236 protein-coding genes, 10 tRNA genes and 1 pseudogene (2 of these 247 cut by a window edge) are annotated in these 225,746 nt (G+C 73.0%); 172 read left to right on the forward strand and 75 right to left on the reverse strand.

Annotated elements, in window-relative coordinates:
• The 3 genes from RVR_RS15020 to RVR_RS15030 all read left to right on the forward strand — a co-directional run.
• A protein-coding gene (locus RVR_RS15020; RefSeq protein ID WP_202234331.1) for a hypothetical protein crosses the window boundary here: on the forward strand, positions 1-315 show its 3' portion. It extends 99 nt beyond the left edge of the window; 315 of the gene's 414 nt are visible here — the last part of the coding sequence; its start codon lies beyond the left edge, outside the window; the stop codon is at positions 313-315.
• Between the two features lie 159 nt (positions 316-474).
• Entirely contained in the window at positions 475-1,371 is an 897-nt protein-coding gene (locus RVR_RS15025; RefSeq protein ID WP_202234332.1) for a YhjD/YihY/BrkB family envelope integrity protein, read from the forward strand.
• Positions 1,372-1,658: 287 nt separating this feature from the next.
• Complete coding sequence (locus RVR_RS15030; protein WP_202234333.1) at positions 1,659-2,456, forward strand: SAM-dependent methyltransferase; 798 nt, start codon at positions 1,659-1,661, stop codon at positions 2,454-2,456.
• Between the two features lie 414 nt (positions 2,457-2,870).
• Here the strand turns inward: RVR_RS15030 and RVR_RS15035 are convergent, their stop codons facing one another.
• The gene (locus tag RVR_RS15035; RefSeq protein WP_202234334.1) at positions 2,871-4,004 is read right to left on the reverse strand and encodes a hypothetical protein; all 1,134 of its coding nucleotides are present in this window, start codon (positions 4,002-4,004) and stop codon (positions 2,871-2,873) included.
• Between RVR_RS15035 and RVR_RS38605 the strand changes: the two genes are divergently transcribed.
• Complete coding sequence (locus RVR_RS38605) at positions 3,988-5,886, forward strand: protein kinase family protein (RefSeq protein WP_202234335.1); 1,899 nt, start codon at positions 3,988-3,990, stop codon at positions 5,884-5,886. The two genes, RVR_RS15035 and RVR_RS38605, sit on opposite strands and share 17 nt — an antisense overlap.
• A gap of 78 nt (positions 5,887-5,964) precedes the next feature.
• Here the strand turns inward: RVR_RS38605 and RVR_RS15045 are convergent, their stop codons facing one another.
• Together RVR_RS15045 and RVR_RS15050 are read right to left on the reverse strand one after the other, a co-directional pair.
• Entirely contained in the window at positions 5,965-7,074 is a 1,110-nt protein-coding gene (locus RVR_RS15045) for an aromatic ring-hydroxylating oxygenase subunit alpha (RefSeq protein WP_202234336.1), read from the reverse strand.
• 166 nt (positions 7,075-7,240) lie between these two features.
• Positions 7,241-7,966, reverse strand: a complete 726-nt coding sequence (locus tag RVR_RS15050) for a glycoside hydrolase family 16 protein (protein ID WP_202234337.1) — start codon at positions 7,964-7,966, stop codon at positions 7,241-7,243.
• 273 nt (positions 7,967-8,239) lie between these two features.
• Here RVR_RS15050 and RVR_RS15055 point away from each other — a divergent pair, with 273 nt between their 5' ends.
• Both RVR_RS15055 and cutA read left to right on the forward strand, forming a co-directional pair.
• Entirely contained in the window at positions 8,240-8,479 is a 240-nt protein-coding gene (locus RVR_RS15055; RefSeq protein ID WP_237404758.1) for a hypothetical protein, read from the forward strand.
• 107 nt (positions 8,480-8,586) lie between these two features.
• On the forward strand, positions 8,587-8,919 hold the full coding sequence (cutA, locus tag RVR_RS15060) for a divalent-cation tolerance protein CutA (protein WP_202234338.1): 333 nt from the start codon (positions 8,587-8,589) through the stop codon (positions 8,917-8,919).
• A gap of 14 nt (positions 8,920-8,933) precedes the next feature.
• Here cutA and RVR_RS15065 read toward each other — a convergent pair whose 3' ends face one another.
• Positions 8,934-9,425, reverse strand: coding sequence for a hypothetical protein (locus RVR_RS15065; RefSeq protein WP_202234339.1), 492 nt, complete (start codon positions 9,423-9,425; stop codon positions 8,934-8,936).
• Between the two features lie 22 nt (positions 9,426-9,447).
• Positions 9,448-10,875 (reverse strand): NsdA family TPR-like regulatory protein, encoded by a 1,428-nt coding sequence (locus RVR_RS15070; protein WP_202234340.1) that lies wholly within the window; start codon positions 10,873-10,875, stop codon positions 9,448-9,450.
• A gap of 228 nt (positions 10,876-11,103) precedes the next feature.
• Between RVR_RS15070 and RVR_RS15075 the strand changes: the two genes are divergently transcribed.
• From RVR_RS15075 to RVR_RS15085, 3 genes are read left to right on the forward strand one after another with little or no spacing between them, the layout of a single operon-like run.
• Positions 11,104-11,682 (forward strand): hypothetical protein, encoded by a 579-nt coding sequence (locus RVR_RS15075; RefSeq protein ID WP_237404759.1) that lies wholly within the window; start codon positions 11,104-11,106, stop codon positions 11,680-11,682.
• Between the two features lie 41 nt (positions 11,683-11,723).
• Positions 11,724-12,044, forward strand: coding sequence for a hypothetical protein (locus RVR_RS15080; RefSeq protein ID WP_202234342.1), 321 nt, complete (start codon positions 11,724-11,726; stop codon positions 12,042-12,044).
• A gap of 6 nt (positions 12,045-12,050) precedes the next feature.
• Positions 12,051-12,332, forward strand: coding sequence for a helix-turn-helix domain-containing protein (locus RVR_RS15085; RefSeq protein WP_202234343.1), 282 nt, complete (start codon positions 12,051-12,053; stop codon positions 12,330-12,332).
• 168 nt (positions 12,333-12,500) lie between these two features.
• Here the strand turns inward: RVR_RS15085 and RVR_RS15090 are convergent.
• From RVR_RS15090 to RVR_RS15105, 4 genes are all read right to left on the reverse strand, one after another.
• A tRNA-Lys gene (locus RVR_RS15090) sits at positions 12,501-12,573 on the reverse strand.
• A 153-nt stretch (positions 12,574-12,726) separates the two neighbouring features.
• A complete protein-coding gene (locus tag RVR_RS15095) occupies positions 12,727-14,868 on the reverse strand; it encodes a DEAD/DEAH box helicase (RefSeq protein WP_202234344.1) in 2,142 nt (713 codons plus the stop codon).
• Positions 14,869-15,048: 180 nt separating this feature from the next.
• The gene (locus RVR_RS15100) at positions 15,049-15,651 is read right to left on the reverse strand and encodes a hypothetical protein (RefSeq protein ID WP_202234345.1); all 603 of its coding nucleotides are present in this window, start codon (positions 15,649-15,651) and stop codon (positions 15,049-15,051) included.
• Positions 15,652-16,428: 777 nt separating this feature from the next.
• Positions 16,429-16,779 carry a metallopeptidase family protein gene (locus RVR_RS15105; RefSeq protein WP_202234346.1) on the reverse strand — a complete coding sequence of 117 codons (351 nt, stop codon included), beginning with the start codon at positions 16,777-16,779 and terminating at the stop codon, positions 16,429-16,431.
• Positions 16,780-17,003: 224 nt separating this feature from the next.
• Between RVR_RS15105 and RVR_RS15110 the strand changes: the two genes are divergently transcribed.
• A tRNA-Glu gene (locus RVR_RS15110) sits at positions 17,004-17,076 on the forward strand.
• Positions 17,077-17,151: 75 nt separating this feature from the next.
• On the opposite strand, the gene RVR_RS15115 is transcribed toward RVR_RS15110, so the two are convergent.
• Both RVR_RS15115 and RVR_RS15120 read right to left on the reverse strand, forming a co-directional pair.
• A complete protein-coding gene (locus RVR_RS15115; protein WP_202234347.1) occupies positions 17,152-18,702 on the reverse strand; it encodes a glycoside hydrolase family 88 protein in 1,551 nt (516 codons plus the stop codon).
• A gap of 161 nt (positions 18,703-18,863) precedes the next feature.
• Positions 18,864-21,254, reverse strand: a complete 2,391-nt coding sequence (locus RVR_RS15120) for a polysaccharide lyase 8 family protein (RefSeq protein WP_202234348.1) — start codon at positions 21,252-21,254, stop codon at positions 18,864-18,866.
• Positions 21,255-21,488: 234 nt separating this feature from the next.
• Here RVR_RS15120 and RVR_RS15125 point away from each other — a divergent pair, with 234 nt between their 5' ends.
• The 7 genes from RVR_RS15125 (at position 21,489) to RVR_RS15155 (ending at position 34,036) form a co-directional block, all read left to right on the forward strand.
• A complete protein-coding gene (locus RVR_RS15125; protein WP_237404760.1) occupies positions 21,489-22,556 on the forward strand; it encodes a LacI family DNA-binding transcriptional regulator in 1,068 nt (355 codons plus the stop codon).
• 312 nt (positions 22,557-22,868) lie between these two features.
• Positions 22,869-24,485: an FAD-dependent oxidoreductase gene (locus RVR_RS15130; protein WP_202234350.1), complete on the forward strand. Its 1,617-nt coding sequence runs from the start codon at positions 22,869-22,871 to the stop codon at positions 24,483-24,485.
• A 21-nt stretch (positions 24,486-24,506) separates the two neighbouring features.
• On the forward strand, positions 24,507-25,802 hold the full coding sequence (locus RVR_RS15135) for an ABC transporter substrate-binding protein (protein WP_202234351.1): 1,296 nt from the start codon (positions 24,507-24,509) through the stop codon (positions 25,800-25,802).
• A 5-nt stretch (positions 25,803-25,807) separates the two neighbouring features.
• Positions 25,808-26,773 carry a carbohydrate ABC transporter permease gene (locus tag RVR_RS15140; protein ID WP_202234352.1) on the forward strand — a complete coding sequence of 322 codons (966 nt, stop codon included), beginning with the start codon at positions 25,808-25,810 and terminating at the stop codon, positions 26,771-26,773.
• 103 nt (positions 26,774-26,876) lie between these two features.
• Entirely contained in the window at positions 26,877-27,671 is a 795-nt protein-coding gene (locus RVR_RS15145) for a carbohydrate ABC transporter permease (protein ID WP_237405313.1), read from the forward strand.
• A gap of 257 nt (positions 27,672-27,928) precedes the next feature.
• On the forward strand, positions 27,929-30,694 hold the full coding sequence (locus RVR_RS15150) for a glycoside hydrolase family 130 protein (RefSeq protein ID WP_202234354.1): 2,766 nt from the start codon (positions 27,929-27,931) through the stop codon (positions 30,692-30,694).
• Between the two features lie 174 nt (positions 30,695-30,868).
• The gene (locus tag RVR_RS15155) at positions 30,869-34,036 is read left to right on the forward strand and encodes a discoidin domain-containing protein (RefSeq protein WP_237404761.1); all 3,168 of its coding nucleotides are present in this window, start codon (positions 30,869-30,871) and stop codon (positions 34,034-34,036) included.
• Positions 34,037-34,093: 57 nt separating this feature from the next.
• Here RVR_RS15155 and RVR_RS15160 read toward each other — a convergent pair whose 3' ends face one another.
• Together RVR_RS15160 and RVR_RS15165 are read right to left on the reverse strand one after the other, a co-directional pair.
• Positions 34,094-35,677: a purple acid phosphatase family protein gene (locus RVR_RS15160; protein ID WP_202234355.1), complete on the reverse strand. Its 1,584-nt coding sequence runs from the start codon at positions 35,675-35,677 to the stop codon at positions 34,094-34,096.
• A 179-nt stretch (positions 35,678-35,856) separates the two neighbouring features.
• Positions 35,857-36,246 carry an ArsR/SmtB family transcription factor gene (locus tag RVR_RS15165; protein WP_202234356.1) on the reverse strand — a complete coding sequence of 130 codons (390 nt, stop codon included), beginning with the start codon at positions 36,244-36,246 and terminating at the stop codon, positions 35,857-35,859.
• Positions 36,247-36,431: 185 nt separating this feature from the next.
• On the opposite strand from RVR_RS15165, the gene RVR_RS15170 reads away from it, so the two are divergent.
• Positions 36,432-38,543 (forward strand): heavy metal translocating P-type ATPase, encoded by a 2,112-nt coding sequence (locus RVR_RS15170; RefSeq protein WP_272933084.1) that lies wholly within the window; start codon positions 36,432-36,434, stop codon positions 38,541-38,543.
• Positions 38,544-38,718: 175 nt separating this feature from the next.
• Here RVR_RS15170 and RVR_RS15175 read toward each other — a convergent pair whose 3' ends face one another.
• From RVR_RS15175 to RVR_RS15220, 10 genes are all read right to left on the reverse strand, one after another.
• Positions 38,719-39,255: a hypothetical protein gene (locus RVR_RS15175; protein WP_202234357.1), complete on the reverse strand. Its 537-nt coding sequence runs from the start codon at positions 39,253-39,255 to the stop codon at positions 38,719-38,721.
• A gap of 280 nt (positions 39,256-39,535) precedes the next feature.
• A complete protein-coding gene (locus RVR_RS15180) occupies positions 39,536-40,909 on the reverse strand; it encodes a tryptophanase (protein WP_202234358.1) in 1,374 nt (457 codons plus the stop codon).
• A 116-nt stretch (positions 40,910-41,025) separates the two neighbouring features.
• On the reverse strand, positions 41,026-42,183 hold the full coding sequence (locus tag RVR_RS15185; RefSeq protein ID WP_237404762.1) for a tryptophan dimethylallyltransferase family protein: 1,158 nt from the start codon (positions 42,181-42,183) through the stop codon (positions 41,026-41,028).
• Between the two features lie 355 nt (positions 42,184-42,538).
• A complete protein-coding gene (locus tag RVR_RS15190; RefSeq protein ID WP_202234359.1) occupies positions 42,539-43,864 on the reverse strand; it encodes a cytochrome P450 in 1,326 nt (441 codons plus the stop codon).
• Entirely contained in the window at positions 43,861-44,463 is a 603-nt protein-coding gene (locus tag RVR_RS15195; RefSeq protein WP_202234360.1) for a GTP-binding protein, read from the reverse strand. Before RVR_RS15195 ends, RVR_RS15190 begins: the two co-directional genes overlap by 4 nt.
• Positions 44,438-44,809, reverse strand: coding sequence for a DUF742 domain-containing protein (locus RVR_RS15200; RefSeq protein WP_202234361.1), 372 nt, complete (start codon positions 44,807-44,809; stop codon positions 44,438-44,440). The genes RVR_RS15195 and RVR_RS15200 overlap by 26 nt, the downstream gene beginning before the upstream one ends.
• On the reverse strand, positions 44,806-45,207 hold the full coding sequence (locus RVR_RS15205; RefSeq protein ID WP_202234362.1) for a roadblock/LC7 domain-containing protein: 402 nt from the start codon (positions 45,205-45,207) through the stop codon (positions 44,806-44,808). The genes RVR_RS15200 and RVR_RS15205 overlap by 4 nt, the downstream gene beginning before the upstream one ends.
• Positions 45,204-46,352 (reverse strand): ATP-binding protein, encoded by a 1,149-nt coding sequence (locus RVR_RS15210; protein WP_202234363.1) that lies wholly within the window; start codon positions 46,350-46,352, stop codon positions 45,204-45,206. Before RVR_RS15210 ends, RVR_RS15205 begins: the two co-directional genes overlap by 4 nt.
• Before the next feature lie 594 nt (positions 46,353-46,946).
• On the reverse strand, positions 46,947-47,522 hold the full coding sequence (locus RVR_RS15215; protein ID WP_202234364.1) for a TerD family protein: 576 nt from the start codon (positions 47,520-47,522) through the stop codon (positions 46,947-46,949).
• A gap of 133 nt (positions 47,523-47,655) precedes the next feature.
• A complete protein-coding gene (locus RVR_RS15220) occupies positions 47,656-49,500 on the reverse strand; it encodes an LCP family protein (protein ID WP_202234365.1) in 1,845 nt (614 codons plus the stop codon).
• A 317-nt stretch (positions 49,501-49,817) separates the two neighbouring features.
• Here RVR_RS15220 and RVR_RS15225 point away from each other — a divergent pair, with 317 nt between their 5' ends.
• The 4 genes from RVR_RS15225 to RVR_RS15240 all read left to right on the forward strand — a co-directional run bounded on the left by RVR_RS15225 (position 49,818) and on the right by RVR_RS15240 (position 55,407).
• Entirely contained in the window at positions 49,818-50,024 is a 207-nt protein-coding gene (locus RVR_RS15225; protein ID WP_346731456.1) for a hypothetical protein, read from the forward strand.
• 356 nt (positions 50,025-50,380) lie between these two features.
• Positions 50,381-51,901: an LCP family protein gene (locus RVR_RS15230; protein ID WP_202234367.1), complete on the forward strand. Its 1,521-nt coding sequence runs from the start codon at positions 50,381-50,383 to the stop codon at positions 51,899-51,901.
• 100 nt (positions 51,902-52,001) lie between these two features.
• Positions 52,002-52,352 carry an ArsR/SmtB family transcription factor gene (locus RVR_RS15235; protein WP_202234368.1) on the forward strand — a complete coding sequence of 117 codons (351 nt, stop codon included), beginning with the start codon at positions 52,002-52,004 and terminating at the stop codon, positions 52,350-52,352.
• A complete protein-coding gene (locus RVR_RS15240; RefSeq protein ID WP_202234369.1) occupies positions 52,336-55,407 on the forward strand; it encodes an HAD-IC family P-type ATPase in 3,072 nt (1,023 codons plus the stop codon). The genes RVR_RS15235 and RVR_RS15240 overlap by 17 nt, the downstream gene beginning before the upstream one ends.
• On the opposite strand, the gene RVR_RS15245 is transcribed toward RVR_RS15240, so the two are convergent.
• Positions 55,368-56,162, reverse strand: a complete 795-nt coding sequence (locus tag RVR_RS15245) for a helix-turn-helix transcriptional regulator (RefSeq protein ID WP_430393137.1) — start codon at positions 56,160-56,162, stop codon at positions 55,368-55,370. The genes RVR_RS15240 and RVR_RS15245 overlap by 40 nt on opposite strands.
• Positions 56,163-56,216: 54 nt before the next feature.
• Here RVR_RS15245 and RVR_RS15250 point away from each other — a divergent pair, with 54 nt between their 5' ends.
• On the forward strand, positions 56,217-57,509 hold the full coding sequence (locus RVR_RS15250) for an MFS transporter (protein WP_202234370.1): 1,293 nt from the start codon (positions 56,217-56,219) through the stop codon (positions 57,507-57,509).
• A gap of 60 nt (positions 57,510-57,569) precedes the next feature.
• On the opposite strand, the gene RVR_RS15255 is transcribed toward RVR_RS15250, so the two are convergent.
• The 4 genes from RVR_RS15255 to RVR_RS15270 all read right to left on the reverse strand — a co-directional run bounded on the left by RVR_RS15255 (position 57,570) and on the right by RVR_RS15270 (position 61,685).
• Positions 57,570-59,204: a pentapeptide repeat-containing protein gene (locus RVR_RS15255; protein WP_202234371.1), complete on the reverse strand. Its 1,635-nt coding sequence runs from the start codon at positions 59,202-59,204 to the stop codon at positions 57,570-57,572.
• An 87-nt stretch (positions 59,205-59,291) separates the two neighbouring features.
• Complete coding sequence (locus RVR_RS15260; RefSeq protein ID WP_202239697.1) at positions 59,292-59,732, reverse strand: DUF6191 domain-containing protein; 441 nt, start codon at positions 59,730-59,732, stop codon at positions 59,292-59,294.
• Between the two features lie 331 nt (positions 59,733-60,063).
• Positions 60,064-60,897, reverse strand: coding sequence for a ferritin-like domain-containing protein (locus tag RVR_RS15265; RefSeq protein WP_237404763.1), 834 nt, complete (start codon positions 60,895-60,897; stop codon positions 60,064-60,066).
• Positions 60,894-61,685, reverse strand: a complete 792-nt coding sequence (locus RVR_RS15270; protein ID WP_202234372.1) for a ferritin-like domain-containing protein — start codon at positions 61,683-61,685, stop codon at positions 60,894-60,896. Before RVR_RS15270 ends, RVR_RS15265 begins: the two co-directional genes overlap by 4 nt.
• A 332-nt stretch (positions 61,686-62,017) precedes the next feature.
• Between RVR_RS15270 and RVR_RS15275 the strand changes: the two genes are divergently transcribed.
• Together RVR_RS15275 and RVR_RS15280 are read left to right on the forward strand one after the other, a co-directional pair.
• The gene (locus tag RVR_RS15275) at positions 62,018-62,605 is read left to right on the forward strand and encodes a sigma-70 family RNA polymerase sigma factor (RefSeq protein ID WP_202234373.1); all 588 of its coding nucleotides are present in this window, start codon (positions 62,018-62,020) and stop codon (positions 62,603-62,605) included.
• Positions 62,602-63,345 carry an anti-sigma factor gene (locus RVR_RS15280; protein ID WP_202234374.1) on the forward strand — a complete coding sequence of 248 codons (744 nt, stop codon included), beginning with the start codon at positions 62,602-62,604 and terminating at the stop codon, positions 63,343-63,345. The genes RVR_RS15275 and RVR_RS15280 overlap by 4 nt, the downstream gene beginning before the upstream one ends.
• 81 nt (positions 63,346-63,426) lie before the next feature.
• Here RVR_RS15280 and RVR_RS15285 read toward each other — a convergent pair whose 3' ends face one another.
• The 5 genes from RVR_RS15285 to RVR_RS15305 all read right to left on the reverse strand — a co-directional run bounded on the left by RVR_RS15285 (position 63,427) and on the right by RVR_RS15305 (position 67,694).
• Complete coding sequence (locus RVR_RS15285; RefSeq protein WP_237404764.1) at positions 63,427-64,446, reverse strand: DUF5954 family protein; 1,020 nt, start codon at positions 64,444-64,446, stop codon at positions 63,427-63,429.
• Between the two features lie 132 nt (positions 64,447-64,578).
• The gene (locus RVR_RS15290; protein WP_237404765.1) at positions 64,579-65,268 is read right to left on the reverse strand and encodes an HAD-IA family hydrolase; all 690 of its coding nucleotides are present in this window, start codon (positions 65,266-65,268) and stop codon (positions 64,579-64,581) included.
• A gap of 149 nt (positions 65,269-65,417) precedes the next feature.
• Positions 65,418-66,071, reverse strand: a complete 654-nt coding sequence (locus tag RVR_RS15295; protein WP_202234375.1) for an acetate uptake transporter — start codon at positions 66,069-66,071, stop codon at positions 65,418-65,420.
• A 250-nt stretch (positions 66,072-66,321) separates the two neighbouring features.
• The gene (locus RVR_RS15300; RefSeq protein WP_202234376.1) at positions 66,322-66,837 is read right to left on the reverse strand and encodes a DUF6907 domain-containing protein; all 516 of its coding nucleotides are present in this window, start codon (positions 66,835-66,837) and stop codon (positions 66,322-66,324) included.
• Positions 66,834-67,694 carry a helix-turn-helix domain-containing protein gene (locus RVR_RS15305; RefSeq protein WP_202234377.1) on the reverse strand — a complete coding sequence of 287 codons (861 nt, stop codon included), beginning with the start codon at positions 67,692-67,694 and terminating at the stop codon, positions 66,834-66,836. The genes RVR_RS15300 and RVR_RS15305 overlap by 4 nt, the downstream gene beginning before the upstream one ends.
• Before the next feature lie 168 nt (positions 67,695-67,862).
• On the opposite strand from RVR_RS15305, the gene RVR_RS15310 reads away from it, so the two are divergent.
• From RVR_RS15310 to RVR_RS15335, 6 genes are all read left to right on the forward strand, one after another.
• Positions 67,863-68,660, forward strand: a complete 798-nt coding sequence (locus tag RVR_RS15310) for a helix-turn-helix domain-containing protein (protein ID WP_202234378.1) — start codon at positions 67,863-67,865, stop codon at positions 68,658-68,660.
• A gap of 212 nt (positions 68,661-68,872) precedes the next feature.
• Positions 68,873-70,042: a sensor histidine kinase gene (locus RVR_RS15315; RefSeq protein ID WP_237404766.1), complete on the forward strand. Its 1,170-nt coding sequence runs from the start codon at positions 68,873-68,875 to the stop codon at positions 70,040-70,042.
• Positions 70,039-70,884, forward strand: a complete 846-nt coding sequence (locus tag RVR_RS15320) for a LytR/AlgR family response regulator transcription factor (RefSeq protein ID WP_237404767.1) — start codon at positions 70,039-70,041, stop codon at positions 70,882-70,884. Before RVR_RS15315 ends, RVR_RS15320 begins: the two co-directional genes overlap by 4 nt.
• Positions 70,881-71,675 carry a hypothetical protein gene (locus RVR_RS15325; RefSeq protein ID WP_202234380.1) on the forward strand — a complete coding sequence of 265 codons (795 nt, stop codon included), beginning with the start codon at positions 70,881-70,883 and terminating at the stop codon, positions 71,673-71,675. The genes RVR_RS15320 and RVR_RS15325 overlap by 4 nt, the downstream gene beginning before the upstream one ends.
• Entirely contained in the window at positions 71,672-73,552 is a 1,881-nt protein-coding gene (locus tag RVR_RS37590) for a sodium/solute symporter (protein WP_237404768.1), read from the forward strand. Before RVR_RS15325 ends, RVR_RS37590 begins: the two co-directional genes overlap by 4 nt.
• A gap of 540 nt (positions 73,553-74,092) precedes the next feature.
• Entirely contained in the window at positions 74,093-76,060 is a 1,968-nt protein-coding gene (locus RVR_RS15335) for an ABC transporter ATP-binding protein (protein WP_202234381.1), read from the forward strand.
• A 112-nt stretch (positions 76,061-76,172) separates the two neighbouring features.
• Here RVR_RS15335 and RVR_RS15340 read toward each other — a convergent pair whose 3' ends face one another.
• The gene (locus RVR_RS15340) at positions 76,173-78,482 is read right to left on the reverse strand and encodes an FUSC family protein (protein WP_202234382.1); all 2,310 of its coding nucleotides are present in this window, start codon (positions 78,480-78,482) and stop codon (positions 76,173-76,175) included.
• 244 nt (positions 78,483-78,726) lie between these two features.
• Between RVR_RS15340 and RVR_RS15345 the strand changes: the two genes are divergently transcribed.
• A complete protein-coding gene (locus tag RVR_RS15345) occupies positions 78,727-79,248 on the forward strand; it encodes a MarR family winged helix-turn-helix transcriptional regulator (protein WP_237404769.1) in 522 nt (173 codons plus the stop codon).
• Positions 79,249-79,377: 129 nt separating this feature from the next.
• On the opposite strand, the gene RVR_RS15350 is transcribed toward RVR_RS15345, so the two are convergent.
• Complete coding sequence (locus RVR_RS15350) at positions 79,378-79,947, reverse strand: TetR/AcrR family transcriptional regulator (protein ID WP_202234384.1); 570 nt, start codon at positions 79,945-79,947, stop codon at positions 79,378-79,380.
• A gap of 158 nt (positions 79,948-80,105) precedes the next feature.
• Here RVR_RS15350 and RVR_RS15355 point away from each other — a divergent pair, with 158 nt between their 5' ends.
• Together RVR_RS15355 and RVR_RS15360 are read left to right on the forward strand one after the other, a co-directional pair.
• Positions 80,106-80,864: an SDR family oxidoreductase gene (locus RVR_RS15355; RefSeq protein WP_202234385.1), complete on the forward strand. Its 759-nt coding sequence runs from the start codon at positions 80,106-80,108 to the stop codon at positions 80,862-80,864.
• Positions 80,865-81,202: 338 nt separating this feature from the next.
• Positions 81,203-82,951 carry a TIGR03767 family metallophosphoesterase gene (locus RVR_RS15360; protein ID WP_202234386.1) on the forward strand — a complete coding sequence of 583 codons (1,749 nt, stop codon included), beginning with the start codon at positions 81,203-81,205 and terminating at the stop codon, positions 82,949-82,951.
• A 66-nt stretch (positions 82,952-83,017) separates the two neighbouring features.
• On the opposite strand, the gene RVR_RS15365 is transcribed toward RVR_RS15360, so the two are convergent.
• The gene (locus tag RVR_RS15365) at positions 83,018-83,860 is read right to left on the reverse strand and encodes a PhzF family phenazine biosynthesis protein (RefSeq protein WP_202234387.1); all 843 of its coding nucleotides are present in this window, start codon (positions 83,858-83,860) and stop codon (positions 83,018-83,020) included.
• 343 nt (positions 83,861-84,203) lie between these two features.
• On the opposite strand from RVR_RS15365, the gene RVR_RS15370 reads away from it, so the two are divergent.
• The 4 genes from RVR_RS15370 to RVR_RS15385 all read left to right on the forward strand — a co-directional run bounded on the left by RVR_RS15370 (position 84,204) and on the right by RVR_RS15385 (position 88,603).
• A tRNA-Asp gene (locus RVR_RS15370) sits at positions 84,204-84,278 on the forward strand.
• Positions 84,279-84,282: 4 nt separating this feature from the next.
• Positions 84,283-84,356: transfer RNA gene (locus RVR_RS15375), tRNA-Phe, on the forward strand.
• Between the two features lie 148 nt (positions 84,357-84,504).
• The gene (hrpA, locus tag RVR_RS15380; protein ID WP_202234388.1) at positions 84,505-88,482 is read left to right on the forward strand and encodes an ATP-dependent RNA helicase HrpA; all 3,978 of its coding nucleotides are present in this window, start codon (positions 84,505-84,507) and stop codon (positions 88,480-88,482) included.
• 46 nt (positions 88,483-88,528) lie between these two features.
• Positions 88,529-88,603 (forward strand) — tRNA-Asp (locus RVR_RS15385).
• 643 nt (positions 88,604-89,246) lie between these two features.
• Here the strand turns inward: RVR_RS15385 and bldC are convergent.
• Entirely contained in the window at positions 89,247-89,453 is a 207-nt protein-coding gene (gene bldC, locus RVR_RS15390) for a developmental transcriptional regulator BldC (protein WP_003949541.1), read from the reverse strand.
• A 533-nt stretch (positions 89,454-89,986) separates the two neighbouring features.
• Positions 89,987-90,844 (reverse strand): DUF8083 family protein, encoded by an 858-nt coding sequence (locus tag RVR_RS15395; protein WP_202234389.1) that lies wholly within the window; start codon positions 90,842-90,844, stop codon positions 89,987-89,989.
• 179 nt (positions 90,845-91,023) lie between these two features.
• Between RVR_RS15395 and RVR_RS15400 the strand changes: the two genes are divergently transcribed.
• Together RVR_RS15400 and RVR_RS15405 are read left to right on the forward strand one after the other, a co-directional pair.
• Positions 91,024-92,166 (forward strand): Leu/Phe/Val dehydrogenase, encoded by a 1,143-nt coding sequence (locus tag RVR_RS15400; protein WP_202234390.1) that lies wholly within the window; start codon positions 91,024-91,026, stop codon positions 92,164-92,166.
• Positions 92,167-92,498: 332 nt separating this feature from the next.
• Entirely contained in the window at positions 92,499-92,768 is a 270-nt protein-coding gene (locus tag RVR_RS15405) for a DUF3073 domain-containing protein (RefSeq protein ID WP_202234391.1), read from the forward strand.
• A 109-nt stretch (positions 92,769-92,877) separates the two neighbouring features.
• On the opposite strand, the gene purM is transcribed toward RVR_RS15405, so the two are convergent.
• From purM to RVR_RS37595, 5 genes are all read right to left on the reverse strand, one after another.
• Entirely contained in the window at positions 92,878-93,951 is a 1,074-nt protein-coding gene (purM, locus tag RVR_RS15410) for a phosphoribosylformylglycinamidine cyclo-ligase (RefSeq protein WP_202234392.1), read from the reverse strand.
• A gap of 125 nt (positions 93,952-94,076) precedes the next feature.
• Positions 94,077-95,594 (reverse strand): amidophosphoribosyltransferase, encoded by a 1,518-nt coding sequence (gene purF / locus RVR_RS15415; RefSeq protein ID WP_202234393.1) that lies wholly within the window; start codon positions 95,592-95,594, stop codon positions 94,077-94,079.
• Between the two features lie 213 nt (positions 95,595-95,807).
• The gene (locus tag RVR_RS15420) at positions 95,808-96,620 is read right to left on the reverse strand and encodes a sterol carrier family protein (RefSeq protein WP_202234394.1); all 813 of its coding nucleotides are present in this window, start codon (positions 96,618-96,620) and stop codon (positions 95,808-95,810) included.
• 9 nt (positions 96,621-96,629) lie between these two features.
• Positions 96,630-97,244 carry a Uma2 family endonuclease gene (locus tag RVR_RS15425; RefSeq protein WP_237404770.1) on the reverse strand — a complete coding sequence of 205 codons (615 nt, stop codon included), beginning with the start codon at positions 97,242-97,244 and terminating at the stop codon, positions 96,630-96,632.
• 147 nt (positions 97,245-97,391) lie between these two features.
• On the reverse strand, positions 97,392-97,889 hold the full coding sequence (locus tag RVR_RS37595) for a DUF4177 domain-containing protein (protein WP_237404771.1): 498 nt from the start codon (positions 97,887-97,889) through the stop codon (positions 97,392-97,394).
• Positions 97,890-97,935: 46 nt separating this feature from the next.
• Here RVR_RS37595 and RVR_RS15435 point away from each other — a divergent pair, with 46 nt between their 5' ends.
• Positions 97,936-98,190, forward strand: coding sequence for a type II toxin-antitoxin system Phd/YefM family antitoxin (locus tag RVR_RS15435; RefSeq protein ID WP_202234395.1), 255 nt, complete (start codon positions 97,936-97,938; stop codon positions 98,188-98,190).
• A complete protein-coding gene (locus tag RVR_RS15440) occupies positions 98,175-98,576 on the forward strand; it encodes a PIN domain-containing protein (protein WP_202234396.1) in 402 nt (133 codons plus the stop codon). The genes RVR_RS15435 and RVR_RS15440 overlap by 16 nt, the downstream gene beginning before the upstream one ends.
• 27 nt (positions 98,577-98,603) lie before the next feature.
• On the opposite strand, the gene RVR_RS15445 is transcribed toward RVR_RS15440, so the two are convergent.
• From RVR_RS15445 to purS, 5 genes are all read right to left on the reverse strand, one after another.
• Positions 98,604-99,479 carry a DUF3592 domain-containing protein gene (locus RVR_RS15445; RefSeq protein WP_202234397.1) on the reverse strand — a complete coding sequence of 292 codons (876 nt, stop codon included), beginning with the start codon at positions 99,477-99,479 and terminating at the stop codon, positions 98,604-98,606.
• A gap of 75 nt (positions 99,480-99,554) precedes the next feature.
• Complete coding sequence (locus tag RVR_RS15450) at positions 99,555-100,058, reverse strand: NUDIX domain-containing protein (RefSeq protein WP_430393235.1); 504 nt, start codon at positions 100,056-100,058, stop codon at positions 99,555-99,557.
• A gap of 237 nt (positions 100,059-100,295) precedes the next feature.
• Positions 100,296-102,548 (reverse strand): phosphoribosylformylglycinamidine synthase subunit PurL, encoded by a 2,253-nt coding sequence (gene purL, locus RVR_RS15455; protein ID WP_202234398.1) that lies wholly within the window; start codon positions 102,546-102,548, stop codon positions 100,296-100,298.
• Positions 102,545-103,249: a phosphoribosylformylglycinamidine synthase subunit PurQ gene (gene purQ, locus RVR_RS15460; protein WP_202234399.1), complete on the reverse strand. Its 705-nt coding sequence runs from the start codon at positions 103,247-103,249 to the stop codon at positions 102,545-102,547. Before purQ ends, purL begins: the two co-directional genes overlap by 4 nt.
• Positions 103,246-103,497 carry a phosphoribosylformylglycinamidine synthase subunit PurS gene (gene purS / locus RVR_RS15465; protein WP_202234400.1) on the reverse strand — a complete coding sequence of 84 codons (252 nt, stop codon included), beginning with the start codon at positions 103,495-103,497 and terminating at the stop codon, positions 103,246-103,248. Before purS ends, purQ begins: the two co-directional genes overlap by 4 nt.
• A 323-nt stretch (positions 103,498-103,820) precedes the next feature.
• Between purS and RVR_RS15470 the strand changes: the two genes are divergently transcribed.
• From RVR_RS15470 to RVR_RS15485, 4 genes are all read left to right on the forward strand, one after another.
• Positions 103,821-104,138 carry a histone-like nucleoid-structuring protein Lsr2 gene (locus RVR_RS15470; protein ID WP_202234401.1) on the forward strand — a complete coding sequence of 106 codons (318 nt, stop codon included), beginning with the start codon at positions 103,821-103,823 and terminating at the stop codon, positions 104,136-104,138.
• 163 nt (positions 104,139-104,301) lie between these two features.
• Positions 104,302-104,373, forward strand: a tRNA-Gly gene (locus RVR_RS15475).
• 58 nt (positions 104,374-104,431) lie between these two features.
• A tRNA-Gly gene (locus RVR_RS15480) sits at positions 104,432-104,507 on the forward strand.
• A 169-nt stretch (positions 104,508-104,676) separates the two neighbouring features.
• Positions 104,677-104,752: transfer RNA gene (locus tag RVR_RS15485), tRNA-Gly, on the forward strand.
• 96 nt (positions 104,753-104,848) lie between these two features.
• On the opposite strand, the gene RVR_RS15490 is transcribed toward RVR_RS15485, so the two are convergent.
• The 5 genes from RVR_RS15490 to purD form a co-directional block, all read right to left on the reverse strand.
• Complete coding sequence (locus tag RVR_RS15490) at positions 104,849-105,943, reverse strand: esterase-like activity of phytase family protein (protein ID WP_202234402.1); 1,095 nt, start codon at positions 105,941-105,943, stop codon at positions 104,849-104,851.
• A gap of 218 nt (positions 105,944-106,161) precedes the next feature.
• On the reverse strand, positions 106,162-107,088 hold the full coding sequence (locus tag RVR_RS15495; protein WP_202234403.1) for a phosphoribosylaminoimidazolesuccinocarboxamide synthase: 927 nt from the start codon (positions 107,086-107,088) through the stop codon (positions 106,162-106,164).
• 118 nt (positions 107,089-107,206) lie between these two features.
• Positions 107,207-108,712: a N,N-dimethylformamidase beta subunit family domain-containing protein gene (locus RVR_RS15500; RefSeq protein ID WP_202234404.1), complete on the reverse strand. Its 1,506-nt coding sequence runs from the start codon at positions 108,710-108,712 to the stop codon at positions 107,207-107,209.
• 259 nt (positions 108,713-108,971) lie between these two features.
• Complete coding sequence (locus RVR_RS15505) at positions 108,972-110,609, reverse strand: M48 family metalloprotease (RefSeq protein ID WP_202234405.1); 1,638 nt, start codon at positions 110,607-110,609, stop codon at positions 108,972-108,974.
• Between the two features lie 634 nt (positions 110,610-111,243).
• Positions 111,244-112,497 carry a phosphoribosylamine--glycine ligase gene (purD, locus tag RVR_RS15510; protein ID WP_202234406.1) on the reverse strand — a complete coding sequence of 418 codons (1,254 nt, stop codon included), beginning with the start codon at positions 112,495-112,497 and terminating at the stop codon, positions 111,244-111,246.
• A 241-nt stretch (positions 112,498-112,738) separates the two neighbouring features.
• On the opposite strand from purD, the gene RVR_RS15515 reads away from it, so the two are divergent.
• Positions 112,739-113,476 (forward strand): SLATT domain-containing protein, encoded by a 738-nt coding sequence (locus RVR_RS15515; protein WP_202234407.1) that lies wholly within the window; start codon positions 112,739-112,741, stop codon positions 113,474-113,476.
• Positions 113,477-113,514: 38 nt separating this feature from the next.
• On the opposite strand, the gene RVR_RS15520 is transcribed toward RVR_RS15515, so the two are convergent.
• Together RVR_RS15520 and RVR_RS15525 are read right to left on the reverse strand one after the other, a co-directional pair.
• A complete protein-coding gene (locus tag RVR_RS15520) occupies positions 113,515-114,162 on the reverse strand; it encodes a hypothetical protein (RefSeq protein WP_202234408.1) in 648 nt (215 codons plus the stop codon).
• A gap of 55 nt (positions 114,163-114,217) precedes the next feature.
• Positions 114,218-114,904, reverse strand: a complete 687-nt coding sequence (locus RVR_RS15525; protein ID WP_202234409.1) for a GntR family transcriptional regulator — start codon at positions 114,902-114,904, stop codon at positions 114,218-114,220.
• 157 nt (positions 114,905-115,061) lie between these two features.
• Between RVR_RS15525 and RVR_RS15530 the strand changes: the two genes are divergently transcribed.
• Positions 115,062-116,864 (forward strand): serine/threonine-protein kinase, encoded by a 1,803-nt coding sequence (locus RVR_RS15530; protein WP_202234410.1) that lies wholly within the window; start codon positions 115,062-115,064, stop codon positions 116,862-116,864.
• A gap of 80 nt (positions 116,865-116,944) precedes the next feature.
• Here RVR_RS15530 and RVR_RS15535 read toward each other — a convergent pair whose 3' ends face one another.
• Positions 116,945-118,228 carry an adenylosuccinate synthase gene (locus tag RVR_RS15535; RefSeq protein WP_202234411.1) on the reverse strand — a complete coding sequence of 428 codons (1,284 nt, stop codon included), beginning with the start codon at positions 118,226-118,228 and terminating at the stop codon, positions 116,945-116,947.
• A gap of 134 nt (positions 118,229-118,362) precedes the next feature.
• Here RVR_RS15535 and RVR_RS15540 point away from each other — a divergent pair, with 134 nt between their 5' ends.
• Entirely contained in the window at positions 118,363-119,190 is an 828-nt protein-coding gene (locus RVR_RS15540; protein WP_202234412.1) for a diacylglycerol kinase family protein, read from the forward strand.
• Between the two features lie 143 nt (positions 119,191-119,333).
• Here the strand turns inward: RVR_RS15540 and RVR_RS15545 are convergent, their stop codons facing one another.
• From RVR_RS15545 to sp36, 6 genes are all read right to left on the reverse strand, one after another.
• Complete coding sequence (locus RVR_RS15545; protein WP_237405317.1) at positions 119,334-120,605, reverse strand: cytochrome P450; 1,272 nt, start codon at positions 120,603-120,605, stop codon at positions 119,334-119,336.
• A gap of 173 nt (positions 120,606-120,778) precedes the next feature.
• Positions 120,779-121,612: an MBL fold metallo-hydrolase gene (locus tag RVR_RS15550; RefSeq protein WP_202234414.1), complete on the reverse strand. Its 834-nt coding sequence runs from the start codon at positions 121,610-121,612 to the stop codon at positions 120,779-120,781.
• On the reverse strand, positions 121,609-122,511 hold the full coding sequence (locus tag RVR_RS15555; protein ID WP_202234415.1) for an NUDIX hydrolase: 903 nt from the start codon (positions 122,509-122,511) through the stop codon (positions 121,609-121,611). The genes RVR_RS15550 and RVR_RS15555 overlap by 4 nt, the downstream gene beginning before the upstream one ends.
• 113 nt (positions 122,512-122,624) lie before the next feature.
• A complete protein-coding gene (locus RVR_RS37600) occupies positions 122,625-122,948 on the reverse strand; it encodes a DUF952 domain-containing protein (RefSeq protein ID WP_237405318.1) in 324 nt (107 codons plus the stop codon).
• A gap of 257 nt (positions 122,949-123,205) precedes the next feature.
• Positions 123,206-123,673, reverse strand: coding sequence for a RidA family protein (locus tag RVR_RS15565; protein WP_202234417.1), 468 nt, complete (start codon positions 123,671-123,673; stop codon positions 123,206-123,208).
• Complete coding sequence (sp36, locus tag RVR_RS15570) at positions 123,670-123,828, reverse strand: Sp36 family protein (RefSeq protein WP_202234418.1); 159 nt, start codon at positions 123,826-123,828, stop codon at positions 123,670-123,672. Before sp36 ends, RVR_RS15565 begins: the two co-directional genes overlap by 4 nt.
• Positions 123,829-124,056: 228 nt before the next feature.
• On the opposite strand from sp36, the gene bagA reads away from it, so the two are divergent.
• Both bagA and bagB read left to right on the forward strand, forming a co-directional pair.
• Positions 124,057-125,208: an ATPase BagA gene (gene bagA / locus RVR_RS15575; protein ID WP_237404772.1), complete on the forward strand. Its 1,152-nt coding sequence runs from the start codon at positions 124,057-124,059 to the stop codon at positions 125,206-125,208.
• Positions 125,209-125,394: 186 nt separating this feature from the next.
• Positions 125,395-126,690 (forward strand): ATPase BagB, encoded by a 1,296-nt coding sequence (bagB, locus tag RVR_RS15580; RefSeq protein ID WP_202234420.1) that lies wholly within the window; start codon positions 125,395-125,397, stop codon positions 126,688-126,690.
• Here bagB and RVR_RS15585 read toward each other — a convergent pair.
• Positions 126,672-127,010, reverse strand: coding sequence for a WhiB family transcriptional regulator (locus tag RVR_RS15585; RefSeq protein WP_202234421.1), 339 nt, complete (start codon positions 127,008-127,010; stop codon positions 126,672-126,674). The two genes, bagB and RVR_RS15585, sit on opposite strands and share 19 nt — an antisense overlap.
• A 610-nt stretch (positions 127,011-127,620) precedes the next feature.
• Between RVR_RS15585 and RVR_RS15590 the strand changes: the two genes are divergently transcribed.
• On the forward strand, positions 127,621-129,984 hold the full coding sequence (locus tag RVR_RS15590) for a transglycosylase domain-containing protein (RefSeq protein ID WP_202234422.1): 2,364 nt from the start codon (positions 127,621-127,623) through the stop codon (positions 129,982-129,984).
• Between the two features lie 145 nt (positions 129,985-130,129).
• Here RVR_RS15590 and RVR_RS15595 read toward each other — a convergent pair whose 3' ends face one another.
• Positions 130,130-130,591, reverse strand: a complete 462-nt coding sequence (locus RVR_RS15595) for a GatB/YqeY domain-containing protein (protein WP_202234423.1) — start codon at positions 130,589-130,591, stop codon at positions 130,130-130,132.
• A 346-nt stretch (positions 130,592-130,937) separates the two neighbouring features.
• Here RVR_RS15595 and RVR_RS15600 point away from each other — a divergent pair, with 346 nt between their 5' ends.
• Both RVR_RS15600 and RVR_RS15605 read left to right on the forward strand, forming a co-directional pair.
• The gene (locus RVR_RS15600) at positions 130,938-131,861 is read left to right on the forward strand and encodes a metallophosphoesterase (protein ID WP_202234424.1); all 924 of its coding nucleotides are present in this window, start codon (positions 130,938-130,940) and stop codon (positions 131,859-131,861) included.
• Positions 131,862-131,963: 102 nt separating this feature from the next.
• Positions 131,964-132,037: transfer RNA gene (locus RVR_RS15605), tRNA-Pro, on the forward strand.
• A 105-nt stretch (positions 132,038-132,142) separates the two neighbouring features.
• Here the strand turns inward: RVR_RS15605 and RVR_RS15610 are convergent.
• Both RVR_RS15610 and RVR_RS15615 read right to left on the reverse strand, forming a co-directional pair.
• Positions 132,143-133,699: a LacI family DNA-binding transcriptional regulator gene (locus RVR_RS15610; RefSeq protein WP_202234425.1), complete on the reverse strand. Its 1,557-nt coding sequence runs from the start codon at positions 133,697-133,699 to the stop codon at positions 132,143-132,145.
• A gap of 347 nt (positions 133,700-134,046) precedes the next feature.
• The gene (locus tag RVR_RS15615) at positions 134,047-134,505 is read right to left on the reverse strand and encodes a helix-turn-helix domain-containing protein (RefSeq protein ID WP_202234426.1); all 459 of its coding nucleotides are present in this window, start codon (positions 134,503-134,505) and stop codon (positions 134,047-134,049) included.
• A gap of 193 nt (positions 134,506-134,698) precedes the next feature.
• Here RVR_RS15615 and RVR_RS39145 point away from each other — a divergent pair.
• The 22 genes and pseudogenes from RVR_RS39145 to RVR_RS15720 all read left to right on the forward strand — a co-directional run.
• Positions 134,699-134,872: pseudogene (locus RVR_RS39145) on the forward strand (helix-turn-helix domain-containing protein); the annotation flags it as partial.
• Between the two features lie 30 nt (positions 134,873-134,902).
• Entirely contained in the window at positions 134,903-135,193 is a 291-nt protein-coding gene (locus tag RVR_RS15620; RefSeq protein ID WP_237404773.1) for a hypothetical protein, read from the forward strand.
• A gap of 162 nt (positions 135,194-135,355) precedes the next feature.
• Entirely contained in the window at positions 135,356-135,541 is a 186-nt protein-coding gene (locus RVR_RS15625) for a hypothetical protein (protein WP_202234428.1), read from the forward strand.
• Complete coding sequence (locus tag RVR_RS15630; RefSeq protein WP_202234429.1) at positions 135,538-135,696, forward strand: hypothetical protein; 159 nt, start codon at positions 135,538-135,540, stop codon at positions 135,694-135,696. The genes RVR_RS15625 and RVR_RS15630 overlap by 4 nt, the downstream gene beginning before the upstream one ends.
• Entirely contained in the window at positions 135,696-136,577 is an 882-nt protein-coding gene (locus RVR_RS15635; RefSeq protein ID WP_202234430.1) for a hypothetical protein, read from the forward strand. The genes RVR_RS15630 and RVR_RS15635 overlap by 1 nt, the downstream gene beginning before the upstream one ends.
• Positions 136,570-136,809, forward strand: coding sequence for a hypothetical protein (locus tag RVR_RS15640; RefSeq protein WP_202234431.1), 240 nt, complete (start codon positions 136,570-136,572; stop codon positions 136,807-136,809). Before RVR_RS15635 ends, RVR_RS15640 begins: the two co-directional genes overlap by 8 nt.
• Before the next feature lie 5 nt (positions 136,810-136,814).
• On the forward strand, positions 136,815-137,870 hold the full coding sequence (locus tag RVR_RS15645; protein WP_202238692.1) for a YqaJ viral recombinase family nuclease: 1,056 nt from the start codon (positions 136,815-136,817) through the stop codon (positions 137,868-137,870).
• Between the two features lie 2 nt (positions 137,871-137,872).
• The gene (locus tag RVR_RS15650; protein WP_202234432.1) at positions 137,873-138,886 is read left to right on the forward strand and encodes a recombinase RecT; all 1,014 of its coding nucleotides are present in this window, start codon (positions 137,873-137,875) and stop codon (positions 138,884-138,886) included.
• Entirely contained in the window at positions 138,883-139,137 is a 255-nt protein-coding gene (locus RVR_RS15655) for a hypothetical protein (protein ID WP_202234433.1), read from the forward strand. Before RVR_RS15650 ends, RVR_RS15655 begins: the two co-directional genes overlap by 4 nt.
• Positions 139,127-139,822 carry a hypothetical protein gene (locus tag RVR_RS15660; protein WP_202234434.1) on the forward strand — a complete coding sequence of 232 codons (696 nt, stop codon included), beginning with the start codon at positions 139,127-139,129 and terminating at the stop codon, positions 139,820-139,822. Before RVR_RS15655 ends, RVR_RS15660 begins: the two co-directional genes overlap by 11 nt.
• Positions 139,819-140,328: a RusA family crossover junction endodeoxyribonuclease gene (locus RVR_RS15665; RefSeq protein ID WP_202234435.1), complete on the forward strand. Its 510-nt coding sequence runs from the start codon at positions 139,819-139,821 to the stop codon at positions 140,326-140,328. Before RVR_RS15660 ends, RVR_RS15665 begins: the two co-directional genes overlap by 4 nt.
• A gap of 3 nt (positions 140,329-140,331) precedes the next feature.
• The gene (locus RVR_RS15670; RefSeq protein ID WP_202234436.1) at positions 140,332-140,697 is read left to right on the forward strand and encodes a hypothetical protein; all 366 of its coding nucleotides are present in this window, start codon (positions 140,332-140,334) and stop codon (positions 140,695-140,697) included.
• Positions 140,694-140,918, forward strand: a complete 225-nt coding sequence (locus tag RVR_RS15675) for a helix-turn-helix domain-containing protein (RefSeq protein WP_202234437.1) — start codon at positions 140,694-140,696, stop codon at positions 140,916-140,918. The genes RVR_RS15670 and RVR_RS15675 overlap by 4 nt, the downstream gene beginning before the upstream one ends.
• Positions 140,915-141,139 (forward strand): hypothetical protein, encoded by a 225-nt coding sequence (locus RVR_RS15680; RefSeq protein WP_202234438.1) that lies wholly within the window; start codon positions 140,915-140,917, stop codon positions 141,137-141,139. Before RVR_RS15675 ends, RVR_RS15680 begins: the two co-directional genes overlap by 4 nt.
• Positions 141,140-141,218: 79 nt before the next feature.
• The gene (locus tag RVR_RS15685) at positions 141,219-141,566 is read left to right on the forward strand and encodes a WhiB family transcriptional regulator (protein ID WP_272933085.1); all 348 of its coding nucleotides are present in this window, start codon (positions 141,219-141,221) and stop codon (positions 141,564-141,566) included.
• Complete coding sequence (locus RVR_RS15690; protein WP_202234439.1) at positions 141,547-141,786, forward strand: hypothetical protein; 240 nt, start codon at positions 141,547-141,549, stop codon at positions 141,784-141,786. The genes RVR_RS15685 and RVR_RS15690 overlap by 20 nt, the downstream gene beginning before the upstream one ends.
• Entirely contained in the window at positions 141,780-142,232 is a 453-nt protein-coding gene (locus RVR_RS15695) for a hypothetical protein (RefSeq protein ID WP_202234440.1), read from the forward strand. Before RVR_RS15690 ends, RVR_RS15695 begins: the two co-directional genes overlap by 7 nt.
• Entirely contained in the window at positions 142,225-142,470 is a 246-nt protein-coding gene (locus tag RVR_RS15700) for a helix-turn-helix domain-containing protein (RefSeq protein WP_202234441.1), read from the forward strand. The genes RVR_RS15695 and RVR_RS15700 overlap by 8 nt, the downstream gene beginning before the upstream one ends.
• Entirely contained in the window at positions 142,467-142,781 is a 315-nt protein-coding gene (locus tag RVR_RS15705) for a hypothetical protein (protein WP_202234442.1), read from the forward strand. The genes RVR_RS15700 and RVR_RS15705 overlap by 4 nt, the downstream gene beginning before the upstream one ends.
• 8 nt (positions 142,782-142,789) lie before the next feature.
• A complete protein-coding gene (locus tag RVR_RS15710; protein WP_202234443.1) occupies positions 142,790-142,954 on the forward strand; it encodes a hypothetical protein in 165 nt (54 codons plus the stop codon).
• Positions 142,955-143,029: 75 nt separating this feature from the next.
• Positions 143,030-143,341 (forward strand): hypothetical protein, encoded by a 312-nt coding sequence (locus RVR_RS15715; RefSeq protein WP_202234444.1) that lies wholly within the window; start codon positions 143,030-143,032, stop codon positions 143,339-143,341.
• Entirely contained in the window at positions 143,338-143,550 is a 213-nt protein-coding gene (locus RVR_RS15720; RefSeq protein WP_202234445.1) for a hypothetical protein, read from the forward strand. The genes RVR_RS15715 and RVR_RS15720 overlap by 4 nt, the downstream gene beginning before the upstream one ends.
• Positions 143,551-143,558: 8 nt before the next feature.
• Here RVR_RS15720 and RVR_RS15725 read toward each other — a convergent pair whose 3' ends face one another.
• Positions 143,559-143,810: a type II toxin-antitoxin system Phd/YefM family antitoxin gene (locus RVR_RS15725; protein WP_202234446.1), complete on the reverse strand. Its 252-nt coding sequence runs from the start codon at positions 143,808-143,810 to the stop codon at positions 143,559-143,561.
• A gap of 308 nt (positions 143,811-144,118) precedes the next feature.
• Between RVR_RS15725 and RVR_RS15730 the strand changes: the two genes are divergently transcribed.
• The 16 genes from RVR_RS15730 (at position 144,119) to RVR_RS15805 (ending at position 151,702) form a co-directional block, all read left to right on the forward strand.
• On the forward strand, positions 144,119-145,564 hold the full coding sequence (locus RVR_RS15730) for a hypothetical protein (RefSeq protein ID WP_202234447.1): 1,446 nt from the start codon (positions 144,119-144,121) through the stop codon (positions 145,562-145,564).
• Positions 145,561-145,995, forward strand: a complete 435-nt coding sequence (locus RVR_RS15735) for a hypothetical protein (RefSeq protein ID WP_202234448.1) — start codon at positions 145,561-145,563, stop codon at positions 145,993-145,995. Before RVR_RS15730 ends, RVR_RS15735 begins: the two co-directional genes overlap by 4 nt.
• Complete coding sequence (locus RVR_RS15740; RefSeq protein ID WP_202234449.1) at positions 145,992-146,498, forward strand: hypothetical protein; 507 nt, start codon at positions 145,992-145,994, stop codon at positions 146,496-146,498. The genes RVR_RS15735 and RVR_RS15740 overlap by 4 nt, the downstream gene beginning before the upstream one ends.
• Entirely contained in the window at positions 146,495-146,668 is a 174-nt protein-coding gene (locus RVR_RS15745; RefSeq protein WP_202234450.1) for a hypothetical protein, read from the forward strand. The genes RVR_RS15740 and RVR_RS15745 overlap by 4 nt, the downstream gene beginning before the upstream one ends.
• Entirely contained in the window at positions 146,668-146,898 is a 231-nt protein-coding gene (locus tag RVR_RS15750; RefSeq protein WP_202234451.1) for a hypothetical protein, read from the forward strand. The genes RVR_RS15745 and RVR_RS15750 overlap by 1 nt, the downstream gene beginning before the upstream one ends.
• Positions 146,895-147,098 carry a hypothetical protein gene (locus tag RVR_RS15755; RefSeq protein WP_202234452.1) on the forward strand — a complete coding sequence of 68 codons (204 nt, stop codon included), beginning with the start codon at positions 146,895-146,897 and terminating at the stop codon, positions 147,096-147,098. Before RVR_RS15750 ends, RVR_RS15755 begins: the two co-directional genes overlap by 4 nt.
• A gap of 203 nt (positions 147,099-147,301) precedes the next feature.
• A complete protein-coding gene (locus RVR_RS15760; protein WP_202234453.1) occupies positions 147,302-147,793 on the forward strand; it encodes a hypothetical protein in 492 nt (163 codons plus the stop codon).
• A complete protein-coding gene (locus RVR_RS15765) occupies positions 147,790-148,017 on the forward strand; it encodes a hypothetical protein (protein WP_202234454.1) in 228 nt (75 codons plus the stop codon). Before RVR_RS15760 ends, RVR_RS15765 begins: the two co-directional genes overlap by 4 nt.
• Positions 148,014-148,193 carry a hypothetical protein gene (locus RVR_RS15770; protein ID WP_202234455.1) on the forward strand — a complete coding sequence of 60 codons (180 nt, stop codon included), beginning with the start codon at positions 148,014-148,016 and terminating at the stop codon, positions 148,191-148,193. The genes RVR_RS15765 and RVR_RS15770 overlap by 4 nt, the downstream gene beginning before the upstream one ends.
• Entirely contained in the window at positions 148,186-148,665 is a 480-nt protein-coding gene (locus RVR_RS15775; protein ID WP_202234456.1) for an HNH endonuclease signature motif containing protein, read from the forward strand. The genes RVR_RS15770 and RVR_RS15775 overlap by 8 nt, the downstream gene beginning before the upstream one ends.
• Positions 148,662-149,072 (forward strand): hypothetical protein, encoded by a 411-nt coding sequence (locus RVR_RS15780; RefSeq protein WP_202234457.1) that lies wholly within the window; start codon positions 148,662-148,664, stop codon positions 149,070-149,072. The genes RVR_RS15775 and RVR_RS15780 overlap by 4 nt, the downstream gene beginning before the upstream one ends.
• An 86-nt stretch (positions 149,073-149,158) precedes the next feature.
• On the forward strand, positions 149,159-149,725 hold the full coding sequence (locus RVR_RS15785; RefSeq protein WP_202234458.1) for a hypothetical protein: 567 nt from the start codon (positions 149,159-149,161) through the stop codon (positions 149,723-149,725).
• Positions 149,722-150,093 (forward strand): hypothetical protein, encoded by a 372-nt coding sequence (locus RVR_RS15790; RefSeq protein WP_202234459.1) that lies wholly within the window; start codon positions 149,722-149,724, stop codon positions 150,091-150,093. Before RVR_RS15785 ends, RVR_RS15790 begins: the two co-directional genes overlap by 4 nt.
• A complete protein-coding gene (locus RVR_RS15795) occupies positions 150,090-150,437 on the forward strand; it encodes a hypothetical protein (RefSeq protein ID WP_202234460.1) in 348 nt (115 codons plus the stop codon). Before RVR_RS15790 ends, RVR_RS15795 begins: the two co-directional genes overlap by 4 nt.
• Positions 150,438-150,461: 24 nt before the next feature.
• Positions 150,462-151,061: a hypothetical protein gene (locus tag RVR_RS15800; protein WP_202234461.1), complete on the forward strand. Its 600-nt coding sequence runs from the start codon at positions 150,462-150,464 to the stop codon at positions 151,059-151,061.
• Between the two features lie 164 nt (positions 151,062-151,225).
• Entirely contained in the window at positions 151,226-151,702 is a 477-nt protein-coding gene (locus RVR_RS15805; protein WP_202234462.1) for a hypothetical protein, read from the forward strand.
• Between the two features lie 42 nt (positions 151,703-151,744).
• On the opposite strand, the gene RVR_RS15810 is transcribed toward RVR_RS15805, so the two are convergent.
• Complete coding sequence (locus RVR_RS15810) at positions 151,745-152,074, reverse strand: hypothetical protein (protein WP_202234463.1); 330 nt, start codon at positions 152,072-152,074, stop codon at positions 151,745-151,747.
• Between the two features lie 247 nt (positions 152,075-152,321).
• On the opposite strand from RVR_RS15810, the gene RVR_RS15815 reads away from it, so the two are divergent.
• From RVR_RS15815 to RVR_RS15865, 11 genes are all read left to right on the forward strand, one after another.
• Entirely contained in the window at positions 152,322-152,699 is a 378-nt protein-coding gene (locus RVR_RS15815; RefSeq protein WP_202234464.1) for a hypothetical protein, read from the forward strand.
• On the forward strand, positions 152,699-152,857 hold the full coding sequence (locus RVR_RS15820) for a hypothetical protein (protein WP_202234465.1): 159 nt from the start codon (positions 152,699-152,701) through the stop codon (positions 152,855-152,857). The genes RVR_RS15815 and RVR_RS15820 overlap by 1 nt, the downstream gene beginning before the upstream one ends.
• A 73-nt stretch (positions 152,858-152,930) precedes the next feature.
• Entirely contained in the window at positions 152,931-153,140 is a 210-nt protein-coding gene (locus tag RVR_RS15825; RefSeq protein ID WP_202234466.1) for a hypothetical protein, read from the forward strand.
• 106 nt (positions 153,141-153,246) lie between these two features.
• On the forward strand, positions 153,247-153,690 hold the full coding sequence (locus RVR_RS15830; protein ID WP_202234467.1) for a hypothetical protein: 444 nt from the start codon (positions 153,247-153,249) through the stop codon (positions 153,688-153,690).
• 114 nt (positions 153,691-153,804) lie between these two features.
• A complete protein-coding gene (locus RVR_RS15835) occupies positions 153,805-154,872 on the forward strand; it encodes a hypothetical protein (protein WP_202234468.1) in 1,068 nt (355 codons plus the stop codon).
• The gene (locus tag RVR_RS15840) at positions 154,869-155,531 is read left to right on the forward strand and encodes a nuclease-related domain-containing protein (protein WP_202234469.1); all 663 of its coding nucleotides are present in this window, start codon (positions 154,869-154,871) and stop codon (positions 155,529-155,531) included. Before RVR_RS15835 ends, RVR_RS15840 begins: the two co-directional genes overlap by 4 nt.
• Before the next feature lie 5 nt (positions 155,532-155,536).
• The gene (locus tag RVR_RS15845) at positions 155,537-156,421 is read left to right on the forward strand and encodes a hypothetical protein (protein WP_202234470.1); all 885 of its coding nucleotides are present in this window, start codon (positions 155,537-155,539) and stop codon (positions 156,419-156,421) included.
• A 23-nt stretch (positions 156,422-156,444) separates the two neighbouring features.
• Entirely contained in the window at positions 156,445-156,852 is a 408-nt protein-coding gene (locus tag RVR_RS15850) for a hypothetical protein (RefSeq protein ID WP_202234471.1), read from the forward strand.
• Positions 156,849-158,165, forward strand: a complete 1,317-nt coding sequence (locus RVR_RS15855) for a hypothetical protein (RefSeq protein WP_202234472.1) — start codon at positions 156,849-156,851, stop codon at positions 158,163-158,165. Before RVR_RS15850 ends, RVR_RS15855 begins: the two co-directional genes overlap by 4 nt.
• Positions 158,166-158,274: 109 nt before the next feature.
• Positions 158,275-158,445 carry a hypothetical protein gene (locus RVR_RS15860; protein WP_202234473.1) on the forward strand — a complete coding sequence of 57 codons (171 nt, stop codon included), beginning with the start codon at positions 158,275-158,277 and terminating at the stop codon, positions 158,443-158,445.
• Between the two features lie 114 nt (positions 158,446-158,559).
• Entirely contained in the window at positions 158,560-158,697 is a 138-nt protein-coding gene (locus tag RVR_RS15865; protein WP_202234474.1) for a hypothetical protein, read from the forward strand.
• Positions 158,698-158,705: 8 nt separating this feature from the next.
• Here RVR_RS15865 and RVR_RS15870 read toward each other — a convergent pair whose 3' ends face one another.
• The gene (locus RVR_RS15870) at positions 158,706-159,317 is read right to left on the reverse strand and encodes a hypothetical protein (protein WP_202234475.1); all 612 of its coding nucleotides are present in this window, start codon (positions 159,315-159,317) and stop codon (positions 158,706-158,708) included.
• A gap of 159 nt (positions 159,318-159,476) precedes the next feature.
• On the opposite strand from RVR_RS15870, the gene RVR_RS15875 reads away from it, so the two are divergent.
• From RVR_RS15875 to RVR_RS16010, 28 genes are all read left to right on the forward strand, one after another.
• Positions 159,477-159,914: a hypothetical protein gene (locus tag RVR_RS15875; RefSeq protein WP_202234476.1), complete on the forward strand. Its 438-nt coding sequence runs from the start codon at positions 159,477-159,479 to the stop codon at positions 159,912-159,914.
• 35 nt (positions 159,915-159,949) lie between these two features.
• The gene (locus RVR_RS15880; RefSeq protein ID WP_202234477.1) at positions 159,950-160,717 is read left to right on the forward strand and encodes a mucin-2; all 768 of its coding nucleotides are present in this window, start codon (positions 159,950-159,952) and stop codon (positions 160,715-160,717) included.
• Positions 160,718-160,870: 153 nt separating this feature from the next.
• The gene (locus RVR_RS15885; RefSeq protein ID WP_202234478.1) at positions 160,871-161,233 is read left to right on the forward strand and encodes an SWIM zinc finger family protein; all 363 of its coding nucleotides are present in this window, start codon (positions 160,871-160,873) and stop codon (positions 161,231-161,233) included.
• A gap of 9 nt (positions 161,234-161,242) precedes the next feature.
• Positions 161,243-161,824, forward strand: coding sequence for an HNH endonuclease signature motif containing protein (locus RVR_RS15890; RefSeq protein WP_202234479.1), 582 nt, complete (start codon positions 161,243-161,245; stop codon positions 161,822-161,824).
• 25 nt (positions 161,825-161,849) lie between these two features.
• Entirely contained in the window at positions 161,850-162,764 is a 915-nt protein-coding gene (locus RVR_RS15895) for a hypothetical protein (RefSeq protein WP_202234480.1), read from the forward strand.
• 37 nt (positions 162,765-162,801) lie between these two features.
• Positions 162,802-163,065: a hypothetical protein gene (locus tag RVR_RS15900; protein ID WP_202234481.1), complete on the forward strand. Its 264-nt coding sequence runs from the start codon at positions 162,802-162,804 to the stop codon at positions 163,063-163,065.
• A 117-nt stretch (positions 163,066-163,182) separates the two neighbouring features.
• Positions 163,183-163,782 (forward strand): hypothetical protein, encoded by a 600-nt coding sequence (locus RVR_RS15905; protein WP_202234482.1) that lies wholly within the window; start codon positions 163,183-163,185, stop codon positions 163,780-163,782.
• 32 nt (positions 163,783-163,814) lie between these two features.
• Positions 163,815-164,180 (forward strand): hypothetical protein, encoded by a 366-nt coding sequence (locus RVR_RS15910; protein ID WP_202234483.1) that lies wholly within the window; start codon positions 163,815-163,817, stop codon positions 164,178-164,180.
• Positions 164,181-164,347: 167 nt separating this feature from the next.
• The gene (locus tag RVR_RS15915; protein ID WP_202234484.1) at positions 164,348-164,860 is read left to right on the forward strand and encodes a hypothetical protein; all 513 of its coding nucleotides are present in this window, start codon (positions 164,348-164,350) and stop codon (positions 164,858-164,860) included.
• Between the two features lie 134 nt (positions 164,861-164,994).
• A complete protein-coding gene (locus tag RVR_RS15920; RefSeq protein WP_202234485.1) occupies positions 164,995-165,294 on the forward strand; it encodes a hypothetical protein in 300 nt (99 codons plus the stop codon).
• 65 nt (positions 165,295-165,359) lie between these two features.
• Entirely contained in the window at positions 165,360-168,038 is a 2,679-nt protein-coding gene (locus tag RVR_RS15925) for a DUF3560 domain-containing protein (protein WP_202234486.1), read from the forward strand.
• A 116-nt stretch (positions 168,039-168,154) separates the two neighbouring features.
• The gene (locus tag RVR_RS15930) at positions 168,155-168,448 is read left to right on the forward strand and encodes a hypothetical protein (RefSeq protein WP_202234487.1); all 294 of its coding nucleotides are present in this window, start codon (positions 168,155-168,157) and stop codon (positions 168,446-168,448) included.
• A gap of 61 nt (positions 168,449-168,509) precedes the next feature.
• Entirely contained in the window at positions 168,510-168,818 is a 309-nt protein-coding gene (locus tag RVR_RS15935) for a hypothetical protein (protein WP_202234488.1), read from the forward strand.
• Positions 168,819-168,873: 55 nt separating this feature from the next.
• A complete protein-coding gene (locus RVR_RS15940; protein ID WP_202234489.1) occupies positions 168,874-169,899 on the forward strand; it encodes a DUF3560 domain-containing protein in 1,026 nt (341 codons plus the stop codon).
• A 136-nt stretch (positions 169,900-170,035) separates the two neighbouring features.
• Positions 170,036-170,434, forward strand: a complete 399-nt coding sequence (locus tag RVR_RS15945) for a hypothetical protein (protein WP_202234490.1) — start codon at positions 170,036-170,038, stop codon at positions 170,432-170,434.
• A 77-nt stretch (positions 170,435-170,511) separates the two neighbouring features.
• Entirely contained in the window at positions 170,512-171,339 is an 828-nt protein-coding gene (locus tag RVR_RS15950) for a methyltransferase (protein WP_202234491.1), read from the forward strand.
• 121 nt (positions 171,340-171,460) lie between these two features.
• Positions 171,461-174,265 carry a DNA cytosine methyltransferase gene (locus RVR_RS37605; protein WP_237404774.1) on the forward strand — a complete coding sequence of 935 codons (2,805 nt, stop codon included), beginning with the start codon at positions 171,461-171,463 and terminating at the stop codon, positions 174,263-174,265.
• 110 nt (positions 174,266-174,375) lie between these two features.
• On the forward strand, positions 174,376-174,627 hold the full coding sequence (locus RVR_RS15960) for a hypothetical protein (RefSeq protein ID WP_202234492.1): 252 nt from the start codon (positions 174,376-174,378) through the stop codon (positions 174,625-174,627).
• A 127-nt stretch (positions 174,628-174,754) separates the two neighbouring features.
• Positions 174,755-175,966, forward strand: coding sequence for a magnesium chelatase domain-containing protein (locus RVR_RS15965; RefSeq protein WP_202234493.1), 1,212 nt, complete (start codon positions 174,755-174,757; stop codon positions 175,964-175,966).
• An 80-nt stretch (positions 175,967-176,046) separates the two neighbouring features.
• Positions 176,047-176,712, forward strand: a complete 666-nt coding sequence (locus RVR_RS15970; RefSeq protein ID WP_202234494.1) for a hypothetical protein — start codon at positions 176,047-176,049, stop codon at positions 176,710-176,712.
• A 142-nt stretch (positions 176,713-176,854) separates the two neighbouring features.
• Positions 176,855-178,096, forward strand: a complete 1,242-nt coding sequence (locus RVR_RS15975; protein ID WP_202234495.1) for a ParB/RepB/Spo0J family partition protein — start codon at positions 176,855-176,857, stop codon at positions 178,094-178,096.
• 74 nt (positions 178,097-178,170) lie between these two features.
• A complete protein-coding gene (locus RVR_RS15980; protein WP_202234496.1) occupies positions 178,171-178,686 on the forward strand; it encodes a DUF488 family protein in 516 nt (171 codons plus the stop codon).
• Positions 178,687-179,192: 506 nt separating this feature from the next.
• Complete coding sequence (locus RVR_RS15985) at positions 179,193-179,657, forward strand: hypothetical protein (RefSeq protein WP_202234497.1); 465 nt, start codon at positions 179,193-179,195, stop codon at positions 179,655-179,657.
• A 28-nt stretch (positions 179,658-179,685) separates the two neighbouring features.
• A tRNA-OTHER gene (locus RVR_RS15990) sits at positions 179,686-179,762 on the forward strand.
• Between the two features lie 196 nt (positions 179,763-179,958).
• Entirely contained in the window at positions 179,959-181,413 is a 1,455-nt protein-coding gene (locus tag RVR_RS15995; RefSeq protein ID WP_202234498.1) for a putative antirestriction adenine methyltransferase, read from the forward strand.
• Entirely contained in the window at positions 181,380-182,186 is an 807-nt protein-coding gene (locus RVR_RS16000) for a ParB N-terminal domain-containing protein (RefSeq protein ID WP_202234499.1), read from the forward strand. Before RVR_RS15995 ends, RVR_RS16000 begins: the two co-directional genes overlap by 34 nt.
• A gap of 116 nt (positions 182,187-182,302) precedes the next feature.
• Complete coding sequence (locus tag RVR_RS16005) at positions 182,303-182,998, forward strand: hypothetical protein (RefSeq protein WP_202234500.1); 696 nt, start codon at positions 182,303-182,305, stop codon at positions 182,996-182,998.
• The gene (locus RVR_RS16010) at positions 182,995-184,572 is read left to right on the forward strand and encodes a terminase large subunit domain-containing protein (protein WP_202234501.1); all 1,578 of its coding nucleotides are present in this window, start codon (positions 182,995-182,997) and stop codon (positions 184,570-184,572) included. The genes RVR_RS16005 and RVR_RS16010 overlap by 4 nt, the downstream gene beginning before the upstream one ends.
• 2 nt (positions 184,573-184,574) lie before the next feature.
• On the opposite strand, the gene RVR_RS16015 is transcribed toward RVR_RS16010, so the two are convergent.
• A complete protein-coding gene (locus tag RVR_RS16015) occupies positions 184,575-184,769 on the reverse strand; it encodes a hypothetical protein (protein WP_202234502.1) in 195 nt (64 codons plus the stop codon).
• A 49-nt stretch (positions 184,770-184,818) separates the two neighbouring features.
• Here RVR_RS16015 and RVR_RS16020 point away from each other — a divergent pair, with 49 nt between their 5' ends.
• From RVR_RS16020 to RVR_RS16090, 15 genes are all read left to right on the forward strand, one after another.
• Entirely contained in the window at positions 184,819-185,115 is a 297-nt protein-coding gene (locus tag RVR_RS16020) for a hypothetical protein (RefSeq protein ID WP_202234503.1), read from the forward strand.
• A 40-nt stretch (positions 185,116-185,155) separates the two neighbouring features.
• The gene (locus tag RVR_RS16025; protein ID WP_202234504.1) at positions 185,156-185,407 is read left to right on the forward strand and encodes a hypothetical protein; all 252 of its coding nucleotides are present in this window, start codon (positions 185,156-185,158) and stop codon (positions 185,405-185,407) included.
• A gap of 124 nt (positions 185,408-185,531) precedes the next feature.
• Positions 185,532-185,870 carry a DUF1360 domain-containing protein gene (locus RVR_RS16030; protein ID WP_202234505.1) on the forward strand — a complete coding sequence of 113 codons (339 nt, stop codon included), beginning with the start codon at positions 185,532-185,534 and terminating at the stop codon, positions 185,868-185,870.
• Positions 185,870-187,627, forward strand: a complete 1,758-nt coding sequence (locus tag RVR_RS16035; protein WP_202234506.1) for a hypothetical protein — start codon at positions 185,870-185,872, stop codon at positions 187,625-187,627. The genes RVR_RS16030 and RVR_RS16035 overlap by 1 nt, the downstream gene beginning before the upstream one ends.
• On the forward strand, positions 187,624-187,857 hold the full coding sequence (locus RVR_RS16040) for a hypothetical protein (protein WP_202234507.1): 234 nt from the start codon (positions 187,624-187,626) through the stop codon (positions 187,855-187,857). The genes RVR_RS16035 and RVR_RS16040 overlap by 4 nt, the downstream gene beginning before the upstream one ends.
• Positions 187,850-188,191, forward strand: coding sequence for a hypothetical protein (locus RVR_RS16045; RefSeq protein ID WP_202234508.1), 342 nt, complete (start codon positions 187,850-187,852; stop codon positions 188,189-188,191). Before RVR_RS16040 ends, RVR_RS16045 begins: the two co-directional genes overlap by 8 nt.
• Entirely contained in the window at positions 188,178-191,624 is a 3,447-nt protein-coding gene (locus tag RVR_RS16050; protein WP_202234509.1) for a phage minor head protein, read from the forward strand. Before RVR_RS16045 ends, RVR_RS16050 begins: the two co-directional genes overlap by 14 nt.
• Entirely contained in the window at positions 191,624-191,821 is a 198-nt protein-coding gene (locus RVR_RS16055) for a hypothetical protein (RefSeq protein ID WP_202234510.1), read from the forward strand. The genes RVR_RS16050 and RVR_RS16055 overlap by 1 nt, the downstream gene beginning before the upstream one ends.
• Before the next feature lie 174 nt (positions 191,822-191,995).
• Positions 191,996-192,523 carry a helix-turn-helix domain-containing protein gene (locus tag RVR_RS16060; protein ID WP_202234511.1) on the forward strand — a complete coding sequence of 176 codons (528 nt, stop codon included), beginning with the start codon at positions 191,996-191,998 and terminating at the stop codon, positions 192,521-192,523.
• Between the two features lie 100 nt (positions 192,524-192,623).
• Positions 192,624-194,294 carry a major capsid protein gene (locus tag RVR_RS16065; protein ID WP_202234512.1) on the forward strand — a complete coding sequence of 557 codons (1,671 nt, stop codon included), beginning with the start codon at positions 192,624-192,626 and terminating at the stop codon, positions 194,292-194,294.
• Between the two features lie 83 nt (positions 194,295-194,377).
• On the forward strand, positions 194,378-195,217 hold the full coding sequence (locus tag RVR_RS16070; protein ID WP_202234513.1) for a cupin: 840 nt from the start codon (positions 194,378-194,380) through the stop codon (positions 195,215-195,217).
• Positions 195,208-195,759: a hypothetical protein gene (locus RVR_RS16075; protein ID WP_202234514.1), complete on the forward strand. Its 552-nt coding sequence runs from the start codon at positions 195,208-195,210 to the stop codon at positions 195,757-195,759. The genes RVR_RS16070 and RVR_RS16075 overlap by 10 nt, the downstream gene beginning before the upstream one ends.
• Entirely contained in the window at positions 195,760-196,506 is a 747-nt protein-coding gene (locus tag RVR_RS16080) for a hypothetical protein (RefSeq protein ID WP_202234515.1), read from the forward strand.
• Positions 196,503-199,460 carry a hypothetical protein gene (locus RVR_RS16085; protein WP_202234516.1) on the forward strand — a complete coding sequence of 986 codons (2,958 nt, stop codon included), beginning with the start codon at positions 196,503-196,505 and terminating at the stop codon, positions 199,458-199,460. Before RVR_RS16080 ends, RVR_RS16085 begins: the two co-directional genes overlap by 4 nt.
• A 56-nt stretch (positions 199,461-199,516) precedes the next feature.
• Positions 199,517-202,204, forward strand: a complete 2,688-nt coding sequence (locus tag RVR_RS16090) for a hypothetical protein (RefSeq protein WP_202234517.1) — start codon at positions 199,517-199,519, stop codon at positions 202,202-202,204.
• Positions 202,205-202,208: 4 nt separating this feature from the next.
• On the opposite strand, the gene RVR_RS16095 is transcribed toward RVR_RS16090, so the two are convergent.
• A complete protein-coding gene (locus RVR_RS16095) occupies positions 202,209-202,793 on the reverse strand; it encodes an HNH endonuclease (RefSeq protein ID WP_202234518.1) in 585 nt (194 codons plus the stop codon).
• Between the two features lie 188 nt (positions 202,794-202,981).
• Between RVR_RS16095 and RVR_RS16100 the strand changes: the two genes are divergently transcribed.
• Both RVR_RS16100 and RVR_RS16105 read left to right on the forward strand, forming a co-directional pair.
• Entirely contained in the window at positions 202,982-203,659 is a 678-nt protein-coding gene (locus RVR_RS16100; RefSeq protein ID WP_202234519.1) for a hypothetical protein, read from the forward strand.
• Between the two features lie 57 nt (positions 203,660-203,716).
• The gene (locus RVR_RS16105) at positions 203,717-204,190 is read left to right on the forward strand and encodes a hypothetical protein (protein ID WP_202234520.1); all 474 of its coding nucleotides are present in this window, start codon (positions 203,717-203,719) and stop codon (positions 204,188-204,190) included.
• On the opposite strand, the gene RVR_RS16110 is transcribed toward RVR_RS16105, so the two are convergent.
• A complete protein-coding gene (locus tag RVR_RS16110; RefSeq protein WP_202234521.1) occupies positions 204,187-204,783 on the reverse strand; it encodes a helix-turn-helix domain-containing protein in 597 nt (198 codons plus the stop codon). The two genes, RVR_RS16105 and RVR_RS16110, sit on opposite strands and share 4 nt — an antisense overlap.
• Before the next feature lie 72 nt (positions 204,784-204,855).
• On the opposite strand from RVR_RS16110, the gene RVR_RS16115 reads away from it, so the two are divergent.
• From RVR_RS16115 to RVR_RS16150, 8 genes are all read left to right on the forward strand, one after another.
• A complete protein-coding gene (locus RVR_RS16115; protein ID WP_202234522.1) occupies positions 204,856-205,161 on the forward strand; it encodes a hypothetical protein in 306 nt (101 codons plus the stop codon).
• Between the two features lie 77 nt (positions 205,162-205,238).
• A complete protein-coding gene (locus tag RVR_RS16120; RefSeq protein WP_202234523.1) occupies positions 205,239-207,266 on the forward strand; it encodes a hypothetical protein in 2,028 nt (675 codons plus the stop codon).
• An 11-nt stretch (positions 207,267-207,277) separates the two neighbouring features.
• Positions 207,278-207,508: a hypothetical protein gene (locus RVR_RS16125; protein ID WP_202234524.1), complete on the forward strand. Its 231-nt coding sequence runs from the start codon at positions 207,278-207,280 to the stop codon at positions 207,506-207,508.
• 102 nt (positions 207,509-207,610) lie between these two features.
• Positions 207,611-208,315, forward strand: coding sequence for a hypothetical protein (locus tag RVR_RS16130; RefSeq protein WP_202234525.1), 705 nt, complete (start codon positions 207,611-207,613; stop codon positions 208,313-208,315).
• Positions 208,316-208,317: 2 nt separating this feature from the next.
• Entirely contained in the window at positions 208,318-209,022 is a 705-nt protein-coding gene (locus RVR_RS16135) for a hypothetical protein (RefSeq protein WP_202234526.1), read from the forward strand.
• Entirely contained in the window at positions 209,022-209,828 is an 807-nt protein-coding gene (locus RVR_RS16140) for a hypothetical protein (protein ID WP_202234527.1), read from the forward strand. The genes RVR_RS16135 and RVR_RS16140 overlap by 1 nt, the downstream gene beginning before the upstream one ends.
• The gene (locus RVR_RS16145) at positions 209,819-210,418 is read left to right on the forward strand and encodes a hypothetical protein (protein WP_202234528.1); all 600 of its coding nucleotides are present in this window, start codon (positions 209,819-209,821) and stop codon (positions 210,416-210,418) included. Before RVR_RS16140 ends, RVR_RS16145 begins: the two co-directional genes overlap by 10 nt.
• Entirely contained in the window at positions 210,415-210,795 is a 381-nt protein-coding gene (locus RVR_RS16150; RefSeq protein ID WP_202234529.1) for a hypothetical protein, read from the forward strand. The genes RVR_RS16145 and RVR_RS16150 overlap by 4 nt, the downstream gene beginning before the upstream one ends.
• Before the next feature lie 13 nt (positions 210,796-210,808).
• Here RVR_RS16150 and RVR_RS16155 read toward each other — a convergent pair whose 3' ends face one another.
• Positions 210,809-211,378 carry a hypothetical protein gene (locus RVR_RS16155; protein WP_202234530.1) on the reverse strand — a complete coding sequence of 190 codons (570 nt, stop codon included), beginning with the start codon at positions 211,376-211,378 and terminating at the stop codon, positions 210,809-210,811.
• Between the two features lie 160 nt (positions 211,379-211,538).
• Here RVR_RS16155 and RVR_RS16160 point away from each other — a divergent pair, with 160 nt between their 5' ends.
• The 11 genes from RVR_RS16160 to RVR_RS16210 all read left to right on the forward strand — a co-directional run bounded on the left by RVR_RS16160 (position 211,539) and on the right by RVR_RS16210 (position 221,118).
• Complete coding sequence (locus tag RVR_RS16160; protein WP_202234531.1) at positions 211,539-212,078, forward strand: hypothetical protein; 540 nt, start codon at positions 211,539-211,541, stop codon at positions 212,076-212,078.
• Positions 212,079-212,083: 5 nt separating this feature from the next.
• Positions 212,084-212,302 (forward strand): hypothetical protein, encoded by a 219-nt coding sequence (locus RVR_RS16165; protein ID WP_202234532.1) that lies wholly within the window; start codon positions 212,084-212,086, stop codon positions 212,300-212,302.
• Positions 212,303-212,359: 57 nt separating this feature from the next.
• A complete protein-coding gene (locus tag RVR_RS16170) occupies positions 212,360-215,608 on the forward strand; it encodes a phage tail family protein (protein ID WP_202234533.1) in 3,249 nt (1,082 codons plus the stop codon).
• Position 215,609: 1 nt separating this feature from the next.
• Positions 215,610-216,851: a hypothetical protein gene (locus RVR_RS16175; protein WP_202234534.1), complete on the forward strand. Its 1,242-nt coding sequence runs from the start codon at positions 215,610-215,612 to the stop codon at positions 216,849-216,851.
• Between the two features lies 1 nt (position 216,852).
• Positions 216,853-218,004, forward strand: a complete 1,152-nt coding sequence (locus RVR_RS16180) for a hypothetical protein (RefSeq protein ID WP_202234535.1) — start codon at positions 216,853-216,855, stop codon at positions 218,002-218,004.
• Complete coding sequence (locus RVR_RS16185; protein ID WP_202234536.1) at positions 218,001-218,291, forward strand: Maf family protein; 291 nt, start codon at positions 218,001-218,003, stop codon at positions 218,289-218,291. The genes RVR_RS16180 and RVR_RS16185 overlap by 4 nt, the downstream gene beginning before the upstream one ends.
• A gap of 65 nt (positions 218,292-218,356) precedes the next feature.
• Positions 218,357-219,151, forward strand: coding sequence for a hypothetical protein (locus tag RVR_RS16190; protein WP_237404775.1), 795 nt, complete (start codon positions 218,357-218,359; stop codon positions 219,149-219,151).
• Between the two features lie 161 nt (positions 219,152-219,312).
• Entirely contained in the window at positions 219,313-219,576 is a 264-nt protein-coding gene (locus RVR_RS16195; RefSeq protein ID WP_202234538.1) for a hypothetical protein, read from the forward strand.
• Positions 219,576-220,496: an N-acetylmuramoyl-L-alanine amidase gene (locus tag RVR_RS16200; protein WP_202234539.1), complete on the forward strand. Its 921-nt coding sequence runs from the start codon at positions 219,576-219,578 to the stop codon at positions 220,494-220,496. The genes RVR_RS16195 and RVR_RS16200 overlap by 1 nt, the downstream gene beginning before the upstream one ends.
• Positions 220,497-220,513: 17 nt before the next feature.
• Positions 220,514-220,738: a holin gene (locus RVR_RS16205; RefSeq protein WP_202234540.1), complete on the forward strand. Its 225-nt coding sequence runs from the start codon at positions 220,514-220,516 to the stop codon at positions 220,736-220,738.
• A gap of 2 nt (positions 220,739-220,740) precedes the next feature.
• Positions 220,741-221,118 (forward strand): hypothetical protein, encoded by a 378-nt coding sequence (locus RVR_RS16210; protein ID WP_237404776.1) that lies wholly within the window; start codon positions 220,741-220,743, stop codon positions 221,116-221,118.
• Positions 221,119-221,234: 116 nt separating this feature from the next.
• Here RVR_RS16210 and RVR_RS16215 read toward each other — a convergent pair whose 3' ends face one another.
• Positions 221,235-221,804, reverse strand: a complete 570-nt coding sequence (locus RVR_RS16215) for a GNAT family N-acetyltransferase (RefSeq protein WP_237404777.1) — start codon at positions 221,802-221,804, stop codon at positions 221,235-221,237.
• A complete protein-coding gene (locus tag RVR_RS16220; RefSeq protein WP_488165668.1) occupies positions 221,801-223,135 on the reverse strand; it encodes an NsdA family TPR-like regulatory protein in 1,335 nt (444 codons plus the stop codon). Before RVR_RS16220 ends, RVR_RS16215 begins: the two co-directional genes overlap by 4 nt.
• Positions 223,136-223,305: 170 nt before the next feature.
• Here RVR_RS16220 and RVR_RS16225 point away from each other — a divergent pair, with 170 nt between their 5' ends.
• The 5 genes from RVR_RS16225 to RVR_RS16245 form a co-directional block, all read left to right on the forward strand.
• Complete coding sequence (locus RVR_RS16225) at positions 223,306-223,914, forward strand: hypothetical protein (protein ID WP_202234541.1); 609 nt, start codon at positions 223,306-223,308, stop codon at positions 223,912-223,914.
• A gap of 94 nt (positions 223,915-224,008) precedes the next feature.
• On the forward strand, positions 224,009-224,431 hold the full coding sequence (locus tag RVR_RS16230; protein ID WP_202234542.1) for an ATP-binding protein: 423 nt from the start codon (positions 224,009-224,011) through the stop codon (positions 224,429-224,431).
• An 85-nt stretch (positions 224,432-224,516) separates the two neighbouring features.
• Positions 224,517-224,687, forward strand: coding sequence for a hypothetical protein (locus RVR_RS16235; protein WP_202234543.1), 171 nt, complete (start codon positions 224,517-224,519; stop codon positions 224,685-224,687).
• Between the two features lie 171 nt (positions 224,688-224,858).
• Positions 224,859-225,680, forward strand: coding sequence for an endonuclease/exonuclease/phosphatase family protein (locus RVR_RS16240; protein WP_202234544.1), 822 nt, complete (start codon positions 224,859-224,861; stop codon positions 225,678-225,680).
• A gap of 25 nt (positions 225,681-225,705) precedes the next feature.
• Positions 225,706-225,746, forward strand: partial view of a MazG-like family protein gene (locus RVR_RS16245; protein WP_237404779.1) — the 5' end (the start) only. Its footprint extends 307 nt past the window's final position; only the first 41 of its 348 coding nucleotides appear in the window; the start codon lies at positions 225,706-225,708; the stop codon falls past the right edge of the window.

A 225,746-nucleotide genomic window follows, 5' to 3' on the forward strand; every position in this document is an offset into this window, starting at 1 on the left:
AAGGGGACCGCCACCCCGACGGCCGCCGTCACGACCGCCCCGTCCACCGGCGCGCCGGCGACCCGCCCGCCGGCCCCGAGCGGGGCCGACCGGCAGACCTACCTCGCCGCGCTCAAGGCGATCGACCCGTCGCTCGGGTCCGACCCGGACCAGGTGATCGACGAGGGCCGCACCCAGTGCACCGAGATCAACGGCGACCCGGTGACCGCCGACCACCTCGCCGCGCAGCGGTTCAGCAGCACCGGCCACCAGCTCACGGACGCGCAGGGCGCCGCGATCGACGCGGCGCTGAAGCTGACCGTCTGCCGGAGCTGACCGGCCCGGCCGTCCCGCCCGACGGACGCACCTCAACTCCCGCCGCCCCGAGCCCGACCGCCGCCTGCCACCCGGCACGGCACCTGTCCGGGACCCGAGTTGCGCATGGGGCACTCCGCCCGGTATCCACAAGCCCTAACGCTGCGGGAAGGTGACGCCATGGCAGGACTGACGGACGCCTGGAAGCGATCCGCGATCGGGCGCTTGTCGAAGCAGGCGTCGCACATCGAGCTGATGCACCGTTCGATGGGCTTCGCCGCGCTCGGTTTCGTCACGCTGATGCCGCTGCTCGTCGTGGTCGCCGCCGCGACCCCGTGGGAGAACCGGCCCGGCTTCGCGCAGTGGGTCGTCGACGGCATGGGCCTCAACGCCAGTGGCGCGCACAGCATGCGCACCATGTTCGCGGCGCCCAACCACGTGCTGGGCGCCACCGGGGCGTGGAGCCTGGCCTCGGCGGCGTACTTCGGGCTGTCGTTCGTCGCGAGCGTGGAGACCGGCTACCGCAAGATCTGGGACCTGCCGTCCGGCCCGTGGCACCGCGACTGGCGCCGCGCGGTGTGGCTCGCGGTGCTCACCGCCTACCTGTTCGGCGAGTCGCAGAGCGCGGCGCTGCTGGGCAGCGGCCCGGTGCCCAGCGCGGTGCGCATCCTGCTCACCTTCACCCTCGGCGTGCTCTTCTTCGCCTGGGGCCAGAACTTCCTGCTCTACGGCTCCGTCCGGGTGCGCACCGCGCTGCCCGGCGCGGTCCTCACCATGCTCGGCCTGGCCGGGCTGCGGATCTTCTCGCACCTGTTCTTCGCCCCCATGGTCGTCTCCAACGCGGTCACCTACGGCCCGGTGGGCAACGTCCTGACGGTGGTCACCTGGCTGGTCGGGGTCGGCTTCGTGGTGTTCGGCGGCGCGCTCGTCGGACGCCACGTCCGCGACGGCCGCACCCTGCGCCGGGGCGGCGAGATCCCGCGACCGCCGCAGCCGGAGGGCTGGTTCGAGGTTCCGGAGGCCACCGTCCCCGCCCTGCCGTGGCGTTCGGACGGCGCGGGCGGCACGACCGACTGACCGGGGCCCGTCCGGCCGGAGGGTCGGCCGCCCGCGTACGGCGCACGTGCGGCCCGCGTGCGGCCGCGTACAGCCGTGTACGGCCGTGTACGGCCGTGTACGGCCCACGGAGGGCGCGCGTGGGCCCCGCGTACGGCGCACTGAGCGCGGCAGTCCGCACACGGCCCGTGGCGCCGTTGCGCGAACGGCAACCCCCCTCGTATGCAGGCATGTTGGCGTGAGACGCTTCGCCGTGCGGGCGTTCGCGGGTGGGGCGGACCGGCCCGTCACGGAGAGAGGAGCGCAGCGTGACGCAGAACGGCTTCCGCGCCGACGAGATCGACACCAGCAGGCCGCACCCCGCGCGGATCTACGACTACCTGCTGGGCGGCAAGGACAACTACCAGGTGGACCGCGAGGCCGGCGAGCAGCTCATCGGCGTGGCACCCGAGGCGCGGATCGGCGTCCAGGCCAATCGCGCGTTCCTCCAGCGCGCGGTGCGGCACGTGGTCGGCGCCGGCGTCCGGCAGATCCTCGACATCGGCACCGGGCTGCCGACCTCCCCGAACGTCCACGAGATCGCCCGGGCCGTGTCGCCCGACGTGCGCATCGCGTACGTCGACAACGACCCGATCGTGAACACCCACGCCGCCACGCTGATGAGCGAGGCCGGCACGACGAGCGTCGTGCTCGCCGACCTGCGCGACCCGCAGGCGATCCTCGACCACCCCGACGTCCACCGGGTCATCGACTTCGACCAGCCGGTCGCGCTGCTCCTCGTCGCGATCCTGCACTTCGTCACCGAGGCCGAGCAGCCCGGGCGGATCGTGGCCACCCTGCGCGACGCGCTCCCGGCCGGCAGCCACCTGGTGCTCTCCCACGCCACGAGCGACTTCGCCGACCGCCGCGAGACCGTGACCGCGTACAGCAACGCCACCGCGAGCATGAACCTGCGCGACCGGGCGGAGATCGAGCGGTTCTTCGACGGGTTCGAGCTGATCGAACCCGGTGTGGCGCAAGTGCCGTTCTGGCGGCCGGATTCCGAGCCGACGCGCGAGGAGCGGGAGATCGGGTTCTACGGCGGCGTGGCCGTCAAGAGGGCCTGACGGCCTCCTTCCGCTGGTCCGGGGCGCCGGGCGGCCCCCGTCCGGCGCTCTCCCTGGCTTCCGCCACGCCCCCTCGCACCCTTCCCACGGGCCCTGCCGTGCGGGACGGGGCCGTCCGCCCGGGCGCTCCACGGACGGCACTGTCCCCGGCAACTTGCCAGTGGCAGTACCCTCTTGACCCTCACGGCCGCGTTCTCTCCGGCCGCCGGGCACAGGCCCGGTCCTGCCCGCGTTCCCGAACACCGCCGCCCGCGGGGCGAACCCCCTGCGACCGGCGGAGCGGAGCGCGGCCGCACCCGGGCGCCGTGAGCCCCGGCGGACCGGCCCGGCCGCCGGCGGTATCCGAGGACGGAACAGGGCGTCGAGGGGCTGCGAGCGGCAGTTCCTCCACATGGGGCAGCGCGAGGGGCGGATTCAGGTGGACGACCACGAGGGCACGGGCGCGGGCGCGGACGCCGGCATACCCGTCGGCGACGGCGGCGGCGGGAACGGCGGCGGCGACGGCGGCACCCGGGCGGAGCCGGTACGGGGGCCCGAGGGGCGCCCGTCCGCGAAGCCCGACGCGAAGGGGGCACGGAAGGACGCCGCCGCCGACCCGACTCCCGTACCCGGCAACCCGGGTGTGCCGAACGCGACGGCCGGCGGCGCCGATTCCGCCGGTGCGGCAGCCGGCGCGGCAGCGGGTGCGGCTTCCGGCGGCGAGGCCGCGGCGGCCACCCCGGCGCCGACCGGGCGCACCTCGCGTACCGCCTCCGCCCGCACGGGCGCGAAGGCCGTACCGACCCGCCCCACCACACCCGCGCGCAAGGCGGCGAAGGCCCAACCCGCCGTGCCGGCGCGGAAACCGGCGCCGGCCAGCCCCGGCAGGCCGGCCGCGCCGACCGCCGCCACCGCACCGGACGCGAGTCCGGACGCGGCCCCGACGCCCGCCACCTCTGCGCCGCAGACGCCGCCGACCCCCGCCGGCCCTACGGCGCCCACCCGGTCCGCCACGCAGCCGGGCCGGCCCGCCTCCCCGCGCAAGGCACCCACGGCCAAGCCCGGCACACCCACCGCGAACCCCGGCGCCACCGCGTCGAGTACGGGCACGGACACGAGCACGGGCACGGGTACGGGCACGTCGCCGACCGGGCCCGGGACGCCGGCGGTCCGCAGGACTGCGTCCGCGCGCAGGGCGGCGGCAGCCGGGAAGGCGGCGCCGGCGGGCGGCGTGAAGGGCACGAAGGCGGCCCCCGCGACGCCGGGAGCCATCTCCAAGGCGGCGTCCACGACCGCGTCCAAGGCCGCGTCCAAGGCCGCGCCGAAGAGCACGCCGAAGAGCACGCCGAAGCCCGCGGCCGCGTCGAAGTCCCCAGCGGCCCCGGCCGCCACCGCGACCACCGCGACCACCGCGGCCGGTGCGGCCGGTGCGGCCGGTGCGACAGCGGGAGCCGCGACGCCGGCGCCCGGTGCGGGCGCGGCCGGTACGCCCGCCGCCGCCCGGCAACCCGCGCCCGCGGACACCGGCTGGCGGGTGCCGGGGTACGCCCACGTGTCGGCCCCGGCCACGGTTCCCACCGGCCAGGTGGTGCGGGCCACGCGCGAGGAGGACGGCGCCCAGGTCGCGATCACGTACCTGGCGCCGGCCCTCGTGGGGAACGCGCCGTTCCGCGCCGCGCTCCGCGCCGAGGCCGAACGGCTCCGCACCGTCGTGTCGCCCCATGTCGTGGCGTTCCACGCCTACGTCGAGGACGGCCCGCACGCCGCCCTCGTCCGCGACCCGGTCGAGGGCGTCATCCTGGCCGCGCTCCTCGACGGCGAGGGCGCGACCTCGCCCGAGGCGGCCCTGACCGTCCTGAAGGGCTCCCTGCTCGGGCTCTCCGCCGCCCACGAGGCGGGCATCGCCGGCGGCGCCGCCTGCGCCCCCGCGAACCTCCTGGTGACCCCGGAGGGTGTACCGGCCCTGATCGACCTCGGCAGCACGTCCGGCACCGTCGAGGCGGTGGCCGCCGACCCCGGAGACACCGGCCCCGAACGCGTCCACGCCACCACCGGGACCCCCAGCGACGCGCACCCCTACGTCGCGGCCGACCTGCTCGCGGCGGCCGCCGCCTGCCGCGCCTGCCTCACCGCCGCATCACCGCTCCCGCCCGCCGGGGACCCGGAGGCCGCCGAGGCCACTGAAGACGCTGAGGCCGCCGACACCGCCCAAGACACCAGGGCCGCCGGAGACAACGGGGCCCCCACGCCGGGCAAGGGCGCTCAGGACACGGACGCTCAGGACGCAGCGACGACCGCCCCAGCCGCCGCGGCCCCCGCAGACGCCGCGGCTCCCGCGGCCCCCGCAGACGCCTCCGACGGCTCCGACGGCTCCGACGGCATCCCCGATCCCGTACGGCCCCTGCTCGCCGCCGGCTTGGCAGCCGATCCGTCTCAACGCCCGCACAGCGCAGGCGACTTCGCGGTCGCACTCGAAGCCGTGGCCGTGGCGGCCTACGGCGAGGCGTGGGAGGAGCGCGGCCGAACCGAACTCGCCGCCCGGGTCGCCGCGATGGCTCCGGCAGGCGCGGAAGGGGCCGAGGGAACCGGGGGAGCCGAAGGCACGGCACCGGCTCCGGCAGCCGTACCCGTACGCGTACCGCTGCCGGCTCCCGCCCCCGCTGCGCCGACCGCGCCGCAGCGCTCCGGCGCCGCGGCCGCCTTCGGCGCGGGCGCGGGTGCGGGCGGGGGCGTCGGCGGAGGGGAGGAGGACCCCCGGGCCGACGGCCGTCGCCGCCGCCGCAAGGCCCTGCTCATCGCCGCCGCGGCCGTCGTCGTCGCGGGCGCCCTCACCGCGGGGATCGTGGCGGCCGGCGGCAAGCACGACACCGCGGCCGCAGCGGACCCGTCGCCGACCGCCTCCGCGGTGTCCACCGCCACGACCCCGACCGCCGGGTCCGCCTCGCCGCCGGCGGAGGCCACCTCGCCCCCGGCATCGGCCACCACCCCTCCCCCGTCCACGACTTCGGCGCCTTCCGACCCGACCGGTGCGCCCACGACCGCCACCTCCGCCCCGGCCGCGACCCCGGCGACGACCGCCATCCACCGGGCGGCCCCGCCGTCGCCGTCCCCCTCCCAGCGCTCGCCGCACGTCACCTCCGTCACCGTCACCGGCGCCCGGTGCAGCGACGACGGGCACACGGCCAGCGCCACGATCCGCGTCCGCTACGACGGCAGCGCGGGCACCCTGCGCGCCACCTGGTGGCGCAGTGCCACCGCGGGGCCGCAGGGCGCGGTGGACCTGGTCTCGCCGCAGACCGTCCAGTTCCCCACGGGCTCGACCAGCTTCACCTACAGCGGGAAGGTCTCGGACGTCGCCGAGGATCGCAGCCGCCCGTACGTCGGCATCACGGTCGCCACCAGCCCTGAGGCCGCGTCCGGCAACAACTCCTTCGCGATCGTGTGCCGTTGAGGTGGCCGGCCCGTCCGTACCAGGAGTGCGGGCGGGCCGGCGGCGGCACCCGGCGGGGGTCGGCCGACCGTCCGCCCGCTACCCCGCGGCGGCCCGGTCCTCCGGCTCGATCGGCACCCCGCGGCGGGCGAGCAGCGCCTTCAACGACTGGATGACCGGGAACACCTCGTTGTTGAGGTCGGCCCCCTGCGCCTCGTACGCACGCTGCTCGGCCTCGACGATCACCCGGTCCTGCCCGAAGATCCCCTCGGTGAACAGGGTGATCACCGGCCAGAGCAGGTGGATCACGCCCGGTACCGGCGGCTTCTGCACCATGATCAGGCCGTAGGTGTGGTTGCGGCGCTGCGCCCGGTCGGTGGGCACGTACGCGTTCCACAGGTCGAGGGCCGGGGGCTCCTCGCGCTTGCCGTCGGTCCAGTAGCGCAGCGTCTGGTACGGGTAGCCGGTGCGGATCGTCATCAGGTCCGCGTACTTGTCGGTGTTGCCGCTGCCGATGATCAGGCGTTCACCCAGCGACTGCTTGCCCTCGGTGCGCGAGAAGGAGTAGTCCGCCTCCAGCCAGTCCTCGCCCTCCCGCACGTCCAGCAGCCTCGCCCGTATCCGGCCCATGAGGCTGCGGTGCAGGAACTGGTGGTTCATGTCCATCAGGTTCTCGTGCATGAAGGAGTAGTGGCAGGCGATGTCCCGGTCGAGCACACGGGTCTTGTACCTGCTGTCGCCGTGGAAGGGCAGTTCGGGGATCGGGGTGACGTCAGCCAGCCGCTGGTCGCCGGGGAAGGCGAACACGAAGCCGTGCGCCTCCCGGCAGGCGTACGCGCGCACCCCGTTGGGCAGCGTCCGCTTCCGGTCCAGGTAGGGGATGTTGACGCACGCGCCGGTCCGGTCGTACGCCCAGCAGTGGTAGCCGCACAGCAGTTGCTCGTCCTTCACCACGCCCATGCTCAGCGGTACTTGGCGGTGGGCGCAGCGGTCCTCCAGGGCGTACGGGGGGCCCTTGCGCGGCCGCACCAGCACGAGTTCCGTCCCCGCGAACCGCACCGCGAGCGTCCGGCCCGGCTTCAGGTCCCGGGAACGGGCGAACGGGTACCAGAAGTTCGGGTCGATACCCGTGGTCCGCGTGGTGGGGACGTCGCCCTCGGGGGCCACATCGCGGTATTTGCGCAACGGGTTCGCCTTCGGCAGCGTCATGCCCTCGAACGTACCCGCCGGTTCCCGCCCGCTCCGGCCGCCCGTTCGGTATGGAGTTGGTCAAATCGGCGTGCGTCGTCCCCGCACCGGAGTCCCCCGCCGCGGACCGGCGGGGGACTCTCGCGGCAACCGCGCCTCGACCGCGGCGAGTCGGGACCGCGGGCGGTTACGGGTAGTACGGGGTGTACGTGACGGACGAGACCTTGAGGTAGCGGGCGCCGTCGGCGGTGGCCCAGGTGGAGGAGTTGGGGCTGCCGGGCCAGTCACCACCCACCGCGGTGTCGATGATGAAGTGCATCCCGACGCCGGAGCCCGTGGTGTACCACTTGGTGCCCTGGTAGACGTCGTCGACGTCGAAGTCGATGTGGTCGGGCCACCAGCTGAACGAGTAGGTGTGGAAGCTGTTGGTCCAGCCGGCGGCGTTGTACTTGCTCCACTGCGTCTGGGCGTTGCTGGTGTCGTGGAAGGTCTGGTAGACGGTGTCCGGGTTGGACCCGACGATCTCCGCGCCGTCCATCTCGGGCAGCCACGGGTTGAGGTACGCCGCCCACACCGCGGGCAGCAGGCCCTGCCCGTTGGGCATGCTCGCGGTGAACCGGTACGTCCCGTACCCGTAGAGCGCCTTGGACTCCACGCGGCCGGAGTAGTACGTCCCGCCCGACTGGTAGGTCTTGATCATGAGCGTGCCGCCGTCGTACCAGACGCAGCTCGGCGAGTACGTCTCCAGCTCGTTGTTGGCGGTCCACCGGCCGCTGATGACGTTCCACGAGTTGACGGTCTGCGGCGCGCCCCACGAACTGGCGTGCGCGGACGGTTGCACCAGGACGAGCGTGAGGAAGCCGGCGACGAGGGCGCCGAGGAGGCGGCCCGGCCGTATGCGTAGGGGTGACATCGGAACTCCGTTGCTCGAGCGCCGTGGGGGGTCGGAGGAGCATCACCGTGCCCCCGCACCTTATTTCCATTGGTCCGTACCTGACAAGAAGCGCCCCCGCGCCCACCCCGAGCGGCCCGGGGCGCCCCGGGACGTGCCGGACCGTGGCGGGGGCGACTTCCAGCGCCTGCGCACAGTCCAAGGATAGGAGTATCCTTTGGTACCAGGAGGCGACACGTGGAGATCGCAGAAGGAACACGGAGTCGAGCAGCTCGCACAACGGCACCCTTGAAAGTGGACACAGCTGTAGACGAGCTGATCGCCGATGGCGCCCACTTCCTCGGGATGACCAAGAAGGACCTGGTCGCCGCAGCGGTCCGGACCTACCTGGAGCTCCGACGTGAAGAGGTCCGCGCCAGCATGAGGGAGAAGATGCGCAAGCTCGACGGATCCGTGGAGTCGAGTGTTTCGCTCCTGACCGGACTGTCACCCGAGCGGATAAGGGAACTCGGCGGCGTGGGCGAGGGCGGCTGAAGGAGCGGGGTGCCTGCACGTCGCTCACGCATCGCTCATGCGGGAGGAGCACGCCGAACTTGCTGCGGCGGGCCTTCAGGACTCCGCCCGGTGGATAGGCTCGTCGCGTGACTGACTTCGTGCAGGTGTTCACCGCCACCGAGACGCGGGAGCAGGCTGTTCAGTTGGCAGAGGCCGTCGTACGGGCTCGGCTCGCCGCAGGAGCGCAGGTGGTCGGGCCGGTGACGGCGGTGTTCTGGCACCTCGGGGAGTTCGGGACCGGCGAGGAGTGGCAGTTGCTGCTCAAGACGACAGTCGAACGGTACCCCGCGCTCGAAGAGCACCTGGTGGCGCAGCACCCCTGGGACAAGCCGGAAGTCGTCGCCGTACCGATCACCGCAGGTTCGCCTCCGTACCTGCGGTGGGTGGAGGACAGCACCTCGCCGGGCCGGAACCCGTAGGCACCGGCGTCCCCCTAATCCCCTGCGCGCTCGGCGCCCGGCGGCCACACCACGTCGACCGGGATGCCTGCCGCCCGCGCTTGCAGGACCACGTCGGCGGTGCCGCCGCCCTTGCCGCCCGGCGGCTGCCCGTTCCATACGGCGACCAAGCGGTCCGCGCGGTCCAGGAGAACGCGGTTCGCCGCTTCGTACGCCTCCCGTCCGGCCGTGGCGAACGGCGCGACCACCACCTCGGCGGCGGCCTGCGCCAGCCGGTCGAAGGCGGGAGCGTGGTCGGGCTTCACCTTCTCCGCCCGGTAGTCGCGGGAGGGAACGACCACCACCAACTCACCGCCAGCGGTGAGCACTTCTTCCGCGAAGAGGGTGTCCGAACCCGCTGCCAGGCACGAGACACCGACGAGTTCGCTGCCTCGGTACCGCGCCACCACCTCGCGCAGCGCCTCTCGCACCAAGCCCACAGAGGTGCCGGTGAGATCCATATGGCCGGTGACGGCAAGGACAGTCAACGGGTCGCTCTCCTCTCGGAGTTCAGTCAGTTAGGTGCTCGCGAAGCCGCGAGCGCGCCTCTCGAACCGTAGGCGAGGCCCCGTGGCCGACCGTATAGGAATACAGGTGGGCCATGCCTTCCCTCACGCGAGCAGAGTGCATCTGCTCGCCCGCGTCCAAGGCGGCGTGTGTCTGAGCGCACCCGGATGCAAGGTCACCGCACAGGAAATACACCTCAGCGAGTCCCAGACGGTCGAGTACATGGCTGCGGCCGGCCTCGGGGCCGCGCCGCGCGAGAGCCGAGCGGATCTGCTCACCAGCCCGTTCCGCGTGCAACCGCGGTTTTTGGCGGGCCAGTTCCAGGAGTCTCCCCCCAGTGGTCCCGGTGAGTTCGGCGTCGTCGAAGTAGCTGATCCAGTACGGTTCGTCAGCAGACGCGTCGGCAAGGTCCTGCCGGGCAAGATCCGTCGCTCTTTCGAACGCCGTGGTACGTCCGAGCGCGGCCATGGCCCAGGCTTCCCGGGTGCGCAACATGGCCCGTAGCCGTGGCCCTGCAACACCGCGCGAGCCCTCCTGTGCCAGGCGGACCAGTTCGAGGGCGTCATGCGGCCGGCCGTTGTAGAGCATCTGCCGGGCCATGCCTGCCAGCACGTTGGCTCCCCACAACCGATCCCCACCCGCATGTGCGGCTCGTAGCGACAGACGGTAGTAGTCCTGTGCCCGTCGTTGGAGGCCGCTGTCCCATGCCATGGTGGCTGCTGTACCCGCCAGATACGCGAGCACGCGATGGAGGCGTTCCTCGACTACGGGAGCCTGGTGTTCTTCCAGAGTGGCAGCCACTTCGGAGAGCTGTCCGAGGACGGCTCGGCGACGCAGGCCCCCGCCGTAGCGGTGATCCCACGTGCGAAATGTCTTGGCGGACTCCTCCAGTTGCTCAACATCCCCCAGGCCCAGTCGCCCCGGGCGGGTACGCCGCCGGCCACCTTCGCCCGGGTGCATCCAGCCTTCCAGGCTGTCGAGCAAATGCGCGCCCGACAGGGTGGTGGCGGCGAGAGCGCGTGCCAGTGTGCGCCTGTTCATCGCGAGGTCTGCGCTGATGAGTTTCCCTGCGAGTTCCACGGTCATGTCAGTCTGCCAAGGGGAATCCACGTGTACCGGCACCTCCGCCGTGTCGGGTGGGGGTACGGCCTCGCCTTCCCACGGACGCGGGGCAAGGCCGACGTAGCCGCCGGGAATGCCCAGCCCGTCGGCGACGCGCACGAGTACGTCGTACGAAGTGACCTGCGTGCTGCCGGACATGATGGTGGACACCTTGCCGGGCGTCAGACCGCAGGCGATCGCGATCCGGTTCTGTGAGAACCCGGCGTACTGCTTGATGATCCGGAAGGCGTCCGCGAAGTCGTGCTCAGCGAGCGCGCGACGCACATCGGCCCTGGTCAGGATTTCCTGCGGGATCTGAAGAGCGGGCATGGGAACTCCTGGCGCATTGTCCGCAGCCGTGACTGAACGTACCCAGCGTATTACCGAGGCGGTAACACCCGCCGGTACTTCTCTCGGATCGCGTCCGGGCCGACGCTGGAAGAACTTCGACTTCCACACATCGAGAGAGCGGGGACCCTGTTGATGACGGCATCGAATACAAGTACGCAGAGCCACTCCGGCGGCACGACGCAACCGGCTCCACCGACAGTGCCCTACGTGGCCCTGTGGAGCGGGGAGCGGGAGGGGCCGATGCCGGTGGTGGCGCGGCGGGACGGGCGGGGCATCCGGTACGCCGACGAGCGGTCGTTCGACCGTGACGCGAACGGCGTCCTGTGGTCCCGTGCGCCCTCTCAACCCGGTCGCGGGACACCGCAGTTCGGCAGCGTCCACAGCCTGCGCCAGCGCATCGCGATGGCCGGGCTGCGCTGCCAGATCTGCGGCGGGCCGGCCGACCGGACCCCCGACGGCGTGCTCTGGCTCATCGACGCCCGCCCCGGCGAGATCCTTCCCGACGAGGAGGACACCGCCCACCCTCCCGTCTGCCGCCCCTGCGCCCACCGCTCCACCCGCGTCTGCCCACACCTGCGCGGCAACCACACCGCCCTCCGCGTCCGGACCTTCTTCCCCAGCGGCGTCAACGGCGTCCTCCACGTCCCCGCCCCCAACGGCCCCACGATCGCGGACTCCGGCCCCATCGCCTTCGGCGACGCACGCCTGCCCTGGGTCCGCGCCCACCAACTGATCATGCGCCTGGCCGACTTCGCCCCGATCGACCTCGACGACCCGCGCGCCTGAAACCGCCCCGATCGGCCCGCCCCCCTGACTCAGGAGCCTCCGTGTCCGCGACCACCTGCACCCCGAACAACGCCCCACCACCCGCCACCGGCAAGCCGCGTACGTGGACCATCACCACGGACACCGGCTTCAGCATCAGCGGCCACCTCCCGTCCTGGGCCGCCGACAACCCCGGCGAGCACCGACTCCCCGTCGACCGCACCGGCCCCGACGACATCACCGAACTCGCCGCGACCTTCCGAGCCCACGCGGACCTCCTCGACCACCACGTACGGCCCGCCCTCCTCCGGGCCCGCCTCGACTGGCAGCTCCACGGCACCCTCCCTCCCGCTGCCGCTGGACACGGCACCTCGGCAAGCTGACGTCCGGTGCCCACGCAACGTTTCCGACCCCGCCGGCTCCACCACGAGCCCGAGGCCGTCACCTGGGCACGCGAGAAAGCCGGCCTCACTAAGCGCGCCCTGGCCGCACGCGTCGGCGTCTCGGAACAGCTCATCGGCGAGATCGAGTCCGGCTGGCGAAACGCCACGCCGCGCAACCTCGCGAAGATCGCCGACGCCCTCAACTGTCCCCTCGTCGTCCTCGAACGCAAACGCCCCACCCCGCCGGACACCCACCCACCGCTTGCCGCCCAGGCGAACACGGTGTGATCCGCGAAGCGCGGGCCACGCACCGAGCCCACGGTTCCCGGACGCTTCGCCCGGGACTCCCACACGCACTTGTCGCACGGCCCCGGGCATGGCTGTGCCCCGGCCGTCGTGCTTCGGCCGGGGCAGCCTCGTCCGCAGATCAGGGGCACCCGAGGGGCCCGGACGCGGTAGGCCGCGTGGGACTCGAACCCACAACCAATGGATTAAAAGTCCACTGCTCTGCCAATTGAGCTAGCGGCCCGCACCGACAGCATAACGGGGCCGGGCCCGGTGGGGGTGCAGGTGTCGGCGGGAGGGGGCGACGGGAAGGGGGCGGAACGCGGGCGGGCCCGGGTCCCCGCGTACGCGACGCGGGGGCCCGGGCCCGATGGGACCGCCTTACCGGCGGCCGAGGTCAGCCGTTCCGCTTCCACCGCGGCTTGCGGTCGCCGTACGACGTCGAGGGCGCGTTGTCGCGGCTGTAGGAGGACGGACGGGCGTCGCGGCGGTCGCGGTCGCCGTAGGACGGACGCGAGTCACGGCGGTCGCGGTCGCGGTTGAACGGCCGGTCGTCGCGCCGGTCGTTGGACGGACGGCGGTCGTCCCGGCCGTACGACGGACGCGTGTCCCGCCGGTCGCGGTCGCCGTAGGACGGACGCGAGTCACGGCGGTCGTCCCGGTTGTACGCGGGGCGCGCGTCGCGGCGGTCGCGGTCGCCGTAGGACGGACGCGAGTCACGGCGCGGCCGGTCCCCGTACGAGGGGCGGGAGTCGCGGCGGTCGTCCCGGTTGTAGGACGGGCGCGCGTCGCGGCGCTCGCGGTCGTCGCGCCGGTCGCGGTCGTAACCGCCACGCTCGCCCCGCTCCCCACGGTCGCCCCGGTCGTTCCGGTCGCCCCGGTACGGCGGGCGGCTGTCGCGGCGCTCGAAGTTCCCGCGGTCGTCGCGCCGTTGGTACGACGACCGCTCCTCGCGCTGCTCGGGCACGGCGGCCGCCGCCGCGGCGGCCGCGGCCTCCGCCGCCAGCTCCGCGGCCTTGGCCGCCACCGCCTCCTCCGGGTCCTCGCCGCGCTCGCGGGCGGACCGCGCGGTGAGCCGGTCCGCCTCCTCGCGCAGCTCGCTCGCCCGGCGCTGCACCCGCTCCAACTGCTTGGTCAGCTCGGCGACTTCGCGTTCCGCCTGGGCGGCGGCGTTCTGCACCGCGTCGGCCTGCACGTCGGTGAGCGAGCGGGCGCCGGTGATCCGGGCCACGTCCTCGTCGAACACGCCCGCGCCGCCGATGACGTGGCGCGAGGCGTCGACGCCGGCGTCCTCCATCAGCCGGAAGATCTGCTTGCGCTGGTGCGGGAGGGCCAGCGAGACGACCGTGCCGGACTGGCCTGCGCGGGCGGTACGGCCCGAGCGGTGCAGGTAGTCCTTGTGGTCGCCGGCCGGGTCGACGTTGAGCACCAGGTCGATGCCGTCCACGTGGATGCCGCGGGCCGCCACGTCGGTGGCGACCAGCACGTTGACGTGGCCGCCCTTGAAGTCCTCCAGGGTGCGGGTGCGCGCGCCCTGGGTCATGCCGCCGTGCAGCGCGTCGGCGCGCACGCCGGCCTCGATCAGCTGCTCGGCGACGCGGTCCGCGCCCATCTGGGTGCGGACGAAGATGATCGTGCGGCCCTTGCGGGCGGCGATCGCGGCGGTGACCGGCGCCTTGTCCTTCGGCTTCACGACGAGCACGTGGTGGCTCATGGTGGTCACCGCGCCCTGGGCGGCGTCCACCTCGTGGGTGACCGGGTCGACCAGGTAGCGGCGGACGAGGGTGTCGATCTCGTTCTCCAGCGTGGCGGAGAACAGCAGCCGCTGGCCGCCGGCCGGGATCAGGTCCAGGATCTCGGTGACCTCGGGCAGGAAGCCCATGTCGGCCATCTGGTCGGCCTCGTCGAGGACCGCGATCTGCACCTGGTCGAGCGCGGCGGCGCCCCGGTTGATCAGGTCGCGCAGCCGGCCCGGGGTGGCGACCAGCACGTCCACACCGCGTTCGAGGGCGTAGATCTGGTTCTGCATGGAGGTGCCGCCGCAGACGACCTTCATCTTCAGGCCGAGCACGTCGCCGTACGGCTGGAGGGCGTCGGCGACCTGCATCGCCAGCTCGCGGGTCGGGGTGAGGATCACACCGCGGGGGCGCTTGCGCTCGGTGTGGCCGCCGGCGAGCAGGGTGAGCAGCGGCAGGCCGAAGGAGAGCGTCTTGCCGGAGCCGGTGCGGCCGCGCCCGAGGATGTCCCGGCCGGCCAGCGCGTCCGGGATGGTGGCGGCCTGGATCGGGAAGGGGGTGACGACCTGGTTCTGGGTGAGCTTGCGGACGATCGCCTCGGGCAGGCCGAGGTCGGCGAACGTGACGGTGGGCTCGGTGGAACCGGCGGCCTCGGCGGACCCGTCGGCGGCGGTGTCGCCGTCGGCGTCGTCCACCGTCAGGAGCGACGTCAGGACCGGGTCGGCCTCGGCGACCGCGGTGGTCGCGGCGCCGTCGGCGACGTTCTCGGGCAGGGTGGAACGGTCGGCATGGTCATTGGACATGCTGAAGCAAACCTCTCGGAGACTTACGGCACGCGCCAGCTCCACAGGTTGCTTCAAACCGCCTCGATGCGGTCAGCCACAGGAGAAAAGGAACGCGCCACGGGGCGCGTGTCAATCAGGCGCCAGGCAAGTGGGATCAAACGATCTACCAGCATACGCATCCGGTGTCGCTTTAGCGAATCACCTGCTGAGCGCGCGTGCGGACCGGTGCTGGGAGGTCCCGGTGCCCGCGTCCGACCCGCCCGCGCCGCCCCCGGCCGCACCGGCCGTGCCGGTCCCGCCGGCCCCCGCGGAGTCGCCGCCGGCGCCCGTGGTCGGGTCGGCCGGGCCGGTCGGAACGGCCGACGTGGTCGGCGGGGCGGGGTCCGACGGGCGGCCCGAGGACGCGTCGCCGGTCGGGACGGCGGTCGGCGAGCCCTGCGCGGTCGGCGCCGGCTTGCCCGCGCCGGGTGTGCCGTCGGTCATACGGGGCGCGCCCTTGGACGGGGTCGCGCCCGCGCCGGGCGAGGCCGAGCCGTCGCGTCCGGCGTGCGACGTGGCCCCGGCGTACGCCCCGGCGCGCTGCGACGCGTACGGCCCGCCGCCGTCCCTGGCGTCCGCGCCGGAGCCGCCACCGGCCGCGGCCGGGCTGGACGCCTTCGAGTCCGGCGCCTCGCTGCCCGCGCTCACGCAGGCGGCCACGCCCGCGGCCACGAACGCCACCAGCGCCGCGGCGCGCAGACCCGCGCGGACCGCCGCCCGCGGTGGACGCGGGCTCGCGCTCCCACCCGGGCTCACGCTCACACCCGGCACCGCGCTCCCACCCGGGCTCACGCTCACGCCCGGCACCGCGCTCGCATCCGGGCTCACGCTCACACCCGGCACCGCGCTCGCACCCGGGCTCGCGCTCGGGACCGGTGCGGCGTACGCACTCCGGCTCGCGCTCGGCGCGGGATTCACGCTCGGCGCGCGGCTCGCCCGCGCCGGGAGTACGGCGCCCGCGCTCGCCCCCGCCGGGGATACGGCGGGCACCGCGCGCACCGGCTCGACCGGGCGGAGCGCACGGACGCGCGCGGCCGGACGGACCGCGCGGACCGGCTCGACCGGACCGGACTCGGCCGGACCCGTCGGCGGACGGGCGGGGGGTGTGGGGGCGGCAGCGGCTGGCGGCACGTCGGCACCTCGGGTGGGATCGGAGCGGGGCGCGCGCCTCGCGGCTGCGCCGGCAGTCCTGCTCCCGGCCGCGCGGCCCTGGGTTTCGCCCTGCCCAACGCCGCCGCGGCCCGCCAGGACACGCCCGCGCCGCCCCGCCCGCACGGCCGGAGTACGCCCCGCCGGCACACCCGCCGGCGACGGCCCCGCCCCGGGCTCCCGGCGGATCGACCCGAACCGCTGCCGAGAGCCCCGAGCCCGGTCCACGAGCAGGCGGCCCGCCCCGGGCGCGCGGGGCCGCCCAGCCGTACGGGCCCCAGCGCGCGCACCGCCCGCACCCGTCCGCCCCGCACCCGCACCCGCACCCGCACCCGCAGCCCGAACACCGGGCGCCAAACACCGGGCACCGCACGCCTCACGCCCCGGCGGTCAGCCGTACCCCAGCGCGTGCAGGCGCGCGTCGTCGATCCCGAAGTGGTGCGCGATCTCGTGGACGACCGTGGTCTCCGTCTCGGCCACCGCCTCCTCCCGGGTGGCGCACATCCGCAGGGTCGGGCCGCGGTAGACCGTGATCCGGTCCGGCAGCACCCCGGCGTACCACTCACCGCGCTCGGTCAGCGGGGTGCCCTCGTAGAGCCCCAGCAACTCCTCGTCGCCCGGCTCCGGTTCGTCCTCGACGAAGACGGCCACGTTGTCCATCAGGCGGGTCAACTCGGCGGGGATACGGTCCAGCGCCTCGCCGACCAGTTCCTCGAACTCCTCACGGCTCATCTCCAGCACGCCTCCATTCTTCCCGCCCCGCACCCGGCGCACCCCCGCGACCCGCCCCACCGCGCCCCACCGCGCCCCGCCCGCCCCTCCTCGTCCTCCCCCGGGCGGCGAGCCCCGCGCCCCCGCGCGCGACCCGCCGCCGGCCGCCCAACCGTTTTGCCGTTCACCCGGCCGATCGCCTATGCTTCGCGGGTCCCCGAAGTGCGCCGCAAGGCCATTACGGCAGGCCCTCAGCCCTCATCGTCTAGTGGCCCAGGACGCCGCCCTTTCAAGGCGGTAGCACGGGTTCGAATCCCGTTGGGGGCACCTTCAGCCGCGGCTCGGCACGCCGTGGCGCCGCACCCCACCGCGAGGCGCGGCTCCACCGCGGGCGGTGCGCCCTCAGTCGTCCGCCTCCTCCTCGGAGAAGTAGAGGAACGCCCCGAGGCCGTGGAAGTCGTTGGTCGCCTGGGGCCTGGCCACGTAGTAGGCGTAGTCGCCGACGTTCGTGCCTTCGGAGATGTTCGTCAGGTAGGTGAGCCCGTCGGCGTGCAGCGAGATCCGGGCCAGTTCGCCGCGCCGCCCGGCGTCCACGACGGGCTGGTAGGTGGCGGAGTCGACGTACCCGCGCTTGATCGCGGTGTCGATGGTCTGCGTGAACATCGCCGAGCAGGACGTCTCGGTCCAGTTGTCCGCGCTGCCGCCCTTGTCCACCACCTGGAACCACCGCCCGCTGGCCGGGTCCTGGTAGGCCGCCATGCCGCGGACCAGGTTCTGGACGATGGTCACGAGCTGGGCCCGGCGCGGCTGGTCGGCGGGGATCAGGTCGAGGATCTCGGTGGCGGCGACGCCGTACCAGCCCACCGCACGGCACCAGTACTCGGGCGCGAGCCCGGTGGCCGGGTCCGCCCAGGACGCCGCCTTCGAGGCGTCGTAGGCGTGCTTCATCAGGCCGTTGGCCTGCTGGAGGTGGCTGGCGTACACCACAAGCTGCTTCGTCGCGATGTCGAAGGACTGGGCGCTGTCGCCGACGTACCGGCCGTACTGCGCCATGAACGGGTCGGCCATGAAGGTGCCGTCGGACCAGAGCTGTTCGGCGCGGTCGGCGCCGGTGGCGTGCCAGAACCCGCCGTCGCTCGTGGTCGGGTACCCCGCGGCGGGCAGCAGCCGGTCGTGGATCTGCTTGGCGGCCAGGCCGTACTTGGTCAGGCCGGTCTCCCGGTAGAGGGCGATCATCACCTGGCCGGGCATCATGCTGTCCAGGCTGGTGAAGCTGTTGGAGATGTGCCCGGAGGAGTCGACGAAGCGGTCGGCCCACGCCCTGACATACGCGATCAGGGCGGCCCGGCGCGCGGGATCGGCGGTGTGCTGGGCGAGTTGGTACTGCCCCATCATGTAGAGCGCGACCGGGTAGCTCCAGCCGCCCACGGTCGCGGGGGTGTACCGGTGCATGGTCGAGTCGACCAGCGCGTCCGCCCACTGGGTGCCCAGGGTGTCGGCGACGGTGAGCGAGTCGAGGTCGGGCAGGCCGCCGGCGGTCGTGGCGGCGACCCGGATCGCGTTGGCGCCCGCCCGCAGGGTGACGGGAATCCGGGAGACGGCCCAGGTGTCCCAGTCCGTGGTGGGGGCGAAGGCCGGGGCGGACACCACCGTGCCGTTGACACCGACGTCCGCCTGGCGCCCCGCCGCGGTGCCGTTGGAGTAGCGCAGGGCCAGGGTGGCGTCGCCCGCGGCGGGCGCGTCCACGGTGAACTCGACGTAGGCGCCGGCCTCGTTGGCGGTGTTGACGAACCCCGTTCCGGTGAAGCCCAGGTGGTCGGTGTCCACGGTGCCGTGGAAGACGGTCGCGTCCTCCGCCTCGTAGACGGACGACGCGGCGTGCGCCGGCCCGGCGGCCACCGCGCAGCTCGCCGCGAGTAATCCGACGACTGCCGCCACTGCTCTCGTACGCATGGAGCCTCCTCTGTTCGGTTCGGTGAACGGGCGACTGTGCGGTCGTGCGGTCCGTGCGGTTCCGGGGGCGGGCGGTGCGGGCCCTACGTGCGGTGCGGGCGGTCCTACGGTGCGGGCGGTGCCCGCGGTGTGTGCCCGCGAGGGCACGTCGGGCCCCGACGTCACACGGCGAACCGGGCGACGAAGCTCTTCCCCGCCGCTCCCCCGACGGCCACCGCCAGCCGCACGTCCGGCGTGGTCGCGAGCACGGTGACGCCGGGGTCGGCGGAGGTCACGGCCGACACGGCGCCGTCCACGGTGACCGTCACCGTGCCGGTGAGCCGCTGGGTCGGATCGCAGACCGCGACGCTGAGCGTGCCGTCCTTCCGCTGCGTGACGACCGAGGCGGTCCGGTCGACCTGGATGCCCCCGGCCTTGGGCGCCCCCGCCTGCCAGACGTTCGCCATGGCGATCCCGGCGCCGGCCCGCCGGACGGCCTGCACCTGGGGCGAGTTCTCGACGGTGACGTCGTTCGACGCGGCGAACGCCGCGGTCTGCGCCGAGGTCGCGGCGGGAAGCTGGATGTAGCGGTAGCTCCCGCCGCTCGGGCTGACCCCGTGGTCGACCCACAGGGTGACGAACCTGCGGGTGTAGGCGGTCGTGTCGTCGTAGACCCCGCGGTGGTCCATGTCGGTCCACTTGCCGGTGCGGTCCTCGCGCACCATCGTGACGTGGCCGCCGACCGGGAAGACGTAGCCGCCGAGGTTGTCGACGTGGATCCACCGCGGCTGGACGACGGTCGGTGTGCTGCTCGGGGTGGAGAGCACCACGGCACCGTCGACGTGGACGTTCGCCTGGCCGTTCGGGCCGGTGTTGCGGTTCTCGATGACCGACTCGACGGTGTGCCCGTCGGTGCTGGTGATCCCGGCGCCCAGGCAGACCACGATGTCGTCGACGCAGAACCACGACTTGCGGCCGGTGAGCGTCTGCACGGCGAACGACAGGCCCATCCCGGCGGCCACGTTCCCGTCGAGCAGGGCGCCGCCGGCCCAGGTGTTGGTGGAGCCGCGGTTGGTGCCGAGCGCGAGGGTCTTGGTGTCGAGGGTGACGCCGGGCACCCGGTACTTGTTCGCGGTCGGCCAGTAGGCGTTCGTCCAGTGGCCCGGCTGGGTGGCCAGGTAGAGGTAGGTGGCGCCCTCGCCGGTGTACCAGCCTTCGAGGTTCTCCGCGTTGGCGCTCTCGTAGGGCTTGATCGCGGTGGTGTCCATGGCGATGGCGAAGGCGAACGCGGGGCGGCGGTGCACGATCCGGGCCATCGAGGTCGCGACGACGGAGGTGGTGGACTCGGGTCCGACCGGGATCGCCTGGTCGGCGACGACGGCCCGGCCCAGCGCGATCGACGAGGTGCGCACCTGCTCCAGCGGCACCGGGTCGTAGCCGAAGAAGTCCTGGTAGGTGTCCGTGGTGATCCAGCCCTTGACCTGCGAGCGGACGGTGAGCGCCTGGCCCGCGGGGAAGAGGCGGGCCAACTGGAGCAGGGTGGCGCCGGTCAGCCGGCCGATGCGGTGGTCGGTCTCGTAGAAGCGGGACAGCGCCCGGCCGCGCACCATGTCCATGAACGCGCCGCGGTAGATCCAGGGCACGTAGTTGGCCTGCGTCCAGGTGAAGACGCGCTGCACCTGGTCGGCGGTCGCCGCCCACGGGGTGCCCTGGAGGGCGACCAGCAGGTAGGTCAGGTACTGGAGCAGGGACACGCCGTAGGAGCCGTTGTAGGCGTAGACCTTGTGCTGGACGAAGCCGCCGTCGGGATAGAAGCCGTCACCGGCGGTGCTGTACGGGTAGAGGCCGGCGATCGCCGTCATGGCGCTGCCGATCACGGCCGCGTCCTGGCTCAGCGCGCCGCGCACGGTCGTGACGGCGCAGGTCCAGTTGAGGTTGGCGCCGGTGGCGGCCGCCCCGCCGACCCGGCTCGGGTCCGGCAGGTAGCGGGCGACGGCGGCCGTGGCGGTGCCGATCTCGCTGGCGGAGAGCTGGTCGTACAGGGCGACGCAGGTGTCGTTCAGCGCCAGGGGGATGCCGATCTGGAAGTCCCACCAGTTGTCGTAGCTCGCGGCGACGCCGTACTTGTGGGCGAGGAACCAGTCGAGGGCGGAGCGGATGTCGGCCAGCAGCTCGGCGTTGCCGGAGAGCGACGAGCCGGGGGACGCGTAGGCGAGGGCGAGTTGGCGCAGCCGCCCGATCACGTCGCGCTGGACCGCCGAGACGGTGCCGCTGTCCAGGTCGGCCCACAGGTAGGTGCGGGAGGCCGAGGTGTCCAGTGTCGACCACAGGCCGTCCGCCGCGTCGGCAGCGTCCTGCACGTAGCCGGCGATCACCGGGTCGGAGGCGCTGTAGCTGCCGATCAGCGTGTCGTGCCACTGGCTCCTGACCTTCGCGAAGTCCGCGGCCGTCGCCGCGGCGGCCCGGGCCGGGGCGCCGAGGGCCGAGCCGAGGAACCACGCGGGGGCCAGCGCGGCGCCGGCCAGCAGCGTGGAACGGCGGGTGATGCCACGGGAGGTGTGCTCTGCGGACATGGGAGGACCTCACGGTAGGGGGAGGACGGCGGCCGGGAGCGGACCGGAACGGGCGGCGCCGGGGGCGTGAGGGATGGTGGCGCCGCGCGACGGTGGAAGTCAAGGGATAATACGTATTAGCATGGGGCCCGGCGGAGAGCGGCCGGATCACGCCGGATCACTCCGGATCGCGCTGGCCGGCGCCGGCTCGGAGCCGCACCTGCGGAGAGGAAGGGTGGCGTTACGATGCGACACGTGACGCAGCGCCGGAAACGGGTGACCCAGGCCGAGGTGGCCCGCCTCGCGGGCGTCTCCCAGGCGATGGTCTCCCTGGTGCTCAACGACTCCGACGGGGTGCGGGTCGCGCCCGAGACGCGCAAGCGCGTCGAGGAGGCGCTGCGCCGGACCGGCTACACCGTGGACATCATGGGCCGCCGCCTGCGCGGGAAGTCCAACCAGATCCTCGGGGTGTTCACCTACGAGGCGGTCTTCCCCTCGGGCACCGCCGACTTCTACGGCCCCTTCCTCGGCGGCATCGAGGAGGAGTCCGAGGCGCAGGGCTTCGACCTGCTGCTCTTCACCAGCCCGGGCCGCCGCCAGGGCCGACGCAAGGTGTACGAGGAGGGGTCGAACCGGCTCGGCATTGCGGACGGCTGCATCCTGCTCGGGCGGCACACCGACCGGGACGAGCTGGACCGCCTGGTGGACGAGCGGTTCCCGTTCGTCTTCATCGGCCGGCGCGAGTCGTCGGCGGGTCCGGTCAGCTACGTCGGCGGCGACTACGCCGCGGCCACCGCGGAGCTGTACGAGCGGCTGTGGTCGCTCGGCCACCGGCGGGTGGCGCTGGTCGGCTACCGGGAGGAGAGCGAGTCGACGGCCGACCGCCGCGCGGGGTACCTGCACGCGTGCCGGCGGCACCGCAAGGCGCCCCTCGCCCTCAGCGACGACGACCCGTCCGCGGTGTTCGGCCGGCTGCGGGCCGACGGGGTGACCGCCGCGCTGGTGGAGGCGACGGAGATGGCGGCGGCGCTGCGGGCGCTCGCCACCGGGGCCGGGCTGCGCGTGCCGGAGGACCTGTCGATCGGGGTGCTCGGCGACACCGATCCCACGCAGACCTCGGCGTGGCCGTTGCGGACGGCGCCGGAGGCCGACTGGACCACGTTCCGCATCCCGCGGCGCGACATGGGCGCGCGGGCGGTGCGCATCCTGGTCGGGATGCTGCGCGGCGAGATGGAGCCGGGGCGCAGGACGCAGGTGCTCCTCCCCTGCGAGCTGGTCGAAGGCACCACGGTCACCACGGCGCCGCCCCGCTCCCGCCGCTGACCGGCGCCCGCGCCCGCGTCCGCGCCATCCCCCGCGCCCGAGTCCGCGTCCGCACCCGCCGCTGACCAGCACCCGCACCCGGACCCGCACGGACGAACCCACCCGCACCCCGTCGGCGGCGCCGCCCGTTTCCGGTTCCGGACGATCCCACCCGCGCCCCCGGCACCGACGCACCCCCGGCGCTGACGCGCGTCCGCGAGCACGCCCGTCCGCGGGCCGCGGCCTCCTCCCACCGCTTCCGTCCATCTCGTTGACTTCTCCGGCTTCCTTCCCTAGCGTGCGCTAATACGAATTACCAAGGAGGACGCGCAGGTGAAGGAACTACGCACGGACGTGCTGGTCGTCGGCGGGGGGCTCGGCGGCATAGCCGCCGCCCTGGCCGCGACCGAGCACGGCGCACGGGTCGTGCTCACCGAGGGCCCCCGGTGGCTCGGCGGCCAGCTCACCGCCCAGGCCACCCCGCCGGACGAGCACCCGTGGGTCGAGATGCTCGGCGTCACCGCGTCGTACCGGGCGATGCGGGAGGGCGTCCGCGGCTACTACCGGCGCCACTACCCGCTCACTGCGCAGGCGCTGCGCGCCCGCCAGCTCAATCCGGGCGCCGGCCTGGTGAGCCGGCTCTGCCACGAGCCGCGGGTGGCCGTGGCGGTGCTGGAGGCGATGCTCGCCCCCGCCCGCAGCTCCGGCCGGCTGACCGTGCTGCGCCCCTACCGCCCGGACTCGGCCGCGGTCGACGGCGACGCGGTCACCGCGGTGACCCTGGTGCCGGACGGCGACACCGCGGACGGCCCGGTGACCGTGCAGGCCCGCTACGTCATCGACGCCACCGAGACCGGTGAACTCCTGCCGCTGACCGGCACCGAGTACGTCACCGGCGCCGAGTCCCGGGACGACACCGGCGAGCCCGGCGCGAAGGACACCGCGGAACCGCTGACCATGCAGGCGGCGTCGTGGTGCTTCGCGGTGGACCACGTCGACGGCGACCACACCATCGACCGCCCGGCGACGTACGACCACTGGCGGTCCGTCCGCCCGGACATCTGGCCCGGACCGCTGCTCGCGTTCTCCTGGCCGAACCCCCGCACCCTCGAACCGTCGAAGGGCTGGCTGGACCCGAACCCGGACGACGACCCGCTGGCCGTCGAGGCGGACCAGAGCAAGGACGCCGGCACCGACGACCTGTGGCGGTTCCGGCGGATCGCGGCCCGCAGGCAGTTCGAGCCCGGCGCGTACGCCAGCGACATCACCCTGGTGAACTGGCCGATGATCGACTACATGGACGGGCCGCTCTTCGAGGTCCCGGCCGACGAGGCGGCGGCGCACCGCGCCGGCGCGCGCGAGCTGGCGCTGTCGGCGCTGTACTGGATGCAGACCGAGGCGCCGCGGCCCGACGGCGGCACCGGCTTCCCCTCCCTGCGGCTGCGCGGCGACCTGCTCGGCACCGACGACGGCCTGGCCCAGGACCCCTACGTGCGGGAGTCCCGCCGTATCCGGGCCGTCACCACGGTCCGCGAGGACGACGTGTCGCTGGCGATCCGCGGCGAGCGCGGCGCGACCCGCTACCCGGACTCGGTCGGCATCGGCATGTACCGGATCGACCTGCACCCCTCGACCGGCGGCGACACCTACCTGGACGTGGCGTCGGCCCCGTTCCAGATCCCGCTCGGCGCGCTGCTGCCCCGGCGGGTGGCCAACCTGCTGCCGGCGGCCAAGAACATCGGCACCACGCACATCACCAACGGCGCCTACCGCCTGCACCCGGTCGAGTGGAACATCGGCGAGGCGGCCGGCGCGCTGGCCGCGCACTGCGTCGCCACCGGCCGCACCCCGCACGGCGTGCACGCCACGCCCGACCACCTCGACGACTACCAGTCCCTGCTGTCCGGGCGCGGCGTCCCGCTGGCCTGGCCCGAGATCCGCGGCTACTAGAACTGACCCTCTGGAGCAACGATGAGAACCAGACGCCTCCGGCTCACCTCCCTCGCCCTGTCCGCCGCGTGCCTGCTGACCGCCTGCCTGGCGGGCTGCTCGAACGGGTCCGGCTCGGGCGACGACACGGACGTGTCGCTGCGGATGACGGTGTGGAGCAACGACGCCTCGCAGACGGCTCTGTTCGACAGCATCGCGGCCGCCTACCGCAAGACGCACCCGGACATCAGGTCGATCACCTTCGACTACCTCCCGATCGACAACTACACCACCGCCCTGACCACGCAGATCGCCGGCAGCAACCCGCCCGACATGGCGTGGGTCCTGGAGCGGGACGCCCCCGACTTCGTGTCGTCCGGAGCCCTGACCGACCTCACCCCGACCCTGCGGAAGACCCCCGGCTACCAGTACGACGACCTGACGCCCGCGGCCACCAAGCTGTGGAAGCAGGACGGGGACCTGTACGCGTACCCCTTCTCCACCTCGCCGTTCGGGATGTTCTACAACAAGGACCTGCTGAAGAAGGCCGGGGTGACCTCGACGCCGGACCAGCTCGTCGCCGCCCACCAGTGGACGTGGCAGAACGCGGAGAAGACGGCCGCGCAGGTCGTCGCGCACACCGACAAGCAGGGCCTGGTGGTGCGGGACTGGGACTACAAGACCTGGATCGAGCTGGCCTCCTTGTGGCGCGGCTGGGGGGCCGACGCGTGGTCGGCCGACGGGAGGACCTGCGGGTTCGACACGCCGCAGATGCGGCAGGCGATGACCTTCCTGCACGACGCGATCTTCACGGACAAGGCGCTGCCCGGACCCGGTGAGACCGCCGACTTCTTCGCCGGCGAGTCCGCCCTGACCGTCACCCAGATCAGCCGTGCCACGCTGCTGGCCGACCACCCGTTCGACTGGGGGATCGTCCCGCTGCCCTCCGGCCCGGCCGGCGCGTCGCAGGTGATCGGGCAGGCCGGCATCGGCGTCATGGCCAAGGGCGCGCACAAGCAGCAGGCCGCCGACTTCCTCGCCTACTTCTCCGACCCGGCCAACTCCGCGAAGCTGGCCCGCTACTTCCCGCCGGCCCGCACCAGCCAGCTCACCACCGCCGCGCTGGCCAAGGCCAACCCCCTGTTCACCGCGCAGCAGTTGCAGGACGTGGTGATCGACGGCATCAAGGACGGCGCCGTCCTGCCGTCCCACGAGGACAGCGCCAAGATCGCCAACCTGGTCCAGAACGCGCTCGACCCGATGTGGAAGGCCGGGGCGAACGTCGACTCCGTGCTGGCGGGCGTGTGCAAGGCGATCAAGCCGGCCCTGTCGGAGTGACCGCCATGAGCGACACACCGGTGACAGGCGCACGCGCGGGCACAGCCGAGCCGCGGGCCGGGTCCGGGCCGCGGGCCGGGTCCGGGCGGCGCCGCACGCTGCGGCGGCAGGACACCCTCAGCGGCTGGCTGTTCGTGCTGCCGCAGACCCTCGGGTTCCTCGCCTTCGTCCTCTACCCGCTGATCGCGGTCGTCTACTACAGCTTCCACCACTCCAACGTGCTCTCCGGCGTGACCACGTACGCGGGCACGAAGAACTACACGCAGTTGATCCACGATCCGGCGACGCCCGCGGTGGCGCGGGCGACGGTGCTGTTCTGCCTCGGACTCGTGGTGATCAACATCTGTCTGGCGCTGCTGCTGGCCGTGCTGCTGAACCAGCGGCTGCGCGGCACCACGCTGTTCCGGACGCTCTTCTTCTCGCCCGTCGTGGTCTCGCTGGTGGCGTGGACCATCACCTGGAACTTCCTGTTGCAGAACAACGGCGGCATCAACTCACTGCTGCACGTGGTCGGCGTGCACGGCCCCAACTGGCTGCGCGGCGACGACTCGGCGCTGGTGTCGGTGGTGGTCGTGCAGGTCTTCAAGAACGTCGGGCTCAACATGGTGCTGTTCCTCGCGGCGCTCCAGGGCGTCCCGCGCTCGCTGCTGGAGGCCGCCGAGATCGACGGCGCGGGGGCGTGGCGCCGGTTCCGCTCGGTGGTGCTGCCGATGATCAGCCCCACCACGCTGCTGACCACGATCGTGACGGTCAGCGGCTCCCTCCAGGTGTTCGCGCAGATCCAGATCCTCACCGGGGGCGGCCCGGACAACCACACCAACGTCCTCGTGTACTTCTTCTACCAGCAGGCCTTCGACAACCACGACTTCGGATACGGCAGCGCCGTCGCCGTCGTCCTGTTCGCGATCATCCTGGTGCTCACCGCGATCCAGTGGCGCCTGCGCAGGAAGTGGGTGTTCCATGAGTCTTGAGACAGCCGCCCGCCGACCGGTCGCGCCGCGGGACGCGGCCGCGGCACCGCGGCCACCGGCCCGGCGCGGCGGCCGGTGGCGGAAGCCGCTGCTGTACGCGCTGATGGTGCTGCTGGCGATCCCCTTCGTGTTCCCGACGTGGTGGATGATCACCTCCTCGCTGCTGCCGGAGAACGAGGTGCTCGGCTATCCGCCGAAGCTGCTTCCGCTGCACCCGCAGTGGTCCAACTACCGGACGGCGTTCGCGCACTACCCGCTGGCCCACCAGTACCTGAACAGCCTCTACATCGCGGTGCTCGTCACGGCGGGCACGATGGTGGTCGCGTCGCTGTCGGGGTACGCCTTCGCCCGCATCCCGTTCCGCGGCAACAAGGTGCTCTTCCCGCTGATCCTCAGCGGCCTGCTGATCCCGACCGAGGTCACCATCATCCCGCTGTTCAAGATGGTCGACCGGCTGGGGCTGACCAACACCCACTGGCCGCTGATCGTCATCCCGGTCCTGGGGGCGCCGAGCGTGCTCGGCACCTTCGTGATGCGGCAGTTCTTCCTGGCCGTCCCCGACGAGCTGGAGGACGCCGGCCGGATGGACGGCCTGAACCGGTTCGGTCTGTACTTCCGGGTGGCGCTGCCGCTCGCCCGGCCGGCACTGGCGTCGGTGGCGATCTTCACCTTCCTCAACAGCTGGAACATGTACCTGGAGCCGCTGGTCTACGAGACCGACAAGCGCAACTACACGCTGCCGGTGGCGCTCACCCAGTACACCGACGCGTACGGGACCCACCTGTGGAACGTCCAGCTCGCGGCCTCCGTGACCACGGTCGTGCCGGTACTGGCCGTCTTCGTCGCCGCCCAGCGGCACTTCGTCGAGGGCCTCGCCCAGACCGGTCTGAAGGGCTGACCGGCGACGGCACCGCCGCGCCGACCGGTGGCCGGAGCAACTCGGCCGCCGCGCGGCCCTGTTGCGCGCGCGGGGTCCGCGGCGCCGGCCGGGCGGGCCCCGCGCGGCGGAACGGCCGACCCGCCGCACCCCTTGACGCTGCCGATCCGCAGTGGAATGGTGCGGGCGACAACGTTGTCAGATGGTGGCCCGCCGCCGCGAAGCGTGCTGTGAAGACCCGTTCGAGGCTTTTCGCGTCGAGTTGAGAGGTTGGGACGATGGTCGGTATTCGCCAGTTCGCCGCGCACCTTCGGGGGAGGCCGGACGCGCCCGCGGCGCGGCGGGCCCGGCGGGGGCGCGCGGTGGCGCGGCTGCTCGCGTCGGGCGCGCTCGCCCTGTCGCTCGGGGCCGCGCTCGGCGCGGCGCCCACCGCGACGGCGTCGGCGGCGGGCGCCGCCCCGCCGCCCGGGCACGCGGCCGACGCGGCCGCGCCCCCCGCCAGCGCGGCGGAGGACGCGAGCTACACCGCGGCGAACATCCCCGACTGGGCCATCGGCCCGTTCACCCGCAGCGCGCACAACCCCCTGATGACGCCGAGCGGCAGCGGCTACGAGGCCGCCGACCTGTACAACCCGGGCGTGATCGACCGCGGCGGCCGGTACCGGATGCTCTACCGCGCGCAGGGCACCGACGGCGGCCCGTCGCAGATCGGCTACGCCTCCGGCACCGACGGCGTGCACTTCACCGAGGACACCGCGCAGAACCCGGTGATCGACTTCGGCCTGGCCGGGCAGCAGGACAAGTGCGGGCTGGAGGACCCGCGCCTGTTCGAACTCCACGGCACCTACTACTCCTTCTTCACCGCCGTGCACCCCAAGGCGGACGGCAGTTGCTACGGCTCGTACGACATCGCCGAGTCCACCTCGACCGACGGGGTCCACTGGAGCACCCCGTGGACGGTGGAGCCCGCCGGCGGGAACAACAAGGACGCGGCGGTGGTCACCGACTCCGACGGGACGCCGCGGAAGGTGAACGGCGAGTACGTCATGTACTTCGGCCAGGGCGACACCGGCACGGACATCGCCTACTCCTCGGACCTGCGCACCTGGCACGCCGAGGGCAGCACCACCCCGCGCACGGCCGACCCGCTCGACGTCCACTACCCCAAGGGCTGGCAGCCGTACGAGGTCTCCGTGGCGGTCACCGACTACCGAACCGTGGTGGGCCGGCCCGCCCACCAGGACATCGTGGTGTTCACCGCCGGGACGCTGATGGCCAACGGCCGCTGGTTCTACGCGATCAGCGAGGAGGAGTTCTCCGGCCAGGACCCGACGGTGATGCTCCACCAGCTCAGCGACGCGGTGCTCACCCCGACCCCGGACGTGCCGTACGAGTGGAACGGCCAGACCCCGAAGACCGCGTGGACGAACAGCGTCTTCTTCCACGACGGAAAGTGGATGATGTACTACGGCGGCGGTGACACCGTCACCGCGCTCGCCACCGCGGGGCTGCGCCGGCCGCAGCCGGCGCCCTCGGCCGGGACCCTGTTCAGCACCGGCTTCGAACACGGGCAGCCCGCGCCGGACTGGGTCGACGGCGTCGACACCTCCGCCGCCGGCGGCGGGATCGCCGGCGTCACCGCGTACCCCGGCGCCTCCGGCCCGGAGGCCAGCGCGCGCCAGGTGGTCGACCACGACGGCACCAACGCGCTGATGTACTCCGGCCAGGCCACCGGCGCGGCCGACGACCACGCCTCCATGCGGCTGTTCGACCTGGCGGACCGGCCGGTGCGCACCGGCCGGGACACCACGCTCAGCTACTGGATCTACCCGCAGGCCGCCGGCTCCGCCGCGCCCGGCGTCAGCGGCGACAACAGCACCTGCGTGGCGCCCGACCTCGTCTTCTCCGACGGCAGCACGCTGCACGGCCTGCGCGGGTCGCCGCTCACCCCGGCGTCGCAGTGCGGCACGCTGAAGGCCGACCAGTGGAACCGGGTCAGCGTGGACATCGGGAAGGCCGCCGCGGGCAGGAAGATCGTCCGCATCGACCTGGGCTACGACCAACCGGCGAGCAGCGGCGGTTACCGCGGCTACGTCGACGACATCGCGCTCACCGACGCCCCGGCCCGGCCCGCGACGATCACCGGCGTCGCACCCGCGCAGGCCGCGCCCGGCCAGCGGGTCACCGTCACCGGCAAGGGCTTCGGCTCCTCCCCGCAGGGCCGGCACCTGCTGCTGTCCGACGCCGGCGTGCACTGGGGCGGCGCGGGCGACCTCGGCACCCTCACGATCGACCACTGGTCGGACACCTCCGTCACCTTCACGGTGCCGAAGCCGAGCGGCCCGGCGGTCTCGACGTCCTCGGGGCCGGGGAACATCTGGCGGGTCGAACCCGGCAGCGTGGCGAGCGTCGCGGTGGTGACCGGGCCGGGCGGCGGGACGTCCGGCACCGGGCAGTTCACCGTCGCGGCCACGGACGCGCTGTCGGACTACTACAACGACGTGGGTATCTCCCCGGACACCAACCGCGGGTGCGGCGCGCTCGACAACGGCACCGACACCTACTCGGCGGACGCGCTCGGGACGGCCGCACCGCACCCGCTCACCCCGGGCGCCCGGGTGGACGTCGACGGACTGGCCTTCACCTGGCCGCAGGCGCAGCCGTGCAACGACGACAACGTGCGGGCGCTCGGCCAGACCGTCCTGATGCCGCACCGCTCCGGCGCCACCCGGATCGGCTTCCTCGGCGCGGCCACGGACGGCGCCCACTCCGGCACCGTGACCGTCCACTACACCGACGGCAGCAGCGGCACCGCGACGCTGGCGCAGTCGGACTGGGGCAACGCGCCGGGCACCGGGAACACCGAGGTCGCCGCGATGACCTACCGCAACCAGGCGCTCGGGGCCCAGGAGCACGCCTTCCACGTCGACGAGCAGAGCATCCCCGTCGACCCGGACCGGGTCGTCGCGTCGATCACCCTGCCCACCGACAAGGACCTCCACGTCTTCGCCACCGCGCTGGACGGCACACCCGCCGCCGGGTGACCCGGCGCGGGGGAGCGCCGCCCGGCGCTCCCCCGCGCCTCCCCCGCCGTCCCGGCATACCCCCGCCCTCCCGGCCTGCCCCGCACCGCGTCCTCCCCCGGCCTGTTCGTCCGACCAGATCCACGGCCCGACCAGATCCACCCCGTCCCACCAGATCCACGAGAGGCGTCGCACGTGTCCCCAGTACCTCCTCCGCCCGTCGATCGGCGCCGGTTCGTCCAGTTGCTCGGCGCCTCGGCCGCCCTGGCCGCCCTTCCCACCGTGCTCGCCGAGGGCACCGCGTCCGCCGAGGGCACCGCGTCCGCCGAGGGCTCCTCCTCCACCGCCGGGCACGCCGGCGGCGCGGCGGCCCCCGACCCGGTGGCCGACACCTACTACCGGGTCCTGCTCGACCACACCCGCTGGTCGGAGACCCAGTGGGACGCGGCCAAGGGCTACTACACCGCCACCGACTTCGGCTTCGCCGTCGTCCTCGGCAACGCGGTCCTGCTCACCCACGGCAGCTACGACGCCGACAAGGCCGGCATCGACGCGGCCACGCTGAAGGACCGGACCGTCGCCTCGATCGCGCACTTCGCCGCCTCCAACCGCAACAACGGCGGCACCGAGTGGGGCAGGACGCTCTTCTTCGACACCACCTTCCAGTTGTACTTCGCGCTCGCCGCCCGACTGCTGTGGAACGACCTCGACACCGCCACGCGGGGACTCGTCGACTCGCTGATCCGCGACCAGGCCGCGTACACCACCTCGCTCGGCACCGGCGACGACCCGCTGTCCTCCCCCTGGACCCCCAACGGGCTGAAGGGCGGCTGGCAGGGCGACACCAAGGTCGACGAGATGGGCGTCTACGCCCAGTCGCTGGTGCCCGCGCTGGTCTGGGCGCAGGACGACCCGCGGTACCCGGACTGGCTGGCGTCCTACCGGGCCTGGTCGCGGAACGAGACGGGCCTGCCGGCGGCGGACCTGGCCAACCCGGCGACGGTGGACGGGACCGCGGTCAGCGCCAACACCGGGCACAACCTGTGGGACACCTTCCTCGTGGAGAACCACGGCTCCTTCGAGCCGCACTACCAGGAGGAGGTGTGGCGCACCTCCGCCCGCACCGCGATCCACTACCTGACCGCGGGACACGCGCTGCCGCAGGTGGTCACCGACCAGCCCAACACCGGCCCGCTGTGGCGCAGCATCCTCAACGTGATGAGCGACGCGGGCGAGCCGTTCATGCCGATGATCAACGACCGGGAGCACCTGTACGGGCGGGACGTCATCCCGCTGGCGTTCCAGGCCCAGGTGATCGGCGACCGCGCCGCCGCCCGGGCCGAACAGGCCATGGCCGAACGGCTGGAGGCGTACCAGGCGTACCCGCCGCAGTACCGGCTGGCGAAGTTCTCCGGCGAGCCGAAGTACGAGCCGGAGGCCCGCGCCGAGGTCGCCATCAGCTACCTGCTCCACCTGTGGGCGGCGCGCTCGGGACGGACCGTGCGGGCGCTGTCGGAGGCGGAGTTCTTCCGGCAGGCGTCCGGTGTCATGGACTTCGGCGCCGGCCCGGGGCTGGTCTCGCACCAGTCGTCCGGCGCCTGGGCGGGGGCGGTGAGCAAGGCCGGGTTCGTGAAGTTCCCCTGGCAGCCGGCCCACGACGACTGGCTGTTCAAGCTCAGCGCCGCCACCGCGGTGTTCCTGCCGGCGGTCACCGGGACCGTCGCCGGCCGCCGGGTGCGGGTCTACCAGGCCGTGCGCGACGGCTTCGACGGCAGCGCGACCGTGCTGGACCTCGGGTCCGCCGGCCGCGCCGGCCTCACCACCCTGCCGTCCGGCGCGGTCGTCTACGCCACCACCGGGACCGGCGCGGGCGAGGGCCACCTGGAGGTCTACAACCTCACCATGCCGGGCATGCCCGGCCTCACCGGCTCGCGCACCTACCGGTACGCCGAGGGCAGCCACACCGTGGCGGCCGCCGACGGCGACGGCGGGACCGCCGGCGGCCGGGTGGACCAACTGGCCTTCCCCCGCACCGAGGTCCGCTACCTGCGCATGCAGGGCGTCCAGGGCGACCCCACCTACGGCTACTCGGTCTACGAGTTCGAGGCCCGGGACGGCGCCGGCGGCGCCGACCTCGCCCAGGGCGGCACCGCCACCGCGTCCTCCTCCGACACCGGACTGGGCGCCCCGCTGGCCGTGGACGGCAGCACCACCACCCGGTGGGCGGTCTCCCGGGCCGACCGGCTGCGGGCCGACAGCTGGCTCCAGGTGGACCTCGGTTCCGCCGAGGCGGTGGACCGGGTCACCATCCGCTGGGAGGCGGCCGCCGGACGGAAGTACCTCGTCCAGGGCTCCTCCGACGGGCAGACCTGGACCGACCTGGCGTCCTGGCCCACCCCGGACCTGACCAGCACCGGCGGCTGGCTCGACGTGGACGGCCGGGCCGGGTTGGTGGTGCGCGGCTCGGCGCTGCCGCTGTCGGTCTACGGGGACACCGTGGTGCTCGCCGACGGCCCGTCCGCGCCGCTGCTGGTCGAGGGGCTGCCCGGCGCCTCGGCCGGCACCCTGCGCGCCCTGGCGGGGCGGCCGGTGCCGCGGCCGGCGGCCGACGGCGTGCGGGCGGCCCTGACCGAGGACCACCTCAGCCTGTTCAACCTGACCGGCTCGGCGGTGTCCACCACGGTCGCGGTGCCGTCCGCCGGCACCGGACGGGTGCTGTTCGACGGCCGGCAGACGGTCACCTCCGACGGGACCTCGCTGGAGGTCCGGCTCGACGCCGCCTCGGCGGAGCTCCTCGCCCCGCGCCTCACCCTGGAACCGCTCTCCGGCCGCCGGCTGCCGTCCGGCCTGGTCGCCGAGGTGGTCGACGGCGCCACGGTGCGGCTGTCCGGGGCGTCCGGCCAGGTGCGGGTGACCGGCCAGGGGCGCAGCGCGGTGGCGACCGTCCGCGGCACCGCCACCGTCCGGTTGGCCGGGGCCACCGCCTTCCCGCTGGACGACCTGGCGCTGGGCCGGACCGTCTTCCCGACCGACCCGCTGCCCGCGGGGATGTCCGACCCGCGGACGGCCGTGGACGGCGACCCGCACACCGCGTGGACGCCCGGCCCGAAGGGGCGGATGGTGGTGGACCTCGGCGCGTCGGTGGCGTTCACGCAGGTCAGCGCCGAGTGGACCGGCGGCCGCGTGCCCGTCGGCCGGGTGGAGGTCAGCGACGACGGCGTGAGCTACCGCGCCGCGGGCACCCTGTCCGGGTCCGGGCCGCGCCGGCAGCTCGCCGTCGGGGCCACCGCCCGCTACGTCGCCCTGGCGACGGACGCCGCCGACCACGGCGGCGCGCGCCTGGTGGCCCTCTCGGTGCGCTGACGTGCGACGGGGGTGCCGCACCGGTGGCGGTGCGGCACCCCCGGACGGGACGGGCCGCTACGCCCGGCGGGCCACCGTGAAGTGGTCGATGCGCTCGCCGCTCTCCGCGATCGCGGAGACCGTCAGCGTCGACTCGCCCCCGGCGTGGGCGGGTTGGACGTCGACGGACAGGAACGAGTAGCCGGTGTAGCGCACCCGCGACCAGTGCACGGTCTCGGCGACGTGGCCGCCCTTGGCCTGGTAGTAGGTGGGCACCGAGTCGAGGTCCTGGACGTGGCCCTCGTAGGAGTCGGGGACCGGGAAGGAGTACAGGCTCTTGCCCGCGCCGCCCGCGGTCACGTAGACGACGCCGTCGGTGGCCGGACGGACGGTCGCGCCGATCGGCAGGGACTTCGACACCGAGCCGGCCCGGATCGCGTCGGTGCGCTCGTAGACGTGGTTGTGGCCGTTGATCACCAGGTCCACCTGGTACTTCTCGAACAGCGGCACCCAGACGTCGCGCACCCCGCCCTCGGAGGCGTGCTGGTTGGTGGTGGAGTAGGCGCAGTGGTGGAAGAAGACCACCAGGAAGTCGATGCCGCGCTGCTTGCGGTAGGCGGCCAGGGTGTGGTCCAGCCAGGCGGTCTGCCCGCCGCCGCTGATGCCGTAGTTCGCCGGGATCTCGTACGACACGTCGTTCGCGTCGAGGGCGACGACCGCGGTGTTGCCGTACACGAAGGAGTAAGCGCCGGGCTGGTTGGCCGGGCGGGGGCCGTTGGCCGGGAGGGTCCAGCGCGCCTCCTGGCCGCCGTAGCCGTTGGGCGAGTACCACGCCTCCATGTCGTGGTTGCCGGTGGTGACCATCCACGGCACCCGGGAGGCCACCGACTCGGTCTGGCCGAGGAACTGGTCCCAGGTCCGCGCGTCGTAGTCGCCGGAGTCCGCGGACGTGCCGTTGCCGTCGGGGTCGGCGTAGCAGATGTCGCCGGCGTGCAGGTGGAAGGAGGGGTTGCGGCCCAGGATCAGCGAGTCGTTGGCGAGCGCGTGGTAGCTCACGCCCTGGTCGCCGAACGCGGTGAAGGTGAACCGCTCGCTGCCGGACGGCGCGGTGGTGAACGAGCCGATCGTGGCGAAGGCCGCGGCGTCGGCCGGGTCGAACCCGTCGTGGCCCACCCCGTAGTAATACGTCGTGCCCGGGTGCAGGCCGGTCAGCGTGACGTGCTGGTAGTACTGGTCGACCGCGGGCAGGCTGCTGCCGGGCAGTTGCGGCGTGTGCAGGTCCCGCACCTCCGCCTGGATCTTGTGGCTCAGCGCCCACGGCTTGAGGCCGTAGCGGACGAACGGCCTGGTGACCGCGAGGGGCACCTGCCAGGAGACGGTGAACTGCGTACGCGGGTCGGCCCCGTACTGGAGGTGCCGGCCGAACGGGGCGACCAGCGCGCCGTCCACGCCGTGCCCGGTGGCCGGGCGGCCCACCAGGGTCGGTGCCGCGGCGCTCGCGCTCTGGCCGAGCAGCCCGGACGCGGCGACGGTGCCCGCCGCGACCGCGCCGCCCAGCACCAGCCGCCGCCGGCTCAGCCGGGACCGCAGGTACTCGTGCTGTTCCGCCATGCTCAGTTTCCCGGCGAGCTCGGCGCCGATGCCCATGCGAGGAGTGTCCATGACGGGGAAGCTGCCATCGCGGGCGGATGCCCGGGCGTACGGAAGGCGAACGGCCGGTGTCGGAAGGCCGTCCGCACGCCTCCCCCGGCGGCGGGGTGGTGCGCCCGTGACGGGTGGGACGGGCCGCGCGGAAGGGACGGCCCACAGCCGGGCGGGCGCCTGGCCGGCAGGCCGGCGGGTCAGTCGGCGGACGCGGGGAGCGCCGCGTCCGCGGGCACGTCGCGGACCCCGAGGCGGAGGTGCTCCACGTGGTAGAGCGCCTGGTCGAGGAGTTCGGCGACGTGGTCGTCGTAGAGCGCGTAGATGATCGAGCGGCCGTTCCGCTCGCCGGCCACGAGCCCGAGGTTGCGGAGCAGGCGCAACTGGTGGGAGCAGGCCGACGCTTCCATGCCGACGGCCTCGGCGAGGTCGCCCACCGAGCACGGCCCTTCCTGGAGGCGGGCCAGGATGTGCAGCCGGGAGGGCGTCGCGAGTGCCTGGAGGGTGGCGGCGACGTCCGCGGTGCCGACCGCGTCGAGGCGCTCGCGCGTGGTGGCGCCGCTGTCCTTGGTGACGCGTCCGTGGCCCATGGCACCATCATAACGATGACACTTGAAGAACTCTTCAGATGTTCATGTACCATACGGAAGGCGTCCGGCCCGGTCTCCCGGGCCCGTGGCGTGCCGACCGGTCACGGGCCCGTCCGTCCCGCCTCCGTCGTACGCCGTCCACCTCCTCCGCCCGTGACGGGCTCGCCTCGAAGGGTCGGTCTTCCGTGCCTCCTGCCCTGGTCCAGCGGTCCGCGCCGCCCGCGAGCGGTCCGCGGCCGACCGCGCCGCCCCGGCGGCGCACCCGCGTGCTGGCGCTGCCCGAGGCCCGGTGGGCGCTCGCGGCCGTGGTGTCCTTCCTGCTCGCCCTGCCCCTCCACCTGTCCGGCGGGCCGGCCTGGCTGGGGGGCACGCTGTTCGCCGCGACCTACGCCACCGGCGGCTGGGAACCGGGCTGGGAGGGGCTCAAGGCGCTGCGCGACCGGACGCTGGACGTGGACCTGCTCATGGTGGTCGCCGCGCTGGGCGCCGCCGCGATCGGCCAGGTGCTCGACGGCGCGCTGCTGATCGTCATCTTCGCCACCTCCGGCGCGCTGGAGGCCGTCGCCACCGCCCGCACGGCGGACTCCGTGCGCGGGCTGCTCGACCTCGCCCCGGCCACCGCCACCCGGCTGCTTCCCGGCGGCGGCGAGGAGGTCGTCCACACCGAGCGCCTGGCGGTCGGGGACGTGGTCCTGGTCCGGCCCGGGGAGCGGATCGGCGCCGACGGCGAGGTGCTGGACGGCGCGAGCGACGTCGACCAGGCCGGCATCACCGGCGAGGCGCTGCCGGTGGTCAAGGAGGCCGGCGACGAGGTGTTCGCCGGCACCGTCAACGGCACCGGCGCCCTGCGCGTACGCGTGGCGCGGGACCCGGCGGACTCGGTGATCGCCCGGATCGTGCGGATGGTCGAGGAGGCGTCCGGTACGAAGGCCCCGACCCAGTTGTTCATCGAGCGGATCGAGCAGCGGTACTCGATCGGGATGGTGGCCGCCACGCTCGCCGTGTTCGCCCTCCCGCTGCTCCTGGGCGAGGCACTCCGGCCGGCGCTGCTGCGGGCGATGACGTTCATGATCGTGGCGTCGCCCTGCGCGGTGGTGCTCTCCACCATGCCGCCGCTGCTGTCCGCCATCGCCAACGCCGGACGGCACGGCGTCCTGGTCAAGTCCGCGGTGGTGATGGAGCGCCTCGGACAGGTCGACGCGGTCGCGCTGGACAAGACCGGCACGCTGACCGAGGGCACCCCGCGCGTGACCGGCGTCCTCGCGACGGCCGCCGCCGGCGCGGGCGGCCAGGACGCGGTGCTGCGGCTGGCGGCGGCGGTCGAGCACCCCAGCGAACACCCGCTGGCCCGCGCGGTGGTGGACGCCGCACGGCAGCGGGGCCTCGACCTCCCGCCGGTGGAGGGCTTCGACTACACGCCCGGCGCCGGGGTGAGCGGCACCGTGGCGGGCCGCACCGTCCAGGTCGGCAGCCCGGCCCGCCTGCTCGCCGACGCGGCGTCCGTCCCGCGCGGGGCGGACGTCCGGGCGGACGCGGTCGGGCGATCCACCGAGGTCGCGCAACCCACCGCCGTCGCGCACGGCGGCCCCGCCGTCGGGGCACGCGCCGCCGTCGACGCCGCGCGGGCGGAGGCCGCCCGGCTGGAGGCGGAGGGCCGTACCGCCGTGGTGGTCGTCGCCGACGGGGTACCGCTGGGCGTGCTCGGCATCGCCGACCGGCTGCGCGACGAGGCCGCCGCGGCCGTCCGCGCGCTCGGCGAACTGGCCGGCGGTACGCCCCTGCTGGTCACCGGCGACAACCCGCGCGCGGCGGCCCGCCTGGCCGCCGAGGTCGGCATCACCGACGTGCGCGCCGGACTGCTGCCGCAGGACAAGGTCGACGCGGTACGGGAGTTGGCGGCGGCCGGACGGAAGGTGCTGGTGGTCGGCGACGGCGTCAACGACGCCCCCGCCCTGGCCGTCGCCCACTCGGGCGTCGCGATGGGGAAGGCCGGGTCCGACCTCGCGCTGGAGACCGCGGACGCGGTCGTGGTGCGCGACGAACTCACCGCGATCCCGTCCGTGGTGCGGCTGTCCCGGGCCGCGCGCCGGCTCGTGCTCCAGAACCTGGCCGTCGCCGCGGTGTTCATCACCGGGCTGGTGGTCTGGGACCTGGCCGGCAGCCTCCCGCTGCCGCTCGGCGTCGCCGGCCACGAGGGATCCACCGTCGTGGTCGGGCTCAACGGCCTGCGCCTGCTGCGCGAGGCGGCCTGGCCGCGCCCGTCCGGCTCCCCGCGCACCCCGCCCACCCCAAAGTGAGCGAACCCGCCGAGAGCGCGCGGCCCGGACGCGGGGTCGGGCCCGGACGCCGGGTCAGGGGCCGGGTCAGGGGCGCGCGCGGGGCCGAGGGCACGGGACGCGACCGCGGGCACGGGATCAGGCCCGGGGCCGGGGGCGGGCACGGGATCAGGCCCGGGCGGTCAGCGGCGCGGGATCAGTCCTGGGCCGCACTGCTCAGGGCGTTGCTGATCAGGCGCGTGGCGAACTGGCGGTCGTCGGTCAGGTGGTTGATCCGCTCGGCGAGGAGGAAGGCGGTGACCTCCAGCGGGGTCATCTCGCTCTCGGTCCAGTAGCCGTACTGCTTGCGCCACAGGCCCGGGCCCAGACCGCCCGCGGCGGCGATCACCATGCCGGCCATGGTGGGAATCGCCTCGGGGCGGATACTCCGGGGCATCTGCCGCATCGTGGCGACGAGGTCGGGCACGACGTACTCGACGACGTCCTTGCCGTGGTCCTCGTAGGCCGCGGTCAGCCACCGGGCGTACAGGTAGACGAGCGTGCAGGCCCCGTCCAGCACGTCGTCGGCCTCCTCGGGGCTCATCGACGCGGTGAACTGGTCGATCAACTGCCGCTGCCGGGGGTCCTCCTCGGCGCTGCCGTCGTGGACGGCCTTGAGCCGGGAGTCGACCATCAGCAGGGCCGTACCCACGTCGCCCACCGGGGCGTACTGGGGGTCACAGGGCGATGGCACCGGGTTCCTCCTCAACTCACCGCGCCGGGCGCGGCGTTCTGGCGTCGTGGTCCCCGACGACTGTAGGGCCGCGCGGTCCGCCGGGACCGGGCCGAGGCGTTGCCCCGTCACACAGGCAGGCCGTCCGGGCACGCTCCGTGCGCACCCCGCCGTCCTGCGGCCCGGCGCGGCGGAGGAGGCCGCGCGCGGGAGACCCGCCGCGCCGGAGGCGTACACGGCCGCGGCCCGGTCCCTCCTCGGGCCCGGGCCGCGGCCGGCGGCGGTACGGAGTGCGTCCGGCTCAGCCGGTGACCGGAACCGGCACGAGCGTCGCCCGGAAGTGCCGCAGGATCGGGGACTGCTCGGTGATCCTGAACCCGTGGACGCTGCCGGCGTTCTTGACGATCTTCTCCAGCGTCTCGCCGACGTGGTCGTAGTGGCTGCGCGTGTAGACGCGGCGCGGCAGGGCGAGCCGGACCAGCTCGTAGGGCGCGCTCTTGGTCGGGTTGCCCTCCTCGTCCTCCTCGCCGAGGTAGAGGGAGCCCAGCTCCGCGGAGCGGATGCCCCCTTCGAGGTAGAGCTGGCAGGCCAGCGCGTGGCCCGGGTAGTGGTGCGCGGGGATGTGCGGGAACAGCCGGCCCGCGTTGAGGTAGAGCGCGTGCAGGCCGGGCGGTTCGAGGATGTCCACGCCCGCCGAGCGCACCCGGTTCGCCAGGTGGGTGGCGATGTCGGCCCGCTCGGCGAGGTAGGACGGCTCGGTGACCTCCTTGAGGCCCTGGGCCATCATGTCGAGGTCGCGGCCGGCCAGGCCGCCGTAGGTGGCGAAGCCCTCGGTGGCGATGAGCAGCAGCTCGCACCGCTGGGCGAGTTCGCCGTCGTTGAGGCCGATGAAGCCGCCGATGTGGACGATGCCGTCCTTCTTGGCGCTCATCACGCAGCCGTCGGTGAGCCGGAACGCCTCCTCGGCGACCTGCCGCGGGGTGCGGTCCTGGTAGCCGGGCTCGTGCCGGGTGACCAGCCACGCGTTCTCGGCGAACCGGGCCGCGTCGAGGAAGAACGGCACCCCGTGCGCGCGGCACAGCGCCGAGGTCTGCTTGATGTTCTCCATGGAGACGGGCTGCCCGCCGCCCCCGTTGTTGGTGATGGTGAGCAGCACCACCGCGACCCGCGAGCCGTCCGGCCCGGTGAGCGTGCGGCGCAGCTCCTCCAGGTCGATGTTGCCCTTGAACGGGTGCGTGCTGTCCAGGTCCCGCGCCTCGGGACACGGCAGGTCGCGTGCCTCGGCGCCGGACAGCTCGACATTGGCCCGCGTGGTGTCGAAGTGCGTGTTGGCCAGCACCAGCTTGCCGGGTTCGAGCAGCGTGTTGAACAGCACGCGCTCGGCCGCGCGGCCCTGGTGGGCCGGGAGGATGTGGGAGTAGCCGGTCAGCTCGGTGACGGTCTCGTGGAAGCGGTAGAAGGAGCGCGAACCCGAGTACGACTCGTCGCCCGCCATGCCCGCGGCCTGCTGCGCGGCCGACAGCGCGCCGGTCCCGGAGTCGGTCAGCAGGTCGATGGTCACCTCCTCCGCCCGCAGGTCGAACAGGTTGTAGTGCACCCGCTTCAGCGCCTCCTCGCGCTGCTGCCGCGTGGTGACGGGGATGGGCTCCACTACCTTGATCCGGTAAGGCTCCATGAGGACCGCTGCTCCTGTCTTTCGGTCGTGCGAACTTCCGTCGTGCGAAGGTTCCTCGGGTCGCGCGGGGTGGTGCGCGAGTGGTGCGCGGGTGGTGCGCGGGGGGTTCCGGCCGATCAGCGTCCGATCCCGGGCCCGGTGGCCAGCGCGGTGCGGGGCGGCTGCACCGCGTACGCCTCGGAGGAGACGTAGACGGTGACCCGCGGGTCCCGGCCCAACTGGTGCACCAGCGCCACATAGGCGACGAGCCCCACGCCGTCGTCCAGGGGGCGGGGGGTCACCGCGGCGAGCGCCCGGTCGAGGGCATCGTTGTCCATGCCGTAGCGGCGCAGCACGTCCGCCGCCCGGTCGCGGGCCCGGCCGTCGTGCTCGACGTAGCTGCGGACGGGCATGTGCAGGGTGAAGCCGCTGGGGCGGCCGGTCACGGTGTCGGTGAAGGAGTGGCAGGTCAGCGCGCGCCGGGTGGACGGCTGCCCGGTGCCGCCGGCGTCCGTGCCGGCGACGGCGTGGAAGAAGTCCGTGGTCTGGTCCCGGCCGTCGGCGGCCGCGAGGCGGGAGTACTCGCCCGCCTCCTGGGCGGACAGGCTCTCGTGGGTGCAGTACACCTTCACCCGCGGAGCCGCCCACTCGCCGAGGTCGAGGGCGAGGAAGGGGTAGTCGTCGGCCGGCGGGAGCGCCGCGAACGCCTGCCGGTGGCCGAGGCGGTCGAGCGCCTCGCGCAGGGTCTCCGCCCGCCGGTCCCGGCCGCGCGCGGCCGGGTTGAGGTAGACCTTCACGCCGGGCACGCCGCCCGGACGCAGTTCCAGCGCGCACCACAGGGCGAACGGCCCGGCGGGTGCGACGGGGAAGAACAGGTCTTCCAGCAGGTCGAGTTGGTCGGTGGAGAAGTTCCAGCGGTCGGCCATCGCGCGGATCGCCCGCAGTCCGGCCCGGCCGTTCTCCGCCAGGTCGCCGCTGTCCCAGCCGGGTTCGACCAGGACGCGCAGCGCGGGCGTGGCGCCGGGCAGGAAGGCCAGCGAGTACTCCACCGGCGTGTGGTCGTCGGAGAGCAGGGTGGCCGTGGTCGGTGGCAGCGCCAACGACCGTTCCGCGGCGGTGCCGAGGCTGGTGGCGAGGGTCTGGACGTAGGTCTCGGTGTCGGTGCGGTCCAGCCGCGCGACGTCGCACAGCCGGGCGAGCTGGTCGGTGACGAGACCACCGAGCTGCGTCGGCTCCAGCCTGGCGAGGCTGGAGCCGACGGTGTCGCACATCGGGGAGCGGCCGCCGGTCACCATGCGCCGCCCCTCGTGCCGGCGCGCGCCGGGAGCACTTCACGGCGGGCGAAAAGATACCCGCCCCGAAGGGCGGGTTCGGCAGGTGGAGCGCCGCCCGGTGGACACCTGCGATCGGGAGGGGAATACACGTTCGACATATCCGAATGATCGACGAGCCCGCGGGGTATGGGTAAAACAGCGGTGCGCGACGAGGCAGGGGGATCGGCGGCAGCAGGCACGGTAACAACTCCTTTGGTCCTGGCCAACGATTTTCGCCCTGGTGACTACCCCTTCGGTCTGACGATCATGTGGGATGCAGGCATATGCTCGCAGTGACCTGGGTCACGCATGCATTTCGGCCGTAAAAAGGGCTGGATCACACCTTCCACCAGGCCAGGAAGGAGCTCCACAGGCCGCCCTTCTGCTTCCCCTGTGCCTGCTGCGAGGCTGTGGCCTGCCGGTTCTGCGGCTGCTGCGGAACCTGCTCCCGCACCGGGGTGAACCGGGCCGGCAGCGTGGCCAGTGCGCGGTTGAAGGGCCCGGGCCGCCAACTGAGGCTGTCCACCGGCACCGCCAGCTCGATGTCCGGTAGCTGGTTGAGCAGGTTCTCGATGGCCGCGATGGTGATGAGCTGCGCCGGGTCCTTCGCCGGGCAGCCGTGCGGACCGGTGCTCCACGCCAGGTGGGCGCGCTTGCTGAGCAGTTGCCGCGAACCGGACAGCGCCGGGTCGGTGTTGGCGGCGGCGAAGCTCACCAGCACCAGCTCGCCGGCGTCGATCCGCCGTCCGGCGAACTCGATGTCGGCCACCGGGTAGTGCGGCGCGTAGTTGGACATCGGCGGGTTGTTCCAGAGCACCTCGTCGATCGCGTCCTCGACGAGCAGCCCGCCGTCGGAGTACCGGTCGTCGGAGAGGATCAGGCACAGGCTGTTGCCGATCAGGTTGCGCAACGGCTCGGCGCCCGAGCCGAGCAGCAGCACGAGCTGGTGGACCATCTCCTCGTCGTTGAGCTGCGCCGGGTGCTGCATCAGCCAGGAGGTGACGTCCTCGCCCGGGTGCGCGCGCCGCAGGGCGACCAGCTCGGCCACGGACTGGGCCAGCACCTCATTGGCCTTCTCGGCGTTGACGCCGTCGAAGATGCCGTTGATGCCGAAGATGATCCGGTCGCCGATCTCGGCGGGGCAGCCGAACAGCTCGCTGAAGAAGAGGATCGGGAGCATCTTGGCGTAGTCGTTGAGCAGGTCGACCGAGCCGCGGGAGCTGAACTGCCCGATCAGGTAGCGGGAGACCCGGTCCACCTGGCGCTTGAGCTGGTGGCTGTCCACCCGGGCTATCGTGTCGGTGACCGCCTGGCGCAGCCGCAGGTGGTCCGCGCCGTCGGTGAACATGCAGTTGGGCCGGTAGGCGAGCAGCGGCACCACCGGGCTGTTCGGGCTGACCTTGCCCTCGTTGAAGGCCCGCCAGCGGCGCGAGTCCTTCCGGAACGTGTCGGGGTCCTGGAGGAGTTGCAGGGCCGCCGAGTAGTCCGTGACGAGCGTGGCCTCCACCCCGGGCGCCAGCTCCACCGGCGCGGTCGGGCCGAAGTTGCGCATCCAGGCGTAGTACGAGTCCGGGTCCGCCTGGAACTCGGGGCCGTGCAGGGGCACCCGGCCGTGCGCGGGGCAGCCGGGCGGGGGCGAGGGGAAGCCTTGGTCGGTACTCACGTCGTGCTCCTAGTGGTACGCGTCTGGAGATACCGGACCAGGGCGATCAATGCGTCGGCGGATGACTTCTGGTCGCGGGCATCACAGGTGACGATGGGGGTTTCGGGCAGCAGGTCGAGCGCGTCGCGCAACTCCTCGTCGGAGCGCACCGGCGTGTCGTCGAAGTGGTTGACGGAGATCGCGTAGGGGAGCCCGTACTGTTCCACCAGGTCGATGACGGGGAACGACTCCTGCAGGCGCTCGGGGTCGACCAGGATGAGCGCGCCGAGCGCGCCACGGGTCATGTCCTCCCACACCTGGACGAAGCGTTCCTGCCCGGGTGTGCCGAAGAGGTACAGCACGAGGTGCTCGCTCAGCGTGATACGGCCGAAGTCCATCGCCACCGTGGTCGTGGTCTTCCCCCGCACCCCGTGGAGGTCGTCGACCAGGGCACCCGCCTGGGTCATCCGCTCCTCGGTGCGCAGCGGGGGAATCTCGGACATGGTGCCGATGAACGTCGTCTTTCCGACCGCGAAGTGCCCCACGACCAGGATCTTGGCCGCGGTCTTCACCGCTCCGTCGAGATAGACGCCATCAGCCGAATCGGGCCTGGAGCCCATTCAGCACCTCCTGCAGGAGCGATACGTCGGCGAGTTGGGCACGAGGCACCGGCGGCCGGACGACGAGGTAGCCCTCCGACGCGAGGTCGGAGAGCAGCACCTTGACGATGCCGATCGGGAGCTTCATGTGCCCTGCTATCTCGGCCACCGAGAGCATTCCCCCCGAACACAGGTCCAGGACACTGTGCTTCTCGGGGTCGAGATGGACGGGGCGCGGTTGGTCGGACGCGGTGACCAGCGTGATCAGGTTGAACTTGTCGTCGGCCGGCAGTCCGCGCCCGTTCGTGATGACGTACGGACGCACTAAATCCGTGGACTGCGCGACGGGCTCATCCGGATGGTTCATACCTGGGTACTCGTGTTTTCGCGAGGCGGCGCGGTCAGGACCTTGCCGAGTTGGCCGACGAGCTGCTGCATCCGGAAGGTGATCGCCGCCATGTCGACGTCCGGGGCGGACGAGACGGCGAGGTAGGCGCCCGCGCCGGCGGAGATGAGGAACACCCAGCCGCCGTCGAACTCCACCAGGGTCTGGCGCCAGGACATGTTCACGTCGCCGCAGAAGCCGCCCATCGTGCGGCTGAGCGACTGGATGCCGCTCATCGCCGCGGCGACGGTGTCGGCCTCGTCCTTCCTGACCTGCTGGGAGCGGGCCATCAGCAGCCCGTCGGCGGAGATCAGGACCGCGTGACGTGCCCCGGGGACCTCCAGGGCACTCTCAAGCATCCATGACAGGTCGTTGTTCACTGCGATTCGTGCCCTTCCCTGTTTGCGGAGCGCCGCCCGGACTGAGTACCGAGCTGGAAGGCGCCCATGATCGAAGCGGCCTCCTCGTGGGTCCGGGTGGGAGGCGCGGCGGGGGCGTCCACACTCGGCACGATGGAGATGGAGCCCTTCCGGCTCCTTCTCGGCAGGCCACCGGGGGTCGACGTGGCGGACCGCTCCGCCGGTGCGCCGGGTCCGGTCGTCGCCCCGTGGGATGCGGGGGCCGCTGCCGCGCTGCGGGAGGCCGGGGGCTCTTTCGGCTCGGGCATGTTGGTCAGAAGCTCCTCGGGAAGAAGCACCACCGCACGTACGCCGCCATAGGGGGAGGAGGAGTCGACGGACACGTTGAAGCCGTACCGCTGGGCGAGCACGCCGATGACCGCGAAACCGAACTGCGGCGGGTTGCCCAGTCCGGCCACGCCCACCGGGCCCTGGCCGGACAGGAGTTCGTCGGCGCGCGCCTTCTCCTCCTCGTTCATACCGACACCGGCATCGTCGATGATGATGCAGACACCCTTGGGCACGGAGCGGGTGGTGATGTCGATCGGGGTGTCAGGGGCCGAGTAACTGGTCGCGTTGTCCAGCAGTTCGGCGAGGGCCAGGGCCACCGGCTCGACGGCCCGGCCGATCAGCGCGAAGTTCGTCTGCGAGCGGATCTCCACCCGGGTGTAGTGCCGGATGCGGCCCTTCGCGCTGCGCACCACGTCGTAGACGGACGCGGCGACGCGCTGCCGGCCGAGCCACCCGTCACAGAGCACGGCGATGGACTGGGCCCGCCGGCCGAACTGCGAGTTCATGTGGTCGATCTCCAGGAGGTCCTGGAGCACGTGGTGTTCGCCGAACTTGTCCTGGGCCTTGGAGATGGTCACCTGCTGCTCGTTGGCCAGACCCTGGAGGGTCCGCATGGCCGACTTCAGCGCGCTCTTGGTGGCGTCCTCCGCACGGACCCGGGCCTCCCGCACGGACTCGGAGTAGCCGCCCTCGAGTTCCGCGTAACGGTTCTCCAACTCGGCCTTCTCGGCCCGCAGTCTGGCCCGCGCCTTCCGCCCCCGGAAGATCACGGTCGCGGCGGTCGGGGCCCCGACGATCAGAGCCCAGAGCGCTGGATCCTGTATGTAATGCGTCATGAGACTCTCTTCAAGCGACTAGACGACCACCAGGCACGGAAAGGGGCTGCGTCCTGGCCTCCGGGTAGTACTGATGTGCGAAGATGCCCGTTCCGGCACCCGCGCGACCACGGGGCGTCGCACGCGCCTTGCCGGCGGCAGCGCAGACGCGTCGGCATCACGAGCAACACCGGTATGCCCGACTGCGGCATGGTGCTCCTCGGTGTGATGGACCCTCTCGAACCGATCGCCGTCTGTCCTGCACGCTCATTGGCTAGCCTGGCAAGCGGGCCGATCGTACCACCATGATCAGACACGGGGCCCGCAAGTGCCCGCGGCACGTGAAATCCTGACACTTCGTCAGTACAATGCCCCGCCGCCCGCGCGGACGGCGGCCGCCCGGGAGCGCCGCTTTGCCCGGATGCGTGCCGTGTGGGACGCGGCGTGCAGGGGTGACGAGAGGGTCGCGGGGGCTGAAGTGCCCCGTCGCGCACACATCTGTGAACGTTCGGCGAAGATCGGCCGGAAGGCGCGGGAGCCCGCCCGGGGGTGTCCCGGACGGGCTCCGCGGCGCCGGCCGGCCCGGCGGCGGCAGGCGCCGGCCGGGCCGCCGGATCAGACGTTGACGCCGAAGTCCGACGCGATGCCGGCCAGGCCCGAGGCGTACCCCTGGCCGATGGCGCGGAACTTCCACTCGGCGCCGTGCCGGTACAGCTCGCCGAAGACCATCGCGGTCTCGGTGGAGGCGTCCTCGGTCAGGTCGTACCGGGCCAGTTCGCGGCCGTCGGCCTGGTTGACGATCCGGATGAAGGCGTTGCGGACCTGCCCGAAGCTCTGCCCGCGGCCCTCGGCCTCGTAGATGGAGACGGGGAAGACGATCCGGTCCACCTGGGGCGCGACGCCGGCCAGGTCGACCTTGATCTGCTCGTCGTCGCCGTCCCCGCCGCCGGTGAGGTTGTCTCCGCTGTGCTCGACCGAGCGGTCGGGGCTGGCGAGGTTGTTGAAGAAGACGAAGTGCTGGTCCGACAGCACCTTGCCGGCCGTGTCGCACAGCAGGGCCGAGGCGTCCAGGTCGTAGTCGGCGCCGGTGGTGGTGCGCACGTCCCAGCCCAGCCCGACGGTGACCGCGGTCAGCCCGGGCGCCTCCTTGCTCAGCGAGACGTTGCCGCCCTTGGAAAGAGTCACGCCCACGCTCTACCTCCGGTTGATCTCGTGGTGCCGGTTTCGGCCGCCTGCCGGTCCCGACGCGGTGGGGCGCGCCGCGGTTCCCGGCCCGCGCCGGGCCCCGGGCGCCCCGCCGCGCGGCGGGCCGGGGTGGCCGATCTCACTCGTCGGAGTCCTTCTTCCCCGGGGAGGCCGCGTACGCCTGCCCCGGCGTCATCGGGACGCCGTTGATCTCGACGGTCTTGTAGGTGCTGACCTGGGCGCAGGTCGTGGACTTGTCCGCGGTCTCGGCGTGCGCGTCGGCCAGCGCCTGCTTGGTGTCGCTGGACGACGAGGTGCCGCCCGGGAAGCTGGTGCCGGTGGACCAGTCGGAGCCGATGACCAGCGTGACGCCGTCGGACGTGCCCTGCTTCAGGTGCGAGGACGGCAGCCCGAGCGCCTTGGCCACGGTCTGCGCCTGGGCCTTCTGCCCGGAGCCGTAGGTCAGCGCCGTGGTGTCCGTGGGGTCGGCGTTGCCGCTGCTGGTGGCCGGGTTGAAGCCCTTGGCGACCAGCGCGTCGGCGATGTCGCCGGCCCGGCCGGGGACGGCGGTGCCGTTCTGCACCGAGACCGTGACCTGCGAGGCCGGCACGGTGGGGGTGGGGCTCGCGGTGGCCGTGGCCGCCGCGGACTTGCCGCCGCTCGCCGTGGTCAGCGACTTGTCGTCGGCGATGGTGGAGAAGAGCGTCTCGGCCCCGGCACCCACCACGACCCGGTTGGCGTCGGTGGGGTCGGCGGCGGTCTGCATCGTGGTGAAGGTGATCCGCTTGGTGGGCACCTTGTTCACGTCGCCGGCCAGGCCGATCAGCTTCTTGATGGTGCCCAGCCCGGTGTCGACGGTCAGCGCCTTGGTGGCGGCGTTCGCCAGCTTGTACACGGAGGTCGGGTTGGTCAGGGTGCCCGCGCTCTTGAACTTGCGGATCAGCGAGCTGAGGAAGGCGTGCTGCGCGTAGGTGCGGCCGAGGTCGCTGCCGTCGCCGAAGCCGTGCCGGGAGCGCAGGAACTCCAGCGCGCCGACGCCCTTGAGGGTGTGGGTGCCCTTGGAGAGCTTCAGGTGGGAGTAGGTGTCGTAGACGTCGCCGCTCACGCACACCTGCACGCCGCCGACCGCGTCGGACATGTCGACCACGCCGGAGAAGTCGACCTGGATGAAGTGGTCGATCGGGATGTTCGTCAGCTTGTGCACGGTGGCCACCTGGCACGCCTGGCCGTACGCCAGCGCGCTGTTGATCATGCCGTGGTAGCCGGCCGTCTTCGCGCCGGTCTTCGGGTCGGTGCAGGCGGGCACGTCGACCTCGGTGTCGCGCGGGATGCTCATGACGGTGGCGTTGGAGCGGTCGGCGGATATGTGCAGCACCATCTCCACGTCGGCGTTCTCGCCGGTCTGCACGCCGGTGGTGGCGCAGCCGCCGCCCAGCTTGCAGTCCTCGGCGGAGGTGCGGCCGTCGCTGCCCATCACCAGGATGTTGATCGGCTTCCGGCCGAAGGCGTCCGCCTTCTCCGTGCCGGCGCTGTCCTTCCCGACGCCGTCGGTCAGCGAGACGCTGGTGAGGTTGCCGTTCAGGTGCTGGTAGAACCACCAGCCGGCGCCGGCGGTGACCACGACCAGCAGCGACACGGTGATCGCCGCGATCCGCAGGAAGCGCCGGCCGCCGCTGGGGCGCTTGGCCCGGCTGCCGCCCTTCTTCCGCCGCGCGGACGAACCGCCCCGGCCGCGGGCGGCGGCCCGGGCCGCGGCCCGCCCGCCGGTCGGCGGCGCGTCGGCGGCGCGGCCGGCCCCGGCGGCGTGGCCGGCGGATATCCCGCCGCCGTCGGAGTCGGGGTCCGCACCGCGCGCGCGGGCGCGGCGGCCGCCGTGCCCGGCGTCGTGGGAGCCGCTGCGCGGCCCCGGCGGCTCCGGCCCGCGGCCGTGCCGTACCCGGCCCTCCGGCGGGCCTCCGGCCGGCCTGCCCCAGGGGTCACTCATCTCCCACTCCCTTGTCCGAGCAGCCCTCTTGAGGCCCGCGGCCGGTTACGTTGGGTGAAGCGACGGTTTCACTCCGTTTCACGCTTGCGCAATGCGGCAAGGATAGGTCATACCCCTGTGCACACCCGAAGGGAAAGGGGCCCGAGGGACGGCCGGGGGCCGGGCCCGAGCGGCCGCGGGCGGCCCCCGGGGCCCCGGGAACGGGGACGCGTCCGCCCGCCCCGCCACCGCGTCGCGGTTTCCCATGGTTCCCGGATTACGCAAGCTCTAAAGTGTTCGCCATGCAACCGACGGCGACGCGAAGCGGGAGGGCGCCGGTGACCTGGGAGACGGCCGAGCTGGAGGGGGGACCCGCGGACGGCACGCGGGTGCGGGTGGCCGGGCGCCCCCGGGTGCTCCAGGTCGCGGTGGCCTGCCCGGTGGAGGAGGGCGCGAGCGGGGTGAGCGTGACCGCGGTGTCGGTCTACCGCCGCAAGTCCGGCCCGGCGCCCCTGCGGTACGGGTGGGACGGCGCCAGCCCCTGAGCCGTGGGGGCCGCGCGGCGCACCCCCGGGAACCCCGACCGCGGGTGGGTGCCGCGCGGCACCCGCCCCCGGGAACCCCGACCGCGCGGGGACGGCATCGCACGTGAGAGCGAACCGCTCGGCACCACGCCCGGCCCCGTACCGCGCCGCACCCCAACTCGGGCGCGGCGCAAGGACGTTGCGCGCCCCCGCGGGGAGGGCGCGGTCCGACACCACCGGGTGACGGCCGGCCAAACCGGCCCCTGCCCCCACCAGGATTGCTAGGTTGCGCAATCGGAAAGCGGGGCAACCCGGGGAAACCGGATCATCCGGCGGTTCCGGGGGCATCCGGGGTCGCGGGGTCGGAGAGGGAGCACATGCCGGGTCGTCACAGCGGGGTTCCTGGAGCGGGTACGGGACCGGCGGCCGCGGCCGTCCCCCGGCGCCGGCGCAGCCGCCGGGGGCTGGTGGTGGCGAGCATGGTCTCCGCGCTGGTGCTGCTCGCCTCCGGGTGCGGGTGGATCGCCCTGCACGCGGGCGACCCGCACACGTTCACCGCCGACGGCATCAGCGGCAAGCGCCCCGCCTCGGGCGACGGCCAGAACGTCCTGCTCATCGGCTCGGACTCGCGCGCGGGCGGCAACCGCGCGCTCGGGGGCGGCAGCGGCACCGTCGGCCGCTCCGACACCACCTTGCTGCTGCACGTCTACGCCGACCGGCGGCACGCGGTCGGCGTCTCCGTCCCGCGCGACGCCCTGGTGGACATCCCGCCCTGCCTGCTGCCGGACGGGACCTGGTCGGCACCGCAGAAGGACGTGATGTTCAACGCGGCGTTCGCCACCGGACTGACCGCGGACGGCAATCCGGCGTGCACGCAGAACACCGTCGAGCAACTGACCGGGCTGCGCGTGGACCACACCGTCGTGGTGGACTTCTCCGGCTTCGCCGCCATGACGGCCGCGGTCGGCGGCGTCCAGGTCTGCCTGCCGCAGGACGTCTACCAGCGGGACCTCAGCCCGGGCCGGACCACCCGCGGCGCGCTGGTCTTCCACCGGGGCCTGCAGAGCGTCTCGGGCCAGCAGGCCCTGGACTACGTCCGGATCCGGCACGGCATCGGCGACGGCTCCGACATCGGCCGGATGAAGCGCCAACAGGCCTTCCTGGCCGCCCTGTTCCGGAAGATCAAGGCCAAGGGCTTCAACCCGACCGTCCTGCTGCCGCTGGCGAACGCCGCCGTCCACTCCCTGACGGTGGACCCCGGCCTCGGCTCCGCGCCGGACCTTTTGGAGTTCGCGATGTCGCTGAAGGACATCGACCTGGACAACGTCCGCTTCGTCACCGCCCCCTGGCGGTACGACGGCCCGCGCGTCGCCCTCGTCCACCCGGCCGCCGACCGGCTGTGGGCCGCGCTGCGCGCCAACCGCCCGCTGCCGTCCACCGGTTCCGCCCCCGCGCCCACCTCGGCCGCACCCGCCGGCTCCCCCTCCGCCGCGACGGACCGGCCCGGCGCCGGCATCGACGTGGCGGTGGACAACGCCACCACCGTCTCCGGGCTCGCCGCCCGGGCGGCCGCGGCGCTGACGTCCGCCGGCTTCACCGTCACCCGCACCGGCAACGCGCCCGGCCAGGCACCGGCCGCCACCGTCGTCGAGTACGGCACCGCGAGCGGCGACCGGACCGACGCGGCCGCCGTCGCACGGCAGTTCTCCGGCGCCGTGGTCCGCCCCTCCCCCACCGGCGCCGCCGGCGTCCGGGTCGTGCTCGGCCCCGACTACGCCGACGCCACCGCCGCGTCCGCGCCGCCGGAGGACACCAGCCCGCCCCGCGCCGCGAGCGACAGCCCCTGCTCCGACCTGTCCTACGGCGGCCCGTCGGCCACGCCGTCGTCCGCCCCGTGAGCCGGGTCGGCGGGCGGCGGGCGCCCGTTCGCTCCGGCGGCCGGCCGAACCCGGGTGCGTACCCTGGGGGCTGCACATCGCCGCGGTCTGGGAGGTTCACGTGACAAGGTCTGGCGGACAGCTGGGCGAGCCCTCGGCAGAGGTGCTGCAGAGCGTGGCCGCCGCCTTCGGTCTGCTGGCCTCGCCGATGCGCCTGCACATCGTGTGGATCCTGGCGCAGGGCGACTGCGACGTCACGGGCCTGGCCGAGAAGGTCGGCGCCACGCTGCCCGCGGTCAGCCAGCACCTGGCCAAGCTGAAGCTCGCCGGGCTGGTGCACGCCCGGCGCGAAGGGCGCCGCCAGGTCTACCTGGTGGACGACCCGGACGTGGTGACGGTGGTGCGGCTGATGCTCGGTCAGCTCGCCGAGCGCACCGCCCCGGCACGGGGCGTCCGTGGCCTGGGCGCCTGACCGGCCCGCCGGCTCCGCCCGCCCGCCGACCGCCCGCTCCCCGACCGCCGGACGGCACGACGCCCTCGCCGACGCCCCCGCCCTCGCCGTGCTGCGCGGACTGGACAGCGGCCCGCGCGGCCTGACCGAGGCCGAGGCCGAGGAACGCCTCGCCCGGCACGGCGAGAACACCATCCCCGGCCGCCGCCCCGCCTCCTGGCCCCGGCGCTACGCGCGCGCCCTGCGCGACCCGTTCACCGCGGTGCTGCTGGCCCTCGGCCCGGTCTCCGCGCTGGTCGCGGCGTGGGGCACCGCCTGCGTGATCACCGGACTCGTCCTGGTCAGCAGCGCCCTGCGGTCCCGCACCGAGTACCAGGCCGACCGTTCCGCGGACGGGCTGCGGCACCTGGTGGCCGCCACCGCGACCGTCCGGCGCCGGTCCACCCCGACCGCGGCCCCGCGCTTCCGCGAGATCCCCGTCGAACTGCTGGTGCCGGGCGACGTCATCCGGCTGGGCCCGGGCGACGTCATCCCCGCCGACGTGCGGCTGCTGCGCACCCAGAACCTGGCGCTCCACCAGGCCGCGCTCACCGGCGAGTCCGCGCCCGTGGCCAAGCGGCCCGACGACGCCCCGCCCGCGGCCGCCGGGGAGTTCGAGCGCGCGCACGCCTGCTTCCAGGGCAGCAGCGTGGCCTCGGGCAGCGGCACCGCGCTGGTCACCGCGACCGGCGCGGACACGCACTTCGCCCGCGCCTACCCCGCCCGGAGCCGGCGCCGGGAGTCCGCGTTCGACCGCGCGGTCAACGGCATCTCCTGGATGCTCATCCGGTTCATGCTGCTCACCCCGCCGCTGGTGCTGCTCGCCGACGCGGCGGTGCGCGGGCGGGGCCTGGAGACCGTGCCGTTCGCGGTGGCGGTGGCGGTCGGGCTGACCCCGGAGATGCTGCCGGTGGTGGTCACCACCGTGCTCGCGCGCAAGGCCGCCGCGCTCGCCCGCGAGCACGGCGTCATCGTGCGCTGGCTGCCGGCGCTGCATAACATCGGCGCGGTCGACGTGCTGTGCACGGACAAGACCGGCACCCTCACCTGCGACCGGCCCGTGCTCGACAGCGCGCTGGACCCCTTCGGCCGCCCCGACCCGGAGGTGCTGCACTGGGCGGCGGTCAACAGCCTGTGGACCCTCCAACTCGCCGACCTCCCGGTCCCGGACGCGCTCGACGAGGCCGTCCTCGACGCCGTCGCCGAACCGCGCTCCGGCACCGCGCGCCCCGGCCTCCCCCCGGCGTACGACACCTACGACGGAGTGGCCGCGCTGCCCTTCGACCCGGTCCGCCGCATGGCGACCGCCGTCGTCCGCGCACCGGGGCGGCACGGCCGGCACACCCTGGTGGTCAAGGGCTCGGTGGAGGAGGTCCTGGCCCGCTGCACCCGGCTGCACGCCACCCCGCCCGCCGGCGTGCAGGTGAACGGACCGGCCGCCGGCGTGCAGGTGCCCGCACCGGTCGCCGGCGTGCAGTCGGTCGAACCGCCCGGCACCGTACGGGCGAGCGCACCGGCCACCGCCGCACAAGTGCCCGCACCACCCGCCGGCGTACGGTCGCCCCAACCGCCCGACACCGTACGGGCGAGCGCCCCGGCCACCGCCGCGCACGCGGCCGCACCGCCCGCCCCCGGCGTGGTCGTCCGCGCGGAGGACCTGGCGGAGGACCTGTCCGCGCCGGGCGCCCCGCTCCTCCGCGCGGTGCCCGGGTCCGGACCTCGGGAGGCGGACGCCGACCGGCCGACCGGCGGCGCCGCGACCGGCGCTTGCGCCGCGGAGCCGGCCGAGGACCGCGGCGGCGAACGGCAGTTGGACGACGCCGAGCGGGAGCGCCTGCTCGGGTTCGCCGCCGGGCAGGCCGGGCAGGGCCTGCGCCTGCTGGCGGTCGCCCTGGCCGAACGCCCGGCGCGCCGGGGGCGCTACGGCCCCGCGGACGAACGCGACCTGGCCTTCGCCGGCTTCGTGGTGCTACGGGACGCGCCCGCGGACACCGCGGCGGACGCGCTGGCGGCGCTCGCCGGCCGGGGCGTCGCGGTGAAGGTGCTCACCGGCGATCACCCGGGCACCGCCGCCCGCGTCTTCCGGGACCTCGGGCTGGAACCCGGCGGCGTGCTGACCGGGGCCCGTATCGACGGCATGGACGACGAGGAGCTCGCCCGGCGGGCCGAGCGCACGGCGGTCTTCGCCCGCTGCACCCCGCAGCACAAGGTCCGGGTCGTCCGCGCGCTGCGGGCCGCCGGCCACACCACGGGGTTCCTCGGCGACGGCGTCAACGACCTGCCCGCGCTGCACGCGGCGGACGTCGGGATCTGCCCGCGCGACGCCGTGGACGTCACCCGGGAGGCGGCCGACGTGGTGCTGGCCGCCAAGGACCTCACCGCGATCGACCACGCCGTCACCGCCGGCCGGCACGCGACCGGCACGATCGCTACCTACCTGCGCATCGCGCTGTCCTCGAACCTCGGCAACGTGATCGCGATGCTCGCCGCGGGCGTGCTGCTGCCGTTCCTGCCCATGCTCCCCGCCCAGGTGCTCCTGCAGAACCTGTGCTTCGACGCCGCCCAACTCGCCCTCGCCTACGACCAGCCCGCCCCGGACGCGCTGCGCCACCCCTCCCCGCTGCGGCCGCGCGACTTCCTCCGCTTCATCACCGCCTTCGGCCTGGTCAACGCGGCCGCGGACCTGGCGACCTTCGCGGCACTGGCGCTGACCGTGCCCGCCTCGATCCACGCGTCGGGCCAGGCGGCCTTCCACTCCGGCTGGTTCACCGAGAACCTCATCACCCAGGCGCTGGTGATGGTCCTGCTGCGCGCCGGCACCCGGGCGCCGGCGCCGATCCGCGCCGCGGCCGGCGCGCTCGCCGCGATCGGCCTGCTCATCCCCCTCCCCCCGCTCGCCGGCGCCCTCGGCGCGGCCCCCCTCCCGCTCACCTACTACCTGCTGCTCGCCGCGATCCTCGCGGTGTACGCGCTGGTGCTCCTCGCGGCCGGGTCCCGTCACGGCGGCGGGGCCGCGAGGTGGGCCGCGGACCGGTAGGCGCCGGGTGTCTGGCCCATCGTGCGGGCGAACGTGTCGATGAACGCGCTGGTCGTCGCCCACCCGCAGCGACGGGCGGTGGCCGTCACCGACGCCCCCTCGGCGAGCTGGATCATGGCGTGGAAGACCCGGGTGTTGGTCCGCCACTGCGGGTAGGTCATGCCGAACTCGGTGCGGAAGAGCCGGGTCAGGGTGCGCTCGCCGACGCCGACCCGGCGGGCCAGCGCGGCCACCGTGCGGGGCGTCCCCAGGTCCGCCAGCACCAGCCGGCAGGCGTGGGCGAGCCGCGGGTCGCGCGCGGTGGGCAGTGCCAGCGGCTGGACGTGGGCGCGGCGCAGCCGGTCGCCGAGGACCGCCCGCAGCCGCCGTGACTCGGGCTCGGGCAGGTCGGGTTCGGTGCAGGCGATGAGCAGTTCGCGGAGCAGGCCGTCCACGGCCAGGATGGTCGGCCCGTCGAGCCGCAGCGGCGGATCGTCGGCCGGGAAGCCGACGGTGTGCACCGAGCTGTGCCCGTAGACGCGGTGCTCGTGCCAGACGTGCGCGGGGTTCCAGACCGCCCGGTCGCCGGAGGCGACCCACGCGCCGGCCTCGGTCTGCACCGCGAGCACGCCGGTGCTGACGTAGATGAGCTGGTGGTAGTCGTGCCGGTGCCGCCCGATGACCTCGCCGGGCGCGTGGTCGTGGGCGTTGGTGGGGGGCAGGGCGGTGCCCGGCGGCAGGGCGGGGCCGGGCTGTCGGCGGCTGTTATGCGACACAAGTAGGCAGAATATGGGAAGTGTGCCAGCCGCTGCGCGTGACAGCGTGGCGCCATGGACACCGTGCGAGCGGACCCGGCCGCGCCCGACCGGCCGACCGAACCCCGCGTCAACCTCGGCGATCGGCTGCGCGCCGCCGCGGTGGACACCCGCCCGCTGTCCGTGCGGGCCTTCCGGCGGGTGCTGGTCGGGCAGGGCGCCTCGCTCGTCGGCACCATGATCACCGAGGTCGCGATCCCGGTGCAGATCTACGCGATCTCGCACTCGTCGTTCTACGTCGGCCTGGCCGGGCTCGCCGGCTTCGTGCCTATCGTCGTCTTCGGCCTGTACGGCGGCGCCGTCGCGGACGCGGTGGACCGCCGCCTGCTGTGCCTGTGGGCGTCGCTGGTCACCTGGGCGGTGACGATCGCGCTGCTGGCCCAGACGCTGCTGGGCGCGCGCTCGGTGGGCCTGGTCCTCGCGCTGGTCGCCGTGCAGGGCGCCGGCTTCGCGATCTCCTCCTCGACCCGGGGCGCCATCATCCCGCGCATCGTGCCGCCCGACCTGGTCCCCGCGGCGAACACGCTGAGCTTCACCGTCGGCAACGTCGGCCAGGTTCTCGGCCCGCTCGCGGCCGGCGTGCTCGTCGCCCTCCCGCACGGCTTCGCGTACGCCTACGGCGCGGACGCGCTGCTGTTCACCATGTCGCTGTACTCCACGGTCCGGCTGCCGTCGATCCGGCCGGCGGGCGCCCTGGCCCGGTCCGGGCTGCTCGCGGTGCTCGACGGGCTGCGCTTCATCGGCGGCAACCCGGTGCTGCTGATGTCGTTCGGGGCGGACATCGCCGCGATGGCGCTGGCCATGCCGAGCGCGCTGTTCCCGCAGGCGGCCGCGGACCGCTTCCACGGCGGGGTCGGCCTGCTGTACTCCTCGGTCGCGATCGGCTCGGTCCTGGCCGGGCTGTGCAGCGGGTGGATCGGCCGGGTGCGGCGCCAGGGCGTCGCGCTCACCCTCGCGGTGGCCGCCTGGGCGGTCGCGATCGCGCTGGCCGGCTTCGCCCGGGCGCTGTGGCTGGCCGTCCTGCTGCTCGTGCTGGCCGGCGCCGCCGACCTGGTCAGCGCGGTGTACCGGCAGACGATCCTCCAGACCCACGCCCCCGACGAGATGCGCGGCCGGATGCAGGGCGTCTTCACCGTCGTGGTGTCCGGCGGGCCCCGGCTCGGCGACCTGCGGGCCGGTGCGATGGCCGCGACCACCACGCTGACGGTCGCCTGGTCGGGCAGCGCCCTGCTGTGCGTGGCCCTCGTGCTGGTCGCGGCCCTCGCGGTGCGGCCGTTCTGGCACTACGACGCGCACCGGCCCGGCTGACGGTGCGGCGGCCCGGCGGCCCGCACGCGGCCGTGGCTACGGCTACGGCTACGGCTACGGCTACGAGGATCGAGGGGCACTGTCGGGGTCGGGGTCGGGACCCGCGGTCGGCGCCTGTCCGGACGGGGCGAGGCAGTGCTCCAGACCCCAGGCGCGGCCGAGCGCGGCTCCGGTGAAGTCGGCGCGGCCGTGGAAACGGGCGCGCCCGCAGGTGCTGCCGGGCAGGCAGAAGTCGGCCCCGGCCGCGTAGGGCCCGGTGCCGAAGGACGCGTCCGCGAACGTGGTCGTCCCGTGGAACTGGGTGCCGGTGAAGTCCCCGTACGCCAGTCGGCACCCGCTGAGGTCGAGGTCGGTCAGCACGGCACCGGACAGGTGCAGCCGCAGGTCCTCCCAGTACGTCCCGCCCGTGCCGGGCCGCGTGCGGTCGGCGAGCAGCCGCTGGGCCGCGTGCCGCACCGCGCGCTCGCCGTCGTCCAGGGACACCGGACCGGTGTCGGCGGCGCGGGGCAGCGGGGACCGCAGGTACGCGCAGAGGGCGTCGGCCGCCGGCTGCCGCGACGCGGCCCGCGCGTCCCCGAGTTCCCCCAGGGCGCGTACTCCGGCGAGCCGCACTCCGGCGTCGGGGTGGGCGAGTTGGCGGCGGTACGGCGCCACGGACCCGTCGGTGACCAGGCACGCCCGGTTCCCGTCGCCCGCTCCCGCCGGGACCGGCTCGCCGTTCTCCGGCCCGGCCCCCGCCGGGGCCTCGGTCCAGCCGAGCGGCCAGTCCCGCTCCTCGGCCCCGGCCGTCGCGGCGACCACGGCGCCGGCGAGGTCGGCCGCCGGCTGCACGAGGTGGACCCGCCCGCCGAAGACGGCGCGCCGGAAGTCCGCCGTGCCGCCGAAGCGGGCCTTCCAGAACCAGGCGGCCGCCGCGAAGCGGGCGCCGGCGAACGACACCGGCCCGTCGCACCACGCCCCGTCGCCGCCCTCCTCCCAGCCCTGGTAGTCGCAGTCGAGGACGGCCAGCGGCCAGCGGGGGTCGTCCGCGCCCGGCTCGTCCCAGGGCACCGGGCGCCACCCCTCGACCTGCTCCCAGACCTCCTCGTCCTCGGGCAGTGTCTCCTCGCCCCGGCCGAACCAGGCGATGTCCTGGAAGCGGGCGCCGGAGAAGTCCGCTCCCGCCCGGAACCGGCTCCGCCCGAAGACGGCCGCGCCGCCGAACCAGGCCCCCGCGAAGCGGGCGTCCCGCGCGAACACCGCCCGCGGGAAGAGCGCATCCCGGGCGAAACGCGCCCCCTCGAACGAGCAGCGGCCGCGGAAGTGGACGTCGGCGAAGCCGGCCTCGCCGAACCGGCAGCCGCCGAAGTCGACGTCCGCCAGGACCGCGCCGGACAGGTCCACGTCGAGGCAGTCCGCGCAACCGGGTCCGCACACCGCGTCGTCCTCGGCGCCATCGCCGGTGCCGGTGCCGGCGTCCGGTACGGGCGGGTGCCACCGCGCCAGGGCCGCGAGCACCTCGGCGGCGGCCGCGGCGGCGGGCGCGTCCGGGCCGCGCAGGTGGCGGCAGAGGGCGTCGGCCACGGCCGCGCGCCGCGCGGGGCGCTGCTCGGCCAGCGCCGCCAGTTCCCGCAGCGCCGCGAGTCGGACGCCGGCGTCCGGTCCGGCCAAGCGCTCGGTGGCGTGTTCGTACGCCCCGGAGACGTCCGGCTGCATCGTCGTTCCCCCGTCGTCGGCCCGTCAGGCCCACACCCTACCGAACAGGTGTCCGATCAGAAGGCGGACGAGTGGCCGCTGCCGCGATCAGGCGGCGGGCTCGTCCGGGCGCCCGGGGCCCGTGGCGGGGTCGGGACCAGGGCCCGTGCCGGAGTCAGGGCCAGGGCCCGTGCCAGAGTCAGGGCCGAGGCCCGTGCCGGAGTCAGGACCAGGGCCCGTGCCGGAGTCCTTCACCGCGCCGGCGGCCCCGCCGTCGCCTCCCGCGGCGCGGGCGTCCGCGCCGTCGGCGTCCGGGCCGGCGGGCTCCGGGTCGACGGCTTCCGTGTCGGCCGCGTCCCCGGCGCCACCGGGGGCGCCGGCGGTCGGCCGCTCCGGGAGCCGCACGGTGACCGTCCCCGAGGAGAGGTCTATCGGGCCCCGCGCCGGATCGCTGCTGCCCTCGTCCTCCCGGGTCAGCTCCAGCCGGTTGCGCTCCTCCTCGGTGTGCCTGCGGCCCGGAGCGAACAGCTCGTCGAAGAAGTCGAACACCGCGACCCTCCGATCGCCTCGGCAATACGCCCAGGCTACGCCCCGCCCCGCGGCAGTGGCGGGCCCGTCGCGGGAGCCGTCATCGCTCCGTAAGCCCGCTCGCCGCCATGCCCGCGGCGACCCGGCTCCGAGGCCCGCCCCCGCCGTCCGGTTCCGGCCGCGGCGCCGGCAGAAGGGGAGCGGGGCGGCCCGGAGCCGTACGGCCGGCCGGTCGTGGCCCGGCCGCCGGGCCACCACGCACCCGCACCGCGGGCGCCGCTCCGACCCGGCACCGGGCCGGACCCGGACCCGGACCCGGACCCGCCCGACGGAACGTCCGATCGTCAGATCGTCAGATCGTCAGCAGTGCCGGATCGGCCGCCTTGTCCGACGGCAGGAAGTCGTCCGGCACCGGGTACTTCCCGAGCACGAAGTTGAGGATCGCCGCGTGCATCGCCTCGACCGGCGCGATGGTCGCCGCGGTGGCGATGCCGGCCTCCGCGCTCACGCTGTAGGTGGCGAACAGGTACGTCTGCGCGGCCTGGTCCTCCAACTGGAGCGCCAGGTTCGCCACGTCCCCGACGGACCTGGCCTTGCCCAGCGCCGCCAGGGTGGCGGGCTGGTTGGACAGCGGCACCCCGGTGATCGCGGGCTTGCCGGCGCCGGTCAGCACCGAGTTCCACGCCTTGGCGTGGTCGGCGTGCTGTTCCATCGCGGTCGTCACGAACGTGGCGACGGCCGGCGGCACCGTACCGAGCGTGCCGGCCTTGGCCGCCTTCAGCGCCGCCTGGTAGGCGCCGACCGCCTGGTTCTCCAGCGCCACCGCGAGGGCGACGACCTTCAGGTCACCGGTGTAGCGGCCCTTCGCCGCGCCAGCCGATCCGGACGGCGCGCCGCCCTTCGTGGCGGAGGAACCGTGCTTGCCGCTGCCGGAGCAGGCCGCCAGCGCCGTCGCGGCCGCGAGGCCGCCCGCGCCCACCAGGAAGCGGCGGCGGCCCGGGTCGCGGGGGCCGTCCACGGGCTCGGCCCGGCGGCCCGAGGCCCCGCGCACGTCGTCGGCGAGGTCCGCCGCGCCGGCCCGCATGGCGGGCAGGCTCTCGCGGTGGGCGGCCTCCATGTCGCGGGTGAGCCGGGCGAGTTGGTCCTCGCTGATCGGCAGGTCCCAGTTGTCGCGCGCGGTGGTCACTTCACGGCTCCCTCAGTGATCGGCGAGGCGTTCGTGGTCGGGTAGAAGGCGTCGGGGAAGCCGACGGCGCCGGCGGCCGCGGGAAGCTTCGCGGCGTCGGTCGGGACGGCGACCAGGTCGCCCATGCCGCCGGCGAGCAGCGCCTGCACCGCGAGCAGCGTCGCCCGGTGCTGGGCCTCGACCGGGGCGACCGAGGCGAACAGCCGGCGCAGTTGGGCGTTGGTGACCTGGCCGACGTTCTTGGCGTACGTCTGCGCGGCCACGTCCTCCAGGGTGATGGCGAGCTTCACCACGTCGGCCGAGGTCCTGATGGTGGGCAGCGCCTTCTTGACCACGGCGGCGTACTTGGGGTCCGCGCCGGTCTGCCGCGTGCCGCCGGCCTGGGCGACCGCGGAGTTGAACGCCTTGGCGTGCGCCTGGTGCTGCGCGGTGGTCTTCGTGATGAACGCCGCGACCGTCTTGTTCCCGTCCTTGACGAACGGCAGCCCCGCGGCGGTCCGGTAGACGCTGATCGCCAGGTTCTCGATCGACGCGGCGGTCTGCAACGCCTTGACGTCGTCGCTCGACGTGGCCGCGGCGGCGCGCGCCGACGCCAGCAGCGCCGCGGCTCCGGCCGCGCCGGCGACCGTGCTCCCGCGCCGCCACCAGCGGCGCGGCCGCGGGCCGGTGGCCTCCGCGAAGTCGGCCAGCGCGTCCTGGGTGATGCGCACGGCGTCGCTGTCCAGGTCCTGGGACTGCTCGGTCAGTTCCTCGAGCAGACGGGTGTCGATGTGCTCCACGCCCCTCACGCCCTTCTTCTCCCGGCACCCGCGCGGTCCACGGGCACTCTGGCTCTCCTTCGCCACGGCGGACGGCGCGGATTGGTACGGGTACCGGGTGTGACCCTCCGGGGTGAAAGCGGCGCCCCGGCCTTGACGGCGCCGCCCCCGCGGACGTAACGGGGCGGACCGTCCGGCCGGTCCGCGGCCGCGCCGGGTTAGCGTCGCGGTGGGCGGCCGCCGCCGGTCGGGCCCGTGCACCCGTACGGGGCCAGTGGTCGTACGCCCGTCCGGTCCGGGACCAATCCGCCCGCCGGACGGCGACGAATGACCGGTGTCCGCATGACAGTCCGGAGGTGTCCATGCGCGTGGCAGCACGTGACGGCCAGTCCCCGGCGCCCCGCTCCGGGGTGCTGGAGGCGTTGCTCGACCGGATCTCCCGGGGGGACCAGGAGGCGTTCGAGCACCTCTACACGGCGGTGGCCGGTGCCGTGCTCGGCCTGGTCCGCCGGGTGGTGCGCGATCCCGCGCAGTCGGAGGAGGTCGCGCAGGATGTCCTCATCGAGGTCTGGCGGTGCGCGGCCAGGTTCGATCCCGAGCAGGGCAGCGCCATGGCGTGGATCATGACGATGGCGCACCGCCGCGCCGTCGACCGGGTGCGGTCGGCGCAGGCGGCGGCCGACCGGGAGCACCGGGTCGGGCTGCGCGACCGGGAGCGGGCCTTCGACGAGGTGACCGAGCAGGTGGAGCGGCGGCTGGAGCGCGAGCAGGTCAGGCGCTGCCTGGAGCGGCTCACCGAGCTCCAGCACGAGTCGGTGACCCTGGCCTACTACCGCGGCTACACCTACCAGGAGACCGCGAAGCTCCTCGGGGTGGCCCTGGGCACGGTCAAGACCCGGCTGCGGGACGGGCTCATCCGGCTCCGCGACTGCCTGGGGGTGGCGTCGTGACCGACACCGACCTGCACACCCTGACCGGCGCCTACGCGGTCGGCGCGCTGGAGGAGCGGGAGGCGCGCGACTTCCGCCGGCACCTGTCCCGGTGCGAGGCGTGCGCCCGCGAGGTGCGCGAACTGCGGGAGACCGCGGCGCGGTTGGCGCTGGCGGTGGCCGAGGTGCCGCCGGCGGCGCTGCGCGGCCGGGTGATGGCGGCCCTGCCCGAGGTGCGCCAGCTTCCGCCGGAGCCGGCCGGGCCGCAGCGGGCCGGCCTGCGCAACTGGCGCCGCCGGATGCCCTACCTGGCGCTCGCGGCCTGCCTGGCCGCCGCGGTCGTCTCCGCCGGGATCGCGGTGCGGGCCGAGCACGGCGCCGACCGGCAGCGGGACCGCGCGGTGCGGGCCGAGCGCGAGGCGGACCGGCTCGGCACGCTGCTCGCCGCGCCCGACGCCGCCTTCCACACCGGGCGGTTGAAGGGCGGCGGCACCGCGACGGTGGTGTCCTCGGCGCGGTCGGGGCAGGCGGCGGTGGTCTACCACGGCCTGCCGAAGCTGGCGGACTCGCGGGTCTACGAGCTGTGGTTCAGCCGGAACGGCACGATGGTGCCCGCGGGTCTGGTGCCGCCCGCGACCGCCTCCGGCTCCACGCTGCTGGCGGGGAAGGCGGACGGTGCCGACGCGGTCGGGGTGACCGCGGAGCCGCGCGGCGGCTCGCACGCGCCGACCTCCGATCCGCTGGCCGTGCTCCCCCTGTGACCGGCGGCCGCGCCCGCACCGGCCTCCCGGCGGGCGCGGCCGCCTTCCCGGAAGGGCAGCCGTTCCGCGCCGGCGGGTCGGTCACTCCTCGCCGTAGGTGATGACCCCGTTCTCGTCCATCGTCGGGCGGATCTTGGACGGGCCGTACGCGTCGGTGTCGGAGGGGCGGGGCGGCTCGGGGCCGTCCAGGCCGATGCGGACCACGCGGCCGATCCGGACGACGAAGAAGAGCCGGTCGTGCACGGCCAGTTCGTCGGCGCGGCCGGCGGCGCGGAACCGCGCGGCGATCCGCTCGTACTCCGCCGTCTCCTCCGCGGTCAGCGAGTGCATCCGCGGCCACATCTCGGTGAGCGCCGTCACCAGGGTGCGGCGGGCCGCGTGCGGGGTGGACAGGATCGTGGAGAAGGGCTCCCAGCCGTCGGACGTGCGCTCGACCACGCGGAAGGTGGCCGGCAGCACCACCGTGCCCGGGTGGGTCTCCAGCGCCTTGAGGGAGTCGGCGCGCACGTCGGCGGGGTAGCGGTCGCTGCGGTAGCGCAGTTCGCGCAGCGCCAGCCGCTCGGAGCCGGCCGCCACCCCGGTGACCGCGGCGTGGTCGATCACGAAGCCGTCGTCGACCGGCGGGTCGTCGGAGGGGTCGTACCAGTCGGGCACCAGGGCGTCCCGGTCGGCGGGGCGGGGCGGTTCGAGGCCCTCGCTGTTGGTGTAGACGTACTCCTCGGCGCGCACCACCCGGTAGCGCACCCCGCACACCGTCAGCTCGTCGACCGTCTCCTGCTCCAACCGGCTCACGGCGGCGAGCAGTTCGCGGCGCACCGCCGGGTCGTCGGTGTCGTCCTTGGCCTTCAGCCACAGGTAGGAGTTGAGCGCGTCGCGGGACTCCTGCGGGAACCCCTCCACCACCGGTGCCACCACCCGCCAGCCGACCTCGCCCGGACCGCGCGCGGCCACCCCGAACAACGGGCCGCGGATGATGTAGTGCGCGTAACGGCGGGCGGCGTCGGCCGCGTCGGCCTCCTCCGCCGCCGCCACCGGGTGGTCGACCGGCTGCACCCGCATCACCAGCCCGTCCGGGCCGGCCCACTGATCGTCGCTACTCATACGAGCATTGTGCTCACACAGGGTGCATCCTTGTCAGCCGTTCCCGCCGACTCACAGGCGCTCCGCCAACTTGCCCGTGAACAAACGCAGTTGGGGCCACATCGGGCGGCCGTCGCCTCTTCTCCCGGACAATCAGCGGACCCCGCCGAGCACCGCCCGCAGCCCCGCCGCACCGTCGTAGTGCACCCCCGTCATACCGGCCGCCTCGGCGGCGGCGACATGGCCGGCGGTGTCGTCGACGAACAGGCAGCGCCGCGGGTCGGCGCCGGCCAGTTCGGCCGCGGCGGCGTACACCCGGGGGTCGGGTTTGGCGGCGCCGAGGCGGGCGGTGTTGAGCACCGCGTCGAAGGCGCCGGCCACGCCGACGGCCTGGAGGTAGGACTCCAGCCGGGTGGTGGCGTTGGAGACCAGCACCACCGCGGCCCCGCGGCGGCGCACGGCGGCGAGCAGCGCCAGCATCGCGGGGTCGACTCGGCCGGTTCCGGCGGTCCACTCGGCGACCATCGCGGTCGCGGCGCGCGCCGAACCGCAGGCGCCGGCCAGGTCGTCGGCGACCCGCGCCCGCCACTGCTCGTCGGTGATCGCGCCGGTGACGGCGCGTTCGAGCAGCGCGGGCCGGAACGCGGCCCGGGCCAGCGTCCCTTCGGGCAGGCCGCGGGCGAGGTCGAGCGACGACATCGCGTCGGGCGGCCACAGGTGGACCACGCCGTCGAAGTCGCAGAGCACCGCGTCGTACGCGAGGCCGTCCAGGTCGCCGAAGCCGTCGGCGGTGTCGCGCGCGTCGCGCGCGCCGCGGCTGTTCGCTCTCCCCCACGCGTCCACGCTACCGCCCGCCCACCGGACGGGAAGGACGTCCGGTGGGCGGGCGGCGCGACGGTGCGCGGTGGACGGGGCGAGGGGCGGACGGTACGAGGCGCCCGCGTCTCGGACGCAAGGCCCGAGGACGTACGGCTCCTCGGACGTACGGCTCCTCAGACGTGCGGACCGCCGACCGGCCCGCCGCGCCGTCCGAGCCCGGCGCCGGTGAGCGGACCGAGCGGCACCACCGGGCGCTTCCACGTCGCGTTGGTGACGACGGCGAACGACGCGTACCAGGCGAGCACCGCGGTGACCAGGCCGATCCAGCCGCCGACCTTGGTGACGCCCACCGACGTCGCGAACTCCCCGACGGCGAGCACGATGAAGGTCGCGGACAGCGCGACGAAGACCGCGAGCAGCGCGGCGTTGGTGCGCAGCGCGGCGGCCGTCATGTAGACCGTGAAGATCGCCCAGACCAGCAGGTACAGGCCGGTGGCCTGATGCGCGGTGTCCGGCGGGAGCGTGCCGACCACGAACTTCACGTAGGCCGCGTACGACAGCCAGAACGCGCCGTACGACGCGAAGGCGGTCGCCCCGAAGGTGTTGCCCTTGCGGAACTCCCACATGCCGGCGAGGAGTTGGATCAGACCGCCGTAGAACAGCGCGAGCGGCAGCACCACGGTGAGCAGGTTCTGGTCGATCAGGTGCGCGTTGAAGGAGCTGAGCACGAACGTGGTGGACGCGAAGCCGGCCAGGCCGAGCGGCCCGGGGTCGGCTATCGCGTCCGCGGCGGCGGGTGCGGCGGGAGCGGGTGCGGCGGTGCTCATCTGCGGTGTTCCTCCTCGTCGAGGAAGGCAGCGGGGACGGCGGCGAAGTGCCGCCGGGGGCCGTGCCCGGCCCCCGTCCACGCTAGGCCGCGCCGGCGCGACGTGACCTCCCTCACACCGCGCCGGTCGCCCAGCGGTCCCGGCCGCTCGGTGAACGGTCCCCCATCCGCGGCGAACGGTCCGTCGCCGGGAACGCGCGGAACCGCGCGAAGGGAATTGTGGGGCGCCTGTCACGCCGACGCGTCGCGCCTCATGAGGACGGCTCCGTGGCGGTGCGGTGGTGGGCTTCCCAGTCCCGGTGGATCACGGTGAACGCGGGCAGCACGTGCCGGTCGAGATAGTCCGTGTGCGCCCGCAACCGCCCGATGAGAACGGCCAGTTCGCCCGGATCGTGGCACACGGTCTCCTCGCTCCCGCTGACCTGCACGGTCAGCACCGGGTGCGCCGGCACTTCGGGGGCCTCGCGGTCGGCGAAGGGGCGGCAGGTCACCGCGCAGAAGGGCGTGATCACGCCGTCCTCGTCCACACCGTCGTCCGGACCGGCCAGCGAACCCGCCACGCCGTCGAAGTACCGGAACAACTCCACATCGACCAGGGCGACAGGAAGACCGGGCGGCTCCACCGCGGTCATGCTCGGGTCCTCGAACGCCCACGGCGGCAGATACCCCGACACCGTCACGCCGTTGGTCGCCGTGACCCGCCAGGTCCGGGGCGCGCCGCAGGTGCGTAGCGCGGCGACGGCAGCCGCTTCGGGTGCGGCGATCACGACGCAGCACCCTCCGCCGGGCCGGTTCCGGTGTGCTCGGCCAGCAGCTCGCGCAGGAACGCCAGCGAGTCCGCCGGGGACAACGCCGCGTCCCGCAACCTGTCGTACGCCAGCCGCAGTGGCTCGACCTCCTCCGGCTCCTCCACGACACGATCACCGCAACTGCTCGGCGCGTACGCGACCGTGCGCCCCTGCGGAAGATGAATCAACTCCAGCGACCCGCACAGCGGATGCGGCCCCACACCGAACGGCACCACATGCAGCGAGACGTCCGGGAGCTGCGCCACCTGGAGAAGGTGCTCCACCTGCTCGGTCCACGTCCGCGCATCCCGCGCCTTCCTGCGCAGCACCGCCTCGTCGATCAACGCCCGGTAATGCACCGGGTCCGGATCGGTCAACCGCTCCTGCCGCGCCAACCGCCCCGCCACCCGCGCGCCCAACCGCTCGGCGGTGCCTGGACGCAGGGCGCGCACCTGCTCCTCGGCGTACGCGCGGGTCTGGAGCAGCTCCGGCACCGCACCGGCCGCGTACTCCTGCATACTCGCCGCCACCGCCTCCAACGGCGCCAACCCCGCGAACGGCCGCTCCTTCGCCTCCCGCTTCGCCAGGTGCCACAGCCGCACCAACAGGTCGCCCGTCCCGTACACCTTGTCCAACGCGGCAGCCGCCTGCACCGTCCCGAGCCGCGACCCCCGCTCCAACCTGTGCAGGTAGGACTGCTCGTACAGGCACAGCTCCGCCAACTGCACCAACGTCAGCCCGGCCTCCTGCCGCCGATACGCCAACTCACTCGCATACCACTCCCGCGCCGACAACCCCTCCCAGTCGATGCCCTTCACGCCACCGTCCGTGTTCATCGCAGACCTCCTCCTGCCCGTACGCCCGGTACGAGCACCACCAAGGGAACGGTCACAGAATGTCGCCGCTACATCGCTTACCGCGACGGCATTCGAGGCGTCATTCCGGCGTCACCAAAGGCGTCATTCGGGTGTCATTGCGACGCGTCAGGGGCTAGCGTGATCGGCATGACGACAGCGACGCCGAACAGTACGCTGCGGGCCATCCGCATGGGATTGCTCATGAGCCAGGACGAGTTCGCTCGCGCCCTGCGAGCGGCGGGTGAACGTGCCGGGCAGCCCAACGACGCGAGCAAGCGACTGGTGCAGCGTTGGGAAGCGGGTACCACCGCAGCGCCCCGGCCCGTCTACGCACGCGCCTTGGAATCCATCACCGGTCTGCCCATCGAGTCCCTCGGCTTCGCGACGGCGATCCCGCAGGGGCGTGTGGTGGATGACGGCGACGGCGGTCACGACCTCACGCCCGCCACGACCGGCAGCGCTGCCCGTGTCGCTGCCGCGCCCGGCCACGGGCGCGCCCCGCAACCGGTGTTGCAGGGCAACTACAGCGGGGTGTGGCTCAGCCGCTACGAGTACTACTCCAGCAGCCGGGGCCAGACCTTCACCGGGCTGCACTACGTCGTCGTGCTCCAGCACGGCAACCGGCTGACGGTGCGCAGCATTCCGGGCTCGTCGGACTCGGACCTCACCGTGGACCTCACCGTAGACGGGAGTGTCGTCACCGGGACCTGGGTGGAACAGACGGCCGGTGAGAGCTACTACCGCGGTGCCCGCTACCACGGCGCCATTCAGATGCTGGCCGAGCCGACGGGGCGTCGCATGGCGGGCAAGTGGGTCGGGTTCGGCAAGGAGATGGACATGAACACCGGGCCTTGGGAGCTGACCTTCGAGGACCCGTCGACGAACAGGGCCACCCTCGCCCGATACGCCCGCCTCCCCTCTGACGACACGAACACCCCGAGATAGCTTTCACAGCAACGCGCCTCAACTCCCCGCGCGGCTGGGGCGACGAAACGGGGGGATCGCCACAGGGATGTTCCGTCCCACTTTCGGGACGCTGAGCGGCAACTCCCAGGACCTCGGCCAACGGCCTCATCCGCCTGCCGAGGGCGCCCGGAACCCGGACGAACCCCGCGGACGCGGCCCCGTGCGGCTCGGCCCGGCGGATAATGCACAGCATGCTCACGGTGTCGGTCACCCTGGTGGTCGCGGGCGTCGCGGCGGCCCTCTTCTGGCTGGTCCGCGGTCGGCGGGGCTTCGGCACCCCCGCGGACAGGGCCGCGTACGCGACGCTCCACCAGGCGTCCCTGGCGGCTCCGCCGCTGCGCGACGGCCTCAACGCCGACTCCGCGAAGCGCGCCGCCCGCCATCTGCGCGAACTGCTGGGCACGCCCGCGCTGGCGGTGGTCGGGGAGGAGAGCCTCCTCGCCTGGGAGGGCCCCGGCCGCAGGCACGCCGCGCAGGCCGTCGCGCACGCCAGGGACGCGATGGACGCCGGCCGCCCGTGGGTGGTGCCGGCCGACGCGATCGCCTGCGAGGACCTGGACTGCCCGGTGCGCAGCGCGGTCGTGGTGCCGCTGGTGGTGGACGGCCTGGTGGTGGGCGCGCTGTCGGTGTACGCCCGGCAGGTGTCGGCGGGGCTGGTCCGGGCGGCGGGAGAGGTCGCGCACTGGGTGATCTCGCAGCTCGAACTCGCCGAGCTGGACCGCTCCCGGACCCGGGTGATCGAGGCGGAGTTGAAGGCGCTGCGCGCCCAGATATCCCCGCACTTCGTCTACAACTCGCTCACCGCCATCGCCTCCTTCGTCCGCACCGACCCGGACCAGGCCCGCGAACTCCTGCTGGAGTTCGCCGAGCTGACCCGCTACAGCCTGCGCCGCCACGGGCAGTTCAGCACGTTGGCCGAGGAGTTGCACTCCGTCGACCAGTACCTGCGCCTGGAGCGCGCCCGGTTCGGCGCGCGACTGCGGGTGGACCTGCTGATCGCCCCCGAAGTCCTCCCGGTGGCCGTGCCGTTCCTCTGCCTCCAGCCCCTGGTGGAGAACGCGGTCCGGCACGGCCTGGGTCCGAAGGCCAGTTCGGGCCGGATCACGATCCGGGCGGAGGACGCCGGTACGGAGTGCCGGATCAGTGTGGAGGACGACGGCGTGGGCATGGACCCTGAGCGGGTGCGCGCGCAGCTCGCCGGAAAGGCCGGCGGGGACTCGCTGGGCCTGGGCAACGTGGACGAGCGGCTGCGCACGGTGTTCGGCGACGAGTACGGACTCGTGGTGGAGACCGCACCGGGCGCGGGGACGAAGATCAACGTCAGGGTGCCCAAGTACCGGAACGGGGTGCACGCTTCGTGAGACCGCTGCAGGTCCTCGCGGTGGACGACGAGCCGCCCGCGCTGGAGGAGCTGACCTACCTGCTGCGCGGCGACCGCCGGGTGGGCCGGGTGCTGGCGGCCGGCGGCAGCGAGGAGGCGCTGCGGCTGCTGGAGGACGGCAGCACCGACGCCGTCTTCCTGGACATCCGCATGCCGGGCCTCGACGGCCTGGAACTGATGCGGGTGCTGGGCCGGTTCGCGCACCCGCCGGCGGTGGTGTTCGTCACCGCCTACGACGACTTCGCGGTGTCGGCGTTCGCGCTCAACGCCTGCGACTACCTGCTCAAGCCGGTCGGCCCGCAGCGCCTGGCGGAGGCGGTGCGGCGGGTCGCCGCGCTGATCGAGAGCGGGGGCGCCGCCCCGGGCGGCCCCGGGCCGGAACCCGGCGGGCCGGCCGCGGCCGGGTCCGACAGCGTTGCCACGCACGCCCGTTCGGCGCCGGACCGGCTCGCGCAGCCGGCCCCGCCCGACGACCGCATACCCGTCGAGGCCGGCGGCGTGACCCGCTTCGTCTCCCGTGACGAGGTCTCCTACGTCGAGGCCCAGGGCGACTACGTGCGCCTGCACACCCGCGGCGGGGCGCCCCTGCTCCGGGTCCCGCTGGCGGTGCTGGAGGAACGCTGGGCCCCGCACGGCTTCCTCCGCATCCACCGGCGCTTCCTGGTGTCGCTGGGCCACGTGGAGGAACTGCGCTCGGACGCCGGGCACTGGACGGTACGGGTCGCCGGGGGCGAGCTCCCGGTCAGCAGGCGGCACTCGCGCGAGCTGCGGGAGTTGCTGACCCGGTGGGCGCCGCGGCCGGGGCCGGGCGGCCGGACGTGAGCGCCGGGCAGCAGCCGGGGCCGCCGCCCCGCCGGACCGCGGTCTCCGGCCCGCGCAGGCACCGCCCGGGCGGCTGGTCGGCGCGGGCCCGGCCCGCCGACCTGCACGCGCAGCCGCGGCTCGCCCAGGTCTACGTGCGCTCGCTCGTCCGCGACCAACTGCGGCTCGCGCTGGGCGTGCTGGCGGTGCTGGCGGTGGTGCTCGGCGGGGTCCCCGCCGCGTTCGCGCTGCTGCCGGGGCTGCGGACCGCCGAGGTCCACGGCTTCCGGCTGGCCTGGCTGCTGCTCGGCGTGGTGGCCTACCCGGTGCTGCTCGGCATGGCCTGGTTCCACGTCCGGCACGCGGAGCGGGTGGAGCGGGACTTCACCGACCTGCTGAACGGACCGGACCCGGGGACGGCACCGGGCTCCACGGGGGTGATCGCCGACTCCCCCGCCGTACAGCCCGGTTCAGGGCGCGCTGCCTCCGACACCGGTGCCGTATCCCCCGGTTCCGGTGGGACCGGCCCCCACCGGAGGGGCGCCGCCCCTGCGGAATCCGGTTCGTGGGACAGCGGTTCGCGAAACGCCGGCGCGCAGGACACCGGTTCGCCGGACGCCGATTCGCGGGACAGCGGTTCGCCGGACGCCGGCACGGCGCGTTCCGGCTCCGCGGACCCCGGCCAGGCGTCCCCCGGCCCGCCCGGCACCGCCCCGCCCGGCACCGGTTCGGCCCGTTCCGGTGCGCCGTCCTCCGGGACCGCGAACTTGGGCCCCACCGACTCCGGTTCGGCGAATCCCGGTGCCGGGTGAACCCCGCGCTCGGCCTCGCCGCGCTCGGCGCCGTCCTCGTGGCGACCGTCGCCGTCGGGGTGTACGGGCTGCGGCTGTCCCGCGCCACCTCCGACTTCTACGTGGCCTCCCGCGAGGTCTCACCGCTGTGGAACGCCTCCGCGATCAGCGGCGAGTACCTGTCGGCGGCGTCCTTCCTCGGCGTCGCCGGCCTGGTGATGGCCTACGGCGTGGACATGCTGGCGTACCCGGTCGGCTACGCGGCCGGCTACCTGGTCCTCCTGCTGCTGATCGCGGCGCCGCTGCGCCGCTCGGGCGCGTACACGCTGCCGGACTTCGCCGAGGAACGGCTCGGCTCCACCGCGGTGCGCCGGGTGGCCGGCCTGCTGGTCGCGGTGATCGCGTGGCTCTACCTGGCACCCCAACTCCAGGGTGCCGGGCTCACGTTGCAGACGGTGACCGGGGCGCCGCGGTGGGCGGGCGCGGTGGTGGTCGCGGGCGCCGTGGTCGTGGTGTCGGCCGCGGGCGGCATGCGCAGCGTCACCCTCGTGCAGGGCCTGCACTTCTGGCTGAAGCTGATCGCGATCGCGGTGCCCGCGCTGTTCCTGGTGCTGGCCTGGCGGAACGCCGGGTCGCCCGCCCTCACCGGCGACGGCGTGCCGCGCTTCCCGCACCGCACGGTGGTCCGCGTCCAGGACGCGGTGCGCTTCGACGTCCGCGCGCCGGTGACCATCGAGGTCAGCGGCTCGCTGGACGGGCGCACGTACCCGGGCGCGAAGGCGGGCGGGGGCGGGGGCGCCAGCGGGGGCGCCGGCACGGACGACGAGGCGAGGGCGGGCGCGGCCGCCGGCACGGGCACGACCGCGGACACCGGGCCGACCGAACTCCCCGCGCGGGGCGGGGAGTCCGCACCCGCCGGCCGGGGCGGCGGCACCGTACGGCTCGCGGTCGGCGAGCACTCCGCGGGCGCCGGTGCCCGGCTCACCTTTCCCGCCGGGGTGCCGGTACCGCACCAGGTGGGCCTCGCGCCCGCGACCGGGGCGCGGTGGGCCCGCCCGCTGTCCGGTGCCGGCGGCCGCGCGCACCCGCTGTACGCGGTGTACTCGATCCTGCTCGCCACCTTCCTCGGCACCATGGGCCTGCCCCACGTCCTCGTGCGCTTCTACACCAACCCCGACGGGCGGGCGGCCCGCCGTACGACGCTGCTGGTCCTCGTCCTGCTGAGCGTCTTCTACCTGCTGCCGCCGGTCTACGGGGCGCTCGGGCGGGTGTTCGCGCCCCAACTCCTGCTCACCGGGAGGACGGACACCGCGGTGCTGGTGCTGCCGCAGATCGTGCAGGGCGGGGAGGCCGGACGGCTGCTCGCGGCGCTGGCGACCGCGGGGGCGTTCGCCGCGTTCGTGTCCACCGCGTCGGGACTGACCGTGTCGGTGGCCGCAGTGGTCTCGCAGGACCTGCTGCGCGGGTCGGCGCGCGGCTTCCGGTGGGCCTCGCTGGTGGCGGGGGTGCCGCCGCTGGTGATGGCCACGATGACGTCCGGACTGCCGGTCGCCGACGCCATCGGGCTCGCGTTCGCGGTCGCCGCGTCCTCCTTCTGCCCGCTGCTGGTGCTCGGGATCTGGTGGCGCGGGCTCACCGACCGCGGGGCGCTGGCCGGGCTCGTGACGGGCGGCGGGCTCGCCGCGGCGGCCGTCGTCGTCACCAGTGTCCGCGGACCGGGCCACGGGTGGGCCGCCGCGCTCCTGGAGGAGCCGGCCGCGTGGACGGTGCCGATCGCCTTCGCGGTCATGGTCGTGGGGTCCCTCCTCACCCGCGACCGCGTCTCGGCCGCCGCCGTGGACCGGGTGATGCTCCGCATGCACCTCCCCGAGGAGGTCACCGGCCCGGCGCCGGAATGATGTCCGTCCAGCACCGGGAACACCCCCGCGGTGTCCCGAACGTCCGCCGAAGACCGCCGCTCCGGCCGTCCACGGCGAATGCGTGGGGTGAGCGGGTAAATAAGTTCTGGGTGAGTCATGGGAATGCGGAAACGCCCGCCCCGTTCACCGTCCGATCTTTTGTGATTGCCTGTCACCTGCACACATGGTTCCCTCCCGTCGATGAATTTCGCACCGCTCGCAATTAAGCGTCATCTCAGCGAATACGGTGGATTCCACGCCGGATTCCGTCGTACGTTTTTCTCGTCGCCACCGAACGGGGCGGCAAACGGAAACACCCACCGAGGAGATGCCATGAGCTTCCGCAAGATCGTTCCCGCCCAGCACAAGGCCGCGCCGAAGCGTCCGGCCCACAAGCCCGCGCCGACCCCGCGCCGGAAGCGTCCGCGCCGCTGACGCCGACGGTGTCGAGGCGGGTTCCGGGGCCGGCGGCCCCGGAACCCGCCTCGGCGACGTGCGGGCGAGGGCCCGTGCGAGGAGAGGGTGGAGAGGTGGAGCGGAATGGACACGCTGTCGCAGGGCCTCGCCCGACGACCGGAGCCGGGCGCGGCCGTCCGGACGGCGGTGCGCCGTTTCTGGCCGCTGACGGCGGGCGACCGGGTGTGGATGCTGGTGGTCTGCTGCCTCTCGCTGCTGACCGCGCTCGGCGAGACGGCGGCCATCCTGCTGTTCGGCGAGCTCACCGACGGCGCGCTCCGCGAGGGCGACCTCGACGGCTTCTGGACGCCCGCGGTCCAGTGGCTGGCCGTGGCCGTCGTGACCGCCCTGCTCGGCTACCTCGGCAACTCACTCGCCGCCCTGCTGGCCGAACGCTTCGTCCTGCGGCTGCGGGCCGCGGTCTTCCGGCACCTCCAGACCCTCCCGCCGCACTACTTCCAGCGCCACCGCCACGGGGACCTGGTCGAGCGACTGACCGGTGACGTGGAGGCCGTGGAGCAGATGGCGGTCTCCGGCGTCCTCCAGGGCGTGTCCGCGCTGCTCGGCGCGCTGCTCTACGCCGCCGCCGCGCTGTGGCTGCGCTGGGACCTGGCCCTGGCCACCTTCCTGACCGCGCCGCTGTTCCTGTACGCCGCCAAGGTCCTGTCCGGCCGCATGAGCGCGGTCTCCCGCCAGGAGCGCCGGGCGGACGGCGCGCTCACGTCGGTGGTCGCCGAGGCACTCGACAACATGCCGTTCACCCAGGCGTACAACCGCGAACGCGCCGAGGCGCAGCGGCTGGAGGGCGCAGCCCGCGCGTGGCTGCGGGCGGCCGTGCGGGGCGCGCGGCTCGACGAGGGCTACCGGCAGTCGATCGAGGTGGTCGAGACCCTGTGCGTGCTCGGCATCATCGGCCTGGGCGCCTGGGAAATTTCCGCCGGCCGGATGTCGCTGGGCCAACTCCTCGCGTTCGCCGCGTTCGTCGGCTACCTCTACCCGCCGATCCGCTCGCTGGGGGGCCTCGCGCTGACCGCCACGGCGGCGTCCGCCGGGGCCGAGCGGCTGTTCGACATCCTCGACGCGCGGCCGGCCGTGCGGGACCCCGAGGTCCCCGCGGCTCGCGCCGACCCGGCCGGCCCACCCGGCGCGGTCGACGCGGACGGCACGGACAGCCCGCCCGGTGTGGTCGGCGCGGACGGTACGGCCCGCACGGTCGTTGCGGCCGGCCCCGGCGCCGGGAAGGCGCTCGGCACGGGCGAGCCGAAGTCCCCAGGGGGGCGCGGCCCGGCTGCCGCGCCGCGCCTCCCCGCCCGCTCCGGGGGCGGCCGGCTCGAACTGCGCGGAGTCCGCTTCGGCTACCCCGGCGCGGGTCGGTCCGTGCTGCGGGACGTGTCGTTCACCGCCGCCCCCGGCGAGGTCGTGGTGGTCACCGGGCCCAGCGGCGCGGGCAAGTCCACGCTGCTCGCCCTGCTGACCCGCTTCTACGACCCGGACGCGGGGTCGATCCTGCTGGACGGCACCGACCTCAGGGACCTGCCGCTCGACCGGCTGCGGGAGCACGTCACGCTGCTGCCCCAGCGTGCGCACGTCCTCAGCGGCAGCATCCGGGAGAACATCGCGTGCGGCCGGCCGGGCGCGACGGACGCGGAGATCGAGCGGGCCGCCCGCGCCGCCGGCGCGCACGCCTTCGTCCGCGCGCTCGACGACGGCTACTTCACCCCGCTCGCCCCGCGCTCCACCGGGCTGTCCGGCGGCCAGCTCCAGCGGATCGCGATCGCCCGCGCCCTCCTCCGGGACAGCCCCGTCCTCGTCCTCGACGAGCCCACCACCGGACTCGACGCATCCGCGGTGCACCACCTGCTGCCGGCGCTGCGCCGCCTGTCGGCCGGCCGCACGACCGTCGTCGTCAGCCACGACATGAGCGTCGCGGCTCTCGCCGACCGCGTGCTGGTCCTGGAGGCGGGGCACCTCGCCGCATCGGGCACCCACGCCCAACTCCTCGCCCGGGGCGGCCTCTACGCGAGCCTCCAACCCGGCACCGCCGCCGGATGACCCCGCCCGGGCGAAGCCCCGGCGGGAGCGGGGCGGCCGGAGCGGCGCGGCGGGCGGCGCCATCCGTCCCCGCCCGCCCGCCCGCGTGCGAGGAGGCGGGCCGGGAGGTCGGCTACCGGGCGGACGGGGCGCGGGGGGAGCGGGTGGCCGTGGCGGCGTCGCTGGAGGCGACGACGCGGGAGCCGGAGCCGGCGGAGCCGGACTGCTCGGGCGCGGGCCCCTGCACCGCGAGTTCCCGCAGCAACTGCCGCAGCCGGAGCAGCGGTCGCGTCACCGCGGGAAGCACCGTCCCCGGTGCGGGCCGGGCCGCGAGCATCGCGGCGTCGGCCGCCCGCAACGCCCGCTCCACCTCCGGCGCCGGCCGGCTCTGCGGGCTCGGCGCGAGCGCGAGCGCCGTCGCCGCGTCCGCCAACGCGCCCGCGGCGGCCGCGAGATGGGGCGCCGGGGGCAGGCCGGGGGCCCGCCGCGGGCCGACCGCGAGCGCCCGGATCTGCCGGGTCACCGCGGCGTACAGCGTGAGCCGGTGCCGCATCACCCGGGGGTCGTTCCCCCACACCAGCGGAAGCGTCAACGGCCTTGCGACGAGAGCGAGTTGCTGGAGCCGGTGATCGACCACCCGCACCTGCGCGTCCAGTCCGTCCGCCGCCCGCCCGGCGGCGGGCCCGGCCGCCGGCTCAGCGGCCAGCGACGCCGCGCACGCCCGCAGCAGCTCGCCGAGCGCCGTGTAGTAGCCGACCCGGGCGCTGTAGACGGTGTCGCGGGTGCTCGTCGGCAGGACCACCAGTGCGACGCCGATGCCGATCGCGGCCCCGATCGCGGTCTCCTCAAGCCGGAGCATGAGCAACCCCGCGGTGAACTCGTGGAGTTCGCTGTAGAGCTGCGACACCATGATCGTGACGAAGAAGATCATGGCCGCGTAGGAGACGCTCACCAGGTAGAAACCGCAGGACATGCTCAGGATGATGACCGTGATGATCCAGTAGGTGTGCCCCGCCGTCAGGTGCGCCAGCCCGATGCCCGCGCCGAGCCCGACCAGCGTGCCGACCACGCGGTTGCCCGCCTTGATGAACGTCTCGGAGCGGGTCGCGGTGCCGGTGAACGCGATGAACGTGGCGATCACCGCCCAGTAGTAGCGGGCCTGTGACAGCTCGCGCCCGACGAGGATCGCCAGGCTGCCGGCGACCGCGACCTGCACCGCCTGCCGGGTGGTGAGCGACAGCCTGCCGAGCGGGTTCCAGCGGCTGCGCGCGCTGACCGACAGGGCCACGGCCGCAGAGCCGGGCAGCACCCCCATCGCGAGGGTGACCGCGGGCTCGAAGTCCTCCTCGCCGTCCACGGCCGGGTCCGGCACCCCGGCCTCGCCGGTGAGCGTGGCCAACTCCCAGGCGGCGGAGGCCAGATGGTGCGCCAGGCCGTCGATGTCCCGTGGCGCCGGCTGCCCGGCGGCCTGCGCCGGGCCGGTCCGGCCGGCCTCGTCGTAGCGGTCCAGCAGCCGGCGGGCGGCCCGTTCGGCGGCGCGGTGGTCGCCGCCGGCCAGATGGTCCGCGATCTTCGCGGCCTCGGCGGCGTGGCGGGCGTCGGTGCCGGCCATCGCGTCCGCGGCGCCGGCCAGCGCGTCGACCGCCAGGTGGGCGTCGAGCACCCGCCGGCGCACGGTCGCGGCCGAGAAGCCCGCGGGTATCGCGCCCGGAGTGCCCGACCAGCCCTCTATCACCAGCGCGGCCTCGGCGAGCCGCAGTTGCCGCGAGTGCAGCTTGCGGCGCAGCCGGGCCAGCCGGCGCGCGTCGCGCGGGTCGGTCTCCAGCAGGTCGGCGCAGACCCGGGCGACCGAGCGGGCCCGGGCGGCGAAGGCCCGCCGGACCCGGGCCAGGGTGCGCTGCGGGTGGGTGCGCAGCACCGTCGTCATCAGCAGCAGCACCCAGGCGGCCGCGATGGCCACCGCGACGAGCAGGGAGGGCAGTTGGGAGAAGGTCGCGCCGAGGAAGGACGCGAAGAAGTAGCCCATCCACATCATGAAGCCGTAGAAGAAGAACGGCGTGCCGAAGCGGCGTATGAAGACCGCCGCGAACATCACGACGACGAACACCGCGAGCTTCGTGTCGGTGCGCCCGGCGACGCAGATCCCGACGACCATGCCGGTCCCGATCGCGACCGGGAAGAAGGCCGCGGTGCCGAGCTTCCGCAAGGGCCCGGCGGCGTCGCCCAGCGCCATCGACCCCATCATCGCCATGACCGTGCCGATCAGCATGACCACGAGGGTGCCCTGCGGTCCGCGGTCGGTGGCCCGGCCGTACACGTACTCGATGCCGAGCGTCGTGCTCATCGCGACCGCGGCGGCCAGTGCGCCGCGCAGCCGTTGCAGTCCCGGGTCGGAGCCGACCACACGGTCCCACGTCTCGGATAACCAGCCGGTTGCGGCCATACGTGTCCAGTGCCCCTCTCGCCGTGCCCTCGCTGCCCGCTCGCGGGTGCCGCGGTTCGCGCGCCATCAGCGGTCGTCGGTGCAGCCGTGCTCGCCACGCGCGCGGGCGGCCGGTTCCCGTGCCCCGCCCCGCGCCGATCGGCCCCGCCGCGGCTCCCCGCCGCACACCAGGACCGTGGACCGTGCCTATCATCGGTATAATGCCGATATTAACATGCATCGTACCGGCATTGGAGCGGTATCCGTGAACCTGGACAGCACGACCGGCGTGACCGGCGCGGACGGCGGCCTCGCGGCGCTCGACGTGATCGAACGCCAGACCGCGGTGCTGGTGCGCAACTTCGAGATGTTCCACCGGCGCAGCGACATCCACGACGACCTCGACCGCGCCGAGTACCTGCTGCTGCGCACGCTCTCCGAGGTCGGGCCGCAGGACATCAACACGCTGGCCGCCGCGCTCGGCCTCGACCCGTCCACCGTCGGACGGCAGGTCTCGGCGCTGTGCCGGCAGGGCCTGGTCGGGCGCGCGCCGGCCGCCGCCGACCGCCGGCGCAGCATCATCACGCCGACCGCCGACGGGCTGCGCCGCATGGACGCGGTACGCGCCGCCCGCGCGCAGAGCCTGGCCGACATGCTCGGCGGCTGGACCGAGGAGGAACTGCGCACGCTGGGCGCGATGTTCGCCAAGTACAACGGCGCGGTCACCCGCAAGTACCTCGCCGACACCGAACGCGCGGCCGCCCCGGCTCCCGCCGACGTCCGCTGACCGCGGGCCCGCCGCGCCGGACGCTCCCCACCCGCACTCCCGACCGGCCACCACCGCGCGCCCGGCCCGCCCCGCCTGCGGTCCCCACCCGTCCGCGGCCCCCACCCGTCCGCCGGCGGTCGTCCGCCCTCACCCGTCCGCCGGCGGCCGCAGCCCGTCGAGCACGAGGCCGAGCAGGTGCCGGGTGCGCGGCTCCCAGTCCGGTCCCTGGTCGGTGCGCCACAGGAAGTCGACCAGCAGCAGCACGTCCGGCGCGGCCACGTCCGCCCGCACCACGCCGGCGTCCTGCCCGGCCCTCAGCAGCGAGCCGATCGTGTCGATCACCGGCCCGTAGTACGCGTTGGACAGGTCCGCCCGGGTCGCCGCCTCCACCGCCTGCGCGACGCCGTGCTTGATCCGCCCGTACGCCGCGAGCCGGTCCAGCCACAACCGCAGTGCCTCCAGGGGCTGTCGAGCGTGGGTGCGCAGCAGTTCCGGCGCCGCCCGCAGCAGTTCCTCGATGTCCTGCCGGTAGACGGCCAGCAGCAGCGCCTCGCGGGTGGCGAAGTGCCGGTAGAGGGTGCCCTGTCCGACGCCCGCGCGCTTCGCAATCGAGTTCAGCGTCGCGTCGGCGGACTCGGTCAGCGCCACCCGGGCCGCGTCCACGATCCGGGCCCGGTTCTGCTCCGCGTCGGCGCGCCTGGTCGCTCGCTCGCCCATGGCTCCCTTCCTTCCGGCCCCGCCGAGCCGCCGCGCCGGAGCGGCGGGAGCCGGGTGCCTTGATAAGCGGACACGTGTCCACTACGGTGGAGAACGGAAGCGGACGCGTGTCCGCTTCTCGTCCGACGATACCGCGACCCCCGCGAGGAGCAGCACCCATGACCACCCCCGGCACCACCGCCACGCCCCTCCAGGGCAAGGTCGTCGCCCTCACCGGCGCCAGCAGCGGCATCGGCGAGGCCACCGCGCTGCTGCTCGCCGGCCGCGGCGCCCGGCTGGTGCTCGGCGCCCGGCGCACGGACCGGCTGGACGCGCTCGCCGAGCGGATCACCGCGGAGGGCGGCGAGGCCGTGACCGCCCGGACCGACGTGCGCCGCGCCGAGGACCTGGCCGCGCTGGTCGCCCTCGCCCAGGAGCGCTTCGGCCGGCTCGACGTCCTGGTGGGCAACGCCGGGGTGGGCCCGGTCGCCCCGCTCGACGACCTGAGGACGCAGGACTGGGAGGACATGATCGACATCAACGTGAAGGGGCTGCTCCACGGCATCGCCGCGGCCCTGCCGGTCTTCCGCGCCCAGCGGTCCGGCCACTTCGTCACCACCCTGTCCACCGCCGGCCTGCGCATCGTCCCCGGCCAGGTGGTCTACGCCGCGAGCAAGAACGCCGCCCGCACCATCTGCGAGGGCCTGCGCCAGGAGGCCGGCCCGCACATCCGCGTCACCTCCGTCTCGCCGGGCTTCGTGCACACCGACTTCGCGGGCAGCGCGGCCGACCCGCGGTTGCGCGCCGAACTGCTCGCCCGGCGCGACGAGATCGCCATCCCGCCGGACGCGATCGCCCGGGCCATCGGCTACGCGATCGAGCAGCCGGACGACGTGGACGTCAACGAGATCGTGGTCCGCCCGACGGCCCAGAGCTGACCCCGCCCCCTGACGCACCGAGCCCCCTCCCCCTCCCCCTGCCCGGCCCACCGGCCGCCGCCCGCCGGCCCCGCCGCGTCCGGCCGCCGGCGCTTCACGGCGGGTTCACGCGGCGGCCCCTCGGACGTGAACATGCGTCGGCACTATGGCGGTTGGCCGTTACCCACTGGTAATACGGAGCCGGGCGCGCACCGGAGCCACCCCCGGCGCGGGCCGCACCCCACCGGCCGTGGCGCGGTCGGCCGTACCCCGGCCGTACCGGACCACGACCGGCCGGACCACGACCGCGGCAGCAGCCGTCACGCGTGCCGACCCGACCACCGTCAGGAGACTTGTCCATGGGCGCAGCCAGCAGACGCCAGTTCCTCTCCGGTGCCTCCGCCGCCGCGGCCGCCGCCGCCCTGACCCTGGTGGACGGCCCGTTCGCGTCGGCGGCGGCCCGCGACCGCGCGGTCGCCGCGTCGGCCGCCCGCGCCGTGGCCGTCGAGGGCACCACCCTCGCCCAGGCCGCGACGGCCACCGGCACCGGCGCGTACAAGAGGCTCGCGGCCGGGCCCGGTTGGCCGCTGGTCGTGCGCACCGAGCTGGCCGCGGGCGGCGCCGGGCGGGACACCGCGCGCACCGGCCTCGCCTCCTTCGTGCAGTTCACGGACCTGCACCTGGCCGACACCGAGTCGCCGGTGCGCTTCGAGTACCTCGCGAAGTACATCGACTCCGCCTACCGCCCGCACGAGGCACTGACCGTGCGCGGCGCCGCCTCCCTCGTCGACCGGGTCAACTCGCTTTCCGGCGGCCCCTACACGGGCCTGCCCTTCTCCCTGGTGATGGCGACCGGCGACAACACCGACAACCACGAGCAGGTCGAACTCGACTGGTACCTCACGGTGATGAGCGGCGGCGCGATCACCCCGAACACCGGGGACACCTCCCGCTACGAGGGCGTGCAGAACTCCGGTTCCGCGCTGTACTGGAACCCCGAGTCGTCCTTCCAGGACGACTACAAGGCGGCCGGCTTCCCGCAGGTGCCGGGCTTCCTGGCCGCCGCCGGACGGCCGTTCACCGCGAGCGGGCTGCGCACCCCCTGGTACACCACGGTCGGCAACCACGACGACAGCATCGAGGGCACCCTGCCCGACCTGGGCCTGCTGGGCTCCCTCTACACCGGCGGCGGCAAGATCGAGGGCGTGGACGACGCGACCGCGGCCAAGCTCGCGGACGCGATCCAGCACGACCCGGCGTCCGCGGTCGCCCTCCTGCTCGGCCTGCTCGAAGGGGGCGGCCCGGTCCGCCCGGTCACCCCCGACGCCCGCCGCGCCCCCTTCACCCCGAAGCAGTTCGCCCAGGCGCACCTCGACACCGCCCGCACCGGCCCGGGCCCGTACGGCCACGGCTTCACCCAGGCGGCCGCCGACAGCGGCAAGCTCTACTACACCTTCCCGATCTCCGACGGGGTCCTCGGCGTCAGCCTCGACACCACCAACCGCGCCGGCTGGGCGGACGGCTCCATCGGCTCCGCCCAACTGAAGTGGCTGGAGTCCGTCCTCCAGTCGTACAGCACGCACTGGTACGACACCGACGGCACCGTGGTGCGCCGCGGCTCCCAGGACCAGCTCGTTGTCCTGTTCAGCCACCACACCAGCACCACCATGGGCAACACGCTGCCCGACCCGTACAACCTGTTCGACGGCCGGCACACCGGCACCGAGCTGGTCGCCCTGCTCCAGCGCTACCCGAACGTGGTGGCCTGGGTGAACGGCCACACGCACGCCAACCTCATCACGCCGCACGGCCACGCCGTCCCCGAGCGCGCGTTCTGGGAGATCAACACCGCCTCGCACGTGGACTTCCCGCAGCACGCGCGGCTCATCGAGATCGCCGACAACCACGACGGCACCCTGTCGCTGTTCACCACCCTCGTGGAGTCCGCCGCGCCCTACGCGACCGACTTCACCGCCACCACCGAGCCCGACCTCGCCGCCCTCTACCGCGAGCTGTCCTTCAACGACCCCTACGCCACCCCCGCCGCCAAGCTCGGCGGCTCCGCCGACCACAACACCGAACTCCTGCTGGCCAGGCCGGGCGCCTGAGCCGGGCACCGGGCGTACGGACCGTCCGTCCGAACCGGGCGGCCGGACCGGGCGTACGACCGCGCGTCAGTCCGGGATCGGTACGGCCGCGCCGCGCACACCGATCCCGGCGGCCGGGTCCGCGGGGACGGCGACGGTCAGGACGCTCGGCCGACCCAGGTCGTCGCCCTGGTGCACCGTGAGCGTGGCCGGCGGCGCGACCAGGCCCAGCTCGCGCAGGTAGCCGCCGAACGCGGCGGCCGCCGCGCCCGTGGCCGGGTCCTCGACCACGCCGCCGGGCGGGAAGGGGTTGCGGGCGTGGAAGACCGTCTCCGACTCCCGCCAGACCAGGTCGACCGTGGTCCAGTCGCGGCGGCGCATGAGGTCGCCGAGCGCGGCCATGTCGTAGTCGAGCGCCGCCAGCCGCCGGCGGGTCGCGGCGGCGATCACCGGGTGCCGGGCGCCGGCGTAGGCGACCCGCGGCGGCAGCGCCGGGTCCAGCTCCGCCGCGGACCAGCGCAGCGCGGCGAGCAGGGCGGCCAGGTCGGCCGCGGACAGCGGCTCCGACCGGGGCGGAACGCTCACCAGTTCGGCGGCGCCGACACCGTCCGGGCCGAGGGAGGACACCACCCGGACCGGACCGGCCGCGGTGTGGAGGACCAGCGTGCCCGGACCGTGGACGTGCGCGTGGGCGACCGCGGTGGCGATGGTCGCGTGCCCGCAGAACGACACCTCGGCCAGCGGGCTGAAGTAGCGGACGTCGAGGTCGCCGTCGGGGCGCGGCACGGCGAACGCCGTCTCCGAGTAGCCGACTTCGGCGGCGACGGCCAGCATCCCGGCCTCGTTGGCCCCGCTCGCGTCCAGCACCACGCCCGCCGGGTTCCCCCCGGAGGCGTCGGTGGCGAACGCCACGTATCTGAGCACGTCCATGGCCGCACGCTAGCCAGCGCGCCGCGGCGCCGTCAAAGCCCTTACGGCTGCTTACCGGCCGGCTCCGGCGCCGACTCCCACGCCCGCCCCCACCCCGTCCCACGCCCGCTCCCACGCCCGCTCCCACGCCGGCTCCGTGCGCCCGCCCGGCACGGCGCGCGTGCAGGGGCACCGCCCCGATTCTGCTACGCTGATCAAGCGACATCGGCCCGCCGAAATGTCCGAACGGCAACAGGAAGTCCCCCGGGATCTCCGGCGGCCCGGAGGGCATGGCGCAGGCGTCGCGGAAAACCGGTGCGGAAGCACGGCACATCATGTGTCACACTTGTGCCGCACCACGCAAGGTCCTGTGGAGCAGTTTGGAGTGCTCGCCACCCTGTCAAGGTGGAGGCCGCGGGTTCAAATCCCGTCAGGACCGCTGCGGCTGGGTAGCTCAGTTGGTACGAGCGACCGCCTGAAAAGCGGTAGGTCGCCGGTTCGACCCCGGCCCCAGCCACCGCACGACGAAGGGCCCGCCTCCATCGGAGGCGGGCCCTTCGTCGTGATCCGTGTCACCCCGGTCCAGGACGGGCGCCCCGGACGCCCCGAATACCGTGGAAATGGGTTGGCCGCTCCTCGCCGGCAGGTGCGATGCTGGATCGCGTATGTCTACGCAACCCTCCTCCCCCGCCGAGTTCTCCGAACTCGCCGCGCGGCTGCCCGCGCTCTCCTCGCGCGACGAGCAGCGGCTCGGCCGGCGGCTCGACGGCGCCCGCCGCATCCGCAAGCCGGAGGCGCGCGCCGCGGTGCTCGCCGAGATCGACACGGAGATCGGGAGGGCGGAGACCCGGACGGCCGCGCGCCGGGCGGCCGTGCCGCGGATCACCTACCCCGAGGCGCTGCCGGTCAGCCAGAAGAAGGACGAGATCCTCGCGGCGATCCGCGACCACCAGGTGGTGATCGTCGCCGGCGAGACCGGCTCCGGCAAGACCACCCAGATCCCCAAGATCTGCCTGGAGCTGGGCCGCGGCGTGCGCGGGCTGATCGGCCACACCCAGCCGCGCCGGATCGCGGCCAGGACCGTCGCCGAGCGCGTCGCGGAGGAGCTGCGCACCCCGCTGGGCGAGGCGGTCGGCTGGAAGGTCCGCTTCACCGACCAGGTGGGCGACTCGACCCTGGTCAAGCTGATGACCGACGGCATCATGCTCGCCGAGATCCAGACCGACCGCGAGCTGCGCGCCTACGACACGATCATCATCGACGAGGCCCACGAGCGCAGCCTGAACATCGACTTCATCCTCGGCTACCTCGCCCAGTTGTTGCCGCGCCGCCCCGACCTCAAGGTCGTCATCACCTCCGCCACCATCGACCCGCAGCGCTTCTCCCGGCACTTCGGCGACGCGCCGGTGGTGGAGGTGAGCGGGCGCACCTACCCGGTCGAGGTGCGGTACCGGCCGCTGCTGGAGGAGGGCTCGACCGAGGCCGACCGGGACCAGATCACCGCGATCAGCGACGCGGTGGACGAACTCCAGGCCGAGGGCCCCGGCGACATCCTGGTCTTCCTCTCCGGCGAGCGGGAGATCCGCGACACCGCCGACGCCCTCACCAGGCGGCAGCTCCGCGGCACCGAGGTGCTGCCGCTGTACGCGCGGCTGTCGTCGGCCGAGCAGCACCGCGTGTTCCAGCAGCACACCGGCCGCCGGATCGTGCTGGCCACCAACGTGGCGGAGACCTCGCTGACCGTCCCGGGCATCCGCTACGTGATCGACCCGGGCACCGCCCGCATCTCCCGCTACAGCCACCGCACCAAGGTGCAGCGGCTGCCGATCGAGCCGATCAGCCAGGCCAGCGCCAACCAGCGCAAGGGCCGCTGCGGCCGCACCTCCGACGGCATCTGCATCCGGCTGTACGACGAGGACGACTTCCTGTCCCGGCCGGAGTTCACCGACGCGGAGATCCTGCGCACCAACCTCGCCTCGGTGATCCTTCAGATGACCGCCGCCGGGCTCGGCGACATCGCGAGGTTCCCGTTCATCGACCCGCCGGACAGCCGGAACATCAAGGACGGCGTCCAGCTCCTCGAAGAGCTCGGCGCGCTCGATCCGCAGCAGAAGGACCCGCGCAAGCGGCTCACCCAGACCGGCCGCAAGCTCGCCCAGCTACCGGTCGACCCGCGGCTGGCCCGGATGGTGCTGGAGGCGGACCGCAACGGCTGCGTGCGCGAGGTGATGGTGATCGCGGCCGCGCTGTCCATCCAGGACCCGCGCGAGCGCCCCGCCGACAAGCAGGCCCAGGCCGACCAGCAGCACGCCCGGTTCAAGGACGAGAGCAGCGACTTCCTGTCCTTCCTGCACCTGTGGGCCTACCTGCGCGAGAAGCAGAAGGAGCTGTCCTCCTCCGCCTTCCGCCGCACCTGCCGGGCGGAGTTCCTCAACTACCTGCGCATCCGCGAGTGGCAGGACATCTACAGCCAGTTGCGCAGTGTCGCCAGGTCGCTCGGCATCACCGTCGGCCCCGAGCCCGCCGGCGACCAGGACGCCGCCGATCCGCAGCGGGTCCACGTGTCGCTGCTGGCCGGCCTGCTGTCGCACCTGGGCCTGAAGGACACCGACAAGAACGAGTACCTGGGCGCCCGCAGCGCGAAGTTCGCGGTCTTCCCCGGCTCCGCGCTCTTCAAGAAGCCGCCGCGCTGGATCATGTCCGCCGAACTGGTGGAGACCTCCCGGCTGTGGGCGCGGGTCAACGCGCGGATCGAGCCGGACTGGGTCGAGCCCCTGGCACAGCACCTGGTCAAGCGCAGCTACAGCGAGCCGCACTGGGAGAAGGACCAGGCCGCGGTGATGGCCTACGAGAAGGTGACGCTCTACGGCGTCCCGCTGGTCGCCCAGCGCAAGGTGAACTACGGCCGGATCGACCCGGAGACCTCCCGCGAGCTGTTCATCCGCAACGCCCTGGTCGAGGGCGACTGGCGCACCCACCACCAGTTCTTCCACGACAACCGCAAGCTCCTGGGCGAGGTCGAGGAGTTGGAGCACCGCGCCCGCCGCCGCGACATCCTCGTCGACGACGAGACGCTCTTCGACTTCTACGACGGCAAGCTGCCCGAACACGTGGTGTCCGGCGCCCACTTCGACTCCTGGTGGAAGCACAAGCGGCGCGAGGAACCGGAGTTGCTCAACTTCGAGCACTCCATGCTGATCAACGAGAACGCGGAGGCGGTCACCAAGGCCGACTACCCCGACTCCTGGCGGCAGGGCGCGCTGAAGTTCCGGGTGACCTACCAGTTCGAGCCGGGCGGGGACGCCGACGGCGTGACCGTCCACATCCCGCTCGCGGTGCTCAACCAGGTGGTGCCCGACGGCTTCGACTGGCAGATCCCGGGCCTGCGCGAGCAGGTCGTCACCGAACTCATCCGCTCGCTGCCCAAGCCGATCCGCCGCCACTACGTCCCGGCGCCGAACTACGCGAAGGCGTTCCTCGACCGGGTCGCGGCCGGCCCCGACCCGCTCCCCGTCGTCCTGGCGCGGGAGCTCCAGCAGATGGTCGGGGTGCGGGTCTCGGCGGAGGACTTCGACCTGTCGAAGGTCCCCGACCACCTCAAGATCACCTTCCGGGTGGTGGACGAGCGGCGCCGCAAGGTGGCCGGCCACACCGAGGACAAGGACCTCGACGCGCTCAAGCAGCGGCTGCGGCCGAAGACGCGGGAGGCGATCACCAAGGCGTTCGAGCGGTCCTCCGACCCGGCGCTGGCCACCGCCCCGCAGCGCACCGGCCTCACCGACTGGACGGTGGGGGCCCTCCCGCGCACGTTCGAGGCCCGGCGTGCCGGCCAGCCGGTCAAGGCGTACCCCGCCCTGGTGGACGAGGGGGCGTCGGTCGCGGTGCGGCTGTTCGACACCGAGGCGGAGCAGGCCGAGGCGATGTGGCGCGGCACCCGCCGGCTGATCCTGCTGAACGTGCCGGTCAACCCGGCCAAGTTCGCCGCCGACAAGCTCTCCAACCAGCAGAAGCTGGCGTTGTCCCGCAACCCGCACGGCAGCGTCCAGGGCCTGTTCGAGGACTGCGCCACGGCGGCAGCGGACCGGCTGATCGCCGAGCACGGCGGCCCGGCCTGGGACGAGGAGGGCTACCGCAAGCTCTTCGACGCGGTGCGCGCCGACCTGGTCGAGCTGACCGGCCGCGCGATCCGGCAGGTCCAGCAGGTGCTGGCCGCCTGGCACTCCTGCGAGGGCCGGCTGAAGGACACCGGGAGCCCGGTGCTCGCGGCGAACGTCCAGGACGTCCGGGAGCAGCTCGCCGGCCTGGTGTACCCGGGCTTCGTCACCGCGGCGGGCCTGAAGCGCCTCCCCGACCTGATGCGCTACCTGGTGGCCGCCGACCGGCGCCTCCAGCAGATGCCGACGGGCGTCCAGCGCGACACCACACGCATGGAGAAGGTCCGCGAGATCCAGGCGGAGTACGCCGAACTGCTGGCCGCACGGCCCGCCGGGCGCCCCGTGCCCGCCGCGGTCCGCGACATCCGCTGGATGGTCGAGGAACTGCGGGTCAGCTACTTCGCGCACGCCCTCGGCACCGCGTTCCCGGTCTCGGACAAGCGCGTCTTCAAGGCCCTGGACGCCGCCTGGTCGCGGCCTGGCTCCTGAGTTCGACCCGACCCCCTGACCTGCTGTACAGTCTGTCTCGCGACGAGGTCCTGTGGAGCAGTTTGGAGTGCTCGCCACCCTGTCAAGGTGGAGGCCGCGGGTTCAAATCCCGTCAGGACCGCCGTAGATGAGACAGCCCGCCCCGGGAGACCGGTGGCGGGCTTTCCGCTGTTCAGCGGGCGTGCGGACACCCCTCCCCCCGCTCCCGCCCCGCGTCGCGGGGCGGCGGGAAAGGACCCCGGAGCCCTCGGCACGGGACGGCGGGCGAGGGGCCCAGGGGGCCGCCTGCGGGCCGTTCCGGGGGATGCGGTGATCACCTTCGCCCGGGGCAAGTCCCGTCGGTCACAGGTGAGTTGAGGACGTCCCGGATCCCGCACGGGCGACGGCGGGGCCACGGGCGGGAGACGCACCCCCGTCAAGCCCCCGACAGGCGCGGGCTGTTCATTACCGCATCGCCGGCACCATCCTCAAGTCCCCCGCATGTGACGGGAGTCACGCCAAGTTGTGCGTCACGTAAGGAACTGGAGCCCCCTCACAGAGTGCTCAATTTAATATGTGCAATGGTACGTACCTCTCCTGGGTGTGACCGGGCGCACAAAAAAGAAGATCGCATCGGACCCGGCGGAGTCCGATGCGATCTTCTTACGGTCATACGGTCGTGCGTCCTGCTGTTCGCCCCTTCCCGCCGGCCGCCTGATGGGGGCAGGTGGCCGTCGGACGGCGACGTATGGGGTAGGGGCCCCACAAGCCGCCCAAAAGGGCTGTCAGGCCTCGCTGCGCTGCTGCGGGATCCCCGCAAGCAGCGCGCGGACCTCCGCCTCGCGGTACCGGCGGTGCCCGCCGAGCGTGCGGATCGACGTGAGCTTGCCAGCCTTGGCCCAGCGCGTGACCGTCTTCGGGTCGACGCGGAACATGGTGGCGACCTCAGCAGGTGTTAGCAACGGCTCGGCATCAGGGGTGCGAGCGGTCATGAGCGGCCTCCTCGAGAGAACCGAACCAACGCGGTTCTTTCCTCTTAAATTCTGCACCTTGACCCGCGTTGCCCGATATGGGCGAACGCGGGCCGAGTCGGTAATAGGACGAACGGCTTGTCCTCGGCACTACAACTACACCATCCGTCCAGCCGCGTCGGCCAAACCGATGGATTTGCCCTCTCAGGTGTTCAAGCTCGACGGAAGCCGATGGACCGTGCCATAGCGGACAGTCACCCCAGCGTGACGATCAGTCACAGTGCGATCATCCGCCACATCCCCACCTCCGATGCGAGCCCGAGACGGACCCGATGTCCCATTTTGGCATGACAGATGGTGATGCAGGCAAGAGTCCGCTTACGTGCTCTGCGTCACGCTTGGGCCAATAGCACCACCACCAGGGGCCGGAGCACCGCACGGGCCGGACCGGAGACAACACCCGACCCACCCGGAGACAACAACCCGTCAGATCCACGCCGCCGACCCCGCCCGCGCACCCGCCCCGGCCCGCCCCGCACCACCTGAAGCGCACCTCAGTTGGCGAACTGCAACTCCCGCACCGCCCGCCACCGGTCGGTCAGCCGCTCGTACGCCGTGCCGGCCGCCGCGGAGTCGCCCTCGCGCAGCGCCGCCAGCCCCTCGGCCGCGTCCGCCGCCGAGTGGTCCGCCGCCAGCGCCTCCGGGCCGATCACGTGGACCAGGCCGCCGTAGTCCAGCTCGACCAGCGAGCGCGGGTGGAACTCCTCCAGCCAGCGCCCCACGTCGATCAGCCCGTCCACCAACGGGCTCTCGTCCAGCGCCTCCTTGAGCACCCGCAGGCCGCGCGCCACCCGGCGCCGGGCCTGCACCATCGGGGTCCGGTAGCGCATCACGGGCCGCTTGGACCCTCCCGCGGGGTCCGCCGCGCCGACCGGTTCGTACTCCCGCTCGTCGTCGCCGACGAGGATGAACCAGCGCACCGGCACGTGCCAGGTCGCCGAGCGGATCCACGGCCGCGCGTCGGGGTGGCGCTCGCGCCACGCCTCGTGGTCGGCCGCGGCCTGCCGCCTGACCACCGGCGGCACCATCGCGTCGAGCACCGGGCCCGGAAGCTGTCCCTCCAACTGCTCCAGCGCCATCCAGCCGCGCAGCCGGGTCCGCCACGGGCAGACGTGGGTGATCCCGCCCACCTCCGCGACGAACGCCTCCCGGCTCTCGTGCACCGGCACCGCGATCGGCGGCACCGGCACCAGCCCCTCCAGGGACTGCCGCAGCTCGTCCTGGGCGCCGCGTGCCCGGCCCGCGGCCGCGTAGCGGTGCCAGTGGGTGCGTTCCGGCTCGGGAAAGGCCGCCAGCGGCTCGTACACCCGCAGGTACGACGCGTACGGGACCTGTACCGCCGAACCGCCCACGCCCGCTCCCTCACCGCCGTACCGCCTGCCGACGTCTCTGATCGTCCCACGGGACCGACCCCGCCGGAGGTGATCCCGGCCACTGCGCCCAGGGCCTACGCTGAGGCCATCGAACCCTCCGCCACCCTTACGGGGGGCGAGACCCCCGAACCCAATGGGACCGCGAGCACCACCGGACTATGGGAGTCACCACCGTGACCGACGTACGTCAGACCGACGACGGCAACGGCGCCGCCGTCATCGCCAAACTGTTCCGATCGGACCAGGGCGGACACGAGCAGGTCGTCCTGTGCCAGGACCGGCCGACCGGCCTGCGGGCCGTGATCGCCGTCCACTCCACCGCCCTGGGCCCGGCCCTGGGCGGCACGCGCTTCCACGCCTACGCCTCCGACGAGGAGGCCGTGGACGACGCCCTCAACCTCTCCCGCGGCATGTCCTACAAGAACGCCCTGGCCGGCCTCGACCACGGCGGCGGCAAGGCCGTCCTGATCGGCGACCCGGACGCCTTCAAGACCGAGGAACTGCTGCTGGCCTACGGCCGGTTCGTCGCCTCGCTCGGCGGCCGCTACGTGACCGCCTGCGACGTCGGCACCTACGTCGCGGACATGGACGTGGTGGCCCGCGAGAACCGCTGGACCACCGGCCGCTCCCCCGAGCACGGCGGCGCCGGCGACTCCTCGGTGCTCACCGCGTTCGGCGTGTTCCAGGGCATGCGCGCGGCCGCACAGGCGCGCTGGGGCGAGCCGACGCTGCGCGGCCGCCGGGTCGGCGTGGCCGGCGTCGGCAAGGTCGGCCACCACCTGGTGGGCCACCTCGTCGACGACGGCGCCGAGGTGGTGGTCACCGACGTGCGGACCGACGCGGTCGCGCGGATCACCGCCCGCCACCCGGGGGTCACCGCGGTCGAGAGCGCCGAGAAGCTGGTGCGCACCCCGCTGGACGTCTACGCCCCGTGCGCGCTGGGCGGCGCGCTCGACGACGCGACGGTGGCCGCGCTGACCGCCACCGTGGTCTGCGGCGCGGCCAACAACCAGCTCGCCCACCCCGGCGTCGAGAAGGACCTCGCCGACCGCGGCATCCTCTACGCCCCCGACTACGTGGTGAACGCCGGCGGCGTCATCCAGGTCGCCGACGAGCTGCACGGCTTCGACTTCGAACGGGCCAGGGCGAAGGCCGCGAAGATCCACGACACCACGCTGGCCATATTCGAACGCGCCCGGACCGACGGCGTGCCGCCCGCGGTGGCCGCCGACCGGCTCGCGGAGCAGCGGATGGCCGACCGCACCCCGGCCGCCGAGTGGCTGCGGCCGAGCCTGGGCTGAGCCCGCGGTGCCTTCGCGGGGCCCCGTCGGCCCCGTGAAGCACCGCGCCGAGGTCCCCGGACGGGGTCGTCCGGGGACCTCGGCGTGACCGATAGCACGGCCCGATAGCAAGTTCGCGCTAGAAGAAGGTAAAATCGGGCCTGACCAGGAACGACAGGGCCGCAAAAGTCCCCTGTTCCGACGCGCGTCGTGCGAGCGACGTACCGTGCGGCGTCGGAAGCAGGTACCGTTGAGGCCCTACGGACAGGTCTCTCTCCGCGGAGGCCGTCCGGGATCATGAACGCGTGTCAAGACTCGGGGCCGTCGAGCCCCGCCGTTAAGGGGGTCGAGCCATGGGGCGCGGCCGGGCCAAGGCCAAGCAGACGAAGGTCGCCCGCCAGCTGAAGTACAACAGCGGCGGTACTGATCTCTCACGTCTGGCCGACGAGCTGGGCGCATCGCCGTCGAGGCCGGTTAATCCGGAGCCAGTCGAGGACGATGACGACGAGTTGGACGACGACCCGTACGCTCAGTACGCGGATCTGTACAACGACGAGGACGAGGACGACGACCAGGACGAACAGTCCGAGCCGTCCCCGTCGTCTCAGCGCCGTCGCGCTTGACGCCGCCAACGCTTGAGGCCCGGCCCGGGGTCCACCCCGGGCCGGGTTTCGTCGTCGGCGCGTCCCCACGCGACGTGTAGCCGGAACTCACCGCGCGCATCCGCCCGGGTCAGGCGCCGACGCCATGGTCGCCGACCAGCTCCACGGCCGGTGCGCCGCTCTCGCGCGCCCGGATCTCCCCGGCCACCCAGGCGTCCACGTCACGGTCGGCGAGCACCGACAGCGCCACCTCCGCGGACTCCCGCGGCAGCACCGCCATCATGCCGACACCCATGTTGAGGGTCTTCTCCAGCTCCTCGCGGGGCACCGCGCCCAGCTCGCCGACCACGCCGAAGACCGGCCCCGGCGTCCAGGTCGCCCGCTCCACGACCGCCTGGAGGTGGTCCGGGATCACCCGGGCGAGGTTGTTGGCCAGCCCGCCGCCGGTGATGTGCGAGAAGGCGTGCACCTCGGTGGCGCGGGCCAGGGCCAGGCAGTCCAGCGAGTAGATCCGCGTCGGCTCCAGCAGTTCCTCGCCCAGCGTCCGGCCGAACTCCGGCACCTCCCGGTCCAGCGCCCAGCCGGCCCGGTCGAAGAGCACGTGCCGCACCAGGCTGTACCCGTTCGAGTGAAGTCCGGAGGACTCGATCGCGACCACCACGTCGCCCGGCCGGACCCGGTCCGCGCCGAGCAGCCCGTCGGCCTCGACCACCCCGGTGCCCGCGCCCGCCACGTCGAAGTCGTCCGCGCCCAGCAGCCCGGGGTGCTCGGCGGTCTCGCCGCCGACCAGCGCGCAGCCGGCCAGTACGCAGCCCTCCGCGATGCCCTTGACGATGGCGGCGACCCGCTCCGGGTACACCTTGCCGACACAGATGTAGTCGGTCATGAACAGCGGCTCGGCGCCGCACACCACCAGGTCGTCCACGACCATGCCGACCAGGTCGTGGCCGATCGTGTCGTAGACGCCCATCCGGCGGGCGATGTCCACCTTGGTGCCCACCCCGTCGGTGGCCGAGGCGAGCAGCGGGCGGGCGTAGCGCTTCAGGGCCGAGGCGTCGAAGAGCCCGGCGAAGCCGCCGAGTCCGCCGACCACCTCGGGGCGGGACGCCTTGCGCACCCACTCCTTCATCAGGGTGACGGCGCGGTCGCCCGCCTCGATGTCGACGCCCGCGGCTGCGTAGCTGGCACCGGTTGTCTCAGACATGGCTGGGGAACCTTCGTGTCGGTCGTACGGTCACCGCACCCGGCCCCGGCCCAGGTGGCCGGGTCGGGTACGCGGGTGGGGGCTGCGGCGCGGGCCGGCGGCCCGCACCGCGGATCGGTGCGAGGTCACGGCCTGCGCAGCGCGTCGGCGGCGTCGGCGCCGCCCGCCAGCTCGACCTCGAGCAACTGCTTGCCGAGCAGCTCGGGGTCGGGCAGGTCCATCGGGTACTCGCCGTCGAAGCAGGCCCGGCACAGGTCGGGCTTGTCGATCGTGGTCGCCTCGACCATCGCGTCGATCGAGATGTACGCCAGCGAGTCCGCGCCGAGCGACTGGCCGATCTCGGCCACGCTCATCCCGTTGGCGATCAGCTCGGCACGCGTGGCGAAGTCGATGCCGAAGAAGCAGGGCCACTTCACCGGCGGGGAGGAGATCCGCACGTGCACCTCGGCGGCACCGGCCTCGCGGAGCATCCGGACCAGCGCGCGCTGCGTGTTGCCGCGGACGATCGAGTCGTCCACCACCACCAGCCGCTTGCCGCGGATGACCTCCTTGAGCGGGTTGAGCTTGAGCCGGATGCCGAGCTGCCGGATCGTCTGCGACGGCTGGATGAAGGTCCGGCCGACGTAGGAGTTCTTCACCAGGCCCGAGCCGTACGGGATGCCGCTGGCCTCGGCGTAGCCGACCGCGGCCGGGGTGCCGGACTCCGGGGTCGGTATCACCAGGTCGGCGTCGACCGGGGCCTCCGCGGCGAGCCGGCGGCCCATCTCGACCCGGGAGAGGTAGACGTTGCGGCCCGCGATGTCGGTGTCGGGGCGGGCGAGGTAGACGTACTCGAAGACGCAGCCCTTGGGGCGCGCCTCGGCGAAGCGGGAGGAGCGCAGCCCCTGCTCGTCCACCGCGATCAGCTCGCCGGGCTCGATCTCGCGGACGAAGCTGGCGCCGCAGATGTCCAGGGCCGCGGACTCCGAGGCCACCACCCAGCCGCGCTCCAGCCGGCCCAGCACCAGCGGGCGGATGCCCTGCGGGTCGCGGGCCGCGTACAGGGTGTGCTCGTCCATGTAGACGAGGCTGAAAGCGCCCTTGATCTTCGGCAGCACCTGTGGTGCCGCCTCCTCGACCGACAGCGGGGTGCCGTCCGGGCCGACCTGGCCGGCGAGCAGCGCCGTGATCAGGTCCGTGTCGTTGGTCGCCGCGACCTTCGTGGCCCGCCCGGGGCCCTGCGGCAGCGCGGCGACCAGCTCGGCGAGCTCGGCGGTGTTCACCAGGTTGCCGTTGTGGCCCAGGGCCACGGAGCCGTGGGCGGTCGCCCTGAAGGTGGGCTGGGCGTTCTCCCACACGGAGGCACCGGTGGTCGAGTAGCGGGCGTGGCCGACGGCGATGTGGCCGGTCAGCGAGCCGAGGGAGGTCTCGTCGAAGACCTGGGAGACCAGGCCCATGTCCTTGAAGACCAGGATCTGGGAGCCGTTGCTCACTGCGATGCCCGCGGACTCCTGTCCGCGGTGCTGCAGGGCGTACAGCCCGAAGTAGGTGAGTTTGGCGACCTCTTCCCCGGGCGCCCAGACACCGAAGACACCGCAGGCGTCTTGGGGGCCCTTCTCGCCGGGAAGCAGGTCGTGGCTGAGTCGTCCGTCACCACGAGGCACGTTGTCGAGTCTAGGGCAGGAATGCCTCTCATCCGAACGGACGAACCTTCGTTTCTGCGGGTCTACGCGCGTAATCCCTTGCGGGGCAAGCCATGTGATGTTCGCCGTACGCGGCGGCCGGTCCTGGCCCGCGGGGGCGTTTTCCGGCCATCCGCCCTTCCCGCGGGCGTCTTCGTGGGCGCCGGGCGGCCCGGCGGCCCCTCCGGTCCGGAGCTACCCCAGGACCGGGAGGTGGGGGGCGAGGTCGGCCCGCTCGCCGGAGGCGGACACCCGGGCGGCGTCCACCTCGTCGGCGAAGGTGGCGCGCCCCGCGGCCAGCCGCAGCCAGGTGACGGGGTCGGTCTCGACGACGTTCGGCGGGGTCCCCCGGGTGTGCCGCGGCCCCTCCACGCACTGCACGGCGGCATACGGCGGGACCCGCACCTCCACCGAGTTCCCGGGCGCCTTCGCGGCGAGCGCGTCCGCCAGCACCCGGACCGCCGCGGCGACCGCCTGCCGGTCGAGGCCCACCTCGACCCCGGTGGCCCGGGCGAGGTCGTCGCCGTGCACCACCAGTTCCACCAGCCGCGTCACCAGGAAGTCGCTCGCCCGCATCGCGCCGAACGGCGCCGGCACCAGCCGGTCGCCCCTGGTCGCCTCGCCCTCCAGCGCCGCGAGACCCTCGGCGGCGGCGTCGAGCGCCACGAGGGGGTCGGCGGTCCGCGCCTCCTGCGCCCGGGTCGACGCGTCGAGTTCCGCGGCGATCCCCGCGGTGCCCAGCGCCCAGGCGTCCAGGCCGGCCGTCCTCGCCCCGGTCGGCGGCGGCTCCGCCTCCAGCAGCGCCCCCACCGCCTCGACCTGCCGCACCATGTGGACCACCAGCAGGCGTACGTCCCAGCCCGGCAGTCCCGAGGGCCACTTCCACTGCTCCCCGGTCAGCCCGCGCACGGCGACCCGCACGTGCCCCACCTGGGCCCGCAGCGCCCGCCAGGTCCGCGCGGGGTCGTACGTACGGACGCGGCGACGGCTCTCCTGCGGGGTCGGCATACCCCGAGCTTAGCTTTCGGCCCCTTCGGCCCACTCCAGCAACTGCCGCGTATCCAGGTCGATCCCGACCGGCTCGGGCAGGACCACGACCTTGCCGAACGGGACGAGGTGCTGCTCGTGGTACTCACCCGCCGCCGGTTCGCTGTGGACCTTCATGGCACGGGCGTCGCGGTCGATCAGCAGGTAGACGGGGATGCCGGACTCGGCGTAGGCGCGCGGCTTGTCGACGCGATCGCGCTGATTGGTGTCGCGGTTGTGGGACGTCACCTCGACGGTCATGAGCACACCGTCGGGGTCGGCCCACTCGCCGGCCGTGAGGAAATGGCCGATCGGGGCGAGGGTGCCGTCGGGGATCGCCCGCCCCTTGCGGCAGGTCTCGACCGCGAGCCCGCGGTCCACGTAGAGACCCGTACGCGGATGGTGCTGCATACAACGCTGCTGAAGCCACAGCATGATCTCGCCGTGTAGCCCGTCGGGCACCGTTTTGCCCCCCAACCTTCCGCCGATGAATTCAAGGCGGAGACCCTCGACATCGCGGGCCGCGTCGGCAGCGAGGATCTCGAACTCCTCGGGGCGGAGCTCCCCTCGCACCCACGCCTGCGGCCGGTCGTCCACGGCGGTCACCCTGTACCTCCCTGTGCCCGGATCTTCACGCTCGGCTGCTGATCGTATAGACGTCCATCAGCCGAACGTGACCACGCGGCCACGCTCACGTATGCCCTTTCGGTTGGACAACGAGCGTGGCCGCGTGGGTCGCGGGGTGCGGGGCGGTCAGCCCTGGCGGGTCCGTTCGAAGGTGAGCAGGAGGCCGTCCACGGCACCGGGGCCGATCCGGCCCTTCACGTCGCCCGAGGTGATGTCCTTCAGCGCCCAGCCGTCCTCGGCGTGCTTGTTGAGCACCTTCTCCAGCTTGTCGCTGTCGAGCGCGTCCCCGATCAGCGCCTCGCGGAAGGTGACGACCTTGTACTCGTACATGTACGGCCTCTCTCGGTGGTGCGGAACGCCATGCCCCGTCACCCCCTGCTGACGCCCGACGCCCACCCAAAGGTTCCACCCCGGCCACCGGGGTCGGGCGAACCCGGGAGCGGCGGTGCGAAGCCCGGCCGCCTCCGCCGCCTCCGGCATCCGCTTGTCGTGGCCGACGAGGACGTCCGGCGCATCACCCAGCACCTGCGCGCCGGCCACGTGGACGGCGTCGAGCGTGCGCGCCCGGCCACGGACGCCGACGGCCGGCCCGCGGGTCAGGTCGTGGTCACCCGGAGGTTCCACCGTACGACGCCAAGCGTCCGGGCAGGGAATCAGATACTCTGATTCCATGAAGCTGATGACCGCCACCGAGGCATCGCGGAACTTCGCCTCGCTCCTGGACGCCGCAGAGCACGGCGAGACCATCGTGATCACCAGAGCCGGACGCCGCCTCGCCCAGATCGGGCCCGCCAGCGCGGGAAACGGCGCCGCACTCAACGACGTCCTCGCGACGCTCGCCACCGACGACGAGTTCTCCGCCGATGTGTCGGCCACCCGCGAACTGCTGACCGACGAGATGACGGCGACGTGGCCCGACGCCTGATCCTCGACACCGGCGTGCTGATCGGCATCGAGCGCACTGGCACACCCATCACCTTCGCTCCCGACGACGACGTCTCCATTGCCGCAGTGACCGCAGCCGAGCTGCTCCTCGGCGTCGAACTCGCCGATGACGTCCGCCGCCAACCACGAGAGGACTTCGTCACCGCGGTCCTCGCGGTCGTACCGGTCGAGGAGTACGGCCTCGACGTCGCCCGGGTCCATGCCCGCCTGCTGGCCCACGTGCGGCGCACGGGCAAGCCGCGCGGTGCACACGACCTGATCATCGCCGCCACGGCGGTGGCGACCGCCCGGGCCGTGGTGACGCTGGACCGGAAGGCGGCCTTCGCCGAGTTGCCCGGCGTACGCACCGCGGACCCGCACACCTGACCGCGCCGACGCCGAGCGGCCCGCGAGTCAGGTCGTGCTCAGGAGGTAGGCGCCCAGGACGGTGGCGGCGATACCGGCGAAGGTGACGAGGGCGAGGATGACGAGGCCGGAGCGGTAGGGGTCGGTGTCGTGGGGGCGGTCGAGGACGACGGCGGCGGGGTCGGCGAGGGCGTAGCGGACCGGGATGTCGTGGCCGGGCCAGGCGCGGCGGGTGGAGGTGTGGAAGGCGCACAGAGCGGTGACGGTGCGGCCGTCGCCGGTGGTGAAGGTGACGATCGGGGAGTACGGGCGGGTCCCGGTGTCGTCGACCTCGGGATCGGGCCTTTCGAGGACGGCGACCACGCGGGCGGTGGCGCGGGCGGACGCCTCGCGCAACTCCCGCCGCAGCCGGACGTCGCCGGCGAGGGTGCGCCGAACGGCGATCCGCATGAGCCCGCACCACCCGAGCCCGCACAGCAGCAGCAGCCACCCGGGGCCGGAACCGGGCAGGAAGCGGGCCGCCACGGGAACGGCGGCCAGATACACCAGGCAGCGGGCCCCGAGCAGTTCGAGGGGCGCGGAGGGGCGGCGGCCGTCGGGCGCGATCCGGAAGTCCTCCGGGGCGTGGGCGCCGTAGCGCACCCGGACGGTGCGGCCCTCCCACGCCGCGTCCAGCCAGCCGTAGGTGCCGCCGCGGGTCGGTCCGACCACCTCGCGCCCCGACAGCCGGTCCACGAAGGCGAGTTCGGCGGGCACCCCGTCCCGCGGCCTCCCGCCGTGCTCCGGCGGCGTCCCCACGCTCGTCACGGTCGCCTCGGCGTACACGATGCCCGGCCCGCGGAAGGAGCGGTGCCGGCCCCACAGGCGCAGCCCGAAAGCACCGGCCACCGCGCACCACACCAGCACCGCGGCGTCGTACAGCACTTCTCCCCCGCTCCGCCCGGGTCCCGCCTGCCTGGACGCGGCCGCGTCCCGTGCCGGTTGCGGGCGCCGCGGTCCCTACCGCGGCCAGCCGTGTTCGGTGAGGGCGGGGCCGCGACCGAGGTAGGCGCGCAGCGCCAGGTCGGTGCTCGGCACGAACTCCCGCGGACACGCGTCGACGTCGAACCAGCGGACCTCACGGTGCTTGCCGGGCTCGCGGTTCTCCGCCGTGCCGGTCCAGCGGTGGGCCGCGAACACCACGGTGAGGTAGCCGTTCGGCGACTGGGTGCCGTGCGCGCCGTGCAGGACGTGCACGACCTCCAGGTCCCGCGGCTCCACCCGCACCCCGGTCTCCTCGTACAGCTCGCGCACCGCGGTCCGCGAGATCGGCTCGCCCGGGTCGCTCTTGCCCGCGGGCAGGTCCCACAGCCCGTCGCCGTAGCGCGCCCCGGGCCCGCGCCGCAGCAGCAGCACCCGCCGCCGGTCCAGGTCGTGCACGACCACCGCGGCGGCCAGCAGCGTCATCGCCTCGTAGGCCACCGGCGCCGCGCCCCGCGCTTCCCCGCCCGTCTCCCCCACCAGACCCGCCTCCCTGCGCGCGAAGGCGCGGTGATCCGACAACTCCCGCCCGACGACACCCGCCCGACAACTTCCGCCCACACGAGCGGTGTTCAGGAGAAACGCGCGGGCCGGAATGCGCACGGGCGATTCCGCCACGGCGGTTCCGACGACCGTGCCCCCGGCGGGGATTCACCGGGGGCACGCCGTACTCCTTCGACGACGGGGCCGTCGGCCCGCGCCGTCCCTGCGAACGGACGTTCAGGAAAGCAGGTTCGGAATCGCCGAGTGGTGCGCCTCGGAGAGTTCCGCCAGGGAGATCGCGAACTCCCCCTGGACCTCCAGTTCCTGGCCGTCGACCACACCGACCCGGGTCGCGGGCAGACCCCTCGCCCCGCACATGTCGGTGAACCGCAGCTCCTCGGAGCGCGGAACCGCGACCAGCGCCCGGCCGGCCGACTCCGACAACAGGAAGGCGAACGCGGACAGCCCGTCCGGGACGACCAGCCGCGCGCCGTGTCCGCCGCGCAGGCAGGACTCGGTGACCGCGGCGAGCAGCCCGCCGTCGGACAGGTCGTGCGCGGCGTCGACCATCCCGTCGCGGGACGCCGAGATCAGGATCTCGCCGAGCAGCCGCTCCCGCTCCAGGTCCACCGCCGGCGGCAGCCCGCCGAGGTGGTCGTGCACGACCTGGGACCAGACCGACCCGCCGAACTCCTCCCGGGTCTCCCCGAGCAGGTAGAGCAGGTGGCCCTCGTCGGCGAACGCCATCGGGGTGCGGCGCGCCACGTCGTCGATCACGCCGAGCACGGCGACGACCGGGGTGGGGTGGATGGCCGCCTCACCGGTCTGGTTGTAGAGCGAGACGTTGCCGCCGGTCACCGGAGTGCCGAGCTGCAGGCAGCCGTCGGCCAGGCCGCGGACCGCCTCCACGAACTGCCACATCACGTCCGGGTCCTCGGGCGAGCCGAAGTTCAGGCAGTCCGAGATCGCCAGCGGCTTCGCGCCGGTGGCCGCCACGTTCCGGTACGCCTCCGCGAGCGCGAGCTGCGCGCCGGTGTAGGGGTCGAGCTTCGTGTAGCGGCCGTTGCCGTCGGTGGCGATGGCGACCCCGAGCCCGGTCTCCTCGTTGACCCGGATCATGCCGGCGTCCTCGGGCTGGGCCAGCACGGTGTTGCCCTGTACGAACCGGTCGTACTGGTCGGTGACCCACGCCTTGGACGCCACGTTCGGCGAGGAGAGCACCCGCAGCGCCTGCGCGCGCAGCTCGTCGCCGGTGGCCGGGCGGGCCAGCGCGCCCGCGTCGTCGGCCTGGAGGGCGTCCTGCCAGGCCGGCCGCGCGTACGGGCGCTGGTACGTCGGGCCCTCGTGCGCGACGGTGCGCGGGTCCACGTCGACGATCTTCTCGCCGTGCCAGAAGATCTCCAGCCGGTCCCCGTCGGTGACCTCGCCGACGACGGTGGCGATGACGTCCCACTTCTCGCAGATCGCCAGGAAGCGCTCGACCTTCGCCGGCTCCACGACCGCGCACATCCGCTCCTGCGACTCGCTCATGAGGATCTCCTCGGGCGAGAGCGTGGAGTCGCGCAGCGGGACGTCGTCCAGCTCGACGCGCATGCCGCCGGAGCCGTTGGAGGCCAGCTCGCTGGTGGCGCAGGACAGGCCCGCCGCCCCCAGGTCCTGGATGCCGACCACCAGCTTCTCGGCGAACGCCTCCAGCGTGCACTCGATGAGCAGCTTCTCCTGGAACGGGTCGCCGACCTGCACCGCGGGCCGCTTGCTCGGCTTGGTGGCGTCGAACGTCTCCGAGGCGAGGATCGAGGCGCCGCCGATGCCGTCGCCACCGGTCCTGGCGCCGTAGAGGATCACCTTGTTGCCGGCGCCGGACGCCTTGGCGAGGTGGATGTCCTCGTGCCGCATGACGCCGATGGCGCCCGCGTTGACCAGCGGGTTGCCCTGGTAGCAGGCGTCGAAGACCAGCTCGCCGCCGATGTTCGGCAGGCCGAGGCAGTTGCCGTAGCCGCCGATGCCGGCCACCACGCCGGGCAGCACGCGCTTGGTGTCGGGGTGGTCGGCCGCGCCCATCCGCAGCGGGTCCACCACCGCGACCGGTCGCGCGCCCATCGCGATGATGTCGCGCACGATGCCGCCGACGCCGGTCGCCGCGCCCTGGTAGGGCTCGACGTACGACGGGTGGTTGTGCGACTCGACCTTGAAGGTGACCGCGTAGCCCTCGCCGACGTCGACCACGCCGGCGTTCTCCCCGATGCCGACGAGCAGTGCGTCGGTCTTCGGGGCCTTCGCGCCGAACTGCTTCAGGTGCACCTTGCTCGACTTGTACGAGCAGTGCTCCGACCACATCACCGAGTACATCGCCAGCTCGGCCCCGGTCGGGCGGCGGCCCAGGATCTCCCGGACCCGCTGGTACTCGTCCTCCTTGAGGCCGAGCGCCTTCCAGGGCAGCTCCACGTCGGGGGTCTGCTCGGCGTGCTTCACCGTATCGAGAACGCTCACGCGCTTACCAACTTCTTGAGTACCGAAGTGAAGAAGCCGAGCCCGTCGGTGCGGCCGGTGCCGGTCAGCGCCTCGACCGCGTGCTCCGGGTGCGGCATGAGGCCGACCACGTTGCCGGCCGCGTTGGTGATCCCGGCGATGTCGCGCAGCGAGCCGTTCGGGTTGCCGTAGCCGTCCGCGGCCGGCCCGCCGGTGGCGTAGCGGAAGACCACCCGGCCCTCGGCCTCCAACTCGTCCAGCACGTGCTCGTCGGCGGTGTAGCGGCCGTCGATGTTCTTCAGCGGGATGGAGATCTCCTGGCCCGCCGCGTAGTCCGCGGTCCAGGCGGTGCCGCTGGTCTCGACCCGCAGCCGCTGGTCGCGGCAGACGAAGTGCAGGTCGGTGTTGCGCAGCATCGCCCCGGGCAGCAGGTGGGCCTCGGTGAGCACCTGGAAACCGTTGCAGATCCCCAGCACGGGCATTCCGTCCCGCGCCTGCCCGATGACCGACTCCATCACCGGCGAGAAACGGGAGATCGCCCCCGCCCGCAGATAGTCGCCGTAACTGAACCCGCCGGGCAGCACGACCGCGTCGACCTGCTTCAGGTCCTTGTCGCGGTGCCACAGCGGGACCGCCTCGGCGCCGGCCACCCGGACCGCCCGCTGGGTGTCCCGGTCGTCGAGGGTGCCGGGAAAAGTGACGACACCAATGCGTGCAGTCACGACTCCACCTTTACGGCGAAGTCCTCGATCACGGTGTTGGCGAGAAAGGTTTCCGCCAACTGCCGAATACGGGCCAGCGCTGCGTCGTCGACGGGACCGTCGACTTCCAGTTCAAAGCGCTTTCCCTGACGGACGTCGGAGATCCCGTCGAAGCCCAGCCGGGGCAGCGCGCGCTGAACGGCCTGGCCCTGGGGGTCGAGGATCTCCGGCTTGAGCATGACGTCGACGACGACGCGTGCCACTGGCACTCCCGATGGTGTGGTGCGTGAGGTTCTCTCAGCCTACCGGGTGGGGAAATCTACGCGTGTAGATATACCGCAACGTCACATCGGCCGGAGATCGCCGATCACGTTTGGATATCGGCTGACGAAATACCTGGGTGAAGCCGCGGCGGAAAACATAGGGTCCCGGAAGCGAAGAGGCTTGCGGCGTGGATGAAGCGGGAATTAACTGCAGTAACGGGTAACCCCACCGCCCCCATTCCCCCCTCGGGCGCCCCGGTCGCGGACCCTGCCACGGGTCCGCCCCCGTCGCGACCGCAGGCAGCCGGCTCGAGAAAGGACCGATCCCGATGGCGCAGCGCGTACTGGTCACCCTTGCCGACGATCTCGACGGCGGCGACGCCGAGGAGACGATCGCGTTCGGCGTCGACGGCCAGTGGTACGAGATCGACCTCTCGACGAGGAACGCGGACAAACTGCGCAAGGACCTCGCTCCTTACGTCGAGGCAGGGCGTCGCCGCACCCTTTCCGGGCACGCCTACAAGCGCACCCCCATCGCCCCCACCCCGGCGACCGTCCGCGCCTGGGCGCAGTCCAACGGCTTCGAGGTGCCCGCGCGCGGCCGCATCCCGAAGAAGGTCTACGAGGCGTTCAACAAGGCGAGTTGACCCGCGGGGCGGCGGACGACCGGGGAGCGGCGGCCACGGCCGCCGCTCCCCAACGTCCTTCCACCGCCCGGCAGGTGTCGATTGGACAGGCACCCCGGGTCGTCCGCTACTGTGGGGGCACACCGCAGGACGGGGCCGAAAAGCCCAGGTCAGCGGAGGTCACGCGGGTGTAGCTCAGTAGTAGAGCGCCCCCCTTCCAGGGGGGAGGCGCAGTGTGCGATCCCTGTCACCCGCTCTGATCACCGGCTCGTTCGGCCCTCCGGGGCCGATCGGGTACAGTGGTCGCAGCACATGCGGACGTGGCTCAGTTGGTAGAGCATCACCTTGCCAAGGTGAGGGTCGCGAGTTCGAATCTCGTCGTCCGCTCCAAGGGGAAGTCCCCGGACCATCGGTCCGGGGACTTCTGCCGTTTCCGGGGTTCCGGAGGCGTTCCCGTGCCGTGCCGGGTTGGGGCGCCGGCGGGCTTCGGCACGCCCTCCGGCCGCGGGAACCCTTTTTCCGCCGCTGGGGCGCATCGGGTAGAGTGTGGGCACGCCCTGCGGACGTGGCTCAGTTGGTAGAGCATCACCTTGCCAAGGTGAGGGTCGCGAGTTCGAATCTCGTCGTCCGCTCCAGCAGGAGGAAGGCCCCGGTTGGTGCGACCGGGGCCTTTGCCGTGGGCCCGCGCCTCAGTGACGTGGGCCCGCGCCTCAGTGACGTGGGCCCGCGCCTCAGTGCTTCGGCAACCGCGCGGTCAGCGCGTAGAACCGGGTGACCTGCGTGGCGCTCTGGTTGTCGTCGCTGACGAGCAGCAGGCGCAGCCCGCCGCCGGGCGCGTGGCCGGTGACGGCGATGCCCTCGATGTTGTCCAGCAGCGGGTTCGGCTGGGGCTGCTTGGCGGTGGCACCCAGCGACGGGCAGGAGCCGATGTCGGCGAGCAGCGTCTTCGGCATGACCTTGACGTCCTTCTGCCCGGTCAGGTCGGTGACGCGGCTGACGTCGGTGGCGTGGGACGGGTCGGCCAGGTACAGCCGTACGGTGTTGCCGACGCCCGCGGTGTAGCCGCGCTCCAGCACCAGCAGCCGGCCGTCGCCGGTGGCCGCGATGTCGGACACCCCCAGCAGAGTGCCGTTGGCGTCGGTGTCGACGTGGTAGGCGTACTGCCGGCCGAGCGTGAAGTCCGCTCCCCCGCCCTCGCGTTGCCAGGTCTGGAAGCGGACGAGGCCGGAGTCGTCGCCGGACAGCGCGCCCTCCATGGACGCCACCAGGGTGCGGCCGCCGGGCTGGAACGCCAGGCCCTCGAAGGTCAGGTTGGAGGTGGCCCGCCCGGCGGGGGCGACCTGGAGCGACCCGGGCACCGGCAGGCTGCCGAGTATCCGCGACCCGTCGCGGCTGTAGCGGCGGATCGACGGCTCGGTCTCGGAGGTGATCAGCCGGGTGCCGTCGCGGTCGACGGCCAGCGCCTCGGAGTCCAGCGGCTGGCCGTTCTCGTCGGCGAGCGGGACGACCTTCTCCGGCGTGAGGCCGGCCAGGGTGCGGCCGCCGAGCGTGAAGAGCTGCGAGCGGTCGGACAGGGCGTCCAGGGTGCCGTGCGCGTCCGGCGCGAGCGCGGAGAGGTTGCCGACGTAGGCGCCGTCGAAGGTCGTCTTGTCCAGGGCGTCGGAGAAGCCGTCGAGGGTGACGTCCGCGGAGCAGGTGCCCGCCGCCGGCCGGCCGGGCCGGGCCGCCGGGCCGCCGCCGTGGGCCTGGGCGGTGCCGGTGCCGGCCAGGCAGGCCACGGCGGTCAGCAGGACGGTGGGGGCGGCGAGTAGGGCCTTGGTGCGCACGGTCACACTCCACGTTCGGGTGGCAGGAGTCCTTACGCCGCGCGATTCTCCACGATCCCGCCGGTCCGCGGGGTGAAACCGGGCCCACGGGCGGACGAACGGCCGGCTGCGCGGGGCCGCCCGGCGTCGCGCGCTCCGGGGGCCCCGCGTGCTCCGGGGGCTCCGCGTGCTCCGGGGGTCCCGCGTATCCCGCGGTCCGCGCGCCCGTGTCGGTGCGGCTACGACCAGGGCAGCCCGGTCAGCCGCTCGAACGCCTCGACGTAGCGGGCGCGGGACTGGTCGATGACGGCCTGGGGCAGCTCCGGCGGGGGCAGGTGGCCGTGCCGGTCCCACCCGGACGCGTCGGAGGTGAGCCAGTCCCGGATGAACTGCTTGTCGTACGACGGCTGGGCGTGCCCGGGCTCCCAACCGTCCGCGGGCCAGAAGCGGGAGGAGTCGGGGGTCAGCACCTCGTCGGCGAGCACCAGCGGCACACCGCCGCCGTCCCGCGTCGTCGCGCCGTCGTCGTAGCCGAACTCGAACTTGGTGTCCGCCAGGATCAGCCCGCGCTCGGCGGCGATGTCGCGTGCCCGGGTGTACACCGCGAGGGTGTGCTGCCGCAGCAGCGCCGCGGTCTCCGCGCCGACCTGGCGGGCCACCTCCTCGTACGAGACGTTCTCGTCGTGCTCGCCGACCGCGGCCTTGGTCGCGGGGGTGAAGATCGGCGCGGGCAGTTGCGAGCCGTCGACCAGGCCCTCCGGCAGGGCGACCCCGCAGACGGTGCGGGCGCGGTCGTACTCGACCAGGCCGGAGCCGGTGAGGTAGCCGCGGGCCACCGCCTCGACCGGGACCATCCGCAGCGAGCGGCAGACCATGGTGCGCCCCTCCCAGTCGGCGGGGGCGCCGGCGGGCACCTCGGTGGAGATGACGTGGTGGGGCACCAGGTCGGCGAGCTGGTCGAACCACCACATCGACAGCCGGGTCAGCACCCTGCCCTTGTCCGGGATGAGGCTGGGCAGCACCCAGTCGTACGCGGAGGTGCGGTCGCTGGCCACCATCACCAGGTCGCCCGCGTCGTTCCGGTACAGGTCCCGTACCTTCCCGGTGTGCAGGTGGGTCAGGCCGGGCACCTGTACGGGCTCGGGCTTGTCGACGAATCCGGGCATGGGCGGGTTCCTCCCCAGGTCGGTGGCTCGCCTCCGATTCTCGCCTACCCGCCCGGCCGGGGCGCGGCAGGGCCCGACCGGCGGTCCCGGCGGCGCGGCCCGGCGCCGCCCGGGCCGGTCAGTCCCGCTTGCAGATCCGGTCCAGCAGGTTCGCCGTCGCCCGCTGCACCCGCGGGTCCACGTGGCCGGGCCGGTCGAGCGCGGGCGACCAGGCGAAGGTCCCGGACGCGAAGACGTACGCCCCGCTGGGCGCGCGGTACAGCGACGTCTCCTGGTGGCACCGGCGGCCGTCGGTCCCCTCGTACGGGGAGTGGGCGAGCAGGATGCGCTCGATGGTGTCCGGCAGCGGGGTGCGCGGGAAGTAGCGGTCGGCCTCGCCCGCCACCAGTCCGGGGATCTCCGTGCCCTCGGTGGCGCCGGTGGCCTCCCACAGCCAGTGGTCGGCGTTGCGGACCACCAGCGGCGCGGGCTGCGGCACCCGGCCGGCGTACTGCACGCCGATCAGCGTCTGCTCCGGCTCGCCCTGGTCGCGCCACAGCGCGGTGCGGCCCTTCGCCGCCTCGCCCTGGCCGCCCTCGCCGCGGCGCTTGCGGCAGGTCAGCAGCCGGTCCGGGCCGCCGTCGGCGGCCGGCGCCAGCTCCACCTGCCAGTACATGGTGTTCGCGGAGAGGAAGACCAGCGAGGTGCCGCCCTCCCGGGCCCGCTCGGCGGACTCGCGCATCGGGCGGGACCAGTACTCGTCGTGCCCGGGGAAGACCAGGGCCCGGTAGCGGTCGGGGTCGATCCGGCCCGCGTGCAGGTCGCGGGAGTCGGCGTAGGCGAGGTCGTAGCCGTACCGCTCGGCGAACCGGACGAAGTCGTAGGCGTGGCCGATGTGCAGGGGCAGGCCCGCGCCGGCGTAGGGGCGGTCGAAGGAGACGGTGGCGGCCGCCTCCTGCTCGCCGAGCAGCCGGCCCTCGTCGTCCCACGCGTGGTAGAGGCTGGCGCCGGTCCGGCCGTCCTCGGGGTAGAGGTTGTACGCCTGCCAGGTGATGTCCGGCAGCAGGAGCAGCAGGTCGGCCGGCGCCTCCAGGTCCCGCACGGTGAACGGCACGTGGCTGCGGTAGCCGTCGGCGGTGGTGAGGACCGCGACATAGGCGCCGGTCTTCCAGTACGGCGGGATGTGCAGCCGCCAGGACTGCCACCAGTGGTGGCACGACACGGTCCGGCCGGCCACCAGCGGGGCGGGCTGCGCGATGCCGGACAGCCGGGGGCTCGCGGTGACCTGGGCGGCGCCGTCGCCGCCGTAGTGGCCGATCCGGTAGACGTCGACGGTGAACTCCTGCGGCGGGTCCACGGTGATCCTGAAGTCGATCGCCTCACCGGGGGCGGCCGCGGCCTGCGTGGCGAAGCCCTTGATCTGGCGGCGCACGTCGTCCGCGGTGCGCGGTCCGGGCAGGTGCGGTTTGCGCGGCGCCCTGCCGTTGCTCGCGGCGAGGTCCACGTACCACGGCACCACCCGGCCGTCGTCGCCCGGATACTGCGGTTCTCCCGTCAGCCAGGGCAGCGGCCCCTGCCCGAACGGGTCCGAGACCCCGTGTGCCAGCGCCCCCGACTCCCACCGCCGTACTTCCCCCACGTCCATCGCCTCCCGCGTTCGCGCTCCGCCCGGTGCAACCGTGCGGTGTGGCCGCCCTCAGCAGATCACACAACGCAGCGCCCCAGTCACTTTTCGTGCGGTTTCCCTTGTTCGTGTGTACGCCGACCGCGCGGCGGGCATCACGGGTCGCCGCCGGGTGCCGCCCACGGGGGCGCCCGGCGCCCGGGTGGGGGCGGCCGTCCTCCGACGGGTGCCGTGCCGCGTGGGTGGCCGTACCGGCCCGGTGGCGCGGTGCCTCCGTCCGTCAGGGCAGGCGCAGGGCCTTGTCCGGGCGGATCGGGGTGGCGCCGAGCCAGTCGTGGAGCGGTACGGGGTCGCCGCTCTCCACGAGGTGCAGCACGGCCGAGGACAGCTCGCTGCGGCGCGCCCCGGGCATCCGCAGGGCCGGGCCGTCGAGCCAGTCGAGCCCGGCGCCCGCGCCCGCGGTGTCCACCGCCGCGCAGCACACCAGCGCCATGAGGTGGTCGACCAGCAGTTCCCGCCCGGTCCGCTCGGGCACCAGCGGGTAGGCGGCGGCGGCCTTCGCGTACGGCCCGGGGGGCGGCGCCGCCTCCAGCCGGGCGGCGACCGCCGCGCCCTCGCGCCCGCCGGGCACGGCGAGCCGGTCGATCACCCGCTCCAGCGTCACCTCGTCGAAGGGCGTCTCGCCCTCCCCGCCGACCAGCAGCGCCCGCCCCGCGGGCCCCGGGAAGGAGCGCGCCGCCGCGGGCTCGACGGACGGCCGCGTCTCCCCGATCACCCGTATGAGGCGCCCGGCCTCCTCCCGCCACAGCCGCTCCACGACCTCGGCGGGGTAGCGGGCCCAGCTCACCGGCTCCCAGCCGGGCCGGGAGCGGTCCGGGCCGCCGTGGAAGATCCGCGCGGCCAGCAGCGAGACCGCCTCGTCCACCGCGCCGGGTTCGTCCAGCAGGTCGCAGGCCGGGCGCTCGTTCAGCCGGGTCTCGAAGCCGTCGGCGAGCCGGTCCCGCCGGGACAGCTCGGTGAGCGCGGCGACCACGCCCGCGTGCAGCCGGGACGGCCAGCGGCCGGTCCGCCAGGCGGGCAGCGCGACGCGGGTGAGCAGCCGGTCCCAGCCGGCGTAGGCGAGCCCGACCTGCTCCTGGGCGACGATCCGCATCCCGTAGTCGACCGCCTGGGCGCGCTCGGAGGCGGACGCGGCGACCCCGCGCTCCATCTCCGCCGCGTGCACCCGGCAGGCGCGCAGCAGCAGCCGCACGGTCCAGCCGAGGACGGCGTGGAACGGGCGGCCCAGCACGCCCCGCCCACCGGAGCGGACCCGGCCCTGGGCCGCGACGGCGGCCGCGGCGTCCAGGCCGCGCACGAAGCGGCGGGCCGCGGATATCTCCGGGTCGGCGGAGGGGGCGGTGCCGGCGACGACCGGTGCGAGCAGGGCGCGCAGCTCGGCGACCCGCATCCACCACATGAAGGGCGACCCGACCACGAGGACCGGCCCGGGCCGCCGGGCGGCGCCGGTCCCGCGGTCCTGGTGCCGGCGCTCCTCCAGCCAACTGTCGCAGTCCGGGGTCAGCTCCAACGAGGAGGGCGGCGGGACCTGGAGGCGGTCGGCGAGGTCGCGGACCATCAGGTACAGGTCGGGCGCGGCCGACTCGGCGACCGGGACGGTGGGGCTGACCGCGGGCTCGGCGCGGGCGATCACGGTGCCGATCGCCGCGGCCGCGGCCAGGACCAGCAGGGCGAGGCCGGTGACGCCCCAGCGCACCCCGTCCCACGCCGACCCGTCCATCCGTCCGGTGGCCCGGCCGGTGTGCAGCACCACCGCGGCCGCCGCCGGCAGCAGGGCCACGGCCAGCGCCGATCCGCGCAGCCGCAGGACCGCGCCCGCGCGTGCCCGCGCAGCGGCCTCGCCCGCTTCTCCGGCCATCGGCTGGCACCCCCTGCGCTGGCGGTGGCCGCCCCGGTGGCGGCCTCTCCCCACTGTCGCACCGCATACGGACATCGCAATGCCGCGCGGCTGTTTGCCGCAATGCCCCCGGGGTGCGCCTTTCGGGCACCCTAGTTGGGCGCCGGGGAGGAGTCAGCCGTATGGCCCACGCATCACTCCTTGGAGTGGCTTTCGTGCCGGACGTTGCACTTTTCCCGCCGGAGGCTGCCGGGGGGAGCCGTTCGCACGCGAACTGCGGGTTGAGTGTGGAAGCCGGGGGCCGGGCCACCGACCTCCCCCCGGCCCGCCCGTGGTAGCCGGGGAGCCGAAGGGCGCGCCGGTGTCGAAAGGGAGCACACGCGGAGGTTTCCGAGGAACGAGGAAACCGAGCATGATCGACCTCCCCCAGGGCTCCGCTTGGGAGGTGCCCCCACACCGGGTCAAAGCGCCCGGAGGCGAGCCGGCGGCAAAAAAAGGGGCTGAGCGGGCGCCCTCACGTGAGAACGGCTCCCACGTCACCCGCGCAACCACGTACGAACGGCTTCCCGCCTCGCGTACGAGCGGCGCGGCCACCCCGGGGCGGGCGGGGGGAAGGTCGTCACCCGCACCGGGTCGGGCGCCTACCGGGCAGGGGTCAGTGGTCGGCGGCGGCCTTGGCCGCGATGTCGCTGCGGTGGTGGGCGCCGTCCAGGCCGATGCGGGCGACCGCGCGGTAGGCGCGCTCGCGGGCCTTGGACAGGCTCGACCCGGTCGCCGTCACGGACAGCACCCGGCCGCCGGCCGAGACGATCCGTCCGTCCTGCTCCGTACGGGTGCCGGCGTGCAGGACGTAGGCGTGCTCGTCGTCGGCCGCGACGTCGGCGAGCCCGGTGATGGGGTCGCCGGTCCGCGGGGTGCCGGGGTAGTTGTACGACGCGATGACCACGGTCACCGCCGCGCCATCGCTCCAGCGCAGCTCCGGCAGGGTGGCGAGCTGGCCGGTGGCGGCCGCCCGCAGCAGGCCCGCCAGCGGGGTGCGCAGCCTTGCCAGCACCACCTGGGTCTCGGGATCACCGAAGCGCGCGTTGAACTCGATCACCCGCACGCCGCGCGAGGTGATCGCCAGCCCCGCGTACAGCAGCCCGGCGAAGGGCGTGCCGCGGCGGCGCAGCTCGTCGACGGTCGGCTGGAGCACGGTCCGCTGCACCTCCTCGACCAGCTTCGGATCGGCCCACGGCAGCGGCGAGTAGGCCCCCATGCCCCCGGTGTTGGGACCCTCGTCGGCGTCCAGCGCGCGCTTGAAGTCCTGTGCGGGCTGGAGCGGCAGCACCGTCTCGCCGTCGGTCACCGCGAAGAGCGATACCTCGGGCCCGTCGAGGAACTCCTCGATCACCACCCGGCCGCAGGCGAGCGCGTGCGCCCGGGCGACGGCCAGGTCCTCGGTCACGACGACGCCCTTGCCGGCGGCGAGCCCGTCGTCCTTCACCACGTAGGGCGCGCCGAACGCGTCCAGCGCCGTGTCGACCTCCTCCGGCGTGGTGCAGACGTACGACCGGGCGGTCGGCACCCCGGCGGCGGCCATCACGTCCTTGGCGAACGCCTTGGAGCCCTCCAGCGCGGCGGCCTCCCGGGACGGGCCGAAGCAGTCGATGCCCCGCTCCCGTACGGCGTCGGCGACCCCGGCGACCAGCGGCGCCTCCGGGCCGACCACGACGAGGTCGGCGCCGAGCTCCGCGGCGAGGCCGGCGACGGCGGCACCGTCCAGGGCGTCGACCGGGTGCAGCGCGGCGACCTCCGCGATGCCGGCGTTGCCGGGCGCGCAGTGCAGCGAGGTGACCTCGGGGTCGAGGGACAGGGAGCGGCACAGGGCGTGTTCGCGGGCACCGCCGCCGATGACAAGGACCTTCACGCGCACCAGGGTAGTGGCCCGGCCGACCCCGGACGCCGTCACTCTTTCGAGGGACCGCGACAAACGCCCTATACCTGATCACATGGCCTTTCACGGGCGAATTCCGGATATCGGCGCATCCGACTCAGCCGTTCGGCGGTAAGAAGAGGGCTTCAACGGGCGCGCGCCGAGCAGGTGGTGGGCGCCCGGTACGCCGGGCAGCCGGTGGGCCCGGTACGCAGCGGTCGAGGGAGCACGCGCAGTGAGCCAGCCTGACACGTTTCCCGGGGGTCCGTCCCGGGACGAGCCCTCGCGGCGGGCGCGGCGCCACGGCCACCCCCGGGACCTGCGCACGGCGCCCCTTGCGCCCGGGGACTGGGGCGAGCCCGCCGCGCGCCTCGACGAGATGTACCGGTGGGTGGAGGAGGGGGCGCTGCGCACCGCGGAGTGGTACCTGCTCGGCCGGCTGCCGAAGCGGCGGGCGGCCCGCGCGCTGCGCTTCGGCGCCACCGTCTGCGGCGCGGCCGCCGCCGCGCTGCCCCTGGTCGAACTCGCCGGCACCGGGGCGCCGGCCCGCTGGGGCTACCTGGCGCTGCTGCTCGCCGGCGCCTGCGTCGCCGCCGACCGGCTGTTCGGGCTCACCACCGGGTGGATGCGGGACATGGCGACCGCGCAGGCGGTGCAGCGCCGGATCGAGGCGCTGCGTTTCGACTGGGCCGCCGAGGGCGTCCGGGAGGTGCTGGGTCCGGCGGAGGGCACCGGGGCGGAGGCGGTCGAGCGCTGCCTCGGCATCCTGCGCGGTTTCTGCGAGGACGTCGCGGACCTCGTCCGCGGGGAGACCTCCGAGTGGATGGCGGGCTTCGGCGCCCACACCGCCGCGGCCGCCGCCCGCACCCGCTCTCCCTCACGCACCCCGCTCCCGCTCCCGCGCCCGGCCCCACCCCGCCCGACCCGTCTCACCATGCCCCGCCAACGCCCCCCGGAGGGACCGAGGTTCTGACCGCGCCTCCGTCACGACGCCCCCGGCCGCCCCGGCCCTCAGCTGAAGACGATCATCGAGCCCTGGGCCAGGGAGCGGGTGGCGGCGGCGTGGAGGCCGAGCCAGACGTGGTGTTCGCGGGCGAAGGGTCCGGTGGCGGCGGGGGTGGTCGCGGGCTCCTCCAGGGTGGTGTGGCGGGCGGGCGGCTCGGGGGCGGCCGGTGGCCGCGCCGGGTCGATCCCGATCGCGGGCGCCACGAGGTCGAGTTCGCGCAGCAGGCCGTGGCTGGAGCCGAGCGGGCCGCCGCCCTCCAGCAGTTCGTCGTTGACGACGGGGTGCGGGAAGTCGAGGGGCACGTAGGCGCCCGCGTGGTCGTAGTGCCACACCAGGTGCGAGGACTGCGCGGTGCCCTCGAACATCTCCAGCAGTTCCTCGTAGTCGCCGCCGAGCGCGTCGACGGGGGTGACTTCGAGGCCCTGGAGGGCCAACAGGTAGGCGCGGCGCAGGAAGTGCAGCGCGTCGTAGTCGAAGCAGGCCACGGGCGCCACGTCGCCGGACAGGCCCGGCATGTAGCTGTAGACGGGCACCGGGGACTGGCCCGCCTCGGCCAACGCCTTGTCGTAGCGGGCGAGTTCCTCGGAGAACGGGTTTTCCGGGCTGTGGCACAGTACATCCACGAGCGGCACGAGCCACAGGTCACAGGCCACGAAGCAACTCCATCCGGTCGGGGGCGTACAGCCTAAGGCGGCGAGACCGGTCGCGTCAGGAGCGCGCCGTCGCGAGCCTCTCGACCAGCGCGAGGGTGTGCTCGCCGTACTCGTGCGTGAGGTGCAGCGCGGTGGCGGTGTCGCGGTCGGCCAAGGCGTCGGCCAGGGCGATGTGGTCGGACCAGCACACGCCCGCGAGGTCGGCCAGCGAGCGCAGGTGCGGCACCGCGTAGATCCACGCCTGGGCGCGCACCCGGTCCAGGAACTCGCTCAGGTGCGGGTTGCCGCCCATGACCGCCAGCTCCCGCCAGAACCGCAGGTCGCAGCCGATCAGCACGTCCAGCACGCCGGTCTGCGCGGCCCGCGCGGCGGCCTCGGCGCGGCGCCGTACGGACGCGATCGCCTCGGGCGACGGGTCGGCGGTGCCGTACTCGGTCATCCAGCGGAAGGCCGCGTCCACCACGAAGGTGCGCGCCTCGGTGAGCGAGCGGAAGTCGGCCGCGGTGAACTGCCGCACCTGGAAGCCGCGGTGCTGCTCGACCTCCAGCAGGCCCTGCGCGGCGAGGTCGACGAGCGCCTCGCGGACCGGGGTGGCGGAGACCCCGTACGTCTCGGCGATCTCCTTGACGGTGAAGCGGCGCCCGGACTGGAGGCGGCCGGTGAGGATCTCGTCGCGCAGCGCGTCGGCGATCTGCTGGCGCAGGCTGCTGCGCCGCACCTGCGGCCCGCCGCCGTCCCGCATGCCGCCTCCTCGCCGTACCCGTTCGCGCCACGAGGCGCCCGCACTTCGCACACCATAGGCGACTGGCGTTCGTATGCTTATTCTTCGCCGTACTGGGTGTGCCGTGCTGGCCGACGGCGGGCCCGCGGCCGGGCGGGGAGCGGGAGCGGACGGGGCGATGGAAGAGCTGAAGGCCGACGATCCACGCTGGATCGGCGCGTACCGCCTGCTGGGGAGGCTCGGCGTCGGCGGCATGGGCCAGGTGTTCCTGGCCAGGTCCGAGCGGGGCCGCACGGTCGCGGTGAAGCTGGTGCGGCCGCACCTGGCCGAGCAGGACGAGTTCCGCAGCCGGTTCCGGCGCGAGGTGGGCGCGGCCCGGCGCGTCGGCGGGCGCTGGACCGCGCCGGTGCTCGACGCCGACACCGAGGCCGCCGTCCCCTGGGTGGCCACCGGCTACGTGCCGGGCCCGTCGCTCCAGCAGGTCGTCGGCAAGGACCACGGGCCGCTGCCGGAGCGCTCGGTCCGGGTACTCGCGGCCGGGCTGGCCCGCGCGCTGGCCGACATCCACGGCGCGGGCCTGGTGCACCGCGACCTGAAGCCGTCGAACGTGATGATCACCATCGACGGCCCCCGGGTGATCGACTTCGGCATCGCCCGGGCCCTGGAGACGGTCACCGACGCGTCGCTGACCGGCCCGGGGGCGATGGTCGGGTCGCCCGCGTTCATGTCGCCCGAGCAGGTGCGGGGCGACCGGGTCACGCCCGCGTGCGACGTCTTCTGCCTCGGCTCGGTGCTGGCCTACGCCGCGACCGGCCTCCAGCCGTTCGGCGCGGCCGGCAGCGGGGTGCACGCCCAGATGTTCCGGATCGTGCAGGAGCCGCCGGACCTGGACGCCGTGCCGGAGGGGCTGCGCGACCTGGTGGCCGCCTGCCTGACGAAGGACCCGCAGGGGCGGCCGTCGCTCGCGGAGGTGGAGCGGATGCTCGCCCCGGCCGGCGCCGACGGCCCGTCGGGTCCGGAGGGTCCGGAGGGTCCGGAAGGCCCGGGGCGTGGCGACGGCCCGGACGGCCTGGAAGGCGGCGACGGGGAGCCCTGGCTGCCCGGGGCGATCGTCGCGCAGCTCGGGCGGCACGCGGTGCGGCTGCTGGAGCTGGAGGCCGAGGCGGAGGCACCGGCGGAGTCCGCCTCGGGCGCCGCGCAGACGGAGACGCCGGCCGAGGCACAGTCCGCCGGGCCGTCCAGCGGCCCGGGCGGTGCCCCGCGGGAGGACGAGGCGCCGCCGACCGCGCCGCCGCCCCCGACCGCCTACGCGCCGACGTACACCTCGTGGCCGGAACGTCCGAGCGCGCCCGGGACTCCGGCTCCCGCGGCGACAGCTCCCGGGGCAGCGGCTCCCGCAGGCCCGGCCGTCGCACCGCCCCTGCCGCCGGCGCCCTCGCCAAGCGCGCCGCCGGCGGCCCCGCGGCGCCGGCGCGGCTCGATCGCCGCCTCGGTCGCCGCCCTGGTCCTCGTGGCCGGCGGGGCCACCGCCTACGTCGCGGTGCGCGACGGCGGGAAGGACAGCGCGGGGCCAGAGCCGGACCCCACCGCGAGCACGCACGCGCCGACCCCGACCGGCAGCGGGACGCGGGATGCGGCGCCGGCGGGCGCCGGCGGGTTCCAGGACATGGTGGGCACCTGGCGGACGTCGTTCACCAGCGACGACAACGGCGACAACACGCGGACCCTGACCGTGCACGCGAGCGGCGACGTGGAGCTGTCGGGCGACAGCGCGTCGTACGCCTGCTTCTGGGACATGAAGGTCACCGCGGACGGGCCGCCGGTCCGGCTCAGCCCGTCGAAGGTGGTCACCGGCACGCCCGCGTCCTCCTGCTCCCCCGGCGACGCCAGCACGCTGAGCCTGGTCGACCCGACCCACCTGCGGCGCAGCGACGTCGACGACGGCAAGGCACCGCTGACGTACACCAAGGTCACCGACTGAGGTGCCGCCCGCGCGGACCGGCCCCGCCCACCGGGGTGGGAGCGGACCGTTCCGCGCGGGCGGCGGGGAGCGGTACGGGCTCAGAGGAAGGAGTTGATCTCGATCGTCTGGTTCCGGCCGGGACCGACCCCGATCGCCGAGATCGGCGCCCCCGACATCTCCTCCAGCGCCCTGACGTACTCCCGCGCGTTCTTGGGCAGGTCGTCGAGGGACTTGGCGCCGGTGATGTCCTCCGACCAGCCGGGCAGGTACTCGTAGATCGGCTTGGCGTGGTGGAAGTCGCTCTGGCTGTAGGGGAGTTCCTCCACCCGGCGGCCGTCGATCTCGTAGGCCACGCAGACCGGGACGCGCTCCCAGCCGGTGAGGATGTCCAGCTTGGTGAGGAAGAAGTCGGTGAGGCCGTTGACCCGGGTGGCGTAACGGGCGATCACCGCGTCGAACCAGCCGCAGCGGCGGTCGCGTCCGGTGGTGACGCCGAACTCGTGGCCCACGGTGCGCAGCTTGTCGCCGTCCTCGTCCAGCAGCTCGGTGGGGAACGGTCCGGAGCCCACACGCGTTGTGTACGCCTTGAGGATGCCGATCACCCGGGTGATCTTGGTGGGGCCCACACCGCTGCCGGTGCAGGCGCCGCCGGACGTCGGGTTCGACGAGGTGACGAAGGGGTAGGTGCCGTGGTCGACGTCGAGGAGGGTGCCCTGCCCGCCCTCCATGAGCACCACCTTGCCGGCGTCCAGCGCGTCGTTCAGCACCAGGGCGGTGTCGGTGACGAAGTCCTTGATCTGCGCCGCGTAGCCGAGGTACTCCTCGACGACCTGCTCGGTGGTGATGGCGCGCCGGTTGAAGATCTTGACCAGGATCTGGTTCTTGTCCTGGAGGGCGGCCTCGACCTTCTGCTGGAGGATCGATTCGTCGAAGAGGTCCTGGACCCGGATGCCGACCCGGTTGATCTTGTCCGCGTACGCCGGCCCGATGCCGCGTCCCGTGGTGCCGATCTTCCGGTTGCCGAGGAACCGCTCGGTCACCTTGTCGATCGTCTGGTGGTAGGGAGTGATCAGGTGGGCGTTGCCGCTGATCAGCAGTTTGGACGTGTCGACACCGCGCTCGTTCAGCCCGCTCAGCTCGGAGAGCAGGACCTTCGGGTCGACGACGACGCCGTTGCCGATCACCGGGACGCAGTCCGGTGACAGGATTCCGGAGGGGAGCAGGTGCAGTGCGTACTTCTGGTCGCCGACGACGACCGTGTGACCGGCGTTGTTGCCGCCCTGGTAGCGCACCACGTAGTCCACTGAGCCACCGAGCAGGTCGGTGGCCTTCCCCTTGCCCTCGTCACCCCACTGAGCACCGAGCAGCACAAGTGCGGGCACAGGCGTACACCCCTTCCGGGCGGGGCATGTCCAACGTGCAGAGAGCCGTCGAACCTGCCCCGGAATAGACGAAGCCCCTGACGCAACGGCGCAAGGGGCTCTTGCACCAAGACTTTACCTGAGGAAGGACGAAGGTGTCGGCTCACGTCCCGGCCGGGCATTCCCTGCTCGTCGTCATCGACCCCGCCGCACGCGCCACCGACGGCGAATCCGTCCGGATCGCCAAGGACGTGCTGTGTGCCGGCGCGGCGTCGGTGAAGATGGCTTTCCCCGAGTCCGCGGAGGAGGCCGAGCGGGCGCTGACCCATCGCGGCCGGCGCCACCTGGTGGTGCTCGGCGACGACGCGGCCCTGCTGCGCACGGTCAACGTGCTGCGGCGCGAGCGCACCCTGCACGACTCGCCGGTGTCGATGGTGCCGATCGGGCCGCGCTCCACGCTGGCGCACGCGCTGGGGGTGCCGGCGCAGGTCCCCGCGGCGGCCCGCGCGGTGCTCGACGGGGTGGAGCGCGAGCTGGACCTGCTGGTCGACGAGAGCGGCGGCATCGTGCTCGGCACGCTCAGCCTCCCGTACGGCATGCCCGTCGCGCACACCGCCGCGCACTGGTGGACACCGGTGGAGAAGACCGCCCGCTCCCTGGTGCGCACCCTCACCTCGCCGATCCCGGTCAACGGCAGCGCGCCGCAGCACCGCCAGCGGCTGCGGGTCGAGGCCGACGGGGTGGTGCTCGCCGACCTGGACGAGCCGGTGCACGAGGTGTCGGTGCGGCCGGCGCCCACCGGGCTCGCGGAGGTCTCCGTCCGCCGCGCCCCGGGCTCCGCGCAGGTGTCCACCCGGGCGCGCACGGTCACCGTCTCGGGCCGCGACTTCCGCTACCGGGCCGACTCGGCGATCACCGGGCCGGTCCGGACCCGGACGTGGACGGTGGAGCCGTCGGCCTGGCGGCTGACGGTGCCGCGGTAGCGACGGGACCGGGAGCACTGTCGGCGTCGGGGCCCGGGGCGGCGGGGGCCGGTTCGGCGGGGAAGGCGCGCGGGGCCGGGGCTCGGGCCGGTGGGGCGGCGGAGGCGGGGCCCGGGCCCAGTGGGGGTGGCGGGGGGCGGGCGTCACCAGGTGACGAGCAGTTCCTCCGGTCCGCGGATCACGTAGCCGGGGCGCCAGGCGGGCTCCTCGACCAGCCGCATGCCGGGGGCGTCGCGCAGGAAGGCGCCGAAGGACGCGGCCAGTTCGAGCCGGGCCAGCGGCGCGCCCAGGCAGAAGTGGATGCCCGCACCGAAGGTGACGTGCTTGTTCGCCGCCGCGGGCCGGGTGATGTCGAAGCGGTCGGGGTCGGTGAAGCGTGCCGGGTCGCGGTTGGCGGAGCCGAAGAGCAGCGCCACCTCGCTGCCGCGCGGGATCGTGGTGCCTCCGATCTCGATGTCGTCCAGCACCCAGCGCTCGAAGAGCTGGAGCGGGGTGTCGTAGCGGAGCATCTCCTCGACGGCGCCGCGCAGCAGGTCGTCTCCGGCCGAGCCGCCGGTGCCTGTGCCTGTGCCTGTGGACGCGCCGGGGCCCGTGGACGCGCCGCGGACCGCCTCGCCGAGCAGGCGGAGCTGGTCGGGGTGGCGGAAGAGCTGGAGCCAGCCGAGGGTCGTGCTGTTCACCGTGGCCTCGTGGCCGGCGTTGAGCAGCAGTACGCAGGTGGAGACCATCTCCTGCTCGCTGAGCACGTCGCCGTCGTCGTGTGCGGCGATCAGCGCGCTGATCAGGTCGCCGCCCGGCGCGCGGCGGCGGGTGGCGATCAGGTCGCGCAGGTAGGCGGAGAACTCCTCGCTGGCCCGCACCGCGCGCCGCGCGGTCTCCTCGCTCGGGTTCAACTCGAACATCCCGGTGATCGCCGAGGACCACGGACGCAGCAGCCCGCGGTCGGCGGGCGGCACCCCGAGCATCTCGGCGATGACCGCGACCGGCAGCGGCTCGGCGACGCGGGCCAGCAGGTCGCCCCCGCCGTCCGCGCGCAGCCCGGCGATCAGCTCGGCGGCCAGCCGGTGCACGGTCGGCGCGAGGTCGTCCACCATGCGCGGGGTGAACGCCTTGGCGACCAGGCGCCGGATACGGGTGTGCACCGGCGCTTCGAGGTCCAGCATCCCGTTGCCGTTGAGGGTCGTGAACGGCTCGTGCTCAGGCGGCGGAGGCGTCCGGCCGAACTCCTCGTGCGTGAAGCGGTGCAGGTAGGTACGGCCGAGCCGGCGGTCCCGCAGCAGGGCGCTGACGTCGTCGTGGTGCGGCACGAGCCACTGGTCGGTGGGGTCGAAACGGTGGGCGCGGCCGGCCGCCCGCAGGGCCGCGTAGGCGGGGTACGGGTCCTGGACGAAGGCGGGCGACCAGGGCGCGAACAGGGCGGTGGCCGTGGCGGGGTCGGTGGCCGCGTCCGAGGTCGGGGGCGGTGCGGCCGCGGGCGAGCCGGAGTCGCGCCGGGCCGTCGGGACGGGCGAGGCGGAGTCGCGCGGCGCCGACGGCGCCGTCGGGGCGGGCGTGGGCCGGGGGGCGGGTCCGGGCAGGTGCGGAGAGGTCATGGCAGTTCGATCAGTCCGTGTTCGCGCAGGTAGTCGAGTTGGGCGCGGACCGACAGCTCGGCGGCGGGCCAGAGCGCGCGGTCGACGTCGGCGTAGACGTGGGCGACCACGTCGGCGGCGGTGCGCAGCCCGGACTCGACGGCGGTCTCGACCTGGGCCAGGCGGTGCGCGCGGTGGGCGAGGTAGAACTCGACGGCGCCGCGCGCGTCGTCGAGCACCGGGCCGTGGCCGGGCAGGACCGTGTCCACCTCGGCGTCCACGGTCAGCGACTGGAGCCGGCGCAGGGAGTCCAGGTAGTCGCCGAGGCGGCCGTCGGGGTGGGCGACCACCGTGGTGCCGCGGCCCAGCACGGTGTCGCCGGTCAGCACCGCCCGGTCGGCGGGCAGGTGGAAGGAGAGTGAGTCGGCGGTGTGCCCGGGGGTGGCGATCACCCGCAGCTCCAGGCCGCCGGTGGTCACGGTGTCCCCCGCGGCCAGGCCCTCCTCGCCCAGCCGCAGCGCCGGGTCGAGGGCGCGCACCGGGGTGCCGGTCAGCTCGGCGAAGCGGCCCGCGCCCTCCGCGTGGTCCGGGTGGCCGTGGGTGAGCAGGGTCAGCGCGACCCGGCGGCCCTGCTCCTCGACGGTGGCGACCACCCGGGCCAGGTGCTCCTCGTCCAGCGGCCCGGGGTCGATGACGACCGCCAGCGGGGAGCCGGGCTCGGCGACGACCCAGGTGTTGGTGCCGTCGAGTGTCATCGGCGACGGGTTGGGCGCCAGGACGCACAGCGCCCGGGCGGTGGCGGTGCCGCCGACGGTGGGCTGCGGTCGGCCCGGCGGCTGGGGGGCGGTCACGAATGCTCCCGGGTGAACTCGTCGTGGCCCGGCCAGGTCAGGACGACCCGGCCCTCGTCGTCCAGCGACGCCCGCGCGATGACCGGCGTCAGGTCGCGGCCGGACGCCGCGGCCAGTGCCTCGGCGGCGCCGCCGTAGGGCAGCAGCGAGCGGAGGGTGGCCAGCGTCGGCGGGAGCATCGCCATCTCGCCGCGGGCGTGGCCGTCCACCGCCTCGGCGGGCCGCAGCCAGACGGTCCGGTCCGCCTCGCCGGAGACGTCGCGCGTGCGCTGGCCCGGTGGCAGGAGGGCCAGGAAGAACCAGGTGTCGTAGCGCCGCCGCTCGAACTCGGGGGTGATCCATCGCGCCCACGGGGCGAGCAGGTCCGAGCGCAGCACCAGGTCGCGCGCGGCGAGGAAGTCGGCGAAGGCGAGGTCGTGGGCGACCAGCGCGGCGCGGTCCGCCTCCCACCGCTCCCCCGTGGTGTCGGCGACCACGCTCGCGCCGTCCGGGCCGGCCAGCAGCACACCGGCCTCCTCGAAGGTCTCGCGGACCGCCGCGCAGACCACCGCCTGCGCCTGGCGCTCGGGCACGCCCAGGGCCCGCGCCCACCAGTCCAGCGGCGGCCCGGCCCAGCGCACCGGCCGCTCGTCCCGCGGATCGACCCCGCCGCCCGGATACGCGTACGCCCCCGCGGCGAAGGCCATGGACGCGCGGCGCCGCAGCATGTGGACGGCCGGGCCGGCGGCTTCCCGCGCGGCACCGCCGCCGCCCGCACCGGCCGGCGCCGCCTCCAAGTCGCGCAGCAGGAGGACCGTCGCGGCCGGGCGCGCCTCGACCGGGACCAGTTCGCCGCTCGCCAGGGCGCGGACGCGGTCGGCCCAGTCCGCACCGAAGGGGGAACTGTTGTCGCTGCTCATGGCCGGAGCCTACGTCGCCGCTGCCCGTTTGTTCGAGAGTCACCCGAACGGCTGTGGACGAACGCGCGCCAGCACGCCCGCACCACGCGGGGACGTCTTCGGACCGGGTCCGGTCAGGCCCCCGGCCACGGCTCGACCGCGACCACCGCGCCGACCGGCAGCGGGCCGTAGACGTGCGGGAACTCCTCGGCTCCCGGGACCGGCGGCTCGTAGCGGACCGGCACGCCGAGCCGGGCCACCTCGATCACGAGGACGACCAGGTCGGCGCGGTCCGGCTCGGCGCCGTAGAGCAGCGCGGCGACCGCCGGGAGCTGGTGGCGCAGCGAGCAGTGGATGAAGCCCACGTCGCCGAGGGTGCGGCCGCGGGTGGACAGTTCGTAGCTGCCCACCGCGCGGGCCTGGTCCCACAGGGGGCGCTCGGTGAGGTGGAGGATCAGGTCCGACCGCGCGGGGACCGACCCCGGCCCGGCCGTACCCGCCCCCGGGTCACCGGCCGCACCGGGGCGCGAGCCCCCGGCCGCGGCGGAGTCCGCACCGGTGTCCGGGCCCGCGGACGCGGCGGAGTCCGCACCGGAGGTCGGTGGCCCGGACGTACCGGCGCCCTCTTCCGTGTTCCCGCTCATCGCGCGCTCCTCGTGTCACCGTCCGTGCGCCGCCCGTGCGCCGGACATCCGCCGGCCGGCGCGGGGCGGGCTCAGTCGGCCAGTTCGACCTGGATCTCGACCTCGACCGGCGCGTCCAGCGGCAGCACCGCGACGCCGACCGCACTGCGGGCGTGCACGCCGCGGTCCCCCAGCACCGCGCCGAGCAGCTCGCTGGCGCCGTTGACCACCGCGGGCTGGCCGGTGAAGTCGGGCGCCGAGGCGACGAAGCCGACCACCTTGACCACCCGGGCGATCCGGTCCAGGTCGCCTGCCACCGAGCGGACCGCCGCGAGGGCGTTCAGCGCGCAGGTCGCGGCGAGCTCCTTGGCCTGCTCGGGGCTGACCTCGGCACCGACCTTGCCGGTCACCGGCAGCTTCCCGGCGACCATCGGCAACTGGCCCGAGGTGAAGACGTACGCGCCGGAGCGGACCGCAGGCTGGTAGGCGGCCAGCGGCGGCACCACCTCGGGCAGGGTCAGCCCCAGGTCGGCGAGGCGCGACGCGACGAGCCCGCTCATTCCTTCTCCCGCTTCAGGTACGCCACGAGCTGCTCGGTGTTCGGGCCCGGAACGACCTGGACCAGCTCCCAGCCGTCCTCGCCCCAGTTGTCCAGGATCTGCTTCGTCGCGTGCACCAGCAGCGGTACGGTCGCGTACTCCCACTTCTTCGCCATACCGCGACCTTAGTGCCTCGCCGGCCCGCGCCCGGCCCGCTCCCCTCCGGTCGCCGGTTCGCCCCACCGGGGCCCGCCGGGACCCCCGTGGGCCCCCGCCGAACACGCCCGCGGCCCGGCATCCCGCCCGGCCCGCGCCCCGGCCGCGCCCCGCCCGTGCCGCGGCTCCGCACAGCGAACCGGTGGCCGGAGGGGTGACCGGGCCGCCGAATGGTTAGGCTCGCAAGGGTGAGCCCCCAACAGTCATCAGCCGTCAGGCTCCACGTCGTGACGGGCAAGGGCGGCACGGGCAAGACCACGGTCGCCGCCGCGCTGGCGCTCGCCCTCGCGGCCGAGGGCCGCCGGGTGCTGCTGTGCGAGGTCGAGGAGCGGCAGGGCATCGCCCAGCTCTTCGAGACCGAGGCCCTGCCGTACGAGGAGCGCAGGATCGCTTCCGCATCGGGGGGCGGCGAGGTGCACGCCCTGGCCATCGACGCCGAGCTGGCGATGCTCGACTACCTCGACATGTTCTACAAGCTCGGCCGGGCCGGCCGGGCGCTGAGGAAGCTCGGCGCGATCGACTTCGCCACCACGGTCGCCCCCGGCCTGCGGGACGTGCTGCTCACCGGCAAGGTGTGCGAGGCGGTGCGCCGCAAGGACAAGGCCGGCTGGCCGGTGTACGACTCGGTGGTGCTCGACGCCCCGCCGACCGGGCGCATTACCCGCTTCCTCAACGTGAACGACGAGGTCGCCGGGCTGGCCAGGGTCGGGCCGATACACAACCAGGCGCAGGCCGTGATGAGGGTGCTGAAGTCCCCGCAGACCGCGATCCACCTGGTGACGCTGCTGGAGGAGATGCCCGTCCAGGAGACGATGGACGGCGTGGCGGAGCTGCGCTCGGCGGGGCTGCCGGTGGGCGCGGTGATCGTCAACATGGTGCGGCCGGTGCTGCTGGCGGACGCCGAACTGGCCGAGGTGGCCGACGCCGAGGCCGGCGCGGGCGGTACGAAGTCGAAGGGCGGCGCGAACGGGAACGGCGCCGGAAACGGCAACGGCAAGCGCAGGGCCGCGGTCGCCAAGGCGCTGTCCCAGGCCGGGCTGGGCGGCGCGCGGCGCGGGGGCGTCGCGGAACGCCTCGTCGAACCGCTCCTCGCCCAGGCCCACGAGCACGCCCAGCGGGTGGTGCTGGAACGCGAGCAACGCGCCGAGATCGCGGCGCTCGGCCTGCCGGTGCGGGAGTTGGAGCTGCTCGGCGACGGCGTGGACCTCGGCGGGCTCTACCGGCTCGCGGAGAGCCTGCGCCACCAGGCGGTGGCCCCCGCGCGCGAGGACGCGCACGCGCCCGTCGCGCCGGACGAGCCGGACCTGCCGCACGAGGCCGCGGCCGTGGACGATGACTGAGCCCCCCGCCCGCTCCCGCCGCGCCGGGGCCGCCCCGTCCTGCCCCCGCGCCGGGACCGCCGGCGCCACCACCCGCGCCGCCGCCCGCACCACCACCCGCGCAAACGCCCGCACCGCCGCCCGCGCAAACGCCCGCACCGCCGACACAGACCGCGCACCACGAACCCGAGTTCCGAGGTCGTACGGATGAGCCTGGAAAGCCCCCTGCTGGAGATCGACCCGCTGCTCGACGACCCGAAGGCCCGCATCATCGTGTGCTGCGGCTCCGGCGGTGTCGGCAAGACCACCACGGCCGCCGCGCTGGGGGTGCGCGCCGCCGAGCGCGGGCGCACCGCGGTGGTGCTGACCATCGACCCCGCGCGCCGGCTCGCGCAGTCCATGGGGCTGACCGAACTCGACAACACCCCGCGCGAGGTGGCCGGAATCGATCGGTCGGCGGGCGGATCGCTGCACGCGATGATGCTGGACATGAAGCGGACGTTCGACGAGGTCGTGGTGCAGCACTCCGACCCCGAGCGGGCCCGGGCGATCCTGGAGAACCCCTTCTACCAGTCGCTGTCGGCCGGTTTCGCCGGCACCCAGGAGTACATGGCGATGGAGAAACTGGGCCAGCTACGGGCCCAGGACGCCTGGGACCTCATCATCGTGGACACCCCGCCGAGCCGTAGCGCGCTGGACTTCCTGGACGCGCCCAAGCGGCTCGGCTCGTTCCTGGACGGCCGCTTCATCAAGCTGCTGATGGCCCCGGCGAAGGTCGGCGGCCGGGCCGGGGTGAAGTTCCTCAACATGGGCATGTCGATGATGACCGGCACCCTGAGCAAGGTGATGGGCGCCGGGCTGCTGCGCGACGTGCAGACCTTCGTGGCCGCCATGGACACCATGTTCGGCGGGTTCCGCACCCGCGCGGACGCCACGTACCGGCTGCTCCAGGCGCCCGGGACCGCGTTCCTGGTGGTCGCCGCGCCCGAGCGGGACGCGCTGCGCGAGGCCGCCTACTTCGTGGAGCGGCTGGCCGCGGAGGACATGCCGCTGGCCGGACTGGTACTCAACCGCGTGCACGGCAGCGGGGCCGACCGGCTCACCGCGGAGCGGGCACTGGCCGCCGCCGAGGCGCTGGAGGACGCGGTCGCGGAAAATCCGGCGGACGGCGGCATTGTGGATCTCCCCGCCGGGAAGGCTGACTCCGGTGGTACCGCCGGCGCCGCGCGAGGCGCCGGGAAGGGCGCCGCGGACAGCGCCTCGGACCGCACCGGAACCGACCCCCAGGGCCGTACGGAACTGCTCACCGCCGGACTGCTGCGCCTGCACGCCGAGCGGATGCAGGTGGTGGCCCGCGAGCGGCGCACGCGGGACCGCTTCGTGTCCGTGCACCCCGAGGTGCCCGTGGTGGAGGTCACGGCGCTACCGGGGGACGTGCACGACCTGGAGGGCCTGCGGGCGATCGGGCTGCGTCTGGGCGGCGATCAGCCGGCCGCGGCGTAGTCCTCGTCCGCCTCCTCGCCGATCGGCAGCAGTCCGGTGCTGCGCTCGTACTCGGTACGGGCCGTCTCCAGCAGCCTGCGCCAGGACGTCACCGTCGGACGGCGGCGCAGCAGAGCGCGGCGTTCACGCTCGGTCATCCCCCCCCACACACCGAACTCGACCCGGTTGTCGAGCGCGTCCGCCAGGCACTCGGTCCGCACCGGGCATCCGGTGCACACCGCCTTGGCCCGGTTCTGGGCCGCACCCTGGACGAACAGTTCGTCCGGATCAGTCGTCTTGCACGCGGCCTGCGTGCTCCAGTCGGTTACCCAGCTGCTCATGCTGGCGCCGTCCTCTCCCGAATCGAGGCTCCCCCACGGCGGCGAACGGCATATTCACCGTTGCCAGTTGAGGACGTTACGGAAGGTAGGCGCGACGCAACAGCCCTTTCAGGCCCAATCTTGCATGGCCCGAATGGACTATGCGTGCGCGGCAGATCACCCAACGGAGTGATCCGCGAAGGAATCGGGCGAACGGGAGATTTCGGTCTCTCCCGTCACCCGGAGGCGCCAAGTCCCCCGGCATATACCGAAATTCGGGCAGTTCTCATCACTCACAAGAGTGACGATGGAAGGTAAGGGGCAGCGATGCCCTCGCGCCCCGCATGCAACAGAGTAGGCGACCACCCCGCCGCGCGTCCGGGAATTCGCGAGGCCCGTGCTCCGTGCGTCGCGTGCGGGGTCCCGAGCGGCGCCCGCCACGCCATGCGCCGGCGCACGACCCGACACTCCGACCGGTCGCGAGCCGGCGCGCGCCCCGCCCCGCCGACCGTTCGTGACCCGTTCCCGTCACGAAGGTCACAACCTCGCAATGTCACGGTCTCGTACGCGTCCGCCCGGAAAGGCACCGCTCCCTCCGGAACACCCAGGATCGGGGTTTAGGCTGCTCTGCATGGCTCACAAGCGTTCCGGTGGGGGAGTGTCGACGGCCCAGCAGGCCGCGAAGTTCCTCGGTGTCAGCGTGTTGGCCGGGGTGGTGCTCGCGGGGATCGCGTTGCCCGCCGCCGGCGCTCTCGGGCTGTCCGCGAAGGGCACCGTCAAGGGCTTCGACGACCTGCCCGGGGAGCTGAAGCAGCCACCGCTGAGCCAGGCGTCCAAGATCCTCGACGCGAACGGCGGGCTCATCGCGACCGTGTACTCGCGCGACCGCACTGTGGTCCCGATCACCCAGATGAGCCCCAACATCCTCAACGCGCTGGTCGACATCGAGGACTCGCGGTTCTACGAGCACGGCGCCATCGACCTCAAGGGCATCCTGCGCGCCCTGAGCCACAACGCGTCGGACAGCGGCACCCAGGGCGCCTCCACCCTCACCCAGCAGTACGTGAAGAACGTGTTCGTGGAGGAGGCCGGCGACGACCAGAGCAAGGTCGCCGAGGCCACCCAGCAGACCGTGGGCCGCAAGATCAAGGAGATGAAGTACGCGATCCAGGTCGAGAAGGAGCTCGGCAAGAAGAAGATCCTGGAGAACTACCTCAACATCACCTTCTTCGGCGAGCAGGCCTACGGCATCGAGGCCGCCTCGGAGCGGTACTTCAGCACCCACGCCAAGGACCTCACCCTCCCGCAGGCCGCGATGCTGGCCGGGCTGGTGCAGTCCCCGACCGGGTACGACCCGATCACCTCGCCGAACGCCGCGACCGAGCGCCGCAACACCGTGCTGGCGCGGATGGCCCAGCTCAAGGACATCACCGCGGCCCAGGCCGCGGCCGCGGAGAAGGCCCCGCTCGGCCTGAAGGTCAGCACCCCCAAGAACGGCTGCATCACCGCCGTCAACGGCGCCGGCTTCTTCTGCGACTACGTCCGCGAGACCTTCCTCCAGAACGCCGCCTTCGGCAAGACGAAGGCCGATCGCGCCAAGCTCTGGGACACCGGCGGCCTGACCATCCACACCACGCTCGACCCGAAGGCGCAGAAGTCGCTGATCAACGGCATCAGCAACCACGTCTACAAGAGCGACACCATCGCCGCGGCGATGACCATGGTGCAGCCCGGCACCGGCAAGGTCATCGCGATGGGCCAGAGCAAGCCGTACGGCCTCGACAAGAACGAGACGCAGATCAACTACTCCGTCGACCAGGACATGGACGGCGGCGAGGGCTTCCAGAACGGTTCGACGTTCAAGCCGATCACCGCGGCCGCCGCCTTGGAGGCGGGGTACAAGCCCTCGCAGACCTACCCCTCGCCGAACAAGCTCCAGTACCCCGACGTGACCACCTGCAGCGGGTCGGTCCTGCACAGCGACAAGACGACGCAGAACGAGCTGCCGTCCGAGGTCGGGCCGTTCTCGATGCCCGACGCGCTGAAGCAGTCGATCAACACCTACTTCGTGGCGCTCGAGGCCGACGTCGGCCTGTGCCCGATCGTGAAGATGGCCGACAAGCTCGGCGTGGGCCGGGCCGACGGCAAGCCGCTGGTGGAGGGCGCGTCGCTGACCCTGGGCACCAACGAGGTGTCGCCGCTGTCGGTGGCCGCCGCGTACGCCGCCTTCGCCAACCGCGGCGTCTACTGCACGCCGATCGTGATCAACTCGGTCACCAACGCCCAGGGCAAGCACCTGACGGTGCCCAAGTCGCTGTGCTCGCAGGCCATGTCGCAGCAGACCGCGGACACCCTGAACACCATGCTCAAGGGCGTCGTCGACGACGGTACGGGCACCGCGGCCAACCTCACCGGCCGGGAGACCGCCGGTAAGACCGGTACCACCGACAACCGCTACGCCGCCTGGTTCGCCGGCTACACCCCGAACCTCGCCTCGGCCGTGTGGATGGGCGACCCGGCGCACAGCCGGCAGATGATCGACATCACCATCGGCCCGACCAGCTACGACAAGGTGCAGGGAGCCACCGGTCCGGCGCCGATCTGGAAGGACGCCATGACCGGCGCCCTTGAGGGCTCGCCGGTGGAGAACTTCACCACGGTCCCGCTCAACGTCCCGGACCCGACCAAGTCCGACCAGCCGACGAACGGCGACACCACCGGGGACACCAACGGTGACGGCGGCGGAGACAACGGCAAGGGCCACGGCAAGCACGGCGGCAACGGCGGCTTCACGGTGATGGGCACGACGACCGGCGCGATCACCACCGTGGGCACCAGTACCGCCGGGGGGACCACCGGCGGGGCGGACGCGGGTGCCGCCGGCGGAACCACCACCGGTGGCACGACGACGACCGGGGGGACGTCGGACCAGGGCACGACGGACGGGTCGGGAGGCATCCTCCAGCCGTCGGGCGGGGGGACCGGCTTCCCATAGCGGCGGAGCACGCGCGGACGTAGGCACACGTAAGGGGCACCCACCAGAGTGGGTGCCCCTTACGTGTGCCTGCCGCCGTCGGCGGGAGTGGCGCGGGTGCCGAGCGGGCGGACCGGGCCGAGCGGGCCTGGTGAAGGTGGCGGGGTCAGCCCGCCGCGAGCTGGCGCTTGACCTCGGCGGCGACCCGCCCGCCCTCCGCGAGCCCGGCCACCTTCGGGTTCACGACCTTCATCACGGCGCCCATCGCCTTGGGCCCGGACGCCCCGGACTCCGCGATCGCCGAGCGTACGACCGCCGCGAGCGCCTCGTCGTCGAGCTGCTTGGGCAGGTACTCGGCGAGCACCTCGCCCTCCTCCCGCTCCCGCTGCGCGGACTCCGCGCGACCGCCCTGCGCGAACGCCTCCGCGGCCTCCCGGCGCTTCTTCGCCTCGCGGGCGATCACCTTGAGCACCTCGTCGTCGGAGAGCTGCCGGGCCGTGTCACCCGCCACCTCCTCCTTGGTGATGGCGCTGAGGGTCAGCCGGATCGTGGCGGAGCGCAGCTCGTCGCGGCTCTTCATCGCGGCGGTCAGGTCGTCGTGCAGTCGCTGCTTGAGGGTCGTGGTCATACGCCGATTTTCGCACTACCGGGGGGCGGGTGCGCCGGATTATCCGGGTGGGGGTGTGTGCGGGGGGGTGCGGCCGCGTGCGGGGGGCGCGGCCGTGTGCCGGGGCCGTGGCGTTGCCGTGCAGCCGTGCGGTGGTCGTACCGCAGGACGGTCGCGCCGCCGCCGGTGCCGCGGTCGTACCGTAGGACGGGTCGCACCGTACGACGGACCGCGGCGGGCCGTGCGGCGGTCGTACCGTCGTACCGGCTGTCGTACCGGCCGTCGCGCCGGAGCGTTACCGGCCATACCGTCGTACCGGGGCCGTACCAGCGCACACCGCGGGTGTGGACTCTGACACGATGGACGCATGCGCGCGCGATACGGAATCCCCCTCGGTGTGACGGCGGCTGGCGCGGCCTGCGTGGCCTACGCGGCAGGTTTCGAGGCGCGGTCGTTCCGCCTGCGCCGGGTCGAGGTGCCGGTGCTGCCCGAGGGCATGCGGCCGATCCGCATCCTCCAGCTCTCCGACATCCACATGGTCTCCGGCCAGCGCAAGAAGCGCCGCTGGCTCCAGTCGCTGGCCGGGCTGCGGCCCGACCTCGTGGTGAACACCGGCGACAACCTCTCCGACCCCACCGCCGTCCCCGAGGTGCTCGACGCCCTCGGCCCGCTGCTGCGCTTCCCGGGGGCGTACGTCTTCGGCTCGAACGACTACTACGGCCCCAAGTTCCGCAACCCGGGCCGCTACCTCGTCGAGAAGGCCCGCGGCCAGCACGGGCTCAACGGCAAGAGCGGGGGCGCCCACGGCGCGATCCGCAACCCCTGGGGCGACCTGCGCGACGCGTTCGACGCGGCCGGGTGGGTCGGCCTGAGCAACACCCGCGGCCGGGTCAAGCTCGACCACGGCCCCGTGGTCGGCCTCACCGGCCTGGACGACCCGCACATCAAGCGCGACCGCTACGCGGAGGTGGCCGGCGGCCCCGACCCGGACACGGACTTCAACCTCGCGCTGGTCCACGCCCCCTACCTGCGGGTGCTGGACGCCTTCACGTCGGACCGCTACCCGTTGATCCTGGCCGGCCACACCCACGGGGGCCAGGTCTGCATCCCCTTCTACGGTGCGCTGGTCACCAACTGCGACATCGACACCGACCGGGTGAAGGGCCTGTCCACCCACACCGCCACCGGGTCCACGTCGTACCTCCACGTGTCCGCGGGGTGCGGTGCGAACCGCTACACCCCGGTCCGCTTCGCCTGCCCCCCCGAGGCCACCCTCCTCACCCTGACCTGACCCCGCTCCCCCGGCCCACCCGCCCCCGGGGCGCCCCCGGCCCCTCCCCGAAACCGGATTTCGCCTCGGGCTCCGGGTCCGCTAGAGTAATCCTCGTTGCACCGGGGTGTGGCGCAGCTTGGTAGCGCGCTTCGTTCGGGACGAAGAGGTCGTGGGTTCAAATCCCGCCACCCCGACTTCGTAACAGCAGGTCAGGGCCGGTTTCCCTTCGGGGAGACCGGCCCTGACTGCGTTCCAGGAGCGTTCTGGGTGTCAACTGGGTGTGATCTTGGTCGGCCGGATCAGCGGGACGCGGCACGCTCTTGCAACAGCCGGTCGAGCACCGCGACCGGCGAACGCGGATGCAACAGCAGGCGGGAATCCAGCGACTCGAACCAGACCTCGGTGAGCTGATCCATGAGCGTGGCCCGCATGGTGTCGGTGACGTGGCTGTAGCGCGCGCCGACCGATCCGTCCTCGTGGCCCATCCGGTCGTCCATGAGGACCTTGGGCGTGCCCAGCTCCTCCATGAGCGTGCGGTGCCCGTGCCGGAGGCCGTGGCGGGTGAGCCGGTCCTTGATGGGCATCCAGCACGCCTCTGCGCGGCCGGAGGCCCCGCGGCCCCGTACGGGGACGCCGGGGAACGCCCCGCCCGTCACGGGGACGGGGTGGGCGTCCTGCGGCGCCTTCTTCGGGTACCAGCCGGTTGCGGCCGGCGTGAAGATCCACGTGGCGTGGCCGCTGCGCCGCCAGTGGGCCGCCTCGCGGGACGGCCCTATCTGGCGGACGAAGCCGAGTTCGGCGACGGCCTTCTCGACGCGGACGCGCGTGGCCTCGGCGACCCTCTCGGGCCGGTTGAGGACGTTGGAGACCGTGCCGGTCGAGACCCCGGCCAGCTCGGCGACCTGGCGGAGCGTCGGCCCGGCCTGCCGGGTGCCGCCGACGCCCCGGCCGCTGTACACGTACGTGCTGCCGTGGCACGAGCAGGGCTGCGGCTTCGTACGGGTCACGTGGTCGGCGACGAGGTTCGACAGCCAGAACGGCGAGTCGACGTTCCGGTAGCTGTCGTCCTTCGGCGGGCAGCGGACGAACTCGCCGGTGTCGAGTTCGTACAGCTGCCACTCGATCCGGAAGCAGCGCGATTCCCGTCGCGCGAACTCCGTTTCCAGGCCCACGAGTTCGCCCCAGCGCATGCCGGTGTACGTCTTCTGGATGTGGGCCACGAACTCGTCGTCGCGGCCGGAGAGCAGCGAGGCCCGCTCGGCGATGAGCAGGGAGCCGAGCATGGTGGTGATCTGCTTCTCCGGCCCGCGCCGCTGGCTCCGGCCGTGCCGCCGGCCCCGGCCCCGGCGGCGCTCGGCGACGTTCTTCTCGGCGTGGCCGGCGTCGACCGCGTCGGCGAGGATCAGGTGCAGGAGCGAGCGGTACGTGCGGACGCTGCTCACCGCGCACCCGCTCTTGAGCTTCGCCTTCTCCCACGCGGCGACCATCGGGCCGGTGATGTCGCGGATGGCCTTGTCGCCGAAGGTCGGCAACAGGTGGGCCAGGCTGCGCGGGTAGTTCTGCATCGTGGAGTCCGCGAGGCCCTGCTCGGCGAGCCATTCCTTGGCGAACTCCCCGAACGTGACCTGGGCGGCGGCGCGTTCCTGCTCGGGTGGAATCCAGCGGCCCCGCTTGGCTTCCTCGTACGCTTCGGCTTCGGCCTTCTCGGCCGCCTTCTGCGCGGTGGTCTTCGTCGGGTACCGGACGGCTCGGCCGTCCTCGTCGACCACGTACCCCTGGGCTTTGCGGTCTGGGCGCTGATAGCAGGCCCGGTAGTAAGTCTTCCCTCTGGCGACGCGTTTCTCGGCGTAGGCCACGGTGGCATCACCTTCCTGTGGTTGTGAAGGCGGCCATCACATCGGCCGCTGAGTAATCACCTCGCTCCAGCAAGTCGGAGATCGCTTCCGCATCGCCTGCGGTGAAGCACTGGTCGTTCAGCAAGAGCACCCCGGTCAGCCGGTCGTGATCGATCCAGGCGACGACTTCTCTTGGTACCCCGATGACGCGCTGTGCGCGGTGACATGGCTGTGACGTCAAGCCGTACCCCCAGCCCGAGAATGTGTGGCTCCTCCACCTGTTGTGCACATCTAACCGCGTAGACGCAAAAAGCGGGAAAAGTTATGGAGGGGTACGGCAAAACGGCCCGAAAGGGTGATTAGTGAGACTAATCGTCCGTCGATACGTCGATCTTGAGGGAGTCGAGGGCCGCCATCAGGTCCTCCAGCGGCGTGCCGTCCTCGCCTCGGATCACGATGGTCGCCCGGACGCGCCCGGACGGAGTGGTTACTTCTGCGACGCGGGCGTCGATCAGCGGCCCCTCCCGGAGGGACTTCTGCACTCTCGCGGATAGGTCGGATGGCGGCTCCGGCGCAGCCTCGGCCGGCACGCCCTGCTCGACGGGTTCGCCCCCGTCAAGCACGAGGTCTACAGACTCCGGGGTCCATCCCACGGTCCTGGCGTACGCGAGGACCGTGGGCGTGACCTTCCGGATGCTGCCCTTCTCGATGTTGTGGAGAGCGCCCCGCTTCACGCCGATCGCTTCAGCAACGTCCTGCTGCTCCACGCCGCGCGCGATACGTGCCGCCCTCAGCTTCTCGCCGAGCCGCGCCCAGTCTCTGGTCATGCTCCCCATCATGCCGCACAGCCATGCAACAGCAAGAGCGGACTAGCAGCGCACACGGGCGCATTTGTTGCACACGGGGTCGCAGAAGTCTGCACCTTTCCCTAGACATGCACGTTCAGTCATGTTCAGAAAATACACGCAGAAGTACCCGACATGTCTTGCTTGGGTGATCGCTTATGTCTAGTCTCTAAACGTGACACCGAACGGAACGGCGATTCGAGCGTTGCGTCAGGTTCAGGACTTGAGCCTGCGCGACCTCGCTCGACTCGCGAATACGTCCCCCAGCCAGCTCTCCCGCATGGAGCGGGGGTGTGTTGGGGCCGGTGACGCGCTGCTCTGCCGACTGGCGGAAGCACTCGCTGTTCCCGTAGACGACATCACCCAAGGAGGGGCCTTGGTGCCCATCACGACGGAGGACGCTGCGGCGCCTCCCCCGAAGACCGACAGCGGTCGGACGGTGCCGTACCCCGGCACCCCCGACGGCGAGGTCTTCCACTACACGCCGGACGAGGCCGCCAGCTTCCTGCCGTGGTCCGCGCTCCAGCTCAAGCGCAAGGCGTACCGGCGCGAGATCCCGTTCAACGACGGCGCGAAGCGCGTGACCTTCACCGGCCGCGACATCCGCGAGATCAGCGAGATGACGGCCGTGCGCCCGCTCGCCGAGACGGCGCAGCTCCGTAGCGGCTGACGCCCCAAGGGGCCGCCCGGACCGGGCCTGGTCCAGACGACCCCAGATCACCAGGCCACCTCAACACCACGAAACCGAGGTCACCTTGGCACGCACATTTAACCCCAGGACTGCGGCCCTCACGGCCGCCGAACTCCCCGCTCTGCTGGGAGGTACCCGCTGATGAGCGACGTCATCCTCGCCGCCATGATCGCGGCGTTCGTACTGCTCCCCGCGTCGGTCGTCGCGCACCGCGTCGCGACCGCCCCGCAGGAGGAGCCGCACGACCCGACGGACTGCCGCCACTGCGCCGCCTTGTTCGGCCAGTCCAAGCAGATCCCCGGCCAGCGTCACGGCGGTGAGCTGTGACGAACCACCAGACGCCGCACTGCTCGCGCACGTGCAACCTGTGCGCCCCGCTGCGCCACCCCTCCCACTTCAAGACGCGGCGCTCGCTCGTCGCGCTGCTGCCCCGGCAGTCGGCCCCGGCCGGCACCGGTCACGAGAACGGTGGTGGTCGCTGATGGGTACCTCCGGCCCCCGCAGCCGCATGAACCACCGCGCCGTTGCGCTGGAAGCCCGCTCCGACCGTGGGGTCTGGAAGCTGGCCGGCGTCTACCCGGCGAGCACCGGCGGCAGCAGCGCCGCCCGCCGTATCCCGAACGCGGTGAGGATGCCGTCGTACGCCCCGGCCGGGACGTTCGAGGCGTACACCGCCCCCGCCGGTGACGAGGGCTGGGCGGTCTGGGTCCGCTACGTGGCCGGTCTCCCGGTCCCGGATCCGCGGCCCGCGTCGATGACGTACCGCGTGTGCGACCGCGGGTCGGGCACCGAGTACGTCGGCGTGCGGATCGTGACCGTCACCGTGGCGCCCGAGTGCCCGGTGTGCGGCGGCCCGCGCGGATCGGCCGTGCCGTACCGGTTCCACGAGGACGGCGACTGGTTCGTGGTCGACAAGTGGAAGAACCCGTGCGGGCACGTCGACCCGTACGTCACGGTCCTGGCCGAGCACCGCAAGCGTGTGGCGCAGCTCGAAGAGGCGGAGCAGAAGGCCGCCGCGCACGCGGTCGCCATCGGCCCGGCCGACGCCGGTGAGTACACCGAGGCGGTCACCCTGCTCCACACCGCTGCGGCCGAGATCCGGGGCCTGCACGCGAAGCAGGCGGCCCAGTTCCTCGACCTGCGCGGCCACGGCGAGGCCGCGCGGCGGGTGATGGAGGAGATGAAGGCCCGCTCGGGCCACATGTCCGCCCGCCAGGCGGCGCTGTTCCTCGCCGACCTGGCCGCCGCCCGCGCCGCGTGCTCGGACTGCGAGGACGGCCGGATCAACTACCGGGGCGCCGACGGGGAGTTCGTCAGCCTGCGGTGCCGGGTGTGCCGGAAGGAGACGGTCCCCAGTGCCTGACCTCTACCTCACTCAGCAGCCCGTCGGCGAGGTCGCGTGGATGCGGGTCGCGTCCAGCGACGAGCCCGACCGGTTCCGGGCCTGCATGGCGCGGACCCTGACCGCCCTCGACCAGGGCGACGACATCACCACCGCGGCGTGGACCGCCGCCGACCCGATCCGGCTCGCCGCCGAGATCGAAGCAATGGCCGGCGCCCGCCGCCTCACCATCTTCCGGAAGGACTCGAAGTGACCACGATGACCACCCTGGTCGACACGGCCGACGCACAGGGCGGCGCCCTGGTCGACGCCCCGACTGCCCGTCTGCTCCTCCCCGCTGACGCCCCCGAGGCGCAGTGGCACGCCACCCGCGCCGCCGGGATCGGCGGCTCGGACGTCGCCGCCATCCTCGGCCTGGACAAGTACCGCGGTCCTCGGCACGTCTTCGAGGACAAGCACGGGCGCCCCACCTTCAAGGGCAACGAGGCCGCCGAGATCGGCACCGAGATCGAAGGGTTCATCGCCGGGCTGTTCAGCAAGCGGAGCGGGGTCCCGATCGCGATGCCGCCGGGGACGCTCGTGCACACCGAGCACGAGTGGGCGCGGGTCAACGTCGACCGGTACACCTGCGACGCGGACGGGTCCGTGACCGGGCTGCTGGAGTGCAAGAACCGCAGCGCCTACCAGCTCGATGACTGGGAGGACGGCGTCCCCGACGCCCCCGCGCTCCAGACGCACTGGGGCATGGCCGTGGGCGGCTGGACTCACGGCTACGTGGCCGCGCTCGTCGGCGGGAACCGGCTGATCTGGCACCGGCTGGAGCGCGACGAGGAGATGATCGCCTACCTCCTCGACTTCTGCGGGCGCTGGTTCCAGCGGCACGTCGTTGAGGGGTTCGAGCCCGAGGCTGACGGCCTGGAGGCAACGACCGACCTGCTGTCGAAGCTGTGGTCGGTCAAGCCGGAAGCCGTCGCCCAGGTCGACGTGACCAAGGCCAAGGAGCTGCGCGCCAAGGCCCTCGACCTCAAGGCGCGGGCGAAGGGCGTCGCCGAGGAGCTGCGGGCCGTCGAGAACGAGATCCGTCTCCTGACCGGCGAGAACGAGATCGCCCAGGCCGACGGCAAGGCCGCCTGGTCGTGGAAGGCCAACGGGACGTTCGCCAGCAAGCGGTTCACCGAGGACGAGCCGCAGCTGGCCGCCACGTACACGCACATGGTGCCCGCCCTCGACCTGGACCGGCTCAAGGCCGAGCAGCCCCAGAAGTACGCCGCGTACCGGGCCCGCGTCCTGCGTATCCCCGCGAAGGGAATCTGATCATGGCTCTGTCCACGCTCAAGGACCGCGTGCGCGCGGCCACCAACCCCACCGAGCCGACCGTCGAGGCGACGGTGACCCGGGCCGCCGACACCGCGCAGCAGACGTCGCCCGAGGAGCTGCACACCTCGGCGCAGGGCGAGAGCGGCCCCGTCGCCGACGTCGCGCTGAACTGGCTGGAGCGGTACGGCAACGAGTTCACGAAGGCCCTGCCGTCGCACATCGACACCGCCGCCTTCTTCACGGCCGTGCGGGCCGCGCTGCCGGGCCTGGTCCGGTGCACGCCGGCGTCCCTCCTCCAGGCTCTCCTGACCTGCGCCCGCTTCGGCCTGATCCCGGACGGCCGCCACGCGGTCATCACCCGGGAGGGCAAGACGGCGACGTTCGTGCCGATGGCCCAGGGCTACGTCGAGCTGATGTACCGGTCCGGCCGGGTCGGCTCGATCCACGTCGGGATGGTCCACGAGGGCGACGAGTGGAACTACGAGCCGACGGCCCCGGCGCCGTTGGACTTCACGCACAAGCCCGCCCTGACGAAGTCGAAGGCCGAGCGGGGCGAGCCGATCCTCGCGTACGCCTTCGCGTGGATGGAGTCGGGCGCCCGGTCGCAGGTCATCGTGCTGACGCGGGAGGACGCGGAGGAGATCCGCGACGAGTACAGCAAGGCGTACCAGCGGGCGCAGCACTCCGGGGCGAAGAACTCGTTCTGGCACACGGACTTCCCGGCGATGTGGCGCAAGAGCGCGCTGCGGCGGCTGCACAAGGTCGTGCCGATGTCGGCCGAGCTGGTGGCGCTGCTCAAGGCGGACGACGCCGGTGACGCCGGTGAGGTGCAGGTCGTGCACGCCCCGGCCGGGGACGCGCAGCTCCTCGATGAGGCGGAGACGGCGCACGACGCGGCCGAGGCGTCGCAGGACCCGGCGGACGCCGGTGTCCGGGCGCTGCCCCGGAAGCGGGTCCAGCCGAAGCGGAAGCCGCGCGCGGCCCGCAACGGCCGGAAGCGTTCCCGCCGGTGACCGGAACGACCTCCGGCGGCCTGGCCGTGCTCGTCACGGCCAGGCTGCTGGTCCCGGCGGCGCGGGTCTTCCCGCGCCGCCGGGGCGGTTCGCCCGCCGGTTTCCGGAGCGGCCCGCCGTACGCCTGGTGCCCGGCCGAGGGCCGCGAGACGCCGCACGCGCTCGACGCCGGCGGACGCCGCTGCCGCTCCTGCAAGACCACCACTCCCACCCCCGAGACAACGACGTCGGAGGAAACCCATGTCCGCTGAGACCTTCGGTCCGGAGTACGTGCGCCCCGCACAGGCGGACTGCCCGCGCTGCGCCTGCTGCACGGCCGCGCTGTGCGACAAGGGCCGGAACAGCATCACCCGGTGCGCCGGGTCCACACCGCAGGAGCACCGGCAGACCGTGGAGGGCTGCCCGTGCTCGGCGGAGACGACGCAGCGCACCGCGGCCTGGCGGGCGGCGCAGGTCCGCGCGACCCGCCTCGCCCGTGAGCTGCCGCTGCTGCCCGAGTGTGAGGCGCTGCTGCGGGAGCTGGCGACCGGCCGCGTCGCCGACGACCCGGCCGGCGTGTTCCCGCAGTTGAAGTTGCGCGGCCTCGGGCAGCTCGTGCACGCCCGCCCGGCGATCACGCCGCTCGGGCACACGTACCTCGCCGCCCGTGACGACGCGAGGGCGACGACCGGTGTGCGGGTCGTCGCCGTGGACGAGGCGACGCGTACGGCGCAGGTCGAGGTGCCCGGGTGGCGGCAGAGCGACTTGGCGACGGTGCTGCTCGACCAGGTCGTCACCGACTCGGGCCTGAACGCCGCCTCGCTGCCCGGCGTGTGGCTGGTCGCTGAGGCGAACTGCCAGGCGCCGAACCATGACCGGCTGGTGCTGACCGGGTTCCACGTCCCGGCCCCGGCGCCCGCCGCTGCCGCGGTTGCGGACGGCGGTGAAACGGCATGACGGAGGTCACCGCCGGAAGCCTGCTGCCCGCTGGCGGCCAGGAGTACGACCGTGCGCGGGCGCATCTCCTCGGCCAGGCCCTCGCGCCGGGCGGCACCCAGTTCCGGGTCGTGACGTTCGCCGGCGACCCGGCGAGCAAGGCCCGCCCCCGCTTCTCGAAGGAGGGGCGGACGTACAAGACGGACGCGGACACGGCGGCCGAGACCCGTACGGGCTGGCAGCTCCGCCGGGCGTTCCCGCAGCCGTGGACGGGGAACCTCGCGCTGGGCTGCGTGTTCTTCCGACCGGACCGGCAGCGCATCGACGTCGACAACATGGTCAAGCACATCTGCGACGCCGGGAACGGCATCGCGTGGGTGGACGACGCGCAGATCACCGCCGTGTACGGGGTGGCCGAGCTGGACGCCGCCAACCCCCGGACGCTGATCGTGGTCGCCCGGCACGTCTCCTCGCTGGACCGCTCGGACGTGGCGAAGACGCCGCGCGCCCGGCGGAAGGCCGGGTGACGGGTGACCGCTGACGAGATCGCCGCCGCGCTCGACGACGCCTCGGGCGCCGTCGAGCCGGGGCCGTCCGCTGCCCGCGCGCGGCAGCCGTCCGGGCGCGGGGAACCGGCCACGTCGTGGGCGGACGCGTTCGCCGCGCGGACCGTCGCGGTCGAGGGCGGACACCTGCACTGGACCGGGGCGACGGGGCACCGCGGTACGCCCGTCGTCTCGTTCCGGGGCCAGGTCGAGACCGGGTACAGGCTCGCGTTCCGCTGGCATCACGGCCGGGAGCCGGAGGGCAACGTGCGGCCGAGGTGCGACTACCCCGGCTGCGTGGCCGGCGGGCACCTGGCGGACCGCAAGCTCCGCGAAGGGGGCGGTTCGTGATGCTGCCCGGCGCGACGTGGGACAAGGGCATCGACCTGATCGCTGTCGAGCGTGCCGTGTCGTGCCGGGGGGTGTGCCCGGACCTCACGGACGAGGAACAGCGGCGCGTAGTCCTGGTGATGACGGAGGCCGGGCAGGGTGCCGAGGTCATCGGCGCCCGGCTCGGCCTGGCCAGCCGGACCGTGAGCCGCTGGCGCGGAGAGATGGGGCTCACGCCGTGACGTGGCTCGACGCCTTCGTGCTCTACATCGAGACGGTCGACGCCGTGGTGTCGACCGCCCCGGTGTGGGTGCCGCTGCTCCTCGGCCTGGCCGCCCTCGGCGTCGGTATCCGTCGCGTCCCGCGCCGCCGACATCGCCGGACACGGCATCCGGACGCGTCCGGACAGGACCCGGACAGCCCGCCGGACATACCGGCCCTGCTGTCCCCTCCAGATCCCTGACCTGCGCGGACAACGTCCGGACATGTCCGCCGAACACCGGCCGGACACGTCCGGACGCGACGAAAGCAAGGAGCAGACCATGCCGCGTGTTCCCCGCCCGCTCGACCACACCACGATGCCCCGGCCGTACCACTGGAGCGACGACGCCGCGTGCTCCGGCACCGAGACCGCCGTCTTCTTCCCCGTCGGCAGGAGCGGCGTGCCCGCCTCCGTGGACGCCGCCTACGCCAAGACGTTCTGCACCCCGTGCCCGGTCCGCTCCGAGTGCCTGACGCACGCCCTGAACCACCGCGAGGACTACGGGGTGTGGGGCGGGCTCGACGAGGACGAGCGCGCCGAGCTTCTGCGGCAGGCCCGGCGCGCGGCGGAGAGGCAGCGCCGCCAAGAGCGGGCGAAGGAGAAGGCCGATGCCTCCTCGGCGGCGTGAGCCGGCCGGTCGGAAACCGGCCCTCCCCCCGGGCGGGCTCCTCGACTGGTCGGACGACTGGCACTTCGACCCCGAGGCCCTGCCGTGCCGCCACTGCGGGGCGCCCACGCACCTGCGGGACTCGCGGGGCATCGCGGCCGACAAGGTCTGTGCCGAGGCGGAGCTGGCCGAGATCGACCGGATCGTCCGCGTCTACAGCGGGGACGGTCCGCCGTGCTGAGCCCCGGACTGCTCACGGAGTGGACACGGCAGGTTCTCGAGGCCGCGCACCGCGGCGACGAGGACCTGGTCGACGACGTCACCGGCCGGATCGCCGAGCGGGCCGACGTCCTCGACCTCCTGGCGTTCTGCCGGGTGGTCGCCGCCGAGGCGATGCGGGCGCTCCTCGTCCTCTACCGGGCTCCGGACGCGGCTGTCGGTGAGGCGTGGGTCCTCGACCGGCTCGGCAACGCCGAGGGGTATCCGGCCCGCCTCTTCGCCGCCCGGCTGGTGACCGCGTACGCGAACCGGGACCACGACCACGTCACCGCACTCGTCGCGGCGGCGGCTGGAGCCTCGCGCGACGAGCGGGCCGAGTCGCTGCGGGTGCTGGTGACCTACGCGGCCGGGCTCGACGCCCGCGCCGCTCACCGCATCAACCCCACGGAAGGAACGCACGATGAGTGACACCCAGCAGGAACGGCGCGGTGCACGGCGGGACTTGCAGCGCCGCCCGAGGCTGCGCGGCGACGACCGCGACACCAAGCGCACGGCCCTCGCGGAGGGGTATCGGGCGCGGGCGTCAATCCGGGCCCTGGCCGCCGAGCATGACCTGTCGTTCGGGCTGACGCGGACGCTGCTCCTGGAGGCCGGCGTCGAGCTGCGGTCGCGCAACCGCGAGCCGAAGACGGTGGTGGAGCAGTGACCGGCCGCCAGCTCGTCATCGGCGGGGTCGCCACCCTGTTCGTGCTGCTGCTCCTCGTCCTGGCCGGGTGCATGAAGGTCGCCGGGGACGACGACTGTGACGACGACTGGTTCGCGCTCGCCGCGGTCGAGAAGCCGAGCCCTCCGCGCCCGCCCGCGCAGCGGGCGCCGTCGCTGGAGAAGAAGCCGACCACCCCGAAGCAGCCGGTCACGAAGATCCCGGCGCCCCGCTCGCCGTCGACGTGGAAGGCCGGCCCGGCCAAGGGCCACGGGACGACCCACCACCACGGTCACGACGACCTGTGCGACTGAGGAGACCCGTGGACCCCCTTGCCCGCTTCCTGCTCGGTTCCGGCCTCGGCCTCATCGCGGCCGGCGTCACGTACTGCGTCACCACCACCCCGCCGTGGTGGTGGGCCGTCGGCCTGGTCGTCGCCATCCTCGTCTGGTTCGGCGAGCTGATGCTCGACGTCCTCTTCGACTGACCCCCCGCCCTGCCGCGTGCCGCCCTGCTCTCCAGGTGGGGCGGCGCGCGGCGCAGCTCGATCAAGGAAGGACCCATGCGACTCTCGACCTGCGCCGACTGCCGCCGCGAGGTGTGGTGGACGGTCACGGACGCCGGGAAGCGCTTGGCCGTCGACCCCGAGCCGAACCCCGACGGCAACGCGGCGGTCTACCGCGACGGCACCGGCACGCGCCGCTCGCGCCGCCCGACGGACGAACTGCCGCTCATGGGGTGGGAGCGGCTGCACATGCCGCACGTCGTGACCTGCTCCGCCCGGCCCCGCACGCCCGCCCCGGCCCCGGCTCCGGCCGGGCCGTTGCCGCCGGGCGTCTCCGACCTGTCCGCGTACCGGCGGAGGCGGACATGAGCCGCCCTGTCCCGCCGGTCGGCCGCTGCCAGGGCTGCGGGTATGCCCGCGCCCTGTCCGCGCACCGGTCCCGCGGGGACGGCCTGAAACGTCTCCTGTGCACGCCGTGCTGGTCGGCGGCCACGCTCACCGAGGAACGCGGGGAGGCCGTGACGTGGGCGCCTGGGCACGCGGAAGAGGCCGCCCCGGCGGAAGGCGGCCTGTGGTGAACGGGGCGTCAGTTGGTGGGGTCTTCGACCGGCACGGCGGTCTCGCCGAGAGCTTCCAAGGCTCGCCGGTAGAACTCGATCGGCACGATCGCAGCGGCCTCGGTGGTCCGGTTCATGACCACCGTCGTTTCTCCGCCGAAGCGGGTACGCCCCAGGACTTCGCCGAAGACGTTCCGTACCTGGGCGACTGTCGCCCTGTGCTCTTTGCGCTCCACCGTCATGGGGGCAGCGTAGCCGCCGTTCATGACTTTGATGTACATCTTGCCCACATTGACGTGCCTAAGTTGCCTAAGTTAGCTATGGTGGCACCATGCTTGACGATCTTCAGCCACGGCATGAATGCGGCCCGAGACGTGCCCGCTCGCGAGCGGCTGCCCGGTTCTTCCACGACCCGGTTGAAGCCCCGCTGAGCACCGAGGAATCCCGCGGAGACCATCCGCTCCCGCCCTGGGCGGAGTAGCCCCACCACCCCGCCAGCACGACCGAGAAGAGACCTGATGAGCAACGAGGTAGCAGCGCCGCAGAGCGCAGCCTCGCTGTGTGACGCGCCCGCTGGGGGGACCCAGTGATGACGAGGCCCGATGAGCCGGTCACGGGCGACGAGGTCGGTATCGATGACGAGTGGCCGGCGACGTTCGCTCAGGTTCCCGACTGGATCACGCTGCACCCGGAGTTGAAGGCGCAGTCGGTGCGCGAGTACGCGTTCCTGATGGCGCACGTGCCGACGGACGGCCGCCGTCGCGTGGCGTTCCCCGGGCAGGCGTCGATCGCCCGCGTGCTCCAGCTCGGCCGCAGCGACAAGGTGACGCCGTACACCCGGGCCCTGGTGAAGGTCGGCGCGGTGCGGATCGAGGAGATCCCCACGCCGAAGGGCCGCGCGTACAGGTACGTCCTGCGCTTCAACCCGCCGCGTGGATACGCCGGTCCGAGGTGCCTCGCGGACTTCTACGGCACCTCGAAGGAGGAGCTGGATTCCCGGTGGGCCGGGTTCTCGATGGCCACGGCGCCGGTCACTCCGACGGCGGAGGGGTCCCCCCAAAAAGAGGGAGACCCCTCCCCCCAAAAAGAGGGCAACGGGTGTCCCCAAAAAGAGGGCCCTAAGAAGACCAACAGGAACCAGACCAACTTGAAGAACAAAGACGCTGTGGCTGACGCCGTAGGCAAAAGTGCGGGTGGTTTCGCGTCTGCGGGCGGGCGCGACGGTGCGGCTGGTGAAACCGGCGAGGCCGAAGGCGGCTCCGCCGCGTCCGGGAAGAATCTCCCCGGTCAGCGCAAGAGGTCACCACGGCCCGCGACGACGAAGACCCGGCCCCGCAAGGAGTCGGCGGGCTTCGAGCTGGTGCGCGCGGCGCTCCCCGCCGCTGTCGCTGCTCCTGGAACGAGGCTGTGGACCGGTCTGCACCGGGCGATCAACGATCTGCTGGACGGCAACCAGGGCGCGGGCATCCCGCGCCGGACGCCCGAGCAGGTCGTGGCCCGGATCAACCGGCGCTGGTACGGCGAGGACGCCGACGTGCGCTCGGCGCCCGGCTACCGCGGCTGCGACCGCTGCACGGCCGCCGGGTGCACGGCTCCTCGTCGCAGCCCGGAGAACCCCGAGGGCTGCGACCGGATCAAGAACCGGTGCGCCTGGCTCAAGGACGCGATCCTCGCGCAGGACTGCGCCGACCCCGGGTGCGAGGACGGCCAGATCATCGGCGGCGGAGCGTGCCACGCGTGCCAGGAGCGGGCCGAGGAGCGGCGGGAGGCCGCCCGTGCGGTCGCTGCCGCGAGGGCCAAGCTCCAGGCCGACACGGAGGCGCTGACGGCCGCCCGGCGGCTGGTCGACGAGTGGGCGGCCGCCGAGTCCGCCGAGGAGAACCGGCTCCGCGCGGAGCTGGGCCGGGCCGGGATGTACGGCGTGATGCTCGACCACCGGATCGGCCAGCACATGGCCGGATGGCGGGACCGGAACCCCCGGCCTGCCGGTCCTCCCGCTGAGGGCATCGACGAGCCACAGGCGGTGCGCGCGTGAACCCCGACTACCTGCCGCCGCTCGGCGCGTCCCTGCGGGCCCTGGGGGACTTCGCCGCCCGGCACGAGGTGAACGACGACACCCTGGCGGCGATCGCCGCCGAGCTCGACACCGCGCGGTCGCTGGTCCGCTCGGCGCAGGGCGAGGTGCGGGCGAACCGCTGCGCGCGGCACCCCGGCGGCCCGGTCGACCCGACGGCCCGGAACGGGTGCCTGCTGTGCGGCACCCAGCAGCGGCGGCCGGCGAGGCCGGTCCCCGACGACTTCGTGCCCGGTGAGGTCCTGCGGGTCCTCCAGGAGCACGGCCAGGACGCGGCCACCGAGATGTTCGGGCCGCAGGCGGTGACCCGGGCCGTCGCGCTCGGCGGCCGTCACCCCTCCACCCAGCAGCAGCGCGGCATCCCCGCCGTGCCGCACGACGAAAGCGAGTGACCGTGCCCGTGAAGCAGTTCACCGTCGGCCAGTTGGCCGACCTGGGTGTCCCGCCCGACCGCCCCGACGATGTCGCCTGGAGCGAGATCGTCCTCGTCGACGAGCACGTGGGCATGAGCAAGTACAGCCAGGAGCGGCGGTGCGTGTTCCGTGACGACGACGGCCGGACGTGGGCCGTGAAGTACGAGGCGCAGGTCGAAGCCGGTGACTACGAGGTCGGGCCGCCCCCGGACAACCACGGCTGGTTCGGCGGCACCGTCGAGGCCGTCGAGGTCGAGCAGCGGCCCGTGATCGTCGCCCGGTGGGAGCCCGTCGGCGACGAGCCCGCCGTCGACCGTCCGGCGCGCGGCGCGATCGACTCCCTGGCCGCCGTCTGGTTCCAGGAGGCCGGCGCCCGCGAGGACGTCGCCCGGGAGTCCGCCGCCGCGTGGATCATCGAGCACGCCGACGAGGTCGCCGAGCTGTACGACGCGTACCTGGACTCGGCGGAGGGCGGACAGTGAGCGCCGTCGGACCGAAGCCGCGCGGCGAGTGCCCCGTGTGCGGGCTGGACTACCAGCTCACGAAGGACGACGTCCTCGGCCGCCACAACGGCATGACGGCGGCCGGGTTCTCCACCGGCGAGCGCTGCCTCGGCGTCGGCGAGCCCCCGTTCGTCCCGGAAGGCGCCTGATGACCGGCCAGTCCCTGCCGCGCGGCGCGTACACGGCGACGCCGTGCCGCGCGTGCCGGACCCCGAAGCCGGCCCGTTGGTACCTGTGCGGCGGCTGCTGGGCGGCGCTCCCCGCACCGGCCCGTCGAGCCCTGAACCGCCGCGACGGCCACGCCCTGGCCCGCCTGCGCGAGCTGCACGCCCACATCGACAGCGAACAGCCCCTGAACGAACTGGAGATCACCCTGTGAGCGAGTCCCCCGAGCTGGACGACGAACTCAAGTCGCAGGCCGTGACGCTGCTCCTCGCGGAGGCCACCACTGCGATCGAGATCAACGCGCTGACCAGGGTCGCGCTGCGGGCCGGGTTCATGTGGCGCTGCTTCCCCTGCAAGCGCGATCACTACCTGCGGACCGAGAAGTGCGGCTGCGGCGCCGGACGCCCCGCCTGACCGTGCCCGCCCGCCCCGTCGGAACCGGGGCGGGCGGGCCCGGCCCCACCGTACGACCGGAAGGACCCCCGTGGACCACTGCGAGGACTGCAACCGCCCGCTCTGCCGGGACTGCGGCACGCACTACTGCTGCGAGCCCTGCCCGTGCGCCCGCTCCCACAACTGCGCCTGCGAATGCGGCAGTTACGACCGTCGGATGACCTATGCCGACTGACAGGAAGGACACCGAGCCGATGCCCGCACCCGACCCCGACGCGATCTTTCAGGCGGTCGCCCTCGGCGTCACCGGCAACCACCAGGACGGCCTGAACCTGATCCAGCCGTTCGTCGACGCCGGACCCGCCTCGACCTTTGCGCTGCTCTGCGCCCTCGCCGAGACCGCGTCCCACGAGGCCCGCGACTCCCACGCCCCCGGCACGTCGTTCGGGATCGTCGTGGAGGACCCCGCCGGCCCGGCCGACATCACCGTGCTGCCCCCGGCCGTGCAGTTCGGCGCCCAGTTCATCACCGCATGGGCGAACCGCGACCGGCCCATGGCGCGCGCCTTGTTCTGGGCCCTGGCCGAGCCCTCCGACCTCAACGGCACCGACGCCCTCGCTGACGGCATCACCGCGGTGTACGGCATGGCCGTGGCCGTCGCCGAGCGGGTCGTCATCGAACAGCGCCGCAAACGGGAAGAGCCGGGGCTCCGTTGAGCACCCGGATCACCGTCCACTGCAACACGGAGTGGGCCGAAGGCTCGTGCCCCACCAGCCTCATGACCGACGCCCACACCGTCGCCGAGGCCCGCCAGGCCGCCGTCGAACTCGGCTGGCGCGCTCACCCCGACGGCCGGGACTTCTGCCCCAGCTGCTCCGGAACTCGCCGGAGCAGCTACACCCCCGTCGTACACCTGCACCCCACAAGGACAACGCCATGACCCTCAACACCACCGTCGAGGCACTGCCGCGGCCTCCCATCGCCGCCGGCCAGGCCCCTGCGGAAGAGGTGCGCTCGATGCTGCCGTACGTGCTCGTCGTGTGCGACCAGGACCGCGGCGAATCGCCTTTTGGATGGTCAGACCTGGAAAGCAAGGAGACCGAACCCCGTGGCTGAGATCCCCGGCCTGAACGAAGAATGCTTCTGGCGTCACGTCGTTAAGCAGTGCCCCACATCGTGCTGGGAGTGGACGGCACGGCGGTCTGAGGACGGATACGGCCGATACACCTTCACCTCCGAGGGCCAGAAGAAGGACGTTGGCGCGCACCGCCTGGCCTACGTGCTGTCGATCGGTCCGATCGGCGACGGCCTCACGCTGGACCACCGATGCAGGAACCGAGGGTGCGTAAACCCCGACCACCTGGAACCGGTCACCCGGCGGGTGAACGTCCTACGCGGGGACACCTTCGCCAGCCGACAGGCGGCACAGACCCACTGCGCAAGTGGCCACGAGTTCACGCCAGAGAACACGTACGTATGGAACAACCATCGCTACTGCCGCACGTGTCGACGCGAAAATCGACGGCGAGCAGATGCCAAGAGGCGGGCGAAGAAGGCTGCCCTCACCTTGGAAGGGGCCGCCGGGTGAAGCTCCACGAGCCGCCCATCCTCGACACGCACTGGGAGGGCTACGAGCTGGGCGCCGACGCCACCCACCGGTACCTGTGGATCTGGCAGGGCTTCAACGCCCGGCTGATCGCCCTCCCGCATGGCGAGGACGGGCACGGGGCGTACGACCACGCATGGTGCTACCCGCGCGACCCCGACCTGATCGCCGAGCACGTCGCCGCGTGGGATCCGGAAACGCAGGACGAGCCGAACGGCTGGCACAAGCGGCCCACGATGCCCGCCCGGCGGGCCCCGCGCCGCGAGGAGCAGCCCGAATACAACCGGGACCGCTGCGCCCACGGCTGCTACCTCGATGACGGCTGCCGGACCCTCAACTGCCGCGACCAGATCGAACGCGCACGCGGGCGCGGATCGGCACCCTCCTGAACCCCCTACCATCCCCCGGCACCGCACGAGGTTCAGCGGCTCCTCGTGCGGTGCCCGCCACCCGCCGCGCAGCAGAGGACACCCCGATGCCCCAGACCGACCACCCCAGCAACACGGCCACCGTCGAGCACGACACGCTGCCGCCGTTCTCCGGCGAGGAGACCGAGTGCGTGAAGTGCTCCCACCTGGACGCGTTCACCCGGTTCCGGCCGGCGTGCCCGCGCGGCCTGTGGGAGTACAACGGCCGCACGGACATGCGCGGCCCGCTCCCCGAGCGCCTGGAGCGCCAGTGCCAGCGCTGCGACTACCAGTGGGACGAGGCGCTGAACCCGGCCCCGGGCACCCGCGCGGCCACGACGAAGGACATCGCGTACGCGCTCACCACGGCGGCACGCCGGTGGACCGTGGAGCTCCACCCCGGCCTGAGCGCGCAGATGGCGAGCGAGCTGGTCGAGATGCTGCACGTCCTGGTCCGCCTCGACCACCCGATGTGGCTGCCCCGCCCCGGCCGCCCGCTCGCCGTCCCGCCGGCCGAGGCCGCCGACCCCGACCCGCAGCTCACCGCGGCCGTCCCGGTCCCGCTCAGCGACCGCGCCGACCTCCAGCCCGGCCCGACCGCGTACACCACAGCGACCACGGCGGCCACGGAATGACCGGCGGACAGGCCCCGGACAGCCGTCCGGACAAGGTGGGCGGCATCGTCCGGACAGGGCCGGACATCGGAGAGAGGCCCGACTGCGGCCCCCTCCCGACCAGGCCGGACACCGTCCGGACACGGACGGACAGCGCCCCGGGCGGCGTCCGGTTCGCGTACACCGCGCGCATCCCCCGGCGACAGCTCGGCGCGGCCGTCGTCGAAGCCCTCACCCTCCTCGCCGCCGAGATCAGCCCGGACACCGTCCGGACAGCCCCGGACACGGACGCCCCGGACACGTCCGGACGACGGTCCGAGATCCGCGCGTCGATCGCCGACGCCTTCGACCTCCCCCCGAGCATCCTCCGGAAGGACCCGACACAGTGACCCCCGAGCAGGCCAGCGCCCGCGCCGCGCTGGTGCTGATCCACCGCCTCGTCCGCCGCCACGGCCTGAGCGTCGAGGACGCGGCGACCGCCGTCGCCCAGCGCCGCCGCCGCGAGGACGGCCCGCACACGCACCTCGTCGTCGCCGAGGCGCACGCCGTCCTCGCCGAGGCGATGGCACCGATCCGCACGTTCATGGAGGCGATGCGCCCCGTGGCCAAAGCGGCAGCGGCAGCGATGGCCGAACTCGCCCGCGCGCTCCAGCCCGTCGCCCGCCAGGTCGCCGCCGGCCGCGACCGGCCGGCCTGGGCGAGCCCGTACGGGCCGCCGCCGCGCCGCCGCTGAACCGCCCGACACCGAAGGACCTCCGTGAGCAACGACGACATCAGCGAGGCCCCGCCCAGCTACGCGCCCTGCGCGGCCGTGCGGATCACGCCGTACGACGGCGACCACCCCGACCACGACCAGGCGGTCACGTACCGGTTCGGCACGCCGATCACCTTCGTGCACGTCTACCGGACCCGCCACCCGTACCTCGGCACGACGGTCAGCCGCGACGAGCAGCAGATGCCCGGCCTGGTCGGCTTCACCGTCCCCGAAGACCACGAGGAAGCCGACACCGCCCTCGCCGTCGCGCAAGGACTGTGGCAGCGGCGGGGCACGTACGTCGCCGTCGACCTGTGGTCGCGCAGCCCGCACGGCTACCTGTACGCCCTCGTCCCGTTCTGGAAGCGCCTCGACCTCGACGAGCACCCGGGCCTCCCGGAGCGCCCGGAGCACCGCACCGTCGCGCTCGGCGAGAGCTGCCCCGCGCCCCGGCCCGTCCTCTGGCCGCGCTCGGTCACGGAGCCCGGCCCGTACTCCGTCGAGCCGGGCGTGCAAATGCTCCTGTCGACCGACGTCGACCCGCCGCCGCCCGCCGGCTTCCCCGCACCCACCCGGACTACCGGACAGCGGACAGCCTCCTGACCAGCCCGGACACCGTCCGGGCACCGAGAGCGGCCCTCCTCCCCGACACGGGGACGAAGGGCCGCTCTCGCGCGTGGGAGACGCCACGCACGCAGTGCCCAGCGCTGGGCACTGCCGCCGCACCACCGCGGCCACCCTGGAGATCCACCGAGAAGGAGCCCACCGTGAACACGCACCACCAGCCCGCCGCCGTCCAGGCCGCCGTCGCGTACGCGGCCCTCACCGCGGCCCACGAGGTCGGCGACTACATCGTCCAGCGCGACGCCGACGCCAAGGCGAAGGGCAAGCACGGCCCGGCCGGCGCCGCCGCCTGCGCCCGCCACGTCGCCTCGTACACGGCCACGCAGGGCCTCGCGCTCTACGCCGCCGACCGGTACCTCCGGCTCGGCCTGGACTGGCGCCGCGCCGGGGCCGCGCTCCTCGTGTCCGCCGTCACGCACTACGTCGCGGACCGCTGCGCCGGCCACTGGCCCGACGACAGCAAGGACGCACCGCTCCTCGTCCGCGCCGCACACGCGGCCGGGAAGACGAAGTGGCTCCAGGGCGACCCGGCGGCCGGCCCGCTGATCGACCAGGCATGGCACAAGGGCTGCATCGCGGTCGCCGCCGCCGTCGCGGCCGGACGCCGGACACGCACCTGACCAGCCCGGACACCGTCCGGACATGGCGGAATCCGCCGCACGTCACGCGGTCGTGGGCGGATCCCCCTTGGCCCTGCCGTCGCGGCCCGTCTCGCCCGCCTCGATCTGCTGCACACGAGCCACGGAGATTCGAAGCATGGCCGCGATCTTGCGGTAGCTGACCTTCTCGGCTCGGAGCTTCCGCACGGCATCTTGGCGCAGTTGACGAAGCCGCTTCTGCTGGTCCGGCCAGGCCGCCAGAAGCATCCCGGCGCCGAGCGCCTGGCGCTCCGGCTCATCGCTCAGCGCCTCCAGCGAATCAACGGCGTCCTTGACCGCGTTCACCACCTGCTTCACCTCCTCGTCACCTGGACCCTTGGTCCCGTCGGACACGGCTGCTCCCTTCCAGCGACCCACGGGGAGCGCGCTTGCCTACCGTACAGGGACCCTGTACGGTCGTCCATGTGGGCACGCCCGCCCGCTCAGCACAAAGCCCCGGCCGTCGTGGTCGCACACGAAGACCGGGGCTGCTGAAAGCGACGGTGCCCGGAGGTCGCACTCCGGGCACCGCCTTCAACCCCGGTCCGTGGTCGCACACGGAACCGGGCTGCCAGACCTGCCACTAACAGGAGCTGACGCAGTGAACTCTACTGATCAGAAGACGGCGCAGGCGGACGAGACGGCGAGCGCCGTCCTCCGCGCGGTCGCCGACCACTTCACCGACACGAACCCGACCGACGTCCTGGAGCAGCACAGCCTGCTCGTGTGCGTCGGCGCCGAGGCGTACCGGCTCACCGAGCGCCGCTCGGACGGCTCGGGCCAGGCCCTCTCGAAGGCCGCGCTCGCGACCATGCCGGAGGTGCCCGCGGGCATCACGCGCGGCGAGTTCGCGCTGCACCTGCGCCGTGCCGCCGCGTCCCACGAGTGGACGAGCGACGACAACGAGCGGGTCATCCCGACGATCCCGGCACCGCGCAAGGCGCCGGTCCCGGCGCAGCCGCAGGACGGTGAGCGCTGATGCCGAACGAGACCGCTGCGGAACTCCTCGCTCAGGCGAAGAAGGACTACGGCACCCCGGCTGAGCGCCAGGAGCGCCAGGCGGACGCCAGGGTCCAGTCCGGACTGGCCCGTGCCCACGGTGCCGAGGCCGCGCAGGCCCCGAGGGGGCGGCGATGACCGACGAACAGCGCAAGAAGCTGCACAAGGACCTCGAAGAGGCCAACCGGCGCTCCAGCGGCGGGAGTGGCCGATGAGGATCATCCCCGCGTGGCTCACCGGCGGCAATGACCGCCAGCTCGCCACCACCCAGTACGCGGGCCGTGAGTCCGCCTCGGACACGGCCGCCGCGAAGCGGCAGGCCAAGCAGCGGAAGCAGCGCGCCAAGAGCGTCACCGCCGCCGCCCGCGCCGGTCAGGCGTGGGAGGACCAGGACCGCCTCCGCGAGCGCTACCGCCGCTGAACGACGGCCCCTCTCCGGTCCGCCTCAAGACCGCCGTGGGCGGCGCCTCCCCTTCGCGCCGCCCACGGCGCCATCCCGCTGTACCGAAATCCCCTTGGAGAACCCGATGGACATCAAGCGCATCAGCAGCAACGCCGCCCTCATCTCGGCCCCGGCCGTCATCGCGCTCGCCGCGTCCCTGCTCATCCCGACGCCGGCCGCCGCGGACCCGATGGCCCCGCCGACCGGCGGCTGCCCCGGCGCCCGGGTCGGCACGTACCGGCTCAGCGGCTCCAGCCACATCGAGATCTACTACTCGCCCGCCCACGGCGGCACGAACTGCGTGAAGACCGTGAGCGAGAAGACGTCGCGGCGCTACCTCCGCGTGTGGGCGACGGTCCTCGGCACCAGCAAGGTCAACAGCGACGAGGGCCTGTACCGCTCGTACGCCGGGCCGATCACGTTCACCGGCACCGCCCGGCGGTGCATCTCCGTGGCGGCGAAGGCCAGCCCCGGCACCAACCCCGCCAACGTCACGAAGCGGTCCCTGGACGCCCTGCACTGCGGCTGACCCGATCCTCCCTGTCGTCCCCACCCCCGGCTTCGAGGGCTGGGGGCGGCAGAGAGGACCGGGCCCGCCGGCCCCCCTCGCCGCCCCCTGACCCACGTCTGGAGCTGGAGCACGATGACCGATCCCACCCCCCAGCAGCCGCGCATCGAAGGCGTGAAGTACCGCAAGGTGCGGCTGTTCCGGAATGAGACGACCGTGATCGACGGCATCTCCTCTACCCGGCGCGTCGGCTACGACGGGTGGGAGCCGGTCCCGCCGCGGGAGTGGGACGAGCTGATCCTCAAGACCGTGACCGGCATCGCGATCGGCTTCACGGCCATCGCCGTCGCGGGCGGCACGGCCAGCCTCGGCGGGCTCCTCGACCCGCTGGTGCCGTCCGTCGTCGCGTACGGCATGGGCTCGGTGTTCGCCATCGCGTGGCTGTACTGCCTCGGCATCGAGTGGCTGAACAGGACCGCGCCGGACCGGGCCCGCCCCGCGAAGATCGCGGGCTGGTTCTTCCTGCTGCTCAGCATGGGAGCGGTCGCCTCGTACGGGCACACCCTCCACCAGGAGTGGGCCGGAGGGTTCGGCGCGGGCGTCGACCTGGTCGCCAAGGGCGCGTGGTGGCTGCTGCTCCGCGAATACGCCGTCCCGCTCGACGCGGGCGTCGCGCACTGGGTGCAGGACGAGGAGCAGCGGCTCGCCGGGCGCGCGCTGCTCGCCGGCCGGGTCCGCCGCCTCAACCGGCGCGCCGCGTACCACCGGGCCGTCGGGGGAGCGGAGTTCCAGGCCGCCGACGCGATGCTGACGCGCGCCGAGGCGGCGCGCGGTCTGCCCGAGGCGCCCGCCGAGCCCGCTCCGGAGCCTGTCCATGTGGCCGAGCCCGCCCCCGCCCCCGCCCCGGCTGCGCCCGCGCCCGCCGCTCCCCCGGCACCTCCGGCAGCCCCGGCCGAGCCCCCGGCCGCCGCACCGGCACCTCCGGCAGCGGCCGGGGGAGCAGCCCCGACCCCGCCGGTCACCGCGATCACGCGGCAGCCGATCGCCGCGATCTGCCGGACAGAGATCGCGGCCAACGCAAAGGTCAGCGACGCCGACCTCGTGGACGCCGTGAAGAAGGCCGGCCACCCCGACCGGCCGAACCTGCCCGACACCGTGCGCCGCACCGCGCTCCGCATCGACCCCAACCGGAAAGCCTCATGACGCACGTGCTGATCCTCGTCGCGGTCGCTGTCGTCCTCTGGTACATCCCAGCGGGACGGCAGCGGCACGGCGCGGGCTCCTCCGCCGCCGCCCAGGCCCGCCGCCTCCGCACTCCACTGGTCCGCCTCGCCGACCTCGTCGGCATCCAGACCGCCCGCGGTCGCCAGGCGCAGCAGTGGGCCGCAGGGGCGGCGGGCGAGAAGGCCACCGCGGCCCGCCTCGCCCCCCTCGCCCGCCAGGGCTGGACCGTCCTCCACGACCGCGCGCTGCTCACCGGCCGGGCCAACGTCGATCACCTGGTGATCTCGCTGACCGGAGTGGTCTTCGTGGTCGACAGCAAGCTGTGGTCCGCCCGGTACCGGCTCCGCGTCGTCGGCGGCCGGCTCCTGCACGGCAGCCACGACGTCACCGAGCGGCTGCGCGGCATCCGCCACGAGGCGCGGTGCGTCGCGGAAGCGCTCGGGTGCCCGGTCATCCCGATCGTCTCCATGCAGGGCGCCCCGGTCGACGGCGGCGAGCTGGTCATCGACGGCATCCGCATCATCCCGGCCGACCGGCTGCTGCCCGTCCTGCGCACGCTCGGCCGCCGCAAGGCCGCCGTGAAGCAGCACCCCGGCAAAGCCGCCGCCCGCCTCTTCGCCCCGTACCGAAGGAAGTGACCGACGTGGACCGCACCCCCACCGACGACACCGAAGAGACCGAGGACGACACCCCGGCCCCGGCCCCGTTCCGGGTACGCGACGTCTTCGCCTTCCGCCGCCGCTCCGAGCCCGAGCCGGTCGAGGACGCGGAGCCCGAGGTGCCGCCCATGCCCGCCGCACCGCCGACGGTCCCCGCCCAGCCGGGCCACGGCGGCGGCCGGCTCCCCGCCTGGTGGGAGCCGAAGAAGGACATCCCCGCGACACCGGCCCCCGGCGGCATCAAGTGGATCAACGGCGTCCCCCACCACGTCCCCGCGCCGAAGCCGAAGGAGTGCGAGCACCCGAACCCGCACGCGGTTCACGCCCGCCCCACCGGCAAGCTCGTCGCCTACTGGTGCGAGGACTGCGAGACGCAGCTCGACGTACCCGAGGACTACGACGAGCTGTCCGACCTCGAAGACCAGGACGCCGACGACGACGGCGACGAGGACGGCGAGGTCCCGGCCTCGATCCGCCGCCGCTGGAGCCTGCGGGGGAGCGGCAAGAAGACGTACACCCGACCCACGTACGGCCCCAGCACCCCCGAGGCGAAGCAGAGCCTCGTGGGCTGGTGGACCGGGCGCTCCGCACAGTCCCGGTGGCTCCTGTACAACGGCGTCGCCCTCGGCGCCGGCTTCGCCCTCGGCGTCCCCCAGTTCTTCACCGACGAGGTCGCCTACCTGGTCGCGACCTACGACTCGTGGACGGCGTTCTACGTCGTCGTCTGGTACGGCGTCGCGCTCGGCATCTGGATGTGGGACTTCCGCACCCGCAACTGGCTCCCGCCGTTCGCGCTGGCCGCCCGCATCCCCCTCATCTCGATGGTCGTCGGCGCGCTGCTCTACGGCACGCCCAGCCTCCCCGCCTGATCTCACCTCGAAGGAAGCCCGCAATGAACTCCCTGCTCGGCACCCTCGGGCCGGTCGGCCTCGCCGCCGTCCTAACGGTCGTTCTCCTCGTCGGCACCAAGGGCGAGGGCCAGGCGAAGGCGCTCAGCTGGGGCTGGTGCCTGTTCCTGTCCGTCCTCGCGGGCGCGGCCTACGCCGCGGGCGGCTGGCCGTTCACGCTCGTGCGCGGCCTGGTCAACGACCTCATCGGCATCGTGAACAGCTTCCTGCCCGGCATGACGCTCCCGGCCATCGGCCTGTGCATGATCGCGATCATCATGTGGAAGAAGCTCAGCCGCCGCGGCGTCTCGATGCTGGGCATCGCGTTCTGGTACGTCGCGGCCAGCGCCGACGGGGGACTCGGCATCCTCGCGGAGAAGATGGGCGACATCGCCCAGCGGCTCGCGTCATGAGCGCCGCCCACCTGCACGCAGTCCCCGACCCCGACCCGGAGCACGACGGCGACGAGCACCAGGAGCCGGGGGAGCAGCCGGTACCGGTGCCCGCCCTCGTCACCCCGCCCGCCGTCGACGACCAGCTCGACACCGCGGCCGTCGACGAGGAGCCCGAGCGCGAGGCCGACGGCGACGAGGAGCTGGGGGAGCAGCCCGAAAGCTGGATGCCCGACCTGCGGCCGTACTGCGACGTGCGCCCGCTCGCCGAGCTGGGCCCCCTCGCGGTCGAGGTCGGGCGGCACGCAGGCCCGCCCCTGCTGCGCGCCGTCGTCCGCCTCGTCCGCGCCATCGGCCGGTTCCTGCGGGACGTCGGCAAGATGATCCGCTGGTACGCGGCCGGCGTCGTCGTCCTCCTGGTCCTGCTGGCCGGTTGGCTGTCGGGCAGCTTCGGCAAGCGCGGCAGCGTCGGCGCCCGGTTCGCCGGCGCGGGGCTCGCCGCGTACGCCATCGCGAAGACGTGCACGCAGTTCCCGGCCGCGCCGTGGATCACGCTCGCCCTCGTGATCGTGATCGTCGCGATGGCGAGCGCGGGTCAGATCTCGGTCCCCGAGAAGAAGGCCAAGGGGAAGAAGGGCGACGGCAAGAAGGGCGCCACGGAGAGGGGCGGCAAGAAGACCTCCGCGAAGAGCAAGGCGACCGCCGACGAGGGCGAGGAGGAGACCGCCCCCGAGGCGGACGAGGAGGCCGCCCCCGCCGAGTCCCGGCGCGGCCTCCGCGCGCTCCTCGGTGCCCGCCTCAAGAGCACCCCCGCCGAGCCCTCCCCCGAGGACGAGAAAGAGGCGCCGGAAGAGGCCGCGATCGAGCCCCCGGAGGAGGCCGAAGAGGCCCCTGCGGCACCCTCCCGGGAGGACGTGATCCGGGCCCTCCACGACCTCTACCGAGGGGGCAGCGGGGTGCTGTCCACCGCCCTCGCTCAGCGGCTCCAGCTCCCCCACACCCGGGCCCTGCGAGAGGTGCTGACGGCGGCCGGAATCACCCCCCGCCCGGGGGTGCGCACACCGGCCGGGAACGGGCCCGGCGTACACCGCGACGACATCCCGCCGCTGCCCTCCTCCGAGAGGGGCCCCCAGGGGTCCGGTGTTGTTGCAGGTCAGACCGCCAACGCCAACGCCAACAACGCCGGAAGCGGCCCCGAAGAGGGGTTGGGTGTAGAGGGCAACGTTTGGACGTCGGAGGAGCTGGCGCAGGGCTACCGCTGGGTGCAGGACCCGAGCAAGCCGTGCGCCTGGCAGATCGAGCACCACCCCGATCACGCCGCCGGGAAGAAGTGACCGGCGGCCGGATCGCAACCACGCTCGGTTTGTGAACCTGTGCGGGGTGTAGCCACGAAGGGGCCGAGTCCGTCATGATGGGAGGTGATCTGAAATGAGGGGACAGACGATGACTCACATCCAGCACGGACAGCAGTGCTGCTGCTGCCACGGGCAGGCGGCCCTCCAGGCCGAGGAGCGTGAGCCGTTCCGCTTCACCGACATCCCGCTGGGGCAGTGGATCGCCGGCGGAATCATGACCCTCGTGATCGTCGGCGGCATCCTGATCCGCCACATGTAGACCCCCGCCCCGGTCCCCCGTCGGGACGGGAACAGCGAAGGCCGCCCATGACGATCATGGGCGGCCTTCGGCGTGTACCCTCCCCGGTCCAGCAGCGCGGCGGAGGGTGACGTCATGGCGGGAACGACAGCGTTCGTGTGGGTGCTCCTCGGCGGCTGCATCGTCGCGATCACCGCGGTGGTCGCGCGCGCAAAGATCGAGATCGCCCGCATCCAGGCGAAGGCCGGCCAGGACGCGGCACGGCGCGGCTGAGCCTCCGGCTACCGGCGCACGATGGCGGGGTCCGCTCCCGGCTGCTGCACGTACCAGTCGTACGGCACGGTGACCGCCTTCGGGACGCCGTTCTCCTCGATCAGCTTGTGGTCCGAACCGCGCTTGCGGCGCCTCGGCACGTTGTGCGCGCGGGCGATGACCCGCACCTGCTCCTGGCTCCACGGCAGGTGCTCGGCCATCTCCGCGTTGGTCAGGGCCGGGTGAGCTTTCAGCTCGTCGGCGATGCACCGCTCCAGCTCGGCGCGCGCCTTCTTCTCGTCGTCGACCGCCAGGTTCCACGCGGCGAGCAGGTCGCGGAGCCGTTCGCTGAGCGTGTAGACCGGCGCCTCCCCCTCGGCCTGGCGGTGCCGCTCGCGCGGCGGCACGTCCCGGTTCGCCATGAGCAGCCGCAGCATCTCCGCCGTCCACGGCAGGTGCTGCGCGAGGACGTTCAGGGTGAGCTGCCGGTCGTCCCGCAGCTCCTGCGCGATGCCCGCCTCCAGGGCGCCGCGGGCCTGCGGCTCCGTCTCCTTCACCACCTTCGTCCAGGCGGCAAGGCAGGCGCGGAGCTGGTCACTGGGCTGGTAGCCGCTCGCGGGCGGGCTGTCGGTGGTGGCCATGCCGGAAGTCTGGCACAAAGCCGCCAGGATAAACGCGGCCGTCAGATCCAAGGATTGGAAAAACCTTGCCTGACCTGGGCCTTTCTCGCCCAAACGAGTCTGGACAGAGGTGGGGCGGGGAGGACTGAAGACGACACACCAACCACCAGGGAGAACCGGATGTACGACGTCACCCTCCAGCACCCCGCCCTCGACGAGCGGGTCTACGCCTGCCAGAGCGGCGGCGAGCTGCGCACCCTCGCCTACGGCATTGCCCGCGCGCAGGGCCAGGCCGTCACCGACGACCGACAGATGATCATCGACGTCGGCGACCTGCGCTCGCAGGCCGACATCGACGGCACCGGCCTCCTGACGGTCGGCGAGATCACGATCAAGGTCGAGCCGGCCGACCCGGCCGCCCTCCCCCGGCCCCGCTTCGGCCCCGACGCACTGATCAGCCTGACGGGCGACCTAGACGACGCCGAACTCGAGGCCGCCGGCGGCTGCGGCGACTGCGGCCTGGAGGCCGACCAGATGTGCGCCGCCTGCGGGCTCTGCAACTGCGACCGGCACGACTCCTGCACCCGCCCGCCCGCCACGAGCGCCACCCCCCAGTAGCCCGCCGCCCCACTCACCCACGAACGGAGCGCCCCGTGCGCAACTACGCCACAGCCCAGGCCCTCGGCTCCCGCGTCACCCAGTGCGACGCCACCGCCGTCCACACCGCGCCCGACGGCGCCCGCGCCTTCGTCCTGCTCGACGGCATCGGCGACTACCGGAGCGTCCGCACCTGGACCCGGACGGCCGCGCGGCGCGTGGCCCGCGCGGCGTCCCGCCGGGCCGACGCCGAGGCCGGACTGCGCCACATCTACGAGGACTACGCGGCCGACCCGGACCGTCAGGACCCGTACACCCGGCGCTACATGCCATCGGCCGCCGCGGTCGTGGCCGTCACCGCCCCCGGCAAGCCGCTGATGCTCGCCTGGTCCGGCGACGCGAGGGCGTACCTCCTCACCCGCGGCCTGACCCGTCGGCTCACGGAGGATCACAACCTGCGCCGGGTCTACCCGCCGTCCGCGACGTATCCGGAGGGCGGCGACCGGAACACGATCACCTCGTACCTGGGGCACGCGCACAGCGACGAGGAGGCGGCGGGCCGGTACAAGCACCCGGCGATCGAGACCGCCACCGTCAGCCTCGACGGGCCGGCCCGGCTGGTCCTGGCGTCCGACGGCGCGTACGAGCCGCACGCGGACGCCGGGCACGACCTCTTCGTGGAGCTGGCCTTCGAGCCGCTGGAGGAGGTGGCCCGCGACTTCGTCGGCCTGGCCGTCGAGACCTCGCTGCGGATCACGGCGGAGGCGGACCCGGCCGAGCCGTACGCGGACAACGCCAGCGTTCTCCTCGCTGATCTGGCCTGAGCGCTTCCCCGGCGCCCGGTGGGGGCTGTCGGACGCCGGGGATCGCTTGACCATTCTTTGACCAAATTATCTTGGATAACAGAGTTACCCCAGATGTATTTGGTCAATGAAGAAGGTGTAACCCACTCCACCACCACCCCCCAGGGAGTCGCCATGGCCACCACCACCGAGACCGAGACCATCACCCGGTGCGCAAGGTGCGGTCGGCGGCTCAGGAACGACAGCCCGGACGGGTACGGCCCCAAGTGTCGGAGGCGGGTCCGCAAGGCCACTCGATCGACCGAACTCGGCCAGTACAAGGAGCACTTGGTTGAGAAGGCGGTCGAACTGCTGGAGCAGGGCGGTCTGATCCCCCTCCGCAAGACCAGCAAGAACGTGGTCTTCCTGGCGGTCAGCTCGGACGGCGCCACGGCATACCGGACCGCCATGGCCGCCTGCACCTGCCCCGCCGGCCTCCGCGCGGCCTACATGTGCAAGCACCGGATCGCCGCCCACATCATCAGCCTCGCCGCTTAGGAGTCAGCCTTGCCCTTCGAACTCCCCCCGCGCTTCTGGCAGAAGACCCAGGAGGAAGACCGCGGTTACGAGACGCCCTGCCTGACCTGGACCGCCTACCGGAACAAGGAAAACTACGGCCGGTTCTCCTTCGAGGGCCGGAAGTGGCTGGCTCACCGACTGGCTTACGTGGCAGCCAACGGGCCGATCCCGGACGGGCTTGAGATCGACCACCTGTGCCGGAACCGCGCCTGCGTCAGGGTCAGCCACCTGGAGGCCGTGACGAGGCGCGTGAACCTCCTGCGCGGCACCGGCTTCGCGGCCACGAACGCCCAGGTCACGCACTGCCCACAGGGACACGCGTACACGCCGGACAACACCTACGTCCAGCCTCGCACCCGGCAGCGGGACTGCCGGGCCTGCAAGAGGGAGCAGGAGCACGGCGGTCGACCCGCGTCGGCCGACCGTACGCACTGCCCGCAGGGCCACCCGTACGACGAGGCCAACACCCGGATCACGAGCAAGGGCTTCCGGGCCTGTCGGACCTGCGACCGCGAGGGCGGGCGGGAGCGCATGAGGCGCACCCGAGCCCGCCGAAACAGCAGCCAGTAACCCGCCCCACCACCCGGAGGACCACATGACCAGCAACACCGACAACGCCGCCCGCCGCCTCGCCCTGCTCGCCGGCATCGTCCGGGACCGCGCCTACCACCCGCAGCCGTACGAGATCGACCGGCTGGTCGGCCTCCTCGAAAGCGCGGCGGCCACCGCGGCGGTCGCGCCGCTGGAGGACGGCCGGCGAGTCCCGGCCGTCACGCTGGACACCGTCCAGGAAGCCGCGGACCTCATGGAGGCCCACGACTTCCACATCCCGGCCTCGATCCTCGGCTACGTCCTGGCGCCCGCCCTCGGCGACGTCCCGCCGATGAAGGCCCTGGGCGCGGTCACCGAGCAGCTGGCCCGCCAGGACTTCGACTTGCAGAAGCGCCGCAACACCGTGCTCCACGGCGACCGCCTGAACTCGGACGACGACGAGACCGTTGCGTGGGCGCTCCGGGCGCTGGTGACGATCCTCTACAAGCACGAGCGCCTGGCCGCCGTGGTCGCCGTCGACAACGCCCGGCCCTGCAACCGCGGGCTGACCCCGTTCCACCTGATCGCGCTCCAGCAGCAGGCGAAGAAGGCCGCGGCCAAGGCCGGGCCGACCGACGGGGCGAAGCTGATCGCGGCGCTCGCCGCCTACTCCATCCCCGCCTTCTTCGCCGAGGACAGCGGCGTCTCCTACGTGCTGGTCGGCGTCGACCAGACCGCCGACGAGGGCGACGCCCACACCGGCCCGAAGGTGTTCCTGTACTCCGGCGAGAACGCCGACCTGGCCCCCGCCGAGCACGTGGAGCCGTGGACGGCCGCCTTGTACGACGGCGAGGGCGAGTACCTGAACGAGCTGTTCACCGCGCAGGCCGGGCTCACCATCGAGGCCGAGTGCGCGCACGCGGCCCTGTGCCTGGCGTCCTGGCTGGCCGACCACGCCGACCGCTACCCCCGCGTCTGACCTCCCCTCACCCACCGCCCCGAAGGAGAAACCCGCCATGTCCGACCACGCCATCACCTGCCAGCACCCGGTGCCCACCCACTTCGCGATGCCCTGTGTCCGCTGCCTGCTGAGCAACCGGCACTCCCAGGCGACCGTTCTGATCAGCGCGGCCAGCGGTCACGGGCTCGCGGCCTGCGAGGCACACCGTGGGGCGACCGCCACGGTCGTCCCGGAGATCGAGGTGGACGACGACAACGCGCTCCGGGTGCTGTTCGGCCTGCCGGAGCTGCCCGAGGCGGCCGGCGTCGGCCGGGCCTGACCCGTCCTAACTTGACGCTTCTTTGACCAAATCCTCTTGGTTTACGAGGGTAAACCAAGAGAGCTTGGTCAATGAATGAAGTACGACACACCACCCCCCACCGAAAGGGCGCAGCACATGTTCCACGAGACGGTCACCCACGCGAGCGGCGAGAGCCGGGGCCACGCCAGCGAGGCCCACGGCCTGCTCCTCCTCCGGCGGGCGCTCAAGCGCGGCCACGCCATCCAGGCCACCCCGGCCGGCGGGGCCTCCGTCACCTGGTCCCTCCTCGGCAACGGCGGCCGGTCGGTCGTCCGCTCGATCACCCTCGCCCCCCACACTCCGGTCGGGACGCTCACCGACGAGACGGTGGAGGACCTGGCGGTCATCGACGGCACCGAGACCGTCCGGTACGGGCTGCGCGGCGGCCGACGCGTCATCACCGCGGGCCTCTTCGAGATCCCGGCCCTCACGACCGCCCGCTACCGGGCCCGCAGCCTCGTCACCGCCGATCACACCGACCGCGTGCGCCTCACCCTGACCGCCCGCCTCGGCCTCCTCGCCCGCGAGCACCAGGCCGACACCGACACGGCCCTGTGCGCCTGCGGCCGGCTCTCCGCCCTCCCCGCGTCGCCCGAGGAGGCCCGCTCCCTCATCCGGCGCCACCGCGAGACGGTCGCCGCCGAGTTCGTCGGCTCCCTCCCGGCCGCCTTCACCGCGGCCGTCGCCGCCTCCTGACCCACCACCCCACGAACCGAACGGACAGCGCCATGAGCACCAGCATCTTCGACCGCATCGCCACCGACGGCACCACCGGCGGCAGCCACGACATCGTCCGCATGGCCGACGGCCAGCGCATCACCCTCACCACCCGGCCCGGCTCCCCGTTCGGCATCGACGAGGTGTTCCTGTGGCCCGGGGTCGACGCCCCGTGCAACGACGGCTGGCAGAACGAGGACTCGGTGGAGCTGTGGCTCACGGCCGGCGACACCGGCCAGGACGCGGGCCGCCTCTTCTACGAGGTCCCCGTCGAGGACGTCCGGGCGCTCATCGAGGAGCACGGCGGCGAGCACGCCGACCAGGCCGCCGCCACCGAGGACGAGATCCGCGAGCTCGTCGCCAAGCACTCGGCCTGACCCGCCCCGCCGGACACGGCCCGGACAGCTTGTCCGGACAGTGTCCGCCCAGGTAGAACCCCCACCCCCCGCCCGGCCGGTCGGCCGGAACGGACAGCGTCCGGACAGCGACCCGGACGCGTCCGGACAGCCCCGGCGGCACCCACGAGGCAAGGAGCACCACCCCCATGCAGGACACCCAGATGACCCCGGAGCGCTACGGCGGAGAGCCCCTGTACGCGGGCCTCGCCCGCGACTACAGCCAGCGCGAGCGCCCGTTCACCGTCACCGTGGCCGGGCCCGAGCGCTACGACGGCGGGCGCCCCACCACCTACGTCCTGGACGCCTGCTCGACCGAGAAGGCGTGGGCGCAGGCGCTCGCCTGGCACATGGCGGCCGAGGAGACGCCCGACTGCTTCGTCCTCGAAGACGGCTCCTTCGAGGGGACGCCGGGCGGGACGGCCGGCATCGGCTGGAGCGACCTGCGGCCGGAGTACCGGCGCCAGCGCGCGCTGGACGACCTGGCGGACCAGGCCACGGAGCTGGTCCGCGCCTTCGACGAGGCCACCCGCACGCACATGGGCCCCGACGGCGAGGTCCAGGCGGAGCACCGCCCGGCGTACGAGCGGGCGGTCTCGCAGGTGCGCTTTGACGGCTGGGCGATGGTCCGCGCGCTGTCCGCGCTCGACGGCCGGAGCTGACCCCCGGCGGCCCCGTTCCGGGTCCGGACGGGGCCGCCAAAATCACCCAAACTTTTCTGGATATCAGAGTTACCCCAGACGTATTTGGTCAATGAAGAAGGTGTAACAACCACCACAGAACCGGAGGAAACGACATGGCCCTCACCGATCAGCGCTGGCAGATCCGCTACAGCTACCCGGCCCCGCCCGAGGCGTGGTGGGCGAAGAACGGCCTGGAGAAGAACACGACCTACCTCAACAACGGCGAGGAGAAGCTGACGCCCGAAGAGGCCGCCGCGATCGTCGCCCGCCAGTACCGGCACGAGGGCCCGCTGACCGACATCACGGTCTGGCAGGAGACCCCCAAGGAGCGCGATGCCCGCCTCGCCGCCCGCCGGAAGGCCGAGGCCGACGAGCAGAACGGCATCTGGTGGGGCATGGGCGGAGCCAACTGACCGCCCCACCGACACGGCCCGGCACACGAGTGCCGGGCCGCCCCCACCCCCGAAGGAGGAACCCCATGGCACTCATCCAGAGCGCCCGCACCCCCACCATCGCCCTCGCCCGCGCCCTGCGCCGGGCCGGTCTCGCCCAGGGCCGCGGCAAGGACTTCCGGGTGGAGGGCCAGTACCGGGACGGCGAGCGCGTCGCCACGTACGCCCTGCTCCTCACCCAGCACGCTGACGAGACGGTCGCCGCCCACGCCGACGACATCGAGCGCTGGACCAGCGAAGACGGCGGCTGGTCGTTCACCGTGAGCGTCCGCTACATCGACGGCAAGCCGCGCCCTCACACCACGATCAGTAACGGGGCCGTCGAGCGGATCCGCGAGGAGCCGCCCACCGTCACCCCCGAACCGGCCCCCGAGCCGGAGCCGGAGCCGACGGCCGGCACGGCGGTTCTCGAGGACCCGGCGGAGCCGGAGAAGGGGGAGCAGCCCCCGGCGCCGCCCAAGGCGTCGGTCACCATCACCCACACGCGGGCGGAGGGGACGCTCCTGGACGGCTCCCGGAAGGGGGACGGCGTCTACGAGCTGGTCCGGCCGTTCGGCTTCCGGTCCTTCCGCTCCCTCGGGATGCTCGGCATCCAGCGCTCCCGGGACCGCGAGGCCGACCGCTGGCGGATCAACCGGGCGACCGCCGCGCTCCGGGACGCCGGGTACGAGGTCACCGTCGAGATCGACGAGACCCAGCGGCGCAGCTTCGCGGAGGCCGAGGCCGAGCGGCTGGAGCGGGCCGAAGACCGCGCCGAGCGGTTCAACGACCGCGCCGACCGGGCGGCGAGCAACAGCAACGCCCGCCACAAGGCGGCGATGGGCGCGCTGGACGGCATCGAGCCCGGCCAACCGGTCCTCGTCGGTCATCACAGCGAGCGCCGCCACCGGCGCGCCATCGAGCGCAGCGACAACCACATGCGGAAGTCGATCGAGGAGAGCGACAAGGCCACCCACTACGGCCACCGCGCCGAGGCCGCCGAGCAGTACGAGGGGCGCCGCTACGACCCCAACCGCACCCGGCGGCGGCTGGAGAAGCTGAAGGCGGACCTCCGATGGCACGAGCGGGCGCGCGAGCGCTCATCGAACACCGGACGGCACGACCGGGCGATCGCGGACCTGAACGAGGAGATCGCCCACTGGGAGAGCGTGGTCGAGAAGGCCCGCCAGGACGGCGTGAAGCTGTGGGAGGCCGACGACTTCGCCCCCGGCGACTTCGCCCTGTACTACGGCACCTGGTACCAGGTGAAGCGAGCCAACCCGAAGACGCTGAGCATCGCGTGGGACCTGCGGCAGACCCGGCAGGTGCTGACCTTGGAGGACGCCACCGAGACCGGCACGACGTACACCTTCACCCTCGACTACACCAAGGTCAAAGCCCGCTGCCCCGACGAGGCGATGCGGGCGTTCCTCGCGGACGGCAAGGTGCCCGGCACCAAGTTGGCGCGGGCGGCCTCCGAGGCGCAGCCGGCGAGCGCGGTCCGCGCGGCCCTGGCCGCCAAGCCGAAGGTGAAGAAGCGCAGCGACCCGAAGATCCCCAAGCGGGTCAAGGTCGTCTCCGAGTGGGACGCCACCGAGGCCACGCTGACCTACCTCGACGGGCGGGGGAAGCCGCACAAGCTGTACGAGCCGGTCACGATCAGCGCGCCGGAGGGCGAGAAGTTCACCGAGGCCGCCTCGTCCCGGTCGCTCCTGGCGGCGGTCACACGGCATCTGGAGGAACACGGCTTCCAGTACCCGGACGGCCGGTGGACAGGCGGCTCCAGGAGCGGCCTCATCCGCTCCATCGAGCCCGTCGCGGCCGAGGGGGCGCCCCCGGCGAGCGAGCCCGAAGCCGCCCCGGCGCCCGAGCCGCAGCCGGAGGCCCCCGCGGCGGATGAGCCCCCGGCCGGGGAGCCGGAGCCCGCGCCGCCGGTGGCCGAGCAGGAGCCCGCAGGGCCACCGGCCGACGATCCCGCCCCGCCCGTCGAGGACCCGGCGGAGCTGCGCCTCCAGCGCGAGCAGGCCGCGGTCCTCGGCTGGTCCGCCGGTCAGGCCGAAGTCGTCATCGCCGCGGCGGCCGGACGGCTCTACCGCCACGTGTTCGGGACGCTGCACTGTCAGGACCAGCCGGGCACCGTGGGCCGGGCCATCTCCAACCACCGGCTGAACGCCCTCACGAAGGCAGGGTTCCTCACGGTCGGCGCCCCGGACGCGACCAGGCGGCGCCCCATCCTGGTCACCGTCGACGGGCGCCGGGCCGTCATGGTCTGGAAGCGCTGGAAGCCGAAGCCGGTGGAGATGAACCGCGAGCAGGAGTGCGAGCGGCTGCGCCCCCTCCTCCACGGCGAGCAGGCCCGCAGGCTGGCCCGGCAGGCCCAGGAGGCCGAGGCGGAACGGAAGGCCGCGAACGCCGAGTTCCACGAGGTCCACCAGCGGCTGATCGCCTGGGAGGACCGGGATGACCGGCTCTGGCGCGCCTGGGCGAAGGTGAACGGCATCGCCTACCGGCTCCAGCGGCGGCCGGCCGGGTGGGTGCCGACCGAGGAGGAGATCGCCGAGCACCGCCTGGACGCCGAGGTGGTCGCCGAGCTGCGGGCGGACGCGGAGAACCCGGAGCCGAAGCCGGTCCTCCCGGCGCTCAACCAGCGGCCGACGCCGGACCTGCCCCCGATGGACGCGGACGACCAGACGCCCGAGCAGCTTGACCTGTTCGCCATCGCCTGACCTGCCCGATTGACGATTCTTTGACCAAACTTCTTTGGATATCAGAGTTACCCCAGAGGAGTTTGGTCAATGAAGAAGGTGTAACACACACCACCACAACCCCCCAGGAGTCAGACATGGCCACCACCACCGCCACCACCCGCAAGCCCATCACCCCCACCGCCCTGACCGCCGACGAGCTGGCCGACTTCCTGGTCGAGCAGGTGATCCCCCTGCGGGCCCTGTTCCACTCCGGCAACCCGGACACCCAGACCGGCTCGATCGTCGTCCACGACGGCGTGATGGACATCGCCAAGGCCCTGCGAGCCGGAGACATCGCCCCGGTCGTCGCACAGGTCCGGCTGGTCGGCATCAACCGGCGGGCCGCCCGCTACTACGTCCGCACCATCACCGCCCACCGCCCGGCCTGACCCGCGCCTCCCCCCGGCCCGGCACCCGCCGGGCCGGCCCCTCTCCCCCGGAAGGAACTCAATGAACGCCCAGCCCACCGCCCCCGCCATCTCCGCCGACGAGCTCGGCGAGGCCGTCGGCAAGATCGCCGGTATGGTCGCTCGCTCGCTGCACGAGTCCTTCCCGCACCTGGACGTGGAACAGCTCGCCGAGACCTTCACCCGGCCCCGGGCGGTCGACATGATCGCCGCCCGCTTCCTCACCGGACTGGACAACGGCCGGACGGCCGGCGAGGCCGCCGCCGACACCGGAGTGGCCCTCATCCACGCATGGGCCGACGCTCGCCTCGCCGCCCGCGCCCAGCTCGCCGCCGACAACCCGACCGCCTGACCCCCCACGCGGGGCCCGGCGACCGCCGGGCCCCCGGACACCAGGAGTTGCAGACATGGCAGAGATCACGATCAAACACACGCGGGCCGAGGGGACGCTGATCCTCGGATCGCAGCCCAAGGACGGCGTCCTGGAGGCGCTGAACCCGTGGGGCTTCCGCTACGCCCGCTCCGTCGGGTTCGTCTACCTCCGAGGCTCCCGGGACCGTACCGCGGACATGCGCCGGATCAACGGCGCCAAGGCCGCCCTGGAGGCCGCCCAGCACACGGTGACCCTGGACATCGACGAGACCGTCCGGCGCGCGTTCGGGGAGGCCGAGACCGAGCGGTACGAGCGGGCCGGAGCCCGCACCGAGCGCTTCGACGCCAGAGCGGACCGCCTCCAGGAGTCCTCTGACGAGAAGTGGGCGCGCGGCCGTCAGATCGCCGCGAGCTACCAGGGCGAGCCGGTGAAGATCGACCACTACTCGGCCGGGCGGCACATGCGGGACCTCAACCGGGCGAAGACCCTGTTCGGGCAGTCGGTCACCGAGCAGCAGGAAGCGGACCGCTGCCGGGGCCGGGCAGACAGCGCGGCGTACTACGAGGAGGGCCGCAAGCACCCGGGCACGACCATCCGCCGCCTGGAGCGACTGAACGCCGAGCGGCGCCAGGTGGAGCGGCAGATGGAACGGGTGGTCAGGACCGCCGAGGGGTGCGCGGAGGCGAGCAACCCCCTCGACCCCCAGTTGATCGTGGAGCAGCTCGTCAAGCTCGACGCCGATCACCACGACCTGTGCGACCAGATCGCCCACTGGGACGCCCACCTCGCCGAGGTCCAGGCGGCCGGCGTGAAGGTGTGGGGGAAGGCCGACTTCGCGCCCGGCGACTACGCCCAGCTCGGCGACCGCTGGTACCTGGTCCTCCGGGCCAACGCGAAGTCCCTGACCGTCCCGAGGTCGGTGGACTGGAAGGCCCGGGTCTACAACCGGGACAACCAGGCCGGGACGTCCACGAGCACCCTCCCGTACGACAAGGTCATGGGCCGGATGAGCGGCGCGGAGATGGACGCGCGCCTCCGGGCGGACGACGCGGCGGTGTAGCTGGCAGGGGGCCTGCCACGGCGGGCCCCCTGACGCTTTCTTGACCAAACTTATTTGGATATCAGAGTTACCCCAGATGTATTTGGTCAATGAAGAAGGTGTAACACACACCACCACAAACCCCAGGGAGCCCGACATGGCCACCATCACCATCCCCACCTTCACCACCACCGTCCCCGCCTCGGAGCTGGAGGCCGGAATGGCGGTCTGGCTCGACGGTGACCGCCGGTGGGTCTTCGAGGCCACGGTCGACGGCGAGAGCATCCGGCTCCGGATCGAGGGCTTCACCACTCCCTTCACCGTCCCGGCCGGCTGGACGTACACGGTCCACACCCCGATCACCCCCAGCTGGATCACCGCGGCGGAGCTGGAGGCCGGGATGCAGATCCGGATGGACGGCATCCGCCGGGTCTACGAGGCCGAGATCGACGGCGACACGATGCGATTCCGGGTCGAGGGCTTCTCCACCCCCTTCACCGTCCCGGTCGGCTGGCAGTACTCGGCCTACATCGCGCCGGCCACCTCCGCGGCCTAACCCTCCCTGACCACGAGCGCCCCGCCACGGCGGGCGGGGCGCCCTCAGCCATGCCCGCACGCACAAAGGAGCGCCCCATGCAGATCCCCAACGACCTCCTCACCGTCCTCACCGACCCCCGCACCGTCATCAGCGGCGACCGCGTACAGGTCCCCTTCGAGCTGGACGCGGCGCTCTACAAGCGGATGAACACGATGCTCAAGGACATCGGCGGCCGGTGGGACGGCCGGAAGGCGGTCCGCGCCCACACCTTCCCCTTCCCGGTCGAGGAGTTCATGCGGGCCTGCCTGGCCGCCGGGGCCTGGCCCTCCCGCTTCGACCAGGGTTGGTACCCGACCCCGCCCGCGGTGGCCTTCGACATGCTGGAGCACGCCTCGATCCGGGTCGGCCACACGGTCCTGGAGCCCTCGGCCGGCACCGGCGTGCTCGCCCAGCGGGCCGCCGACCAGATGGGCATCGTCGACTGCGTCGAGATCGACCCCCGCCGAGCCCACGTCCTGCGCGAACTCGGAGTCGCCCGCCGGGTCATCGAAGGCGACTTCCTCGACCTCGACCCGACCGTCATCGACGAGCCGTACGACCGGATCTTGATGAACCCCCCGTTCGGCGACGCCATCAGCCACGTCATGCACGCCCTGGGCTTCCTGCGCGACGGCGGAACCCTGATCGCGGTCATGCCGGAGTCGATCAACTGGCACAGCGACCGCAAGGCCGTCGACTTCCGGCGGCTCGTCACCGACGCCGAGGGCGACATCATCCCGCTCCCCGACGACGCGTTCCTCTCGTCCGGCACGCAGGTCCGCACGGTCCTCCTCCGGCTCGACGCCGACCCCGACGGCCCTCTCCCCACCCACGGCTGGCACCAGCGCCAGCCGCTCCAGCTCGACCTGTTCGCCACGGCCTGAACTGCGGTTTTCCTGACGATTTATTGGCCAAATCAATCTGGATAACGAGGTTATCCAGGTGGGTTCGGTCAATGAAAGAGGACGACACACACCACCCCACCACCCGAAGGGAACGGACCGAATGCCCTACACCTCCACCACCACCCGCGCGATGGCCTCAACCGCCGGAGGCGCCCAGACCTACGCCCGCCGGCGCCGGTCGGCGGCCTACAAGCACGACGGCACCGAGCTGTCGGTCATGGACTGGTTTTGTGCGGACACCAAGACCGAGATCCTGACCTCCCACGGCTGGCGGCGCTACGACCAGGTGCAGGTCGGCGACCTGGTGGCCAGCCTCAACACCGAGGACGGCATCGCCCGCTGGGTGCCGGTCCAGCGGATGAACGTCTTCCAGGTGACCGACGCGAAGATGCTGAGGGTAGAGGGCAAGGCCCTCTCGGCGCTGGTGACGGAGGGCCACCGCTGGCCCGTCCAGCAGCGCGGCGGCAAGGCGGGCACCAAGCGCACGACCTGGCAGGTGCGCACCTCCGACCAGCTCACGCTCGAATCGTCGGTCGTCCGGAGCGCCCCCTTCGAGGCCCCGACGGACAGCGACCACGATGACGCGCTGGTCGAGCTGGTCGGCTGGGCCTGGACCGAAGGCAGCTACCGCGAGAACGGCGGGCTGCACCTCTCTCAATCGCCCTCGGTTAACCCGGCGAAGTGCGAGCGGATCGAGCGGGCGCTGACTGCCCTGTACGGGCCGCCCATCGGCCGGTCCGGGCGCCAGAGGGGCGTACCGGCCTGGAATGTCGGCGAGTACGAGGGCACCAGGTACTGGCGGCTCAACGTGGCAGCCGCGGCCCCCATCATCGCCGCCGCCCCCGACCGCGTCCTTGACCCGGCCTGGCTACTCACCCTGACCGCCAGTCAGCTTGACCTGCTCATCGAGGCATCGATGCTCGCCGACGGCACCACCCGGGTACGGGACGGCTCGCGAGACTCCTCCCTCTCCCAGAACCGGCGGGACCGCGCGGAAGGGTTCCAGATCGCGGCCATCCTCGCGGGCCGGACGACCTCCCTCAACCGCTGGGAGATCCAGCACAAGGGCGAGGCGTACCCGATGTGGCGGGTATCGCTCCTGGAGCGAGTGACCGCCAAGCCCCTCCGCCAAGCGGTCGCCGAGTGGACGACGCACACCGGCACCGTCTGGTGCCCGACGGTCGAGTACGGCACGTGGCTCTGTCGGCGCAACGGCCTGGTCCACTGGACCGGCAACTGTGGGGCCGGAGGCTCCACCCAGGGCGCGGACGCCGTCCCGAACGTCAGGGTGACCCGGGCGGCGAACCACTGGAAGCGGGCGATCGAGAGCCACGAGCGGAACTTCCCCGGCGTCGCCCACTACATCGGCGACATCCGCAAGGCCCCGGTCTGGGCCTGGCCGATCGCAGACATCCACTGGGGCTCGCCGGAGTGCACGAAGTGGTCCATCGCCCAGGGCAAGAAGCGCTCGTTCGCCAAGGCCGTACAGGGCGACCTGCTCGACCTCTACGCGGAGATGGAGGCCGAGAAGTTCCAGACCGAGGACGAGCGGGACAACGGCCCCACCGAGGAGGAAGAGGCCAGCCGGGCCCTGATGGAGGAGATCCCGCTCTACCTGCGGGGCGTCATCGAGCGCGGCGGGCTGGTCAAGGCGGGGGTCGTTGAGAACGTGGTCGACGTCCGGCAGTGGGCGGAGTGGGACCGCTGGATCCAGGAATTCCACAAGATGGGCTACCGGACCAAGCTGATCGCCCTGAACTCGATGCACGCCGACCCGCGCTCGGTGCACCGCGCCCCGCAGTCCCGCGACCGCCTCTACCTCGTGTACTGGCACCAGAGCCTCGGCCGCACCCCGAACTTCGAGAAGTGGCTGGCCCCCTCGGCGTTCTGCACCGGCTGCGGCGAGACGGTCAAGGCGCGGCAGGTGTTCCGGCGGGCCGGCGTCGACATGGGCCGGTACAAGAGCCAGTACGACTACCGGTGCCCGAACACGAAGTGCGGCCACCAGATCGTGGAGCCGGAGACGATCCCGGCGGCGGCGGCCATCGACTGGTCGATCGCGGGCGGCCGGATCGGCGACCGCAAGACCCCCCTGGCGGACAAGACGATGCGGCGCATCCAGGCCGGGCTGGACAAGTTCGCCCGCCCGATGATGGTTCCCACCGGCGGCACCTGGCGGGACGCGGCCACCGACCTGCTCGACCCGATGCCGACCCGCACGACCCGCGAGAACGACGCGCTGGCGGTCCCCCCGCTCCTCGTCCCCTGCGACGGCCGCGAGGGCAAGAACGCCCGATCGATCTACGGACCGATGCAGACCCAGACGGCCAGGGCCGAGGCCGGGCTCGCGTGGCTGCCGTTCATCACCGAGATCCGGGGCGGGAGCAGCGACGTCCGAGCGATCACCGACCCGCTCGCGACGGTCTGCGCCAGCGGCAACCATCACGGCCTAGCCGCCGTCCCGATGCCGGGCATGATGATGCGGAACAACGGGTCGACCGGCAACGGCGGCGAGCACTGCACCGACCTGGCCGAGCCGATGCGGACCCTCACCACCACCGGCCACCAGTCCCTCGTCACCTGGGAACCCTTCCTGGCCCCGTACTACGGCAACGGGACCCCGCGCCCGGTCAGCGACCCCGTCGGCGCGATCTCCACCCGCGACCGCTTCGCGCTGATCCAGGGCGAGGTCAACATCGAAGACGTCCTGTTCCGGATGCTCCAGCCGCACGAGATCCAGAGGGCGATGGCCTTCGCCAGCGACTACGTGGTGCTCGGCTCGAAGCGGGACCGCGTCCGCCAGCTGGGCAACGCGGTCACCCCGCCCGCCGCGGAGGTCCTGATCTGCCTGCTCGCCGAGTGCATCACCGGCGAGGAGATCAGCCGCTACGACCTGGCCGCCTGATTGACGATTTCTTGACCAAATTACTTTGGATATCAGGGTTACCCCAGAGCGATTTGGTCAATGAAGAAGGTGTAACACACACCACCCACCACCACCCAGGGAGTCACACGGTGAACGCCAACACCACCCCCACCACGACGGAGACCGGAACCACCTCGGAGGTCAAGGACGACGGCGGCCTCCTCCTCACCGCCGACGACGTCAAGGCCATCACCCCCTGGCTCCGGAAGGCCCTCACGGACCACCCCAAGGAGGACGAGAACTCGGACGCCTGCCAGGTGTTCTCGCTGCTCCTCAGGTTCGGCCACACCCACAACGGAACGGCCCCCTTCTCGCGGGAGACCTGTATCTGCCGGGGCTGACCCGGCCGGGCGGCCGGCCAGACGGCCGGCCGCCCCCGGAGCGGACCGCGCGACGGGCCTCGGCCCGGTGCGCGCCGCCCGCCCCGGAGCCGCCGACGGCACTCCACCACCCAGAAAGGGCCAGCCCATGAGCGACAACCGCACGGATTCCATGATCGCCAACAACGCGCACTTCCGGCAGCACTGCGGGGGCGGCGACATCACCGGCCTCCACGAGAACCCCACCGTCCCCCGGGCCGCCAACCACGACGCCCTGGCCGTCCAGACCGACCCGACGACCGCGGCCCTCTCCCACGCCAGCGAGGACGCCTACCTCACCGCCAGGCGCGCCCGCACCGTCCTCCTGCGCAACAGCACCGAGTACGTGGCCCGCCTCATCCGGCAGGCCCTCCCCGAGGCGGCCGTCATGACGGTCGACACCGAGGAGAAGGAACTCCACGCGGTCCTCGACGGCGACGGCAAGACCATCTGGTACGCGCCCGCCAGCCCTAAGAGCGACCTCCACGACGGCCTGGTGGACGACATCAACGGCGTCCTGTCCGACGCGATCCCCTTCGGCGGGCTCGCCGGAGCCGGATGGGAGGTCGCCGACCAGGGCGAGCCGTACCGCACGGTGACCCTCCCCGAAGGCGAGCACACCGCGCGGCGCACGGCGGCCACCTCGTTCCCCACCCCGAAGGGCATGGCCACGGTGACCGCCGAGTTCACCCCCGGCGGCACCCCGGCCTTCTGGATGACCGGCCCGAACTCGGCGGTCGACCGCGAGACCCGCGACCGCATCCGCGCGGCCATCGTGAACAGCGAGCTGGAGTGGGAGCCCGGCACCATGCGGATCGATACCCACTGGGCGGTCCTCCGGTCCGGCTCCAGCTCCGACCTGGCCCTGGCCTGCACCGCCCTCGCGGCGGCCGGCACCATCGACCCGGCCGCACTGAACGGCGTGGCCCTGATCGGCGAACTGGGCCTCGACGGCCGGGTCCGGCCCGTGCGCGAAGTCACCGCGGCCGTCAGCATCGCCCAGGCCGCCGGATGCATGAAGGTCATCGTGGCCACCGACGACTTCGACGAGGTCAGCCGGAACGAGGACATCACCCCGGTCGGCGCGAACAGCCTCCCGTCGGTGCTGAGCTTCCTCGAGGAGATGCACGAGCCCACCACCACCGAGCCGGAGGCCCGGCCGGCGGGGACGCCGGGAGAGGACGCCGGGCCGTGCGCCCAGTGCGACCGGCTGCTGATCTGGGACGGCACCGGCAAGCGCCTGAACGACGAGTGGGGCGAGTACCTGTGCTACCGCCCCCGCAAGGACGGCGGCAGCGCGGTGCACGTCCTGGCCCAGTAGCGGCCCCCGGGCGGGCCGGGGGCCAGCGCCCCCGGCCCGCCCTCACCTCCACCCCACGAGCCAGAGAAGGGACGGCCCCGATGACCTGGGCCCTGCGACCGATCTACCTCCCCGACAGCCACCTGCCCCACGGCATCGCCGACGGAAACCCGACCTGCCGGGCCTGCGGCACCTCCTGGCCGTGCGCCATCGCGGGCGAGTACCTGAGCGCCGGACGGTGCGTCTGCGGCGCGGCCACCTGGCACGACAGGACGACGCCCCGCCGGTGGCACGACGGCCCCCGCTGCTACACGACGGAGGAAGCCGTCCAGGCCGAGGCCGCGAAGCTCCGGCCCGCCCGCCCGCACTACCCGCCGAGCCACTACTACCCGCCGAAGCCCGCGCGGCCGGTGAAGCAGCGCCCGCCCTACCGGCACACCACGGCCGGACCCGGCGACGTCGGACTCGGCACGTGGGTCTGGGTCGCTCCTGGGGCACTGCACCCCGGGTGGGGCGACATCCACCACCTGGCCATGATCACCGCCCTCGGCGGCCCGAAGTGCGAGGTGTGGCTGATCCTCGACGGCACCGCGCACCAGGCGCGCGCCGACCGCCTCACCCTCTCCACCTCGGCCGGACAGCGCGCCACCGGCGGCGCCTGGCTGCGCTGGACCATCGCCCAGCACCTCGCCCACCGGGTGGCCGGCGAGCCCGCCGAGCCCACCGTCCAGGCCGCCCAGCTCGACCTGTTCGGCGCACCGGCCTGAGCGCCAGAAACGCCGCTGACCTGCGGGTTTGCTTGCCGATTCCTTGACCAAACTCCTTTGGATAACAGAGTTACCCCGGATGCATTTGGTCAATGAAGAAGGTGTAACACCAACCACCACCCCACCACCCACGGAGGGCACCATGACCGCCACCACCACCGCGACCGCCACCGACCAGGCCCCGAAGGCGGACCGGAAGAAGGCGGCCCCGGCCCGGAAGGCGGCCACCCGGCCGGCGACCACGAAGGCCCCGACGGCGAAGAAGGCGGCCACGAAGGCCCCCGCGAGGAAGGCCCCCGCGAGGAAGGCCCCGGCGAAGAAGGCGGCCGAGCCCACCCCGGCGGAACTCAAGACCGCGCTCAAGACCATCCCCACCGACCGCATCGACCGCGACGAGAACCAGCCCCGCGAGATCTTCGACCAGGACGCCCTCCAGGAACTGGCCGACAGCATGAAGGAGATCGGCCAGCAGCAGGCCATCACCGTGCGCTACCTTCCCGCCTCGAAGCGCTACACGATCATCTCGGGCGAGCGCCGGTGGCGGGCGGCCGGCCTGGCCGGACTGACCGAGATGCACGCGATGGTCGTCCACGGCCTGGAGGGCGGCGCCGAGACGCTGGAGACGTTCACCCGGTCGGTCGCCGAGAACCTGGGCCGGGCGGACATGACCCCGCTGGAGGAGGCGAGGGCGTTCAAGAAGCTCCTCGACTTCGGCCTGGACGCCAACGAGGTCGCCAAGCGGGTCGGACGGTCGTGGAACTACATCGACCTGCGGCTCTCGCTCCTCAAGCTGACGCCCGTGGTGCAGGAAGCGCTCCTCAAGGGCCACCTGCCGGTCGGCCTGGCCTGGTACGTGGCCCAGATCAGCACGGCCAATCAGAACGCATTCATCGCCCGTTGGAGCCGAGGCCAGTTCAACAGCCCCCGCGAGGCTGAGCAGTTCTGCACCCGAGTCCGCAACGAGGAGACCGAGGCGGCGAACCAGAGCGTGATGTTCATCCTGGCCGACGAGCCGAAGGAGCCTGGTACGGCCGGAGCTGAGGGCTTCTTCCCCGAGATGGAAGTGGACGTCGCCCGGCGCGAGCAGATCGTGGCCGACCGGCAGAAGCTCGTCGGCAAGATCGGCAAGCTGAGCACGGCCGGCGAGATCCTGAGCGAGATCGCCACGATGGACGTCGATGAGCTGGCGATCCTCCTCTCCGGCGCCCACGGCGGCATCCCGGGCAACCGGATGCGCATCGACCACCTCAAGGACGTGGCGAGCAAGGCGTCCCTGAACATCGCGAAGGCCGCCACCGCCGCGGCGGTCCGGGCTGGTTCTATCCGGATCGCCCCGGACGCCCTCCCTGCGGAGACCACCAAGACCACCGAGAACGCCGCCTGACGGCGCCGGGCCCCGGCCAGACGGCCGGGGCCCGGGTACCACCACCCACCACGAACAGTAAGGGAGCAGTCACCATGATCGACCTCAGCAGGCTGGACCTGAACGCCCCCGAGGCGCCCGCCGAACGGATCGAGGTCCCGCAGCCCCTCCAGCTCGCGACCACCCGCTACCAGAACTGGCGCGAGAGCAGCGGCTACCTCCCCGTCGGCGTCACCGTCGGCCGGCCCCGCTTCGTCCGCTACGACTTCGTGGCCGTGCCGGTCCTCGCCCCGCATGAGCTGATGAAGGGTCGTTTCGCCAAGATCGACAACATCGAGATCGAGCGGAAGATCTACCGCGAGCGCCTGCGGGTCCGGGAGGCGGAGATCCTGGCGGCGCTGGAGGAGCTGGCCCACAAGTACCCAGAGGTCCCCGCGGCCCTGATGTGCTTCGAGGACGTCAACGGTGGGCTGGACTGCCACCGCCGATGGGCGGCCGAGTGGTTCGGGCAGCGGTTCGGCTGGGACGTCCCCGAGCTGCCCAACCCGGCCGGGATGGCACCGGCCCGGCCGAAGAAGCCGAAGCCCGAGGAGCCGCCGACCCTGTTCTGACCGCTGATCGACCGGTGGCCGGGGAGCCGACGCTCCCCGGCCACCAGCCGCTCTCATGACCCAACGGAGACACGGTGAACCCCACCCCCCGCCCGCTTCCCCCTCGCTCACAGGCCGCCCTGGACGCGTTCCTGGCTCGCCTCGCGGAGCACGGTGCAACCCTCATCGAGCCCCAGTGGCTCGGCGTCGATCGTCCCCACCGCGTCCGGTGCGCGCAGGGGCACGACTGCACGCCTCGACCGAAAGACGTTGCCACGGGTGGCGGCATCTGCCGGGCTTGCGCTGGGCAAGACCCGAGGACGGCAGAGTCGGCGTTCCGGGCCCGCCTCGCCGAACTCGGCGCCACCCTCCTGGAGGCCACCTGGCTGGGTAACAAGACGCGGCATCGTGTCCGCTGCGTCCAGGGGCACGACTGCGCTGTATGGCCAAGCAGCGTCGATCGCGGACGTGGCGTCTGCCGGACCTGCGCAGGGTCAGATCCCAAGACGGCCGAGGCAGCGTTCCGGGTGCGCCTTGAGGAGATCGGCGCCACTCTGCTCGAACCCACCTGGCTCGGAAACCAGACGTCCCACCGGGTGCGATGCGCCAAGGGCCACCACTGCACCCCACGCCCCACCAACGTCATGTCAGGACAGGGCATCTGCTCGATCTGCGCGGGTGCCTGGGACGTGCTGTACGTCGTCGCCGACCAGTGGAGCGAGCTGGTGAAGGTCGGCATCACCTCCGGCGACCCCCGCCCCCGGTTGGGTGAGCATCGGCGGCAACTCGGCCTGGACCAAGTGGTGCGCCTCCTTACCGGCCTGCCCGACGGCGCGGCCTACCAGCTTGAGCAGACGGTCTTGGTCGCCCTGCGGGACGCTGGCGTGTATCCGGTGTGGGGGAAAGAGACGTTCTACGCCCCCCGGGCACTCCGCCGGATGCTCGACCTGGTCGACGGCTACCGCCCGATGTCGGAGCGACACCCTGAGTGACTGGTACTGTCCTCCCTGCGACAAGCCCCCGCGGGCAGCTCGATTGGATGGAGCACCGGCTTCTTAGCCGGAAGGTTGGAGGTTCGAGTCCTCCTCCGCGGTCCACCCCGATCCCCTCGGCCACCTGGCCGGGGGGATCTTCGTTCGCCCACAACGGCTTCCCTCGCCGGCGACCGGCCCACCCTCCCCAACCACCGACCGGCGGCCACCGGGCCACCGGGTCCGCCCAGGTGAAGCGGCTACCCTTCCTCGCACGCTGCTGGTTGTGGGCCGAGCGAAGTACACCGCCCCAGGGACCCCCATGCCCGCTGGATTCGCTCAGCCCGGCGTCCTGTTCGCCGGCAACTCCTCAGCCCCAGACCGCGCCTTCTACCGACAGGTGTTCAACAAGCTCCCCCGCGACAAGTACACGCGGTACGTCGAGGTGGGGGTCGGTTCGTTCGCCGCCGCGCTCGTCGCCGCGAACGCGGGCATCCCCCCGGCGTCCATGGAGACGTCGGACGTGACCCTGTACACCGGCATCGTCGGCACCTGCGTCTCAGGCGGCGACCTGGCCGCGCTCGGCATGACCCTGGACGGCGACCCGGTCGACCTGCCGGACGCCCCGCTCCACGAGCAGGCCGCGCACATGCTGTACGTCCACTGGCTGGCCCGTATGCAGGCCAAGGGCGAAGCGGACTACTGGACCCACCTCGTCACCGACATGGTCGAGCGGGAAGACGTCCACAAGCAGCGCCTGGCCGACAGCCTCGCGTCGATCGCGGAACGGCTCCCCGGCGTGAAGTTCACCCCGAAGTGCATGTGGGACCACATCGCGGAGGCCGAGGACGACCCGCACGCGATCATCATCGCGGCGCCGCCGACGTACAAGGCCGGCTTCGAGAAGTTCTTCGACACCGGCGGCCGGGTCGACTGGGCGGAGCCCCCGTACTCGGTGTTCGACCCGGACGTCGACATGAAGCGGCTCGCCGACCACATGGAGGGCAAGGCGGCGCTGCTGATGTTCCTCCAGGAGGAGCGCACCGGCGTCTCGGCGCACCCGACGCCCGTGTTCGCGCACCCGCTCGGCGACACCGCCCGCGCGTACGTCATCTCGAACCGGCCCGAAGAGATCTTCAAGCTGACCGGCGGGCCGAAGGTCGCCCTGGGCATGTCCCGCTCGTACGCGCCGTCCGGCCTGCCGATCATCCCGCCCGACTACGAGATCACGAAGGACTCGCGGGTCGAGGTGATCCCGGTGAAGGGCACCGAGTGCGACTACTACCGCGACCTGTGGATGCACCGCCTCGCCGCGGCCCCCGGCTCGTACAACCTCCTCGTCGCCGTCGACGGCTACGCCGCCGGCGTCATCGGCTACGGCGCCGAGACGATGACCCGCCCCTACCCCGGCGCGACGAAGTACACGACCCACTTGCTGATGCGGTTCGCGTTCGGCGCCCCCCACCACTCGTACCGGCTGACCCGCCTGGCGACGATGTGCGCGCTGCGCCGCGACACCGCGAAGACCGTGTTCACCGGCGCCTCGGAAATCCTCCTCGCCGCGTCGAACGGCCTCGTCACCGTCGAGTACACCCGGCACCCCGAAGCGAAGGGCCTGCGCGGCCTGATGGCCCTGGAGTCCAGGGCCAAGCACCCCGACGGCTACAAGCTGTCGTACCGCGCCGACTGGAACACCGACACCCTCCACCACACCCTCACCACGTTCCTGACCAGGGAGAAGTCATGGCGCAAGAGCCGCAGCAAGACGACAGCATGACCAGCGACACCCCCGACGCGGCCGGCGTCCCCATGCCGATGGACACGATGCAGATCGGCGAGGACCTGTACATCCGCTGGGTCGACGTCACCTCGCTCCGCGAGCAGGACATCAACGCCCAGGTGATGCAGCCCCGGCACTTCGAGCGGCTGACCGGGAACATCCGCAAGCGCGGCGGCCTCGAATCCCTGCCGTACTGCCACCAGCCCGGCGGCGAGGGCCCCGTCGAGGTCATCTCCGGGCACCACCGCTCCCGCGCCGCCCGCGCCGCCGGCATCAACCGCATCCCCGCGATCATCGACACCCGCAAGATGCGCCGCTCCGAGGTCATCGCCAAGCAGATCGCGCACAACGAGCTGCACGGCAACCCCGACAAGGACGTCCTCGCACAGCTCGTCTCCATGATCGACAACGTGGACGACCTGATCGCCACCGGCCTCGACGAGGACCAGCTCCCCACCGTCGAAGCCGACGACACCAAGCTCGCCATCCCGCACGGCGAATTCGACTGGCGCTCCGCGACCCTGATGTTCCTCCCGCACCAGATGGAGGACTTCAAGGACGCCATCACCGCCATCGCCAGCGGCACAGACGTCGTCGGCGTCGCCTCCGTCGACCAGTTCGAGGACTTCGCCTCAGCGGTCTACGCCTTCGGCCGCAGCAAGGACGTCCGGAACTTCACCACGATGATCGCGCTCCTCACCGACATCGCCCGCCGCGAAGTCGAGCAAGCCGCCGCAGAAGCCGCCGCACAAGACGAGCCGGCCACCTGACCCACCCCCACACGGGACAGCCCGCGGTACGCCACCACGCACCGCGGGCCCCCGCACACCCCACCCCGAACCACCCCCGCGCACCCCCCGCGCAGGCACACAGGACCGAGACGCCCATGAGCGACCGCATCACCCTCGACCCCGCCCTCGACCCATGGGAACGGCAGACCGGCGAGACCCCCAAGCGCCACCAACGGTTCCTCGTCTTCCGCGACCTCGGCCTCACCAGAACCCTTGCAAAAGCGTCAGACGAGCTAGCACTTTCGTACAGCCATGTACGAGCCCTGGCAGCCCAGTACCGCTGGCAGGACCGCGCGAGCGCCTGGGACACGCACCAGCAGCGGCAGTACACCGCCGAGATGGAAGAGGAGCGCCGCCGCGCAGCCCGCGACGACATGAAGATCCTCCGCGTGATGACCGGCATGGTCGGCCAGGCCCTCCCGCACGTACAGCAGCAGGTCGGCGACATGACGATCGCCGAGTTCACCCGGTTCGTGGAGACCACGATGCGGCTGCGGCGGAACCTGTTCGGTGATCCGACGGAGACGATCGCGGTCACAGGCGCCGGGGGCGACCCGCTCACGGTGCAGGTCGCGGAGTTCTCCCAGATGGCGCCGGAGCAGCGGCGGGTACGTCTCGCCGAGCTGGCCGCGTCGGTGTCGCGGCGGGTCCGCGCTCTCGACGGGGAGGACGACGACGAGGGCGACGACGTGGTGGACCTGCCGCCCGACGACGAGGACGATGACGCCGGCGAGGACGACGGCGGGCCGGCCGTCCCGCTCCCGGCCGAGGGCAGTGGTGGCGACGAGTGAGCGCGCTGTCCGCCGTCAGCGAGCTGGACCACCTTGACGACGAGGCCGTGTACCGCAGGCTCCAGGCCGCGAAGAAGGCGGCGGCCGGGGATCTGCTGCGGGACCCGGCGACGCTCGCCCGGGGCCTGGACGCCTCGTACCGGATGCGCCCGCACCTGCGGGTCATCAGCGAGGCGATGGTCGGGCTGGAGCGCGGCGAGTACGACCGGCTGCTGGTCCTGACCCCGGCCCAGGTCGGGAAGAGCACGACGGTCGCGGAGTGGGCGCCGTTCTGGTGGCTGTGCCTGCACCCGGAGGACCGGGCCGCGGTCGCCTCGTACTCCGACGACCTGGCGCTGCGCCGGGGTAAGGCGATCCGCCGGTACATCCAGGAGTACGGCGCCGAATTCGACCTGGCCCTGATGGCGGGGTCGGAGGCGGCGCAGGACTACGAGACGGAGCAGGGCGGCGGCGTCCGCTCGGTCAGCCTCGGGGCCGGCCTCACCGGCTTCTCGGTGAACCTGCTCGTGGTGGACGACCCGCACAAGGACCGGGCGGAAGCCGAGTCGGCGAAGATGCGGGAACGCGTCCACGACTGGTGGTCGTCGGCCGCCCTGAAACGATTGCAGCCGGACCGGAACGCCGTGGTGGCGATCCAGACCAGGTGGCATCCGGACGACTTCGCCGGGCGGCGCCTGGACGAGGACGGCCGCCTGGAGGACGGCGGCCGGTGGAAGGTCGTGCACCTGCCCGCCATCGCCGACGCCAAGTTCGGGCCGGATCCGCTCGGCCGCGCCCCCGGCGACCCGCTGCCCCACCCGAAGATCCCGACACGGAACCGGCGGGCGCTCCTCGCCTGGTGGGCGGACGTCAAGAAGACGTCGTCGGTGCGGGACTGGCACGCCCTGTCGCAGGGCGACCCGCAGCCGGCCGAGGGCGCGCTGGTGTCGCGGGACCTGCTCCGGGCGATCCGAGACGGCGTCACCCCCGTGGAGCCGCAGAAGATCGCCGTCAGCATCGACCCGTCCGGCGGCGGCCGGGACGTCGCCGGCGTCATCGGCGGGTTCCTCGGCGACGACAACCGGGTGTGGATCACGCATGACGTGTCGGCGGCGATGTCGTCGGTGGAGTGGTCCCGGCGGGCCTGCCTCCTGGCGCACGAGACGAACGCCGCCGTGATCTACGTGGAGTGGAACTTCGGCCGCGACATGTGCACGCTGGCGATCTCCACGGCGTGGAAGGCGTTGCAGGACGAGGGCACGATCCCCGAGAACAAGCTGATGCCGCTGATCGACGCCGTCCACGCCAAGCAGGGCAAGTTGCTCCGGGCGGAGCCGATCGCGCAGCAGATGATCGAGGACCGGGTACGGCTGCGCGGCATGATGACGGACCTGGAGAACGAGTGGGCGACGTGGATGCCGACCGACGCGGACAGCCCCGGCCGGATCGACGCCTCCTGTGTCCTCGTGTACGGCCTGATCCCCGAGGTCAACCAAGGTGCCATCGTCCACGCCCCGTTGCCGACGGCGCCGACCGGCGGGCGGGCCGCACCGCCCAGCTCGGCCGGCCCGTACGGGCGGCGGATCTCACGGTGACGTCAGCCGTTGAGCACGGCGCGCGGGACGAACAGCGTGCCGCCGTCGGCGTAACGGTCGTCTCCCTCAGGCAGGTAGAACATGACGTGGAGACCGGCGTCGTCCTCGACCTGGACGGATTGGACCGGGGAAGTCTCGGGGGCGGGGCGGAGGGCCGCGAGCAGCTCGGCATGGAACTCGTCAGGGGTGAGAGTCATGAGGCAACGGTACGAGTATCCGGCGGCTGCCCCGTGGGACACTGCCCGCATGGACGAGCGCAGCAGCGAACTGATCATCCGTGAGCACGTGGCCGCGAACCCGGAGTCGGGCCGGGCGCTGCTCCACGACCCCGAGTACGCGGCGGAGACGCACCGGCTGCGGGCCGTCCTCGACCACCTTGACGAGTCCCTGGCCGGCGAGGGCCTGACCGTCGAGGCCCGGCACCGCGTCGGCGTCCGTCTCGCAGCCGCCTGGCTCGGCACCGACGCCGCGCACGCCCGCGCGGAGTTCGCGAAGCAGCTCCTCGGCGACGGCCACGTACGGATTCCCGCCGACCTCCTGTAAGCGCGGCCGGCCACCCCCGGGACTCGGCCACACTGGACGGGTGATGAAGCTGCCCCGCGTGGAATGCCCGAAGTGCTCCCGGGAGATCGCGGCCGGGCCCGTCGCCGGCCGACTGACGAAGGGGCGTCTGTGGCGGCACGACGCCCCCGGCGCCCGCCGCGACGCCGAGGGCGTCCTCGTGTCCTGCGCCGGATCGCTGCTGATCGTGGACTGGCCCACCCCGGGCGTCCAGTTGGAGATCGCGATCGAGACGCCCCCCGAGGAGCCCGCCGACGCGATGGCCCTGTTCTGAACAACCCATGTTTTTGATCTAAAACGGCGTCTGACCTGCTGAGACTCTGTCGGAACCGATCACGCGGGATGGCTTATCATCCCCGGCCTGAACCGGCCGATGATCTTCCGTCAGGGGACGCCCCATGATCACCCCCGCAGAACTCGCCCTCCTGGCCTTCGCCGGGTACCGCGGCACACAGCTCGTCGTCCACGACTCGATCCTCGACCCGGCCCGCGACCGGATCGCCGCCTGGTACCAGGACAAGCCCGACTCCACCGTCCGCGACGCCGTGATGACGCTGATCTCCTGCGTCTACTGCTCCGGCTGGTGGGTCGCCGGCGCCGTCCTCGCGACGTGGCTCCTCGTCACCGGCACCTGGAGCAGCGCCCCGCTCCTCGTCCACGGCATCGAGTGGCTGGCCGTCGCCGGCGCCGCCGTCCTCCTCAACCGGTGGGACGACTCCCGCAAGGACAGCGCCTGATGGCAACGCGGGAGATCACCGCAGCCGCCTCCCGCTACACCTCCCGCAAGATCCGAGGGCGCGGGGTGGGTGACCAGTCGTGGCAGGGCCGCGCCTACGACATGTACCACGCCGTCCCCGAAGTCCGGTTCGCCGCCTCGTGGATCGGCAACGCCATGTCCGGCGCCCGCCTCTACGCCGGAGTACGGGACGATGACGGCTCGATCGACCAGGCCCCGGCCGGCCACCGCGCCGCCGAGATCGTCGACCAGATCGCAGGCGGCGCCGACGGCCAGGCCAAGCTGCTCGGCGCGTTCGGCAAGCACCTCACCGTCCCCGGCGAGGGCTGGATCGTCGTACGCCCCAACAGCGAGGTCCTGTCCCCGTACGCCCCCGAGGACGGCCACGACTGGCGGGTCCTGTCCGTCAAGGAGATCCGCCAGCAGTCCGGGAAGCTCATCGCGGAGATCGACGGCGAAGAGGTCCCGATCCCCGAGGGCGACCCGGACAACATGGACCCGGACGCCCCGGTAGCGATCCGCGTGTGGGAGCCGGACCCCGAGCGGGCCATCGAGGCCGACAGCCCCGTCCGCTCCAGCCTGGAACTGCTGGAGGAACTGGTCCTGCTCAACGCGGCCGTGAAGGCGGTCGCCCGGTCGCGCATCACCGGCCGCGGGATCCTCCTCGTCCCCAAGGGCATCCGCTTCCCGACGAAGCCCGGCCCCCAGGGCGGCGCCGAGGACGACCTCCTCGAAGTGTTCATGTCGATCGCGGAGACCGCGATCCGTGACCCCGAGTCCGCCGCGGCGACCGTGCCGATCATGCTGGAGCTGCCGGCCGAGGCCATCGCCCAGTTCAAGCACATCACCTTCGAGTCCGAGTTTGACGAGCTGGCGCTGAAGTTGCGCGACGAGGCCGTACGCCGCTTCGCGACCGGCCTGGAGATCCCCGCCGAGATCCTGCTCGGCCTCGGAGACGTCAACCACTGGGGGGCCTGGGCGTTGACGAGCGAGGCGATCCGCCTCGGCATCGAACCCAAGCTCGCCACGCTCGCGCACTGCCTGACACAGCAGTGGCTCCGCCCGATCCTCGAAGCGGAAGGCGTCGAGGACTGGCACCGCTGGATGGTCTGGTACGACACCAGCCCCCTCCGCGTCCGCACCAACCGGTCCGAGACCGCGTTGCAGGCGTACGACCGGGGCGTCATCAGCGACGACGCGCTCCGCCGTGAGACCGGCTTCGATGACTCCGACGCCCCCTCGGCCGAGGAGCTGGCCCGCCGGAACAAGTCCAGCTCCAGCCAGAACACCAACGACGACGACGGCCAGGACGAGGAGACGCCCCCGCCCGCCCCGGATCTCCCCGTGGACGAGTCCGAGGCCGAGCCCGACACCCTGCCCGCCTCGGCGGCGGCCGGCCCACACAGCGGGCTGGTGGCCGCCGCAGACGTCCTGATCTGGTCCGCGCTCACCGCAGCGGGCAAGACCCTGCGGAACACCCCGGCGTGCCCCCGCTCCGAACGCTCGAAGTACCGGGACGTCGACCCGGCGACCATGCACACGCTGCTCCCCGTCGACTTCGACAAGACGAACCAGTGGCGCCTCCTCGACGGCGCATGGGCGCGCGTCCCGGAGATCGCGCAACGGCACCGGATCGACGCCGAGTGCCTGACCGCGTCCCTCGACGACTACGTACGCGGCCTGATCGCGGCCGGGATCAACCACGAATACGACCTGGTGCCGTCGGTCCTCGCCTCGTGCGCCGGAGCAGCAGCATGAGCCGGCCACCCGGGACCGCCGCGTCCCACCGGCCATGGACCGCGTTCGTGCTGCACGCCGCGACCCCGGAGGCCAGTTGGTGCGCCGTCTGCAAGGCGTGGACGTGCCTCACCGTCGGCCTCCTGCTCCTCACCCCGGACGGCATCTCGACCGTCGGGACACGCACCTGGTGCGAGATCTGCGACGACACAGACCATCCGCTCCCGCCCCGGAGGATCGACCGTGGCTAGCCACACCACCCACCCGCACAAGGCCCCGCTGGGGCACAGCATCCCCTCGCACCGCGTCCTCGGCTGGTGCTCCCACTGCCCCGACCGGTCCCTGGCCGAGGAGGTCATGGCGTGGCAGCTCGACGCGCAGGACCGCCACGCCGAGGAAGACGCCGACGGTCCGTTCGGCGCGGCCACGCAGTGGGAGACGTGCCCCGAGTGCGGGTACGTGGGCGCCCTCTCCGTTGTCGAGATCACCGTCCGCACCACCACCGGCCCGAAGAAGGCTGGCGGCTGGAAGTACTGCCTCAACTGCGAGGCCGTACCGCAGGAGGCTGTCTGTGCCGGATCGTAACGGCCAGCTCGACCAGGCCGAGAAGGACATCGCCGCGGCGGTCGCCGACGCGCTCACCGAGACCGCCGACGAGTTCGCCGACGCCGTCCAGGCCGCGACCGAGCTGGTCGCGGCCCGCTTTTCCGTGGGCCGCATCGCCGGCATGTGGGGTAACCGCGTCCGTGGGGTGGTGCGGCGCCTGCTCGGCATCTCGCAGACCGCGGCGGAAGCGGCGGCCGAGGACGTCGGCGAGGACCTGCCGGACGGCTGGGACAACCTCCCCGGCCGCTACGACGACGGGCGGGAACTCCCCGACGACATCGCCTCGTACGTGGAGGTGACGGAGCATCTGCTGCGCGCGGTCGGTGACCGGCTCGCGGAGGCCGCACGGCGGGAACTCGCCGCGGGCCTGGACGCCGGCGAGGACATCGACCAGCTGAGGGAACGGCTCCGTACGGCGTTCAGTCGGGAGGGCTCGAACCTCGGGCCCGGCCGGGAGCGCCGCGTCGCGCAGACCGAGGCCAGCAGGGCGTGGAACATGTCGACGCTCGCCGCCGCCAGGGCTGCGACCGGCCCGGACAAGCCCGTCGTGAAGCAGTGGATCACCCGCCACGACACGAGGGTCCGCGAGAGCCACGACGACGTGGACGCGCAGATCCGGCTCCTCGATGAGCCGTTCACCGTCGCCGGGGTCCACATGGACGCCCCGGGCGACCCGACCGCGCCGGTCGGCCTGGTCGTGAACTGCCGGTGCCGCCTCGGAGTGGCCCCCGAACTCCGCGCTACAGCCATGGAATCTCAAGCGCGCCCGGCGACGGCACTTAAGAAGTCAAGGGAGAGCAGTGTGGAACCAGAGCAGACCGTGACGGCAGCCGCCGGCACCTACACCGGCGCGATGATCGCCCTGCTGCCCAGCGAGGAGGACGCCGCGCGCCTGGTCCTCGAAGCGCCCGGCTCCGAACCGGCCGACCAGCTGCACCTGACGCTGTACTACCTCGGCGAGGGCGCGGCCTGGGACACCGAGCACCGCGCCGAGCTGGTCGCCGGTATCCGGGACCGCCTCCCCGATGGGGCGATCGGCGGGCGGGCGTTCGGCGCGAACCACTGGAACGCCGACGGCGAGTCACCGTGCTGGGTGTGGTCCGTCGGCGACGACCCCGACCGGCCGGCCGATACGCCGGGCCTGGAGGCGGCCCGCTGGGCGGCCGTCAACGCGCTGGAGGACATGCACCGGCAGCCGGACCTCCCGGCCCAGCACACGCCGTGGCAGCCCCACGTCTGCGCCGCGTACACCCGTAGCCCGGCCCTGCTGACCGCGCTGAACCAGCGCCTCGGCCCCATCCGATTCGACCGTCTCCGGGTGGCGTTCGCCGGTGAGTACACCGACATCCCGCTCGCCCACGGAGTGGAGGCATCCCAGATGGACGACGACACCCTGACCACCACGGCCCCGGCCTGGTCCACCCCAGGTGACACGGCCCTGGCCTTCGAGGACACGGAGACCGGCGACGGCCGCGTGTTCCGGCCCGGGTCGCTGTACTGGTCCGGTCCCGGCCCGTGGCCGCTCCAGTACGCCGACGAGATGCTGGTCGGGCACCAGGGCGCGGAGCTGGCCGGGTCGATCCAGGGCATGGGCCGCGACGGCGACCGCATCACCGGCAGCGGCGTCCTCTACCCGAACCGCCCGGCCGGCGCCGACGCGCTCACCCTCCTCCGGGAGAAGGCCCCGCTCGGGATCTCCGTCGACCTGGACGACGTCAGCGTGGAGTTCGTGGACCGTTCCCCGGCCGCCGAGGACGAGGAGGGCCAGGTCGTGCTGCTCGCGTCGCTCGCCTCCGCGTCGATGCTGCGCCTCGATGACGGCTCGTGGATGGTGACCGCGTCGGCGACGACCGAGTGGACCGCGTCCGGCTCGTACCTGTCCCGCACCGCGAAGGGGGCGCAGCTCGTCACGGGGAGCGGCGGCCTCGTGTCAGCGGCGGCCGTGCAGGAGGCGTTCGCCGGTACCGGTGTCCTCACCGCGGCGGCCGGCGACCGCGACGACCAGGACCTCGGCACCGTCGTGCACCGCGAGTCGTCCGGCGACCTGCTGATGCGGGTCACCCGGGCCCGGCTGCGCGGCGCGACCCTCGTCGCGATGCCCGCCTACGACCGCGCGCGGATCGTCCTGGACGACCAGCCCGAGCCCACTGCCCAGGACGACGAGGACCTGTGGGCGTCCGGGTCCGGGCCGAGCCCCGCGCACATGCAGGTCGTCCAGTACGTGAAGGGCTCCCCGATCGCGGTCGGCGCCCGCGAGGTGGCGCGCGCCTGCTCGATGAAGATGGACACGGCGCGCGGGCACCTCTCCCGGGCGGCGAAGGCCGGCCGGATCGTACGGCTCGCCCCCGGCCTGTACGTCGGCCCGTCCTCGGAGGGGGCGCAGGACGAGGCGACCGCCGCGGCGCTCCCCGACGACGACGGCGACGAGACGGAGTCCATGCGGGACCTGGTCGCGTCGGCGTGGACCGCGATGGCCGACCTGCCGCCGATGCCCGCCGCGTGGTTCCGGGAGCCGACCGCCGCCGAGCTGCCGCCCGGGTCCGGGGGCGTGCACTACGCGGACGGCCGGATCTACGGGTGGGTCGCGCAGGCCGGGGAGCCCCACGCCGGGTTCCCCGGCCGGAAGCTGACGATCGAGTCCCTGGGGCGCCTGGACCTGACGCACTTCCTGCGGGCCCGGTTCCAGCTCGACGACGGGTCGACGGTGCGGGCCGGGGCGTTCACGATGAACGCCCCGCACACCCGGGACGGCGCCGAGTGCAGCGACGCGGCGTGCCAGTTCGATGACACGAGGACCGTCGCGGGGATCGTCACCGTCGGGCAGAACGCGGGCGGGCTGTGGTTCTCCGGGGCGGCCGGCCCGTGGCTGTCGGACTGGGACCGCACCGTGTTCCAGGGCTGCCAGCCGAGCTACCACATGAAGCAGGGGCCGGGGGGACGGTGGCAGCTCCGTGCGGTCCTGTCGGTGCCCGTCCCCGGGCACTCCTCGCCGCTCCTCGCCACCGCGGTGACCGAGCGGTCGAACCTCGCCCTGGCGGCGTCGGCGGCCGGGATGCTCACCGCCCCGGACGTGTCCGGACACGACACGGACACCGTCCCGGACAGCCCGGACACCGCGCCGGACGACAAGGCCCGGACGGCGGCTGACCTGCCCGGACAGCATCCGGACACCCGGCCGGACAACCGTCCGGACAGGCCGTACCTGCCGAGCGGTCAGGTCGACGCCATCGCCTCGGCGCTCCTCACGTCCGTGCCGTTCCTGGACGTCCTCCTCACGGCGATGGACCGCCGCCAGGAGCAGCGCGACAACGCGGCGAAGGCAGAGGCGCAGCGCCTCGCCGCGTCCGTCATCGCCCCCGCCCGCGAACAGATCGCGGCCGGCACCACCACCGAATCGGAAGGGACAGCCTGATGGGTTGCTCGTGCACGAAGAAGCGTCAGCAGTACGAGGTCGTCGCCGACGGCGGGAACGGCAAGGTGCTGTACAGCTCGGTGTCGAAGGCCACCAGCGAAGCAGTGTCCCGCCGGTACGCGGGCAGCATCGTCCGCGAGAAGGAGAAGGAGGGCGCCCTTGCCACTTCGACGACCAAGCCACCCACCCAGAAGTAGGTAAACCCGCAGGTCAGACGCCTTTTTCAGTTAGAATGATCACGTAAGAACCCCCCGCACGCCGGCAAGCAGAGCGGGGGGTTCAGGCCGACTGAGTAGGAGTCGACAGTGAGCAAGACTACGTGCGTTGTTGCGGGCGCAGATGGGCCATGCGGGCCCGTGCACGGTCACGGCTTGTGCAGCAAGCACTACTACCGCTGGCGAACGCACGGTGATCCGCTCAAGACCATCATGCGCAGCCCCGGCGGTCTGCTTGCAGAGCTGCAAGCCGCTGCCCACGCCACCGGCGACGAGTGCATCATCATGCGGTTCACCGGCCGACCGTTCATCGACTACGAGGGCACGTGGATGAACGCGTCCCGCGCGGTGTGGACGATCCGTCATGGCGACCCAGGAGAGCGGCACGTTCTCCACACCTGCCACCGAGGCGAGGAAGGGTGCATCTCCATCCGGCACCTCTACGCAGGCGACAACGCGCAGAACATGCGGGACAAGGTCGAAGCTGGGCGCAGCGCCCGCGGTGAACTCAACGCGAAGCACAAGCTGACGGCGCCGCAGGTGCAGGAGATCCGTCGACTCATCGCGGCCGGACAGTCGTACCGGGTGATCGGCGAACGGTACGGCGTCACCAAGAAGTCGATCGGCGACATCGGCACCGGCAAGACCTGGTCCTGGCTGCCGCCGAAGGAGGGCCCCGCGTAGCTCGTGACGGACTCGGACGCTGATGCCTGGCTATGCTGGGCGTCAGCGTCTGATGGTTTTGGGCCTGGACACTCCCGATCAATCCCAGGAGTGCTCAGCCATGGCCGACTTCGAAGTGCCCGAGGACATCACTGCTCTGACCGACGAGGAGCTGGCCGACGCTCTCTCGGGCGCAGTCGCTGCGTTCGACGCGAAGTCGACGTCGACGAGTGTGACGTCAAAGGATCTGGACGCTCTTCGGTCCCTCGCGACCACCGTCGAGGCGATCCGTACCGAGCAGGGTTCCCGCCGCGAGGCAGCCGAGCAGGCCGCCGCCGAGATCGACGCCCTGGCCGCGCAGGTGCGCGGTGGAGACGCCACCGACACGGACACCGACGCCGCCCCGGAGGGCACCGAGGACGCCCCGGGCGACGAGGCCACCGCGGCGGCCACCGACGCCGAGCCGGAGCCCGAGGCCGACCCCGCCCCGAAGGCGGTCGCCGCGTCGGCGCACCGGCCCGCGCTGAACCTCTCCGGTGTCCGGCGCCGTCAGCCGCGCGTCCTCCCGGAGGCGCCGGCCCCGACGACCACGATCACCGCGGCGGTCGACGTCCCGGGCTACGCGCCGGGCTCCCCGCTCGACTTCAGCGACATCACCGCGGGCATCATCAGCCGCGCAAATGCCCTCAAAACCGCAGGTGGGGGCGTTGGTCAGGTCATCTCGTACCGGCACCCGTACGCGGACGACCTGATCGTCACGGACTCCAGCTCGGCGCCCGAGGGCACCACCGTGGCGCTCCACGCGTCGAGCCAGCGGCGCCTCCCGGAGAAGGACCTCGTGGCGTCCGGCGGCTGGTGCGCGCCCTCGGAGACGATCTACGAGCTGACCGACACCTCGTGCCCCGACATGCTGTGGGACGCCCCCGAGATCCAGCTCGCGCGCGGAGGGTTGAGGTACTACAAGCCGCTGTCGCTCGATGTGTCGTCCATGACGTGGGTGCACACCGAGGCCGACGACATCAGCGGCGCCGAGAAGCCCTGCTTCCGCGTGCCGTGCCCCGACCCGGTCGAGGTGCGCTGTGACGCGGTCGGTGTCTGCCTGGAGGCCGGCATCCTGACGCAGCGCCACTTCCCCGAGCTGGTCGCCTGGTACCTCCGCAACGCGATGGTGGCGCACGAGATCCGCATCCGTCAGGTCCTGTTCCAGCAGGCCGTGGCGACCGCAACGCCCGTCGTGCTGCCGGAGACGATGGCGGCCCTGTCCGCGATCTACGGCGCGATCGGCCTCCAGGCCGCCGACATGATCGAGCGGCACAGCCTCTGTGACAGCACGGCTCTCGAGGTCGTGTTCCCGTGGTGGGCGCGGAACATGTTCCTGGCCGATGTCGCCCGGCAGAACGGCAAGGACATCTGCGACATCGACCCGAACTGCATCCAGAACGCGTTCAGCACGCTGGGTGTCCGGGTGCAGTGGGCGCGCGGCCTGGCGCCGACGCCGACGACGGGCGTGCCGACCGAGATCGGCGGGCCGGACCCGGCGACGGGCTGGCCGGCTGAGCTGTCCTTCCTGATGTACCCGGCGGGCTCGCTCCAGATCGGCCGCGGCGAGGAGGTCAACCTCGGCGTCGTTCACGACAGCACCAAGTTCGTGACCAACGACTACACAGCGTTGTTCGCGGAGGAATGCGTCGCCCTCGTGGACCGCTCCGTCGACACCCGCCTCGTCACCGTCCCGGTCTGCCCGACGGGCGCCACCGGCGCGCAGACGGAACTCGCCTGCCCCATCGCCTGACCGCCCCTTCCCGCCCCGAACGTGCCGGGCCCGGTGACCTGAACCTGGGCCCGGCACAGCCCAATTCAGAACGGAGGTGAGCGATGGCAGGCATGAGGAAGTACGTCGAGGCCATCCCAGGCGAACCGCTGCCCCACGGCATCCTCGGCGCCTGCACCGACATCCGAGATGTCGACGACGTCCACGAACTCCTCGGCGTCGAGTGGCTGTCACTCGGTTGCTGCCCCGTCAACGTGTGGCGGGACCCCTGCCTAGACGACGAGAGCCCCGGCGAGGAGAGCCCCGGCCCGCTCCAGAAGGAGTTCTGCCGCCCCTCCAGCGAGCACGCCGACCCGATCACCGTCTACGCCGGCGCCGAGTGCTCCGCGCTCGGCTGGACGTACGCGGAGGCCCGCGCCCACGCCGAGGCATCGCTCGCGCTCGGCGAGCAGGAAGCCGTCGAGTCCGGGTTCTGGTCCAACACGCTCGCCATGTCCGCCGTCGACCTCACCCCGGCCGCCGGTCCCGTCTCCATCGCCCAGGGCGTCGCCGCGCTCGAAGGATGCCTCGCGGAGTCGTACGGCGGCCGTGGAGTCCTCCACGTCCCCGCCGGCGCCGCCGCGCTCCTCGGCTGCTGCAACATCGTCAGCGAGAACCCGGCCACCGGGAACCTGCGCACCCTCGCCGGGAACTGCGTGATCATCGGCGCCGGATACAGCGCGATGAACACCGGCCCGGGGAACCTGCCCGCCGACCCGGGCACCGCCTGGCTGTACATCACCGGCCCCGTCATCATCCGGCGCGGCCCCGCCGAGACCATCCCCGACCGGCCCGGCCCGTCCGTCAACGTGCGGAACAACGACCGGAACGTCCTGGTCGAGCGGACGTACGTCGTCGGCACGACCTGCACCATCTGCGCTGTGGCGGTGACGACATGCCCCTGAACGTGATCGAGATCCAGCCGACCCGGGCGCAGCGCCGCGCGTTCGCCGCGTGGGCGGTCGCCCAGGTCCCGAAGATCCGCACCATCGGCCCGAACCTCTTCGCCGTCCCCGCCGGTCTCTTCGCCGACGCCCCCGAGGGCATCCTGATCGGCGCGCTCGTCGACGGCCACCGGTACGTGTCCCCGGACGAGGACGCCGCCCGCGAGCAGCGGCGGCTCCCGGCCTGCGGCCTGTGCTACGAGGAGAACGGCGAGGAGGTCCACCCGCACCCCGACTGCACCGCGGGCGGCACCGAGCTGGTCGGCGTCGCCACGCCTGACGGCTTCCTGGAGGCCGTCCCCGGCGAGCCGCTGCCCGAGGTACCCGCCGAGGCGTACGGCCCGGACTCGACGCCGCTGCCCGCCCCGTCCGAGGACAGCGACCCGAGCGACTCGCCCACCGAAGTACCGGAAGGCGTCTTCCCGTGCGACGGCTGCGACCGCGAGTTCACCAGCGAGCGCGGCCGGGACACCCACCGCCGCCAGAAGCACGCGGAGGCGTAAGTGCCTGTCGAGCCGATCCCGTGCGCGCCCGGGGGCGGAGGAGACCCGGGCACGTCCTGCTGCGCCCCCTCGATCGCCTCGGTGCCGCTGTGCCGCGAGGACGGCACCCCGCTCCTCCTGGTCCTGCGGTCCGCGTGCGCCTGCGACGGCGCCGAGGCCGCGCCGCCCGAGGTCGCCGGCTGGATCGACCCGACGACCGGCGCCTTCACCGACGGGCCGCCCCCGGCCGGCGCCGTCCCGTGCGGCAGTGACGGCCGCGAGGACTGCTCAACCGTCAGCCTCCTCCGCCTGTGCGACCAGGCCGACGGCGGCTGTGTGCCGTTCCTGCGGCACCTGGTCCACGACTGCGACGGCATCGTCACCACGTCCACGGACACCGCCGAGGACGGCATCACCCCGTACACCCCCGTCGGCCAGGTCGTCGACTGCCAGGTGTGCGAGGAGCAGTGCCAGCCGACCGTGCTGTGCCCGCAGCTCCTCGGCATCAGCGGCCCCGACTCCTGGTCGATGCCGGAGGGCACCGAGTCCGTGGCCGTGACCGTCGCGTGCGGGCCGGTCACCATCACCGACTGCGCGGGCAACGCCACCGTCGTCAACGAGTGCGGGACGGCGTTCCAGTGGGCGGCGCCGCCGTCCGGCTGCCAGCCCGGCGCCCTGTGCGCCCCGTTCACGGTCGACCTCCCCGAAGGGGCGGCCGTCTACATCAACTTCCTCAGCCCGTGCGACCAGGACGGAGACGTGTCGTGAGCGTCGGCGGCAACTTCACCAACTGCAATTGCGGCCCGGACACGACGGCCTGCGAGTCACCGACACAGCCGGTCGCCACCGTCGGCCTCTGCCTGCCCGACGGCACGCCCATCGCGGTCACCGTCACCCGGGACTGTGCGGGCGCGACGATCGCCGAGGGCTGGATCGACGTGCTCACCGGCGTGTACACGGCCGGCCTGCCGCCGGACGGCGCCGGGGCCTGCTCGGCCGGGTGCGTCGACACCGTGTGCCGGACGCTGTGCGACGACACCGACGGCGACGGCGAGCCGGACGCCACGTACTCGGAGCTGTGGTGCATCCGCGCGGACGGCACCGCCGAGCTCGTCCTCACCTACCAGGACGACCCCTCGACGCCGTACGCGCCGGTGGCGCCGGTCGACTGCTCGTACGGCTGCCCCGACGCCGAGACGATCACCCTGTGCGACGAGTCGGGGCCGTTCCTGCGCCGGTACACCTGGCTCAACGGCACCGCGACGTTCGAGGACTTCGCCCTGGACGGGCAGACCCCGCACCTGGTCACCGGCGACGTCGGCACCTGCGCCGCCGGGGGCTCGGCGTCGGACTGCGAGGCGCCCACGACACCGGCCGCGACGCTCGGCCTGTGCCTGGCCGACGGCACACCGATCGCGGTCCTCGTCACCCGCGACTGCGAGGGCACCGTCACCCAGGACGGGTGGCTGAACCTCACCAGCGGGACGTACAGCACGGGGGAGCCCCCGGCCGGGACGATGGCGTGCGGCAACCCGCGCTCCATCACGACGGCCGGCACGTTCTGCGACGTCGACCCGAACACCGGTGACGTCCTGGGCCTGGTCCTGATCGAGTACACCTACGGCTCGGACGGGGCGGTCGAGGCGGTGCGCCTGGTCGACGCCGTCACCGGCAGCACCTACACCCCGCAGGGCGAGGTCACGACGTGTCCGACCGGGGTCGAGCAGCCCGAGCGCGACGTGGTGCAGCTCTGCGACACCGCCGCCGACGGTGTGGTGACGGAGTTCGTCCGCGACTTCGCCCGCGACGAGGCCGGGGCCATCGTCGGGCACGCCGACTACGACCTGGACGGCGCCCCGTACACCCCGGCGGGGGTGGTCGGCCGCTGCGTTCAGAACTGCCACGACTGCTCGACCGCGGTCTTGTGCGACCTGCCCGACTCGGCGGCGACCGCCCCCGTCCTCGACCCGGCGTCCTCCGGCAACAACGGCGCCCACTCGGGCACCGCGGCGAACGGCGTCGGCTGGTCCGTCTCCGGCGGCCGTGGAGGCAGCGACCCCTCCAACTGGTGGTCCGTCGTCCTCTTCCCGGGCTCGGGCGGCAACTTCGCCCTCACGCTCACCCGGCCCGTCGCCGTGACCTGGGGCGTGCGTGTCGGCGTCGGTACGGCCAGCACCCTCGGCACCCTGACCATGCCGGCCGGATCGGTCGCGACCTACGTGCACCCGCTGCACACCTGGGATCCGGCCACCCGCACGCTGACGGCGAAGGCCGGTGCGAGCGTGTCCAACACGGCGCACACGTCGACGTTCGTGAACGCCGGGCCGCTCACCGCGCTCCAGTTCTCCGGGCCCTCCAGCGGGTTGCAGACCACCGTGCGGAAGGTGGGCGACTTCCAGATCACGCCGGTCGAGCAGCCGTTCCTGCGGACGACGTGCCGGGACTGCGCCGGTGACGTCACCACGGTCACCGACACCCGGCTCGACGGCACCACCGCCTACACGCCGCTCGGCACGGTCGGGGTGTGCAGCGCGGCCCCCGAGGAGCAGTGCGTGCCCGTGCCGCTGGGGGAGGTCTGCTACTCGCCCGCCCTGACCTCGGCGACCCTGTCGCTGGGTACCGACACGGACGGCACCTGGCAGCAGGCGGCGAGCCCGACCCCGGTCTCCGATCCGGCGACCCTCACCTACGCCCCTGCACCCGTCGGCGCCCCGGTCGCGACCGCCGGTGTCGGCCCGGTCACCGGGGCGACCCGCAAGGGCCTCGGCACCGTCCTGGGGGACACGGCCCTCGGGTTCTCCTACCTGCGGCGGCAGTTCACGACGACGTCCGCGATCACCGCGGTCGCCCTGGCCGCGCAGGCCGATGACCGGCCGCATCGCATCTGGCTGGACGGCACGGTCATCGCGGACTTCTCCGTCACCCCGGGAAGCCCGAGCCTCAGCGACCCGAACGCCTACAACCAGAGCTGGAGCCCCGTCACCAACGCGGCCGTCAGCCTCCCCGCCGGCGCCCACACCCTGTATTACGAGTGGGCGAGCCACGGGGGCCCCACGAGGGAGTGGGGCGCCCTCGACGCCCGGCTGACGCTCAGCGAGCGGGCCCCGTCCGCTCGCGCGCAGACCGTCCAGCACTGCGACGGCACGAAGACCCTGGTCGACATCGAGACCGGGCTGACCGTCCCCGCGACGGCAACGCTCGTCGCCTGCCCGGACGAGGCCAGCGACGAATCGTGCGCCGTCGTCCAGGTCCTGACGGAGTGCCGGTGCGACGACACCGACGGCGACGGCCTACCCGATGTCGCCTACGTCGAGCTGCTGGGCGTGGACTGCGCCGGCATCGTGACGAGCCTCGGCACCTTCACGGAAGGGCTCACCGAGCCGTACACGCCGGTCGCCCCGGTCGGCTGCGACGCCCTGGACGACGCGGAGGGCGCCGACCCGGCGTTCGGCGTCCAGGCCCGCCGCGTGGAGCTCGCGGCCGGCTCCTCCTGGTCGGCCGCCGCCTGGCCGACGCTCCAGTCCGTCACCGCGGTCGCTCACGGCGGCACCGGCACCGTCACCACGACGGACGGCACGAGCACCCTGCACACCGGCGAGGCCGCCACCTGGTCCGTCGGCCGCGATGTCGACGCCGCCCTGACCGGCCCGCTGACCATCACGGCCAATGGCGGCAGCGGCACCGTCACCGTCTCGTTCACGATCGGAGTCACCCTGTCATGAGTGGATGCTGCGGGCAGGGGCCCGTAATCCTGTCCGGCGCCGGGGCCGTGCCCCGCGTGGACGTCGAGACCGTCCTGCTCTGCGATGTCCTGCCGGACGGCACGATCGCCGGGCAGGCCCTCGTCGAGCCGGTCTACGACACGAGCACCGGCGAGCGGATCGGGACACGAACCGTCGACCCGGTCACCGGCGACACGTACACGCCGTCCGGCACCCTGACGGCGTGCGGGGCTTCGGACGGCTGCAACGCCACCACGTCCGTGCTGGTGCTGTGCGACACCGCGACGGACGGCACCGCCACCCAGTTCGTGCGGGCCACCACGTACGACTGCGAGGGCACGCTAATCGCCACCCTCGACCGCACCCTGGACGGTGCCGCGTACGCCCCCGCGGGCACGGTCGGCGTGTGCCCGGCCTCCCCTGACTGCGAGTCACCGACCACGCCCACGGCGACGGTCGGCCTGTGCCTCGCCGACGGCACGCCGATCGCGGTGACCGTCGTACGGGACTGCACCGGCGCGGTCACCTCCGAGGGCTGGATCAACCTCACGTCCGGCGCGTACAGCGCCGGGGCGCCCCCGGCCGGGACGACCTCGTGCGGCTCCTCCCAGTCCGTCCAGGTGTCCGGCACGTTCTGCGACGTGGACGACGCCGGCGACGTCGTCGGCCTGGTCCTGATCGAGTACTCGTACGCGGACGACGGCACGATCGACGCGGTGCGCCTGGTCGACGCGGTCACCGGCGACACCTACACGCCGACCGGGACCGTCACCACGTGCCCGGCCGGCGTCGAGCAGCCCGAGCGGGATCTCGTCCAGCTCTGCGACACCGCCACGGACGGCACGTCGACCCCGTTCGTGCGGGACTACGGCCGCGACGAGAACGGGGCGATCGTAGGGCACTCCGACTACGGCCTCGACGGCACGCCGTACACCCCGGCCGGGACCGTCGGTGTGTGCCAGCCGCCGGACCCCGAGCCGTGCCGCTCCTCGACCACGCTCCCCCTGTGCGACTCGGCGCCGCTCGACGTCGGCGCCCTGGTCGTCGCCACGGCCACCGACCCGACGCCGTACTTCCAGACCGGCGACGGCGTCACCAAGCGGATCGTCCTCGTCGACCCGCAGCCCCTCTTCGACGGCGGGACGATCGTCGTGGCCGGCCCGGCTGGTGGAGAGCCGACCCCGGAGCCCGTCCACCGGTACGCCGCCGCGCTCCTCACCCTCCCCGCGGACGCCTGCCCGCCGTGCGGGGACTGGCCGGACACCCTGACCCTCACCGTCGCCGCCACGGCGACGAACGACGGCCCGGCGGCCGGGAACGCCGTCTGCGGCCGGTACACCCTGTTCAACGGCGCCACGGTCCTGGGCGAGAACGAGATCCGGGACACGCCGGTCGGCGGGTTCTCGAACTTCAGCGTGACCGCCGACGTGTCGTACGCGGACCTCGTGGCCGGGACCATCGCCCTGAAGATGGACCTGGAGACCCGGCACATGGGTCAGAAGTCGTGGACAGTCTCCGACTTCACGATCACGCTGGACGCGGTGCAGGCCGGGTGTGGCACGTCGTTCCTGCGGACGATCCGCCGGGACTGTGTGACCGGCGACCTGGTCGACGTCCTCGACACCGACTACGAGGGGCAGCCGTACACCCCGGTCGGTGAGGTCGCCTCCTGCACCGCGCACAGCACCTGCGGCAGCAGCAGCGGCGGGGGCGGGAACACGTCGGACTGCGAGCAGTGCAGCCCGCTGGTCCTGTGCGACGCCGTGCCGGGCGCGGCGCCGGTGCCGTTCCTGCGGACCATCTGCCTGAACTGCATCGGCGGCGTCGTCGGCGTCATGGACACCGAGCTGGACGGCGTCACCGCGTACGAGGTGGCCGGCACGGTCGTGGACTGCGCCGCCGCCGGGGACTGCCCGTCGTCGTACAGCACGGAGTGCTGGGAGGTCGTCACCGCCAAGGCGTCGTACGACAACACGCAGGGCAGCCCGTGCGGCAGCGTGACCCCGAACATGGACCAGTGCGCGGGGACGTGGCGGCTGAACTCGTGGATCGTGGACGGCGTCGAGCTGGTCACCGGCACCCCGCCCACGTTCGTGGCGACGGGCTGCGGCGGCGCGGCGGACCAGCTCCACGGGGCGTGGGCGGCAACGCTCGCCACCCTCGACCCGGATGCCGGATGGGCCGCGGCCTACAACGGGCAGTGCCTGTTCTTCATCCAGGCCGCCACCGCGAACCCGGACGTCGTGTACGGGCAGATGCTGCTGGAGCGCACCGCGGGCGGCACGCCGACCGCGTACACCCTCGGCTCGGCGCAGACTCGCCAGTCGACGACCTACACGAAGCGGTTCACGCAGGAGTGCGACGGCTCCACCACCGTGACGTGGCTCGACGCGGACGGCGAAGAGGTCGACGAGCCGGAGGGCGAGCTGCGGTCCTGCGGCGGCACGGACCCCACGGACCCGACGGACCCGGACGGGCAGGCCGTCGACACCGGCGTACGGGCCGTCACCGGCACCGCCGCGCAGGATCTCGTCGCCGAGTTCACCGGCGTGCAGAGCGTCAGCCTGACCGTCCTGGCCGGGGCGGTCGCGGTGACGATGACCGACGGCGCCGCCGTGGAGATCCCGGCCGGCGTCGCGATGACCTGGTCCGTGTCCAAGCCCACCGACACCGCCCTCAGCGCGGCCTCGTTCGCCGGCGCCGACGCCAGCGCGGAGTACCTCCTCAACTGGACGAGGAGGTGAGGAGCTAGTGGCGCCGACCCTTGATGATCTTCTGGATCGTCCGCTGAGAGACGCCGTACTCCCGGGACAAGCCGATCTGGCTCACGCTACCGGTGGCGTACCGCTGCCGGATGATGGCCTCAGTACCGTCGTTCAGCTTGCGCCGGTCAGTGGGGCGAGGCGGGATTCCAAGCTCGTCGAGGACGGGGCGCCACGCCTTCCCGGTGGTGATCAAGCTGACCAGGGAGTTGTGTACGCCGAACTGGGCCGCGACCTCGCATACGGTGCCGCCACCATGCACGGCCAGGATGATCCGGCGGACCTCGTCCTCGGCCAGCTTGGCCATGCCGTGGTCCTCGCCGCGAGCGTTGCGCCCCCGGGAAACCATGTCGGCCACATTGTCGGCGTGGGTCCCGAGAAGCAGGTGCGCGACGTTGCGGCATGGCGGGTTGTCGCACCTGTGCCGGATGACCAGCCCCGGCGGAATGGGGCCGTTGGCCTCGATCCAGGCGACGCGGTGGGCGTAGTCGCCCTTGCCGCTGGACCTGACTCGGGTGTACTCGCCGGGCGTAGCGCCTGGGTCAACGATGCAGTCCGTAGACTCGTTCATCTCGATACCTCTCACGAAGGTGTCGGGCGTGCCCCCGGGCGGTTCCAGCCGTCGCGGGGGTCTGACGTCCCCTCATTTTACCGATCGAAGCAGGTCGGAGGGAGCGTCACTGCTCCCCGCATCGACGTAGGAGCTGACATGCGCGATACCGTCCCCCTCCCGCTCTCCGCGATGTGCGGTGGTACTCGATGAGTGGAACCACTTCCAGCGTCGGCGCGGTCTCGTCCGCGTCCGTCACCGTCGACCCCGACCCGTGCAACGCCCTCACGGAGGCCCCGAGCGGGCTCCTCGTCCCGTCCACGGCCCTGGCCGGTGTCACCGGCTCGGGCTCGGCGGTCAGCGCCGCGCGGTCTGTGGCCGTCGATGTCGTCGCCCCCGCCGATGGGGACTGCCCTGCGGAGTGGCAGGTCGGGGCCCGGCTCGCGCCTCCGTACGAGGAGCAGATCGTCGCCGCCGAGCTGGACCTCGCCGCGGTCGCCGAGGACGCGTGGAGGCTGCCCGGCCTGGCGATCACGCTCCCGGAGGCCGGTGTCTACGAGGTCAGCGCCACGCTCGGCACCGTGATCTCGGTGGGCCCGGCCACGGGGGCGTACAACATCGCCGTCATCGCCCGCCTCTACAACGTCACCGCGGACGCCGCGATCCCCGGTACGCAGTTCACGGCGCAGCGGAACACCGAGGGCGTCGCGCCGACGAGCGCGAAGTCTGACGCCGACCGGTGCGAGTTCACGAAGTTCCTCACCGTGACGGAGTCCACCCGGATCCGGATCGAGATGGGCATCCGCAAGCCGGTCGGCACCCCTGCGAGCACGACCGGGCTGTTCAGCACCAACCACCGGCTCGCGTACAAGAAGATCAGCGACTAGGACGGGGCCCGCCGCGCGCCGGCGGGCCCCTGACCGGTCCGGCACCAGGAGGTATCTATGTCCGGTACCAGCGGCAGCGTGGCGGCGGCCACGGCCGACGACGAGTACGAAATCCTCTGCGACGACGCGGGGAGCTTCCTGCGCCGGTACAGCACCGAGGACGGGACGACCGTCGCCACGGACACCGAGCTGGACGGCGTCACCGCGTACGCCCCGTCCGGCGACGTGGTGCGGTGCGACGCCGAGCAGGCCGCCGAGCCCAACCCGCTCATCGGCTCGACGGCGCAGCGGCAGACCGGCGCCGGGGCGGTGACGATCGCGGCCGGGGCCCGGTCGGTGACGCTCGTCGTCTACGCCGGAGCGCCGACCGTCGCCATCGGCGGCGGCACGGCCGTCACCCTCGCGGCCGGGACGTCCCTGTCGTGGGGCGTGGACCGGGGCGGACCCGGCGGCGAACAGCTCCAGGACCAGTTCGTGTTCACCGGGGTCGCGGGCAGCGACTTCGTCATCTCCTCAACAAGGGAGGTCTAGTCGAGATGCTTCCACGTTTCGCCCTTGATGACTTTCTCTACTGTCCGCCTGTGCACTTTGAATTCACGCGCAAGGGCCGCCGCGCTCTCGCCGTCAGCCGCCCGACGGCGAATGTCGAGGACGTTCGCTTCGATCAGGACAGCACGACCGTGGTCTGCGCCGACGGGGAGAGCGCGGGTTCCCCATCGGCCCGCCTCGGACATGTCCCGCATGTTCCGGTCGTGATCTCCGGTGTAGAGGTGCTTGATGCTGATGCACCTGTCGTTGTGGCAGGTATGGAGGACGTGCAGACGGCCCGGGTCACCGTTGGCGAGGATCCAAACGGCTCGGCTGGCGTTCATGCTTTTGCCGTTCAGCTTCGCCACAGGGCGGCCCGAGAAGGTGCTGGCGACGATGCACTCATCGGTTGCCGCCCGCGCCGCCTGCTTGAGCAGGGCCAGGAAGCCACCGTTCGGTGTCTTCCTGGTTGCAAGAGGGTCGCCCGTCGCCGCGAAGCGGTGGTAGTGCAGATTGCAGAATCCGCGCGCCTTATTGGGTCGTGCGCATCCTTCAACGATGCACGGCGGGATGTATCCGTGAACTCCACTAGGCATGCGACTAAGGTATGCGCACCCGCGAGGTTTATGTGTGAACTCGCAGGTGAAACACACGATCAGGTGGCGTAGGTGGGCACCGAGGGCGCGTACGTCCGGCCGGGCCCTCGGATTGAGCGGGCGACCGGCGTCACCGACGGCAGCGGCAACGTGACGTTCACGTGGCCGGTCGGGGCGTTCTCGGCGGCGCCGGTCGTCACCCTCGCAACCCAGGGCGCCAGCGCCTTCCGCTCGTGCTCGATCACGGCGAACTCGGCGGCGTCGACCACGGTCAACGTCCTCGCCTCGGCCGGGGTCACCCTCCTCGGCATCGGGGTCCTCGCGGTCGGCGCACCGGCCGCCGGGGTCACCGTTCACGCCCACGCTGCCGGTACCTGACCGGCCTAGACTCGACTGGACGCCGCTGGTTTTGGGCCGGGCGCTCCTTCCCCTCGTACTGAGCCAGGAGTGCACCCATGAGCAAGTGCTGCGGCCCGAGCCCCTGCAACTGCCGCGTTACCGCCGGCCCCGGCGTCACCGTCGACGGCAACGGCTCGCCGTCGCTGCCGTACGTCGTCTCTGCCGACGGCGCCGAGCCGACCGTCGTGCAGGCGGCCGACAGTTCGACCGTCGACACGGAGGTCACCGGCACGGGCACCGCCGCGGACCCGTACGTCGTCACCTCGAACGTCATCCTCGACCCCGCGCCGCCTGGTGGTGGAGACCAGCTCATCCAGTCCGGCCCCGACGGGCTGAGCCTGGAGTGCGCGGACGTGCGCGGCTGCTTCTCCGCCGGGGACGGCGCCGCGTACGACCCGGACACCGGCATCATCACGGCCCGGGTGTCGGGCGACGCGGGGAACGCGACGACGTTCGGGACGGACGGCGGCCTGTTCACCCCGGCGCCCGACGCCGCCGAGCCGACGGCACTCGAGGCGGCCGACTCTGCGACGGTCGACACGGAGGTCACCGGCACGGGTACCGCCGCGGACCCGTACGTCGTCACCAGCTCGGTCATCCTCGACCCGGCGCCGCCCGGGGGCGGGGACCAGCTCATCCAGTCCGGCCCCGACGGGTTGAGCCTGGAGTGCGCCGACGTGCGCGGCTGCTTCTCCGCCGGGGACGGCGCGGGCTACGACCCGGACACCGGGATCATCACGGCGCGGCCGTCAACCGACGCGGGGAACTCGGTGTCGTACGGCACGGACGGCGGGCTGTACGCGCCGACCGGCGGCGCGGCCGACCCGACGGTGATCGAGGCCGGGGACTCGCCGACCGTCGACAACGAGGTCACCGGCGCGGGCACGGCGGCCGACCCGTACGTCATCACGAGCAACGTGATCCTCGACCCGGCGCCGCCTGGTGGCGGGGACCAGCTCATCCAGTCCGGCCCCGACGGGCTCTCGCTGGAGTGCGCGGACGTGCGCGGCTGCTTCTCCGCCGGCGACGGCGCCGCCTACGACCCGGACACCGGCATCATCACGGCCCGGGTGTCCGCCGACGCGGGGAACGCGACGACGTTCGGGACGGACGGCGGCCTGTTCACTCCGGCCGGCGGCGCCGCCGAGCCGACCGCGCTGGAGGTCACCGACTCGGACACGGTGGACCTGACGCTGACCGGCGACGGCACCGCGGCCTCTCCGTACAGCGTGAGCGCGGACGTGAAGCTGAACCCGGCGCCGCCCGGCGGCGGAGACCAGCTCATCCAGTCCGGCCCCGACGGGCTGAGCCTGGAGTGCGCCGACGTGCGCGGCTGCTTCTCCGCCGGGGACGGCGCGGGCTACGACCCGGACACCGGGATCATCACGGCGCGGCCGTCGACCGATGCGGGCAACGGCCTCTCGTACGGCACGGACGGCGGGCTCCTGGTGCCGTCTGCCGCCGCGCTGGAGGTCGGCTGTGGTCTCCAGGGCGAGGGCACCGCGGCGGCGCCTCTGGCGGCGTTCCCGATCGCCGGCGAGCAGCCGTGGGCGGACGACTGGGACTGCACCGACAGCGAGAACTCGACGCTGAAGTGCGACCCGACCACGGGCGCGCTGTGGACCCCGCCCGAGCACACGTCGGCGGCGGTGACGCTCCAGCAGAACCACCCGCTGGGCACGCCGACGCTGACCGACACCGGCGGCTTCATCATCGTCGACACGACCGCCTGGTCCGAGGGCACGTACACGGCGGACTCGCTGACCGCGTGCCGTGGGCTCAGCTTCTCCACGGAGTTCACCGGGCACGTCGAGGCGACGTGGACCGCCGGCGCCGTCTTCGACCTGGGATACGCGGTGTCGATCAACGGCGGCGCCCCGGGCGTGCGCGTCATGCACAGCAAGCTCCAGGCGGGCGGCATCGCCGGGCACGAGCGGTGGACGTTCGCGACGGCCCAGGCGGCCGTCCTCGCCGCGCACACCGGCTACTCGGTCCGCGTCTACCCGGCGATCAACGTCGTCTCGGGGAGCGTGACGCTGAACCAGTGGATCACCGACACCCACCTGATCGCCATCACTCGCTGAGGAGCCTGACCATGCGCTACTACGTGAACGACAACGGCGGCTGGCTGACGGTCAGCGGCGACCTCGGCCCGTTCGGCACGGTGCCGGACGGGTACCGGGAGGTCACCGAGGAGGAGTACAACCAGGCGGCCGGGACGGTCGTGCTGGAGCTGCCGAAGGATCCGCCCGCGGACGACGAGCCGGGCGACGGCGGGCAGGCCGTGGCGGAGCCCGCGAAGGCCAAGCGCGCGAAGAGCAAGTAGGGGGTCTCGCCGTGGCCGGGTAGCGCCTCCCGGTCGCGGCTAGACTCATTTCGACGCCGCTGGTTTTGGGCCGGGCCTCCGAGTTCGATGGAGGTTCCCGGCATGTCTTGCCCGCTCATCGCAAACGCGGACACGATCCGCGTCACCCGCGTCGACGGCTGTGGCCGCCCGATCTGTGGCGAGGACAACGGTTTCACGTTCGACTGCTTCGCGACGCTCGCCATGAACGCGAACGTGGACGACGGCGAGGACGTCGAGTACAAGGCGGCCAACGGCCGGATCTGCGGCTTCAAGAGGGGTTGCCCGTCGTTCAAGGGCTACGACATCGAGCTGTCGTTCTTCTCGGTCAGCCCCGAGCTGATCGAGATCACGACCGGCAACCCGGTCGTCTACGGCTTCGACGGGACCCCGATCGGCTACGACGACTGCTCGATCCAGTGCAACAGCGGCTTCGCGATCGAGCTGTGGGCCGAGGTCATCGGCACCGACGCGTGTGAGGCCGACTCGGCCGGCACCGGCGCCTGGATCTACTTCCTGATGCCGTGGGTCACCAACGGGCAGCTCGGCGACCTGGAGGTCGGTTCCGAGGCCGCGTCGCTCACCCTCACCGGCGCGACCCGGGCGGGCGGCGGCTGGGGCACCGGCCCGTACGACGTCATGGCTCTCGACGCGGCCGGTACCGCCGGTCCGCTCCTCACGCCGCTCGGCTCGAACTGCCACCGGCGGACGATCATCACGACGGTCGAGCCGCCCGAGCCGCTGTGCGAGTACACCCCGGTCACCGGCGGCCTGTGCCTGGCGTCGTGACGATGGAGGCACCCGACCTCGTCATTCCGGTGCGGGAGACCGCTGTCAACGAGCAGCTTCGGTACGCGCTGCGGACGTGGACGGCGAACCTCCCGCACCGGAAGGTGTGGGTGGTGGGCTACCGGCCGACGTGGCTGCGGAACGTCGAGCACATCCCCACCGTGCAGCCGGGGACGAAGTACCAGAACACAACGATCGCGGTCCGGGCTGCATGCGAACACCCCGACGTCAGCGCGCGGTTCCTGCTGATGAACGACGACTTCTTCGTCATGCAGAGGCAGGACCAGATGCCGGTGCTGCACCGCGGCCCGGTCCGGGAGGTCGAGCGGTACTACGCGGCCCGCGCGTCCGGGAAGTACCTGACGGGGATGCGGGAGACCCGGGATCTCCTCGTCGGCCTCGGCTACGACGACCCGCTGTCGTACGAGCTGCACGTCCCGCTGCCCGTGGAGAAGGACCGGATGCTGGAGGCCCTGGACGTCGGCCGCCGGCTGACGGCGGTCCACAAGCGGACGCTGTACGGAACGCTCGCGGGGCTCGGCGGGCAGCGGATCGAGGACGTGAAGGTGCTGCACCGCGGCCCCCGCTTCCCGCACGGCCCGTGGCTGAGCACGATGCCCGACGCCTTCGCGAACGGCATGGTCGGCCGGCACATCAGGACCGCGTTCTTCCGGCCGTCGCACTACGAGATCACGGGGAGGCGCTGATGCCGCTCAGTACCGGGCCTTGTGAGGCGTGGCCCACGAACCTGTGCTGCGAGATCGCCGACGGCATGGCCGAGGAGGACGTGGAGCGGTGGACGCTCGTCGCCTCGCAGATCCTGTGGGGCCTGTCCGGGCGCCGCCTCGGCCCGTGCCCGGTGGCGGTGCGGCCCTGCCGCCGGGCGTGCCTGGACGCGGCCCCGGTCAGCTTCCAGGCCGGGTACAGCGGCGGCCCGTGGATTCCGTACATCGACACCGGCGGCGTGTGGCGCAACGCGTCGGTGTGTGGCTGCAAGTCGGACTGCTCGTGCGGCGAACTGTGCGAAGTCCGCCTGGAGGGCCCGGTCTACGACATCGTCAGCGTCGATGTCGACGGCGAGGTCCTGGTCCAGGAGGCGTACCGCGTTGACTCGGCCGGCCTGCTCGTGCGCACCGACGGCGAGTGCTGGCCCACCTGCCAGGACATGGCCGCGCCGCCCGGCGAGCCGGGAACGTTCACCGTGGAGTACCGGATCGGCCTGCCGCTCGACGAGGCGGCGGTCGCCGCGGTGTCCGAGCTGACGTGCCACCTCCTCAAGGGGTGCGCGCCGTCGGGGAGCTGCGGCTGCAAGGCGAACCGGAACCTGACGAGGATGGTCCGCCAGGGCGTGGAGATGGAACTCCCCGACCCGTCCCTGATCTACGCCGAGGGCCGCACCGGCCTGCCGCTGGTTGACCTGTGGTTGTCGGTCGTGAACCCGTACCGGCTCGACTCCCCGAGCCGCGTCTACAGCCCCGACTACAAGCGCCCCAGGATGACGACGTGGCCCTGAACCCGCTCGCGATCCGCGACCTGACCGAGGCCGTCGTCGGCTGCGTGTGCGCCGCGCTCGCCCGGACCGCCGAGGAGATCGAGGGGCAGCCCGGTTGCCCGTGCCGTGCGTGCGTGGTCCCGGGGGCGCCCGCGTGGGACTCGTGCGACGACCCGTGCGGCGAGGACGGCGGGGGCGGGCAGCTCTCGGTGTCCGTGGCCCGGATCTACGGCAGCAGCGACGCGGAGTTCCCGAACGAGTCGCGGATCGTGCAGGGCGTGCGCGGGTGTATGCCCCCGCCGATCACCGCGCTCGAACTCGTCGTGACGCTGCTGCGGTGCGCGCCGACGTTCAACGAGAACGGGTGCCCGCCCTCGTGCGAGGACCTGGGCGCGTCGGCGCAGGTCCTCCACATCGACATGGTGACCGTCTTCAACGCGCTGCTGTGCTGCCTGCCGGGCACGCAGCAGACGCGGCGCGGCCGGCGGTTCGTGATGGGGCAGCAGAAGACGATCGGGCCGGAAGGCGGTTGCGTCGGCCTGGAGCAGCGCGTCATCGTGGCGCTCCCCGGCTGCGGGAAGTGCCCGAACGACGGAGAGGAGTCGCCGTGAGCGTCGAGGTGACGGTCGACCCGGGGAAGATCGCGCGGACTCTGCGGCTGCGGAACGGGTTCGTCGCGCGGCGCCTGGCGGAGCGCACCGCGCGGACCGCGCGGATCGCCGAGCGCGAGGCGCCCGGGAGGATGGGCAGCTACATCACGTGGAAGGTCCAGGACGGGCCCGGCGGCCTCCAGGGCGTCATCGCGTGCGACCACCCGGCGGTGCGGTACGTGCTGGACGGGACCCGGCCGCACATCATCCGCCCTCGCCGGAAGGGCGGCGTGCTTCGGTTCGAGGTGGGCGGCCGGGTCGTGTACTCGGCGTACGCCCGGCACCCGGGCACCCGGCCGAACAACTTCCTGGCCAGGGCGCTGATCGAGGGGCGCTGACCGGGCGCGGCGCTCACGCGCTCGCGGGCTCCCGGTCGGGGAGCTTCGCGAACGGCGACGGCCGGCCCTTGGGCGTGGCCTGGGCCACGGTCCAGTCGAGATCCGTGCGGGCGAGGAGGTCGTCCAGGTCGGCCGGGCGGACGCGCAGGTACGCGGCTGCCGCGCTCTTCGAGTAGAGCTGGCCGGCGTGCGCGGCGGCGTCGAGGGCTTCCCGGTCGGCGAACGCCTCCAGGGCCCGGCCGTCGTACATGGCGTGGCCCTTGTACTCGCCGATGACGGGGATGAGGTTGCGGCGGCCGAGCTCCATCACCGCGTCGGCGCTCACCTCCTGGCCGAAGCGCTCGCCGAGGATTTCGGCGGCCCGCCACGCACCGACGTTGGGCTGAGCACCGACCGCCGTGCGGATCTCTTCGAGGCGCGACATCGCGTCGGCGACCACCGCGGCCGACCACCGGGACCCGGAGGCGACATCGGCGGCCGGGATCAGGCCGAGGGCCTGCGCCCGTTCGAACTCCCACTGTTGCAGGCCCAGCCGGGCCGGGAACTGGATCGGCCCGTAGTCTGCGGGCTCCTTCTTCACCATGCGACGCCCCCTTGCACTCGCTGTAGCTACCAGATCACTGTAAGCGGCGGTCGCCGGCCCTCGCGGCCGTTCGCGGCAGCCGCCCGGGGAGGCATTACCCTCTCGGTTCACGTCGCTGGTTTTGGGCCGGGCGTCCCGCGCGGGAAAAGAAGGGCCACCCGTGGCTACGAAGAAGTTCACGCTCAACTCGACGCCCCACGAGGCGGAGATTGGCAGCGCCACCTACCTGTTCGAGCCGGAGATCCTGGGCGATGAGTTCCTGGACCGGTACGAGCGTCTTCAGGAGGCGAACCGGCGCCTGAACCTGGATCCGGCGAACATGGCGGACACCGACCTGTCGAAGGTCCGCGAGGCGACCGTCGCCATGCGCGTGTTCCTCGCGAGCCTGATGCTGCCGGAGTCGGCGCACGAGTTCGCCCGGTGGGACGTCGTGGTCGGCGGGAAGGTGGTCAGCTCCCACCCGAACCCGGAGGAGGCCGGCGCCGCCGCTGCGAAACGGAAGGGTGCCACCGTCGCGGACGCCGGCACCCGTTACCCGGACCGGGTGCTCGTCGAGCTGATGGAGTGGGTTGTCGAGCTGTATGGAGGGAACCGCCCTCCTACGTCGTCCAGCGGCTCTGCGCCAGCATCGCCGCCTCCTGGGAGGCGTGGGAGGGGAGTCTCGCCCTCCAAGGCGTCGATGTCCACGCGTGGTCGCTGAAGGTGATGCTGTCGGCCGCCGAGGCGACTCTGGAGCAGGGCGCTGAGGACGAGGCGGACTGGCGGCGGATCAAGGCCAAGCTGTACGCCCCGCCGAAGGGTCAGCGCGGGCCGCAGAGGCGGGCGCGACCGCCCGGCATGGGCATGGACATGGGGCAGGCGCAGAGCCTCGCGGCGCAGCTCGCCGCGGAAGACGCGCGGATGACGGGTAGCCGCACCGGCTAGTCTGGGGGGCGCCGCTGGTTTTGGGCCGGGCAACATCGCTCTTTGCGAGGTTGCCCGGTGGCCGACGACGAGGACTACGGTCGCGGTGTAATCCGCATCGTCCTTGACGACGCGGAAGCCGTCGCTGACGCTCGCGACCTCGGCATCCGGATCTCGCGGGCCCTGGACAGGGCCACCCGCACCGTCGGCACCCAGATCCGCCGGAACATCCAGCGCGGCCTGGATGCGGCGAACGTCACCGTCGACGTCGTCCCGGACCTCAGCCGGTTCGACGCCCGGGTCCTGGCGCAACTGCGCTCGCTGGAGAGCATCAACATCCCGGTCGCGCCGGACCTGACCGGGTTCGTCGAGCGGATCCGCGCGCTCCTGGCGGGCGTCGAGGTCGAGGTCCAGGTCGTCCCCGACATGTCGGGGTTCGACGCCCGGCTGCGCGCGCACAACCTGCCGACGCTGAACGTCCCGGTGAACCCGGACGTCAACGGGTTCTCCCGGGCGCTGCGCGGGCTGTCGTCGCTGGCGAGCGGCGTCGGCGGGGTCCTCGCCAGCGGCTTGAAGTTCGCCGCGGTCGGTGCGTCGGCGCTCAGCGCGGCGGCCGGCATCTCCTCGTTCGTCGCGTCCCTCGCCCCGGCGATCGGGATCGTTGCCGCGGCCCCGGCGGCGATCGGCGGGTTCATCGCGGCGAGCGCCGCGTTGAAGCTGGCGCTGTCGGGCGTCGGCGACGCGTTCGGCGCGGCCCTCGGCGACGACGCGAAGAAGTTCGAGGAGTCCCTTGAGGGGCTGTCGCCCGCCGCCCAGGCGGCGGCCAAGGAGGTCCGGGCCCTCAAGCCGGCGTTCGACTCGTTGAAGGACAGCGTCCAGGACGCGTTCTTCAAGCCGCTCCAGGGCCAGATCACCGCCGTCGCGAAGGCGCTGAGCGGGCCGTTGAAGTCCGGCCTGTCGGCGATCGCCGGGAACTTCGGTCTGGCCGCCGAGCGGGTCGCGAACTTCGCGAAGTCGGCGACCGGCATCCAGGCGATCAAGGGCGTCCTGGACGGGACGAGGGCGGCGACCAGCGGTCTCGCCGCGGCGATCGGGCCGGTCGTCTCCGGCCTGGTCCAGGTCGCGGGCGCGGTGTCGCAGGCGTTCGGGGCCCAGACCGGGAACCTGATCGCGAACCTGGGCGCGCGCCTCGGGACGTTCCTCCAGACGGCCGCGCAGTCCGGGCAGGCCGTCGCCTGGGTGCAGGGCGCCCTCGGCGTCTTCAAGCAGCTCGGCGCGCTGGTCCTGTCGGTCGGCGGGATCCTCTCGGACGTCTTCGGGGCGCTGGCGGCCGGGGGTGGCGGGCAGCTCGCCGGGCTGGCGCAGATCTTCGACGCGGTACGGGCGGCGATCCAGCCGCTGCTGCCGCTGGTCACCCAGCTCGCGATCACCGCCAACTCGGTGCTGGGCAACGCGCTGAAGGTGCTGAGCGCGGCGCTCGGGCCGGTGATCACGGCGCTGGCGAACACGCTGCTGCCGCTCCTGCCGACCTTGACGGCGGCGTTCGACCAGTTCGCGGCCGGGGTGGCTCCGATCGCGGCGCAGCTGGGTACGGCGCTCGGCGGGGCGATCTCGGAGCTGCTTCCGGCGCTGCTGCAACTCGTGCCGATCCTGACCGGCACGCTGCTGCCGGTCTTCGGTCAGCTGGTGTCGGCGGTCGCGCCGCTGGTCGGGCAGCTCGCGGGGAGCCTGGCCCCCGTCATCGCGCAAATCGCGCAGTTGTTCGGAACGGTGCTGGGGGCGGCCCTCCAGATCGTCGTTCCGCTGCTCGGCCCGCTGGTCGGGATCGTGACCGGGCTGCTCGGCGCCCTGTCGCCCCTGATCCCGGTTCTCGGGCAGATCGCGGAAGCGCTCGGTGCGGCCCTCGGCGACGCCGCGAAGGGGCTGGCCCCGCTCCTGGTGACGATCGGCGACGCCGCGACGACCGTCGTCGCCGCGCTGGCGCCGCTGGTCTCGCAGATCCTGCTGTCGCTGCTGCCGATCCTGCCGCCGATCGTCGACGCCTTCAACGCGCTGGTCGGCGCGCTGGTGCCGCTGCTGCCGCCCATCGCGGGCCTGGTCGCCGCGCTGGTGCCGCTCGTCTCGCTGATGGTGCGGATCGCGGCGCCGATCCTCCAGATCGCGGTCGGGTTCGCGTCGTGGGTCGTCATCAGCACCGTCGTCCCGATCATCTCGGCGGTCGTGTCGGTGCTGACCGGCCTGGCGTCCGGGCTGACCTCGGTCGTCAACTTCATCGTCGCTCTGCCGGGGATGATCACGAGCGGGCTCTCGTCGCTGGCCTCGACGATCGGCTCGTTCTTCTCGAACCTGTTCGTCTCGCTGGGCGCGACCCTGACGGCCGGCTTCCAGGCCGTCGTCAACTTCTTCGTCCAGCTCCCCGGGCTGATCCTGGCGGCGCTGGCCGCGCTGCCCGGCCTCCTGGTCAGCCTCTTCGTCAACGCGGTCGCCGCGGTCGGCATCGCCCTGCTCACGGCCATCGCCGGAGTGATCTACGTCTTCACCGTCCTGCCAGGGCAGATCGCCTCTGCGCTGGCGTCGCTGGGCTCGGCGATCGGCTCGGCCTTCTCGCGGGCCTTCTCGGCGACGGTGTCGGCGATCTCGTCGTTCATCTCGTCGGCGGTGTCGTTCTTCACGGCGCTGCCCGGCCGGATCGGGTCGGCGCTGGCCGCACTGCCCGGCAAGGTGAAGTCGCTGTTCACGTCGGCCGGTTCGTCGGCGCTGTCGGCCGCCAGGTCGGCCGGCTCGTCGATCGTGTCGTTCTTCTCCGGGCTGCCGGGCCGGGTCGGGAGCGCCCTGAGTTCGGTCGGCTCCCGGATCGCGAGCGCGTTCCGCAGCGCCGTCGGGTCGGCGCGCAGCGCGGTGTCGTCGCTGATCTCCAGCGTCGTCAGCCTGTTCTCGACGCTGCCCGGACGGATCGTCAGCTCGCTGGGGAACATCGGCGCTCGGATCGTCTCGAAGATCAAGTCGGGGCTGCCGAGTTCGGTCCGCAACCTCCTGCCGTTCGCGAACGGCGGGATCGTCACGCAGGCGACCCCGGCCCTGATCGGTGAGGCCGGCAAGGAAGTCGTCATCCCGCTGACCCGGCCCCGGCGCGCGGTCGAGCTGGCACAGCAGTCCGGGCTCCTCGAACTCCTCGCCCGGCGCGGGGTGGTCGGCCCGTCGAGACCGGTCGCCAGCGGAGGAGACACGACGGTGAACCACACCTGGAACATCACGACGCCGGCGCAGGACTCGCGGGTCCTCGCCGAGCACCTGTACGGCCGCATGGCCCTCGCGGCGGGGGTGTGACGTGATCGCCGACTACGCCGACCTCGGATGCATCGAGATCATCAACTCCGCGCGGGCCTCGGTGTACGCCGAGAAGTACTGCCTGCTCACGTCGTGCGAGCCGTGCCCGGGTCTCCCGGAGGCCATCAGCGACGAGCCGTACGTCGACCCGGTGACGGACCCGGCGCCCTGGTACGACCCCGCGGTCCCCGAGTCCGCTCAGTTCCTCGGCGTGATGGGGCTGACTGTCGCCGGGTTTTCTCAGTCGACGCGCAGCCGCGACCCGGTGCAGCTCGTCGGCGACGGCGCAGCCCTCGGCATTGCCCGGCGTGCGCACCGCGAGATCACGTACACGGTGCTGCTCCTGGTCCTCGATGAGTGCGCGCTGCCGTACGCGCTGGAGTGGCTGTCCGCCGCGCTCCAGGGCGCCCCGTGCGAGGGCTCGTGTGTCGGCGACGAGCTGGGCGTGTTCGCGTGCTGCCCGACCGGGGACGGGACGCGGGAGCTGCGGCACCTGTACGGCGTGGGCCTGATGACGGGGCCCGAGATCACGTCGGCGCGGTACCTGGACGAGGGGATCATCGCCGAGGTCACGTTCACGCTCGCGGCGTCGGTGCCGTGGATCTACCGGGAACCGCTCCAGACGCTCACGGACTGGGTGTCGCTGTCGGCCGGCACGCCGGTGACGCTGGACCCGGACGAGGTGTACGGGGAGTGCGTCGAGGCGACGCCGTGCCTGGAGGACCCGGAGTGCCCGCCGCCGCCGCTGCCGGTGCGGGCGCCGGTCCCCGTCGACCCGTGCTACCCGACCGGCGAGGACGACTTCTACCGGTCGGTGCTGTCGCTGTCGCCCGTCGACCAGCCGGGCTGGCTGGAGGCCGTGCCCGTCCTGGAGCTGGAGACCGGCGGCAGCGCGCTTCGGCGGCTGATCGTGCGGTTCTGGGCGAACCCGCTGGGCTCGGACTGCATGGACGTCGCCGACCCGTGCGCGGCGTGCACCGACATCCAGATCCCGTACCTGCCGCCCGGGTCGACGCTGCGGGTCGACGGGCGGACGCAGCGCGCGGAGGTCGACTGTCCGCAGGGGCCGCTCGGCTCGTCGACGAGCACGCCGACGCTGTACGGGCCGCTGGGCCGCTCGTTCGAGTGGCCGATCTTCTCGTGCCCGACGGGCCTGTGCATCGAGATCTTGTCGACGGAGGCCGCCACCGCGGGTGACGCGCGCGCCCGGGTCCTTCTCGTTCCCCGATCGGACGTGGGCTGACATGGCTGAGCTGGGCTGCGCCCAGGAGTACCGGGCGATCATCCACTGGCGGGGCGGCTCGCGGCCGTTCACGTCGCCGCAGGTGAGCGCGCTGACCTCGGTGAAGTGGAACCGCACGGTCAACGACACGTCCGAGGGCACGATCACGATCGCCAAGGGCGCGGCCGGCCGGGAGTGCTGCGGCCTCCTCGGGCAGATCGAGCCGTACGTGCACGAGCTGTCGCTGTACCGGGACAGCGAGCTGGTGTGGCAGGGGCCGGTCACCCGGACCGTGGAGAACCGCACGACGTTCACCGTCGAGGCGAAGGACGTCACCGAGTGGCTGGCGCGGTGCGTGAACACGACGCTGCTGCGCTACCTGTCCACGAACCCGGCCGACCCGATGCACGGCGGGCCGGTGCAGGAGATCGCCGAGACGATCATCCGGCTCAACCTGGAGACGACCGGCTTCTCTTCGGGCCCGGACTGGCCGGTGATGCTCGACTACATCGTCCGCGACGACGACACGGTGGACACGTTCTTCGAGAAGGACGGCAGCGACAACGTCTCGGTGTGGATCGTGCCGATCCTCCAGATCCTTGACGACGAGCTGGTGACGCGCGGCCTGGAGTACACGACGGTGGGGCGGTCGCTGATCCTCGGCCGCCCGCAGACCACCGACGACCCGGCGCAGGCCCGCCTCACGCTGGAGCACTTCGCCGGCGACGTGCAGATCACGCGGGACGGGGCGAACGCGGCGACGCTCGTGTGGGTCACGAACCAGAACGACCAGGAGATCGCGGGCACGCAGTTCGGCGTCTCCGGGGTCATCAGCCCGTACTACGGCCGGCTGGACACCCTGATCCGTACGCAGGCGGAGGGCCTGACCGCGTACGACCTGTGGCAGATCGCGCGGGCCTCGTACAACGGCCGGAACCCGGTGCCGACTTCGCTGTCCATCCCTGAGGGGTCGAGCCTCGCCGCGAGCGCGCCGGTGTCGATGCGGCAGCTCGTGCCCGGGGTCCGGATGGACGTCGTCGCGACGGACATGTGCAACGACCTGAGCCAGCCCTACCGCCTGTCCGACGTCGACGTGGAGTGGGGCAGCACCGGCGAGCAGGTCGGTGTCTCCCTGGTCCCGATCGGCGACCCCTTCACAGGAGATCCGCCATGACACCACTTCCAGGACAGCGAGCGGCGCAGCGGCCGATCCGGGCGATGGTCGCCTCGCAGCGGGCGTTGGGCCGCGCCGCGCAGGCCGCGAACGGGGCGCTGGTCGGCCCGACGGGCGTCGCGTTCATCGACGGCCAGCAGTACGACGTCGACCTGTCCGCGCCGCCGGACGAGCAGCTACGGCCGGTCGAGCCGCCGTGTGTGTGCACCTGCCGCTGTCCGTGCCCCTGCGCCGAGCCCGGCGCGCACGACGGCGGCCGGACCAAGAAGCAGAAGAGGCAGGGATAGGTATGGCGCGGTGTGGATGCCAGGGAGGCTGCTCCTGCTCGGTGCAGGGGAGCGCCCCGATCACGGTGTCGGGGAACGGGTCCTCCGGGGCCCCGTTCGTCGTGGGGCTGTCGTACGGCGGCGAGACCGGGTGCGACGGGATCATGGCGTGCGTCTGCGACCACTCCGGGGACGGGCTGTCGTGCTCGGGCGGGGTGCTGGCGGTCCAGCCGTCCGACGACGAGGGCAACCTCGTGCAGATCGGCACGGACGGCGGCGTGTTCGTGCCGACCGCGGGCGCCTCGGCCGGCCTCGTCGAGGGCCAGGCCGTCGACATCACCGGCGACCAGGCGAGCGGCTACACGATCGGCGCGCGGATCAGCGCGGACCCGAACAACGCCATCACGCTCGGGTCGGACGGCGGCCTGTACGTGCCGGGGCCGAAGTACGCCTACGGCAACATGAACGCGAAGACGATCACGACGGACATCACCGACAACTGGATGGTCCCGACGATCGTCGCCCAGTCCGGCGGGTTCTCGATCTACACGGCCGATGGGCACACCCGCGTCGCGCTGCCCGACTCCGGGACGTGGTTCTTCCAGGCGCAGTTCCGGTGCAACACGAGCGCCGGTTTCACGGCCACCACCGGCGCCCTGTTCTACGCGGCGATCAGCGCGGCCGGGCGCGGGTTCATGAACGCGCACACGTACACGCGGACGTCGACGATCACCGGCATGCACTGCACCACGATGGACGACTTCGCGGGTGCGGCGAATCCGAACCTGTCGTTCCGCGTGCAGGCCAACAGCAGCCACAAGGAGCGGCCTTCGGTGACCGGCTGGTGGTCCGCGTTCCTCGTCGGCCCGAGCATCGCGTGACCGCCCCGCCCGCCGTCCGGACACCGCCGTCCCAGCCGTGTCCGGACGGTGTCCGCGCAGGTCACCGGCCTGTCCCCCTTGTGTCCGGGCTCGTGTCCGGACACGTGCCCCAAGCCTGTCCGGACAGTGTCCGGACATCTCCGTCACCCCTGGAGGTGCGCATGTCCCAGAAGCCGACCGTCGGCCGGGCCGTCCACTACGTCAGCCACGGCACGCCGCTGCGGAGCGACGGCAGCCAGGCGTTCCCGCCGACCTGCCGCTCGGCGACCGTCACCGAAGTCGACCCGGACGACCCGGGCCGGGTCGGGCTGTGCGTCGTCAACCCGACCGGCCTGTTCTTCCACCCGCTCAGCGCGGGCGGGTCGGTCCACGACGACACCGGCGCCCAGCTCGGCGGCACCTGGCACTGGCCGGAGCGTGTCTGATGTCGAACCCACTGAGCGCCGCCGTCTTCCTCCGGGCCCTCAAGGACGAGGGACTGACCGTCGTCGAGGTCGCGGGCTGGAGCACGCACAACCGGAACCAGATGGGCGCCTGGGGCGGCGTCCACGGCGTGATGATCCACCACACCGTCACCAAGGGCACCGCGTCGACCGTCGGCATCGTCCACGACGGGTACAGCGGGCTCCCGGGCCCGCTCTGCCACGGCATGATCGCGAAGTCCGGGGCGGTGCACTTGGTCGGGTACGGGAGGGCGAATCACGCCGGGTTGGGCGATCCCGACGTGTTGAACGCGGTGATCGCCGAGCGGGCCCTGCCGAAGGATGACGAGGCGACCGTCGACGGCAACCGGGCCTTCTACGGCTTCGAGTGCGAGAACCTGGGCGACGGCTCCGACCCTTGGCCCGACGTGCAGTTGGAAGCGATCGAGCGGGTGAGCGCGGCGATCTGCCGGGCGCACCGCTGGGGCGCGCTGTCGGTCCTCGGCCACCTGGAGTGGCAGCCCGGGAAGGTGGACCCGAAGGGCTTCACGATGGCCGGCATGAGGGACCGGGTCGCCGGGCGCCTGGGGCAGAGCAAGCCGGGGCAGCTCCCGACGCCGGTCCGCCCGAAGGTGTCCCTGTCGCAGCTCATCGCCGCCGCGAAGTCGAACCCGGCGATGAAGGGCCAGCCGGTCACGTACGCCGGCGTCCTGACGTACGAGACGGCCCTCGTCGACGAGGGGCTGCTGTCGAAGACGTACCGCGACGGGCACTTCGGCTCGACCACGATCACGGCCACGAGCCTGTGGCAGGAGCGCCTTGGCTACCGCGGCCGGAACCCCGGCCAGCCGGCCGACGGCATCCCCGGCCGTGACTCCCTGACCCGCCTGGCGGCGAAGCACGCCTTCGACGTCGTGGCCTGAACCGGAAGGACAGAGAGATGACGAACGGACCGATCGAGCAGAAGGTGAAGGCGGCGACCGCTGCGGCGTACGTGGGATCCGCCGGGCTCCTCGGCGCGCTCGCGGCCGTGCAGGACGATGCGCGGCTGGTGGGGTGGCTGCCGGACGGTCTCGCGCCGTTCGTGCTGGCGCTCGTGCCGACGGCGATCACCGCCGTGTCGGGCTGGAAGGCCAGGCACACGCCGCGCGGCTCAGGGGGGTGACCGTGGAGGCGACGGGAAACCCCGCACTGGACGCGGTCCTGATGTGGGGCGGCGTGATCACCGTCCTCGCCGGGGTGGCCGCCCTGCTGTGGCGGGCGGTGAGCGCGGTCATACGTCTCGCGCGCCGGGTCGATGAGTTCATGGACGACTGGGCGGGCGAGCCCGGCCGGCCCGGGGTGCCGCCCCGGCCGGGCGTGATGGAGCGCGTCGCCACGATCGACGAGCGGCTGACGAGGGTGGAGCACGAGCTGTACCCGAACTCGGGCGGCTCGCTCCGGGACGCCGTCGACCAGGCCAACGAGCGCCTGGTGCGGCTGTGTCCGGACCCGGACGCGTGCGATCCCCCCGGATCGCCGCCCGCGCCTCCCGCGCCCCAGTGACCGGGGCGCCCGCCTCACGACTCCGGGGCGGGCGCCCCTGCTCGGCGGGGAGGGGCGCGGGCGGACACGACGAAGGCGCCGCGCTCGGTGAGCGGGGCGCCTTCGGTGCGTTCCGGTCAGGTCGCCGGCTCGTCCAGGTTGAGGACCATCGCCGTGTAGAACGGCGCTTCCTCCCACGGGTGCGACAGCCCGACCTCGCGGTAGCCCCAGGCCGCGTACGCCGACTGCGCGGCCTTCGCCTCCGGCTCGGGCCGGACGGTGAGGGTGACGCGCTCGACGTCCAGGCCGTGGAGGAGCAGGGCGTGGAGGGTCTTCGCGATGCCGAGGCGTCGCCACGCCTTCCGCACGGCGAGTTCGAGGATGACCCAGGTCCGGGTGCCGGTCTCCCGGGTGAAGTCCTCGGACAGGTCGGCGTCCTGGATGTTGGCCCACCACGAGCTGTCCGCCGGGAGGAGGTAGCCGTAGGTGAAACCCACGACCTCGTCGCCGTCCCGCGCGATGATCAGGCGCATCCCGGCGCGCTTCGCGTGGACCTGGTAGTGCTGGATGAACTCGGCGACGTCGCTGGGGCCCTCGCGGTAGGGCGGCTCCTCGTAGACCTCCTCGTACGCGGCGAGGAAGGTGTCGAGCTGCCCCGCAGCCTCTTCGGCCTCGAAAGTCTCGTAGGTCAGCTCGGCCGGCTTCACGCCGCCCCCTTCGTCTCGACGTACTCCGTCAGCTCGTCAACGGCCTGGCGGGCCGGGCGGGCGTCGCGCTGCCGCAGCAGGTCGGTGACCTCGTGGAGCTTCCTCGTGACGCGGCCGGACTCGACCTCTTCCAGGTGCTCCAGACTCTCCACGGCGTGGGCGGCGCCCTCGTCGACCTCGCCGGACCGGATCAGGCTGTTCGCGAGGGTAAGCCGGTACAGGGCGCGGTTGCGGCCATAGGTGCGGTCCTGGTGGGCGAGGGCCGCGCGGAGGAACTGGACGGCTGCGCCGTGGTGGCCCAGCTCGGTGTACAGCATCCCCTGGGAGTAGTCGAGTTCAGCCTGTCCGTGGAACGCCGCCCAAGTCGGGGCGGGGCGGCCGGTGCCGCTGCGGTCGACGAGGTGCATCGCCTCGGTGAGTCGCCGGGAGGCGCCGCGGCCGTCGTTCAGGAGGGACAGGGCGCGGGCCTCGCGGGCGGCGATGATCGAGCGGAGGGTGGGCGAGTTGAGCCGGGTCGCGCGCTCCTGGGCGGCGTGGGCGAGTTCGAGCCCTTCCCGTGGCCGGCCTTCGTGGCACGCCTGCAAGCTCATGGAGGAGAAGACGAGGACCTGGAGGTTCGCGTCCTTTAGGACGGTGGCGGTCGTCAGGGCCTCGCCCCAGTAGCGACGGGCCTCGTCCTGGTCGTCGGCGTCGTAGGCGAGCCATCCGCAGTGCTCGGCGGCCTCGCCGGCCAGGAGGTGGAGCTGACGGCCGATGGTGTCCGGGTAGGACCGGGTGTTGCGGATTCTCCGTACCCGCCGGAGGTGACGCTCCGCCAGACTCCGTACGTCGTCGCCGCCATAGGCGTTGTCGAGCTTGAAGAGGGAGTGCAGGCCCTCGCGGAGCTCCAGGAGGTGCACCGTTCCGATGGCCCCGGTCGAGCTGACCGGTGTCAGCGGGCGGGTGTGGGCGGGCATGGCTGCGGCGGCAGTGACGCCGACGCTGTCGGCAAGGAACGCACGGCGGTCCACGTTTGGCGTGCCTCTCTGTGCGGGAAACGTTGCGACCCCCACGGTGGCACCTGGCGGCGGCCCAGGGAAGCCGAGCAGGTGAGGACTTACCCCGAACATCGCGTGCAGCACCCGCCAGGCGCGAAGGCGCGGGGCCGGAGGTGACGGCTGCTTCCAGCGGCGGAACTGTCGGTCCGTCACCGTCACGGGCTCGCCGAGGACATCGGCGGTCGCCTGGAAGGCGCGCAGAAACTCCGCCGGCCGCAGCCACCCGTGCTCGATGCATACCTGCTCGAACGGCGTCAGGACGTCCACCCCGCCACCTCCCGTGATCTGGTTCACACCGACGGTAGCGCTTGCACGGCCCGATGAAAGTCCGGTCGTAATGAAAAGTCCGGCGAAAAGTCCGACCGAACGTCCGGCGCGCTCGGTTTGCAGGGAGTTGGCTCATAGGTGAGAGCCAACGCGCTGCCGTTGCCCATCGAGCAAGACCCGTCTGGGAGTGCTGAGCGATGACGAGCACACACGCGAACGACGAGCCGGTTGACGCTGTCCCGGCCGGGTTCGAATCCTCCACGGCCAGGACCACGGTGACGGCCGGTGTGGTGACCACGCAGGCGGAGCGGACGCTCGCCGCGGGGCACTGGCTCCTCGCGGCGGCTCCCTTACGGGCTCAGGCTCAGGCCGAGTGGGAGGAGCACGGCGCGGCGTGGTTGAAGCCGGGCGTGCTGTTCTCGGCGCTGTCGATCCCGGCGGAAGTCCTCCACGCGGCCGTGGGTCTCGACTCCCCGCAGGCGTGCGCCGGTCCGCTCACCGAAGTGCTGGAAGACGGACCGCTGTTCTTCCGGCCCGACGAGTTCCAGGGGCGCGGCTCGTACACCGCGCTCGTCCCGGCCCGCGTCGCCCGGCTCCGGGTGCCGCTGCCGGGCGTCGTCACGCTCCCCCAGTGCGCGCTGCTCCTCGTCCCGGCGCCAAACCGCACCGAGCCCGCCAACGGCGGACCTTGGTGGGTGACCCCCCTCAACGGGCCGGGACTGCTCTGCTCGCCCGAGCGCGTCGCCGCGCTCGCCGGTCTCGGCCGTGACGCCCTCGCCGCCAAGAGGGCGCGTCAGGATGCCTGAGACCGCCGTACGCTCGGCCGCCCCCTTGGTGTCGACTCCTTCGGGGGCGGCCGGCCGAAGTTCTGCCCGGCCCCCACGGATTGGTTCCCTCGTCATGGTCGAGACCGCAGCGGGCCCGATGCCCGCCTACACCGAGACGCTGCCGAGAATCCCCGAGTCCGTTGCTCACGCCCGCCGCCTGGTCGACCTCGCCCTGAGTGTGTGGGGGCTGTCCGGCGTTCAGGACATCGCCGAAATCGTCGTCAGCGAACTGCTGACGAACGCGGTCCAGCACGCGCGCCGCGACTCGGTCCGCGTCACCGTGACCCGCCTCGGCGACGAGGAGGTGCGAGTCGCCGTGGTGGACCTGTCGCGGACCCGGCCGAAGCTGCGGGCGGCCGACGCCGACGAGGAGGGCGGGCGCGGGTTGGCGATCATCGACGGGCTGAGCCGTGGCCGGTGGGGCGTCGACCCGAAGCCGTGGGGCAAGCAGGTGTGGGCCGACCTGGCCCCCGACAAGGAGTCGCCCGGTGAGTGAGCGGGCCCGTCAGGTGCTGTACATGGTGGCGCTCGCCTCCCTGCTGGGCGCTCTGCTCTTCGGGATCGCGCACGGGTAGCTCTGCATGAACAGGGACTGGATCACCGGCTGGTGCTGGCGCTGCGAGGCGACCGACGTGCTCGTGCTGTGGGTGGGGCCCGTGCACAGCGCGGAGGCCGGAGAGGCGCCCCTGTACTACTGCCTGCCGTGCATCCGCCGGCTCGAAGAACTGATCGCCGCCCACCACCGGGCGTGACGCTCCCCCTCGTTGCGGCGGCCGGACTCCTTCGGCCGCCGCCCGCGCCGCTAGGTTCCTGATGGCCGCCGGCGTCCGGGTACTCCAGCTCGACGCGAGCACGGACGGCCCGGACGAGGTCGCCGCCGCGGTCGTGGCGGCTGCCAGGGGACCGTGGATGAAGGGCAGTTCATGAGCAGGCCGGGCACGTGCGACGTGCTGACGTTCAACCTCAACAACCCCAGCCGGGAGCGGGCCGAGCGGCAGCTCGCCTATCTCGCGGCGCGGCCGGAGGCGGTTCTCGTCCTCACGGAGACGGCGGACAGCGCCGGGTGCGCGTTCCTCGAGGAGCGGTTCACCGCGGCCGGGTACGCGGTCGCGTTCCCTCGGCCCGGTGAGCGGGGCGAGCGGGGCGTGATGATCGTCAGCCGTCTCGCCACGCGCCCCGCGGCGTTCCCCGTCGGCTACCTGCCGCACCGGGCGGTCTCCGTCACGGTCGACACCGACGAGGGTCCGCTCGACGTGGTCGGCCTGTACGTGCCGTCGCGGGACGCGTCGCCGGCGAAGAAGGAGCGGAAGCGGCGGTGGCTGGCGGAGTGCGCGGCGGCGCTGCGCGGCGGGCCGGCTGGGGCCCGGGTCGTGGTGGGGGACTTCAACGTCCTGGAGCCCGAGCACACGCCGCGCTACCGGTTCTTCGCGCCGTTCGAGTACGAGTTCTACGAGGCGTTCGGCGGCGCGGGGTACGTGGACGCGTTCCGCGCCCTGCACCCGGCGGCGCTCGAATACTCGTGGGTCGGCAAGACCGGCGACGGCTACCGGTACGACCACGCTTTCGTGTCCGGCTCGCTCGCGGGCGGCCTGCGCGGCTGCTCGTACGTCCACGAGCCGCGCACGATGTCCGGCCGGCTGACCGACCACTCGGCGCTGGCCGTGGGCCTTGCCGTCGCCGCGTCGGCGCCGCTGGCGGTGACCGATCCGGTGCGGGTCGAGGAACCCGTCCCGGCCCTGTTCTGACGTCCGCACGACCGATGGGAGAGACATGAACGGCGAGCTGCACAACCAGATGTGGGACCAGATCGC

This window comes from Streptomyces sp. SN-593, from assembly GCF_016756395.1.
GTDB lineage: Bacteria > Actinomycetota > Actinomycetes > Streptomycetales > Streptomycetaceae > Actinacidiphila > Actinacidiphila reveromycinica.

Excerpts from the sequence above, each read along its gene's own strand:
- RVR_RS15025 (WP_202234332.1), top strand. The coding sequence starts at position 475 with ATGGCAGGACTGACGGACGCCTGGAAGCGATCCGCGATCGGGCGCTTG.
- RVR_RS15045 (WP_202234336.1), bottom strand. The coding sequence starts at position 7,074 with ATGACGCTGCCGAAGGCGAACCCGTTGCGCAAATACCGCGATGTGGCC.
- RVR_RS15050 (WP_202234337.1), bottom strand. The coding sequence starts at position 7,966 with ATGTCACCCCTACGCATACGGCCGGGCCGCCTCCTCGGCGCCCTCGTC.
- RVR_RS15070 (WP_202234340.1), bottom strand. The coding sequence starts at position 10,875 with ATGCCCGCTCTTCAGATCCCGCAGGAAATCCTGACCAGGGCCGATGTG.
- RVR_RS15095 (WP_202234344.1), bottom strand. The coding sequence starts at position 14,868 with ATGTCCAATGACCATGCCGACCGTTCCACCCTGCCCGAGAACGTCGCC.
- RVR_RS15115 (WP_202234347.1), bottom strand. The coding sequence starts at position 18,702 with ATGCGTACGAGAGCAGTGGCGGCAGTCGTCGGATTACTCGCGGCGAGC.
- RVR_RS15120 (WP_202234348.1), bottom strand. The coding sequence starts at position 21,254 with ATGTCCGCAGAGCACACCTCCCGTGGCATCACCCGCCGTTCCACGCTG.
- RVR_RS15135 (WP_202234351.1), top strand. The coding sequence starts at position 24,507 with ATGAGAACCAGACGCCTCCGGCTCACCTCCCTCGCCCTGTCCGCCGCG.
- RVR_RS15140 (WP_202234352.1), top strand. The coding sequence starts at position 25,808 with ATGAGCGACACACCGGTGACAGGCGCACGCGCGGGCACAGCCGAGCCG.
- RVR_RS15145 (WP_237405313.1), top strand. The coding sequence starts at position 26,877 with ATGGTGCTGCTGGCGATCCCCTTCGTGTTCCCGACGTGGTGGATGATC.
- RVR_RS15150 (WP_202234354.1), top strand. The coding sequence starts at position 27,929 with ATGGTCGGTATTCGCCAGTTCGCCGCGCACCTTCGGGGGAGGCCGGAC.
- RVR_RS15160 (WP_202234355.1), bottom strand. The coding sequence starts at position 35,677 with ATGGACACTCCTCGCATGGGCATCGGCGCCGAGCTCGCCGGGAAACTG.
- RVR_RS15165 (WP_202234356.1), bottom strand. The coding sequence starts at position 36,246 with ATGGGCCACGGACGCGTCACCAAGGACAGCGGCGCCACCACGCGCGAG.
- RVR_RS15180 (WP_202234358.1), bottom strand. The coding sequence starts at position 40,909 with ATGGAGCCTTACCGGATCAAGGTAGTGGAGCCCATCCCCGTCACCACG.
- RVR_RS15185 (WP_237404762.1), bottom strand. The coding sequence starts at position 42,183 with ATGGTGACCGGCGGCCGCTCCCCGATGTGCGACACCGTCGGCTCCAGC.
- RVR_RS15195 (WP_202234360.1), bottom strand. The coding sequence starts at position 44,463 with ATGGGCTCCAGGCCCGATTCGGCTGATGGCGTCTATCTCGACGGAGCG.
- RVR_RS15200 (WP_202234361.1), bottom strand. The coding sequence starts at position 44,809 with ATGAACCATCCGGATGAGCCCGTCGCGCAGTCCACGGATTTAGTGCGT.
- RVR_RS15210 (WP_202234363.1), bottom strand. The coding sequence starts at position 46,352 with ATGACGCATTACATACAGGATCCAGCGCTCTGGGCTCTGATCGTCGGG.
- RVR_RS15220 (WP_202234365.1), bottom strand. The coding sequence starts at position 49,500 with ATGAGTGACCCCTGGGGCAGGCCGGCCGGAGGCCCGCCGGAGGGCCGG.
- RVR_RS15230 (WP_202234367.1), top strand. The coding sequence starts at position 50,381 with ATGCCGGGTCGTCACAGCGGGGTTCCTGGAGCGGGTACGGGACCGGCG.
- RVR_RS15250 (WP_202234370.1), top strand. The coding sequence starts at position 56,217 with ATGGACACCGTGCGAGCGGACCCGGCCGCGCCCGACCGGCCGACCGAA.
- RVR_RS15255 (WP_202234371.1), bottom strand. The coding sequence starts at position 59,204 with ATGCAGCCGGACGTCTCCGGGGCGTACGAACACGCCACCGAGCGCTTG.
- RVR_RS15275 (WP_202234373.1), top strand. The coding sequence starts at position 62,018 with ATGCGCGTGGCAGCACGTGACGGCCAGTCCCCGGCGCCCCGCTCCGGG.
- RVR_RS15285 (WP_237404764.1), bottom strand. The coding sequence starts at position 64,446 with ATGAGTAGCGACGATCAGTGGGCCGGCCCGGACGGGCTGGTGATGCGG.
- RVR_RS15295 (WP_202234375.1), bottom strand. The coding sequence starts at position 66,071 with ATGAGCACCGCCGCACCCGCTCCCGCCGCACCCGCCGCCGCGGACGCG.
- RVR_RS15305 (WP_202234377.1), bottom strand. The coding sequence starts at position 67,694 with ATGAACACGGACGGTGGCGTGAAGGGCATCGACTGGGAGGGGTTGTCG.
- RVR_RS15310 (WP_202234378.1), top strand. The coding sequence starts at position 67,863 with ATGACGACAGCGACGCCGAACAGTACGCTGCGGGCCATCCGCATGGGA.
- RVR_RS15315 (WP_237404766.1), top strand. The coding sequence starts at position 68,873 with ATGCTCACGGTGTCGGTCACCCTGGTGGTCGCGGGCGTCGCGGCGGCC.
- RVR_RS15335 (WP_202234381.1), top strand. The coding sequence starts at position 74,093 with ATGGACACGCTGTCGCAGGGCCTCGCCCGACGACCGGAGCCGGGCGCG.
- RVR_RS15340 (WP_202234382.1), bottom strand. The coding sequence starts at position 78,482 with ATGGCCGCAACCGGCTGGTTATCCGAGACGTGGGACCGTGTGGTCGGC.
- RVR_RS15350 (WP_202234384.1), bottom strand. The coding sequence starts at position 79,947 with ATGGGCGAGCGAGCGACCAGGCGCGCCGACGCGGAGCAGAACCGGGCC.
- RVR_RS15355 (WP_202234385.1), top strand. The coding sequence starts at position 80,106 with ATGACCACCCCCGGCACCACCGCCACGCCCCTCCAGGGCAAGGTCGTC.
- RVR_RS15360 (WP_202234386.1), top strand. The coding sequence starts at position 81,203 with ATGGGCGCAGCCAGCAGACGCCAGTTCCTCTCCGGTGCCTCCGCCGCC.
- RVR_RS15365 (WP_202234387.1), bottom strand. The coding sequence starts at position 83,860 with ATGGACGTGCTCAGATACGTGGCGTTCGCCACCGACGCCTCCGGGGGG.
- hrpA (WP_202234388.1), top strand. The coding sequence starts at position 84,505 with ATGTCTACGCAACCCTCCTCCCCCGCCGAGTTCTCCGAACTCGCCGCG.
- bldC (WP_003949541.1), bottom strand. The coding sequence starts at position 89,453 with ATGACCGCTCGCACCCCTGATGCCGAGCCGTTGCTAACACCTGCTGAG.
- RVR_RS15400 (WP_202234390.1), top strand. The coding sequence starts at position 91,024 with ATGGGAGTCACCACCGTGACCGACGTACGTCAGACCGACGACGGCAAC.
- RVR_RS15405 (WP_202234391.1), top strand. The coding sequence starts at position 92,499 with ATGGGGCGCGGCCGGGCCAAGGCCAAGCAGACGAAGGTCGCCCGCCAG.
- purM (WP_202234392.1), bottom strand. The coding sequence starts at position 93,951 with ATGTCTGAGACAACCGGTGCCAGCTACGCAGCCGCGGGCGTCGACATC.
- RVR_RS15420 (WP_202234394.1), bottom strand. The coding sequence starts at position 96,620 with ATGCCGACCCCGCAGGAGAGCCGTCGCCGCGTCCGTACGTACGACCCC.
- RVR_RS15435 (WP_202234395.1), top strand. The coding sequence starts at position 97,936 with ATGAAGCTGATGACCGCCACCGAGGCATCGCGGAACTTCGCCTCGCTC.
- RVR_RS15470 (WP_202234401.1), top strand. The coding sequence starts at position 103,821 with ATGGCGCAGCGCGTACTGGTCACCCTTGCCGACGATCTCGACGGCGGC.
- RVR_RS15495 (WP_202234403.1), bottom strand. The coding sequence starts at position 107,088 with ATGCCCGGATTCGTCGACAAGCCCGAGCCCGTACAGGTGCCCGGCCTG.
- RVR_RS15500 (WP_202234404.1), bottom strand. The coding sequence starts at position 108,712 with ATGGACGTGGGGGAAGTACGGCGGTGGGAGTCGGGGGCGCTGGCACAC.
- RVR_RS15505 (WP_202234405.1), bottom strand. The coding sequence starts at position 110,609 with ATGGCCGGAGAAGCGGGCGAGGCCGCTGCGCGGGCACGCGCGGGCGCG.
- RVR_RS15525 (WP_202234409.1), bottom strand. The coding sequence starts at position 114,904 with ATGCGGGACGGCGGCGGGCCGCAGGTGCGGCGCAGCAGCCTGCGCCAG.
- RVR_RS15530 (WP_202234410.1), top strand. The coding sequence starts at position 115,062 with ATGGAAGAGCTGAAGGCCGACGATCCACGCTGGATCGGCGCGTACCGC.
- RVR_RS15555 (WP_202234415.1), bottom strand. The coding sequence starts at position 122,511 with ATGAGCAGCGACAACAGTTCCCCCTTCGGTGCGGACTGGGCCGACCGC.
- RVR_RS15565 (WP_202234417.1), bottom strand. The coding sequence starts at position 123,673 with ATGAGCGGGCTCGTCGCGTCGCGCCTCGCCGACCTGGGGCTGACCCTG.
- sp36 (WP_202234418.1), bottom strand. The coding sequence starts at position 123,828 with ATGGCGAAGAAGTGGGAGTACGCGACCGTACCGCTGCTGGTGCACGCG.
- bagB (WP_202234420.1), top strand. The coding sequence starts at position 125,395 with ATGAGCCTGGAAAGCCCCCTGCTGGAGATCGACCCGCTGCTCGACGAC.
- RVR_RS15585 (WP_202234421.1), bottom strand. The coding sequence starts at position 127,010 with ATGAGCAGCTGGGTAACCGACTGGAGCACGCAGGCCGCGTGCAAGACG.
- RVR_RS15590 (WP_202234422.1), top strand. The coding sequence starts at position 127,621 with ATGGCTCACAAGCGTTCCGGTGGGGGAGTGTCGACGGCCCAGCAGGCC.
- RVR_RS15595 (WP_202234423.1), bottom strand. The coding sequence starts at position 130,591 with ATGACCACGACCCTCAAGCAGCGACTGCACGACGACCTGACCGCCGCG.
- RVR_RS15600 (WP_202234424.1), top strand. The coding sequence starts at position 130,938 with ATGCGCGCGCGATACGGAATCCCCCTCGGTGTGACGGCGGCTGGCGCG.
- RVR_RS15615 (WP_202234426.1), bottom strand. The coding sequence starts at position 134,505 with ATGACCAGAGACTGGGCGCGGCTCGGCGAGAAGCTGAGGGCGGCACGT.
- RVR_RS15625 (WP_202234428.1), top strand. The coding sequence starts at position 135,356 with ATGAGCGACGTCATCCTCGCCGCCATGATCGCGGCGTTCGTACTGCTC.
- RVR_RS15635 (WP_202234430.1), top strand. The coding sequence starts at position 135,696 with ATGGGTACCTCCGGCCCCCGCAGCCGCATGAACCACCGCGCCGTTGCG.
- RVR_RS15645 (WP_202238692.1), top strand. The coding sequence starts at position 136,815 with ATGACCACCCTGGTCGACACGGCCGACGCACAGGGCGGCGCCCTGGTC.
- RVR_RS15650 (WP_202234432.1), top strand. The coding sequence starts at position 137,873 with ATGGCTCTGTCCACGCTCAAGGACCGCGTGCGCGCGGCCACCAACCCC.
- RVR_RS15660 (WP_202234434.1), top strand. The coding sequence starts at position 139,127 with ATGTCCGCTGAGACCTTCGGTCCGGAGTACGTGCGCCCCGCACAGGCG.
- RVR_RS15665 (WP_202234435.1), top strand. The coding sequence starts at position 139,819 with ATGACGGAGGTCACCGCCGGAAGCCTGCTGCCCGCTGGCGGCCAGGAG.
- RVR_RS15685 (WP_272933085.1), top strand. The coding sequence starts at position 141,219 with ATGCCGCGTGTTCCCCGCCCGCTCGACCACACCACGATGCCCCGGCCG.
- RVR_RS15690 (WP_202234439.1), top strand. The coding sequence starts at position 141,547 with ATGCCTCCTCGGCGGCGTGAGCCGGCCGGTCGGAAACCGGCCCTCCCC.
- RVR_RS15700 (WP_202234441.1), top strand. The coding sequence starts at position 142,225 with ATGAGTGACACCCAGCAGGAACGGCGCGGTGCACGGCGGGACTTGCAG.
- RVR_RS15715 (WP_202234444.1), top strand. The coding sequence starts at position 143,030 with ATGCGACTCTCGACCTGCGCCGACTGCCGCCGCGAGGTGTGGTGGACG.
- RVR_RS15720 (WP_202234445.1), top strand. The coding sequence starts at position 143,338 with ATGAGCCGCCCTGTCCCGCCGGTCGGCCGCTGCCAGGGCTGCGGGTAT.
- RVR_RS15725 (WP_202234446.1), bottom strand. The coding sequence starts at position 143,810 with ATGTACATCAAAGTCATGAACGGCGGCTACGCTGCCCCCATGACGGTG.
- RVR_RS15730 (WP_202234447.1), top strand. The coding sequence starts at position 144,119 with ATGACGAGGCCCGATGAGCCGGTCACGGGCGACGAGGTCGGTATCGAT.
- RVR_RS15750 (WP_202234451.1), top strand. The coding sequence starts at position 146,668 with ATGACCGGCCAGTCCCTGCCGCGCGGCGCGTACACGGCGACGCCGTGC.
- RVR_RS15760 (WP_202234453.1), top strand. The coding sequence starts at position 147,302 with ATGCCGACTGACAGGAAGGACACCGAGCCGATGCCCGCACCCGACCCC.
- RVR_RS15770 (WP_202234455.1), top strand. The coding sequence starts at position 148,014 with ATGACCCTCAACACCACCGTCGAGGCACTGCCGCGGCCTCCCATCGCC.
- RVR_RS15785 (WP_202234458.1), top strand. The coding sequence starts at position 149,159 with ATGCCCCAGACCGACCACCCCAGCAACACGGCCACCGTCGAGCACGAC.
- RVR_RS15790 (WP_202234459.1), top strand. The coding sequence starts at position 149,722 with ATGACCGGCGGACAGGCCCCGGACAGCCGTCCGGACAAGGTGGGCGGC.
- RVR_RS15820 (WP_202234465.1), top strand. The coding sequence starts at position 152,699 with ATGCCGAACGAGACCGCTGCGGAACTCCTCGCTCAGGCGAAGAAGGAC.
- RVR_RS15825 (WP_202234466.1), top strand. The coding sequence starts at position 152,931 with ATGAGGATCATCCCCGCGTGGCTCACCGGCGGCAATGACCGCCAGCTC.
- RVR_RS15830 (WP_202234467.1), top strand. The coding sequence starts at position 153,247 with ATGGACATCAAGCGCATCAGCAGCAACGCCGCCCTCATCTCGGCCCCG.
- RVR_RS15835 (WP_202234468.1), top strand. The coding sequence starts at position 153,805 with ATGACCGATCCCACCCCCCAGCAGCCGCGCATCGAAGGCGTGAAGTAC.
- RVR_RS15840 (WP_202234469.1), top strand. The coding sequence starts at position 154,869 with ATGACGCACGTGCTGATCCTCGTCGCGGTCGCTGTCGTCCTCTGGTAC.
- RVR_RS15850 (WP_202234471.1), top strand. The coding sequence starts at position 156,445 with ATGAACTCCCTGCTCGGCACCCTCGGGCCGGTCGGCCTCGCCGCCGTC.
- RVR_RS15855 (WP_202234472.1), top strand. The coding sequence starts at position 156,849 with ATGAGCGCCGCCCACCTGCACGCAGTCCCCGACCCCGACCCGGAGCAC.
- RVR_RS15860 (WP_202234473.1), top strand. The coding sequence starts at position 158,275 with ATGACTCACATCCAGCACGGACAGCAGTGCTGCTGCTGCCACGGGCAG.
- RVR_RS15865 (WP_202234474.1), top strand. The coding sequence starts at position 158,560 with ATGGCGGGAACGACAGCGTTCGTGTGGGTGCTCCTCGGCGGCTGCATC.
- RVR_RS15870 (WP_202234475.1), bottom strand. The coding sequence starts at position 159,317 with ATGGCCACCACCGACAGCCCGCCCGCGAGCGGCTACCAGCCCAGTGAC.
- RVR_RS15875 (WP_202234476.1), top strand. The coding sequence starts at position 159,477 with ATGTACGACGTCACCCTCCAGCACCCCGCCCTCGACGAGCGGGTCTAC.
- RVR_RS15885 (WP_202234478.1), top strand. The coding sequence starts at position 160,871 with ATGGCCACCACCACCGAGACCGAGACCATCACCCGGTGCGCAAGGTGC.
- RVR_RS15895 (WP_202234480.1), top strand. The coding sequence starts at position 161,850 with ATGACCAGCAACACCGACAACGCCGCCCGCCGCCTCGCCCTGCTCGCC.
- RVR_RS15900 (WP_202234481.1), top strand. The coding sequence starts at position 162,802 with ATGTCCGACCACGCCATCACCTGCCAGCACCCGGTGCCCACCCACTTC.
- RVR_RS15905 (WP_202234482.1), top strand. The coding sequence starts at position 163,183 with ATGTTCCACGAGACGGTCACCCACGCGAGCGGCGAGAGCCGGGGCCAC.
- RVR_RS15910 (WP_202234483.1), top strand. The coding sequence starts at position 163,815 with ATGAGCACCAGCATCTTCGACCGCATCGCCACCGACGGCACCACCGGC.
- RVR_RS15915 (WP_202234484.1), top strand. The coding sequence starts at position 164,348 with ATGCAGGACACCCAGATGACCCCGGAGCGCTACGGCGGAGAGCCCCTG.
- RVR_RS15920 (WP_202234485.1), top strand. The coding sequence starts at position 164,995 with ATGGCCCTCACCGATCAGCGCTGGCAGATCCGCTACAGCTACCCGGCC.
- RVR_RS15925 (WP_202234486.1), top strand. The coding sequence starts at position 165,360 with ATGGCACTCATCCAGAGCGCCCGCACCCCCACCATCGCCCTCGCCCGC.
- RVR_RS15930 (WP_202234487.1), top strand. The coding sequence starts at position 168,155 with ATGGCCACCACCACCGCCACCACCCGCAAGCCCATCACCCCCACCGCC.
- RVR_RS15935 (WP_202234488.1), top strand. The coding sequence starts at position 168,510 with ATGAACGCCCAGCCCACCGCCCCCGCCATCTCCGCCGACGAGCTCGGC.
- RVR_RS15940 (WP_202234489.1), top strand. The coding sequence starts at position 168,874 with ATGGCAGAGATCACGATCAAACACACGCGGGCCGAGGGGACGCTGATC.
- RVR_RS15945 (WP_202234490.1), top strand. The coding sequence starts at position 170,036 with ATGGCCACCATCACCATCCCCACCTTCACCACCACCGTCCCCGCCTCG.
- RVR_RS15950 (WP_202234491.1), top strand. The coding sequence starts at position 170,512 with ATGCAGATCCCCAACGACCTCCTCACCGTCCTCACCGACCCCCGCACC.
- RVR_RS37605 (WP_237404774.1), top strand. The coding sequence starts at position 171,461 with ATGCCCTACACCTCCACCACCACCCGCGCGATGGCCTCAACCGCCGGA.
- RVR_RS15965 (WP_202234493.1), top strand. The coding sequence starts at position 174,755 with ATGAGCGACAACCGCACGGATTCCATGATCGCCAACAACGCGCACTTC.
- RVR_RS15970 (WP_202234494.1), top strand. The coding sequence starts at position 176,047 with ATGACCTGGGCCCTGCGACCGATCTACCTCCCCGACAGCCACCTGCCC.
- RVR_RS15975 (WP_202234495.1), top strand. The coding sequence starts at position 176,855 with ATGACCGCCACCACCACCGCGACCGCCACCGACCAGGCCCCGAAGGCG.
- RVR_RS15980 (WP_202234496.1), top strand. The coding sequence starts at position 178,171 with ATGATCGACCTCAGCAGGCTGGACCTGAACGCCCCCGAGGCGCCCGCC.
- RVR_RS15995 (WP_202234498.1), top strand. The coding sequence starts at position 179,959 with ATGCCCGCTGGATTCGCTCAGCCCGGCGTCCTGTTCGCCGGCAACTCC.
- RVR_RS16000 (WP_202234499.1), top strand. The coding sequence starts at position 181,380 with ATGGCGCAAGAGCCGCAGCAAGACGACAGCATGACCAGCGACACCCCC.
- RVR_RS16005 (WP_202234500.1), top strand. The coding sequence starts at position 182,303 with ATGAGCGACCGCATCACCCTCGACCCCGCCCTCGACCCATGGGAACGG.
- RVR_RS16015 (WP_202234502.1), bottom strand. The coding sequence starts at position 184,769 with ATGACTCTCACCCCTGACGAGTTCCATGCCGAGCTGCTCGCGGCCCTC.
- RVR_RS16020 (WP_202234503.1), top strand. The coding sequence starts at position 184,819 with ATGGACGAGCGCAGCAGCGAACTGATCATCCGTGAGCACGTGGCCGCG.
- RVR_RS16030 (WP_202234505.1), top strand. The coding sequence starts at position 185,532 with ATGATCACCCCCGCAGAACTCGCCCTCCTGGCCTTCGCCGGGTACCGC.
- RVR_RS16035 (WP_202234506.1), top strand. The coding sequence starts at position 185,870 with ATGGCAACGCGGGAGATCACCGCAGCCGCCTCCCGCTACACCTCCCGC.
- RVR_RS16040 (WP_202234507.1), top strand. The coding sequence starts at position 187,624 with ATGAGCCGGCCACCCGGGACCGCCGCGTCCCACCGGCCATGGACCGCG.
- RVR_RS16055 (WP_202234510.1), top strand. The coding sequence starts at position 191,624 with ATGGGTTGCTCGTGCACGAAGAAGCGTCAGCAGTACGAGGTCGTCGCC.
- RVR_RS16065 (WP_202234512.1), top strand. The coding sequence starts at position 192,624 with ATGGCCGACTTCGAAGTGCCCGAGGACATCACTGCTCTGACCGACGAG.
- RVR_RS16070 (WP_202234513.1), top strand. The coding sequence starts at position 194,378 with ATGGCAGGCATGAGGAAGTACGTCGAGGCCATCCCAGGCGAACCGCTG.
- RVR_RS16075 (WP_202234514.1), top strand. The coding sequence starts at position 195,208 with ATGCCCCTGAACGTGATCGAGATCCAGCCGACCCGGGCGCAGCGCCGC.
- RVR_RS16095 (WP_202234518.1), bottom strand. The coding sequence starts at position 202,793 with ATGAACGAGTCTACGGACTGCATCGTTGACCCAGGCGCTACGCCCGGC.
- RVR_RS16100 (WP_202234519.1), top strand. The coding sequence starts at position 202,982 with ATGAGTGGAACCACTTCCAGCGTCGGCGCGGTCTCGTCCGCGTCCGTC.
- RVR_RS16105 (WP_202234520.1), top strand. The coding sequence starts at position 203,717 with ATGTCCGGTACCAGCGGCAGCGTGGCGGCGGCCACGGCCGACGACGAG.
- RVR_RS16110 (WP_202234521.1), bottom strand. The coding sequence starts at position 204,783 with ATGCCTAGTGGAGTTCACGGATACATCCCGCCGTGCATCGTTGAAGGA.
- RVR_RS16120 (WP_202234523.1), top strand. The coding sequence starts at position 205,239 with ATGAGCAAGTGCTGCGGCCCGAGCCCCTGCAACTGCCGCGTTACCGCC.
- RVR_RS16125 (WP_202234524.1), top strand. The coding sequence starts at position 207,278 with ATGCGCTACTACGTGAACGACAACGGCGGCTGGCTGACGGTCAGCGGC.
- RVR_RS16130 (WP_202234525.1), top strand. The coding sequence starts at position 207,611 with ATGTCTTGCCCGCTCATCGCAAACGCGGACACGATCCGCGTCACCCGC.
- RVR_RS16135 (WP_202234526.1), top strand. The coding sequence starts at position 208,318 with ATGGAGGCACCCGACCTCGTCATTCCGGTGCGGGAGACCGCTGTCAAC.
- RVR_RS16140 (WP_202234527.1), top strand. The coding sequence starts at position 209,022 with ATGCCGCTCAGTACCGGGCCTTGTGAGGCGTGGCCCACGAACCTGTGC.
- RVR_RS16155 (WP_202234530.1), bottom strand. The coding sequence starts at position 211,378 with ATGGTGAAGAAGGAGCCCGCAGACTACGGGCCGATCCAGTTCCCGGCC.
- RVR_RS16165 (WP_202234532.1), top strand. The coding sequence starts at position 212,084 with ATGCTGTCGGCCGCCGAGGCGACTCTGGAGCAGGGCGCTGAGGACGAG.
- RVR_RS16180 (WP_202234535.1), top strand. The coding sequence starts at position 216,853 with ATGGCTGAGCTGGGCTGCGCCCAGGAGTACCGGGCGATCATCCACTGG.
- RVR_RS16185 (WP_202234536.1), top strand. The coding sequence starts at position 218,001 with ATGACACCACTTCCAGGACAGCGAGCGGCGCAGCGGCCGATCCGGGCG.
- RVR_RS16195 (WP_202234538.1), top strand. The coding sequence starts at position 219,313 with ATGTCCCAGAAGCCGACCGTCGGCCGGGCCGTCCACTACGTCAGCCAC.
- RVR_RS16200 (WP_202234539.1), top strand. The coding sequence starts at position 219,576 with ATGTCGAACCCACTGAGCGCCGCCGTCTTCCTCCGGGCCCTCAAGGAC.
- RVR_RS16205 (WP_202234540.1), top strand. The coding sequence starts at position 220,514 with ATGACGAACGGACCGATCGAGCAGAAGGTGAAGGCGGCGACCGCTGCG.
- RVR_RS16225 (WP_202234541.1), top strand. The coding sequence starts at position 223,306 with ATGACGAGCACACACGCGAACGACGAGCCGGTTGACGCTGTCCCGGCC.
- RVR_RS16230 (WP_202234542.1), top strand. The coding sequence starts at position 224,009 with ATGGTCGAGACCGCAGCGGGCCCGATGCCCGCCTACACCGAGACGCTG.
- RVR_RS16235 (WP_202234543.1), top strand. The coding sequence starts at position 224,517 with ATGAACAGGGACTGGATCACCGGCTGGTGCTGGCGCTGCGAGGCGACC.
- RVR_RS16240 (WP_202234544.1), top strand. The coding sequence starts at position 224,859 with ATGAGCAGGCCGGGCACGTGCGACGTGCTGACGTTCAACCTCAACAAC.